191 protein-coding genes, 4 tRNA genes, 3 rRNA genes, 1 other RNA gene and 2 other annotated features (2 of these 201 cut by a window edge) are annotated in these 230686 nt (G+C 45.4%); of the genes, 131 read left to right on the forward strand and 68 right to left on the reverse strand.

Features of this window, described 5'->3' with window-relative positions; genetic code table 11:
- The 6 genes from lpxC to carB all read left to right on the forward strand — a co-directional run.
- Positions 1-596, forward strand: the 3' portion of a protein-coding gene (gene lpxC, locus J4N44_RS02170; RefSeq protein WP_005447804.1) for a UDP-3-O-acyl-N-acetylglucosamine deacetylase. Its footprint begins 322 nt before the window's first position; only the last 596 of its 918 coding nucleotides appear in the window; its start codon lies off the left edge, out of view; it ends in the stop codon at positions 594-596.
- 782 nt (positions 597-1378) lie between these two features.
- Entirely contained in the window at positions 1379-4108 is a 2730-nt protein-coding gene (secA, locus tag J4N44_RS02175) for a preprotein translocase subunit SecA (protein WP_009697611.1), read from the forward strand.
- A 338-nt stretch (positions 4109-4446) separates the two neighbouring features.
- The gene (gene mutT, locus J4N44_RS02180; RefSeq protein ID WP_009697612.1) at positions 4447-4845 is read left to right on the forward strand and encodes an 8-oxo-dGTP diphosphatase MutT; all 399 of its coding nucleotides are present in this window, start codon (positions 4447-4449) and stop codon (positions 4843-4845) included.
- 113 nt (positions 4846-4958) lie between these two features.
- Positions 4959-5768, forward strand: coding sequence for a 4-hydroxy-tetrahydrodipicolinate reductase (dapB, locus tag J4N44_RS02185; protein WP_252044809.1), 810 nt, complete (start codon positions 4959-4961; stop codon positions 5766-5768).
- A 481-nt stretch (positions 5769-6249) separates the two neighbouring features.
- The gene (gene carA / locus J4N44_RS02190; protein ID WP_005447811.1) at positions 6250-7404 is read left to right on the forward strand and encodes a glutamine-hydrolyzing carbamoyl-phosphate synthase small subunit; all 1155 of its coding nucleotides are present in this window, start codon (positions 6250-6252) and stop codon (positions 7402-7404) included.
- A 16-nt stretch (positions 7405-7420) separates the two neighbouring features.
- The gene (gene carB, locus J4N44_RS02195; protein WP_005447814.1) at positions 7421-10654 is read left to right on the forward strand and encodes a carbamoyl-phosphate synthase large subunit; all 3234 of its coding nucleotides are present in this window, start codon (positions 7421-7423) and stop codon (positions 10652-10654) included.
- Positions 10655-10735: 81 nt separating this feature from the next.
- On the opposite strand, the gene J4N44_RS02200 is transcribed toward carB, so the two are convergent.
- Positions 10736-11128: a hypothetical protein gene (locus J4N44_RS02200; protein ID WP_171904759.1), complete on the reverse strand. Its 393-nt coding sequence runs from the start codon at positions 11126-11128 to the stop codon at positions 10736-10738.
- A gap of 622 nt (positions 11129-11750) precedes the next feature.
- The gene (locus J4N44_RS02205; RefSeq protein WP_145994114.1) at positions 11751-12179 is read right to left on the reverse strand and encodes a DUF1240 domain-containing protein; all 429 of its coding nucleotides are present in this window, start codon (positions 12177-12179) and stop codon (positions 11751-11753) included.
- A 424-nt stretch (positions 12180-12603) separates the two neighbouring features.
- Between J4N44_RS02205 and J4N44_RS02210 the strand changes: the two genes are divergently transcribed.
- Positions 12604-13383 (forward strand): TSUP family transporter, encoded by a 780-nt coding sequence (locus tag J4N44_RS02210; protein ID WP_009697613.1) that lies wholly within the window; start codon positions 12604-12606, stop codon positions 13381-13383.
- Here the strand turns inward: J4N44_RS02210 and J4N44_RS02215 are convergent.
- From J4N44_RS02215 to gltB (J4N44_RS02260), 10 genes are all read right to left on the reverse strand, one after another.
- Positions 13319-14179, reverse strand: coding sequence for a LysR family transcriptional regulator (locus J4N44_RS02215; protein ID WP_017190088.1), 861 nt, complete (start codon positions 14177-14179; stop codon positions 13319-13321). The genes J4N44_RS02210 and J4N44_RS02215 overlap by 65 nt on opposite strands.
- A 122-nt stretch (positions 14180-14301) precedes the next feature.
- On the reverse strand, positions 14302-14922 hold the full coding sequence (locus J4N44_RS02220) for a TRIC cation channel family protein (protein WP_017190089.1): 621 nt from the start codon (positions 14920-14922) through the stop codon (positions 14302-14304).
- Between the two features lie 77 nt (positions 14923-14999).
- The gene (gene btuF, locus J4N44_RS02225) at positions 15000-15824 is read right to left on the reverse strand and encodes a vitamin B12 ABC transporter substrate-binding protein BtuF (protein ID WP_252045076.1); all 825 of its coding nucleotides are present in this window, start codon (positions 15822-15824) and stop codon (positions 15000-15002) included.
- Positions 15824-16777: a cobalamin biosynthesis family protein gene (locus J4N44_RS02230; RefSeq protein WP_239923998.1), complete on the reverse strand. Its 954-nt coding sequence runs from the start codon at positions 16775-16777 to the stop codon at positions 15824-15826. The genes btuF and J4N44_RS02230 overlap by 1 nt, the downstream gene beginning before the upstream one ends.
- 14 nt (positions 16778-16791) lie before the next feature.
- Complete coding sequence (gene mtnN, locus J4N44_RS02235; RefSeq protein ID WP_005447825.1) at positions 16792-17487, reverse strand: 5'-methylthioadenosine/S-adenosylhomocysteine nucleosidase; 696 nt, start codon at positions 17485-17487, stop codon at positions 16792-16794.
- 65 nt (positions 17488-17552) lie between these two features.
- Positions 17553-17981 carry a DUF1499 domain-containing protein gene (locus J4N44_RS02240; protein WP_005447833.1) on the reverse strand — a complete coding sequence of 143 codons (429 nt, stop codon included), beginning with the start codon at positions 17979-17981 and terminating at the stop codon, positions 17553-17555.
- A 91-nt stretch (positions 17982-18072) separates the two neighbouring features.
- Complete coding sequence (locus tag J4N44_RS02245) at positions 18073-19485, reverse strand: glutamate synthase small subunit GltD family protein (RefSeq protein ID WP_009697616.1); 1413 nt, start codon at positions 19483-19485, stop codon at positions 18073-18075.
- A 20-nt stretch (positions 19486-19505) separates the two neighbouring features.
- On the reverse strand, positions 19506-23969 hold the full coding sequence (gene gltB, locus J4N44_RS02250) for a glutamate synthase large subunit (RefSeq protein ID WP_252044810.1): 4464 nt from the start codon (positions 23967-23969) through the stop codon (positions 19506-19508).
- Between the two features lie 452 nt (positions 23970-24421).
- Entirely contained in the window at positions 24422-25891 is a 1470-nt protein-coding gene (locus J4N44_RS02255; RefSeq protein ID WP_005447836.1) for a glutamate synthase subunit beta, read from the reverse strand.
- The gene (gltB, locus tag J4N44_RS02260) at positions 25891-30441 is read right to left on the reverse strand and encodes a glutamate synthase large subunit (protein ID WP_252044811.1); all 4551 of its coding nucleotides are present in this window, start codon (positions 30439-30441) and stop codon (positions 25891-25893) included. Before gltB (J4N44_RS02260) ends, J4N44_RS02255 begins: the two co-directional genes overlap by 1 nt.
- A 554-nt stretch (positions 30442-30995) precedes the next feature.
- Here gltB (J4N44_RS02260) and mnmL point away from each other — a divergent pair.
- Both mnmL and J4N44_RS02270 read left to right on the forward strand, forming a co-directional pair.
- The gene (gene mnmL, locus J4N44_RS02265; RefSeq protein ID WP_009702700.1) at positions 30996-31940 is read left to right on the forward strand and encodes a tRNA modification radical SAM protein MnmL/YtqA; all 945 of its coding nucleotides are present in this window, start codon (positions 30996-30998) and stop codon (positions 31938-31940) included.
- Between the two features lie 50 nt (positions 31941-31990).
- A complete protein-coding gene (locus J4N44_RS02270) occupies positions 31991-33736 on the forward strand; it encodes a sensor domain-containing diguanylate cyclase (RefSeq protein ID WP_252044812.1) in 1746 nt (581 codons plus the stop codon).
- Positions 33737-33775: 39 nt separating this feature from the next.
- Here the strand turns inward: J4N44_RS02270 and J4N44_RS02275 are convergent, their stop codons facing one another.
- Positions 33776-33970 carry a hypothetical protein gene (locus J4N44_RS02275; protein WP_005447847.1) on the reverse strand — a complete coding sequence of 65 codons (195 nt, stop codon included), beginning with the start codon at positions 33968-33970 and terminating at the stop codon, positions 33776-33778.
- Between J4N44_RS02275 and arcB the strand changes: the two genes are divergently transcribed.
- Together arcB and J4N44_RS02285 are read left to right on the forward strand one after the other, a co-directional pair.
- Positions 33960-36329, forward strand: a complete 2370-nt coding sequence (gene arcB / locus J4N44_RS02280; RefSeq protein WP_038899012.1) for an aerobic respiration two-component sensor histidine kinase ArcB — start codon at positions 33960-33962, stop codon at positions 36327-36329. The genes J4N44_RS02275 and arcB overlap by 11 nt on opposite strands.
- Position 36330: 1 nt before the next feature.
- Positions 36331-36780: a hypothetical protein gene (locus tag J4N44_RS02285; protein ID WP_005447850.1), complete on the forward strand. Its 450-nt coding sequence runs from the start codon at positions 36331-36333 to the stop codon at positions 36778-36780.
- A gap of 104 nt (positions 36781-36884) precedes the next feature.
- Here J4N44_RS02285 and arcA read toward each other — a convergent pair whose 3' ends face one another.
- Positions 36885-37601, reverse strand: a complete 717-nt coding sequence (gene arcA, locus J4N44_RS02290) for a two-component system response regulator ArcA (protein WP_005447851.1) — start codon at positions 37599-37601, stop codon at positions 36885-36887.
- Between the two features lie 361 nt (positions 37602-37962).
- On the opposite strand from arcA, the gene J4N44_RS02295 reads away from it, so the two are divergent.
- Both J4N44_RS02295 and J4N44_RS02300 read left to right on the forward strand, forming a co-directional pair.
- Positions 37963-38370, forward strand: a complete 408-nt coding sequence (locus J4N44_RS02295; protein ID WP_005447853.1) for a DUF3293 domain-containing protein — start codon at positions 37963-37965, stop codon at positions 38368-38370.
- Between the two features lie 54 nt (positions 38371-38424).
- Positions 38425-38907, forward strand: coding sequence for a putative 4-hydroxy-4-methyl-2-oxoglutarate aldolase (locus J4N44_RS02300; RefSeq protein ID WP_005447855.1), 483 nt, complete (start codon positions 38425-38427; stop codon positions 38905-38907).
- On the opposite strand, the gene J4N44_RS02305 is transcribed toward J4N44_RS02300, so the two are convergent.
- Positions 38904-39374 carry a ribonuclease regulator gene (locus tag J4N44_RS02305; protein WP_252044813.1) on the reverse strand — a complete coding sequence of 157 codons (471 nt, stop codon included), beginning with the start codon at positions 39372-39374 and terminating at the stop codon, positions 38904-38906. The genes J4N44_RS02300 and J4N44_RS02305 overlap by 4 nt on opposite strands.
- Positions 39375-39815: 441 nt before the next feature.
- Positions 39816-39932, forward strand: a sequence feature (Thr leader region).
- Between the two features lie 53 nt (positions 39933-39985).
- Here J4N44_RS02305 and thrA point away from each other — a divergent pair.
- From thrA to J4N44_RS02325, 4 genes are all read left to right on the forward strand, one after another.
- The gene (gene thrA / locus J4N44_RS02310) at positions 39986-42445 is read left to right on the forward strand and encodes a bifunctional aspartate kinase/homoserine dehydrogenase I (RefSeq protein WP_252044814.1); all 2460 of its coding nucleotides are present in this window, start codon (positions 39986-39988) and stop codon (positions 42443-42445) included.
- A 20-nt stretch (positions 42446-42465) separates the two neighbouring features.
- Entirely contained in the window at positions 42466-43422 is a 957-nt protein-coding gene (gene thrB, locus J4N44_RS02315; protein WP_005447861.1) for a homoserine kinase, read from the forward strand.
- The gene (gene thrC, locus J4N44_RS02320; RefSeq protein WP_009702444.1) at positions 43419-44699 is read left to right on the forward strand and encodes a threonine synthase; all 1281 of its coding nucleotides are present in this window, start codon (positions 43419-43421) and stop codon (positions 44697-44699) included. The genes thrB and thrC overlap by 4 nt, the downstream gene beginning before the upstream one ends.
- Before the next feature lie 139 nt (positions 44700-44838).
- Positions 44839-45498 carry an NADPH-dependent FMN reductase gene (locus tag J4N44_RS02325; RefSeq protein WP_005447863.1) on the forward strand — a complete coding sequence of 220 codons (660 nt, stop codon included), beginning with the start codon at positions 44839-44841 and terminating at the stop codon, positions 45496-45498.
- A gap of 111 nt (positions 45499-45609) precedes the next feature.
- Here the strand turns inward: J4N44_RS02325 and grcA are convergent, their stop codons facing one another.
- Positions 45610-45987 (reverse strand): autonomous glycyl radical cofactor GrcA, encoded by a 378-nt coding sequence (gene grcA, locus J4N44_RS02330; RefSeq protein ID WP_005434930.1) that lies wholly within the window; start codon positions 45985-45987, stop codon positions 45610-45612.
- Positions 45988-46313: 326 nt separating this feature from the next.
- Between grcA and nfo the strand changes: the two genes are divergently transcribed.
- The 3 genes from nfo to J4N44_RS02345 all read left to right on the forward strand — a co-directional run bounded on the left by nfo (position 46314) and on the right by J4N44_RS02345 (position 48975).
- On the forward strand, positions 46314-47201 hold the full coding sequence (gene nfo / locus J4N44_RS02335; protein ID WP_005447864.1) for a deoxyribonuclease IV: 888 nt from the start codon (positions 46314-46316) through the stop codon (positions 47199-47201).
- Between the two features lie 399 nt (positions 47202-47600).
- Positions 47601-48281 carry a uracil-DNA glycosylase gene (gene ung / locus J4N44_RS02340; protein WP_009697626.1) on the forward strand — a complete coding sequence of 227 codons (681 nt, stop codon included), beginning with the start codon at positions 47601-47603 and terminating at the stop codon, positions 48279-48281.
- A gap of 142 nt (positions 48282-48423) precedes the next feature.
- On the forward strand, positions 48424-48975 hold the full coding sequence (locus J4N44_RS02345) for a hemerythrin domain-containing protein (protein WP_005434924.1): 552 nt from the start codon (positions 48424-48426) through the stop codon (positions 48973-48975).
- Between the two features lie 229 nt (positions 48976-49204).
- On the opposite strand, the gene J4N44_RS02350 is transcribed toward J4N44_RS02345, so the two are convergent.
- Positions 49205-49390: a DUF3545 family protein gene (locus tag J4N44_RS02350; protein ID WP_005447876.1), complete on the reverse strand. Its 186-nt coding sequence runs from the start codon at positions 49388-49390 to the stop codon at positions 49205-49207.
- Positions 49391-50112: 722 nt separating this feature from the next.
- Between J4N44_RS02350 and J4N44_RS02355 the strand changes: the two genes are divergently transcribed.
- The 3 genes from J4N44_RS02355 to J4N44_RS02365 all read left to right on the forward strand — a co-directional run bounded on the left by J4N44_RS02355 (position 50113) and on the right by J4N44_RS02365 (position 53281).
- Positions 50113-51549, forward strand: a complete 1437-nt coding sequence (locus J4N44_RS02355) for an alanine/glycine:cation symporter family protein (protein WP_005447878.1) — start codon at positions 50113-50115, stop codon at positions 51547-51549.
- Positions 51550-51665: 116 nt separating this feature from the next.
- The gene (gene yaaA / locus J4N44_RS02360) at positions 51666-52442 is read left to right on the forward strand and encodes a peroxide stress protein YaaA (RefSeq protein WP_005447880.1); all 777 of its coding nucleotides are present in this window, start codon (positions 51666-51668) and stop codon (positions 52440-52442) included.
- Between the two features lie 203 nt (positions 52443-52645).
- Positions 52646-53281, forward strand: a complete 636-nt coding sequence (locus J4N44_RS02365; RefSeq protein WP_005447882.1) for an alternative oxidase — start codon at positions 52646-52648, stop codon at positions 53279-53281.
- Positions 53282-53341: 60 nt separating this feature from the next.
- Here the strand turns inward: J4N44_RS02365 and srmB are convergent, their stop codons facing one another.
- A complete protein-coding gene (gene srmB / locus J4N44_RS02370) occupies positions 53342-54565 on the reverse strand; it encodes an ATP-dependent RNA helicase SrmB (protein WP_005447883.1) in 1224 nt (407 codons plus the stop codon).
- Between the two features lie 107 nt (positions 54566-54672).
- Positions 54673-55392: a tRNA1(Val) (adenine(37)-N6)-methyltransferase gene (locus J4N44_RS02375; protein ID WP_005447885.1), complete on the reverse strand. Its 720-nt coding sequence runs from the start codon at positions 55390-55392 to the stop codon at positions 54673-54675.
- Positions 55393-55722: 330 nt separating this feature from the next.
- On the opposite strand from J4N44_RS02375, the gene brnQ reads away from it, so the two are divergent.
- Positions 55723-57036 carry a branched-chain amino acid transport system II carrier protein gene (brnQ, locus tag J4N44_RS02380; RefSeq protein WP_009697628.1) on the forward strand — a complete coding sequence of 438 codons (1314 nt, stop codon included), beginning with the start codon at positions 55723-55725 and terminating at the stop codon, positions 57034-57036.
- A 91-nt stretch (positions 57037-57127) separates the two neighbouring features.
- Here brnQ and fldB read toward each other — a convergent pair whose 3' ends face one another.
- Positions 57128-57646 (reverse strand): flavodoxin FldB, encoded by a 519-nt coding sequence (gene fldB, locus J4N44_RS02385; RefSeq protein WP_005447890.1) that lies wholly within the window; start codon positions 57644-57646, stop codon positions 57128-57130.
- A gap of 158 nt (positions 57647-57804) precedes the next feature.
- On the opposite strand from fldB, the gene xerD reads away from it, so the two are divergent.
- The 7 genes from xerD to J4N44_RS02420 all read left to right on the forward strand — a co-directional run bounded on the left by xerD (position 57805) and on the right by J4N44_RS02420 (position 66542).
- On the forward strand, positions 57805-58722 hold the full coding sequence (gene xerD / locus J4N44_RS02390; RefSeq protein ID WP_005447892.1) for a site-specific tyrosine recombinase XerD: 918 nt from the start codon (positions 57805-57807) through the stop codon (positions 58720-58722).
- A gap of 61 nt (positions 58723-58783) precedes the next feature.
- The gene (dsbC, locus tag J4N44_RS02395; RefSeq protein WP_026000319.1) at positions 58784-59572 is read left to right on the forward strand and encodes a bifunctional protein-disulfide isomerase/oxidoreductase DsbC; all 789 of its coding nucleotides are present in this window, start codon (positions 58784-58786) and stop codon (positions 59570-59572) included.
- Positions 59573-59618: 46 nt separating this feature from the next.
- Positions 59619-61358, forward strand: coding sequence for a single-stranded-DNA-specific exonuclease RecJ (gene recJ / locus J4N44_RS02400; protein ID WP_005447894.1), 1740 nt, complete (start codon positions 59619-59621; stop codon positions 61356-61358).
- Between the two features lie 173 nt (positions 61359-61531).
- Positions 61532-62630 (forward strand): peptide chain release factor 2 gene (gene prfB / locus J4N44_RS02405; protein ID WP_100208484.1). Its coding sequence is split into 2 segments (ribosomal slippage): positions 61532-61606 and positions 61608-62630, totalling 1098 coding nucleotides; the frame shifts between segments, so codons are not numbered across the junction.
- Between the two features lie 34 nt (positions 62631-62664).
- Positions 62665-64182 carry a lysine--tRNA ligase gene (gene lysS / locus J4N44_RS02410; RefSeq protein WP_005447896.1) on the forward strand — a complete coding sequence of 506 codons (1518 nt, stop codon included), beginning with the start codon at positions 62665-62667 and terminating at the stop codon, positions 64180-64182.
- Between the two features lie 246 nt (positions 64183-64428).
- Positions 64429-65763, forward strand: a complete 1335-nt coding sequence (vpsR, locus tag J4N44_RS02415) for a cyclic-di-GMP-binding transcriptional regulator VpsR (RefSeq protein ID WP_009699342.1) — start codon at positions 64429-64431, stop codon at positions 65761-65763.
- Between the two features lie 527 nt (positions 65764-66290).
- Positions 66291-66542, forward strand: a complete 252-nt coding sequence (locus J4N44_RS02420) for a hypothetical protein (protein WP_005447902.1) — start codon at positions 66291-66293, stop codon at positions 66540-66542.
- A gap of 142 nt (positions 66543-66684) precedes the next feature.
- Here the strand turns inward: J4N44_RS02420 and J4N44_RS02425 are convergent, their stop codons facing one another.
- The gene (locus J4N44_RS02425; RefSeq protein WP_005447904.1) at positions 66685-67719 is read right to left on the reverse strand and encodes an NADP(H)-dependent aldo-keto reductase; all 1035 of its coding nucleotides are present in this window, start codon (positions 67717-67719) and stop codon (positions 66685-66687) included.
- 154 nt (positions 67720-67873) lie between these two features.
- On the opposite strand from J4N44_RS02425, the gene J4N44_RS02430 reads away from it, so the two are divergent.
- On the forward strand, positions 67874-68185 hold the full coding sequence (locus tag J4N44_RS02430) for a DUF6482 family protein (protein WP_005447906.1): 312 nt from the start codon (positions 67874-67876) through the stop codon (positions 68183-68185).
- A 139-nt stretch (positions 68186-68324) separates the two neighbouring features.
- Here J4N44_RS02430 and mutH read toward each other — a convergent pair whose 3' ends face one another.
- Entirely contained in the window at positions 68325-69005 is a 681-nt protein-coding gene (gene mutH, locus J4N44_RS02435) for a DNA mismatch repair endonuclease MutH (RefSeq protein ID WP_252044815.1), read from the reverse strand.
- A gap of 618 nt (positions 69006-69623) precedes the next feature.
- On the opposite strand from mutH, the gene rppH reads away from it, so the two are divergent.
- Genes rppH through J4N44_RS02460 form a run of 5 tightly spaced genes read left to right on the forward strand, consistent with a single transcriptional unit; the run spans position 69624 to position 74919 of the window.
- Positions 69624-70142, forward strand: a complete 519-nt coding sequence (gene rppH, locus J4N44_RS02440) for an RNA pyrophosphohydrolase (RefSeq protein WP_005434895.1) — start codon at positions 69624-69626, stop codon at positions 70140-70142.
- Positions 70143-70151: 9 nt separating this feature from the next.
- Positions 70152-72398, forward strand: coding sequence for a phosphoenolpyruvate--protein phosphotransferase (ptsP, locus tag J4N44_RS02445; RefSeq protein WP_005447910.1), 2247 nt, complete (start codon positions 70152-70154; stop codon positions 72396-72398).
- Between the two features lie 7 nt (positions 72399-72405).
- A complete protein-coding gene (locus tag J4N44_RS02450) occupies positions 72406-73197 on the forward strand; it encodes a sulfite exporter TauE/SafE family protein (RefSeq protein WP_005447912.1) in 792 nt (263 codons plus the stop codon).
- A 39-nt stretch (positions 73198-73236) separates the two neighbouring features.
- Complete coding sequence (gene lgt / locus J4N44_RS02455; protein ID WP_005447915.1) at positions 73237-74058, forward strand: prolipoprotein diacylglyceryl transferase; 822 nt, start codon at positions 73237-73239, stop codon at positions 74056-74058.
- A gap of 9 nt (positions 74059-74067) precedes the next feature.
- Positions 74068-74919 carry a thymidylate synthase gene (locus J4N44_RS02460; RefSeq protein ID WP_005434888.1) on the forward strand — a complete coding sequence of 284 codons (852 nt, stop codon included), beginning with the start codon at positions 74068-74070 and terminating at the stop codon, positions 74917-74919.
- Between the two features lie 373 nt (positions 74920-75292).
- Here J4N44_RS02460 and J4N44_RS02465 read toward each other — a convergent pair whose 3' ends face one another.
- Positions 75293-76438 carry a Na/Pi symporter gene (locus J4N44_RS02465; RefSeq protein WP_026000321.1) on the reverse strand — a complete coding sequence of 382 codons (1146 nt, stop codon included), beginning with the start codon at positions 76436-76438 and terminating at the stop codon, positions 75293-75295.
- 386 nt (positions 76439-76824) lie between these two features.
- Here J4N44_RS02465 and nhaR point away from each other — a divergent pair, with 386 nt between their 5' ends.
- Both nhaR and J4N44_RS02475 read left to right on the forward strand, forming a co-directional pair.
- The gene (nhaR, locus tag J4N44_RS02470; protein ID WP_005447920.1) at positions 76825-77715 is read left to right on the forward strand and encodes a transcriptional activator NhaR; all 891 of its coding nucleotides are present in this window, start codon (positions 76825-76827) and stop codon (positions 77713-77715) included.
- 127 nt (positions 77716-77842) lie between these two features.
- Complete coding sequence (locus tag J4N44_RS02475) at positions 77843-78148, forward strand: ArsR/SmtB family transcription factor (RefSeq protein WP_005447923.1); 306 nt, start codon at positions 77843-77845, stop codon at positions 78146-78148.
- 131 nt (positions 78149-78279) lie between these two features.
- On the opposite strand, the gene rpsT is transcribed toward J4N44_RS02475, so the two are convergent.
- A complete protein-coding gene (gene rpsT, locus J4N44_RS02480) occupies positions 78280-78540 on the reverse strand; it encodes a 30S ribosomal protein S20 (RefSeq protein WP_005447926.1) in 261 nt (86 codons plus the stop codon).
- 294 nt (positions 78541-78834) lie between these two features.
- Between rpsT and murJ the strand changes: the two genes are divergently transcribed.
- From murJ to ispH, 6 genes are all read left to right on the forward strand, one after another.
- Positions 78835-80397 (forward strand): murein biosynthesis integral membrane protein MurJ, encoded by a 1563-nt coding sequence (gene murJ / locus J4N44_RS02485; RefSeq protein WP_252044816.1) that lies wholly within the window; start codon positions 78835-78837, stop codon positions 80395-80397.
- 70 nt (positions 80398-80467) lie between these two features.
- Positions 80468-81403 (forward strand): bifunctional riboflavin kinase/FAD synthetase, encoded by a 936-nt coding sequence (ribF, locus tag J4N44_RS02490; RefSeq protein ID WP_252044817.1) that lies wholly within the window; start codon positions 80468-80470, stop codon positions 81401-81403.
- 64 nt (positions 81404-81467) lie between these two features.
- The gene (gene ileS, locus J4N44_RS02495) at positions 81468-84296 is read left to right on the forward strand and encodes an isoleucine--tRNA ligase (RefSeq protein WP_252044818.1); all 2829 of its coding nucleotides are present in this window, start codon (positions 81468-81470) and stop codon (positions 84294-84296) included.
- 73 nt (positions 84297-84369) lie between these two features.
- Entirely contained in the window at positions 84370-84876 is a 507-nt protein-coding gene (gene lspA, locus J4N44_RS02500; protein ID WP_005440576.1) for a signal peptidase II, read from the forward strand.
- Between the two features lie 160 nt (positions 84877-85036).
- Positions 85037-85468, forward strand: coding sequence for an FKBP-type peptidyl-prolyl cis-trans isomerase (fkpB, locus tag J4N44_RS02505; protein ID WP_005447933.1), 432 nt, complete (start codon positions 85037-85039; stop codon positions 85466-85468).
- Positions 85469-85492: 24 nt separating this feature from the next.
- A complete protein-coding gene (gene ispH / locus J4N44_RS02510) occupies positions 85493-86458 on the forward strand; it encodes a 4-hydroxy-3-methylbut-2-enyl diphosphate reductase (protein WP_017190109.1) in 966 nt (321 codons plus the stop codon).
- A 162-nt stretch (positions 86459-86620) separates the two neighbouring features.
- On the opposite strand, the gene btsR is transcribed toward ispH, so the two are convergent.
- From btsR to J4N44_RS02525, 3 genes are all read right to left on the reverse strand, one after another.
- Positions 86621-87349: a two-component system response regulator BtsR gene (gene btsR / locus J4N44_RS02515; RefSeq protein WP_005447935.1), complete on the reverse strand. Its 729-nt coding sequence runs from the start codon at positions 87347-87349 to the stop codon at positions 86621-86623.
- A 32-nt stretch (positions 87350-87381) separates the two neighbouring features.
- The gene (locus J4N44_RS02520; RefSeq protein ID WP_009697640.1) at positions 87382-89052 is read right to left on the reverse strand and encodes a sensor histidine kinase; all 1671 of its coding nucleotides are present in this window, start codon (positions 89050-89052) and stop codon (positions 87382-87384) included.
- Between the two features lie 128 nt (positions 89053-89180).
- Entirely contained in the window at positions 89181-90665 is a 1485-nt protein-coding gene (locus J4N44_RS02525) for a carbon starvation CstA family protein (RefSeq protein ID WP_009697641.1), read from the reverse strand.
- Between the two features lie 316 nt (positions 90666-90981).
- On the opposite strand from J4N44_RS02525, the gene J4N44_RS02530 reads away from it, so the two are divergent.
- Together J4N44_RS02530 and J4N44_RS02535 are read left to right on the forward strand one after the other, a co-directional pair.
- Positions 90982-91323, forward strand: coding sequence for a DUF2799 domain-containing protein (locus tag J4N44_RS02530; RefSeq protein ID WP_005425322.1), 342 nt, complete (start codon positions 90982-90984; stop codon positions 91321-91323).
- A 110-nt stretch (positions 91324-91433) separates the two neighbouring features.
- Positions 91434-91763 (forward strand): hypothetical protein, encoded by a 330-nt coding sequence (locus tag J4N44_RS02535; RefSeq protein ID WP_252044819.1) that lies wholly within the window; start codon positions 91434-91436, stop codon positions 91761-91763.
- Positions 91764-91849: 86 nt separating this feature from the next.
- Here J4N44_RS02535 and murQ read toward each other — a convergent pair whose 3' ends face one another.
- Complete coding sequence (gene murQ, locus J4N44_RS02540; protein ID WP_005447940.1) at positions 91850-92776, reverse strand: N-acetylmuramic acid 6-phosphate etherase; 927 nt, start codon at positions 92774-92776, stop codon at positions 91850-91852.
- 64 nt (positions 92777-92840) lie between these two features.
- Positions 92841-93953: an anhydro-N-acetylmuramic acid kinase gene (locus J4N44_RS02545; RefSeq protein ID WP_038899370.1), complete on the reverse strand. Its 1113-nt coding sequence runs from the start codon at positions 93951-93953 to the stop codon at positions 92841-92843.
- Between the two features lie 100 nt (positions 93954-94053).
- Between J4N44_RS02545 and nagZ the strand changes: the two genes are divergently transcribed.
- From nagZ to tyrA, 3 genes are all read left to right on the forward strand, one after another.
- Positions 94054-95037: a beta-N-acetylhexosaminidase gene (gene nagZ, locus J4N44_RS02550; RefSeq protein ID WP_009697644.1), complete on the forward strand. Its 984-nt coding sequence runs from the start codon at positions 94054-94056 to the stop codon at positions 95035-95037.
- 238 nt (positions 95038-95275) lie between these two features.
- Complete coding sequence (locus tag J4N44_RS02555; RefSeq protein WP_005447945.1) at positions 95276-96349, forward strand: 3-deoxy-7-phosphoheptulonate synthase; 1074 nt, start codon at positions 95276-95278, stop codon at positions 96347-96349.
- A 24-nt stretch (positions 96350-96373) separates the two neighbouring features.
- Positions 96374-97501, forward strand: coding sequence for a bifunctional chorismate mutase/prephenate dehydrogenase (tyrA, locus tag J4N44_RS02560; RefSeq protein ID WP_005447947.1), 1128 nt, complete (start codon positions 96374-96376; stop codon positions 97499-97501).
- 79 nt (positions 97502-97580) lie between these two features.
- Here the strand turns inward: tyrA and J4N44_RS02565 are convergent, their stop codons facing one another.
- The 3 genes from J4N44_RS02565 to ettA form a co-directional block, all read right to left on the reverse strand.
- Complete coding sequence (locus J4N44_RS02565; RefSeq protein WP_252044820.1) at positions 97581-98582, reverse strand: M23 family metallopeptidase; 1002 nt, start codon at positions 98580-98582, stop codon at positions 97581-97583.
- 29 nt (positions 98583-98611) lie between these two features.
- Positions 98612-98980: a PilZ domain-containing protein gene (locus J4N44_RS02570; RefSeq protein ID WP_252044821.1), complete on the reverse strand. Its 369-nt coding sequence runs from the start codon at positions 98978-98980 to the stop codon at positions 98612-98614.
- 257 nt (positions 98981-99237) lie between these two features.
- On the reverse strand, positions 99238-100905 hold the full coding sequence (gene ettA, locus J4N44_RS02575) for an energy-dependent translational throttle protein EttA (protein WP_005447952.1): 1668 nt from the start codon (positions 100903-100905) through the stop codon (positions 99238-99240).
- A 375-nt stretch (positions 100906-101280) separates the two neighbouring features.
- Between ettA and sltY the strand changes: the two genes are divergently transcribed.
- Together sltY and trpR are read left to right on the forward strand one after the other, a co-directional pair.
- Positions 101281-103227, forward strand: coding sequence for a murein transglycosylase (gene sltY / locus J4N44_RS02580; RefSeq protein ID WP_005447953.1), 1947 nt, complete (start codon positions 101281-101283; stop codon positions 103225-103227).
- 13 nt (positions 103228-103240) lie between these two features.
- Positions 103241-103543, forward strand: a complete 303-nt coding sequence (trpR, locus tag J4N44_RS02585) for a trp operon repressor (protein WP_005447954.1) — start codon at positions 103241-103243, stop codon at positions 103541-103543.
- Between the two features lie 93 nt (positions 103544-103636).
- On the opposite strand, the gene yjjX is transcribed toward trpR, so the two are convergent.
- The 5 genes from yjjX to J4N44_RS02610 form a co-directional block, all read right to left on the reverse strand.
- Entirely contained in the window at positions 103637-104170 is a 534-nt protein-coding gene (yjjX, locus tag J4N44_RS02590) for an inosine/xanthosine triphosphatase (RefSeq protein ID WP_005447955.1), read from the reverse strand.
- 24 nt (positions 104171-104194) lie between these two features.
- The gene (pheA, locus tag J4N44_RS02595; RefSeq protein WP_005447956.1) at positions 104195-105373 is read right to left on the reverse strand and encodes a prephenate dehydratase; all 1179 of its coding nucleotides are present in this window, start codon (positions 105371-105373) and stop codon (positions 104195-104197) included.
- A gap of 13 nt (positions 105374-105386) precedes the next feature.
- Positions 105387-105508 (reverse strand) — a sequence feature (Phe leader region).
- Between the two features lie 108 nt (positions 105509-105616).
- On the reverse strand, positions 105617-105943 hold the full coding sequence (gene hpf / locus J4N44_RS02600; RefSeq protein WP_005447957.1) for a ribosome hibernation-promoting factor, HPF/YfiA family: 327 nt from the start codon (positions 105941-105943) through the stop codon (positions 105617-105619).
- A 360-nt stretch (positions 105944-106303) separates the two neighbouring features.
- Positions 106304-107788, reverse strand: a complete 1485-nt coding sequence (locus J4N44_RS02605) for an MltF family protein (protein ID WP_009697650.1) — start codon at positions 107786-107788, stop codon at positions 106304-106306.
- A gap of 121 nt (positions 107789-107909) precedes the next feature.
- Positions 107910-108638, reverse strand: coding sequence for an outer membrane protein assembly factor BamD (locus J4N44_RS02610; RefSeq protein WP_005447960.1), 729 nt, complete (start codon positions 108636-108638; stop codon positions 107910-107912).
- Between the two features lie 136 nt (positions 108639-108774).
- On the opposite strand from J4N44_RS02610, the gene rluD reads away from it, so the two are divergent.
- From rluD to J4N44_RS02675, 13 genes are all read left to right on the forward strand, one after another.
- Positions 108775-109752, forward strand: a complete 978-nt coding sequence (rluD, locus tag J4N44_RS02615; protein WP_252044822.1) for a 23S rRNA pseudouridine(1911/1915/1917) synthase RluD — start codon at positions 108775-108777, stop codon at positions 109750-109752.
- A 1-nt stretch (position 109753) separates the two neighbouring features.
- Positions 109754-110482, forward strand: coding sequence for a peptidoglycan editing factor PgeF (gene pgeF, locus J4N44_RS02620; RefSeq protein ID WP_009697651.1), 729 nt, complete (start codon positions 109754-109756; stop codon positions 110480-110482).
- A 146-nt stretch (positions 110483-110628) separates the two neighbouring features.
- Positions 110629-113202, forward strand: a complete 2574-nt coding sequence (gene clpB, locus J4N44_RS02625) for an ATP-dependent chaperone ClpB (RefSeq protein ID WP_005447963.1) — start codon at positions 110629-110631, stop codon at positions 113200-113202.
- A gap of 506 nt (positions 113203-113708) precedes the next feature.
- Positions 113709-115260 (forward strand): 16S ribosomal RNA (locus J4N44_RS02630).
- 134 nt (positions 115261-115394) lie between these two features.
- Positions 115395-115470, forward strand: a tRNA-Ala gene (locus J4N44_RS02635).
- Positions 115471-115510: 40 nt separating this feature from the next.
- Positions 115511-115586 (forward strand) — tRNA-Glu (locus J4N44_RS02640).
- A 265-nt stretch (positions 115587-115851) separates the two neighbouring features.
- Positions 115852-118741: ribosomal RNA gene (locus J4N44_RS02645) — 23S ribosomal RNA — on the forward strand.
- 92 nt (positions 118742-118833) lie between these two features.
- Positions 118834-118950 (forward strand): 5S ribosomal RNA (gene rrf / locus J4N44_RS02650).
- Together the 16S, 23S and 5S rRNA genes with 4 tRNA genes alongside form the textbook arrangement of a ribosomal RNA operon.
- Positions 118951-119018: 68 nt before the next feature.
- Positions 119019-119095 (forward strand) — tRNA-Asp (locus J4N44_RS02655).
- A gap of 35 nt (positions 119096-119130) precedes the next feature.
- Positions 119131-119207 (forward strand) — tRNA-Trp (locus J4N44_RS02660).
- A 446-nt stretch (positions 119208-119653) separates the two neighbouring features.
- Positions 119654-119986 carry a DUF1904 domain-containing protein gene (locus tag J4N44_RS02665; protein ID WP_005445267.1) on the forward strand — a complete coding sequence of 111 codons (333 nt, stop codon included), beginning with the start codon at positions 119654-119656 and terminating at the stop codon, positions 119984-119986.
- Between the two features lie 12 nt (positions 119987-119998).
- A complete protein-coding gene (gene mepA / locus J4N44_RS02670) occupies positions 119999-120838 on the forward strand; it encodes a penicillin-insensitive murein endopeptidase (protein ID WP_009697656.1) in 840 nt (279 codons plus the stop codon).
- 337 nt (positions 120839-121175) lie between these two features.
- Positions 121176-121484 (forward strand): hypothetical protein, encoded by a 309-nt coding sequence (locus J4N44_RS02675; protein WP_005445270.1) that lies wholly within the window; start codon positions 121176-121178, stop codon positions 121482-121484.
- A gap of 41 nt (positions 121485-121525) precedes the next feature.
- On the opposite strand, the gene J4N44_RS02680 is transcribed toward J4N44_RS02675, so the two are convergent.
- From J4N44_RS02680 to rdgC, 3 genes are all read right to left on the reverse strand, one after another.
- Positions 121526-121780, reverse strand: a complete 255-nt coding sequence (locus J4N44_RS02680) for a YfhL family 4Fe-4S dicluster ferredoxin (RefSeq protein ID WP_005445273.1) — start codon at positions 121778-121780, stop codon at positions 121526-121528.
- A 2-nt stretch (positions 121781-121782) separates the two neighbouring features.
- Positions 121783-123183 carry a prephenate-dependent tRNA uridine(34) hydroxylase TrhP gene (gene trhP, locus J4N44_RS02685; RefSeq protein WP_005440369.1) on the reverse strand — a complete coding sequence of 467 codons (1401 nt, stop codon included), beginning with the start codon at positions 123181-123183 and terminating at the stop codon, positions 121783-121785.
- Between the two features lie 166 nt (positions 123184-123349).
- Positions 123350-124264, reverse strand: a complete 915-nt coding sequence (gene rdgC, locus J4N44_RS02690; protein ID WP_005445276.1) for a recombination-associated protein RdgC — start codon at positions 124262-124264, stop codon at positions 123350-123352.
- A gap of 224 nt (positions 124265-124488) precedes the next feature.
- On the opposite strand from rdgC, the gene phoB reads away from it, so the two are divergent.
- Genes phoB through J4N44_RS02705 form a run of 3 tightly spaced genes read left to right on the forward strand, consistent with a single transcriptional unit; the run spans position 124489 to position 127482 of the window.
- On the forward strand, positions 124489-125178 hold the full coding sequence (gene phoB / locus J4N44_RS02695) for a phosphate regulon transcriptional regulator PhoB (protein WP_005424836.1): 690 nt from the start codon (positions 124489-124491) through the stop codon (positions 125176-125178).
- 40 nt (positions 125179-125218) lie between these two features.
- Positions 125219-126517: a phosphate regulon sensor histidine kinase PhoR gene (gene phoR / locus J4N44_RS02700; protein ID WP_005445279.1), complete on the forward strand. Its 1299-nt coding sequence runs from the start codon at positions 125219-125221 to the stop codon at positions 126515-126517.
- The gene (locus tag J4N44_RS02705; protein ID WP_005445283.1) at positions 126517-127482 is read left to right on the forward strand and encodes a PstS family phosphate ABC transporter substrate-binding protein; all 966 of its coding nucleotides are present in this window, start codon (positions 126517-126519) and stop codon (positions 127480-127482) included. Before phoR ends, J4N44_RS02705 begins: the two co-directional genes overlap by 1 nt.
- Before the next feature lie 34 nt (positions 127483-127516).
- Here J4N44_RS02705 and ppx read toward each other — a convergent pair whose 3' ends face one another.
- Together ppx and ppk1 are read right to left on the reverse strand one after the other, a co-directional pair.
- Positions 127517-129022 (reverse strand): exopolyphosphatase, encoded by a 1506-nt coding sequence (gene ppx, locus J4N44_RS02710; RefSeq protein ID WP_154203186.1) that lies wholly within the window; start codon positions 129020-129022, stop codon positions 127517-127519.
- Positions 129006-131096, reverse strand: a complete 2091-nt coding sequence (gene ppk1, locus J4N44_RS02715; protein WP_005445285.1) for a polyphosphate kinase 1 — start codon at positions 131094-131096, stop codon at positions 129006-129008. Before ppk1 ends, ppx begins: the two co-directional genes overlap by 17 nt.
- Before the next feature lie 211 nt (positions 131097-131307).
- Here ppk1 and J4N44_RS02720 point away from each other — a divergent pair, with 211 nt between their 5' ends.
- The 4 genes from J4N44_RS02720 to phoU are packed head-to-tail and all read left to right on the forward strand — an operon-like array spanning position 131308 to position 136765.
- Positions 131308-133512: an ABC transporter permease subunit gene (locus J4N44_RS02720; RefSeq protein ID WP_252044823.1), complete on the forward strand. Its 2205-nt coding sequence runs from the start codon at positions 131308-131310 to the stop codon at positions 133510-133512.
- Between the two features lie 27 nt (positions 133513-133539).
- Entirely contained in the window at positions 133540-135213 is a 1674-nt protein-coding gene (pstA, locus tag J4N44_RS02725) for a phosphate ABC transporter permease PstA (protein WP_252044824.1), read from the forward strand.
- Positions 135214-135215: 2 nt separating this feature from the next.
- Positions 135216-136034, forward strand: coding sequence for a phosphate ABC transporter ATP-binding protein PstB (gene pstB / locus J4N44_RS02730; RefSeq protein ID WP_005424834.1), 819 nt, complete (start codon positions 135216-135218; stop codon positions 136032-136034).
- Positions 136035-136066: 32 nt separating this feature from the next.
- Positions 136067-136765: a phosphate signaling complex protein PhoU gene (gene phoU / locus J4N44_RS02735; protein ID WP_005440349.1), complete on the forward strand. Its 699-nt coding sequence runs from the start codon at positions 136067-136069 to the stop codon at positions 136763-136765.
- A 3-nt stretch (positions 136766-136768) separates the two neighbouring features.
- Here phoU and J4N44_RS02740 read toward each other — a convergent pair whose 3' ends face one another.
- The 6 genes from J4N44_RS02740 to J4N44_RS02765 all read right to left on the reverse strand — a co-directional run bounded on the left by J4N44_RS02740 (position 136769) and on the right by J4N44_RS02765 (position 141491).
- Positions 136769-137248 carry a hypothetical protein gene (locus J4N44_RS02740; protein ID WP_009697662.1) on the reverse strand — a complete coding sequence of 160 codons (480 nt, stop codon included), beginning with the start codon at positions 137246-137248 and terminating at the stop codon, positions 136769-136771.
- A 53-nt stretch (positions 137249-137301) separates the two neighbouring features.
- Positions 137302-137940, reverse strand: coding sequence for a YadA C-terminal domain-containing protein (locus tag J4N44_RS02745; protein WP_005445292.1), 639 nt, complete (start codon positions 137938-137940; stop codon positions 137302-137304).
- Between the two features lie 138 nt (positions 137941-138078).
- Complete coding sequence (locus J4N44_RS02750) at positions 138079-139011, reverse strand: LysR family transcriptional regulator (protein WP_050934805.1); 933 nt, start codon at positions 139009-139011, stop codon at positions 138079-138081.
- Positions 139012-139020: 9 nt separating this feature from the next.
- Positions 139021-139797, reverse strand: coding sequence for a polyphosphate kinase 2 (ppk2, locus tag J4N44_RS02755; RefSeq protein WP_005445296.1), 777 nt, complete (start codon positions 139795-139797; stop codon positions 139021-139023).
- 66 nt (positions 139798-139863) lie between these two features.
- On the reverse strand, positions 139864-140607 hold the full coding sequence (locus J4N44_RS02760; RefSeq protein ID WP_047514992.1) for a copper homeostasis protein CutC: 744 nt from the start codon (positions 140605-140607) through the stop codon (positions 139864-139866).
- 275 nt (positions 140608-140882) lie between these two features.
- Positions 140883-141491 (reverse strand): peroxiredoxin C, encoded by a 609-nt coding sequence (locus J4N44_RS02765; RefSeq protein ID WP_005445301.1) that lies wholly within the window; start codon positions 141489-141491, stop codon positions 140883-140885.
- 200 nt (positions 141492-141691) lie between these two features.
- On the opposite strand from J4N44_RS02765, the gene J4N44_RS02770 reads away from it, so the two are divergent.
- From J4N44_RS02770 to aceA, 3 genes are all read left to right on the forward strand, one after another.
- The gene (locus J4N44_RS02770) at positions 141692-142597 is read left to right on the forward strand and encodes a hydrogen peroxide-inducible genes activator (protein WP_005440336.1); all 906 of its coding nucleotides are present in this window, start codon (positions 141692-141694) and stop codon (positions 142595-142597) included.
- A gap of 606 nt (positions 142598-143203) precedes the next feature.
- Positions 143204-144832: a malate synthase A gene (aceB, locus tag J4N44_RS02775; RefSeq protein ID WP_252044825.1), complete on the forward strand. Its 1629-nt coding sequence runs from the start codon at positions 143204-143206 to the stop codon at positions 144830-144832.
- Positions 144833-144980: 148 nt separating this feature from the next.
- Complete coding sequence (gene aceA, locus J4N44_RS02780; protein ID WP_005440333.1) at positions 144981-146294, forward strand: isocitrate lyase; 1314 nt, start codon at positions 144981-144983, stop codon at positions 146292-146294.
- A 101-nt stretch (positions 146295-146395) separates the two neighbouring features.
- Here the strand turns inward: aceA and J4N44_RS02785 are convergent, their stop codons facing one another.
- Positions 146396-146842 carry a CBS domain-containing protein gene (locus tag J4N44_RS02785; protein ID WP_009697664.1) on the reverse strand — a complete coding sequence of 149 codons (447 nt, stop codon included), beginning with the start codon at positions 146840-146842 and terminating at the stop codon, positions 146396-146398.
- Between the two features lie 234 nt (positions 146843-147076).
- A complete protein-coding gene (locus tag J4N44_RS02790; protein ID WP_038898474.1) occupies positions 147077-147298 on the reverse strand; it encodes a hypothetical protein in 222 nt (73 codons plus the stop codon).
- 260 nt (positions 147299-147558) lie between these two features.
- Here J4N44_RS02790 and J4N44_RS02795 point away from each other — a divergent pair, with 260 nt between their 5' ends.
- From J4N44_RS02795 to J4N44_RS02825, 7 genes are all read left to right on the forward strand, one after another.
- Positions 147559-148728 carry a trypsin-like serine protease gene (locus tag J4N44_RS02795; protein ID WP_252044826.1) on the forward strand — a complete coding sequence of 390 codons (1170 nt, stop codon included), beginning with the start codon at positions 147559-147561 and terminating at the stop codon, positions 148726-148728.
- A 235-nt stretch (positions 148729-148963) separates the two neighbouring features.
- Positions 148964-150016 carry a tRNA preQ1(34) S-adenosylmethionine ribosyltransferase-isomerase QueA gene (queA, locus tag J4N44_RS02800; protein ID WP_038898477.1) on the forward strand — a complete coding sequence of 351 codons (1053 nt, stop codon included), beginning with the start codon at positions 148964-148966 and terminating at the stop codon, positions 150014-150016.
- Positions 150017-150223: 207 nt separating this feature from the next.
- Positions 150224-151360 carry a tRNA guanosine(34) transglycosylase Tgt gene (gene tgt, locus J4N44_RS02805; RefSeq protein WP_009697666.1) on the forward strand — a complete coding sequence of 379 codons (1137 nt, stop codon included), beginning with the start codon at positions 150224-150226 and terminating at the stop codon, positions 151358-151360.
- Between the two features lie 177 nt (positions 151361-151537).
- Complete coding sequence (yajC, locus tag J4N44_RS02810; RefSeq protein ID WP_005424903.1) at positions 151538-151867, forward strand: preprotein translocase subunit YajC; 330 nt, start codon at positions 151538-151540, stop codon at positions 151865-151867.
- Between the two features lie 21 nt (positions 151868-151888).
- Entirely contained in the window at positions 151889-153745 is a 1857-nt protein-coding gene (gene secD / locus J4N44_RS02815; protein WP_005447728.1) for a protein translocase subunit SecD, read from the forward strand.
- A 14-nt stretch (positions 153746-153759) separates the two neighbouring features.
- Positions 153760-154707 carry a protein translocase subunit SecF gene (secF, locus tag J4N44_RS02820; RefSeq protein WP_005447727.1) on the forward strand — a complete coding sequence of 316 codons (948 nt, stop codon included), beginning with the start codon at positions 153760-153762 and terminating at the stop codon, positions 154705-154707.
- 479 nt (positions 154708-155186) lie between these two features.
- Positions 155187-155525, forward strand: a complete 339-nt coding sequence (locus J4N44_RS02825; protein ID WP_033002896.1) for a hypothetical protein — start codon at positions 155187-155189, stop codon at positions 155523-155525.
- Between the two features lie 71 nt (positions 155526-155596).
- Here J4N44_RS02825 and suhB read toward each other — a convergent pair whose 3' ends face one another.
- Positions 155597-156400 (reverse strand): inositol-1-monophosphatase, encoded by an 804-nt coding sequence (gene suhB, locus J4N44_RS02830; protein ID WP_252044827.1) that lies wholly within the window; start codon positions 156398-156400, stop codon positions 155597-155599.
- 231 nt (positions 156401-156631) lie between these two features.
- On the opposite strand from suhB, the gene trmJ reads away from it, so the two are divergent.
- The 21 genes from trmJ (at position 156632) to J4N44_RS02935 (ending at position 176400) form a co-directional block, all read left to right on the forward strand.
- Positions 156632-157351, forward strand: coding sequence for a tRNA (cytosine(32)/uridine(32)-2'-O)-methyltransferase TrmJ (gene trmJ, locus J4N44_RS02835; RefSeq protein WP_009697671.1), 720 nt, complete (start codon positions 156632-156634; stop codon positions 157349-157351).
- A 125-nt stretch (positions 157352-157476) separates the two neighbouring features.
- Positions 157477-157983, forward strand: coding sequence for a Fe-S cluster assembly transcriptional regulator IscR (gene iscR, locus J4N44_RS02840; RefSeq protein ID WP_005381720.1), 507 nt, complete (start codon positions 157477-157479; stop codon positions 157981-157983).
- Between the two features lie 28 nt (positions 157984-158011).
- Positions 158012-159226 (forward strand): IscS subfamily cysteine desulfurase, encoded by a 1215-nt coding sequence (locus tag J4N44_RS02845; RefSeq protein WP_050904176.1) that lies wholly within the window; start codon positions 158012-158014, stop codon positions 159224-159226.
- Positions 159227-159263: 37 nt separating this feature from the next.
- On the forward strand, positions 159264-159647 hold the full coding sequence (iscU, locus tag J4N44_RS02850; RefSeq protein WP_005424883.1) for a Fe-S cluster assembly scaffold IscU: 384 nt from the start codon (positions 159264-159266) through the stop codon (positions 159645-159647).
- A gap of 73 nt (positions 159648-159720) precedes the next feature.
- Positions 159721-160044: an iron-sulfur cluster assembly protein IscA gene (gene iscA / locus J4N44_RS02855; RefSeq protein WP_005424893.1), complete on the forward strand. Its 324-nt coding sequence runs from the start codon at positions 159721-159723 to the stop codon at positions 160042-160044.
- Positions 160045-160099: 55 nt separating this feature from the next.
- Positions 160100-160615, forward strand: coding sequence for a co-chaperone HscB (gene hscB, locus J4N44_RS02860; protein ID WP_005447715.1), 516 nt, complete (start codon positions 160100-160102; stop codon positions 160613-160615).
- Positions 160616-160636: 21 nt separating this feature from the next.
- On the forward strand, positions 160637-162490 hold the full coding sequence (gene hscA, locus J4N44_RS02865; protein WP_005447712.1) for a Fe-S protein assembly chaperone HscA: 1854 nt from the start codon (positions 160637-160639) through the stop codon (positions 162488-162490).
- Positions 162491-162503: 13 nt separating this feature from the next.
- Entirely contained in the window at positions 162504-162842 is a 339-nt protein-coding gene (fdx, locus tag J4N44_RS02870; RefSeq protein WP_005424889.1) for an ISC system 2Fe-2S type ferredoxin, read from the forward strand.
- A gap of 44 nt (positions 162843-162886) precedes the next feature.
- Positions 162887-163081, forward strand: coding sequence for a Fe-S cluster assembly protein IscX (gene iscX / locus J4N44_RS02875; RefSeq protein ID WP_005424887.1), 195 nt, complete (start codon positions 162887-162889; stop codon positions 163079-163081).
- A 172-nt stretch (positions 163082-163253) separates the two neighbouring features.
- On the forward strand, positions 163254-164552 hold the full coding sequence (pepB, locus tag J4N44_RS02880; RefSeq protein ID WP_050940961.1) for an aminopeptidase PepB: 1299 nt from the start codon (positions 163254-163256) through the stop codon (positions 164550-164552).
- Positions 164553-164652: 100 nt separating this feature from the next.
- Positions 164653-165078, forward strand: coding sequence for a nucleoside-diphosphate kinase (gene ndk / locus J4N44_RS02885; RefSeq protein ID WP_005440311.1), 426 nt, complete (start codon positions 164653-164655; stop codon positions 165076-165078).
- 210 nt (positions 165079-165288) lie between these two features.
- Complete coding sequence (gene rlmN, locus J4N44_RS02890) at positions 165289-166416, forward strand: dual-specificity RNA methyltransferase RlmN (RefSeq protein ID WP_005447708.1); 1128 nt, start codon at positions 165289-165291, stop codon at positions 166414-166416.
- A 419-nt stretch (positions 166417-166835) separates the two neighbouring features.
- Positions 166836-167801, forward strand: a complete 966-nt coding sequence (gene rodZ, locus J4N44_RS02895) for a cytoskeleton protein RodZ (protein WP_009697673.1) — start codon at positions 166836-166838, stop codon at positions 167799-167801.
- A 5-nt stretch (positions 167802-167806) separates the two neighbouring features.
- Positions 167807-168925, forward strand: coding sequence for a flavodoxin-dependent (E)-4-hydroxy-3-methylbut-2-enyl-diphosphate synthase (gene ispG / locus J4N44_RS02900; RefSeq protein WP_053050092.1), 1119 nt, complete (start codon positions 167807-167809; stop codon positions 168923-168925).
- Between the two features lie 55 nt (positions 168926-168980).
- The gene (gene hisS, locus J4N44_RS02905; RefSeq protein WP_005447704.1) at positions 168981-170249 is read left to right on the forward strand and encodes a histidine--tRNA ligase; all 1269 of its coding nucleotides are present in this window, start codon (positions 168981-168983) and stop codon (positions 170247-170249) included.
- A 126-nt stretch (positions 170250-170375) separates the two neighbouring features.
- Complete coding sequence (locus J4N44_RS02910) at positions 170376-170990, forward strand: YfgM family protein (RefSeq protein ID WP_252044828.1); 615 nt, start codon at positions 170376-170378, stop codon at positions 170988-170990.
- A 12-nt stretch (positions 170991-171002) separates the two neighbouring features.
- Complete coding sequence (gene bamB / locus J4N44_RS02915; protein ID WP_005447701.1) at positions 171003-172163, forward strand: outer membrane protein assembly factor BamB; 1161 nt, start codon at positions 171003-171005, stop codon at positions 172161-172163.
- Positions 172164-172344: 181 nt separating this feature from the next.
- Positions 172345-173841, forward strand: coding sequence for a ribosome biogenesis GTPase Der (gene der / locus J4N44_RS02920; RefSeq protein ID WP_009697676.1), 1497 nt, complete (start codon positions 172345-172347; stop codon positions 173839-173841).
- 93 nt (positions 173842-173934) lie between these two features.
- The gene (locus tag J4N44_RS02925; RefSeq protein ID WP_252044829.1) at positions 173935-174804 is read left to right on the forward strand and encodes an alanyl-tRNA editing protein; all 870 of its coding nucleotides are present in this window, start codon (positions 173935-173937) and stop codon (positions 174802-174804) included.
- A 294-nt stretch (positions 174805-175098) separates the two neighbouring features.
- On the forward strand, positions 175099-176103 hold the full coding sequence (locus J4N44_RS02930) for a GGDEF domain-containing protein (RefSeq protein WP_005447698.1): 1005 nt from the start codon (positions 175099-175101) through the stop codon (positions 176101-176103).
- Between the two features lie 72 nt (positions 176104-176175).
- Positions 176176-176400, forward strand: coding sequence for a zinc ribbon domain-containing protein (locus tag J4N44_RS02935; RefSeq protein ID WP_252044830.1), 225 nt, complete (start codon positions 176176-176178; stop codon positions 176398-176400).
- Here J4N44_RS02935 and xseA read toward each other — a convergent pair.
- A complete protein-coding gene (xseA, locus tag J4N44_RS02940) occupies positions 176397-177728 on the reverse strand; it encodes an exodeoxyribonuclease VII large subunit (protein WP_252044831.1) in 1332 nt (443 codons plus the stop codon). The two genes, J4N44_RS02935 and xseA, sit on opposite strands and share 4 nt — an antisense overlap.
- A gap of 231 nt (positions 177729-177959) precedes the next feature.
- Here xseA and guaB point away from each other — a divergent pair, with 231 nt between their 5' ends.
- From guaB to J4N44_RS02965, 5 genes are all read left to right on the forward strand, one after another.
- On the forward strand, positions 177960-179423 hold the full coding sequence (guaB, locus tag J4N44_RS02945; RefSeq protein WP_005447694.1) for an IMP dehydrogenase: 1464 nt from the start codon (positions 177960-177962) through the stop codon (positions 179421-179423).
- Positions 179424-179549: 126 nt separating this feature from the next.
- On the forward strand, positions 179550-181103 hold the full coding sequence (gene guaA / locus J4N44_RS02950; protein WP_005447693.1) for a glutamine-hydrolyzing GMP synthase: 1554 nt from the start codon (positions 179550-179552) through the stop codon (positions 181101-181103).
- A 164-nt stretch (positions 181104-181267) separates the two neighbouring features.
- A complete protein-coding gene (locus J4N44_RS02955) occupies positions 181268-182791 on the forward strand; it encodes a Na+/H+ antiporter NhaC family protein (protein WP_114321969.1) in 1524 nt (507 codons plus the stop codon).
- A gap of 201 nt (positions 182792-182992) precedes the next feature.
- The gene (locus tag J4N44_RS02960; protein ID WP_252044832.1) at positions 182993-184687 is read left to right on the forward strand and encodes a chitinase; all 1695 of its coding nucleotides are present in this window, start codon (positions 182993-182995) and stop codon (positions 184685-184687) included.
- Between the two features lie 182 nt (positions 184688-184869).
- The gene (locus J4N44_RS02965; RefSeq protein WP_005447690.1) at positions 184870-185463 is read left to right on the forward strand and encodes an acetate uptake transporter; all 594 of its coding nucleotides are present in this window, start codon (positions 184870-184872) and stop codon (positions 185461-185463) included.
- A gap of 124 nt (positions 185464-185587) precedes the next feature.
- On the opposite strand, the gene J4N44_RS02970 is transcribed toward J4N44_RS02965, so the two are convergent.
- Positions 185588-187135, reverse strand: a complete 1548-nt coding sequence (locus tag J4N44_RS02970; protein ID WP_005447683.1) for an alanine/glycine:cation symporter family protein — start codon at positions 187133-187135, stop codon at positions 185588-185590.
- Between the two features lie 307 nt (positions 187136-187442).
- Positions 187443-188699 carry a D-amino acid dehydrogenase gene (locus tag J4N44_RS02975; protein ID WP_029789206.1) on the reverse strand — a complete coding sequence of 419 codons (1257 nt, stop codon included), beginning with the start codon at positions 188697-188699 and terminating at the stop codon, positions 187443-187445.
- Positions 188700-188803: 104 nt separating this feature from the next.
- Here J4N44_RS02975 and J4N44_RS02980 point away from each other — a divergent pair, with 104 nt between their 5' ends.
- Positions 188804-189700, forward strand: a complete 897-nt coding sequence (locus J4N44_RS02980; protein WP_252044833.1) for a LysR substrate-binding domain-containing protein — start codon at positions 188804-188806, stop codon at positions 189698-189700.
- A 129-nt stretch (positions 189701-189829) separates the two neighbouring features.
- Here J4N44_RS02980 and J4N44_RS02985 read toward each other — a convergent pair whose 3' ends face one another.
- Complete coding sequence (locus tag J4N44_RS02985) at positions 189830-191479, reverse strand: mechanosensitive ion channel family protein (protein ID WP_252044834.1); 1650 nt, start codon at positions 191477-191479, stop codon at positions 189830-189832.
- Between the two features lie 201 nt (positions 191480-191680).
- Between J4N44_RS02985 and J4N44_RS02990 the strand changes: the two genes are divergently transcribed.
- From J4N44_RS02990 to sufE, 7 genes are all read left to right on the forward strand, one after another.
- Complete coding sequence (locus tag J4N44_RS02990; RefSeq protein WP_009700544.1) at positions 191681-192949, forward strand: O-acetylhomoserine aminocarboxypropyltransferase/cysteine synthase family protein; 1269 nt, start codon at positions 191681-191683, stop codon at positions 192947-192949.
- 228 nt (positions 192950-193177) lie between these two features.
- A complete protein-coding gene (gene sufA / locus J4N44_RS02995) occupies positions 193178-193549 on the forward strand; it encodes a Fe-S cluster assembly scaffold SufA (RefSeq protein WP_005447677.1) in 372 nt (123 codons plus the stop codon).
- A 48-nt stretch (positions 193550-193597) separates the two neighbouring features.
- Positions 193598-195073 carry a Fe-S cluster assembly protein SufB gene (sufB, locus tag J4N44_RS03000; protein WP_252044835.1) on the forward strand — a complete coding sequence of 492 codons (1476 nt, stop codon included), beginning with the start codon at positions 193598-193600 and terminating at the stop codon, positions 195071-195073.
- A 6-nt stretch (positions 195074-195079) separates the two neighbouring features.
- A complete protein-coding gene (gene sufC / locus J4N44_RS03005) occupies positions 195080-195826 on the forward strand; it encodes a Fe-S cluster assembly ATPase SufC (RefSeq protein WP_005447675.1) in 747 nt (248 codons plus the stop codon).
- Positions 195801-197081, forward strand: a complete 1281-nt coding sequence (gene sufD / locus J4N44_RS03010; protein WP_050934601.1) for a Fe-S cluster assembly protein SufD — start codon at positions 195801-195803, stop codon at positions 197079-197081. Before sufC ends, sufD begins: the two co-directional genes overlap by 26 nt.
- Positions 197078-198301 (forward strand): cysteine desulfurase SufS, encoded by a 1224-nt coding sequence (sufS, locus tag J4N44_RS03015; RefSeq protein WP_252044836.1) that lies wholly within the window; start codon positions 197078-197080, stop codon positions 198299-198301. Before sufD ends, sufS begins: the two co-directional genes overlap by 4 nt.
- Before the next feature lie 13 nt (positions 198302-198314).
- Positions 198315-198722, forward strand: a complete 408-nt coding sequence (gene sufE / locus J4N44_RS03020; RefSeq protein ID WP_005447670.1) for a cysteine desulfuration protein SufE — start codon at positions 198315-198317, stop codon at positions 198720-198722.
- 19 nt (positions 198723-198741) lie between these two features.
- Here sufE and J4N44_RS03025 read toward each other — a convergent pair whose 3' ends face one another.
- Complete coding sequence (locus J4N44_RS03025; protein ID WP_049535705.1) at positions 198742-199140, reverse strand: hypothetical protein; 399 nt, start codon at positions 199138-199140, stop codon at positions 198742-198744.
- Between the two features lie 190 nt (positions 199141-199330).
- On the opposite strand from J4N44_RS03025, the gene J4N44_RS03030 reads away from it, so the two are divergent.
- Positions 199331-200659, forward strand: coding sequence for an aspartate aminotransferase family protein (locus J4N44_RS03030; RefSeq protein ID WP_061065608.1), 1329 nt, complete (start codon positions 199331-199333; stop codon positions 200657-200659).
- Entirely contained in the window at positions 200653-201498 is an 846-nt protein-coding gene (locus tag J4N44_RS03035; protein ID WP_252044837.1) for a beta-keto acid cleavage family enzyme, read from the forward strand. The genes J4N44_RS03030 and J4N44_RS03035 overlap by 7 nt, the downstream gene beginning before the upstream one ends.
- 177 nt (positions 201499-201675) lie before the next feature.
- Here J4N44_RS03035 and J4N44_RS03040 read toward each other — a convergent pair whose 3' ends face one another.
- The 6 genes from J4N44_RS03040 to smpB all read right to left on the reverse strand — a co-directional run bounded on the left by J4N44_RS03040 (position 201676) and on the right by smpB (position 208038).
- Positions 201676-203043, reverse strand: a complete 1368-nt coding sequence (locus J4N44_RS03040) for a Na+/H+ antiporter NhaC family protein (protein ID WP_005447666.1) — start codon at positions 203041-203043, stop codon at positions 201676-201678.
- 179 nt (positions 203044-203222) lie between these two features.
- On the reverse strand, positions 203223-203798 hold the full coding sequence (locus tag J4N44_RS03045) for a DedA family protein (protein WP_026000144.1): 576 nt from the start codon (positions 203796-203798) through the stop codon (positions 203223-203225).
- A gap of 145 nt (positions 203799-203943) precedes the next feature.
- Positions 203944-205986 (reverse strand): FUSC family protein, encoded by a 2043-nt coding sequence (locus J4N44_RS03050; protein WP_252044838.1) that lies wholly within the window; start codon positions 205984-205986, stop codon positions 203944-203946.
- A gap of 99 nt (positions 205987-206085) precedes the next feature.
- Positions 206086-206979 (reverse strand): LysR family transcriptional regulator, encoded by an 894-nt coding sequence (locus tag J4N44_RS03055; protein WP_252044839.1) that lies wholly within the window; start codon positions 206977-206979, stop codon positions 206086-206088.
- A 137-nt stretch (positions 206980-207116) separates the two neighbouring features.
- Positions 207117-207484: a transfer-messenger RNA gene (gene ssrA / locus J4N44_RS03060) on the reverse strand.
- 68 nt (positions 207485-207552) lie between these two features.
- Entirely contained in the window at positions 207553-208038 is a 486-nt protein-coding gene (gene smpB / locus J4N44_RS03065) for an SsrA-binding protein SmpB (RefSeq protein WP_005440253.1), read from the reverse strand.
- Positions 208039-208156: 118 nt separating this feature from the next.
- Between smpB and J4N44_RS03070 the strand changes: the two genes are divergently transcribed.
- Positions 208157-208600 (forward strand): SRPBCC family protein, encoded by a 444-nt coding sequence (locus J4N44_RS03070; RefSeq protein WP_005447659.1) that lies wholly within the window; start codon positions 208157-208159, stop codon positions 208598-208600.
- Complete coding sequence (locus J4N44_RS03075; RefSeq protein ID WP_005447657.1) at positions 208590-208946, forward strand: RnfH family protein; 357 nt, start codon at positions 208590-208592, stop codon at positions 208944-208946. The genes J4N44_RS03070 and J4N44_RS03075 overlap by 11 nt, the downstream gene beginning before the upstream one ends.
- A 136-nt stretch (positions 208947-209082) precedes the next feature.
- On the opposite strand, the gene bamE is transcribed toward J4N44_RS03075, so the two are convergent.
- The 4 genes from bamE to nadK all read right to left on the reverse strand — a co-directional run bounded on the left by bamE (position 209083) and on the right by nadK (position 213839).
- Positions 209083-209442 (reverse strand): outer membrane protein assembly factor BamE, encoded by a 360-nt coding sequence (gene bamE / locus J4N44_RS03080; protein WP_005447656.1) that lies wholly within the window; start codon positions 209440-209442, stop codon positions 209083-209085.
- A 249-nt stretch (positions 209443-209691) separates the two neighbouring features.
- Positions 209692-211356 carry a DNA repair protein RecN gene (gene recN, locus J4N44_RS03085; protein WP_005447655.1) on the reverse strand — a complete coding sequence of 555 codons (1665 nt, stop codon included), beginning with the start codon at positions 211354-211356 and terminating at the stop codon, positions 209692-209694.
- A 168-nt stretch (positions 211357-211524) separates the two neighbouring features.
- Positions 211525-212712 (reverse strand): DUF3103 domain-containing protein, encoded by a 1188-nt coding sequence (locus J4N44_RS03090; protein WP_252044840.1) that lies wholly within the window; start codon positions 212710-212712, stop codon positions 211525-211527.
- Between the two features lie 242 nt (positions 212713-212954).
- A complete protein-coding gene (gene nadK, locus J4N44_RS03095) occupies positions 212955-213839 on the reverse strand; it encodes an NAD(+) kinase (RefSeq protein WP_171357915.1) in 885 nt (294 codons plus the stop codon).
- Positions 213840-213984: 145 nt separating this feature from the next.
- On the opposite strand from nadK, the gene grpE reads away from it, so the two are divergent.
- The 4 genes from grpE (at position 213985) to dnaJ (ending at position 219845) form a co-directional block, all read left to right on the forward strand.
- The gene (grpE, locus tag J4N44_RS03100; RefSeq protein ID WP_005447652.1) at positions 213985-214581 is read left to right on the forward strand and encodes a nucleotide exchange factor GrpE; all 597 of its coding nucleotides are present in this window, start codon (positions 213985-213987) and stop codon (positions 214579-214581) included.
- Positions 214582-215001: 420 nt separating this feature from the next.
- Positions 215002-216276: a dicarboxylate/amino acid:cation symporter gene (locus J4N44_RS03105; RefSeq protein WP_005447650.1), complete on the forward strand. Its 1275-nt coding sequence runs from the start codon at positions 215002-215004 to the stop codon at positions 216274-216276.
- Positions 216277-216577: 301 nt separating this feature from the next.
- The gene (dnaK, locus tag J4N44_RS03110) at positions 216578-218494 is read left to right on the forward strand and encodes a molecular chaperone DnaK (RefSeq protein WP_005447648.1); all 1917 of its coding nucleotides are present in this window, start codon (positions 216578-216580) and stop codon (positions 218492-218494) included.
- A 202-nt stretch (positions 218495-218696) separates the two neighbouring features.
- A complete protein-coding gene (gene dnaJ / locus J4N44_RS03115) occupies positions 218697-219845 on the forward strand; it encodes a molecular chaperone DnaJ (protein ID WP_005447647.1) in 1149 nt (382 codons plus the stop codon).
- A 132-nt stretch (positions 219846-219977) separates the two neighbouring features.
- On the opposite strand, the gene J4N44_RS03120 is transcribed toward dnaJ, so the two are convergent.
- The gene (locus J4N44_RS03120; RefSeq protein WP_252045077.1) at positions 219978-220412 is read right to left on the reverse strand and encodes a type IV pilin protein; all 435 of its coding nucleotides are present in this window, start codon (positions 220410-220412) and stop codon (positions 219978-219980) included.
- A 103-nt stretch (positions 220413-220515) separates the two neighbouring features.
- Between J4N44_RS03120 and J4N44_RS03125 the strand changes: the two genes are divergently transcribed.
- From J4N44_RS03125 to tadA, 6 genes are all read left to right on the forward strand, one after another.
- Positions 220516-221031: a GspH/FimT family pseudopilin gene (locus J4N44_RS03125; RefSeq protein ID WP_026138335.1), complete on the forward strand. Its 516-nt coding sequence runs from the start codon at positions 220516-220518 to the stop codon at positions 221029-221031.
- Positions 221032-221040: 9 nt separating this feature from the next.
- Positions 221041-221667, forward strand: a complete 627-nt coding sequence (locus tag J4N44_RS03130; RefSeq protein WP_005447638.1) for a PilW family protein — start codon at positions 221041-221043, stop codon at positions 221665-221667.
- Positions 221667-222974, forward strand: a complete 1308-nt coding sequence (locus tag J4N44_RS03135; protein ID WP_005447637.1) for a hypothetical protein — start codon at positions 221667-221669, stop codon at positions 222972-222974. The genes J4N44_RS03130 and J4N44_RS03135 overlap by 1 nt, the downstream gene beginning before the upstream one ends.
- Entirely contained in the window at positions 222964-223374 is a 411-nt protein-coding gene (locus J4N44_RS03140; RefSeq protein ID WP_005447635.1) for a type IV pilus modification PilV family protein, read from the forward strand. Before J4N44_RS03135 ends, J4N44_RS03140 begins: the two co-directional genes overlap by 11 nt.
- A gap of 289 nt (positions 223375-223663) precedes the next feature.
- Positions 223664-225223 (forward strand): AbgT family transporter, encoded by a 1560-nt coding sequence (locus tag J4N44_RS03145; protein ID WP_005447634.1) that lies wholly within the window; start codon positions 223664-223666, stop codon positions 225221-225223.
- A 273-nt stretch (positions 225224-225496) separates the two neighbouring features.
- Positions 225497-226030 carry a tRNA adenosine(34) deaminase TadA gene (gene tadA, locus J4N44_RS03150; RefSeq protein ID WP_005447631.1) on the forward strand — a complete coding sequence of 178 codons (534 nt, stop codon included), beginning with the start codon at positions 225497-225499 and terminating at the stop codon, positions 226028-226030.
- Positions 226031-226534: 504 nt separating this feature from the next.
- Here the strand turns inward: tadA and mltF are convergent.
- Positions 226535-228139 carry a membrane-bound lytic murein transglycosylase MltF gene (gene mltF, locus J4N44_RS03155; RefSeq protein WP_252044841.1) on the reverse strand — a complete coding sequence of 535 codons (1605 nt, stop codon included), beginning with the start codon at positions 228137-228139 and terminating at the stop codon, positions 226535-226537.
- Between the two features lie 323 nt (positions 228140-228462).
- Here mltF and purL point away from each other — a divergent pair, with 323 nt between their 5' ends.
- Positions 228463-230686 carry the 5' portion of a phosphoribosylformylglycinamidine synthase gene (purL, locus tag J4N44_RS03160; protein ID WP_005447626.1) on the forward strand. 1688 nt of this gene lie beyond the right edge of the window, so only the first 2224 of its 3912 coding nucleotides appear in the window; its start codon is at positions 228463-228465; the stop codon falls past the right edge of the window.

Below are 230686 nucleotides of genomic sequence, written 5' to 3' on the forward strand. Positions count from 1 at the left end.
CAAGCCCGTTTGTATACCTGCTACAGCAAGCTGGTGTTGAAACGCAAAATGCACCGAAGCGTTTTATTCGTATTAAGAAACCAGTTCGTTTTGAAGATGGCGATAAGTGGGCAGAGTTTGTTCCATTTAATGGCTTCCGTATGGACTTCGAAATCGACTTTAACCACCCTGCGATTGAGTCAGATGAGCAACGTCTTCTATTTGATTTCTCATCTCAAGGTTTCGTTCGTGAAATTTCTCGCGCACGTACGTTTGGTTTTATGCGTGATATTGAATACTTACAATCTCAGAACTTAGTTCTTGGTGGTAGTTTCGATAATGCAATTGTACTGGATGATTACCGTATTCTTAACGAAGAAGGTCTACGCTTTGATAATGAGTTTGTTACTCACAAAGTACTAGATGCTATTGGTGACCTTTACATGTGTGGTCATGCCATTATCGGTGAGTTCCGTGCTTTCAAATCAGGTCACGGTCTAAACAACCAACTTCTACGTGCAGTTCTTGCGGATCAAGAAGCATGGGAATGGACAACATTCGAAGAAGAAGTGGGTTCACCAGTTGCTTTTGCAGAACCAAACATGGTTTTAGCGTAATAAACAGCGCAAACAGATTAAAAAAGCCAGGCAATGCCTGGCTTTTTAGTATCTGAATGTTGAGTCTATATTTTCTGACGTACGCTTTGTTTGACATAGGCTTTTGGCAGCATGTGAAGCGTTCTGCAAATGATCGTTCAACGATCTTCTGTGAAGATATTACTTTCAATGAATACAGATGTCCTGTAAATGCCTATTAGAAATGGCAATGGCGAATAGTGAAACATTGCCACTTTTTACTGCTTGGCAAGGCGTTGCCGATCCTTTTCTTACCATTATGATCTTTTAACGTTGAACACCAAACTTAGGATCCTTTTTAAGTGAAGTCGATAAAATTATGATCTTACATAGGTAAAATCTAATTTTGTTGAGATATGGGTATTCAAAAGCAGCTTTCTACTGGGCGATGGTTTACATTATTGCCTTTATCTTCAGCTCATAGCGACGATTTGAACTTAGCCACTAGAGGCTGATTCTTCTAAAGAATGGCTTATAAAATACCGACTTTGCGCTTTGATGAGGGGGTAATAGTGGCTAATACATCATCAGTTTGTCTAAAAACTTACGAGTGCTTCAAACAAATACGTCTATTTATGGTTGTATCGACGAAAAATCCTTACACTAAGCCACATTGATTCAAAATTTAGCCTTGAAATATGGATGTTTGAACTCAATATCTTTGATAAATGATTTATCTCAGTATTCTTAGTTCCAAACTGGCAGAGACTGAAGGCATTACGAGTAGATCGGGAACGGTCTGATTAAAGAGAGATTCACGAAAAATGATAACTAAGCTACTGACAAAAGTAATTGGCAGTCGCAACGACCGAACACTGCGCCGCCTTAGAAAAATTGTAAAAGAGATTAATAACTACGAACCAACGTTCGAAGCACTTTCTGATGAAGAGCTAAAAGCGAAAACTGTTGAGTTCCGTGAGCGCCTAGAGCAAGGTGAGACTCTTGATAAGCTACTTCCAGAAGCTTTTGCTACGGTTCGTGAAGCATCTAAGCGTGTTTACGGTATGCGTCACTTCGACGTTCAGCTTATCGGTGGTATGGTACTGAACGGCGGTCAAATTGCGGAAATGCGCACTGGTGAAGGTAAAACTTTAACTGCAACTCTTCCTGCTTACCTAAACGCACTTCCAGGTAAAGGTGTACACGTAGTCACAGTGAACGACTACCTAGCAACACGTGATGCTGAGACTAACCGTCCACTATTTGAATTCTTAGGTATGACAGTTGGCGTGAACGTGCCAAACATGCCTCCTCAAGCGAAAAAAGAAGCTTACCAAGCTGATATCCTTTACGGTACAAACAACGAGTTTGGCTTTGACTACCTACGTGACAACATGGCTTTCCGCAATGAAGACCGTGTTCAACGTGAACGCTTTTTCGCAGTTGTCGATGAAGTGGACTCAATCCTTATCGATGAAGCTCGTACTCCTCTGATCATCTCTGGTCCAGCAGAAGATAGCTCGGATCTATACACTCGTATTAACCTGCTTATTCCAAATCTTCAAAAGCAAGATAAAGAAGACTCTGAAGAATACCGCGGCGACGGTCACTACACGGTTGATGAGAAATCTAAACAAGTTCACTTAACGGAAACGGGTCAAGAATTCGTTGAAGAACTAATGGTGAAAAATGGTCTGATGGAAGAGGGCGATACACTTTACTCTCCAACTAACATCAGCCTACTACACCACGTTAATGCAGCGCTTCGTGCACACGTATTGTTTGAACGCAATGTAGATTACATCGTCAATGATGACGGCGAAGTTGTGATCGTCGATGAACATACCGGTCGTACAATGCCGGGTCGTCGTTGGTCTGAAGGTCTTCATCAAGCGGTTGAAGCGAAAGAAGGCGTTAAGATTCAAAACGAAAACCAAACGCTGGCATCGATCACCTTCCAGAACTACTTCCGCCTATACGAAAAACTATCAGGTATGACAGGCACAGCGGATACAGAAGCATTCGAATTCCAATCGATTTACGGTCTAGAGACAGTGGTTATCCCAACCAACAAACCTATGATCCGTAACGATATGCCAGACGTAGTTTACCGTACTGAAGCTGAGAAATTCGCTGCAATTATCGAAGACATCAAAGAGCGCGTAGAGAAAGGTCAACCATCTCTAGTAGGTACGGTTTCTATCGAGAAATCAGAGCTACTCTCTAACGCACTTAAGAAAGCTAAGATTAAACACAATGTACTGAACGCTAAGTTCCACGAACGCGAAGCAGAGATCGTTGCAGAAGCGGGTACACCTGGTGCGGTAACGATCGCGACTAACATGGCTGGTCGTGGTACGGATATCGTGTTGGGTGGTAGCTGGCAAGCGAAAGTCGAAGCGCTTCAAGATCCAACCAAAGAACAGATCGATGCTATCAAAGCTGAGTGGAAACAAGTTCACGATCAAGTACTAGAATCAGGTGGTCTGCACATCATTGGTACTGAGCGTCACGAATCTCGTCGTATCGATAACCAGTTACGTGGTCGTTCAGGTCGCCAAGGTGACGCAGGTTCATCTCGTTTCTACCTATCGATGGAAGATTCACTACTACGTATCTTCACTTCAGATCGTATGGCTAGCCTTATCCAAAGCGGTATGGAAGAAGGTGAGGCGATTGAATCTAAGATGTTGTCTCGTTCAATCGAAAAAGCACAACGTAAAGTGGAAGGTCGTAACTTCGACATCCGTAAACAGCTTCTTGAATACGATGATGTAGCAAATGATCAGCGTAAAGTAGTTTACGAATTACGTGATGAGCTAATGAGCGTTGACGACATTAGCGATATGATCGAACAAAACCGTGAAGATGTTGTTACTGCGATCATCGATGAATACATTCCACCACAATCTCTAGAAGATATGTGGGATGTGGAAGGTCTTCAAGAGCGCTTGAAAGCGGACTTCGATCTAGATGCGCCTATTAAGCAATGGCTTGAAGAAGACGACAAGCTATACGAAGAAGCGTTGCGTGAGAAGATCATCAACCTAGCAGTTGAAGTCTACAAAGCGAAAGAAGAAGTAGTCGGTGCGCAAGTACTTCGCAACTTCGAGAAGTCAGTTATGCTTCAAACGCTAGACACGCTTTGGAAAGAGCATCTAGCGGCAATGGATCACCTACGTCAAGGTATTCACCTACGTGGTTATGCGCAGAAGAACCCGAAACAAGAGTACAAGCGTGAGTCGTTTGAACTGTTTGAAGGTCTACTAGAAGCGCTTAAGACGGATGTGATTACCGTGCTATCTCGCGTACGTGTTCAACAACAAGAAGAAGTTGAGCGTATGGAAGAGCAACGTCGCGCGCAAGCTGAAGAAGCAGCTCGTCGTGCCCAAGCTCAACACGCAGCAGCACAAAACCCACTAACTGAAGGCGAAGAGTCTGAAGAAACGTCTAACCAACCAATGGTTCGTGAAGAGCGTAAAGTGGGTCGTAATGAGCCTTGTCCATGTGGCAGTGGTAAAAAGTACAAACAGTGCCACGGGAAAATTGACTAATACAGTCCGAAAATATTGATAAAGAGTCGCTTAGGCGGCTCTTTTTGTATTGATATACCCAAGTAACCTCGAGATGCTTGGTTCAGCGAGAATGACTTGGTTTGAAGGCGAGGCAACAATTTGAAGATCTAGTGGTTCTAAATCGAAAATTGTTAACGAAGCATGCGAACCAAGGCAACTCGCCCTTCGGGAGCGTGTCACTGAAGCAACTTCATCGTCAAACAACTTGGAAATAGCGTGCTATTCCGCTTCGTTGTTTTCCTTGAACTTGAATCAGTGACGACGCTCTGAATCTAGCATCTTGAAGTCACTTGGGTATAGATCTAGGAACGAATCTAATGAAAAGAATTCATATTGTTGCGGCAATCATCTTTAACCAAGATAAATCGCAAATCTTCATCACTAAACGTCCAGATGACAAACACAAAGGAGGATTCTGGGAGTTCCCTGGTGGCAAAGTAGAGCAAGGTGAAAGTGTTGAGCAAGCGATGATTCGTGAGCTGGAAGAAGAGATTGGTATCACAGTGACAGAGCAATCCCTATTTGAACACTTGGAATATGACTATCCAGAAAAGTCTTTGAAGTTTGATTTCATGACAGTATCTCAGTTCGATAACCAACCTTATGGTCGCGAAGGTCAAGAAGGACGTTGGGTTGATGTTGCTGCATTACTTGATTACACCTTCCCAGAGGCAAACGTACCGATTCTAGAGCGAGTGATTAAAGAGTTTTCTTAACTCGCTGCGAACTATCTTGTGGTTAACACGGGATATTGTTAGTTTAAAAAGATTCGGCGAAACGAAAGAGGACGAGGCAAGCCTCGTTTATCCAGAGAAGGAGAGAAAGCGCAATGGTTCGTATTGCAATTGCAGGAGCTGCTGGCCGCATGGGTCGCAACCTAGTTAAAGCATCGCATTTAAACTCAGAGGCATCCGTGACTGCGGGATCTGAACGTCCAGAGTCTTCGCTAGTTGGCGTAGATGTTGGTGAGTTGTGCGGTGAAGGTAAGTTTGATGTCTTTCTGACGGATGATTTAGCAAAAGAGGTCGACAACTTCGATGTTGTTATCGACTTTACGGCTCCAGTGAGCACGCTAGCGAATCTAGAGCTTTGCAAACAACATGGCAAGAGTATCGTCATTGGCACGACTGGCTTTAGCGAAGAAGAGCGTGAATTGATCGATGCTGCTGCGAAGCAAGTGCCAGTTGTGATGGCTCCTAACTATTCAGTCGGTGTGAACCTTGTCTTTAAGCTTCTCGAGAAAGCGGCCAAAGTGATGGGGGATTACTGTGATATTGAGATTGTTGAAGCGCATCACCGCCACAAAGTTGATGCTCCGTCTGGTACCGCGATTGGTATGGGGGAAGCGATCGCAGGAGCGATGGGCAATAAGCTAAGCGATGTTGCCGTTTACGCTCGTGAAGGTATTACGGGTGAGCGAACAAAAGATGAAATTGGTTTTGCTACGATCCGTGCTGGGGATATTGTAGGTGAACATACGGCTATGTTTGCTGACATTGGTGAACGCGTTGAGATTATTCATAAAGCGACCGACCGAATGACCTTTGCTAATGGGGCGGTAAAAGCCGCAGTTTGGTTGCATGCTAAGCCAGCAGGTTTTTATACCATGACTGATGTTCTCGGGCTTAATGAACTGTAAATACATAATTATTCGCCGGCGTAAGCCGGCTTTTTTGTTTTTGGAGAAAATTATGTAAACAAAATGGTTCCATAAGGTCGCAAGATTTCTCATAGTTTTATTATTATTTTGTGTGTTTGACTTGTAAAAATGGCTGTAAGACCTAAAAGTTGTAGTTGAAGTTGCGGGATGAACGTTTGCGCAAAAATCTCACAAAATTTTGTGATCTTCAATAAGTTCAAATTTGTAAAATTCACAAAAAAGTCATGGTAAGTGATCTGTAGATAGCTAAAACTTACTTTTTTAGGGCTTTTTCTGTTGAAACGTCATTACTCGCTAGAAAGTACCAATTTATTTTTCAATGTGTGTTGACAGTTTCAAAGTCCGTCTTTAGAATACCGCCAATTTGTCAAAAATACCTGTTTATGTAAATTATCAAGGTAAAGGAAGGCAAATTTGCAGCTTAATTTATTTTTTATGCATTTTTATTCTGGAGGTTGTCTTGGGTAAATTAGCACTGTTAGTCCTAGAAGATGGGACAGTGTTCCGCGGTGTTTCCATTGGAGCAGATGGTATTTCCGTTGGTGAAGTTGTTTTTAATACCTCGATGACGGGGTACCAAGAAATTCTCACTGATCCTTCCTATTCTCAACAAATCGTTACTCTTACTTATCCTCACATTGGCAATACCGGAACCAATTCCGAAGACGAAGAATCTTCTTCAATCCACGCACAAGGCCTTGTGATTCGCGATCTCCCTCTTATCGCTTCTAACTTCCGTAATGAACAATCCCTTTCTGATTACCTCAAGTCGCAAAACATCGTCGGCATTGCAGACATCGACACGCGTAAGCTAACTCGTATCCTGCGTGAAAAAGGTGCTCAAAACGGTTGTATCGTAGCTGGCTCTTCTATAAACGGAGAGAATCTAGACGAAGCTTTGGCACTAGCGAAAGCAAAAGAATTCCCTGGTTTGAAAGGAATGGATCTTGCGAAAGAGGTTACAACAAAAGAAGCGTATCAATGGAAACAAGGTTCGTGGACGCTTGAGGGTGGACTTCCAGAAGCGAAAGACGACAGCGAATTGCCATATCACGTTGTTGCCTACGATTTCGGCGCAAAACGTAACATCCTGCGCATGTTGGTTGACCGAGGCTGCCGCCTAACGGTTGTTCCTGCTGAAACTTCAGCAGAAGAAGTTCTGGCTCTAAACCCAGATGGCGTTTTCCTATCAAACGGTCCTGGTGACCCAGAACCATGTACTTACGCAATTGAAGCGACAAAAGTATTCCTAGAAAAAGGCCTGCCAATCTTTGGTATCTGTCTAGGCCACCAAATCCTTGCGCTAGCATCGGGTGCACAAACAGTGAAAATGAAGTTTGGTCACCACGGCGCAAACCACCCAGTAAAAGATTTGGAGCGTAATGTTGTAATGATTACGTCGCAGAACCACGGTTTTGCAGCAGACGAAGCAACACTACCTGAAAATCTACGTGCTACTCACGTATCGCTATTTGATGGCTCTCTACAAGGTATTCACCGTACAGACAAGCCAGCATTTAGCTTCCAAGGTCACCCTGAAGCGAGCCCAGGTCCACACGACGCGGCACCGCTATTTGACCACTTTATCGAACTAATCAAAAAACACAGCGCTTAATTCGGAGTAGTAGATAATGCCAAAACGTACTGACATTCAAAGTATTCTTATTCTTGGTGCTGGTCCGATTGTTATCGGTCAGGCATGTGAGTTTGACTACTCTGGCGCACAAGCGTGTAAAGCACTGCGTGAAGAGGGTTACCGAGTTATCCTAGTGAACTCTAACCCTGCAACCATCATGACTGACCCAGACATGGCGGATGCAACTTACATCGAGCCAATCCAATGGGAAGTGGTTCGTAACATCATCGCGAAAGAAAAACCGGATGCAGTACTACCTACAATGGGTGGTCAAACTGCATTGAACTGTGCTCTAGACCTAGAGAAATACGGCGTTCTAGAAGAGTTCGGCGTTGAGATGATTGGCGCAACGGCTGATGCAATCGACAAAGCGGAAGACCGCTCTCGTTTCGATAAAGCGATGAAGTCTATCGGCCTTGAGTGTCCACGTGCGGATACTGCAAAAACGATGGAAGAAGCTTACGCTGTACTCGATATGGTTGGCTTCCCTTGTATCATCCGTCCATCATTTACTATGGGTGGTACTGGTGGCGGTATTGCATACAACAAAGAAGAGTTCGAAGAAATCTGTCGTCGCGGTCTAGACCTGTCGCCAACTAACGAACTTCTAATCGATGAGTCTCTTATTGGTTGGAAAGAGTACGAGATGGAAGTGGTTCGCGACAAAGCGGACAACTGTATCATCGTATGTGCGATTGAAAACTTCGATCCAATGGGCATCCACACGGGTGACTCAATCACGGTTGCACCAGCGCAAACACTAACAGACAAAGAATACCAGCTAATGCGTAACGCATCTCTAGCAGTACTGCGTGAGATTGGCGTTGAAACTGGTGGTTCTAACGTACAGTTTGGTATCAACCCGAAAGATGGCCGCATGGTTATCATCGAGATGAACCCGCGTGTATCTCGCTCTTCTGCTCTAGCTTCAAAAGCAACAGGTTTCCCAATCGCTAAGATTGCAGCGAAACTGGCTGTTGGCTTTACACTAGACGAGCTAATGAACGACATTACTGGTGGCGCTACACCAGCATCATTCGAACCAACCATCGACTACGTAGTAACTAAGATTCCTCGCTTTAACTTCGAGAAATTTGCAGGTGCTAATGACCGTCTAACGACGCAAATGAAGTCAGTTGGTGAGGTAATGGCAATTGGTCGTAACCAACAAGAGTCACTACAAAAAGCACTTCGCGGTTTAGAAGTTGGCGCTACTGGTTTTGACGAGATGGTTGACCTAGATGCACCAGACGCTCTGACGAAAATTCGTCATGAGCTGAAAGAAGCAGGCGCAGAGCGTATTTGGTACATCGCGGATGCATTCCGTGCGGGTATGTCAGTCGATGGCGTATTCAACCTAACGCAAATCGACCGCTGGTTCCTAGTTCAAATCGAAGACATCGTGAAGCTTGAGCAAGAGCTCAAAGCAAAAGGTTTCGCTGGTCTAAACAAAGAAGAACTTAACAAGCTGAAGCGTAAAGGTTTTGCTGATGCGCGCCTATCTAAGATTCTAGGTGTTGCGGAAAGCGAAATCCGTCGTCTACGTGACCAGTACGATATTCACCCAGTGTACAAGCGTGTTGATACGTGTGCGGCAGAGTTCTCATCTGATACAGCTTACATGTACTCATCTTACGATGACGAGTGTGAAGCTAACCCAACAGACAAAGACAAGATCATGATTCTAGGCGGTGGTCCAAACCGTATCGGTCAAGGTATTGAATTTGACTACTGTTGTGTACACGCATCGCTAGCACTACGTGAAGATGGCTACGAAACTATCATGGTTAACTGTAACCCTGAGACTGTTTCAACAGACTACGATACATCTGACCGTTTGTACTTCGAACCAGTAACACTGGAAGACGTATTAGCAATCGCACGTGTTGAGAAGCCAAAAGGCGTTATCGTTCAGTACGGTGGTCAAACACCACTTAAACTGGCTCGTGCACTTGAAGCAGCTGGCGTGCCAATCATCGGTACTAGCCCTGATGCAATCGACCGTGCAGAAGACCGTGAGCGTTTCCAAGTTGCTGTCGACCGTCTAGGTCTTCTACAGCCAGAGAACGCGACAGTAACGACGATGGAGCAAGCAGTAGAGAAATCTCGTGAAATCGGTTACCCACTGGTTGTACGTCCTTCTTACGTACTTGGTGGTCGTGCGATGGAAATCGTATACGACGAGCAAGACTTACGTCGCTACTTCAACGAAGCAGTAAGCGTATCAAACGAATCTCCAGTACTACTAGATAGCTTCCTAGACGACGCAGTTGAAGTCGATATCGATGCTATCTGTGACGGTGAGCGTGTGGTTATCGGCGGTATCATGGAGCACATCGAGCAAGCGGGTGTTCACTCAGGTGACTCAGCATGTTCTCTTCCTGCATACACGCTAAGCCAAGAAATCCAAGACGTAATGCGTGAGCAAGTTGAAAAGCTAGCGTTTGAATTGGGTGTTCGTGGTCTGATGAACACGCAGTTCGCGGTTAAGAACAACCAAGTATACCTAATCGAGGTTAACCCTCGTGCAGCGCGTACGGTACCGTTCGTATCTAAAGCAACTGGTGCGCCAATCGCTAAGATTGCTGCGCGTGTAATGGCGGGTCAATCGCTAGAGTCTCAAGGCTTTACGAAAGAAATCATCCCACCGTACTACTCTGTAAAAGAAGTTGTACTGCCATTCAATAAGTTCCCAGGTGTTGACCCGCTGTTGGGTCCTGAAATGCGCTCTACTGGTGAAGTTATGGGTGTTGGTGCGACGTTTGCAGAAGCTTACGCGAAAGCAGAATTGGGTTGTGGTAACATTTACCCAGAAGGTGGTCGTGCACTTCTTTCTGTTCGTGCAGGGGACAAAGAGCGCGTTGTGGACCTAGCGTCTAAGTTGACAAAACTTGGTTACCAGTTGGATGCAACACACGGTACAGCTGTCATTCTTGGTGAAGCGGGCATTAACCCACGTCTAGTAAACAAAGTACACGAAGGTCGCCCTCACATTCTTGACCGTATTAAGAACAACGAGTACACCTACATCGTAAACACGGCTGCTGGTCGTCAAGCGATTGAAGACTCTAAAGTTCTGCGTCGCGGTGCACTAGCTGAGAAAGTGAACTACACGACAACGCTAAACGCTGCATTCGCGACTTGTATGGCACACACGGCAGATGCGAAGAGCACAGTAACTTCGGTTCAAGAGCTACACGCAAAAGTGAAAGCTAGCCTAGAAGCGTAATAGATAAAAATCAGTAAGCCCGAAAAATAGGGCTTATATGACAACCTCATTGCCCGCTCATTTGAGCGGGCTTTTTTGTCTTTAAGGTTGCTTAAAATGGAGAGAATTGAAGTGCGCTAAGAAAGCCTGATAGAGCGGACTTTTGTACAGCATCAAACTAATGGCTGAAAGTAACGTCCCTAAAGATGAAGAAATAGCACTGCCATTTGCAATAACAAAATTAGAGCTACAAGTAACCAGAATAAATGCAATAGTGATCAAATTTACCTTAGCTGCAATACTCAAGCCTTTGCTAATCGTTAGAATGTTTGGAACACATATTACTATTGCAGTTATTGTGCCGAAGAGAATTAAGTAAATATCAACCCCAATTCTTCGCTTGATAGAAAACCATTCATTCCAGATGTTTAGGCTTATTGCTAGACCTACAGTCAAGCATAGATATAAAGCAATAGGGAGAAACCATTTAGTCATGCGACCCTCTTTAATTCTTAAGTTGAAACTTGATATGTATCCGATTTCGAGAGTAATTTATAAGGAGTCGCGCTCCATACATTAAACTCTATTTTTTATTTTGTATGATCTTTTCTCCAATAAAAAATTGTAAGTTGATTCGTCTTTGCTAAATATATAGTTATTAGACTTAGCAAATACATCAGCTAAGATAATTGCAGGGTATAATGATAAAAAAGTAGTTATGGAGAGTGCTAAAAAAATCTCACTTGATTTTTTGAATTGGCCCTTAGTCAAAAAGTTGTTTGATATAATTGAGATAACTAGTATTCTCAAGCATTCAAAAAGAATGAAACTCGCTCCAAACATATATACATATACTTGATCAAAGGTTGCTATTTCACTTTTGGTGACTATATTGTCATAGAAGTCGACGATACCTTTAAATGAGTATATAAATAGAGAGATTGATGATGTGAGTAAGAGTATCAAGTAGAATAATGCTTGCGTTCTATCGTAGTTACCATGCTTCATCATAATACCCATTTACTCATGTGTTAATATTCCATTTCTAGTATCACAACCTATTCTTATCGAATGTAGAGGATGATTACTCCAAATAATATTGGTTTTCTAATTCTTATCACTTTATATAAACGTAGTTCTTATCATACAGCCAGGATTGACTTAATTTTTCTGAGTATTTATATCCATTTTCTAGTGCTACTTTTTCTAAATAGTAGCTAACAGGGTATGGTGATATTATAGATGTGAAGAATATTATAAAAAATATTTTTAATGTCACTTCATTTGTTTCTTTGGAGAATTTTTTATCTCTAATTAATGCAACTAAAGAGTAGCAGGAGAAAAGTATAAATAATATTGACCCAGAAGTTAAGGCTATGGATGAACGTGAAAAATTCACACTTCTCTCTTCAATCTCTATGTTTCTGATGAAATTAAATATTTCATTAAATGACATGTGTATCATTGAAACTCCTAACGTGGAGAAAATTATAGCGGATAGAAATATATATGTTTTGTTTTCTAACCTTTTTTTGTTGTTATTCATTTTAAAGACATCTCCTCATCCAGTTTTGATTTTTATAAATTATTTAATTTAAATTTCCAATGTCCTCATTAAGGTTTGAGCTTTATCATATTTTGAATAGTTTCTTAACTTAGAGATTAAAATTCATATAAGAATATATTTTTCTAGATAATTTGTCTTGAGAAGTTACTATGATACATAGCGTTTTATTTTTATGGATTAATAATTATTTTGCATCAATTAATTGATGGGGATAAGGCATATTTTTTATTTAATGGGCGGAGTTAAAAGTCTTTGTGTAATAATCTATTTTGTTATTTATTGTTTTTTAAGTTAAATGATGAAAATCTGGAATAGGTTGGTGTCTTGAGTTTCCTTTTGTTCGTCTGTCAGACAGTGCTATCGTTGCTCCATCTTGGTTACAAATATTTACAAGGACGCACAAGTGGAAGTTACGTTCGAAATCTTAATTGCATTGTTTTTTGTCGCATCTGCTGCGGGATTTATTGATGCGATGGCTGGTGGCGGTGGTCTCTTGACGCTCCCTGCTTTGTTGGCCGCAGGGTTAAGTCCTACTCAGGCATTGGCGACCAACAAACTCCAAAGCTCGTTTGGAAGCTTTTCTGCCAGTTGGTACTTTGTGCGTAATGGTATTGTTAGCCTGAAAGAGATGCGCTTAGCGATTCTATGTACCTTTATTGGTTCTGCCATTGGTGCAGAGGCTGTGCAGTTTATCGATGCCGGTGTGCTCACTAGTCTTATCCCAGTCTTGCTGATCGCGATTTCTCTCTACTTTTTGCTTTCTTCAACCTCGAAAGCGGCTGAAGGTGAACCCAAGCTTTCTGAAGCGATGTTTGCTTTGTGTGTTGGTGGGGGCGTAGGCTTCTACGATGGTTTCTTTGGACCAGGCACTGGCTCTATCTTTGCGCTTTGTTTTGTCGCACTAGGTCACTTTTCACTGGTTGATGCGACTGCCCGCACTAAGATTCTTAACTTCACCTCAAACATTGCGGCGCTACTGTTCTTTATTCTTGCTGGTTTACCTGTGTGGGAAATCGGCCTTACCATGGCCGTAGGTGGCTTTATTGGTGCTCAGCTTGGTGCCAAAGTTGTCGTCACCAAAGGTCAAAAATGGATTCGACCTTTAGTCATTACCATGTCTATGTTGATGGCGACAAAACTTCTTTGGCAACAACATCACCAATGGTTTCTATCACTGTTTTAACTCTTGGCGACTGGTACACGTTCTGCCTAACGCAGATATGAATTGGTCGAATCAAAGAGGTCAGTGGCTCAAACATAAAGCAGTTATCGCCAGGAATCTTCAACGCTCTGACGATTGATAGCGGGATTAATGCAGGAGCTGCTCCTCCCAGTGCGAGTTGGGCTGCCGCTGTGTAGGCATCCATTTCCATCAATGGCTTAATACCGATTTTCTCTAATGCTGGCAGTTGGTAGCTATTGGATGGATTGGTTAAATCATTTGTGATTACTTTTTTCGGGAGCGTATACAGTGGTTGATCACTAACGAGGAAAAAAGGCTCATCACATAAGTGGAAAGCCATCAAACCATGATGCGGTGGCAATAGCCCTGCACAAAGCCCAACGGTCGCTTTACCGGATTGAACTCGCTCAACGATTCTAGGGCTGTGGTTAGTGGTTATGGTTAAGTACTGGTCTTGTTTGAGGTAATCACCAATCGTTTTCCCGAGATAACCTGCAATGAGAGACTTTGAGCTATCGAGGGTGATTAAAGACGTATCTTCTAGTTCTTGCTGTTCATAGATAAGGCCACGTAACTCATTAAAAGAGGGACCAATATTTTCGATCAAAGCCATGCCATCTGGTGTGAGTTTTATGGTTCTACCCGATGGTTCGACAAGTTTCTTTCCCAGTTTTTTCTCTAGATTCGCGATGCGTTTACTTACCGCAGATTGGCTGATATACAGCAAACTCCCTGTGCGGCTCATGGTTTTCGCTTTGCTTAAAACTAATAGTGTTTCGATGCCTTCCAGTAACATGTCTATCCATGAATGTTGGGAATAATAGCCTTAATATAACTAAGCTCAGAATCAGAAGCGACTGACGTTTACCAAAAAAAAGCCGTCGGTTATGACGGCTCTTTTCAATCAATAGGTGAACATTATCGATTTATGGCGAAGGTTGGCAGTGATAAGTGCCAGCGAATCGCCCCAAGGCGAATAATCAATGTTGAAACGACGCCTGCAAGTAGGGCGAAAGAGTGGTCATGACCCATGCTCAATGCAGTCGTGTGAAAAATACCACCGATGATACATGCTGTCGCATAGACTTCGCTTCTCAAAACCATCGGCACTTCACGTGCTAGCACATCGCGAATGATGCCGCCGCCACAGCCAGTAATGACGCCCATGATAACTGCCACCATGCCGGATGCATTGTAAGCTAGGGCTTTTTCAACACCGATACCAACAAATACTGCCAAACCAATTGCGTCACATACAGGAAGGACCCACCAAGGTAGACGTTTAGGGCGACGAACTAAAATCATGGTTAATAAACAGGTAATGAAAATTACCCATAGATAGGTCGTGTCAGTAATCCAGAATACAGGGGTAGCGCCAAGCGCCATATCACGAATAGTGCCACCGCCAATAGCAGTCACACTACCGAGCACGATCACACCGAAAGGATCCATCTTTAATCGGCCTGCGAGCAAAACTCCAGAAACCGCAAAGACAGCAGTACCGAATAAATCGATCATATAAAGCAGCATGGAGTCCATGTTACTTGGTACCTTATAAACAAATTGTGGGGGAACAGAAATGGGACGGAAATTGTACGGGATTTCCAACGAAAACGTTAGCGTTTTTGCCGAACGCTTTCAAAGTGTTCACACACCTCTGTGATCGCGTTTAAGGTTCTTGGGGTCGGGCGGTTGATCCAATCGGAATTAAGTGACCAAACATGACCATTTTTTAATGCAGGGATGTCGCTCTTCCATTCTGCCCACATTCCATCATTACCCATGGCATGGCGAGAGGTAAACAGTACTTCAGGCTGGCGAGTAATCACTTGCTCGATGCTGACTTGTGGGTAAGGGGCACTGCCTTTGGCAAAGATATTTTCACCACCACAGAAGGTGAAGACTTCACTTGGCCAGTTCTTGCCCGCAACGGTGATGATCGGTTTTTCACTCAACTGATAGAAGTAGCTAACTTTATCTTCGGTATTGTACTTTTCTTTTAACGCTTCTAACTGTGCACGAAAATCTTCAGCGGCTTTTCGTCCTACTTCCGGCTTCTCACTGTATCGGCTGAGTTGTTCAATATTCTTGGCAATATCCTCTAACGTTCCTGTTGTTGAGTAGTAAATCGGAATGCCAAACTGCTTGAGTTTATCAAGTTCTTTGGCTGGATTACCTGCAGGCCAAGCGATAACTAAATCGGGTTGAAGGGCGATGATGCGTTCGAGTTTAATGCCTTGATAGTTTGATACTTTTTCTAGGTCTTTGGCTTGCTCGGGGGAGTCACTCATCTCACTGACCGCAATCAGCTTGTCTCCAAGACCAGCTGCATAGGCGATTTCTGTTGCATGTGGCGCTAAGCTGATGACTCGTTGAACAGGTTCATTGGCAAAAGAAACAGCAGAGAAGATAAGAGGAAGGGCAAAGCAAAGTTTTTTCATCATAGTCCTTGATAAATGAATCCGAGAATTAGGCTTTGGATAACTATCCAAGCAAAGATACGCCAAACTATCAGTGTTTGGATTTGCGCTAGATGAATGGCTGATGGTGCAATACGCCCCCCAAGTTTTGCACGTTCGGCTCGCAGTCCTTGATACAAAGCTGGACCACCAAGTGACAATTGAAGCTTGTTACCAATCGAGCACAACAACCATGCCGGTCCAGGAAGCGGCCAAGATTTCGCTTGTTGAAGCATAGCAGTTGAAACGCTTGATACGTTTTTACCCGCACCAATAAACATCGCGAATAAGCGTAATGGAGTGATTTCTAGGACCGCTGTTAATTGAATAACTGGTTTGCCAAATGGTGAATATTGACGTCGACTAGGAGACCATGCTCGAGCTAACTCAGCAGTAAGACGATACATCAACGCGCCAATTCCACCAGTTACTCCATACCAAAACAGCACACACACTACGTTACGTCCGTAACCCATGATGATGGTTTCTGCTCCAGCTTTACCAATGCCTAGTAGCGATAAGCTCTCTGTATCGCGGTTCAGGTAAGGCTTGAGTAGTGCTCGGCATTGTACTTTATTCTCATTCGACATTGCGGTGACGAGTTGTTTAGCAAGTGATTCATTGTTTCGCCAGTCAAGAGCAATCAGCAGTAATGCCAGCTCAAATAGCGGTGCTTGCCAAACTAAAGGCTTCATCGCGAGCAGTAATATCAAGCAAGGCACAAGCATAAGAAGAAGAGCGAGTCCGCCAGAGATGATACTTTGCGAGTAGTTGTGGTTGTTATTGACCTTGTTAGCCAGTTGCTCGGCGAATTTATGCCAAAGCGTCACTGGATGCGCAGCGTGCGGTATGGGGAGCAGGAGATGGAATAATAATGCGCCCCACATGACGAGGAGCGCACCATTGGCATAAAACTGCTGAAAGGTTTCTTCCATGAAATTCGACAGACTTACTTAGTCAGTTCCAACATTTTGAATACCATTTCTGAAGAGCTTTTCGCCGCTAGCGGTAAGAACTCTTCGAAGCTCATTGGTGATTCTTTGTCTGCTACGTCAGAGATAGCGCGCACAACAACAAACGGCGTGTTGAATTGGTGACAAGTTTGAGCGATAGCAGATGCTTCCATTTCTACAGCGATAACTGAAGGGAAGTGTTTACGGATAAACTCTTGGCGTTCTGCCGTGCAAACAAACGCATCACCAGTACAGATCAGGCCGCGAACTGCGTGAGTGTTTTCCATTTGAGCCAGTGCTTTTTCAGCAAGGTCCATTAGCTTCTCATCTGCTTTGAATGCCGCTGGTTGACCTGCCATTTGACCCATTTCGTAGCCAAACGCGGTTACGTCTGCATCGTGGTGACGAACTTCTGTTGAGATAACAACGTCGCCTAGGTTTAGGCTTGAGTCGAAACCGCCCGCAGAGCCAGTGTTGATAACCACATCTGGTTGGTATTCGTCTAGCAGAATGGTTGTACCAACTGCTGCTGCTACTTTACCGATGCCAGATTGAAGCAGTACCACATCAACGTCGTTAATCTGACCAGAGAAAAACGTGCAACCTGCTTTGTTCACTGTTTGGCAGTTTGTCATTGCTTCTTTCAGGATGGTGACTTCTTGTTCCATCGCACCGATGATACCAACTTTCATAACACTCTCTTTCGATAAAAATTTAAGTTGGCGAGAGTATACCACTCTGCACCAATATGTGGTCGTTATTTGATTAACTCAGCATTCATCAGTAGTGAACGTAATTGTTCAGCACGCTTACGGTTCACGCCAAAGTCTGAATAGCCAACACGAGATTCTGAGCGAACAATCAGCTGATCGCCTTCTACCTTAAGTTCTAAATCGTCCACAAAGCGCATGATTTTAGATGTGCACTCTACGCGTATGTAGTTGCCTTCTTTCACCGCTGTTTTCGCACCTGGCAGTTCAAGTGCAATTTGCTCAATAGCATCGATGTTCGCTGAATCAGTCAGGGTGAATGGCGTTAGGTTGTATTCTGCACGCGTATCTTGAGTGGAGACGCAGTTTGGTTTGTCACCACAAGGTGATTGAGAACGATCCGTCATGGTTGTGACTCCTTGGCTACAAGCGGTTAAGCCGAGCAAAGTGATGGAAAGGAGAGCGGCTTTTTTCATTGTATTTACTCTTATAATTTTGCTTCTAATTATATGGATACAAAAGAAAAAGGATCCAATAATAGGATCCTTTTTGTGATGTTAGCTGTGATTAAACTTCGAGGTAATCGAGAATGCCTTCTGCTGCTTTTCGTCCTTCATCAATTGCAGTGACGACTAGATCAGAGCCTCGCACCGCATCGCCACCCGCGAAGATCTTTTCATTGCTGGTCTGGAATTGGAACTCTTGTTTCGCAGGGGCTTTGATACGACCCCATTGATCTAAATCGACATCAAACGGAGCTAACCAGTCCATTTTGTGTGGCTGGAAACCAAACGCCATGATCACGACGTCTGCCGGTAGAACGTGTTCGCTGCCTTCGACGGGCTCTGGACGGCGACGACCCGCTTCATCAGGCTCACCAAGAGCGGTTTTCACCACTTTGACCCCCGAGACCTTACCTGACGCATCGACTTCAATTCCTAAAGGCTGAAGGTTGAACATAAACTTCACGCCTTCTTCTTTGGCGTTTTTCACCTCGCGGCGAGAGCCGGGCATATTAGCTTCATCACGACGGTAAGCACATACCACGTTTGACGCGCCTTGGCGAATAGAGGTACGAACACAGTCCATCGCGGTATCACCACCGCCGAGTACAACTACGCGCTGCTTTGCCATGTCGATAAAAGGTTGGTCGTGCTCCAAGCCCATGACCTTGTAAGTATTTGAAATCAAGAATGGCAGAGCGTCGTAAACACCCGGCGCACCTTCATTTTCTAGTCCCGCACGCATGTACTTGTAAGTACCAACCCCCAAAAAGACGGCATCGTACTCATCAAGCAGCTCTTGCATCTGCACATCTTTACCTACTTCGACATTCATCTGGAACTCTACGCCCATTTCGGTGAAGACGCGGCGGCGATTTTCCATCACGCCTTTTTCAAGCTTGAACGAAGGGATACCGAAGGTCAGTAGACCGCCAATTTCAGGGTAGCGGTCAAACACCACAGGTTTCACGCCATTGCGCACTAGGATATCGGCAGCAGCCAAGCCTGCTGGACCTGCACCAATGATGGCAACCTTTTTATCGGTCCACTCCACCTTAGACATGTCAGGCTTCCAGCCCATTTCGAAGGCTTTGTCGGTAATGTATTTTTCAACGTTACCTATAGTGACGGCGCCAAAGTCTTCATTGAGAGTACAAGAGCCCTCACATAGACGATCTTGCGGACACACTCGACCACAAACTTCAGGCAAGCTGTTAGTTTGGTGCGATAGCTCTACGGCTTCGAGGATACGACCTTCATTGGCAAGCTTTAGCCATTGTGGGATGTAGTTGTGTACTGGGCATTTCCATTCACAATATGGGTTACCACAATCCAAGCAGCGATCCGCCTGCGCAGTCGCTTGTTGCTTGGTAAATGGTTCATAGATTTCAACGAATTCGATCTTACGAACTTTGATAGGCTTCTTCGCAGGATCTACGCGTTGAACATCGATAAATTGATAAACGTTCTGACTCATGATTCAAACATCCTCCATGATTACTGGGCTTGAACGCGCAGTTCTGCGGCACTGCGACTCTGGTGACCAAGTAGCGTGCGCAAGTCCGCCGCTTGTGGTTTCACCAAGTAGAACTTTGGAATCCATTCATCAAAGTTCGCCAAGATATCTTCTGCGTGGCTAGAGCCGGTTTCTTCGAGATGTTCGGCAATCAGACCACGCAAGTGCTCTTGGTGGATGTAGAGATCTGACAGAGATATCGCTTCAACCGATTCGTTGTTCACGCGACCTTGGAAGTCTTGGTTCTCATCCAATACGTATGCAAACCCGCCGGTCATGCCTGCGCCGAAGTTCACGCCAGTCGCGCCTAGAATGGCAACAATACCACCGGTCATGTACTCACAAGCGTTATCACCAGCGCCTTCAATGACGGCAATCGTACCTGAGTTACGTACGCCGAAACGCTCACCTGCTTTACCTGCCGCAAACAGTTTACCGCCGGTCGCGCCGTACAAACAGGTGTTACCAATGATGGTCGCTTCATTACACTTAAATGCAGTGCCAAGGTGAGGTTTGATAACCACCTTACCGCCAGCCATGCCTTTACCTACGTAGTCGTTTGCATCACCAGTGAGGTAAAGCTCTACGCCACCTGCGTTCCAAACGCCAAATGACTGACCAGCTGTGCCGTCCAAATGCAGCTTGATTGGCGTTGCCGCCATGCCTTGGTTGCCGTAACGCTGAGCGATTTCACCTGATAGGCGAGCACCCACAGAACGGTCGGTGTTGATCACGTTGTAGAAGAAGCTAGCAGATTGACGTTTCTCAATCGCTTGCAGCGCGTCTTCAATGATCTTGTTGTTTAGCTCTGCTTTATCAAATGGTGTATTTGGCTGTGTCCAATAAAGAGGGTGCCCTTCTGGAGAGACTGGTGCCTCAAGGATATTCGACAAATCCAGCTTGGTTTGTTTTGCTGTCAGACCTTCAATGGTTTCCAATAAATCCGTACGACCGATCAAGTCAGTCAGTTTTTCAACACCAAGTTCAGAGAGTAATCCGCGAACTTCGTCCGCCAGACCAATGAAGTAGTTCATCACCATTTCCGGAAGACCTTTGAAGTACTCTTTACGCAGCGTCTCGTCTTGAGTTGCAACGCCAGTAGCACAGTTGTTGAGGTGACAAATACGTAGGAACTTACAACCCATTGCCACCATTGGAGCAGTACCAAAACCGAAGCTTTCTGCACCGAGAATTGCCGCTTTCACCACGTCCAGACCGGTTTTTAGACCACCATCTACCTGTAGACGAATCTTATGACGTAGACCATTAGCAACCAGTGCTTGTTGTGTCTCTGCCAGTCCCAATTCCCAAGGGCTACCTGCGTATTTCACTGAGGTTAGTGGGCTTGCTGCAGTACCACCGTCGTAGCCCGAGATGGTAATGAGATCAGCGTAAGCTTTCGCGACACCTGTTGCGATGGTGCCGACACCTGGCTCAGAAACTAACTTCACCGAAACCAATGCGTTTGGATTGACTTGTTTTAGGTCGAAGATCAGCTGGGCTAAGTCTTCAATCGAATAAATATCGTGGTGTGGAGGAGGGGAGATCAGAGTCACCCCCTGTACTGAATAACGCAGTTTTGCGATTTCTGCGGTGACTTTGTGTCCCGGTAACTGACCACCTTCACCCGGCTTCGCACCCTGTGCGACCTTGATCTGCAGTACGTCTGCATTGGTTAGGTAGTGAGGCGTAACACCAAATCGACCTGAAGCAATCTGCTTGATGCGCGAGTTACGCTCTGTACCGAAGCGACGTGGATCTTCACCTCCTTCACCTGAGTTAGAATAGCCACCAAGGCGGTTCATCGCTGTTGCAAGTGCTTCGTGTGCTTCTGGGCTAAGTGCACCAATGGACATTGCCGCCGAGTCAAAACGTTTGAAGAGTTCTGTGCTTGGCTCGATTTGCTCAAGTGGTAATGGGGAATCTGATTTTTTCAGCGCCATTAAGTCACGCAACATGGCAACAGGACGTTGGTTCACCTGTTTAGCAAAGCTCTGATAATCGTTGCTTTCGCCTGATTTCACCGCAGTTTGCAGTGTGCCAACCACGTCTGGATTGTAGGCGTGATATTCACCACCGTGGACATATTTCAATAAACCACCATGCTCGATGGCTTTACGTTTCGCCCAAGCTTTGCGAGAAAGGTTGTACAAGTCTTGTTGGAAGTCGTCGAAATTTGCGCCTTCAATACGAGTTGTTACACCTTTAAAGCACAAATCGACCACTTCTTGGCTCAAGCCAACTGCTTCAAACAGTTGTGAGCAACGGTAAGAGGCGATGGTAGAAATCCCCATTTTCGACATGATCTTGTACAGGCCTTTGTTGATGCCGTATTGGTAGTTTTGCATCACATCGCGATAGTCTTTTTCTAGCGCTTTATCATCAATGAGTTTACCTAGCGCTTCATAAGCTAGGTATGGGTAAACCGCAGTGGCGCCAAAGCCAAGCAAGACAGCAAATTGGTGTGGGTCACGTGCCGTGGCTGTTTCAACAACAATGTTGGCATCACAACGTAAGTTCGCATCGATCAGGCGAGTTTGAACGGCACCGACCGCCATTGCTGCAGGAATTGGCAGTTTGCCTTTGACTAAAGCACGATCCGAAAGCACCACTAGCACAGTGCCTTCACGCACCACGTGTTCTGCTTGCTCACACAGATCATCAATGGCTTGTTTAAGATCTTTCTGTTGTGGATCGTAGTTGATATCGAGAATGGTATTACGATAGTAATTGTCTCCAAGCTCGAGTAATTGCTGCATGTCTGAGTAAAGTAACACTGGTGAATCGAAGGTTACTCGGTGCGCGTGTCCATCAGTTTCACAGAAGACATTCATCTCTTGACCGATGCTGGTTGCTAGTGACATCACGTGTTTTTCACGCAGTGGATCGATCGGCGGGTTGGTTACCTGCGCGAACTTCTGACGGAAATAGTCAGTCACCAAGCGCTCTTTAGAGGATAAGACGGCCATCGGGGTGTCATCACCCATAGAGCCGACCGCTTCTTGTCCCATATCACCGAGAACGCGCAACACCTGATCGACTTCTTCGTTGCTCATGGCGAATTGCTTTTGGTAAGTCTTAAGCAAGTCTTCATCAAAGCTGCGCTCGCCAACTTGCTCTTCTGGTAATTGAGCAAAAGGCGTGAGTTTGCGAACGTTGTTTTCCATCCATTCGCGATAAGGGTGGCGAGATTTCAGATCGTTATCGATCTCACTTGATTGCCATAGTTTGCCTTTGCGAGTATCGACAACCAGCAGTTCGCCAGGACCAACACGCCCTTTTTCGGCAACCTCATCCGGAGCGTAATCCCAAATACCGATCTCTGATGCTAGAGTGATCAGCCTGTCTTTAGTTATCACATAACGTGCAGGACGCAGACCATTACGATCTAAGTTACATGCGGCGTATCGACCATCGGACAGAACAATACCTGCCGGGCCATCCCATGGTTCCATGTGTTTGGAGTTGAAGTCGTAAAATGCTCGCAGATCTGGGTCCATATCTGGGTGGTTTTGCCATGCTGGTGGCACAAGCATCCGCATGGCACGGAAGATATCCATACCGCCTGCTAAAAAGAGATCCAACATATTATCCAAGCTGGAAGAGTCTGAGCCAGTCTCGTTCACAAATGGTGCCGCAGTTTGTAGGTCGGGCAGCAGTGGTGATGAGAACTTGTAAGCACGAGCGCGAGCCCATTGGCGGTTACCTTCAATGGTATTGATCTCACCATTATGAGCGAGGTAACGGAACGGTTGAGCCAGAGGCCAACGAGGTTGAGTATTGGTTGAAAAACGCTGGTGGAACAGGCAGATAGCAGACTCCATGCGTAGATCAGCAAGATCAAGATAGAAGCGCGGTAAGTCCGCAGGCATGCACAAGCCTTTGTACACCAGAACTTGTGTCGACAAGCTACAGATGTAGAAGTCAGGATCTTCTGTAATTTGTTTCTCGATGCGACGGCGTGCGATATAGAGGCGACGTTCAATGTCACGCTCGCGCCAACCTGCTGGTGCAGAGATAAAGACTTGTTGAATGTCTGGAAGTGAATCAGCAGCGATCGGACCGAGTACTTCTGAATTAGTTGGAACTTCACGCCAGCCCGCTACGGTTAAGGTCTCTTGAGCCAGTTCTTTGTTTACGATGTCTTTGGTGAGTTGAGCTTTCACCGGATCTTGGTTAAAGAAAATCATCCCCACGGCGTATTGCTTGCCAAGGTTGAAGCCATTTTCTTCGGCGATAAGGCGTAAATAGGAATCGGGCTTTTGTAGAAGAAGACCACAACCATCACCGGTTTTTCCATCGGCGGCGATGCCACCACGGTGGGTCATGCGATCAAGTGCAGAAATTGCTGTACGTACCAGCTTGTGACTTTGCTCGCCTTCCATGTGCGCGATTAAGCCAAATCCACAGTTGTCTTTCTCAAGACTTGGATCATAAAGAGCCATTGCAATTCTCCCTTTGCTTATCTGTCATCCCGACAGATATATCAACACTGCTCAAGTTGATAATGATGACTAACTATGCGTCACTTTCTAAGTTTTATGTATATCTATTCAATAAAATTCGTCAAATATCTTAACAAAAATTGTGCGTTTTATTTTCACCAACTTCACAAGCTATAGCTTATTGTAAAAAAGGTCAAGTTATTAGTGAATAATCACGTGAATATGCGATTTACCATTTAATTGGCTGAAATAATCTAATAAATTCAGTTAGATAGAAAAACGATTGTTACAAAAAAGTAACATTTGATTCTGGCAGGAATAAAAAAGACCAGCACAAAATGCTGGTCAAAATAAAAAGGTTGGAAGGAACTGTTTTCTTTCTTTGCTACCAGCCATCGATACTACTGATGGCTGGGTTTAATGCTCAGAAAGAGGAAGTGAGAACACTCCCTTTACGCAGAAAGCATCAGTGAATCTGCTTTTGCTTCTAGGTTTGTGCCACCCATTAAATAGTCATCGATAGCACGGGCACATTCACGACCTTCGTTGATACAACGAACAACCAGAGATTGTCCTGTTCGCATATCACCAGCTGCAAATACGCCTTCTTGGTTTGTAGCAAAACCTTGGGTTGCTACATTACCGCGATCATCGAGTGCAATATCCAATTGAGCAAGTACACCTGTTGGTTCTGGGTGCAGGAAGCCCATCGCTAGGAATGCCATATCACATGGGATCACTCGCTCACTGCCTTCTACTTCTTTGAAGCTCGGACGTTCGCCTGGTTTCGCATCTTGCCAAACGATGTCAGCTAAACGAAGACCTGTAACTTCACCCTTGTCATTGCCAATGAACTCTTTGGTCAGGATGTTCCAGTGACGATCAACACCTTCTTCATGAGAGGTCGAAGTGCGTAGAATCATTGGGTACTGTGGCCATGGCATGTTAGCAGGGCGCTTCTCTGGTGGAATCGGCATGATTTCAACCTGAGTGATGCTTGCTGCGCCATGACGGTTAGATGTACCCACACAGTCAGAGCCGGTATCACCACCACCGATCACCACAACATGCTTACCCGCAGCGTGAAGTTCTTCACCCTTAAGATCCATATCATTGGCACGACGGTTGTTTTGACCTAGGAACTCCATTGCAAAATGGACGCCTTTTAGTTCACGACCCGGAACGGGCAAATCACGTGGAACAGTTGAGCCACCAGTCAGCAGAACCACATCGAATTCTTGACGTAGTTGCTGAGCATTCACATTGACACCAACGTGTTGATTTACTTTGAATTCGATACCCGCTTCTGCCATCAAGTTGATTTTGCGGTCAATCACATCCATACCCAGTTTGAAGTCTGGGATACCAAAACGCAGTAGACCACCCACTTTCTCGTCTCGCTCGAATACAGTCACAGTATGACCAGCGCTATTTAGCTGCTCGGCAGCCGCAAGACCTGCAGGACCTGAACCGATGATCGCAACAGTTTTACCAGTGCGAGAGCGTGGTGTTTTTGGTTTGGCGTACCCTTCTCGATACGCCGTTTCTACGATGGTTTTCTCGATATTACAGATAGTGATCGGGTCTTGGTTGATGCCAAGTACACAAGCACTTTCACATGGTGCTGGGCAAACACGACCAGTAAACTCAGGGAAGTTATTAGTCGAGCTTAGAATGTTCCATGCTTCTTCCCAGCTATCACGATAAACTGCGTCATTAAACTCTGGGATGATGTTACCGATAGGGCAGCCGTTATGACAAAACGGCACACCACAATCCATACAACGAGAAGCCTGAGTATTGATCTTGTCACCAAACTCCTCGTTCAGAACAAACTCTTTGTTGTTCTTGATGCGTTCAGCTGGGTCGATCTTCTGTGGTAGTTCACGACCATGCTCTAAAAATCCAGTAGGCTTACCCATTATACGGCCTCCGCTTGAGTTTCGTTTCCTTGAGACTGTGCTTCAGCTTTACGCTTTTGAAGAACCGCTTTGTAGTCACGCGGCATTACCTTAACCATAGAGGCTAGGCTTGCTTCAAAGTTGTCTAGGAAAGACTGAGCGACTTCACTTCCTGTGAATTGAACATGCTTAGTTAGCATGTCGAGTAATAGATCTCTGTCTTCTTGCTCGATTGGATCTAGGTCTACTAGCTCTGGGTTCAGTTTTGACTCAAAGTCACCTGATTTATCCCATACGTAAGCCACACCGCCGCTCATACCTGCAGCAAAGTTACGACCTGTTGAGCCAAGGATAATTGCAGCACCACCAGTCATGTATTCACAACCGTGATCACCGACGCCTTCTACTACTACTTTCGCGCCTGAGTTACGAACACAGAAACGTTCGCCAGCCATACCGCGAATGAAAGACTCACCCGAAGTTGCACCGTAGAAACACACGTTACCAACCACGATGTTGTCTTCCGCGACAATGCTTGATTTTGCGTCTGGGTAAAGTACCAACGTACCGCCAGATAAGCCTTTACCCCAGTAGTCGTTCGCATCGCCTTCTACTTCGAACTTCACGCCCTTAGCTAGGAATGCACCGAATGATTGACCCGCGGAACCTTTGAACTTCACGTTCATTGGCTGAGGTAGACCGGCATCTTTATACACTTTCGAGATTTCGTTCGACAACATGGTACCTGCAGAGCGGTCCGTGTTGACGATAGGGAACTCGGCATTTACCGCTTCGCCTTTCTCGAGTGCAGGAATCGCTGCTTGAATCAGCTTACGGTCTAGCACTTCTTCTAGGTTGTGGTTCTGCTGAGCTTGGTTGAATACGCCATCGGCTTCGCGTGGCTGTTCAACGTGGAGAACAGGAGACAGATCTAGGTTCTTGTATTTCCAGTGAGAAACGTCTTGGCGAATCTTCAGCTTCTGACCTTGACCGACCATCTCATCGATAGTGCGGAAGCCAAGTTCAGCCATGATTTCACGCAGACCTTGTGCCATGTACTGGAAGAAGGTTACGACGTCTTCTACGCGACCATCAAAGCGCTCACGAAGCGTCTTGTTTTGAGTCGCGATACCAACAGGACAGGTGTTCTTATGACACTTACGCATCATGATACAACCTTCAACCACCAATGCTGCGGTTGCCACGCCCCATTCTTCTGCACCAAGTAGTGTTGCGACTGCAAGGTCACGAGGTGTCTTCATCTGACCATCCGCTTGAACCACGATACGGTTACGTAGACCGTTCTTCAGTAGCGTTTGGTGCGTTTCTGCCAAGCCAAGTTCCCAAGGAAGACCTGTATGACGGATTGAAGACATTGGGGATGCACCTGTACCGCCGTCGAAACCTGCGATAAGTACAACGTCCGCTTTCGCTTTCGCTACACCAGAAGCGATCGTACCTACGCCAGCCTCTGATACCAGCTTCACGTTCACACGACCCGCGCGGTTCGCGTTCTTCAAGTCGTAGATAAGCTGAGCCAAATCCTCGATGGAATAGATATCGTGGTGTGGCGGTGGCGAGATAAGACCGACGCCCGGAGTTGAGTGACGTGTTGCACCGATCCAGTCATCTACTTTATCACCTGGTAGCTGACCACCTTCACCTGGTTTCGCACCTTGAGCCATTTTGATTTGCAGCTCATCAGCGTTGGTTAGGTAGTAAGAGGTAACGCCGAAACGACCTGAAGCCACCTGCTTGATCGCAGAGCGTTCCCAATCGCCGTTGTCTTTGCGCTCGAAACGCATTGGGTCTTCACCACCTTCACCAGAGTTCGATTTCGCGCCAAGGCGGTTCATAGCAACAGCCAGTGTGGAGTGTGCTTCGTAAGAAATAGAACCGAATGACATAGCACCGGTCGCGAAGCGTTTCACGATGCTTTCAATTGGCTCGACGTCGTCGATAGAGATAGAACCTGCTGGGTTCTTAATGAACTCAAGTTGGCTGCGCAGGGTTACCGCGTTGTCGCCTTGCTTATCTACGGCTGTCGCGTATTGCTTGAACTGATCGTAGTTCTTGTTGCGCGTAGACTCTTGCAGTAGAGAAATGGTTTCTGGGTTGAAGAGGTGCTTCTCGCCACGCTGTTTCCATTGGTAAACACCGCCTACATCCAGCATTTGAATTGGGATTTCGCGTTGTGGGTAACCGATGCGGTGACGGATAAGTACTTCTTTGGCGATATCATCAAGGGTTAGACCTTGGATACGAGAAACCGTACCTGTGAAGTACTTGTCGACCACTGATTTGTGGATACCCAAGGCTTCGAAGATTTGCGCACCGTGGTATGACTGTAGCGTAGAGATACCCATCTTCGAGAAGATCTTCAGAAGACCGCCATTGATCGCTTTACGGTAGTTGTTGAACAGATCGCGAGGGTTCGCTTCTGGATCCAACTTCTTTGTACGTTGAAGTTCAATGATGGTTTCAATCACTAGGTAAGGGTTAACCGCATTCGCACCGTAACCAAGTAGCGTTGCAAAGTGGTGCGTTTCACGCGCATCACCGGTTTCAACCACGATGCCACACTTCGCACGTAGACCTTTGCGGATCAAGTGGTGGTGCACTGCGCCCACTGCCAGCATTGCTGGGATCGCCGCGTGGTTTGAATTTACTGCACGGTCAGTTAATAGGATGATTGAGTAACCATCGATAACCGCGTCTTCTGCGTATTGGCAGATACGTTTTAGTGCGCGCTCAAGCTTGCCTTGATCTTCATTAGCTTGGAACACGATATCCAGTGTCTTCGCTTGTAAGTGCTCGTTATCGATCGCACGCAATTTCTCAAGCTCAGAGTTCGCCAGAACAGGCGATTCCAATTCTACTTTCTGACAGTGAAGTGGTGTTTCAGTCAGAAGGTTTTGGTCTTTACCCAAGTAAGTGTTCAGTGACATAACCATACGCTCACGGATCGGGTCGATCGGTGGGTTGGTTACCTGTGCGAACAGTTGCTTGAAGTAGTTTGAAAGATGTTGAGACTGATGAGATAGAACCGCAAGAGGCCAGTCTGCACCCATGGCTGATAATGGCTCTTTCGCATCATTCGCCATTGGAACGATGATTTCGTTCACTTCTTCAGTGCTCACACCGAAAGCTTGTTGACGGTGCAACAAACGCTCAGGAGAAGGTTGGCTGAACTGGTTGCTTGCATCTGGCAGCTTCTTCAAGCTCAGTAGGTTTTCTTCTACCCACTTCTCGTAAGGCTGCGCCGTTGCAATGGTGTCTTTCACTTCTTCATCAGAGATGATGCGACCTTGCTCTAGGTCTGCAACGAAGATACGACCTGGTTGTAGACGACCGCGGAACTCTACGTTCTCTGGTTCAATATCCACCACACCAGATTCTGATGCCATCACTAGGAAGTTGTCTTTGGTCACTGTGTAGCGAGAAGGGCGTAGACCGTTACGGTCGAGTGTCGCACCAACTTGAACTCCATCAGTAAAACATACTGAAGCAGGACCATCCCATGGTTCCATGATGTTCGCGTGGTACTGATAGAACGCGCGACGTTTAGGATCCATGTTTTTGTTTTCTTGCCATGCCTCCGGGATCATCATCATCAATGCGTGTGGCAGGCTACGACCAGAAAGAACTAGGAGCTCAAGTGCCATATCGAAGTTAGATGAATCCGAGCTACCTTCCTGACAGATTGGAAGAAGCATGTCGATTTCAGCCTGAGTAAATAGGTCTGATTCTAAGATTGCTTCACGGGCTTTCATCCAGTTCAAGTTACCGCGAACTGTATTAATTTCACCGTTGTGGGCAATGTAACGGAAAGGCTGTGCAAGACGCCATTTCGGGAAGGTATTGGTAGAGAAACGAGAGTGTACCAGTGCCAGTGCAGTCACCATGGTTGGGTTTTGCAGATCAAGGAAATACTGAGGTACTTGCTCGGTTGTTAACTGACCTTTGTACACCAATGTCTTGTAAGACATTGAGTTAATGTAGAAGTCGTCACCAATGTTCGAAACGCTTTCTAGGCAAACTCGCACTGTGTAGTTACGAAGTACGTACAGTTTGCGTTCTAGCTCTTCAGGTGTGATGCCTGGACCACCAGAGATAAACACATGCTCAAACTGAGGCTCAGTGCTTAGCGGGTCGGCACCGATCATTGAGTTGTCGGTTGGCAAAACGCGGTAGCCGATAACTTCGAGGTCTAGACGCTGTGCGTTGCGTTCTAGAATATCTCTGCATTGTTCGCGTTTGTATTCGTCTTTCGGGAAAAGAACGACACCAACACCATACTTTTCGAACGAAGGCAGTTTAATGCCTAGCTTAACGGCTTCTTCTAATAGGAATTCATGAGGTTTTTGTAGCAAGATACCCGCACCATCACCGCTGCATGGGTCACAACCTTGACCACCACGGTGTTCCATGCGAGCCAGCATATCCAATGCTTGAGTCACTACTTCATGAGATTTACGGTTTTTAAGGTGAGCAACAAAACCGATACCACAAGCGTCATGCTCCAGTTCCGGAGTGTACAGACCCTGTGAATTTTGCTCTCTATCTACCATAGATACATCCTTCCAGTTCAATGTCGACGCAAGAACCCCGGACAGATCTCGACTGTCTTAGGTACGCTCTGTACGTCTTGTCCTTTATATTTATGATTCGCCACTGATCGAGGTTGACCAGTCTTGATTCCTTTCCGTATCTCGCAGGAAAAATTTTGCGAGAAAAACAATCCTTGGTGATATCCCTTTATTTATTGCCACAATTTAGTGACTTATATAGGTGGGAGCGGGATAACGCCGACAATTCCCGCAGTTGATGTTGTAATAAAAGTCACAAAAACAACGGGGTTGTGTAAGTATCCTACAATTTTGTGACTTCGAAATGCAACGAAAAGTCGTCTTTGTGACCCAATTTTTTCGTTTAAATATTCACTTTTTGTTTAACATTTACGCAACATTGCAGGTTTTAAGTTGGTTTTATGCAGTTTTATTGATTTCGCACCGCCACCTGTTTGTTTGAATTGACTAGAATTATTTGTTTTTTCTTGCAGGGATGTAATTTAGTTACATAAATCGTAGTGAGATTTATTACGGTTTACTATTGGTGAGAATCTATGCAGTTACATGAGTTGGTCAACACATTAGGCCAAGACCTTCAGCGCCGTTATGGCGAAAAAGTCCATAAACTGACTTTGCACGGTGGTTTCAGTTGTCCAAACCGCGATGGCACTATTGGTCGAGGTGGATGCACATTTTGTAATGTGGCTTCATTTGCGGATGAAGAAGTACAGATCAAAAGTATCCACGATCAATTGAAAGATCGTGCTGGAGAGATCCACAGGGCGAAGAAGTATCTGGCATATTTTCAGGCGTACACCAGTACCTATGCAGAAGTACAAGTCCTCAAAAACATGTACGAAGAAGCCCTCAAGGCTGCTGATATCGTCGGCCTTTGTGTGGGCACTCGTCCAGATTGCGTTCCTGATGCAGTACTGGATCTATTGTCGGACTACGTGAATCAAGGTTATGAGATTTGGTTAGAACTGGGTCTTCAAACTGCCAACAATGACACCCTCAAGCGTATCAACCGTGGTCATGATTTTGAGTGTTATGCAGAAATCACCAAGCGCGCTCGGGCACTAGGTATTAGAGTTTGTACTCATCTGATCGTCGGTTTGCCTAGAGAAACACGCGATGACAACATCGACACATTGCGTAAAGTTTTGGACGTCGGCACAGATGGTATCAAACTGCATGGTTTACATATCGTAGAAGGCAGTACAATGGCGAAAGCGTGGCGTGCCGGAAAGCTAGAAGCCCCAGAATTGGAGGATTACGTTGCTATCGCCAGTGAAATGATCCGCATGACTCCTAAAGAAGTGATCTTCCATCGCGTTTCCTCAGCTGCTCGCCGTCCTACTCTTTTGTCGCCGTTGTGGTGTGAAAACCGCTGGTTAGCGATGACTGAAATTGGTCGTGCATTGGATCGAGAAGGCCCACAAGGCAGCTTAACTGGTGATGCCTTCATCTATATCAAACCAGAATTAAAGGCAGAATGATCGATTAATAACTGTTATATTTCCTCCGATTTGCTTGAAAGGTCGGAAAAATGGATCAGTTACTCAATTGGCTCTGGGATGGGCAGGGCGACTACGGATTTGTGGTCCTGCTCTCTGTTGTATGTGTAATCACAGTTACGCTGATCTATATACGATTTCAATCTGCTTTAAAACTTATCGTTACTGACTCTCCTTACCCTGTTCTCGTGTTAGATGCGGGCAGTGGTCAATTGTTGCTCTCCAATGATTCTGCCATGCAATTGCTTGGTATCCGCCGTTTAGGTTCTGGGTTTCTCTATCCTGCTTCTTTTAATACTGACGAGATAATTGCATTACTTGATAGCTTTTCCAGCCGACATTTTGGGCAGCAGCTGTTTGATTGGCGGTTGTCTGAAACAGAGAATATTAAGATTGAGTTATCTGGTCGAAAGAGCTTACTTCGTGGGCATCGCGTATGGATTATTTACGCTCAGCCTTACCAGTTTACTCGCCAAGAGCAGCAACAAGAATTAGAGCAGTTAGGTATTGCTCGTTCCGCTCTCGACTCGTTATCTGAATTGATATGTCTGCAAGATAAGCAAGGTAAAGTACTGACAACCAACCGTGCGTTTGACCTGTTTTGGGAAGGGCGCAGAGAAGAAGCTTGCTCCTCCAAGATGAACCCAATAGCTACACGTAAAACTGAGAGGCGTTGGACAACCGATCAGCAAGGTCGAAGTTGTTTGTTGGAAGTAAACCAAAGTTCTTTGGTTTCTCAGTCTGGAGAGATGATTGGTACTTTGTCTATCAGTCATGATGTTACTGAATGGCACAAGATGCAGCAGAATTTGCGCGATGAAATGGAACGTCGTAAAGATACCGAAGTCGCCTTGGCACAGCGCGATACCATCTTACAAACCATTTTGGATGCCAGCCCAGACTCTATCGGTATCTTCAATGAAAACATGGTTTACCAGGCTTGTAATAAACCATTTGTGAATGCGTTAGGCATTTCTGATGTAGGGGATTTGATTGGTAAGCGACTACAAGACGTAGTGCCTGATGATATTTACCTTCGTTTGGAAGCTAGTGACATGCAAGCATTGCAGCAAACACAACCTGTACGCTACATCGATAAAGTGAGCAGCACTGATGGGTATCATACTTGGTTTGATGTGGTGAAATCGCCGTTTAAAGACCGATCGTCGGGTACTAACGGTGTATTGATTATGGCACGTGATATCTCTGAGCGTTATCTTGCAGAGCAAAAGCTTGAGGAAGCGAATTTGGAGTTAGAAAAATTAAGCTTCTCTGACAGCCTGACAAAAGTCGCTAACCGTCGCCGCTTCGATGAACAACTTCATACTCTTTGGTATCACCATATTCGTGAGAAATTGCCGCTGACGATCATGTTGTGTGATATTGATTTCTTTAAAGACTATAACGACTGCTATGGTCACCAAAAAGGTGATGATGCTTTAGTCCAAGTCGCTGCGGCGTTTCAACAGGTGGTGAGTCGGTCATCGGACTGCGTAGCACGATATGGTGGGGAAGAGTTTGGCTTTATCTTGCCAAACACCACAACGGAAGGTGCACACAAAGTTGCCAAACGCATCCATGAACAAATCCACGAACTTGCTGTGGAACATAGTAACTCAACGACTTCGGATCGGTTGACGGTGAGTATCGGCTTTGTTTCTTACATCCCGCATCATGGTGACGAACCAGAAATGGGCGTTGCAATGGCAGACAGCGCACTCTATCAAGCTAAGGCTGATGGGCGTGACTGCACTCGAGTTCATCCTGGTTCTTATTAACGCTTTGTGACCGCTTGCTCTAAGTTGAGAGCAGGCGGTTTAAATCACCGTATCAAACACGTTAAACTGCGAATACACAGCATGAGGCGTTGATGAGCCCTGAAGCGTCGCCATTTCAGTTGTGTGTCTTTCAAACATTGATGCTGTTGAGTAACTGCGCTTAACGGTTTTGCTTTTCAAACTGATCAGGGTTCGATGTCTAGCTTGTTCCATGGAGTAGTGAATGAAGCCCATGAAAAATCTCGCCCAGTACTATGTTGACCTATTGGTTAAGCTGGGGATTGTCCGTTTCTCGATACTACTGGCGTTGGCGCTGGTTGCACTGGCTGTTGTTGTGCAAGTTGGTATCACGTTGGCGCTTAAGGGTAACGTTGACGATATAGATATCGTTCGTTCGGTATTCTTTGGTCTACTTATTACCCCTTGGGCGGTGTATTTCCTATCTGTCGTGGTGGATCAGCTTGAAGAGTCTCGTCAAAGACTGACCAAGTTAGTATCTAAGCTTAAGGACATGCGTTCGCGTGACCAAGAGCTGAACTTTCAACTGCAGCAGAACATTGAAAAGCTCAACCAAGAAATTGAAGAGCGTATTAAAGCAGAAGAAGCACGTGAAGAAGCGATGCAAGACTTGGAGAATGAGGTGTTCCAACGTGAGCGTACTCAGCTTGAGCTTGCCGAGCGTACGGCGCTGTTACGTTCTTTTATCGATGCATCTCCAGATTTGATTTACTACCGCAACGCTGATGGCGTTTTTTCTGGCTGTAACCGCGCGATGGAAGAGTTAACTGGTAAGAAAGAACACCAATTAGTGGGCTTGAGCCCTTGGGATGTCTACAGCAAAGAAGTGGCTGAGCATATCGTCGATACCGACCAAAAAGTCTTTGCTGATAACCAAGCAATTACCTACGAGCAATGGCTAGAATACCCTGATGGTCGCAAACATTACTTTGAATTGCGCAAAGTACCGTTCTACAGCAAAGATGGTCGCCACCTTGGTCTGGTTGGTTTCGGTCGCGATATCACCGAGCGTAAGCGTCATGAAGAATCATTAGAAAAAGCCAGCCGTGATAAAACCACCTTTATCTCCACTATCAGTCATGAGCTGCGCACACCGTTAAACGGCATTGTAGGCTTGAGTCGTATGTTGCTTGATAGTCAGTTGACTGAAGAGCAACGTAAGCACATGCAAACCATCAATGTTAGTGCCATTACTTTGGGCAACATCTTTAACGACATTATCGACATGGACAAATTTGACCGTCGTAAGTTGGAGTTGTTACCTGCACCATTGAACTTTGAAGACTTCGTCGCTGAAATTGAAAGTATCTCGGCTCTGATGGCTGAACAGAAAGGGCTACGCTTCGATCTAGAGCGTTTGAGCTCGCTACCAAAAGCGATAGAAGTGGATGCGACACGTCTACGCCAGGTTATCTGGAACTTGGTTAGCAACGCCATGAAGTTCACCAAAGAAGGTGGCGTCGTAATGACGGTGAGCGCCGATGTTGAAGAAGATTACGCAACCATCATTATGGAAGTGGAAGACACCGGCATTGGTATTCCTGATGAGGAGTTAGATAAGATCTTTGCGATGTATTACCAAGTGAAATCTGGCAAAGATAACCTGCATGCGGTGGGTACTGGTATCGGTTTGGCGGTTTCTAAGCAGCTGATCAACATGATGGACGGTGACATTACCGTAGCAAGTGAGGAAGGATTCGGTAGTACCTTTACCGTATCGATTCACGTGCCAGTGGTTGAGTTAGAAGCACCTGTTATCGATGCAAAACGCGACAATGTACATCTTAATATCTTTATGGTCGAAGACATCGAACTTAATGTCACTGTTGCGAAATCTCTGCTCGAAAGCTTGGGGCACTCTGTTACTGTCGCAATGACGGGTGAGGAAGCGCTGGTGAACTTCGTACCGGATGAATACGACTTAGCTCTGCTTGATATTCAGCTTCCGGACATGACTGGGTTTGACGTGGCTAAGTACTACCGTGAACACTACGATAATCTACCGCCGCTGGTGGCATTGACTGCGAATGTCATGAAAGATCGTCGTGAATATCTCGATAACGGTATGGATGATGCCATAAGCAAACCACTTGCAGTTCAAGCGTTACAAGCGGTGATCGATAAGTTCTTCGTTGAGCGCGTTGAGAACAATGAGAGTGTGATGGAAGAGATCGCAGAAGCTGAAGTCATCGAAGAGGCGACACCGATGCCATCTCCAGTCATCAATACCCACTTGCTGGATCTTGATATGCTAGAGTCTTACGTGGATATCGTTGGCGTAAAGCCTGTGTATGACAGTATTAAGATGTTCGAAGACATGATGCCTGATTATATCGAGGTGTTGGACTCAAACATGACGGCAAAAGACCAAGACGGTATTGTTTCTGAAGCACATAAAATTAAAGGTGCAGCAGGCTCGATTGGTTTAAAACACATCCAAAGCGTCGCACAGAAAGCACAATCTCCTGATATGCCTGCTTGGTGGGAAAACATATCGGATTGGGTCGAAGAAATTAAAAACGAATATCAAAATGATATTCAAGTATTGAAGAGTTGGTTGGAACAGAGGAAATAAAATGAAGAAATTTGCATCGGCAGCACTGGCAATTGCGCTACTGGCGGGTTGTAGTTCTGCTCCTCAAGTTGGATGGCAACAAGGCAGCCAAGTCACTATGAATACAGTGAACGTTGAGCTAAAGAGCAACCTATGGGTAAACCTGATGCCAACCATTGGTGAAGTTCAAGAGCAGAACGTTCATGGCGCATTGTACCTAAAAGCAGATAATGAGCTGCCTGCAAACTTAACGGTTGATGCTCTGATTATTAAGCAAGGTGATTCAGAGTGGGAAATTGATGGTGACTTATTAGAGTTACGTACCCACAGTGAAAATCAGTGGGAAGTGGCGTTTGTATGGCAAATCGAAGCGGATATGGAGAAGTCGGTCGATTTGGCGTTATTGTTAGATGACGCAGGCAAGAAAGAGTGGTTAGTCGAGAAAGGCATCAAGATCGACAAAGTGTATTAGCCACTAAGCTTGTATTAACCATTAAGTTTGCATTCATTGCTAAGTGACAGATAGCAAAAGGGCTTGCTCATTGAGCAAGCCCTTATTGTTTATGCTGGGGCAGATTAGTCTTCTAGATCGCCACAGAAGCGGTAGCCTTCACCGTGAATAGTCGCGATGATTTCAGGTGTACCTGATACTGATTCGAAGTGCTTACGAATGCGACGGATAGTTACGTCTACAGTACGGTCATGTGGCTTAAGCTCACGACCTGTCATCTTCTTAAGAAGGTCAGCACGAGTTTGAATCTTACCTGGGTTCTCACAGAAGTGCAGTAGAGCACGGAACTCAGAGCGTGGCAGTTTGTAGCTGTCACCAGATGGGCTCACTAGAGAGCGGCTGTTGATGTCTAACACCCAACCGTTGAACTCGTATTTTTCTACCGAGCGTTTCTCTTCCTGTACAGCGTTAGTGCTCATTGAGCGGCTTAGCAGGTTGCGAGCACGGATAGTTAGTTCACGCGGGTTGAATGGTTTAGTGATGTAGTCATCAGCACCGATTTCAAGACCTAGGATCTTGTCTACTTCATTGTCACGACCAGTCAGGAACATCAGTGCGATGTTCGCTTGCTCGCGAAGTTCACGTGCTAGAAGGAGACCATTCTTGCCTGGAAGATTAATGTCCATAATAACCAAGTTGATTGAATTTTCAGACAACACTTGGTGCATTTCTTCACCGTCACTGGCTTCAAAAACAGCGTATCCCTCTGCTTCAAAAATACTCTTAAGAGTGTTACGAGTTACTTGCTCATCTTCTACGATAAGAATCTGCGGGGTTTGCATTGGCGGTACCTAAATTTGTGACAAAATTGTGCTAATAGAATAAATTCTAGGCAAAAATATAACATACAGGTAATGTGATTTTGATAATAAATCAAGTTGATCAAAAAAACACTTCTTTCAGTTATCCGCCTTCCTTGGAATTTTGCCAACTCACCAGTATCCGATGGCGACGTTTATTCTATAGGGCTTGTTTACCTTTCAATTCCCTGTAATTACGGAGCCTGAAACGTAAACACCCTAAGATATGGAGCGGATTTTATATTGTTAACAGCATGCTAACAATGCTCAAATGTTAATTCCATTCAGTTTGTTGATTTACATCAATTGATGAAATGTAACTGTTATTAATCGTTTAAGAGTTATGATAGAAAAAAGTAATACGAACATAGACGCATCGTTATGGAATGCTTATTCAGAGTCTTTCTTCCGTTTTCACGCTGAATGGGAGGTAACCAACTACGCGGTGATAACTGCTTGGAACCCTTACAGTAATCTGCGGTCAAAAGAAGAGAACTGCATAAGTAATCATAAACTCGAACAACAATTAAACCACGTTAAATACGTGCCTGTCACGGTTGGCGATCAGACATTTGAATGGTTTGAAGAGAGCTATGCTGCTGAGTTAACACCGCAAGCCGCAATAGACCTGGCGAATCAATTTCAACAAAACGCGATTTATTACGTCATTGATGACGAGCTTTACTTGATTGCTTGTTCAGAACCTGAAGTTTTGCACAAGCTAGGAACAATACAGCCGCGACTCGTCTAGAAGGATACTACTTATCTGAGCTTCAGCTTAGGTGAGACAATTCACGGAGGAAATATGAGAGACATAACACCAGACATTTGTGACCAGTTTGAGGACCAAGTCATCCTGCTTAGCTTACCATTGCAGAACTTTGGTCAACGCACGGCCTTTCATGGCGAGATTGTCACTGTACGTTGTTACCACGATAACTCCAAAGTACGCGAAGTACTGAACGAAGATGGCACTGGAAAAGTGCTGATTGTTGATGGACACGGCTCATGTCAAAAAGCGTTGCTAGGTGATCAGCTCGCGATTCTCGGTATCGAAAATGGTTGGGAAGGCATTATTGTTTACGGTGCGATTCGCGATGTGGCACAAATGTCACAAATGGATATTGGTGTTCAAGCTTTGGGTACATGCCCGTTTAAAACAGAGAAGCGTGGCGTGGGAGAAGTCAACGTGACATTGACGATGCAAAACCAAATCGTGCAGCCAAAACACTATGTTTACGCAGACTGGAATGGGGTTTTGATTTCGAAAGAAGCGCTGGACTTCTAGAAGCGGAAACCTAATCCTACTTCGAAGCCTTGTTGCCAATCTTGGTAATCTAGAGTGGCGTGAAGATCCAAATTCTCGGTGATTTTCACGCGACTTGAGACTTCAGCAGCAAGGCTACTGTCTTCTTCTCGGATACCTTCCGCCGTTTCAGCTTTATAAGATCTAACAGTACTTTTCACTGTTACTCGATCATTAAAGTGATAACTGATCCCACTAAGAAAACCGCTTTGGTTTTTTGTTGGCGAGTTGTTGACTCGCGCACCAACGTAAAGATCAACAGAATCAAACAGCTCGTATGAGTAACCACCATCTATGTTCCATACATCGAAGCTATCTGTTTGATAGTTTTCACTAGAGATGAAAAGCTTGTGTGGAGACGAAGAAGTTTTGCCTGGAAGAGGCGGAAGATCGTTAGCAAGACAAACGCTAGACACGGCGAATAGCAACAGAAAAATCCATTTTTTCATGTGACCACTCCTTGTGTCTAACTTTGTTATTAGTATGTGCTAAAAGCTTCTCACTATTAAAGCATAGAATATGAAAGCCAGCTCATTTATTTTCCACTTAATTCGATCCTAGGAACCTTGATCACAGTTAAGTTGTTGTTAAATAGAACCTGCAAAGATCAGTTTTCGATTGTGCATATTTGCATCAAGATCTTACATAGGATCTTCATCCTAATAGATCTGTAAGAACCATGAGCGAATGACTGAAAAAAAAGAATAAAATCGTAAGCAGACTAACTCATTGTAATTACACTTAAATATCAACGACATTGCGCAGCAGAAATCTCTACAAGGCCGGAAAATACACAATTTTTTGTTGACTCTGTTTCGGAAACTCGGTAAACGTAGAGTTAAGAAAACACACAACTATCGTTGAATATTTATTTATGACATCTCACAGCCAAGTAGTAATGACCACAACCATTATTATTACCGACACGACCAATGTTGGGGCAGGCTGCTGAGCGAAAGAAATTCACAAGAAAGGCCTGTATCCAACAAGATACAGGCCTTTTTTTATGCTTTTTTATAAAGAATTTAGACAGATCTAAGAAGATACATCGGAGGAAGGGATGCGAGTATTAAAGTTTGGCGGCTCATCATTAGCGGATGCAGATCGCTTTCTAAGAGCGGCGGATATCATCGCCAACAATGCGCAGCAAGAAGAAGTCGCAGTGGTACTTTCAGCACCAGGCAAAACGACCAATAAACTGGTCGCGGTGATTGAAGGTGCACTTCGCAATGGTGAAGCTGAGTTGCAAATCAATGAACTTGAAGCTTCGTTCAAAGCATTATTTTCAGATATCCAAAATGTATTGCCAAACATCGATGGTGCTGCATTTGATAACCAAGTAAAAACTTCACTTTCTCAGCTTCGCCAATTCGTTCATGGCATCAATCTTCTTGGTATGTGCCCAAACAACGTCAACGCACGCATCATTAGTAAAGGTGAGCGCGTCTCGATTCAGTTGATGAAAGCGGTATTAGAAGCGAAAGGGCAACCTGCGCATCTTATCGACCCAGTCGAGTATCTATACGCAAAAGGCGATCACCTAGAAGCGATGGTCGATGTTGAAGTCTCTACTCAGAACTTCCGCCAAAATCCTCTTCCTCAAGGTCACGTAAATATCATGCCTGGTTTTACCGCAGGTAATGAGAAAGGTGAGTTAGTAACACTTGGTCGTAATGGCTCTGACTACTCTGCTGCGGTTCTTGCAGCGTGTTTGCGCGCAGATTGCTGTGAAATTTGGACTGACGTTGATGGTGTTTACAACTGTGACCCTCGTTTGGTGGAAGATGCTCGTCTTCTTAAATCACTGAGCTACCAAGAAGCGATGGAGCTTTCGTATTTTGGTGCATCCGTTCTGCATCCGAAAACCATCGCACCTATCGCACAATTCCATATTCCTTGTCTGATCAAAAACAGCTTTAACCCACAAGGGGCTGGTACGCTGATTGGTCAAGACACTGGCGAAGATAACCTCGCAATCAAAGGCATCACGACGCTGAACGACCTAACGATGGTTAACGTGTCTGGTCCTGGTATGAAGGGTATGGTTGGCATGGCAAGCCGAGTATTTGGTGCAATGTCATCAGCTGGAGTGTCTATCGTTCTGATCACTCAATCTTCTTCTGAGTACAGCATCAGCTTCTGTATCGAAGCGCAAGACAAAGCAAAAGCACAACAAGTATTGGCGGATGCGTTTGAACTTGAACTAAAAGACGGTCTACTTGAACCAGTCGAGTTCATTGATGATGTTTCTATTGTGACACTTGTGGGTGACGGTATGCGTACATCACGCGGTGTTGCATCTCGTTTCTTCTCATCTCTTGCTGAAGTGAACGTAAACATTGTCGCCATTGCACAGGGCTCATCTGAGCGTGCAATCTCAGCCGTGATTCCTGAAGATAAAATCTCTGAAGCGATCAAAGCCTGTCACGAGAACCTATTCAACTCTAAGCACTTCTTAGATGTATTCGTGGTTGGTATTGGCGGCGTTGGTGGTGAACTGGTGGATCAGATCGAGCGTCAACAAGCGAAGCTTGCGGAAAAAGGCATTGTGATTCGCGTATGCGGCTTAGCAAACAGTAAAGGTCTTCTACTTGATAGTGAAGGGCTGCCACTGGAGCATTGGCGTGACCGTATGTCGGCAGCGACAGAAGAATTCAGCCTAGCGCGTCTGATTTCTTTAGTACAACGCAACCACATCATCAACCCAGTATTGGTTGACTGTACTTCAAGTGAAGATATCGCGAATCAATACGCAGACTTCCTAGCTGCAGGTTTCCACGTCGTAACACCAAACAAGAAAGCAAACACAGCAAGCATGGCCTACTACCATCAACTTCGCGATGTTGCGCGCAGCTCTCGTCGTAAGCTGATGTATGAAACAACCGTAGGTGCAGGTCTACCGGTAATCGAAAACCTACAAAACTTAATCTCAGCAGGTGATGAACTAGAGCGCTTCAGCGGCATCCTTTCTGGCTCTCTTTCTTACATCTTCGGCAAGTTAGACGAAGGCATGAGCCTAAGTGAAGCAACCAACATCGCGAAACAAAACGGCTTTACCGAACCTGACCCTCGTGATGATCTATCGGGTATGGACGTTGCGCGTAAGCTACTTATCCTTGCTCGTGAAGCTGGTATGTCCCTAGAACTAGAAGACGTTGTGGTTGATCAAGCTCTGCCACCAGGTTTTGACGACTCAGGCTGCGTTGAAGAGTTCATGGAACGTTTACCAGAGGCGGACGCGTACTTTAAAGAGCTGTCAGCTAAAGCGGCGGAAGAGGGCAAAGTGCTGCGTTATGTGGGTGAAATTGTTGATGGTAAATGCACGGTAAGCATTGCTGCCGTAGATGAAAATGATCCGATGTTTAAGATCAAAGATGGTGAAAACGCACTGGCATTCTACAGCCGCTACTACCAACCAATTCCACTGGTATTGCGTGGTTACGGTGCGGGTACTGAGGTTACGGCAGCGGGCGTATTCTCGGATGTGATGCGTACTTTAGGTTGGAAGCTAGGGGTATAACGACAATGAGTTCAAGTGATATGGATGTAGTGGTCTACGCCCCAGCATCAATTGGTAATGTAAGCGTTGGTTTTGATGTTCTGGGGGCGGCGGTGTCCCCAGTTGATGGCACACTATTGGGTGACCGTGTATTGGTTAAGTCTGGGGCTGAGCCGTTCAGCCTAAAGACGGCTGGTGATTTTGTTGAGAAGCTACCAACTGAGCCAAAAGAGAACATCGTTTACGATTGTTGGGTAGTGTTTGCTCGCGAGCTAGACAAGAAAGGCGTCGAGCTAAAGCCACTTGAAATGACACTAGAAAAGAACATGCCAATCGGCTCTGGATTAGGCTCAAGTGCATGTTCTATCGTTGCTGCATTAGATGCATTGAACCGATTCCATGGTCAGCCGCTTAACGAGACAGAGTTACTGGCGCTGATGGGAGAAATGGAAGGTAAGATCTCTGGTGGTATTCACTACGATAACGTCGCACCGTGTTACCTTGGCGGTGTACAATTGATGCTTGAAGAGTTGGGTATCATCAGCCAAGAAGTGCCTTGCTTTGATGATTGGTTCTGGGTGATGGCATATCCGGGTATCAAAGTATCAACAGCAGAAGCGCGTGAGATCCTACCATCTCAATATCGCCGACAAGATATCATTGCTCATGGTCGCCATCTTGCGGGCTTTATTCATGCGTGTCATTCTGGTCAGCCAGAACTTGCTGCAAAAATGATCAAAGACGTGATCGCAGAACCGTATCGTGAGAAACTGCTCCCGGGTTTTGCAAATGCACGTCAATACGCAGCGTCTGCGGGTGCATTGGCAACCGGTATTTCTGGCAGTGGTCCGACACTGTTCAGTATTTGCAAAGAGAAAGATGTCGCTGAGCGAGTTGCTCGCTGGTTAGAACAGAACTACGTACAAAACGAAGAAGGATTCGTCCACGTTTGTCGTCTAGATAAGCAGGGTTCGAAAGTAACAGGAAGTGAGCTATGAAGCTTTACAATATAAAAGAAAATGATGAACAAGTTTCCTTTGGTCAAGCCGTTCGCCAAGGGTTAGGTCGTAACCAAGGTCTATTTTTCCCATCGGAACTACCAAAATTTGAAGACGTTGATGCGCTACTGGCAGAAGACTTTGTCTCTCGTAGCACGAAAATCCTATCTGCACTGATTGGTGATGAGCTGGCGGAAGAGCAAGTTAACGCATTGGTTGACGCTGCATTCCAATTCCCTGCGCCAATTAATCAAGTGAAAGACGGTGTTTACGCTCTGGAACTGTTCCATGGTCCAACGCTTGCATTTAAAGACTTTGGTGGTCGCTTTATGGCGCAATCTCTTGCAGCCGTTTCGGACGGCGGCAAGATCACCATTCTGACTGCAACTTCTGGCGATACTGGCGCAGCCGTTGCGCATGCTTTCTACGGTATGGAAGACATCAACGTTGTGATTCTTTACCCGAAAGGCAAGATCAGCCCACTGCAAGAAAAGCTATTCTGTACGCTTGGTAAAAACATTCACACTGTCGCGATCGATGGTGACTTCGACGCGTGTCAGGCTCTGGTTAAGCAAGCTTTTGATGATTCGGCATTGCGTGAAGAGATCGGTCTGAACTCTGCAAACTCAATCAACATCAGCCGCTTGATGGCACAAATCTGTTACTACTTTGAAGCTGCCGCGCAAATGAGTAAGCAAGAGCGTGAAAACCTAGTCGTGTCTGTACCAAGTGGTAACTTTGGTAACCTAACTGCTGGTCTACTGGCAAAAGCACTGGGTCTGCCTATCAAACGTTTTATCGCTGCAACTAATGCTAATGACACGGTACCGCGTTACCTACAAACGGGTAAGTGGGAGCCAAAACCAACGGTTGCAACGACATCGAACGCGATGGACGTGAGTCAACCAAACAACTGGCCTCGTATCGAAGAGTTGTGTCGCGTGAAAGAGTGGGGCTTGGAGACGCTAGGAAAAGGTGCTGTATCTGATGAGCAAAGCGCTCAGTCAGTGAAAGACTTACATGCTTTAGGTTACCTGTGTGAACCGCACGGTGCGATTGCTTACCGTGTTCTTGAAGAGCAACTGCAAGATGGTGAGACCGGTCTGTTCCTATGTACTGCACACCCTGCGAAGTTCAAAGAAGTGGTGGATGACATTCTGCAATCTGACATTGACCTTCCTGCACCGCTAGCGAAGCACGCTGCGATGGAACTGTTATCAGAAGATCTCGACGCAGACTTTGACGCATTGAAACAAGTACTGCGCCGCGTGCAGTAAGCTTCAAAAGCACAGCAAGCACCAAAACAGAAATAGCGAGAGGTGGATGAGTAATCATTCACCTTTTTTATTGCCGATAAGTTTTAACTCTCTTTATGCTTGAGAAACGAACTTAACTAAATGAGATGGAAAGAGAAGCATGCATTTTTTGATTTTTCTTGGCTCAGTGAGAGACAGCACGCCACCACGACCAGCCCGTTTAGGAATGCGAGTCAGTAGAGCGTGTGAAAAACTTATCGCGAGTCAGCATTCGCAACATACTGTCGAAATCATTGACCCATTGAACTATGACTTTGGCGATGTGTTTAAGCCCGAGTTTGCTTATCACCGCTCTAAAGTGCCGCAGCACCTAAGTGAGTTGGCAGACAAAATCAAACAGGCCGATGGGTATGTGATGGTTAGCCCGGAATACAACCATTCGATGAGCCCAGCTTTGGCAAACATGCTTAATCACTTTGGCAGTTCGCTGTTTTCCTATAAGCCAAGTGCTATCGTGACCTACTCTGCCGGGCAATGGGGTGGTGCTCGTGCTGCAGTGTCGATGCGTACTTTCTTATCCGAGTTGGGGTGCTTGCCTGTGTCGGCAATGATCCACATTCCGAAAGCACAAGAGGTATTTGATGAGCACGGTGTGGCTGCGAATGAGTCGGAGCAGGCGCAGTGGGACAGTTATATGAATCGCACCCTGCATCAACTGATTTGGTGGGCAGAAGGGGCGTCACTGCAAAGAGATAGGCTTGATCCAACCTCGTTGGCACAAGCGTTTCAGAAAGATCCTTCGCAAAGAAATGCACCTTGAAGGCGAGTTGCTTTTTACTATCGGAAGGGTTTCGAAGGATCCAGAAACAAAAAAAGCTTGGTCATTGCTGACCAAGCTTTTTAAATTCTAGCAAACTAGTTTACTGAGAGATTATAGAGACTCAGTAAAAGTACGAGCGATTACGTCACGTTGCTGTTCTGGAGTTAGCGAGTTGAAACGTACTGCGTAACCAGAAACACGGATAGTTAGCTGTGGGTAGTTCTCTGGGTGTGCAACTGCATCTTCTAGAGTTTCACGTTTAAGAACGTTCACGTTTAGGTGTTGACCACCTTCGATGCGAGGAGCAGTTTCGATTGCTACTTCACGGCTTTCGTATTCACCTAGGTCGCTGATTGCGATAACTTGGTCTGCTTCGTAAGTTGATGCTGCAGCAACACAACGCGCTTCGTTTTTCTCGCTATCTAGTAGCCAGATTGAGTTTAGTAGTTCGTCGTTAGCTGCTTTAGTAATTTGGATACCTTGGATCATCACTATCTCCTAGACCACTTACGTGGTGATTATTGGTGTTAATTTTCGAATTTTTGTCGAGCTAAGTATTATATAGCCAATATCCATTATTTTAATATTGATTTAAGTCAAAAAACAACCAAAAACCTTAATTTTTTGAAGGTGATTTTCTTGAGTTAAATCAATAAAACGTTTGAAAACATACTATTTACAATTTATTTGATAATATAAAAAATATTTAAAAGTTAATTTTGTTGTAAATTTACTACAAAATGAGCTCAAAAATTAACCTTGGTAACGCAACTGCCTGTATTTAGGTAGTCATACTGAAAGTCTAAAGTGATTAAATGACAAACATGAAAAACAAGTTTGGAAACAAATTTATTGGTGCTCACGTATCTGCGGCTGGAGGGGTTGACCAAGCGCCTCTTCGTGCTCGTGAGATTGGTGCGAATGCGTTTGCTCTGTTTACTAAGAACCAGCGTCAATGGGTTGCTAAACCACTCGAAGAAAAAACCATTAGTGCATTCAAGGCGAACTGCAAAATGCTTGGTTTTGGCGCCGAGCACATTCTGCCCCATGACTCTTATCTGATTAACTTGGGGGCGCCGGAAGAAGAAAAGCTGAATAAATCCCGCGCGGCATTTATTGATGAGATGGAGCGTTGTAACCAGTTAGGTTTAACCTTGCTCAACTTCCACCCCGGTAGCCACTTAAAGAAAGTGTCAGAACAGGCGTGTTTGTCGACGATCGCTGAGTCGATCAACCTGGCGCACAAAGCAGTGCCGAATGTGATCGCAGTGATTGAGAACACTGCAGGTCAGGGCACTAACTTGGGTTGGAAGTTTGAGCATCTTGCTGAAATCATCGATCAAGTAGAAGACAAAGAACGCGTTGGCGTGTGTCTTGATACTTGCCACACGTTTACTGCCGGTTACGATCTGCGTACCAAAGAGGATTGTGAGCATACCTTTGCCGAGTTCGATCGTATCGTAGGCATGCACTATTTGAGAGCAATGCATCTAAATGATTCAAAAGTCGAATTCGCTAGCAAGGTTGACCGTCACCACTCATTAGGCAAAGGTGAGATCGGTTGGAGCTGTTTTGAGTACATCGCTAAAGATCCACGTTTTGATGGTATCCCTTTGATTTTAGAAACAATTGACCCAGATATTTGGCAGCAAGAAATCAACACCTTACGCCAATTCCACATTGAAGAAATGGTTAATTCCTAACGGGATGGCAAAGTTGGCATCCTTCTTTCTTAGCTAAAACCATTGAGCAGTTATGCGCTTGTTTTAAACGCCTGAACTCAACGTTGTAGTTAGGCGAAGCTAGTTAGGAGGATGACAATATGTCTCGACCAGTTTCTTTTATCCCAGCGACACACTCTCGACGAGTATTACGTTTACCAGCCCCAAACCGCCATATCTCAGGGCAAGGGCACTTTCGAACGCCGCAGCGCAATTAGCATTATCATTGTGCGTTATTCTGGTTTTAGCCAAACCAGCATGGATTAACACCAGCTGTCTGCGCGTCAGTTTTTGAAAAGCCGTCTCAAGCTGGTGGTAAGTTTTTGTTTGTTTGAGTTTCGCTCGTTAGAATAGAGGGAAACATTAGGACAGGAACTTTCCATGAATCAGTTACCCACTTGGCACGATGTGATCGGCGAAGAGAAAGAGCAGAGCTACTTTGTCGATACTTTGAATTTTGTTGAAGCAGAACGAGCGGCAGGCAAAGCCATTTATCCGCCAGCGAAAGACGTATTTAATGCGTTTCGTTTTACCGAGTTCAAAGACGTTAAAGTAGTGATTCTGGGGCAAGACCCTTACCACGGTCCTAATCAAGCGCATGGTTTGTGTTTCTCTGTGCTGCCTGGTATTAAAACGCCACCATCTTTGGTGAATATGTACAAAGAACTGGCGCAAGATATTGAGGGTTTCCAAATTCCTCAACATGGCTTTCTACAAAGCTGGGCAGAGCAAGGTGTGTTGCTACTAAATACCGTATTGACGGTAGAGCAGGGCAAAGCACACTCGCACTCAAAAACGGGCTGGGAAACCTTTACTGACCGCGTAATTGAAGCGATTAACCAGCATCAACAAGGAGTGGTGTTTCTGCTGTGGGGCTCACACGCGCAGAAGAAAGGTCGCTTTATCGATCGTAACAAACACTATGTGTTAACGGCACCGCATCCATCACCGTTGTCTGCTCACCGAGGTTTCTTTGGTAGCAAACCATTTTCACAAGCGAACCAGATCCTCTCTCAGCAAGGCAAAGAGGTCATCAATTGGCACCTACCAATGGCGGTGTAAAGTGCACTTTCCTCTTATATAAGGAGAGAGCAATCAGTACAGCGATCGTGACATCACGATCGCTGTTTTTTTGAACACCGTCGAGTCAGGTTTTCGCTTTCTCATATACACTTATTAAAAGTAGGTGTTAAGGAGAGACGCTATGATGATCGAAAGAATTCGACGCGAACACGGCTATATGGTCCGTCTGCTGGCAATACTGCGCCACAAATTGAATGAGATTAAACAAGAACGCGCCATCAACTATGCGTTGGTGAGTGAGATCGTGGATTATCTTTCTAACCATTCAGAAAAAATTCACCATCCTAAAGAAGATATTCTCTATCGCTACTTCCTAGAGCATTATGGTCAGCAAAAGACCATGGAAAACTTGGAACAGGAACATCAAGAGCTGGCGGACAAAACCAAAGCGTTTTCAATGTTGATTGAGATGATTTTGCAGGATGCTGTTGTCCCTCAAGATATGTTCGTTGCTCAGCTTGAAGACTTCATCGTGACGCAAAAGCGCCATCTGGAGCTAGAAGAGCGCCAAATCTTACCTCTAATTGAAGAGTTGTTCACTTCGCAAGACTGGCAATATGTTGAAAGCCTATGGCATGAGAACGAAGACGATCCTGTGTTTGGTAATACTATTGCAGATCGCTACAAGCAACTTGCAGATCGAGTGCGTCAGAACGACGCTGAGTTTGTCTAAAACATAAAAATGACGAAGTAATCGATTGCGTGTGCGTAGTTTGTTTCGTCATTTTCTTGTCTGATGGGAATTGTTTAGAAATTGTCTCGTTTAAAATATGAGTGAAAACTGAGGGAAATTCTCAATAGATAAGAATGGGCGTCATGCCAATAAAATCAGCATGAAGATCACCCACTTTTGTCCTCTCTACAAATGACAAAAGGCACCATTGAGGTGCCTTTTGTGCGAATTATAGTTTGATGTCATCCAGAGTGATGTCGTTGCAGACATCAAGTTCGCGCAGCTCTTTGAGCAAATTGCGTCTATCGTTCATTTCTTCGATTTCTCGCCACTTACGCTTCACTGGTTTTGAGCGAGACTTGGTTGTTGAGGTAGTATCCAGACCAAATAGGTCATCGAGTTGAAAGCCTTCCATAAGCCACCTTTACCTTTTTCTATCTAAACTGTTATATCCAGTCCTTGTGGAGCTTTTTAAGTACCACAATAGGCGTGAGAATAACCATGATATATTTCGCATTTGTGTCGGTAACATGACATTTTCGCGTAAAAATACTCACAGAATCACATTTTGCACATATCTAAAGTGGACAAAAAATAAGCGAACGAACTCACGAAAACGATTAAATGAAGAGATTTGGTATGTTAATTCGAAGGGCTCATTTTACTCAATTTTTGAATACTAAGGTTGCATAGCATCGCTTTGATTAAAATGTATCCAATCGTAACAAAGCGGAGTAAGAAATTTTTCTCAGATACCTTGTGATAACTAGCCTCATCAAAAATAAATGGTATTGCGTTTTGTTAATGATGGAAGGGCTATTTATGTTGAGATTTGATAAACAAGATGTTGCTGTTTGTGAGCGTTAAGTTTTCCTTTTATGTTAACTTTTGGTGACTTTCTAGTGAAAAATAACAAGGTTATTTTACTTGTTGCATATTGATTTTTGCTTTTCGAGGCTGCATTATCCGCCCGTCAAAAAATACGCTGGTACGTAAAATGGATGCATGAAGCGACGTTTACGATTCTAGATTGCGCAATAAACATTACTCAAAAAGCTAAGCACACTTTGACACTTAGCAGGCAATCTGGTGGATGGCTTGGAAGCAAAGACCGGCGCAACTCACTTTGAGGTACACATGACAGACTTAATCAATTTGATGAACGATCTCCTTTGGGGTTCGATTCTGGTTTATCTTCTTGTTGGTGTAGGAATCTACTTCACCGTTCGATTGGGATTCATTCAATTCCGTCATTTCGGCCACATGTTCTCTGTTCTGAAGAACAGCCGTAAAGCAGACAAAGCTGGTATTTCTTCTTTCCAAGCGCTTTGTACTAGTCTTGCTGCACGTGTAGGTACAGGTAACATGGCGGGTGTTGCTGTTGCTTTGACAGCAGGTGGTCCTGGTGCAATCTTCTGGATGTGGTTGATTGCAATGCTTGGTATGGCGACGTCGTTTGCGGAAAGTACGCTAGCGCAGCTATACAAAACCAAAGATGATGATGGCAACTACCGCGGTGGTCCTGCTTACTACATGGAAAAAGGTTTGGGCATGCGCTGGATGGGCGTGCTGTTCTCGATTTTCCTAATCATCGCTTTTGGTTTGGTATTCAATGCCGTTCAAGCAAACTCAATTGCAAACGCAATGAGCACTGCATTTGGTTGGAATGACCTTTATGTTGGTATTGCTGTTGTAGCACTGTCAGCCGTCGTTATCTTTGGTGGTATTAAGCGTATTGCGAAAGTAGCTGAACTGATTGTTCCAGTGATGGCACTAGCATACTTACTACTGGCGTTGTTTGTGATGTTCTCTAACCTAGACAAACTACCAGATGTGCTAATGCTTATCTTCAAGAGCGCATTTGGTCTGCAAGAAGCAGCTGCGGGTGGTCTTGGTTACGCAATCGCACAAGCGATGATCAACGGTATCAAACGCGGTCTGTTCTCGAACGAAGCTGGTATGGGTTCTGCACCAAATGCAGCAGCATCTGCAACCCCTTATCCACCGCACCCTGCATCTCAAGGTTACGTTCAGATGCTAGGCGTATTCATGGATACGATTGTTATCTGTTCTGCGACAGTGGCTATCATCCTTATGTCAGGTGAGTACGTTGGTCAAGCAACGGAAGTGACCGGTATTGAGCTAACTCAGCGTGCATTGAGCTCACAAGTTGGTGATTGGGGCAGCATCTTTGTTGCTGTTGCGATCTTCTTCTTCGCATTTACTTCGATTATTGCGAACTACTCATACGCTGAAACGAACCTAATCTTCCTAGAGCACAACCACAAAGCAGGTCTAGGCATCTTCCGTATCATTGTATTGGGTATGGTTATGTTCGGTGCGCTAGCATCACTACCTGTGGTTTGGTCACTGGCTGACGTATCAATGGGTTTGATGGCGATAGTGAACTTGGTGGCGATTCTATTGCTATCTGGTATCGTGATTAAACTGGCGAAAGACTACAACCGCCAGCTAAGCGAAGGTAAAGTGCCGACGTTTGATGCAAATGACTTCCCTGAGCTGAAGTCTCAGCTAGAAGATGGCATTTGGGACAACACGAAAAAAGAAGACTAAGTGATGTTCACTGCCAATCATTGTTGAAAGCTATCAACACGATTCAAAAAGCCATGCAGACAATGCATGGCTTTTTTTGTACTCTAATGGAAAATAAAATTAGGGAAGTTAAAGTCATGCTCATCGTAGTTTCTCCAGCTAAAACGCTCGATTACGAATCACCACTCGCGACCGAGAAGTTTACTCAACCTGACTTGGTTAGCTATTCAAAAGCGCTGATCGAGGTATGCCGTAAATTAACACCTGCCGATGTTGCATCACTGATGAAAGTGAGCGACAAAATCGCTGATTTGAACGTTGGTCGTTTCCAAGAGTGGAGTGAAACTTTCACCACAGATAATGCACGCCAAGCCATTTTGGCATTTAAAGGCGATGTGTACACAGGTCTTGAAGCGGAAACCCTTTCTGACGCTGATTTTGACTACGCTCAAGATCACCTAAGAATGCTATCTGGTCTATACGGTCTGCTTAAGCCACTCGATTTAATGCAGCCATACCGTCTTGAGATGGGCACTAAGCTGGCGAACGACAAGGGATCTAACCTTTACCAGTTCTGGGGTAATGTCATTACCGATAAGCTGAATGAAGCGATTGCTGCGCAAGGCGACAACGTATTGATTAACCTTGCATCAAATGAATATTTCAAAGCGGTGAAGCCAAAGAACTTGGATGCACAAGTGATCACGCCTATCTTCAAAGACTGTAAGAATGGTCAATATAAGGTGATCAGCTTTTACGCGAAGAAAGCGCGCGGCATGATGGCTCGCTACATCATCGAAAACCGTATCGAAAGTGTTGCTGACCTCACTAAGTTTGATGTTGCGGGTTACTACTTCGTTGAAGAAGAGTCGACACCAACAGACTTAGTTTTCAAACGAGAAGAGCAAAACTGATTGAAGTCAGTCAATCGCGAGTTGATGATTCAGCGAAATAAAGTACGCCAAAAAGCCGGATAGTTATCCGGCTTTTTTTATGCCTATTCGATCTGATCTTAATCGAATTTTTTACATAAAAAGTTTATATCTTAAAAAATAGTTGAGTAATAAAGTTTAAAGTTGTATTTTAAATGCAACTTTAAAAAATAAGGAGTTCTCCTATGTCAGACTTCAAGCTCACACACAAAAAAGCCTCTAAGTTATCGGAGTACGTTGCACTGCGTATTACCAAATTGCTGAAATTCACTCTGAACATCTTTTATGGCAAGAAATACGCGAAACGAGCGGTAATTCTCGAAACCATCGCAGCCGTGCCGGGCATGGTAGCTGGGATGTTCAATCACTTGAAAGCGCTACGCCGAATGAAAGATGATGAAGGCTGGATCCGAGAACTTCTCGATGAGGCTGAGAACGAGCGCATGCACCTGATGATTTTCCTCGATATTGCCAAGCCAAGTTTGGTTGAGCGTTTGTTGGTGTTGCTGGGACAAGGTGTTTTCATTGTTGTGTACAGCTTCATCTATCTGCTGTCTTCTAAAATCGCTCACCGTGTTGTTGGTTACTTCGAAGAAGAAGCGTGTAACAGCTACACTGAGTACCTAGAGAAAATTGATAGCGGGGAAGTGGAGAACGTACCAGCCCCGACTCTGGCGATTGATTACTACAAGCTGCCAACTGATGCGATGCTAAGAGATGTGATTTTGCGTATTCGAGAGGATGAAGCGGGGCACCGTGACCGTAACCATGGCTTCGCTGATGCCTATGAAGACAAAACCTTGCCTGCTCATCAACTATAGATGAAAAACAAAAAGAGCCGCGATTGCGGCTCTTTTAGATTTGAAATCAATCAGACGTGATTACTTCTTCTTAGCGGTTTTCTTTTTCGCTACTTTCTTCTTATCGTCTTTTTTCTTTTTCTTCTTAAACACAGGCTTTTTGTGTTTAGGGCGCATCTCTTTCACGAAGCGTTCTTTGATGTCTTCTTTCACGTAACGAGCAACGCGATCCATCATTGGTTGGTCGTGCGCTTCTACGATTGAGATAGCATTACCTTTTTTACCTGCACGAGCCGTACGACCAATGCGGTGAAGGTATACGTCTGCCGTACGTGGCATATCGTAGTTGATTACGTGTGATACGTCAGGAAGGTCGATACCGCGTGCCGCTACGTCTGTCGCTAATAGCACGTTTACAGTGCCTTCACGGAAGCGAGAAATCGCGTTGTTACGACGATCTTGAGGCATTTCGCCTTGAATCCAAGAACATGGAATCTGTGCGCTCTCTAACTGGGCACGAAGCTCTGCTAAACGCTCGCGAGTCTTCAAGAATACGATAGTGCGTTCTGCTTGCTCTGTGATGATGTGTTTTAGTAGGGCAAGTTTATGCTCTGCGTCATCAGCACGGTGGTACCACTGTGCGATCTTCTTACGCTCACGTAGTGGTGATTTTGCGTCGATCTCTGCTGGTTCGTTCAGTAGGTCTGCTGTGAAACCCTCTACGCCTTTGCCTTCTAGTGTTGCTGAGAACAGAAGGGTTTGTTTGCGCCAGCGACATTCGTTAGACAGACGGTCAACAGTTGGAGCAAAGCCCATGTCTAGCATGCGGTCTGCTTCATCAAGGATTAGCCATTCAATCGCACGACAGTCAAAACGTTCTGCGTCAATGTATTCACGTAGACGACCTGGTGTTGCTACTACGATATCTTGCGTCGTTGCTAGGATATCTGCGTGCTCTTGGTATTGAACACCACCAGTGATGGTGAAGATGTTTAGCTTGGTGTTTTTCGCTAAAGCACGAGCTTGATCCGCTACCTGCATCGCAAGTTCACGAGTTGGGGTTAGGATCAGAATACGTGCAGGTCCCGGTTTACGACGTGGGAAATCTTGCAGGTATTGCAGTGCTGGCAGGACGAATGCTGCCGTTTTACCAGTACCAGTTGGTGCTGACGCTAGAATGTCACGACCATCTAACGCTTGTGGAATCGCTTCTGCCTGAATTTTAGTTGGGCGTTCGTAGCCCATCTCGTCAATGGCTTCAAGTAGGTTTTGGTCTAGATCAAGTTCAGCAAAGGTTCTGATCACAATGAGTTCTCCACAAGCAAAGCTTGGTTAATGGTTCGCCACAGCAGCATAGAATATAAAAAGGTCGCACATTATAAAGTGATTGGTGACAAGGATCACATGTTATTTCACATCTTAAGATAAAACTCGCGAGTTAGCTGAGTAAAGTCGTCGCTATAACCCTCGTTTGAGTGAATGATCAAGTGCGTTTCTTGAGTATCACAAGCTTGTTTGGCTAATTCAAACAGTAAACGGTGGACTGGCTTTTTCTGTGATGGTTGCACGCGACAGATGCGCGATAAGAACCATCCTTGCTGTTTAGCCATGGCAATAAACAGTTCGCCTTCTGTAATCGGCAGAACAAAACTGGCAGTACCGTCTTCTTCGAGTAGTTCATTACAGCGTTTAAGTAATGAAGCGTGTTGCAAAGTATCCGTGTGTCGAGCAGTTGCACGTTGGCTTTGCTTCGATTGCTCACCACTGTTGAAGTAGGGCGGATTACAGATGATGTGCTCGAAGCGATGTGTTAGTTCAAACTGCAATACATCAGCGTGGTGGATGTGAAGCCTGTCGGACCAAGAGGATAGGGTGAAGTTTTGCTGCGCTGCTTCTACCGCTGATGTTTCAATATCAAGAGCGGTGATCTGTGCGGCAGGAAATCGCTGTGCACACATTAGTGCTAGCAAGCCCGTGCCTGTACCAATGTCCAAAATTTTACTCTGTGGTGAGCAATTTGCCCAAGCGCCAAGCATCACACCATCAGTGCTGACGGGCATGCCACTTTCACCGCCGTGAATCGAAAACTGCTTGAACTTGAAGTCCTTAGTCTGAAATTTTTCGCTCTTCATGATTGTTTTATTTTTACTCAATAATAGAGTTAATTCCTCTATTGTTTCTTAATTGTATAGATTGTTATCTTGTTGGTTATTAAATTGTATTTCAATTTGATCGAGATAATGAACTGGTCTCAAATCTATAGGTAGTGATATTCACTGCTTTTAAGTTGACTAAATAAATTAATATGGTGTTTTTTTCTTAAAGGTTGCCAAATGATGGGTACTTCGTCATTATGCGGCGGAAATTTATAGATTGAACCACAGGTACTCATTAACTTTGGGTATACAAAAAAGTGGTCGATGCATACACAACATTCATCAATTAGAGAAAAAGGGTTATCTGTGAAGCAGACGTTAAAACTAACAGATATTATCGCAGTAGGCTTTATGCTATTTGCGTTCTTTTTGGGTGCTGGCAACATCATTTTCCCACCACTAGCGGGTCAGCTAGCCGGTGATCACCTGATGCCAGCAATGTTCGGTTTCTTGCTAACAGCGGTAGGTCTACCTCTTATTACTATCGTTGCTATTGCTGTGGCAGGCGGCTCTTGGGATCACTTGACTCAAGATCTTCCTAAGAAAGCAGCAGTGCTGATGGCGGCGTTGATCTTCATCATCATTGGTCCTGCATTTGCTGCACCTCGTACAGGTCTTGTAGCATACGAAATGGCAGTGAAACCATTCTTCCTAGATGCCTCTCAAGCGCATCTAACATCATTCTCAATCTTGTTCTTTGCGGTGGCTATGATCTTCGCTTGGTTCCAAGGTCGTTTGATTGATTTGATTGGTAAAGTGCTAACGCCAGTTCTGTTCCTTGGTCTTATCGTTCTTGCTATTGCGGTATTCATTGACCCACAAGGCGAAATGATGGGCGCGCACGGCGAGTACCTAACTCAACCATTGACTAAGGGCTTCCTTGAAGGCTACAACACCATGGATACGTTCGCATCGTTGATGTTCGGTATGCTAATGGTGGACGCACTTCGCAGTAAAGGCATCACTGAGCGTGCAGCAACGACAAAATACCTAATCTGTGCTGGCTGTATTGCCGCTGCAGGTCTTGCGTTCGTATACATCTCATTGTTCTACCTAGGTGCGACGAGTTCAACTATTGCAGCAGGCGCAGACAACGGTGGTGCTGTGCTGAGCCAATACGTTCAGGCGCTATTTGGTCCTTACGGTCAGATTGTACTTTCAATCATCGTATTGCTTGCATGTTTGACGACGGCTATCGGTCTTATCTCTGCATGTTCAGATTTCTTCAGCTCTAAAACGAAACTGACTTACAAGCAGTGGGTTATTATCAACGGCGCGGCTTGTGCACTGATTGCAAACGTTGGTCTGTCTCAGCTAATTTCTCTATCAGTTCCGGTTCTGTTCGCGCTATACCCAGTAGCAGTAGCATTGGTTGCGCTAACGTTTGTACGTAGCAAGCTTCCAAACCCACGAGTGGCTTACCGCTCTGTACTGCTAGTATCACTGTTATTTGCATTGATTGATGCTGCGAAAGTTGCGGGTCTAGACGTGTCTGCATTCAACATGCTGCCGCTATTTGAAGTGGGCATGGGTTGGGTTCTACCAACATTTGCAGCGATTGTTTGCATGTTCTTTATTGCTAAGTCTTCACAACCAGAGTTGACTGAAGAAACTGCATAATTGCTGACTAGCAAAACAAAAAAGCCCGGTGAAGTGATTCGCCGGGCTTTTTGTTTATCTGTTGTCTAGCAAGTGCTGGATGCCGTATGACTTAAAGTGTGTCGTGGAACTCTACTAAGACTTGCTCACACCATTTCTCGATGCGCTCATCACTGAGTTCGTACTGGGAATCTTCATCCAACGCTAAGCCGACAAATTGACTGCCATCTTCTGTCAGTGCTTTTGATGCTTCGAACTCATAGCCTTCGTTTGGCCAGTAACCAATAAACTGCGCGCCCGTTGCTTTTAGCTCGTCATGCAGTAGACCCATCGCATCAAGGTACCACTCGCCGTAGCCTTCTTGGTCTCCCAAGCCGAATAAAGCTACGACTTTGCCTTTTAGCGGTGTGGTTGCAATATCTTCCCAGATAGCGCTCCAGTCTTCTTGGATTTCACCGAAGTCCCAAGTAGAGATACCAATTAGCAGTAAATCGTAATCTGCCATCAGCGACAGCGGTGTCTCTTTCACGTTGTGAATGTCGACAAGGTCTTCACCAATGATATTGCGAATTTTCTCTGCTGCCATTTCTGTGTAGCAGGTTGTTGAGCCGTAAAAGAGTCCGATTTTCATTATATTCGTCGTTTTTTATGTTGCTGTTGTGGCAGATTCTAACCATAAATCGGGGAAGATTGCAGCGAATATCCCGCGGGAGATGATTTTTTTATGGTATTGGTTGAGCAGTTGCCTTACTCTCAATACTGTAAATATAAACAGATAAGGAAGCGTTCATGACGGCACAACAGCCTGTCAATCAACAAGATTTTGGTCTGGTTGAACAATTCTTAGATGCAATGTGGATGGAGCGTGGTCTATCGGAGAACACGTTGGCTTCCTACCGAAATGATTTAATGAAATTGCTCGCGTGGATGGAGCAACATAGCTACCGTCTAGATTTCATCAGTTTGTCTGGTCTGCAAGAGTATCAAAGTTACCTCGTTGATTTAGATTACAAGCAGACATCCCGCGCGCGTATGTTGTCAGCGATTCGTCGCTTGTTCCAATACATTCACCGTGAAAAAGTACGCGGCGATGATCCGAGTGCGCTGTTGGTCAGCCCAAAGTTGCCTCAGCGTCTGCCTAAAGACATCAGTGAAGAGCAAGTGGACGCACTGCTTGATGCGCCAGATCCTAATGATCCCGTTGAGCTGCGAGACAAAGCCATGCTTGAGCTACTCTACGCGACTGGGTTGCGTGTGACAGAGTTGGTCAGTCTGACAATGGAAAACGTCAGTTTGCGTCAAGGGGTAGTGCGCGTGACCGGTAAAGGTGGTAAAGAACGCCTCGTTCCTATGGGAGAAAACGCGGTCGATTGGATTGAAACTTTTATCCAGCAAGGTCGGTCTGCTCTATTGGGAGAGACTACGTCGGATGTGGTATTCCCAAGTAAACGTGCGAGACAAATGACCCGTCAGACCTTTTGGCACCGTATCAAGTACTACGCTGTGATAGCGGGTATTGATACCGACCAACTGTCTCCACACGTATTGCGCCATGCTTTTGCGACACACTTATTGAACTATGGCGCAGATCTCAGGGTCGTACAGATGCTGTTGGGGCATAGTGACTTATCGACAACGCAAATTTATACTCACGTGGCGACTGAACGATTGAAACAGATCCACAGTCAACACCACCCAAGAGCATAATGATGGTTTGGTTCATCCTTTGTCTCATTGGATGAAAAGATTTTATTTTAAGGTGAATTTAATGAGCGTATTACGCCGACTAACTCTGCTGACTTTACCGTTTTTCGTAACCGCTTGTGGTGCTGAAGAAAGTCAGGCAAAAACGGAAACTCCTGCACAACAAGTCGCGCCAGCGGCAAAACAGAACTTTGATGAAGCTGCGCTAAAAGCGAAGTTCTCTAAGCTGGGTGTGTCTATTCTTGATATCCAACCATCAGACGTTGCTGGACTATTAGAAATCCAAACCAATGGTGGTGTGTTGTTCGCATCAAACGATGGTAACCACTTTATTGCCGGTACACTTTACGCCATTGATGATAACGGCGGCTACAAAGACGTGATTGCTGAGCGTCAAGCACCATTGAACGCAGAGAAAATCGCGAAGTTATCTGATAGCGTGATTGAATACAAAGCGGACAACGAGAAGTATGTGGTGACGGTATTTACCGATATCACGTGTGGTTACTGTGTACGTCTACACAGCCAGATGCAAGGTTACAACGACTTGGGTATTACTGTTCGTTACATGGCGTACCCTCGTCAAGGTGCAACAGGTCCAGTTGCTGAACAAATGGCGACAATTTGGTGTGCAGAAGATCCGAAATCAGCAATGCACAATGCAAAAGTTGAGCGCACTTTCGACAATCCAGCGAAAGATCTAAAACAGTGCAAAGAAACCATTCAAGCGCACTACAACCTAGGTCGTGAACTTGGTATTTCTGGTACGCCAGCAATCTTCCTACCAAGTGGTGAACTCGTAGGCGGTTACCTTCCACCGGCTGAACTACTAAAACGCTTAGAGCAACAATAATCCTTTAAGGAGCAGAGCCAGCGGTATTCGTTGGCTCTTTTCAAACATGATAGAAATTCAACGACGTCCTGAACCGGATCTTTCTCTTCTTCCCGATTCCATTCCACCTATTCTCAAGCGCATCTACATTAACCGTGGTATCACAGATGTAGCACAGTTAGAGACTTCTGCTCGTGGCTTACATTCTTACCAACAGTTGGGTGGCATTGACCAGGCGGTTGAGTTGTTGTTCCAAGCCATTAATGAGCAAAAGCGTATTATTGTCGTTGGTGATTTTGATGCCGATGGCGCGACTAGCTCGGCGTTGTCAGTGCTTGCCCTACGTATGCTTGGCAGTAATAACGTGGACTACTTGGTGCCGAACCGCTTTGAAGATGGCTACGGCCTCAGTCCTGAAGTCGTGGACCAGGCGTTAGAGCTGGGTGCTGAGATGATTATGACGGTAGACAACGGTGTGTCGTCGATTGAAGGGGTTCGCTACGCCAAAGAAAACGGCATTACTGTACTGGTTACTGACCATCACTTACCAGGGCAAGAGCTGCCGAATGTGGATGCCATGGTGAACCCGAACCTCGACAGCTGTGCTTTCCCATCGAAAGCATTGGCAGGGGTTGGCGTTGCTTTCTATTTGATGATGGCGCTTTGTGTGTATATGCGTAAACAAAATTGGTTCGCGCAGCAAGGCATGCAAGAGCCTAAGTTGATGGAGTTGATCGACTTGGTTGCTCTCGGCACCGTCGCCGACGTTGTGCCGCTGGATGAAAATAACCGCATTCTTGTACACCAAGGCTTACAGCGTATTCGTGCAGGCAAAGCACGCCCGGGAATTCAAGCTCTGATTGAAGTCGCGAAGCGAGATGCTCGTCGTTTGGTTGCATCTGATTTTGGCTTTGCACTTGGTCCTCGTATTAATGCCGCAGGTCGTTTGGATGACATGTCTTTCGGTGTTGAACTACTGATGTGTAACAACATCCATGCGGCGCGTCGTATGGCGAGTGAGTTGGATGGTTTGAACCAAACCCGTAAAGAGATTGAAGAAGGGATGAAGCAAGAAGCGATGGCTTTTTGTGAGCGTCTTCAATTTGGTGAAAACAGTGAATTGCCTTACGGTTTAGCACTGTTCCAACGTGATTGGCACCAAGGCGTTATCGGTATTCTTGCTTCGCGCATTAAAGAGAAGTTCCATCGTCCTGTTATCGCCTTTGCCGATGGCGGAGAGGGGACAATTAAAGGTTCTTGTCGCTCTATTCCGGGGCTACACATGCGTGACGCGCTGGATTTCATCGATACGCAAAACCCAGGCTTGATCATCAAATTTGGTGGACACGCGATGGCGGCAGGCTTGACCATCAAAGAACAAGACTTCGAGCGCTTTAGCCGTTTGTTTGATGAAGTCGTGAAGAAAGAACTGGACGAAGCGGCGCTGAAAGGTGTGGTAATGTCGGACGGCGAGCTTAAACCCGAAGAGTTCTCGATGAATGTTGCTGAACAATTGCGCTCAGGTGGTCCTTTTGGGCAAGCGTTCCCAGAACCTATCTTTGATGGTGAGTTCAAAGTATTGCACCAGAAACTGGTCGGTGAGAAGCACCTTAAGCTGATGCTAGAACCACTTTTCAAAGGTCATCCAACAAACGTCATGATCGATGGCATTGCATTTAATGTTGACTTGCGTCGTTGGCCGGATGCATCAGTGAAAACAGTACGCCTCGCGTATAAGTTGGATGTGAATGAGTTTCGCGGCAATCAATCATTACAGTTAATGATTGATCACATTGAAGCTAAGTAGGACCTAGAAAGTCACTTCTTTTAGAGTACGGTCGCCTTTTTGTGGGGCAAAAATTTTATGACCGTGCTCTCTCTAATTGCAATCTGATTTCCCAGCCGAAATTTTCCTGTATCTCGGTCACATTTTTGAGTAGAATTTCTCGGTTAAATTCTATTCTAAAATGTTGAGCCAACATGTTTGAAATCAATCCAATTAAAAACCGTCTACAGGACGTGTCTGAGCGCACGAATGTCCTGAGGGGGTATCTTTGACTATGACGCTAAGAAAGAGCGTCTAGAAGAAGTCAACGCAGAACTTGAACAACCAGATGTATGGAACGAACCAGAACGTGCACAAGCACTAGGTAAAGAGCGTGCATCTCTTGAAGCGGTTGTTGAAACTATCGATCAACTAGAGCAAGGTGTAGAGGACGTTGAAGGTCTTCTTGAGCTTGCGGTTGAAGAAGAAGATCAAGAAACGTTTGACGAGATCGAACCAGAACTTGCTGAGTTGGAAGAGAAGCTAGAACAGCTTGAATTCCGTCGTATGTTCTCTGGTGACCATGACAGCTCTGATTGCTACATTGATTTGCAAGCTGGCTCCGGTGGTACAGAGGCACAAGACTGGACCAACATGATGCTACGTATGTACCTACGTTGGGCTGAAGCAAAAGGCTTCAAGTCTGAGGTGATCGAAGTATCGGAAGGCGAAGTTGCGGGTCTTAAGGGCGCAACAGTGAAGATCTCTGGTGAGTACGCTTACGGCTGGCTACGCACAGAAACAGGCGTTCACCGCCTAGTTCGTAAATCGCCATTCGATTCAGGCGGTCGTCGTCATACTTCATTTGCTTCTGCGTTTATCTACCCAGAGATTGATGAAAACATTGATATCGACATTAACCCATCTGACCTACGTATCGACGTTTACCGTGCGTCAGGTGCTGGTGGTCAGCACGTAAACACCACCGAATCTGCGGTTCGTATTACACACGTACCAACGAACACAGTGGTTCAGTGTCAGAATGACCGTTCTCAACATAAGAACAAAGATCAGGCAATGAAACAGCTTCGAGCGAAGCTATTTGAGCTTGAATTGCAAAAGCAAAACGCGGAAAAACAAGCTAATGAAGACGCTAAGTCTGACATTGGCTGGGGTAGCCAGATCCGTTCTTACGTATTGGATGACTCACGCATTAAAGACCTCCGTACGGGCGTTGAAAACCGTAATACTCAAGCGGTTCTTGATGGCGATCTGGACAAATTTATTGAAGCTAGCCTGAAATCAGGTCTATAAAGCTTTTCACCGACAAAAACAGGATACATCGAAAATGACTGATGCTGTTCAAAACGAAACTGTACAAGAAGAAAACAAGCTAATTGCTGAACGCCGCGCTAAACTGGATGAAATCCGAAAGAGCTGCAAAGCAAATGGCCACCCAAACGACTTCCGTCGTGACGCACTAGCGGGCGACCTTCAAAAAGAGTTCGGTGAAAAGACGAAGGAAGAGCTAGAAGAGCTTAACCACGTAGTTGCAATCGCTGGTCGTATCATGGCTAAGCGTGGTCCATTCCTAGTAATCCAAGAGACTTCTGGTCGTATTCAAGCTTACGCTGACAAAGCGGTTCAAAAAGTACTAAAAGACAAATACCAAGGTCTTGATATCGGTGACATCATCGGTGTTAAAGGTGCGCTGCACAAATCAGGTAAAGGCGACCTATACGTGAATATGGAAGAGTACGAGTTGCTAACTAAAGCACTTCGTCCACTACCAGAGAAGTTCCACGGTCTAACTGACCAAGAGATGCGTTACCGTCAACGTTACGTTGACCTAATCGTTAACGAAGATTCTCGTCAAGCGTTCGTAGTACGTTCTAAAGTAATGTCTGCAATCCGTAACTTCATGATCTCTAAACAGTTCATGGAAGTTGAAACGCCAATGATGCACGTTATCCCTGGCGGTGCGAGTGCGCGTCCATTTATCACGCACCACAACGCACTAGACATGCCAATGTACCTACGTATCGCGCCTGAGCTATACCTGAAACGTCTAGTTGTTGGTGGTTTTGATCGCGTATTCGAAATCAACCGTAACTTCCGTAACGAAGGTCTTTCTCCACGTCACAACCCAGAATTCACAATGATGGAATTCTACATGGCGTACGCGGATTACAAAGATCTTATGGACCTAACTGAAGAACTACTAAGCTCAGTCGCTCTAGAAGTTCTAGGTTCAACGTCAATGCCTTACGGTGATGACACGGTTGAGTTTGGTGGCACTTACACTCGTATGAGCATGTTTGAAGCAATCAAGCACTACAACCCAGACCACGCACAAATCCAAGCGCTAACAGAAGAAGACATTCAAAACCGTGACCTAATGGTTTCTATCGCAAAATCAGTGCACGTTGAAGTCGAACCTTTCTGGACATGTGGTCAGCTTCTTGAAGAAATCTTCGGTGAAACTGCAGAACCTAAGCTAATGCAGCCAACGTTCATCACTGGCTACCCAGCGGACATCTCTCCTCTGGCTCGTCGTAGCGATGACAACCCATTCTTCACAGACCGCTTTGAGTTCTTCATCGGTGGTCGTGAAGTAGCAAACGGCTTCTCTGAGCTTAACGATGCAGAAGACCAAGACGCGCGTTTCAAAGCACAGGTGGAAGCGAAAGAGTCTGGTGATGACGAAGCAATGTTCTACGATGCAGACTACATCACTGCACTAGAGCACGGTCTACCACCAACAGCAGGTCAAGGTATCGGTATCGACCGCCTAGTTATGCTGCTGACTAACACGCACACTATCCGTGACGTGATCCTATTCCCAGCGATGCGCCCACAAGCGTAATCTCCTCGCTGAGTAATGAAAAAACCACCTTCGGGTGGTTTTTTTGTATCTTTAATTTGAATAAATTCAACTGTTTGCATTTGATTGTATATAAGAGGTCTAAATAAGCATTCGCCAAATCTCAATCTGTTGCATAGTCTTAATATTGAGACAGACTTCAGCGCGCGTAGTCTCGATAATGTTACCCGTTCGCAAAGATGGGTTTGTGGCGCGAAATTTCTATGAACAATCAATAAGGGTTAGAGAATGGCTGGGCAGTTTAAGATGGATTCCATTCCGGGATCGCTTGTAGTAGTTGGCGGTACTTATGAACCTTGGCTTTCGGTGCTAGAGCAAGTGGGATGGAAATGTCACCAAGTGGGTGATTTACGTAAAGCCAACACATTGTTAGAAGATATTGGTCCATGTATTGGTATAGTTGACCTTAGCCATGACGAGTTCAGTCTTAATGGTTTGGCGAACTTAGTGAGTTCTCACAAGCACGTTCGTTGGTTAGCATTCATCCGTGAATCTCAACTCGGAACTGATACCATCTGTCAGTTCATTGTGAACTTCTGTATCGACTTTTTCACGGCACCAATCCCTGATGCACAGCTATTGAGTACCATTGGTCACCAACTTGGTATGTTGAAGCTAGAGAAAAAAGTATGGCCAAGCTTTGGTAGCAGCTTAGACATGGGGCTGATCGGCGAATCTATCCCAATGAAACGTCTACGTGACCAAGTGAAACGTATCGGTCCAACCGATGTAAGTATTCTAATCTATGGTGAAAGCGGTACAGGTAAAGAAGCTGTTGCACGTGCGATTCATAAAGTATCCTCACGTTCTCACAAGCCATTCCTATCAATTAACTGTCGCGCGCTTAACGAGCAACGCTTCCAAGCCGAAGTCTTTGGCATTGATGCTGATGACGATATGGAAGCAAGTCTGCTTGAGCAGGCTGATGGTGGTACCGTGCTTTTCAACGATATCTTGACCATCTCTAAAGAACAGCAGATGAACCTTCTGCGTTTCTTGCAAGAAGGCACGATTGAAACTCGTGATGGTGCGAAAAATGTTAACGTTCGTGTTCTTGCTGCTAACTCTTCTGATGTTGAAAAAGCACTGATTGATGGTGACTTCAATGAAGAGCTTTACCATTACATCAATGTGCTTCGCATTAATGTGCCAAGCTTGAAAGAACGCGCAAGTGATATTGCACTATTGGCGCGCTTCTACCTACAAGAGTTCTCAAAAGAATATAACTCGCAGGCGAAAAGCTTTTCTGAAGATGCGCTGAAAGCACTGACACGTTACTTCTGGCCAGGTAACGTGCGTGAGTTGATGAACCAAGTCAAACGTGCTGTACTGATGTCGGATAGCGTAATGATTGAAGAACATCATCTTGATCTTCCGCAACGCAATGATTCTAAACGTAGCTTGAAGTCAATTCGTGAAAAGAGCGAGCGTGATGCACTGCTTGTTGTGTTGGAATCACATTCCGGTCAGGTATCGAACGCAGCGAAAGAGCTTGGCGTATCGCGCGCAACCATGTATAGACTATTGAACAAGCATAATTTGATTTCAGAGCAGACGGTTTAATCTAATTTGAATCAGTAAGTGCTGACGAAACAACTTATCCCAAAAAGGAGTGCATATGCGCTCCTTTTTTGTGAATAGAATTCGGTTATTTATAAAACTCGATGTTTTATATATTCCTTAGTTGAATATGTTATTCAAAAAACCATATGAAACCTAATTTTAGGTCATTGGTTTGTTTTTAATCGAAAGGATAAAAATTGTTTGATAAATATCCTCCGTTGCTTACAATTTAGCCGTAACTCAAAGAGTTATACCACATCAATCACGGATTAATTTTTAGCTAGGAGGCGCAAGATGAAACATTACGTTGTTAACACCACTGCTTGCGCTGATCGTATGCCTGCTGTTCGCTCAACCTTTGATGCGACTAAACAGGATGCCACTGGCTCATTAGATTAAATTAATCCGTAACCTATCTCTTTTACTAGGCTGCGGAAAAGTAGCGGCTTAGTCTCAACAGAATTTTTCTGTCCAATTACGCACTATTTTTCCCAGTCGATCCTTTATCGCAATTTGGAGAATAAGTTATGCGTCACTCTATCTATCTGAAACTAGCAACTGTGCTATTGAAAGCAGATCTAAAACGTGAAGAAAAACAATGGCAACGTATGGTTCGTCGTAGCTCACATGATATTCCATGGACTAACGAACACTTGCTAAAAGATATTGGCTTAGATAAAGACGGCCGCTCAACTCGAACTAGCGTCCCAGACGCCGTAAAAGTTGATCGTCGAGTTCGCCATCTTCGCCGAGTTTTAACTTCGCGAATACTGACGTAATCAAAAGCCCAAATTGAACTTTCCTTAATGCACTTGGTTCAATTTGGGCTTGATAGAAACAAATTAGGCTGACCACTATGGTCAGCCTGTTTTGTTTTTAGTGTCCGTTACTTTAGTGTGTTGGTCACGTCAACATGAAGTCTTACGGACAAGGGTTTGAGTAAGTGGTGCCAATCGCTTGGATGTCATTGAGTAACGCTTCACTGAGGTGAACATCGATACTGTCGATATTGGATTTAAGTTGTTCTAGGTTAGTAGCGCCAATGATATTAGAACCCACAAATGGTCGCTGATTGACGAAGGCAAGTGCCATTTGCGAAGGATCCAAACCATGGTCACGAGCTAGATTGACGTATGCTTCTGTTGCTTTCACGCCTTGTGGAGTGAAGTAACGAGCAAAGCGTTCCCAAATAGTGCATCGGGCACCTTCTGGCTTCGCATCGTTGAGGTATTTACCGCTTAAACAACCAAAGGCTAGAGGTGAGTAAGCAAGTAGCTGAACGCCTTCATAATGGCTGATTTCAGACAAACCAACTTCAAAGCTGCGGTTCAACAAGTTATATGGGTTTTGGATTGAAACTATTCTAGGCAGATCGTGTTTTTCTGCTAAACGCAGCAGTGACATCACACCCCATGGGGTTTCGTTCGATACACCTATGTAACGTACCTTGCCTGCTTTAACTAGTTCGGTCAGTGCTTCAAGTGTTTCAATCAGTGTGACTTCTTCTTGCTTATCTGGGTAAGGGTAGTTGAGTTGACCAAAGCAGTTGGTTTGGCGTTGTGGCCAGTGCAATTGGTATAGATCGACATAATCGGTTTGTAGACGCTTGAGACTGTCATCGATAGCGGTATGAATATGGCGACGATTCAGACTCATGTTCTCTCGAATATAAGGCACGTTGCGTGGACCAGCGACTTTCGTTGCCAATACCACTTTTTCGCGCTTGCCACTTTTCGCTAACCAATTTCCAATATATTGCTCAGTGAGTCCTTGTGTTTCTGCTTTTGGTGGAACGGGATACATCTCTGCAGTATCAATAAAGTTCACGCCACGGTCGAGGGCGAAGTCGAGTTGTTGAAACGCTTCTTGTTCGGTGTTTTGCTCACCAAACGTCATAGTGCCAAGGCAGATCTTACTGATCTCGAGTGATGAGTGCGGTAGTTTTGTATATTGCATTTCACGTCCTTGAAGAATTACCGACTGAATAAGTCATTCCAATATAGGGGATTTTTAGTCGCTGTCGCAAATGATTTAACTTTCGCTTTGTAATTAACTCGAAAGTTATCAATACGGTAACTAGACTTAAAAGATCTTGTGAAGGAGGTGCATTATGCAGAAGCATCAACTCGACATGTGGTTGCATGGTCACCACAAAGACTCCTACAAAACACCGAAGGTCTTTGTGATAGGTTGTTCTGATGTCTCTGACTATCTATTAGCAGTGGAGTACAAACACCAACTTGAGCCGATCAAAGATGGCGAAGATCCGATTCACTTTGGATCGTTAGACTTGGTGAAAGAAGAACTGCTTAGGTTGGGGATTGATAAAGCTTATTTAAGACTGCACAACGCGTACGATGAATTTGGTAGCGATGGCGCAGCCTCATATTGTGATATTGAATTGTCACTGGTAACGCATTAAGGGCTGTTGATCTTTTGAGCTGATTTTTGCCGCACTTTGTGGGAAATTTCTACAAGACAAAGGCTTTGAAGCGTAGCTAGCCTACATGAGAAGCCGATAACGCTGTAGAAATGAACCGCAAAAGACCAACAGAACCTAGTTACTCGGATTGAGCGTTGATATAGTGCTTCAGTAGGATCTGCTCAGTAAACTGTGTTCTGAGGTAGAATCCGCGAGGCAGGGTTTTGATCGGTTTACCATTTGAACTGTATGCTTCTGTTAAAGCTTTTGCGTTTGCAGCTTTCGGTCGTAAGTGCAGTGCCTCTCCATGTCTGGCGGAAATTTGATCAAACTTACCTAACACGATCATTTCCATCAGCTCTTCCCAATCGTTTTTTAGGACTAGCTCCTCTTCCTGGTCTGGTGACCAAATCAATGGACTGCCAACTCGTCGCTCTGCTAAAGGAATTTCGCGCTCGCCTTCCACGGGAACCCAAAGTACGCGGGAAAGTTTGTTGCGTACGTGACTGGTTTCCCATGTTAAGCCTTGTACACCAGTCAATGGTGCTACAGAGACAAAAGTGGTTTCTAATGGCTTACCAGAATAACTGATCGGAATGCTTTTTAGTTCGATCCCAAGTTTAGCGAAATCTTGTTGCGGCTTACTACCCGAAGGCGCACCCAAATGCCATTCAAGCAATTGACCAACCCAACCTTTGTCGCGTTTCAAGTTTCCTGGAACGGTCATGCCAGCCTCTTCGGCAAGCTCAGCAAAGCTTAAGCCAGCAATGTCGTGCGCGCGTTCCATCAGTTCAGCTTCGGATTGTGGTTCTGGTTTCATAATGACAAGGTGGTATTGGAAAACATCTAGTCTAACAAATTTGAATAAAATCCTCTGTCTAAGATTTCATCGAGCTGGATTAAGAATGATCAATTCATAACTTATCCACAGATTAGGAAGTGACCAATAGGATCTCTAGCTGAGCTGGATGAATAAACAGGGGTTTAGGTAGCGATTGAGACTTGCTTTTATTGAGATGCCATGAAGTCCTACCTGTCGAATGTGGATAAATAACCGATTGTGCGATCTTTGACCGATCTGTATTTGATGAAAAGATCATCAAGGCAAATAAGATCAATAAATCATCAATATTGCTTTTTATTCCTTTCTAATCATTTAGTTATCTATTTTTGGTTGAGCCTTTATAAATGTCGACAATAATGGTTTTGAACAAAATTCTTTGTTGATAGCGTTTTCTTCACAAAGTTATTCACAGAAAAGGTGAATAAATGTGGGCTATGTCTCAAACTTGTGTTGATAAAATAATGTCTGTTCAAAAGATATCCAAAACGGGGCGAAAGGTAATAAATCTTGCTCATATCACATCAGTAAGTTTGCTAGTAATGGGGATATGTGGAAAAATCACGGTAATAAAAAATTATTCATAGAGGTTAGCCAGTGATAGATGGCGATGGTTACCGACTCAATGTTGGTATTGTGATATGTAATAACCATGGTCAGGTCTTCTGGGCTAAACGATACGGGCAACACTCATGGCAATTTCCACAAGGTGGGATTGACGAAGGTGAAACACCTGAACAAGCCATGTTCAGGGAGTTATATGAAGAAGTCGGTCTGACGAAAAAAGACGTTAAGATCATCGCTACAAGTCGTCATTGGTTAAGATATAAGCTACCAAAGCGATTGGTGCGTTGGGACTCCAAGCCTGTTTGTATCGGCCAAAAACAGAAATGGTTTCTGCTGCGATTAGAGTGCGATGAGTCTCGCATCAATATGCAGCGCGGGAAATCCCCTGAATTTGATGGTTGGCGCTGGGTAAGCTACTGGTATCCAGTTAGGCAAGTTGTTTCTTTCAAGCGTGACGTATACCGTCGAGCAATGAAAGAGTTTGCATCTTTAGCCATGCCTTTTCGAGAGCGTAAGACGAAAGGGAAAAGAAAAAAGCAACGTAGATAGAGGGTTAACATGCTCAGTCAGCTAAGGGAAATAGTTGAGAAAGTCTCCAGAGTCGATGATGTGCATCTGGCACTCGATATATTGGTAAAAGAGACTTGTGCCGCCCTATGCACTGAATGTTGTACTATCTATCTTGCTAACGAAGAAATGCAGCGCCTTGAGTTAATGGCAACTCAAGGCCTTATTTTTGAAGGCGATAGCATCCATATCAACTTCAATGAAGGCTTGGTTGGTTTGGTGAAGCGCAGTGCAGAGCCACTTAACTTAGCAGAAGCTTCCACTCACCCTGATTTCAAATTCTTCCCCCAATTAGGCGAGCAGGTTTACCACTCCTTCCTTGGTACGCCAATCATTCATCGCAAACAAGTACTTGGCGTGTTAGTTATCCAGCAGAAAACACCGCGTTTGTTCAGTGAGATGGAAGAGTCTTTCCTTGTTACCCTATCGGCACAGCTTGCGGTGCTCATTGCCCATGCGCAAAACCTCGGTCATTGGCAACTTGCTTCCAAACCTACGGTGATCAAAGGCCTACCGGCTTCAACTGGGGTAGCGATTGGTGAGTTCTGGTTTGATAATACACAACCAAACTTAAATGATGTGTTTCCTGCGTCTGCGTTAGATAAAGAGCGTGAGCATGAACTTTTAGCGGTTGCAGTAGAAAGGGCATTGAGTGATTTTCGCCGTATGCGGAAAAAGTTCGACAGCGAAATCAATAAAGATGCCTTGGCGATCTTCGACCTTTTTACCCACTTACTTAACGATCCAATGTTGCGTGGTGATCTGAAGAAGCAGATCGAGAAAGGCGACCGAGCAGATTGGGCGTTGCGACAAGTTGTTGAGACCTATTCGAACCGCTTTGCACGTATGTCGGATGTGTATCTGCGTGAACGTGCGCAAGATATTCGTGAACTAGGACAACGCCTGCTCTATTTCTTGCACAATAGCGAGCAAGAACATGCCTCGATCGATCGTCCGGTGATCTTGGTTGCCAATGAACTGACGGCCACGTTATTAGCGTCGATTCCAAAACAACACCTTTTAGCGGTCGTGTCATTGGAAGGTGCAGCGAACTCTCACGCGGCGATTCTTTCAAGGGCATTGGGTGTACCTGCCATCATGGGCGCGAACATTAACACCAGTGTCGTGAATGGCAAGAAGGGGATTGTGGATGGTTACACTGGTGAGATCTATTTAGAACCTAACAGGCAGCTTCTACGCGAGTATCGTAGCCTTGTGAGTGAAGAGTCTGAACTGTTCGCCATGGTGAACAAAGACTTGGCACTGCCAGCCATTACAAAAGACGATTGCCACATTGAAGTGATGCTTAACGCGGGGTTGAGTGCTGATAGCAATATCGCGATCAACTCAGGTGTCGATGGCGTTGGTCTGTATCGAACAGAAATCGCTTTTTTACTTCAGCATCACTTTCCCTCTGAAGATGAGCAGTATCATCAGTACCAAGCAATTCTTAATAGTTATCCGAATCAGCGCGTTGTGATGCGTACCTTGGACATTGGTGGTGATAAGCCATTGCCGTATCTGCCGATTGATGAAGATAATCCGTTCTTGGGCTGGCGCGGTATTCGTTTTACTTTGGATCATCCGGATATCTTTTTGATCCAACTGAGAGCGATGCTAAGGGCGAGTGCTGAAAGCGGCAACTTAAGTATTTTGCTTCCTATGGTTTCGGGAATAAAAGAGCTCGATGACGCGATTACGCTTATCAATCAAGCGTACAGTGAAGTCGTGTTGCTGGATGAGCGAATTCAAGCACCAAAGGTTGGGGTGATGATAGAAGTCCCATCAATGGTGTACTTGTTACCGGCCATTGCTCATCGTGTTGACTTTGTTTCGGTGGGTACTAACGACTTAACGCAATATTTGTTGGCAGTTGATCGGAACAATTCCCGTGTTGCGGATGTCTATGAATCCATGCATCCGGCGGTGTTGTTAGCGTTAAAACAAATTCACGATGTTTGCCTCCAGTATCAAGTACCTGTGTGTATTTGTGGTGAGCTAGCAGGTGATCCATTTGGTGCGCTGCTCCTGTTGGGCTTAGGCTACAACAGTTTGAGCATGAACACCTCGAACGTGGCTAAGGTGAAGTATTTGATTCGTCATAGCCAACAAAAAGAACTAGAAAAACTCGTCGAGAAAGCCATGTCATGCTCTTACGGGCAAGAAATCCATCAAATGATGCATGATTTCTTTATCCAGCAAGGCTTTGCCGGCTTTATTCGTGCAGGTAAGAAGTAGGGGAACAGTGACCATCTCTTTATTTATATTATTGCTCGCGCTAGGCGCTTTTGTAGGCGTGATGGCGGGGCTTCTTGGTATCGGAGGCGGGCTGATTGTCGTACCTGCGTTACTATACCTTCTTCCTCTTGCTGGTATCTCTCCTGAAATGAGCATGCATATGGCATTAGCAACGTCATTGGCGAGTATCATTGTCACGTCAGGTTCTTCTGCACTGAACCACCTGAAGCTTGGGAATGTCGATATGTTTGTCGTCAAATGGTTGATGCCTGGCGTGGTTATCGGTGGTTTTGTTGGGGCTAATATCGCGGAATGGATCCCGACTCATTACCTACCGAAAGTCTTCGGTGTGATTGTGCTGTGCTTAGCAATACAAATGTTTCGCTCCATCAAGACGAAAAGTGAGAAGCCAATGCCGAGTAGTCCGGTCACTATGATGTACGGAACGGGAATTGGTGTAGTCTCTAGTCTTGCTGGTATTGGCGGTGGTTCTCTGTCGGTGCCTTTCTTAAACAAGCATGGCATTGAAATGCGCAAAGCGGTTGGCTCCTCATCGGTATGCGGTTGTGTCATTGCGATTTCAGGCATGATTGGATTTATCTTGCATGGCTACAAAGTTGAGGGGTTACCTGACTACAGTATTGGCTATGTTTACCTACCAGCTTTAGCGGCGATTGCGATGACGTCGATGCTCACGACGAAAGTCGGCGCTAAAATGGCAACCAACCTTCCTACGGCAGTCTTAAAAAAGATCTTTGCTGTGTTCTTGATGTTTGTTGCAGCGACCATGCTGCTGTAAAGTCCACCTGTTTTATTAGTAATAAGAAGAGAATGAGTTATGTCTCAGGGATACTTAGAATTTCCCAATATTGATCCGGTTTTAGTCTCTATTGGTCCTGTTTCTGTTCGTTGGTACGGTTTGATGTACCTAGTCGGCTTTATGTTCGCACTATGGTTGGCAAATCGTCGCGCAGATAAACCGGGTAGTGGTTGGACGCGTGAACAAGTTTCAGACTTGTTGTTCGCTGGTTTCCTTGGGGTAGTGATTGGTGGTCGAGTTGGCTACGTTATCTTCTACAACTTTGATTTGTTCTTAGCAGACCCCCTATACCTATTTAAAGTTTGGACTGGCGGCATGTCATTCCACGGCGGTTTGTTAGGTGTTATCACGGCAATGTTCTGGTACGCACATAAGAATGGTCGAACTTTCTTCGGTGTGGCTGACTTTGTGGCTCCGCTCGTGCCGTTTGGTCTTGGCATGGGGCGTATGGGTAACTTCATGAACAGTGAACTTTGGGGACGCGTAACAGATGTGCCATGGGCGATCATCTTCCCGAATGGTGGCCCACTGCCTCGTCACCCATCTCAGCTTTATGAGATGTTCCTAGAGGGCATTGTGCTGTTCTTCATTCTGAACTGGTTCATCAAAAAGCCTCGTCCTTTAGGTGCGGTATCAGGGCTATTTTTAGCTGGATATGGTACATTCCGTTTCCTAGTTGAGTTTGTTCGCGAACCGGATGCACAGCTTGGTCTATTTGGTGGTTACATTTCGATGGGACAAATCCTATCGTCACCGATGATCATTCTGGGTGTTCTTATGATGGTTTGGGCGTACAAACGTGGTCTTTACCAAGACAAAGTCCAAGCAGAAACGAAGTAAGGAATTGGTGTGAAACAGTATTTAGATTTGTGTCAGCGTATCGTTGACCAAGGCACTTGGGTTGAAAACGAGCGCACAGGCAAACGCTGCCTAACGGTGATCAACGCAGACTTGACCTACGATGTTGCCAACAACCAATTCCCATTAGTTACGACACGTAAGAGCTTTTGGAAAGCGGCAGTTGCTGAGCTGCTTGGCTACATTCGTGGCTACGACAACGCAGAAGATTTCCGTAAGCTAGGTACGAAAACGTGGGATGCGAACGCAAACCTAAATGAAGCATGGCTAAACAACCCGTTCCGCAAAGGTGAAGATGACATGGGACGTGTATATGGCGTTCAAGGTCGTTCATGGGCGAAGCCAGATGGCGGTCATATCGACCAACTGCGTAAGATTGTGGATGATTTAACGCGTGGTGTTGATGACCGTGGTGAAATCCTAAACTTCTACAACCCGGGTGAATTCCACATGGGTTGTTTGCGTCCATGTATGTACAGCCACCACTTCTCACTGTTAGGTGACACGCTCTACTTAAACAGCACGCAACGCTCTTGTGATGTCCCGCTAGGTCTGAATTTCAATATGGTTCAAGTGTATGTGTTCTTGGCCATCATGGCGCAAATCACGGGCAAGAAACCTGGTCAGGCATACCACAAGATTGTTAACGCACACATCTACGAAGATCAGCTTGCACCAATGCGTGACATTCAGTTGAAACGTGAGCCACTAAAAGCCGCAACTTTCCACATCAACCCAGAAATTAAATCGCTAGAAGATTTAGAAACATGGGTAACCCTAGATGACTTCTGGGTAGAAGGTTACGAGCATCACGATCCAATTCAGTACCCGTTCTCAGTTTAACGAGTATGTTGAGTTTTCTAAGCCGCCTGCATGGCGGCTTTTTTACGCCTGAAGGGTAGGGAAAGAAGGAGACGGGCTTCACCCTATAGAACGCTGCGCTTCGAGAGCGGACTTTGCCCTGAGGAACGCTTCGCTTCGAGACGTGAGAGGGAATAAAAGATCCCCAACTCGCTCGTGCCTCGCTCTTGAGGATGACGTTCAATCACTCTGAAATCAAACGGTGTCATTCCCGAAAGAGACGAAGGTACGTCGTCGGGAATCTCTTTTACCACAGTTTACTGCGTGATTAAGAAATGAGAGCGCTTCTTGCTTCCCCAAAACGAAAAAAGGCTCCACCGAAGTGGAGCCTAAATAAGCGATGGTAATCTTATTATTATGCTGTCAGAGCAAGGATAGAACCTGGTAACACGATGAATACTGCTAGTAGGTAACCTGCTACAACTGCTTTGTTCTTAATCGCCATTTCTGAAATCACTTCTGCACATTTCACTGGAATCTCACGTAGGAACGGGATACCGAAGATGAACAGTGTCGCCAGAATGTTGAACGTTAGGTGTACTAGTGCAATTTGTAGTGCGAATACTGCGAACTCGCCAGATACCGCTGTTGCTGCTAGTAGAGCCGTGATACATGTACCAATGTTTGCACCAAGAGTGAACGGGTAGATGTCACGTACTTTTAGAACACCTGAGCCTACAAGTGGAACCATTAGACTTGTTGTCGTAGAAGAAGACTGAACAAGAACAGTTACTACCGAGCCAGATACGATACCGTGGATAGGACCACGACCGATTGCGTTCTTAAGGATGTCACGTGCACGACCAACCATTAGGCTCTTCATTAGCTTACCCATAACAGTGATAGCTACGAAGATAGTACCGATACCTAGAGCGATTAGCGCTACGCCACCCATAGTGTCGCCAAATGTTGCTAGTGGCTCTTTGATTGCACTTACTACTGGTTTCGTGATTGGCTTGATGAAATCAAAGCCTTTCATACTCATATCACCTGTGTTTAGTAATGGTGACACCAACCAGTGAGAGATTTTCTCTAGGATGCCGAACATCATTTCCAGTGGTAGGAAGATCAGTACTGCAAGTAAGTTGAAGAAATCGTGGATTGTTGCGCTTGCGAATGCACGTTTGAATTCGTCTTTACAACGAACGTGACCAAGCGAAACCAGTGTATTTGTTACGGTTGTACCGATGTTCGCACCCATTACCATAGGGATAGCGGTTTCTACAGGTAGACCACCTGCAACCAAACCTACAATAATAGAAGTTACGGTACTGGAAGATTGGATCAGTGCCGTAGCCACCAAACCGATCATTAGACCTGCGACTGGGTGAGACGCAAATTCAAAGAGTACTTTAGCTTGATCGCCAGTCGCCCATTTGAAGCCGCTACCAACCATAGATACTGCTAGAAGAAGCAGATACAACATGAATGCCAAGTTAGCCCAGCGTAACCAGCGAGTCGTGCTCGAGATTGGTGCTGCTGTAGAAGTAGCTTGGTTCATCATAATTTTCTCCGTGGACCTTTCAGTTCGTTTATTTGGTCTGTTGTTGAAACTGAGGGCGATGTTAGAGATGAAATATTTCAGTAATATTACAGTTGGGTTTCTATAGAGGATTTTTATTATTCTTTTTGATAGTTATCCGTGAAGAAAATTTCACATCAAATTAAGGTGTTGATTGTTAAGGGTATTTATTGCTTATAGATCGGCGGGTTTATTTCTGGGTAAGATCAAAAAAGTGCGTTTGGCTTCAAGTTTTATGACAGTGTGAATCTTATATTTTCGGTAAAACCATTTGTTTTGTAGCTTTATGTAGGTTTTGTCGAACTTATTGTTTGTCGGTGTCACATTTGATATAAAAAGTGTCATCTTCTTTATAGGGATTGGCTATGTCACATTTAAACTACAACCACCTTTATTACTTCTGGATGGTGTGTAAACAAGGCTCGGTAACAAAAGCAGCAGATGCGTTATTCCTGACGCCTCAAACGGTTACCGGACAAATTAAAGCACTTGAAGATCGTATGAAGGGGAAGTTGACCAAACGGAATGGACGTACAGTTGAACCAACAGAACTTGGGCAGTTAGTTTTTAAGTATGCCGACCGTATGTTTGGTTTGAGCTACGAAATGCTCGATATTGTTAACTATAGCCAACACTCTAATATCCTTTTCGAAGTCGGCGTCGCCGATGCGCTTTCTAAACGTCTTGTCAGCAAAGTCTTGATGACGACAGTTCCTGAAGACAACAGCATTCATTTGCGTTGTTATGAATCAACACACGAGTTGCTGTTGGAGCGCTTGTCACAACATAAACTCGATATGATCCTTTCCGATTGCCCGGTAGATTCGACACAAAGCCCGGGTCTGTACAGTAAGAAGTTGGGTGAAAGTAGTATGAGCTTTTTTGCTTCGTCTGAAATCGCAGGAGTGAGCTTTCCTGAAGTCTTAGAGAAGAAAAAGTTGTTGATCCCGGCAAGCCGAACGGCAATGGGTCGTAAAGTATTGCAGTGGTTTGATCGCCAAGGCTTACAACCGGATGTATTGGGTGAGTTTGATGATGTGGCACTCATGAAAGCTTTTGCACGCTACCGCGATGATGTGATCTTTTTGGCTCCAACAGTTTATATGTCGGAGATTGAAGATGACCGAAACTTACAACTGATTGGTCACGTTGAAGACTTAAAAGAAGAGTACTACGTCATTTTTGCGGAACGAATGATACAACATCCAGCGGTTAAGAACGTATGTGATGCAGATTTTAGCCAAATGTTTGAATGAACACGTTCCGTTGCTCAATTAAATAGATTACTATCGATAAAATTATAACTCGAAATTATAAAATTCTGTAACACACAACAAACTGGCCAGGGTTGGGAAAAGTAAGTTGTAGCTAGAGGTCCAACGCATGAATCTACAAGAAATGGAGAAAAACTCCGCCAAGGCTGTCGTGCTGCTCAAGGCGATGGCAAACGAGAGACGCCTACAAATCCTTTGCATGCTGCATAATCAAGAGCTTTCGGTCGGGGAACTTTGCGCAAAACTAGAGTTGAGCCAGTCGGCATTGTCTCAACACTTAGCGTGGCTTCGTCGTGATGAGTTAGTTGCGACAAGAAAAGAAGCACAAACGGTCTACTACACATTGAAGAGCGATGAAGTGAAAGCGCTAATTCAAACACTTCATGGTCTTTATTGTGCAGAAGCAACCGCGTGATGACAGGTCACAAATTAGAAAAGCTGGCAGTGCCAGCTTTTTTATTATCTTGAATTCGAGCTTTGCTGAATTTTAGGTATAAAAAAACCGGCGTTAGCCGGTTTTTTCTTCACTGTAGAATCAATTCTCTATTATAGAGCTTTGATTTGTGCAGTGAAACGAGACTTATGACGAGCTGCTTTATTCTTGTGAATAAGGCCTTTAGTCGCCATACGGTCTAGGATAGGTGTAACTGCAGCGAATGCAGCAGTTGCAGCTTCTTTGTCGCCTGCTTCGATAGCAGCAACAGTTTTCTTCATGTAAGTACGCATCATTGAGCGACGGCTAGCATTGTGCTGACGACGTTTCTCAGCTTGGATAGCGCGCTTCTTAGCAGATTTACTATTTGCCAAGGGTCTAACTCCCAAAAACTTAGTTCTGTGACAATTTAAGGGCGAGGACTATCCCTCATTTGCGCCTAAATGTCAAATGATTTGTGCAAAAACCCATCGAAGCCAAAACAAGTTTTGGTAAGAAAGGTTATCGCGGTTAAGATGGCGGGGATTCTAACAGCATTTTTAGACCATTGCTAATAATTATCCGCTTAGATCTAACAATAACCGGATATATTTTTAACGCCCATTTGTAGCTTTCAAAGGCTTAGAGGAATAGGGTTGGCTATCTTTTGGTGATATTCCGAGGTTACAGTGAGTAAACGACTGCTCAAGTCTGGCATGATCGTCAGTGCCATGACATTAATTTCGCGCGTCCTAGGTTTAGTTCGTGATGTAGTAGTAGCAAACTTGATGGGGGCAGGCGCGAGTGCCGACGTCTTCTTCTTTGCCAATAAAATTCCTAATTTCTTACGCCGTTTGTTTGCTGAAGGCGCATTTTCTCAAGCTTTCGTTCCTGTATTAACTGAAAGTCACGCACAAGGGGACATGGACAAAACTCGTGAGTTGATTGCTCGTGCTGCTGGTACATTGGGTGTGATTGTCTCTATTGTTACCATCCTTGGTGTTCTTGGCTCTGGCGTCGTGACTGCTTTATTTGGTTTTGGTTGGTTTTTAGACTGGATGCATGGTGGTCCCGCGGCTGAGAAGTTTGAACTTGCCAGCGTAATGCTCAAGATTACCTTTCCTTATTTATGGTTCATCACTTTTGTTGCCTTATCGGGAGCCATTCTCAATACACTAGGTAAGTTTGCGGTTTCTTCTTTTACTCCCGTCTTCCTCAATGTGATGATCATTTTGGCGGCGTGGTTTATCTCTCCGCAGATGTCACAACCAGAGATTGGTCTTGCCATTGGTGTTTTTCTTGGTGGGTTGGTTCAGTTCTTATTTCAAATCCCTTTCCTTATTAAAGCGGGAGTTATGATCAAGCCAAAATGGGGTTGGCACGATCCGGGGGTGGTGAAGATCCGTACCTTGATGATTCCTGCTTTATTTGGTGTGTCTGTAAGCCAAATCAATCTACTGTTTGACACTTTTATTGCCAGTTTTCTACAAACCGGTTCAATCAGTTGGTTGTACTATTCCGATCGATTGTTGGAATTCCCGTTAGGCCTGTTTGGTATTGCGATAGCGACGGTGATTCTCCCAGCGTTATCACGTAAGCACGTAGATGCTCACAGTGAAGGCTTTGCACACACCATGGATTGGGGCATTCGTATGGTGACCTTACTGGGAATCCCAGCAATGCTTGGCTTAATGGTACTGGCGAAGCCGATGTTAATGGTGCTGTTCATGCGTGGTGAGTTTTCTCCGCAGGATGTGCATCAAGCTTCTCTCTCTTTATTAGCGTATGCTTCTGGCTTGCTTAATTTTATGCTGATCAAAGTTCTTGCTCCGGGTTACTACTCTCGTCAAGACACGAAAACGCCAGTGAAATACGGCATCATTGCGATGCTAACTAACATGGTATTCAATGCGATCTTTGCTTATTTCTATGGCTATGTTGGTCTGGCTATCGCGACTGCGCTCTCTGCTTTTGTAAATATGGCATTACTCTACCGTGGTCTCCATATCGCAGGTGTGTACCAAGTGACCAAACGTACAGTCTTCTTTATTATGCGTTTGATGATCGCGGGAGCTGCGATGGTTGCGGCTATTTTGTGGCAGCTAGAAGACATGTCGGTATGGTTAGATTGGAGCTTTGCTCATCGCAGTGGCGTATTAGGAATGCTGATTGCGCTTGGTGCAGGTGTTTACCTAGCCGTCGTGTTTTTACTCGGTGTACGTTTAAAAGACCTAAAAGCTGGGACAGAATAAGGTTGATTGGTATATAATCCGTCAGTTTCACACAGTGCAAAGTAAAAACAGAGGCATAAAGCAGTATCCAATGGAACTGATTAGAGGCATTCACAATATCAAGTCGCACCATCATGGGTGCGTGCTGACTATTGGCAATTTCGATGGCGTGCATAGAGGTCATCAACAAGTATTGCAGCAAGTGTCTGAACAAGCGGAGAAACTTTCGTTACCTTCGGTTGTGATGACCTTTGAACCTCAGCCGATGGAGCTGTTTGCTCGAGATAAGGCACCTGCGAGGTTAACGCGACTGCGTGATAAGTTTGTTCAGCTGAGTAAGCTCGACATCGATCGTCTGCTGTGTGTTAACTTCAATCGTCATTTTGCTGACCTAACGGCGGAAGAGTTTATCCGTGACTTGTTGGTTGGTCGATTGGGTGTTAAGTTTCTTGTCATTGGTGATGATTTCTGTTTCGGCAAAGGTCGAACAGGAAACTTTGCAATGTTACAAGAAGCGGGGAAAAAGTATGGCTTTGAAGTCGTGAGTACCCAAAGCTTTTGTTTACAGCAATTACGAGTGAGTAGCACGGCTATTCGTAAAGCGCTGGCTCGTGATGATTTGCATTCCGCGCAAAAGATGCTGGGAAGAGATTACAGCATCAGCGGTCGTGTTTCTCATGGAAGAAAGCTAGGTCGAACCATTGGGTTCCCTACTGCAAATATTCCTTTGAAACGCTGTGTTTCTCCGGTTTCCGGAGTTTATGTTGTTCAAGCGCTTGGCTTAGGAGATAAGCCAGTTGGCGGTGTCGCTAATATTGGTCAACGACCAACAGTAAATGGTGTTCGCCAGCAGTTAGAAGTACACTTATTCGACTTTCACGCTAATTTATATGGCAAGCAGCTAGAAGTGGAACTTTTGCACAAACTTCGAGATGAGCAAAAGTTTGAGTCGTTTGAAGCACTTAAACAACAAATCGAATTGGATGCTGAAGCAGCAAGGGTGTGGCTGCGTCAGCTTAAGCGTTGAGCGGTTTATTCCACCGTGCAACATAATGTCTAATTTTCGCCCAATATAACGGAATTAAGAATCGATGAGTGAGTATAAAGATACCCTGAACTTACCTGAAACAGGGTTTCCAATGCGCGGCAACCTGGCCAATCGTGAGCCAGAAATGCTTAAGCGTTGGTACAAAGAAGATCTTTACGGTGAAATCCGTAAAGCTAAGAAAGGCAAAAAGTCATTCGTACTGCACGATGGCCCTCCTTACGCGAACGGTGACATTCACATTGGTCACGCACTAAACAAGATTCTTAAAGACATTATTATTAAATCCAAAACACTTTCAGGTTTTGACGCACCTTACATCCCAGGCTGGGACTGTCACGGTCTACCAATCGAATTGATGGTAGAGAAGAAAGTTGGCAAACCAGGACAAAAAGTGACAGCTGCTGAGTTCCGCGAGAAATGTCGTGAGTACGCGGCCGGTCAGGTTGAAGGTCAGAAAGATAGCTTCAAGCGTCTTGGTATCATGGGTGAGTGGGACAAGCCATACCGCACTATGGATTTCGCAACTGAAGCGAACATCATTCGTGCTCTTGGTAAGATCGCAAGCAAAGGTCACCTACTGAAAGGTTTTAAACCAGTTCACTGGTGTACAGACTGTGGTTCAGCTCTTGCTGAAGCAGAAGTTGAGTACAAAGATAAAGTATCGCCATCTATCGACGTTCGTTTTAAAGCGGCTGACGAAGCGGCACTGCTATCTAAGTTTGAACTGACAGAAGGTCATGAAGGTCAAGGTGACGTGTCTATCGTTATCTGGACAACAACGCCTTGGACGCTGCCTGCAAACCGCGCAGTATGTCTACGTGATGATCTAGAATACGTACTTATCCAAACAGAAGGCGACAACGCTGAGCGTATTATCGTTGCTGCTGAGCTAGCGAAAGACGTAATGGATCGTGCTGGTATCGAGCACTTCCACAACCTAGGCTTTGCAAAAGGTGCGGATCTAGAGCTTTCTCAGTTCCAACACCCATTCTACGATTTCACAGTACCGGCGATCCTGGGTGATCACGTTACAACTGATTCAGGTACTGGTGTTGTTCACACTGCACCTGGTCACGGTCAAGAAGACTTCGCGGTTGGTAACAAGTACAACCTAGAAGTAGCAAACCCAGTTGGTTCAAACGGCGTTTACCTACCGGACACTGAGCTATTTGCTGGTCAGCACGTATTTAAAGCGAACGATGCAGTAGTAGAAGTACTGAAAGAAAAAGGTGCACTACTACACCACCACGCTTACGAGCACAGCTACCCACACTGTTGGCGTCATAAGACTCCAATCATCTTCCGTGCTACGCCTCAATGGTTCGTTTCTATGGACCAAGCTGGTCTACGTGCTAAAGCACTAGAGTCAATCAAGAACGTTGAGTGGATGCCTGAGTGGGGTCAAAGCCGTATCGAAGGTATGATCGAAGGTCGTCCAGAGTGGTGTATCTCTCGTCAACGTACTTGGGGTGTGCCAATTGCTCTGTTTGTTCACAAAGAAACAGCAGAACTTCATCCAAATACACTAGAGCTTATCGAGAAGGTTGCTCTGTTGGTTGAAGAGAAAGGCATTCAAGCGTGGTGGGATGTTGATTCAGCAGAACTACTAGGTGCTGACGCTGACCAGTACGAAAAAGTACTAGATACGCTAGACGTATGGTTCGATTCTGGTGTAACACACTTCTCTGTTGTTGATGCTCGTGAAGAGTACAACGGCAACAGTGCAGACCTATACCTAGAAGGTTCTGACCAACACCGCGGTTGGTTCCAGTCTTCTCTAATTTCATCTATCGCGATGAAAGATGAAGCGCCTTACAAACAAGTACTGACACACGGTTTCGTGGTTGATGGTCACGGTCGTAAGATGTCGAAATCTATCGGTAACGTGGTTGCGCCAAAAGACGTAACGAACAAGCTAGGTGCTGACATTCTTCGTCTATGGGTTGCTTCAACAGACTACACTGGTGAAGTTGCGGTTTCTGATGAAATCCTAAAACGCAGCGCAGATGCGTACCGTCGTATCCGTAACACAGCGCGTTTCTTCCTAGCTAACCTGAGCGGCTTCAACCCAGAAACAGACATCGTTCCTGTTGAGGAGATGGTTGCGCTAGATCGCTGGGCTGTTGGTCGTGCGCTAGCAGCACAAGAAGAGATTGTTAAAGCGTACGAAGAGTACAACACACACGGTGTAACTCAGCGTCTAATGCAATTCTGTTCAATCGAAATGGGCTCTTTCTACCTAGACGTAATTAAAGACCGTCAGTACACAGCAAAACGTGGCGGTAACGCTCAACGTAGCTGTCAGACAGCACTTTACTACATCGTAGAAGCGCTAGTTCGTTGGATGGCGCCAATCATGTCGTTCACTGCAGATGAAATCTGGAACGAAATGCCAGGCGAGCGCGACAAGTTCGTATTCACTGGTGAGTGGTTCGATGGCCTATTCGGTCTTGCTGAAGGTGAAGAGCTGAACAACGAATTTTGGACTGAGATCCAAGCGGTTCGTGGTGCGGTAAACAAACTTCTAGAAGATGCGCGTAAAGAGAAAACCATCGGTGGTGCACTACAAGCTGAAGTGACGCTATTTGCTGATGACGCTCTAGCGGCGAAAATCAACAAACTAGAAGATGAACTGCGCTTTGTTCTACTAACTTCTGCTGCGAAAGTTAAGTCTCTAAGTGAGAAGACTGATGCAGCACAAGCGACAGATATCGAAGGCTTGTTTGTTGAAGTGGCAGCCGCTGAAGGCGAGAAGTGTGACCGTTGTTGGCACCACACGCCAGACGTAGGCACAATCGAAGGTCACGAGAAGATCTGTGGTCGTTGTGTGTCTAACGTTGACGGCGAAGGTGAAGTACGTAAATTCGCGTAATTACCCAGTACAACTGAACTTTTTTTAAAATTAACAGCCCCAGTATTTACTGGGGCTGTTTGTAGGTAAAGTAATGAGTGAAAAAGCACTGACGTTAAAGCAATCTGGAGTTCGCTGGCTGTGGTTAGCAATTCTGGTATTTATTGCAGATATTGGCATTAAATTGGTGGTGATGGACAACATGGGCTACGGATGGGCAAACCGAATTGAGGTGCTGCCATTCTTCAACCTACTTTATGTTCATAACTACGGTGCAGCATTCAGCTTCTTGAGCGATCAAGCGGGCTGGCAGCGCTGGTTGTTCACAGGTATCGCGTTTGTTGTTACAGGTCTTTTGACCTACTGGATGAGCAAGCTTCCAGCGAAAGAAAAATGGAACAACATCGCTTACGCACTGATTATTGGTGGTGCAGTGGGCAACGTGTTTGACCGTGTTGTTCATGGCTTTGTTGTTGATTACCTAGACTTCTTCTGGGGGAACTACCATTGGCCTGCATTCAACCTTGCAGATACAACTATCTGTATTGGTGCGGCAATGATCATTCTTGATGGCTTCCGCAAAAAGGATGCTGACAAGTAATCTTTTGCGATATATCGAATAACCCTAAGCGTCGTCCGTTGATTCGGAAGACGCTTTTTATTATGTTGGAGCGCAATCCGCGTATCTTCGTACAATAAAAGTAATCACGGTGAGTGATCATATAGAGCGCTGGAAAACCCAAGAACAAGGAAGCAGTAACGTGACAACAATAAATCAAGATTCAGCAGTAACACTGCATTTCACCATCAAAATGCAAGATGGCTCTGTAGCGGACAGCACACATAACATGGGCAAGCCTGCTAAGTTCGTGATGGGTGACGGCAGCTTAAGTGAGAACTTTGAGCAGTGCCTATTAGGCTTGCAAGTAGGTGAACAAAAGGCAATTGAACTAAAAGCGGCTGACGCTTTTGGCATGCCGAATCCAGACCATATCCACCATATGGATCGCACTAAATTTGTGGGCGAAGCGGAAGTTGAAGTCGGCACTATTATGGCGTTCAGTGGTCCCGATGGTATGGAAATCCCGGGCATCATTACTGAGATTGCTGGCGACTCAGTAACAGTGGACTTCAACCATCCACTCGCGGGACAAGACGTGACTTTCGAAGTCGAAATTTTGTCAGTAGAATAGCGAACCAAATAAAAGATAACTTCCATGAGCAATGAAATGAAAATCCTGTTAGCTAACCCACGTGGTTTCTGTGCTGGTGTTGACCGCGCGATTAGCATCGTAGAACGTGCGCTAGAGATGTATCAGCCACCTATCTATGTTCGACATGAAGTAGTGCACAACCGCTTTGTGGTTGAAGGTTTAAAACAGCGTGGTGCTATCTTCGTTGAAGAACTGCACGAAGTGCCAGACAACAACATTGTGATTTTCTCCGCTCATGGTGTATCTCAAGCGGTTCGCCAAGAAGCGAAGTCTCGTGATTTAACTGTGTTTGATGCGACCTGTCCGCTGGTAACCAAAGTACATATGGAAGTAGCACGTGCAAGCCGTCGCAATATGGAAGTGGTATTGATCGGTCACGCTGGTCATCCTGAGGTGGAAGGCACAATGGGTCAGTATTCAAGTGATACAGGCGGTATGTACCTTGTGGAAACACCTGCGGATGTTGAGAAGCTAAAAGCGATCGTAAAGGATCCATCTGATCTACACTACGTGAGCCAAACGACACTGTCTGTTGATGAAACCGCTGACGTAATTGAAGAGCTACGCCGCGTATTCCCAGACATTCAAGGTCCTCGTAAAGATGACATCTGTTACGCGACGCAAAACCGTCAAGATGCTGTGCGTGAGCTTTCTGCTGACGTAGATGTGATGGTCGTGGTAGGTTCCAAGAATTCATCAAACTCAACGCGTTTAAAAGAGCTAGCTGAAAAGCTAGGTACGCCAGGATACCTAACGGATTGTCCTGAAGACATTAAGCCTGAATGGTTTGAAGGTAAAGGCAAGGTTGGTGTGACTGCTGGTGCATCTGCGCCTGAAGAGCTGGTTAATCAAATCCTAGATCGCATCAAAGAGTTGGTTGGGGCGCAAGCCGTAGATGAAGTGCTTGGTCGCGAAGAAAACATGTTCTTCGAAGTACCAAAAGAGCTACAAATCAAGCAAGTTGATTAAGGCGATGAAAATATGCAAAGGGCGACCAGAAGGTCGCCTTTTTTGATTGTGTGGTTTCTATCTACTCGTGATGGTTTATACCCAGCCATTTCGGGGTTATTTTGGTATATACCCTAATGACTAATGACTAATGACTAATGACTAATGACTAATGACTAATGACTAATGACTAATGCCGAGTAGCTCTTTGAGTACTTTTAAATAGCGGCGGCTCACGGGGATCTCAAAGCCTGTTTTGGTAATGATTTCTGCCAGTCCGTTTTCTAATAACTTAATCTCGCTGATGGCTTTAATACTTACGAGATACTGTCGATGACAACGTACCAGTGGCGTTTTCTCTTCCAAGGTTTTCAGGGTTAATTGAGTACTTGCGGTTTGGCTGGTGGAGCGCACATGTACACCGCTAATATCACTGTAAGCACACTCAACTGTCTCCGTCGCCATGATCACTATGCGGTTGTGCCCAATACATGGAATTTGGTCGAGGTTTTCTGGTGCGATGGCTGACAGTTGCTGAGTGAGCGCAGATTGACTCATCACCTTGCTAAGGCGTTTGACGGTTTTGGTCAAACGACATGGATCAACGGGCTTGAGTAAGTAATCGAAGGCATTGTCTTCAAAGGCTTGAATAGCGTATTGATCATAAGCTGTCACAAACACCACATAAGGCATAGTTTCTGGGTCTAACATTCCCAGCAGCTCAATGCCCGTCACCTGAGGCATTTGGATGTCGAGAAACACCACATCTGGTTTCAGCTCATTGATTTTCTTCAGTCCCATGATGGCGTTTGACGCGTCGCCAATCACCTCAATTTGACCCGTTTCATCCAATAGCTCTGCCAACTCTTCACGAGCAAACTGTTCATCATCAATGACGAGGGCGGTTAACATCCAAGATTACCTTTTGTGCGTTTTCATTGCGCTTATCGCGAGTGGGGAATGATAAAACTCATTTTAGTAAATTGATGCTGCTGAGAGGTAATTTTTAGCGCTGAATCACGCCCAAATTGATTCGACAAGCGCTTATCGACGATTTCCATACCCAAACCAGAATGATTCTCTTTTGGCGGCTTATAACTACCTGCGTTGTCCTCAACCGTTATCAGCGCACCTTGAGGGTGTGCTTGGCTATAAATCTTCACTTTTCCTCCCTCTAACATATTAGAAACACCATGCTTGATGGCATTTTCGACCAGAGGTTGAAGAGTAAAACTCGGCAGCTTGATATCCAGTAATTCTGGTTCAATATCAATCTCAACTTCTAGGCGATCGGTAAAACGTGCTTTTTCGATCGATAAGTAGGAATTCACGTGCGCCAATTCTTCTTTTAGCGTTACTGTATTGATGTTCTGCTTTAAGTTACTGCGGAAGAAATGAGACAGATTTTGGATCAGTTCTCGTGCTTTGTCAGGATCACGACGAGTGATGGCACTAATGGTATTTAACGCGTTAAACAAGAAATGTGGATTCACCTGAGCATGCAGCAGTTTGATTTCTGCCTGAGCCAGTAGAGTTTGTTGCTGCTGATAATCACCATACAAGATTTGGCTTGAAAGAAGCTGAGCAATCCCTTCTGCCATTGACATATTCGCAGTAGAGAACAGTTTGCGTTTTGGTTCATAAAGCTTAATGGTTCCCACCACCTCTTTGCCTGCACGCAGAGGAATGATCAATGCAGAGCCCAACTTACAGTCTTGTGCTAATGAGCATTGATACGGTCGTTCGCTACCATCAAGGTAGATGATGTCGTTCTTTTCCATCGAATCTAGCGTGCTTTGCGATGAAATAGGAGTATTTGGCTTATGGTGATCATCGCCGATACCAACGAAAGCTAGGATCTTTTCTTGGTCGGTGATCGCGACGGCACCTACTTTGGTTTCGTCGTAGATGATGCGGGCGATTTTGTCTGCATTCTCACTGTTAAAGCCGGTACTTAGAATACCAACTGAGCGATCGGCGATGCTTAATGCTCGGCGGGAGAAGGTGGCTGAGTATTTTTCGAAAATGGTTTTACGGTCTTGCAGGATACTCATAAACAGTGCCGCACCAACCGAGTTAGCAATGATCATTGGAGCGGCAATCGCTGAGACAAGCGCATAGGCTTGGTCGAAAGGTTTGGCTACAGCGAGTAACAGAATCATCTGCACAATTTCTGCTACGAAAGTGACACTGAATACCACGCTTGGATTGAACAGCATGGCTCCCTTGTTACGCTTGATAAGGTAGACATGCAGCAAGCCGCCAATCAAGCCTTCAGCCGTGGTAGAAATTGCGCAGGCTAAATCGGTAAAACCGCCAAGTGTGTAGCGGTGAATACCACCGGTTAACCCCACAGCAAAACCGACCACAGGACCACCAAACAACCCACCCATCACAGCACCAATGGCACGCGTATTGGCGATAGCATCGTTAATATGCAAGCCGAAGTAGGTGCCGAGAATACAAAAGCCAGAGAAGAGTACATAACAAATGAGCCGATGACTGAGGCGAGAGGAGATACTCAGCAGGGGCAAAATGATCGGCGTTTTACTCAGCATGTAAGCCAGCACCAAGTAAACACACATTTGTTGTAAAAGGGAGATGACCAGTTCCATAGCGAACCTAACCTAAAAATGATGTTGTTATTGTAACGTAGAAGAGAAACAAAAAGAGCCTGCGGTGGGCAGGCTCTTGGTTTTATCCAGTCATTGATAATGAATCGGTTAGCAAGCGAAGGTATTCATTATGCAGTTTCTGAAGCAGCTTGTGGTTTCTCTTCGTCAGCAAGCTCAGTCTCACCTTTACCTTTAGAGATTTTAATTACGTAGCCAGCAGCGGCTAGTGAGAACAGAATACCTGCGATGGTCGAGATTTGCATTGGCAGGCCAAAGCCTAATGTACTGTTGTTTAGAATGAACGTAACACACACGGTTGTCATGAAGACCGCTGGGACAGTCGTGATCCAGTGGAACTTGTTATGGCGCAGTAGGTAAGCCGATGCAGTCCAAAGCATCATTACTGCTGTTGTTTGGTTTGCGAAGCCGAAGTAGCGCCAAATGATACCGAAATCTACTTGAGTCAAAACGCCACCGATAACGAATAGTGGTACAGCCATTAGAAGGCGGTTACGTAGTGTTTTTTGTTCCATACCGAAGTATTCAGCAAGAATCAGACGGCTAGAGCGGAATGCTGTGTCACCTGATGTGATTGGAAGAATTACAACACCTAGGAAGGCAATCACACCACCGAATACACCTAGTAGACCAAATGAAGCACTGTATACCACGTTACCAGGACCGCCGTTTTTCACTGCTTCTGCAAGACCGTCAAGCGTACCGAAGAAAGACAGAGCGATAGCACACCAGATTAACGCGATAACACCTTCACCAATCATCGCACCGTAGAATACGAAGCGACCGTTTTTCTCGTTTTCCATACAACGAGCCATCAGTGGTGACTGAGTTGCGTGGAAGCCAGAGATAGCGCCACATGCGATAGTGATAAACAGCGCTGGCCATAGAGGCATGTCGTTAGGGTTCAAGTTAGTGAACATATCGCTTACTTGGAAATCACCCATCACAGTGTGTTCGCTAGAAAACGCGACAGCTGTCATCAGACCAACAGACATGAAGATCAGTAGTGCGCCGAACAGTGGGTAGAAGCGACCAATGATTTTATCAACTGGAACAATTGTAGCGATGATGTAGTAAGCGAAAATCAATACAACCATCGTTGTCATGCTGACGTTTAGGCTAGTTTGGTCGTTAATTAGGTTCGTGATCATGCCAGCAGGCGCAGATACGAATACCACACCAACAAGAAGCAGCAGGACAATGGCAAAGATGTTCATAAAGTGTTTTGCGCCATTACCTAGGTAGCGACCTGTAATCGTTGGTACTGATGCACCACCATTACGAACAGAAAGCATGCCTGAGAAGTAATCGTGTACTGCACCTGCAAAGATACAACCTACAACAATCCACAACATAGCGGCAGGACCGTATAGGGCACCCATGATTGGACCGAAAATAGGACCAACACCAGCAATGTTGAGTAGTTGAACAAGGTAAACGCGTTTGGTTGACATTGGAACGTAGTCAACACCGTCGGTTTTTGTATGGGCAGGAGTTTGGCGATTCTCATTGATACCGAAAACTTTCTCAACGAAAGCACCGTAGATGAAGTATCCGCCGATAAGGGCTGCGACACAGGTTAGAAACCACATCATAGCAATTGTCCTTGGTTTATTAGGTAGGGTAATTTTTTAAGCTCAGGATGTATGGTATTCGCCTCTTTTGTTAAGTGCATTCGCTCAGTGGATGAGTGGTCGAATAGAGAAGCGAGTGGTCGATATAAAGATTAAGTGGTTTTATCGTTTGCTTAGTGGTAGCACGATGGGCTAAGTGGTTCTATTCACCATTGAGTGGCTGTGATTAAGGGTAAGTGGTTACCTCAAGAGTTAAGTGGCGAAATCGACAGATAAGCGGCACATTACGGGCTTTAGTGGTAAGCTTGTTTGGAAAACAACTAGTTAAGGAAGAATCATGAAAAAGGCAACGTTAGGTTTGGCGCTGGCTTTATTGGCAGGCTGTGCGGCGACCACGGAAGAATTAGCGCAATCTGGTGATTGGTATCAGATCGGTTATCAAGATGGCATTGCAGGGCATACTTCTCGTACGGTGAAAGAACTCAATCAACTCGGTAATGCTAAGCAAGGTGACTACGACCAAGGTTATCTCGAAGGGGTGACGGAATACTGTAATCCTGATTTCGCTTACCAGATGGGATTGTCTGGTCAGTACTATGAAGGTGTATGCGAAGGCACACCACAAGCGCAGAAGTTTCGAATGGAATGGCAACGCGGTTGGAACGAATACAGTAACTAGTTCTGTTTCATAATCAAGACAGCAATTTGCCTTGTTAATCTTCTGACATTTGAATTTTATCGCTTTGATGTACTGATATGATTAGATTCAATCAGAAGTGAAATAGAAGCATGAAAAAAGTCTTTTTGGTCGTATTAGCACTGTTCCCTTTGACCGTTGGCGCAACCAATGTATTGAAAGAGTCGATCAAGGTGAAGCGAAAGTATGACCATGACAAGCATCATATAACCAACACCATAAATCACACTAAGCGTAATATCAAAGAGATCACCGATGGCACTTATGTGGAGAACCAGGTTAAGCGCAAGGTAAACAATACCACTAGCAAGTACAGCAATAAGGTCGACCGTGTGAAAAACATGACGAATCCTGATCAAATCAAGCGCAAAGCGAATGACAAGCTTAACCAAGAGTTTGATGAGTGGCTATATGAAGACTGATTCTTGATATCAGAATAAGAAAGGAGACCTTGAGGTCTCCTTTTTGTTTTTCTTGTGTTGGTCAATCTGGTTAACCATCTCACCCGTCATTTTGGCTGGTGACTTTCAACGGCTTTACGTAAGAAGCCATCTTGATGATGCAGATGCGCACGAGCTGAATCGATATCAAGATCGGTCAGGATCATCAAGATCGCCAGTTTTACTTCATAGTCTGTTTGCTTAAGTACTTCGGTTGCTTGTTCTTTGCTGCAATCGGTCGCTTGCATAACGATGCGTGCGGCGCGCGCTACCAGTTTGTTGTTGGTCGCTTTCACGTCGACCATCAGGTTTTGATAACTCTTACCTAAACGGATCATGCTCGCTGTGGTCAGCATATTCAGAACCAGCTTCTGCGCGGTTCCTGATTTTAAACGTGTTGAACCGGTTAAAGCTTCAGGACCTACGACAGGACAAATGGCGATGCTAGCGATCTCTGCAATTGGTGAGTCTGGGTTACAAGACAGTGCCACTGTCGTCGCACCTATCTCGTTGGCGTACTCCAAACCACCAATCACGTAAGGTGTGCGTCCACTAGCGGCGATGCCGACCACGACATCATGATGAGTGAACTCGATGTCTTTCAAATCTTGTTCACCTAAAATTGGAGAGTCTTCTGCGCCTTCTTTCGCTTTGAGGATGGCTTCTGGACCACCTGCAATCAAGCCAACCACCATCTTGTCAGACACACCAAATGTTGGTGGGCATTCTGATGCATCAAGCACCCCTAAACGACCACTGGTGCCTGCGCCCATGTAAACCAAACGACCGCCTACCTTAAATGCGTCGGTGATTTTATCTACCGCGAGGGCGATCTCCGGCAACGCTTTCTCAACGGCAAGTGGAACGAGTTTGTCTTGTTGATTAAGACGCTGAACAATATCCAGAGATGGTAATAAGTCGATGTCCATCGTATCTGGGTTGCGACCTTCTGAAACAAGGTGAGCGAGAGCGGCAATAAGCGCGTCATTTGTCATAGTGATTTAAGCCTTTTGAATACTGAATTCGTTTCATCTTTAAGCTGTATTTAGAACAACTCATTTAGTTTTTAGGATAGAGCACACCGAGTGAAGCAAGACGACTTGCCCCTGTCACTTCTGGCAAGTTGCTTGGCAATCCATGAACGTGGCGCTGTGCAAGCCAAGCAAAAGCCATGGCTTCCATATAGTCTCCGTCGACACCCTTGTCGTTGGTTGTTGCGACTTGCCACTGAGGGAGAAGGGCTGCCAAACGTTGCATCAATAGTGGGTTTCTTGCTCCACCACCACACACTAAAAGCTGAGGCTTTTGACCATGAGTGAACTTTTCCACTTCGGCAGCAATGGTCATTGCCGAGTATTCGCAAAGTGTGCGTTGCACATCTTGTACAGAGACACGGTGATCCGTTAGCTGTTGATGTAACCAATCGATATTGAACAGTTCTCGCCCTGTGCTTTTAGGCGGTGGCATCGCAAGATAAGGAGCCTCCAACAGTTGAGCCAGTAAAGCTGCATTGATCTTACCTTGCAGAGCAAATTGGGCGTCTTTGTCAAAGCCTTGTCCAGTATTCTGCTCACACCATGCGTCCATCAACATATTACCTGGACCGGTGTCATAACCAATCACCGGCTGTTCGGGATGTAATACAGAGATATTGGCAATACCACCGATGTTAAGCACTACCGTTGTGGAGTCTTGCATCGCAAAGATACTTTTGTGAAACGCAGGAACAAGTGGTGCACCTTGTCCACCTAGCGCCATGTCTTTGCGTCGAAAATCTGCCACGGTATCAATACCGGTTTTGACCGCAATGATGTTGGCATCACCCAGTTGAGTGGTGAAGGGCAGATCGCCAGTTGGCTGGTGGAAAACGGTTTGACCATGATTGCCAATGGCTCGGACTTGCTCAGCGGAATAGCCAGATTTATTCAGTAGTTGTAATACGGCATCGGCAAACAAATGCCCGAGTTGGTGGTCCAGTTCGCCAAGTGCTTTCAGGTTAGTGTCTTGTCCTGTGCAAATCGACAGAAGCATTTGTTTAATGTGAGGCGGCATTGGGTAATCATCGTGCGCAATTAGGCAAACATGGTCATTTTCAATTTCTACCAGTGCCGTATCCACACCGTCCATGCTGGTTCCAGACATTACGCCAATGTACAGATTGTTAAGATTCACAGCCGATTCCGTCAATTCTTCGATTCACTTATTGTAAAGCAATTCTGAAGCGAATAACCTCATCGAATACGAGATATTCAGCCGATTTTGAGGAGAAACAATGGGACCGTTATGGGTTGATGTTGCAGGCTACGAACTGACTGCAGAAGACAGAGAAATTTTGGAACATCCAACGGTTGGTGGTTTGATTTTATTTACACGTAACTACCACGACAGCAAGCAGCTTCAAGCTCTTACCCAGTCTATCCGTAAAGCGGCGAAACGTCCGATTTTGATTGGTGTTGACCAAGAGGGCGGGCGCGTTCAGCGTTTCCGTGAAGGTTTCTCTCTCATTCCAGCGGCTGACGAATATGCCAAGCACCAAAATAGTGAGGAACTGGCACGCATGGGTGGTTGGTTGATGGCTGCAGAGCTGATAGCTCATGACATTGACCTAAGTTTCGCGCCTGTGCTGGATAAAGGTCATCAGTGTAAAGCGATCGGCAGTCGAGCTTTTGGTGAGGATATGGACACAATTTTGCGTCACAGTTCTGCTTACATGCATGGCATGAAGAGTGTCGGTATGGCAACAACAGGTAAGCACTTTCCTGGTCATGGCGGTGTGATTGCTGATTCACATCTAGAGACTCCGTACGATGAGCGCAGTGATATCTTTGAGCAAGATATGGCTATTTTCAAAGCGCAAATCGATTCCGGCATCTTAGATGCGATGATGCCTGCTCATGTCATTTTCCCCAATTATGATGATCAACCTGCAAGTGGTTCAGAGTACTGGTTAAAACAAATCTTGCGCCAACAACTTGGTTTTAAGGGTTTGATCTTCTCTGATGATTTGACCATGGAAGGTGCCGCAATTATGGGTGGTCCTGCCCAGCGAGGCATACAGGCATTAAAAGCAGGTTGTGACATGCTATTAGTTTGTAACAAGCGCGATGCACAAGTGGAAGTACTCGATAACCTGCCAATTACTTCCGTTCCTCTTGCTGATGCCTTGCTGAAAAAACAAAACTTTACACTAAGCGAGTTAAAATTGTCTCAAGAGTGGAAAGACGCTACTGAAGCCATGAAGCGATTGATTGGTTAGCCATGTAAACCTTGAGTATTGGTTTACTTGGGGGATACGTAAACTGTCGAAAACACCTATTTTAAGCCGAAGTGCCCTGCATTTCGGCTTTTTCTTTGTGTGTAAATTTAAATTTACACTAAATGTTTTTTATTATGTACGCTTGTATTTCTTTTTTAGCCTGTTATCTTGTCGATAAAGCTTAGTTGGCTCACCAAGGAATTGGTTGGGTGTAAACAAAAATATACAGGTCGAAGTTATGCAAAGAAGTGAATTGAGCAACATCAACATCAGCGAAGAACAAGTACTGATCACGCCTGAGGAGCTAAAAGTTAAGCTTCCTTTGAGTGAAAAGGCACGTCGTTTCATTCAAGAGTCTCGTCAAACCATCGCTGACATCATTCACAAGAAAGATCATCGTCTGCTTGTTGTATGTGGACCATGTTCTATTCATGACGTAGAGGCAGCGAAGGACTACGCTAAGCGCCTAAAAGCCCTTTCAGAACAACTAAGCGATCAACTGTATATTGTAATGCGTGTTTACTTTGAAAAACCTCGAACCACGGTTGGTTGGAAAGGTTTGATCAATGACCCACACCTAGATGGTAGCTTCGACATTGAACATGGTTTGCATGTTGGTCGTGAACTGCTGGTTGAATTGGCAGAGATGGAAATCCCGCTAGCAACAGAAGCTCTTGACCCAATCAGCCCACAATACCTTGCGGATACTTTTAGCTGGGCGGCGATCGGTGCTCGCACAACGGAGTCACAAACTCACCGCGAGATGGCAAGTGGTCTTTCTATGCCTATTGGTTTTAAGAATGGTACGGATGGTAGCTTGGCAACTGCTGTTAACGCGATGCAAGCGGCTTCTTCTAGTCATCGTTTCATGGGCATCAACCGTGAAGGTCAAGTGGCACTGCTAACGACACAAGGCAACCCAAATGGTCATGTCATTTTACGTGGAGGTAAGCAAACCAACTACGATTCAGTATCAGTGACTGAATGTGAGCAAGAAATGGCGAAGTCTGGTCTCGATGCTTCGCTGATGGTGGACTGTAGCCATGCGAATTCGCGTAAAGATTACCGTCGTCAACCATTGGTCGCAGAAGATGTGATTCATCAAATCCGTGAAGGAAACAAGTCAATCATTGGCTTGATGATTGAGAGCCATATCAATGAAGGTAATCAATCTTCTGACCTGCCACTCGAAGAGATGAAATACGGCGTATCGATCACCGACGCATGTATCAATTGGGATTCAACTGAGGCACTATTACGTCATGCACACGAAGAGCTGGTGCCTTTCTTAGAGAATCGTCTAAAAGGCTAACAACACGGGATTTAAGGAACATCAATGGCAGTTGAACTTAACGCATTACGCGATCAGATTGATGCAGTCGACAAGCAAATGTTGGAGCTATTAGCTCAGCGTTTGGCTCTAGTAGAGAAAGTAGGGGAAGTAAAAAGCGAACACGGTTTGCCAATTTATGCCCCAGATCGTGAGGCGGCAATGCTGGCATCACGACGAGCTGAAGCTGAAAAAATGGGGATCCCTCCACAACTGATTGAAGACATTCTTCGTCGAACAATGCGTGAGTCTTATGCCAGCGAGAAAGATTCCGGTTTTAAGTGTTTGAACCCAGAATTGCGCTCAGTGGTTATTATTGGTGGTAATGGTCAGTTAGGTGGTCTGTTTGGTCGAATGTTTAAGCTGTCTGGTTACCAAGTTAAAGTGCTGGGCAGTAAAGACTGGGATCATGCAGACGACATCTTGGAAGATGCTGGGCTGGTGGTGGTTACTGTTCCTATTCACCTGACAGAAGGTGTGATTGAAAAGCTAGGCAACCTACCAAAAGACTGCATTCTTTGTGACCTGACTTCCATCAAGTCTAAGCCATTGCAAGCAATGTTGAATGTGCACCAAGGTCCGGTTGTTGGTTTACACCCTATGTTTGGTCCAGATGTGCCAAGCTTAGCGAAACAGGTAATTGTGTACTGTGATGGTCGTGGTAACGAACAATACCAATGGCTATTGCAACAATTTGGGATTTGGGGCGCAAGCCTGTGCCAAATTGATGCGCAAGAGCACGATCATGGCATGACATTGATTCAGGCGCTGCGCCACTTCACTTCGTTTGCTTACGGTATGCACCTAAGTAAAGAGAATCCAAACATTGAACAGTTGTTAAAGTTGAGCTCGCCAATTTACCGCTTGGAGTTAGCGATGGTAGGGCGTTTGTTTGGTCAAGATCCAAACCTCTACGGTGACATTATTCTTTCGTCGCAAGAGAACATCGATATGATTAAGCGATTCCACCAACGTTTTGGTGAGGCGCTGAGCATTTTGGATAGCAAAGACAAAGCAGAATTTGTTGAAAGCTTTGAACAAGTCAGTGATTGGTTTGGTGAGTACTCTCAACAATTTATGAACGAGAGTCAGAATCTGCTAAAACAAGCGAATGACAATATCCATCGTGGATAAACACCGACTTGATAGATAAAATGAGCAGCCCTGAGGCTGCTCATTTTATATGTGAAGTGAAGAAAAGGAGCGCAAAACCTTAGTTGGTTGCGGTTCCTGTCTTATCTTCGCTTGATACGGTGCTGATGCTAGTATCACGGTAAGGTGAGTTAGTCAGATTGATTTGCAGACGAACGACATTATCAATCAATTGAACCAATTGTCCCCATTTCACCTTTTTCTCTTTCTCGAATGCGTAGTTGAAGTTTTCTGGTGTCCAATCCATCAGATATTGAGGGTTCAACGCACGACCTAAGAAGCGCACCTCATAATGTAAGTGTGGTCCAGTTGAGTTACCTGAATTACCACATTGTGCAATCACATCACCTTTACTTACGAACTGACCACTTTTCACTTTAAAACGGTTTAAGTGGGCAAAAGAGCTCGAGAAACCAAAAGAGTGACGCAGAGTTAGGTAGTTGCCGTAACCTCTGTTACTTGGTCGTACTGTCTCCACAACCCCATCGGCTGGAGCCAGGATCTCTTCACCGCGTTTGCAGGTGAGATCGATACCGGTGTGAACATGGCGTTTACCAGAAATAGGGTTAATACGACTGCCATATGAAGATGAAATACGTTGGTAGGTCATCGGGCTGTCGTTAGGTATCAAGCGAAACATGGTGGCTCTGACCGCTGAGTCTATCGCAGCTGCATCGATCCGCTCTTCTAACGCGAGATTGCTTTCTTCACCTATTAACTCTTCATCTGCCAAGCCGAGTACGGATTCAACATCAAATACGCGCTTCCCGAGAAGTTGTATTTGGTTATTTTTGTCCGTCAGAGACTGAGATAATGAATGGTTGGTGTCCAACTGCTCTTCGTACAATGCAGTGATTTGTGCTTTCTCGCTCTCAAGCTTTGCGATGGTCTGGTTTAATGTTTGTGCGTCATGAACCTGTTTTTGGTTCATATACCAAGCACCACCAATGACAGCCGGTAGCGCAATGACCGATGCGCAAATGGTTAGGATCGAAAGGCGACCCAAATGAAATTGCTGATTCCCATCTTTGGTTGGGATCTGCATGATGATTTTTCTAGACATGATTATTGTTACTAAAGCAGGCGTTCAGTTTATTCTTCCCCTAAATCCGAAAGGTGTTCTAACTCTCGATTTAGGAGCTCGTTATTGCCTGCATTCAATTCTATGAATCGTTTTAATTGGCTAATACTGTCGATGTCTATGTTGCTGATCTTTAGCCGAACTTCATTGTCTGCAATTGAAATGACGTCAGCATTTAATCGCATGGTTTGCTCTGATTGAATAAACGAAAAACCGACTTCTACGGGCTGTAATAAATTCAGTTTTGTTGCATCTTCAGCTTTTAATAACAAGCCATGTAAAGAAAGGTCTTGAATGGTAGCTGGTATTACCAAATCTCTCTGTTCAATTAAGGCTGGTACTTGGTAGATGATGCGTGAAAAGCGTCGTCTTTCCGTCATAGAGCTTTCTCGTAAAGTGTCAAATAATGGCAAGACTATACCAAATAGAACAAAAAATGTTCGATTTTTGTGTTTGAAATGTCGAAAATGCTACAGAGTTATGCTGGCTAAAGGTTAGGCTCTTTACATGCTACAAGGGCATTTGAGCTATTTATGCAACACATACAACAAAGGTCGCTATGATAGCGACCTTTGTACGAATTACAAGCAAAGGTGAGATGTAAGGTGAAATACCGCACATCAACCTGCGGTCGAAATTACTTCGATACGCGCTTGTATTTGATACGGTGTGGCTCAGCCGCTTCAGGACCAAGCGTCTTCTTCAGCCATTCCATGTACTCGTTATAGTTACCTTCGTAGAAGTTAACTTGACCTTCATCGCGGTAGTCGATGATGTGTGTCGCGATACGGTCTAGGAACCAGCGGTCGTGCGAGATAACCATTGCACAGCCAGGGAACTCTAGTAGAGCTTCTTCTAGCGCACGTAGTGTTTCAACGTCAAGGTCGTTGGTTGGCTCATCGAGTAATAGTACGTTACCGCCAGCTTTAAGAAGCTTAGCAAGGTGTACACGGTTACGCTCACCACCAGACAGTTCGCCGATAATCTTCTGTTGATCTGAACCTTTGAAGTTGAAGCGAGAACAGTAAGCACGTGCAGGAATTTCGAAGTTGTTGATCTTGATGATATCAGCGCCTTCAGAAATTTCTTGGAATACGGTGTTCTTGTCGTTCATTGAGTCGCGGAACTGCTCAACGGACGCTAGCTTCACGGTTTCACCTAGCTCAATCGTACCTGAATCAGGCTGTTCTGTGCCGCTTAGCATCTTGAATAGGGTCGATTTACCAGCACCGTTGGCACCGATAATACCTACGATTGCACCCTTAGGCATGCTGAATGATAGGTCATCAATAAGAACGCGACCGTCGAATGATTTCGTCAGGTTGTTCACTTCGATAACTTTATCACCTAGACGCTCACCCGGTGGGATGAACAGCTCGTTGGTTTCGTTACGTTTTTGGTGGTCAGTGTTTTGCAGCTCTTCAAAGCGCGCCATACGTGCTTTAGACTTCGCTTGACGACCTTTAGGGTTTTGACGAACCCATTCAAGTTCTTTCTCAATGGTCTTTTGACGAGCTTTTTCTTGAGATGCTTCTTGTTGTAGACGTGCATCTTTTTGCTCTAGCCAAGACGTGTAGTTACCTTCCCATGGAATACCTTCACCACGGTCAAGTTCTAGGATCCAACCCGCAGCGTTATCTAGGAAGTAACGGTCGTGGGTAATCGCAACTACAGTGCCTGTGTAATCAACTAGGAAGCGCTCTAGCCATGCAACAGACTCAGCATCCAAGTGGTTGGTTGGTTCGTCTAGTAGTAGCATGTCTGGCTTCTCTAGAAGAAGACGACAGATAGCAACACGGCGACGTTCACCACCAGATAGGTTTGCAATCTTTTGATCCCACTCAGGTAGACGAAGTGCATCAGCCGCACGCTCTAGCGCGTTGTCTAGGTTATGACCGTCTTTCGCTTGAATTAGCGCTTCTAGTTCGCCTTGCTCTTTTGCAAGTGCATCGAAGTCTGCGTCTGGTTCTGCATACGCAGCATATACCGCATCCAAACGCTTCAGCGCGTCTGCAACATCAGATACCGCTTCTTCAACCACTTCACGAACGGTTTTTGATTCGTCTAGTACTGGCTCCTGAGGTAGGTAACCTACGTTTAGACCAGGTTGTGGACGTGCTTCACCATCGATATCAGTATCGATGCCCGCCATGATACGTAGCAGAGTTGATTTACCCGCACCGTTCAGACCTAGAACACCGATTTTTGCACCTGGGAAGAAGCTTAGAGAGATGTCTTTAAGAATTTGACGCTTAGGTGGCACGATTTTGCTCACCCGCGACATGGTATATACGTATTCAGCCATTGCCGATCGTTCCTAAATTAACTGTCATTCAAAGCGTCTATTTTATACCAACTCCTTGAGTTTTGTTACCGCATTGCAAGAAATTCGCCGCTCATGTGATTTCTTCTTCATTGCTGACCGGAAACTCACAACTTTAGGGTATACACTTTTCTTGTTCACCCTTAATTCAATGTGCTGCGATTCATCAGGAAGAATGGATTGTTGGGAATCTATTTGTCTTTAAGGGTTCTAAAGTTTCACGAGTACAACATTTATTACATCAAGTCGCTTTACAATGAGAACTTAATACGGTGTAAATAGATGCATATGCTTTATGACTTACTACGCTTTGCATTCTTCATTAGTAAGGCATGGAGTGATAAACGTCTGAGGAAAATGACGCACATGAGATTCAACGTATCTGAATTGGCTAAAAGAGTATGTTATGCAGCCGCTTTATGTGCGGTTAGCGTATCAGCAAACGCTGCGCTGAGTTTAGAAAAGCAGCGCCAGGTCTATGAACAAGCTCAAGACCTATTAGATAAGAATGACATTGATGGTTACTTATCTATCCGTTCAAAAATCGCCAACTATCCACTGACTCCTTATGTGGATTATCGGGTGTTTCTGAGGCAATTATCGAGTAAGTCTCCACAACAGGTAGACGAATTTATTAAAGACCATGAGGCTTTTCCATTCTCACGTCGAATTCGTGCCCCTTACTTAGATAACCTTTATCGTCAGAAAGATTGGAAAACCATTACTGAGTTTCAGAGAGTGGAACCAAGTGGTGAGCGCTATCAATGTATTTTTTACGTCGCCCAATTAAATCAAGGCAAACAAGTGGCTGCGTTCAAAGGTGCAGAACACATGTGGTTGCGTGGCAGCAGCATTGCAGATGAGTGTGACCCATTATTCTCTGCGTGGGATAAAGCGGGTGAGCGCTCTGATGAACTTATCTTACAACGCATGTTGCTGGCGTTTGATGCGCGTAACGGTGGTTTATTGAGTTACCTACAAAAACTGCCTAAATCAAGCAAGGCGCAGCAGCAAGCCAAAGCGATGAAGGCACTGTTTGATAAACCAGAAACGGTCGCTGCATTTGCTAAGAAACAACCTGCTAATGATTTCAACCGTGCTCAAAGTGAATTCGCGTTAGAAAAACTAGCGCGTAAGGATACAAAAAAGGCGCAAGACGCTTACGCAATCGTTGTGAAAGGACAGAAGTTTTCACCAGAAAAAGCACAAGCATTAGCTGACTATATTGCGATTCGTTTGATTCGTACCGAGTCAGATTCGTTGGCTCAATGGCGTGATGATAAGACGAGATCGAGTAAGAATTTACCCTTGATTGAAAGCCGCATTCGTTTATCGATTCAAAATGGTGATTGGAAAGGGGTACAGAAGTGGATTGCAGTTTTAAATGAAAAAGAACAAGCGACGCTTCGGTGGCAATACTGGTTAGGACGCAGTGAGATGGCGTTGGGTGATAAAGTCGCGGGCAAACAGCGCTTGGCTAAATTGGCGGGTCAACGGAATTTTTATAGTGTTGCTGCAGCGAATGCGATTGGTCAGTCGATTAAGTATCCATCGAGTACCGTGAAGCTCGATAAAAAGGTGGTTCAACCTTACCAAAAATCGTTAGTGCGAATTGAAGAGTTGATTGAAACCGACAAAATTGCTGCTGCCAAAAGTGAATGGGCACATTTGCTGCGTCGTGTTGGTAAAGAAGAGAAAAAGATGTTGGCGGCTTATGCTGCTTCTAAACGTTGGCATAATTTAACGGTAACAGCGAGTATTCAAGCTAAAATGTGGGACAACATACCTCTGCGTTTTCCTGTCGCTCACCGCTGGTGGTTTAATTTCTATGCCGAGAAACATAACATCGATCCTATTACTATGATGTCTTTGGCTCGACAAGAAAGTGCACTGGACTCTGAGGCTCGCTCACCCGTTGGCGCTCGTGGCTTGATGCAAATTATGCCTGCAACCGCGAAGTACACTGCTCGTAAATATAAGCTTAAATACCAAGGCACGGAAGACTTGTACAATGTAGGTAAGAATATTGAAATCGGTAGTCATTACTTACAAGGGTTAATGGAGGATTACGATAATAATCGTATTTTTGCGCTCGCCGCTTATAATGCAGGACCTAACCGAGTAAAAACGTGGCGAGAGCGAACCCAAGGAAAAGTGGACGCTTATTCCTTTATTGAAGCGATTCCGTTTAAAGAGACTCGCGGTTATGTGCAGAACATTTTGATGTTTGAAACGTATTACCGTGACCTTTTAGGTGTCGATGGTGCGTTCTTGACCCCAAATGAGATCAATACCAAGTATTGAGTGAGGTAACTTGATGTCACACGAACCTGAGTACAAAGACTGGCAGCAGATTGTTGAATTGATCCGCTCAAGTGTGGATAACCAGCAACATGAGATGTTGTTGACCATGCTAATGACACCGGATGAGAGAGAATCACTCACCGCACGTGTGAACATTCTGAATGAATTGCTGAAAGGTGAGCTTTCTCAACGTCAAATCAGTCAAATGCTGGGGGTTGGCATAGCAACGATCACTCGCGGCTCAAATGAGTTGAAGTCAAAGTCGGAAGTCGATAAGGACAAACTCAAGACGTTGCTCGAGCAAGGTGCTCAGTAAGGTCGTTTGAGTTTCTATATCATAGACAGTAAAAAGGGCGGAAAAACCGCCCTTTTTAATTCGTGTATTATTTAGCCATGAGTCTAAAAGCAGTTATAAATTCGCAGGGAAGTGCTCGGGATTCGTAAATGGAATCAACGCCAGAATCAAAGCTTGATGATACACCGAGCTACGAGTCAGTTGGTTTTGAGTTAGCAACCCAATTGCACCGCCTTTCTGTTTGATGTTGTCGGTACCAAAAACTTCATCCATCACATCACCAAGTTCATTGGCATGTTTAAGCTTCTGTAGTACTTCTGGTGGCAACATCAAGCTTGCAGAGCGAGATTCCCCGCGATGCGTATCAGATTCAATCACCATCCAAGCAAATGTGACTTTCCCTTCAATACCTGCTTCTAAACCGACATAAAAATCGGCATTCGTTATTTCGGCTTTAGCGTTACGAACGCGATTCAGAGCTCCGAGATGTGTTTCATCATTTGTCATTGGCTGATCTGCGACTTCACTTGGAACGCTGACCCCAATGAATTCAAACTTCTGCTCAGGGAAAGCGCTGTGAAAAGCACTCTCTACTGCTTTGATTTTCGCTGGGTTAAGTGATGCGATAACGACTTTTTGGCCTGCCATGATCTTTTTACCTACGGATGTCTTTTAGCTCAGTTTAACTTGAGTCGGTTTCACGTTCTCACTTGGATAACAACCTAGTACTTTCAAGTGCTTAGTGATTTTAGTTAGCTCATCAATTGCCTGTTGCATTTCGTTCGAACCAAGATGAGATTCAAGGTCAACGTAGAACATTTCTTCCCATGGGTTACCCATGATTGGACGTGATTCTAGTTTGGTCATATTGATGCCGTAACGTTGAAGTACCAATAGCGTTTGAACCAGTGAGCCTGCTTCTTGAGAAGTCGACATGATCAGTGTGGTTTTTGCAGGGATCTGTGTCGATACTTCTACTGGTTTACGCGCAACTACGATAAAGCGTGTGTGGTTTTCGGTTTGGTTTGCGATATTGCCCTGAATCGCTTGTAGACCATAAAGCTTACCGCTTGAAGCATTACCGATTGCCGCTACATCATCACGATTGAGCTCTTGCACTTTTTGCATCGCATCTGCAGTACTTGCACAAGATTCTAGTTTCACGCCTTTCATGCGACTCAGGAACTCGCTGCATTGTTGGTGTGGTTGTGGATGAGAGTAAAGCGTTTTGATGTTCTCAAGACGAATGTCTTTGGTTGCCACCAAGCAATGTTCAATTGGTTGAGTCAGTTCACCAACGATGTACAGCGTTGTGTGTTGCAGTAGGTCGTAGACTTCATTGATCGAGCCTGAACTGGTGTTTTCAATTGGCAGCACACCATAATCAGCATGACCTGATTCGACCGTTTGAGTCACTTCTTTGAAGTGTTCACAGTTGAGTTCAATTAACTCTGTGTTCTTGCGGCTGAAGTATTCGCGACTTGCAAGGTGTGAGTAAGAGCCTTTCGCACCAAGAAACGCAACACGAGCAAGTGGCTTACGGCTTTGCTGTGGGTTAACAAGGTTTTGTAGGTAGCTTTGTTGAAGAAGGACCGAGTCTTCAATGATGGTATGGAAAAGTTTGGTGATGTACTGAGCGTCGAGTTCGTATTTATCACGACCATTGGTGATCAGTTTTACTAGAAGCTGTTGTTCACGGACGGCATCACGAACAGGTTTCGAAGTTTGAACTTTGCTTTTAGCGACTTCAATGCTGAGCTTACGGCGTTCGGACAGTAGGCTTAATAACTCGTCATCGAGTTCATTCAAACGTAAACGAATTTCTTCCAGGGAAATAGGTTGGTCAGTCATCAATTCTTTCCTTATAAAAAAAGCCCCCCGATTTGGGAGGCTTTCTGTTTGTTTTTGACTTTTCTTTCACAAACGAGTTAGCCCCTCCAACTATGGAAGGAAAAAGAAGTCAAAAAGAAACAGGTTAGTTGAGTGCATAAATAGTGCTTAATTTGTGAGTGTTTAAACACAATAAGCAAGCAGGCGGGGAGCGTCAAGCAAAAAAATAGCGCCTTTCGGCGCTACTTCCTCAATCTGGACGTTTTACTCTTCTTCTTCCACTAGCTCAGGCTTATTCGCACGTCGAGCTTCAGGTTTGTGGGTCAGCTTATTCAGTTGTCGTTCTAGTTTTTGCTCCACTTCATTAATAGCTGCGTAAAGATCTTCGTGAGTTGCTGAGGCGATTAGCTGGCCTTTAGGAACTTTAATAACGGCTTCGAATTTCTTCTGTTTGTTTGGTTCCTCGCTGAATGTTGCTTGGCACCCAATGATGTCTACTTGCCATTTCTCCAGCTTTTTAAATTTGCTCTCAATATGAGCGCGGATTGCAGAGGTGATTTCGATGTTTTTACCAGTAATGTTCATTGTCATAAATGTTTTTCCTCTGTTTCATCCCTCATGGGTTGAGTTCAGATTACCGCTTTGAGGAGAAAAGAATGTGATCTAGATCGCTTTTTGGGATGGGTTTTTCGAGATGAAAAATGAATGTGATCTCACTCAAGAACTGCTGAGATTTATGTGAAAATTGCTTGTTATCGGATTCGAAATCATTAGATTGGATAGAGTACTGAGCTGAAAACTAACCCGTTTTTAGGGGAGTTATACGGCCTGTAATTCTAGTTAGTTAAAAATTAACCAGATCAAAGATGTGAATCAGATCACTCTTAAAGTGCACAATAAGTTAGATTCAAAAACGCCGCTCAACAAATGAGCGGCGTTTTTGGTTTCTAGCTAGTGTGTTTTCAATTGAGGCGTTTGGCTGACGCTGCGCAATGGCGTCATAAAGACAGGGTCATCAGGCACAAGCAGAACATTATCGAGAGTTTTTGCTAGGTCGAGACTTTCTAACTGTTTGTAGATCACGTAGTAGCGGTTCACATTCGTTACGTACCTGATGGTTTCCCCTAAGCTTCTACGTGTTACGACCTCCACATTATTGAACCATACATTCGGATCGTAACCTTGCTGAGCGGCACGTTTACGCATTCTCTCAATGTTTCCAGGTCCAGCATTGTATGCAGCTAACGTTAAGTAGAGCTTGTTCTCTTTAGTTATGTTGCTATCACTGAAGTAATACCGGCGAAGAAACGCTAAGTATTTCACCCCTGCATGAACGTTGTTCTCTAGATTACGGACATTCTTAATGTTCACATTAGGGTCACTCGCCGTACTCGGTAAGATTTGCATAATACCAACGGCACCACGGCTTGATACTAGACTGTTATCGAACCCTGATTCCTGATAGGCCACCGCTGCGATGAGGAGGTAGTCAAAGTCGTACTTCTCCCCATACTTAGCAAACAGTGATGAGAGCTTTTCAAGCTGAGCAATCTTTTTGGGGTTCAGTGCTTTGTTGAGCCAATTGGTGTTATCGATGTATTTTCCATAAATGACGTTGCCCAGTAGTGTTCCTGACTTGGAAGTTTGGATGAACTTGTTGACCGCTTTTCTTAGCTCCGGGCTGTTATGGCGCATGGCCCAACCAATTTCACCCCCTTCTCTAATCGGAATCTTGGTGTGTGCTCGGATGTCATCCATAAAGTTCATCCACAGCTTGGCTTTGTGGCTATCAAGTACGATAGCTTTGATATAGCCATTGTTTAGCATTCCTACCAGTTCATAGTCTTGCAGCGTCTCTTCAATAAAGTGCACCACCACTGGTGGTAAGCCTTTTTTATTAAGCTGTTTGTTTAATACCTGAATGCTCTCGAAATAACTTGAACTGGCACGAACCCAAATTTCTTTGCCACTCAGTTGTTCAATCTTCGTCATTGCTGGTGTTTTTTTGTTAGTGATGACCCATTCTTCAATCCCTGTAATAGCAGGATCGCTAAAATCGACCAGCTTCTTGCGTGCATCGGTAATGGTGAGATTGGCAACCACTAAATCCCCTAAACCTTGCTCAAGAGAAGGTAGCAACTCATCGCGTGAAACTGGGATAATTTGAATGTTGAGTTTTGGTTTGAGCTTACGGAGCTCTTTTTCGAAATGAGCCAATAGTTCTGCACCAATGCCTTTTGGTTCTCCACCTTCTATGTAATAGAAACCAAGGTCGGCAGACACTAATACGCGTAAAACATTTTTCTCTTTAATGACATCCAGATCCCCCGTGTAAGGTGGTTGTCTAAGAGGGGAGAGCTCAAGAGAAAAGCTCGATGCTGAGAGTAGAAGCAGCAATCCTATCCATAACTTTGATAATGTCACGTTCACATCCATGTTGATGGTGAAGGAGAACTTTAAGCATAAGTAGCGCTCAAAAAATCATCAAGTTAGCGGGTGGAGCAAAAATAAGAAGGGAAAACAAAACCGCCACAGTTTGAGCTGTGGCGGTTGAGGATTAGTTTGCTGGGTTTAGCTTGATAAGCTCTTCCGTTCTGGCAACGGCGTCATCCAGTTTCAACTGTTTGTAAGCTTCTAGTTGAATCTCAAGCGACTTGCGAGCTGCTTCTGTATCAGGGAAAGTCTTTTGAAGCTCTTGAGAACGGTTAATCGCCGCAATCCAAGCTTCACGACGCAAGTAGAAATCTGCTGTCGCAAGATCGTAGTTTGCAAGACGGTTCTTCAGCGCCACCATGCGTTTCTGTGAATCTTCCGCGTATGGGCTGTTCGGGTAACGCTCTAGCAGTTTTTTGAAATCATCAAATGCTTTCTTAACGGGCTCTGGGTCACGGTCACTGCGATCAACGTTAAATAGGTCATGCATGAAGTTACGATCTTGTGCCATGTGGCTCAAACCACGCATGTACAATACCCAGTCCATTTTTTCATGAGTCGGGTTCAAACGCATAAAGCGAGAAATAGTTGCTAGACCGAGTGCTAGGTCGTCGTTTTTGTAGTACGCGTAGATAAGGTCAAGTTGTACCTGCTCAGAGTAGGCACCAAACGGGTAACGCGAATCCAAAGCTTCTAATTTCTCGATGGCAGAAAGCCAGTTACCGCTTTGCAGAGAAGTTTGCGCGTCTGCATACAGTTCAGAAGGTGGCACATCAGGAACGATTTCTTCTTTGCTTGCACAGCCAAACAGAAGGGATACCGCTAAAAGGCCTGTTAAAGTCTGATGTTTCATATCAGGAGTCTGTTCCTTGAATCTAAATATTTCTTAAGCTGCCGTTACTTTCTTTCCAGTAACAGATACAATGACGTAATAGTCTATTTTTCCACAGTCGTGAGCATTAGTCTCACAGTTTTTAAAAAAGTTCGATATGGCTCAGCAGATTGTTTTAACCAACACCGTAAAAGATAGCCAGTTAGGTCAACGTTTAGACCAAGCTATCGCCGAATTGTTCGCGGACTTCTCTCGTTCTCGCTTGAAAGAGTGGTTGCTTGACGGGAAGGTACAAGTGAATGGTGAAGTTGTCACTAAACCTCGCACCAAAGTAATGGGTGGTGAGGAAATTACCTTGCAAGCCGAGCTGGAAGATGAAGAACGCTGGGAAGCACAAGATATCCCGCTAGATATCGTCTACGAAGATGAAGATATCATCGTAATCAACAAGCCTCGTGATTTTGTTGTACACCCAGGAGCGGGTACACCAGACGGCACAGTACTAAACGCATTGCTGCATCACTACCCAGACATCGCCGAAGTACCTCGTGCAGGTATCGTACACCGTCTAGATAAAGACACCACTGGTCTGATGGTGGTTGCGAAAACTGTTCCGACACAAACTCGTCTGGTTCGCGCTTTGCAAAAACGTAACATCACCCGTGAGTACGAAGCGATTGCAATCGGTCGTATGACGGCGGGTGGTAAAGTGGATCAGCCAATTGGTCGTCACTCGACTAAGCGTACGCTAATGGCAGTTGCGCCTCTGGGTAAACCGGCGGTAACGCATTACCGTGTTGCAGAGCATTTCCGTGAACACACACGTATCCGTCTTCGTCTAGAAACCGGTCGCACGCACCAAATCCGTGTTCATATGTCTTACCTACAGCATCCGCTACTCGGTGATACTGCTTATGGCGGTCGTGCTCGTATCCCAACAGGTGCATCGGAAGAGCTAACAGCCATGATTCGTGGTTTTGATCGTCAAGCATTGCACGCGGTAATGCTACGTTTCGAACATCCTATCACTGGTGAAGAGCTAGAGTTCCACGCTCCAGTTCCTGATGACATGGTAGAGATGACAGAAGCGCTGCGTAAAGATACAGAAGAGTTCGGTCTACCTGACGAGTTCTAATATGAAGACGATTGTTCCCAATTGGTCCGCGCCGAAAAATGTTAAAGCTTTCGCCTCTACAAGAGTCGGAGGCTTTTCGACTTCGCCATATCAAGGGTTGAACCTTGGTGCGCATGTTGGGGATGATGCGTCTATAGTAGAGAAGAACCGTAATTGGTTGGCGCAACAAGCGAATATGCCAAATGCGCCAATTTGGTTGAATCAAACTCACTCTACTGTGGTAGCTCAAGTAAGCACACCAACAACACAAGTACTTGACGCTGATGGTGTGTTTACTTCTTCAAATAATATTGTCTGTTCTGCGATGACTGCAGATTGTTTACCTGTTCTATTAACCAATACACAGGGCAGCCAAGTGGCAGCCGTGCATGCTGGTTGGCGCGGTTTAGCAAATGGTATTGTTGAAAATGCACTAGCGCTATTTTCTGGTGAAGTAATAGCGTGGCTTGGTCCTGCAATTGGACCTCAAGCATTTGAAGTGGGTGAGGATGTCTTACAATCCTTTTTAGATTTTGACTCTCAAGCGCATCAAGCATTTACACCTCGTAATGTTGAAGGTAAGTGGCTGGCTGATATGTCCAAGCTTGCAACTCAACGTCTTAACAAAGCTGGGGTCACTCAAGTATTTGATTCCGGATTGTGCACTTTCCAAAATAGAGAAGATTTTTACTCATATCGTCGTGATGGTGTGACGGGTAGACAAGCGACTTTTATTTGGATCGAGGACTAACCACTACAACCCAAAAGTACAAAGATGCATAGCTTCATTTTTGCAAAGCTATCTTTATTAATTCTCTCCCTTGAAATTCCCTCTCTGCGTATCCATCTTTCTAACTGTCAAAAGAATTTTCTTCAGTTGAGGTTAGGAAGGAAGATATGCGTCTTGATAGATTCACAAGCAAGTTTCAAATCGCTATCTCTGATGCTCAGTCACTAGCGTTAGGGCGCGATCATCAATATATCGAACCAGTGCACCTAATGGTGGCATTGCTTGATCAGAACGGTAGCCCAATTCGTCCACTGCTAACAATGTTAGATGTCGACGTGACTCATCTACGCTCTAAATTGAGCGAAATGTTAGATCGACTGCCTAAAGTCAGTGGCATCGGTGGTGATGTTCAGCTGTCTAGCTCTATGGGTACGCTTTTCAATTTGTGTGACAAAGTGGCTCAAAAGCGTCAGGACTCCTACATTTCCTCCGAAGTCTTCTTGCTTGCAGCATTAGAAGACCGTGGTCCACTTGGTCAGTTATTGAAAGAGATGGGCTTGACCGAGCAAAAAGTGAGTCAAGCGATCGAAAAGATCAGAGGTGGCCAAAAGGTTAATGACCCGAATGCGGAAGAACTTCGACAAGCGTTGGAAAAGTTCACCATAGACCTTACTGAACGTGCAGAGCAGGGTAAGTTGGATCCGGTTATTGGTCGTGATGACGAAATTCGTCGTACCATCCAAGTATTGCAACGCCGTACTAAAAACAACCCTGTAATCATTGGTGAACCAGGTGTTGGTAAAACAGCAATCGTAGAAGGTTTGGCTCAGCGCATCATTAATAATGAAGTTCCAGAGGGGCTACGTGGTCGCCGAGTGCTTTCATTAGATATGGGCGCACTTGTTGCGGGTGCGAAGTACCGTGGTGAATTTGAAGAGCGCTTGAAGTCGGTATTGAATGAACTAGCCAAAGAAGAAGGCAACGTCATTCTGTTTATTGATGAGCTTCATACTATGGTTGGCGCAGGTAAAGGTGAAGGCTCTATGGATGCCGGTAACATGCTAAAACCAGCGCTGGCTCGTGGTGAACTTCATTGTGTGGGCGCTACAACACTAGATGAATACCGTCAGTATATAGAGAAAGATGCTGCACTTGAGCGTCGTTTCCAAAAAGTGCTGGTGGATGAGCCAAGTGTTGAGGATACCATTGCAATTCTGCGTGGTTTAAAAGAACGCTATGAGCTTCACCATCACGTAGAAATTACAGATCCGGCGATTGTTGCGGCGGCTAGCTTGTCGCATCGTTATGTTTCTGATCGTCAACTACCCGACAAAGCGATCGATTTAATTGATGAAGCCGCTTCTAGTATTCGTCTACAAATTGACTCTAAACCAGAGTCGCTAGACAAACTTGAGCGCAAAATCATTCAACTGAAAATCGAACAGCAAGCGCTGAGCAACGAGCATGATGAAGCGAGTGAAAAACGTTTGGATGTGCTTAACGATGAGTTGAACGAGAAAGAGCGTGAGTATGCAGAGCTTGAAGAAGTGTGGAATGCTGAAAAAGCAGCGCTATCAGGTACGCAACATATTAAAGGTGAGTTAGAACAAGCTCGTATGGATATGGACTTTGCTCGTCGTGCTGGTGACTTAAACCGTATGTCTGAGCTGCAGTATGGACGTATTCCTGAATTAGAAAAGCAATTAGACCTAGCAACTCAAGCAGAAATGCAAGAGATGACGCTACTGCGTAATAAGGTTACTGACAATGAAATTGCAGAAGTGCTTTCTAAGCAGACGGGTATTCCTGTTTCAAAAATGCTTGAAGCAGAAAAAGAGAAATTACTCCGTATGGAAGATGTTCTGCATAAACGTGTCATTGGCCAGGCTGAAGCGGTTGAGGTGGTATCGAATGCTATCCGTCGTAGCCGAGCTGGTTTATCCGATCCAAATAAACCAATTGGTTCCTTCTTATTCTTAGGTCCAACAGGCGTAGGTAAAACAGAGCTGTGTAAGACACTCGCTAGCTTCATGTTTGATAGTGAAGATGCCATGGTACGTATCGATATGTCAGAGTTCATGGAGAAACACTCTGTGGCAAGGCTGGTTGGTGCGCCTCCGGGTTATGTCGGCTATGAAGAGGGGGGCTACTTAACTGAAGCGGTTCGTCGTAAACCTTATTCCGTCATCTTATTAGATGAAGTAGAAAAGGCTCACCCTGATGTGTTCAATATTCTACTGCAAGTATTAGATGACGGACGCTTAACTGACGGACAAGGTCGTACGGTGGATTTCCGTAACACGGTCGTCATTATGACATCGAACCTAGGTTCGGCTCGTATTCAAGAGAACTTTGCTACTCTGGATTACCAAGGAATCAAGAATGAGGTGATGGATGTTGTAAGCAAACACTTCCGTCCGGAGTTCTTAAACCGTGTTGATGAAAGTGTCGTCTTCCACCCACTAGGTCAAGAACACATTAAATCTATTGCGTCTATTCAACTAGAACGTTTGGCTAAACGTTTAGAAGAAAAAGGCTACCAATTTGAGGTATCTGATAAAGCCCTCGATTTGATCGCCCAAGTTGGCTTCGACCCAGTATATGGTGCACGACCTTTAAAACGTGCAATTCAACAGAATGTAGAAAACCCATTAGCGAAGTCGATTTTGGCTGGAGAGATATTACCAGACAAGAAAGTACAGCTGATTGTTAGCAATGACCAAATCATTGCTCATCAATAATTGCATTGATGCACTGAAAAGTGGGATAAAGTTCAAACTTTAGGGGGCAATAGCCCCCTTTTTAATACACTTTTATTGAGTTTTGTTTGTTTTCTATACGAACGAACTAAAAAGCCAAGTTTTTTTGAAAAATAGGCTTGTGTTCCTTAAGGAACTCCCTATAATGCGCCTCCGTTGTCACGGGAAAGCAAGCTAAGCGAAACCGAGATGACAAGGTCAGTGAGTTAGAAGTTAACTCACAGAGAAATAACTTAAAAAAGTGTTTGACACGGCAAGTTATCTCGCTAAAATGACCGTCCACTTTGAAGAGAACTTCAAAGTTTGCTCTTTAAAAATAAGAACCTATCAATCTGTGTGGGCACTCGTTGATGATAATCCAATTAGATACTTCGGTATCAAATTAGGTATCAATGAAACGAAGTGACCATTGAATCGAAAGATTCAGCACAGTCAATTCAAACATTACTTATGTAATGTTCAGTATTCATTGAGCCGAACAAAATCTTAAATTGAAGAGTTTGATCATGGCTCAGATTGAACGCTGGCGGCAGGCCTAACACATGCAAGTCGAGCGGAAACGAGTTATCTGAACCTTCGGGGAACGATAACGGCGTCGAGCGGCGGACGGGTGAGTAATGCCTAGGAAATTGCCCTGATGTGGGGGATAACCATTGGAAACGATGGCTAATACCGCATAATACCTTCGGGTCAAAGAGGGGGACCTTCGGGCCTCTCGCGTCAGGATATGCCTAGGTGGGATTAGCTAGTTGGTGAGGTAATGGCTCACCAAGGCGACGATCCCTAGCTGGTCTGAGAGGATGATCAGCCACACTGGAACTGAGACACGGTCCAGACTCCTACGGGAGGCAGCAGTGGGGAATATTGCACAATGGGCGCAAGCCTGATGCAGCCATGCCGCGTGTGTGAAGAAGGCCTTCGGGTTGTAAAGCACTTTCAGTCGTGAGGAAGGTGGTAGTGTTAATAGCACTATCATTTGACGTTAGCGACAGAAGAAGCACCGGCTAACTCCGTGCCAGCAGCCGCGGTAATACGGAGGGTGCGAGCGTTAATCGGAATTACTGGGCGTAAAGCGCATGCAGGTGGTTTGTTAAGTCAGATGTGAAAGCCCGGGGCTCAACCTCGGAATAGCATTTGAAACTGGCAGACTAGAGTACTGTAGAGGGGGGTAGAATTTCAGGTGTAGCGGTGAAATGCGTAGAGATCTGAAGGAATACCGGTGGCGAAGGCGGCCCCCTGGACAGATACTGACACTCAGATGCGAAAGCGTGGGGAGCAAACAGGATTAGATACCCTGGTAGTCCACGCCGTAAACGATGTCTACTTGGAGGTTGTGGCCTTGAGCCGTGGCTTTCGGAGCTAACGCGTTAAGTAGACCGCCTGGGGAGTACGGTCGCAAGATTAAAACTCAAATGAATTGACGGGGGCCCGCACAAGCGGTGGAGCATGTGGTTTAATTCGATGCAACGCGAAGAACCTTACCTACTCTTGACATCCAGAGAACATTCCAGAGATGGATTGGTGCCTTCGGGAACTCTGAGACAGGTGCTGCATGGCTGTCGTCAGCTCGTGTTGTGAAATGTTGGGTTAAGTCCCGCAACGAGCGCAACCCTTATCCTTGTTTGCCAGCACTTCGGGTGGGAACTCCAGGGAGACTGCCGGTGATAAACCGGAGGAAGGTGGGGACGACGTCAAGTCATCATGGCCCTTACGAGTAGGGCTACACACGTGCTACAATGGCGCATACAGAGGGCGGCCAACTTGCGAGAGTGAGCGAATCCCAAAAAGTGCGTCGTAGTCCGGATCGGAGTCTGCAACTCGACTCCGTGAAGTCGGAATCGCTAGTAATCGTGGATCAGAATGCCACGGTGAATACGTTCCCGGGCCTTGTACACACCGCCCGTCACACCATGGGAGTGGGCTGCAAAAGAAGTAGGTAGTTTAACCTTCGGGAGGACGCTTACCACTTTGTGGTTCATGACTGGGGTGAAGTCGTAACAAGGTAGCGCTAGGGGAACCTGGCGCTGGATCACCTCCTTATACGATACGGATAGTTTGCTTTCACTTTTAAAAAGTGAAGACAAATGAGTCACGATGAGTGTCCACACAGATTGATATGGTTTAGATTTCAGAGCAAAGATTGGTTCTGCATAAAATGCTGAAGCGATTTATGTGGGGCTATAGCTCAGCTGGGAGAGCGCTTCGCTGGCAGCGAAGAGGTCATCGGTTCGATCCCGATTAGCTCCACCACTAGCTACATTGTTTTGTGTTTTGCAAAGCATTCTACAGTGTCCCGTTCGTCTAGAGGCCTAGGACACCGCCCTTTCACGGCGGTAACAGGGGTTCGACTCCCCTACGGGATACCATCTTTAAACATTCTCTCTTGAGAGTTTTTAAAAATGGTTACTTCATTAGAAGTGATTAGCTCTTTAACAATTTGGAAAGCTGACAAAACAAACTTTTAAGTTTGTTTGTAAAGTTCTCAATGTTTGTCTTTATGACAAACACCAATACAACACATTCAAGTGTTCTTGGAATTTGAGTCCGGCAAAATCGAGTCTGCATCATGTATAAAAATTGCAGACAACTTTGGTGACTTGTTCATCAACTCGAAACTCCTTCGGGTTGTATGGTTAAGTGACTAAGCGTACACGGTGGATGCCTTGGCAGTCAGAGGCGATGAAGGACGTATTAACTTGCGATAAGCCCAGATTAGGTAGTAAAAACCATTTGAGTCTGGGATTTCCGAATGGGGAAACCCACTAGCATAAGCTAGTATCGCTGCGTGAATACATAGCGCAGCGAGGCGAACCGGGGGAACTGAAACATCTAAGTACCCCGAGGAAAAGAAATCAACCGAGATTCCGAAAGTAGCGGCGAGCGAAATTGGACTAGCCCTTAAGCTTTTTATGCGTCAGGTGAAACTTCTGGAAAGTTGTGCGATACAGGGTGATAGCCCCGTAACCGGCAACGCATTTAAAGTGAAATCGAGTAGGGCGGGACACGTGATATCCTGTCTGAATATGGGGGGACCATCCTCCAAGGCTAAATACTACTGACTGACCGATAGTGAACCAGTACCGTGAGGGAAAGGCGAAAAGAACCCCTGTGAGGGGAGTGAAATAGAACCTGAAACCGTGTACGTACAAGCAGTAGGAGCACCTTCGTGGTGTGACTGCGTACCTTTTGTATAATGGGTCAGCGACTTATATTCAGTGGCAAGGTTAACCATCTAGGGGAGCCGTAGGGAAACCGAGTCTTAACTGGGCGTTCAGTCTCTGGATATAGACCCGAAACCAGGTGATCTAGCCATGGGCAGGTTGAAGGTTGAGTAACATCAACTGGAGGACCGAACCGACTAATGTTGAAAAATTAGCGGATGACTTGTGGCTAGGGGTGAAAGGCCAATCAAACCTGGAGATAGCTGGTTCTCCCCGAAAGCTATTTAGGTAGCGCCTCGGACGAATACTACTGGGGGTAGAGCACTGTTAAGGCTAGGGGGTCATCCCGACTTACCAACCCTTTGCAAACTCCGAATACCAGTAAGTACTATCCGGGAGACACACGGCGGGTGCTAACGTCCGTCGTGGAGAGGGAAACAACCCAGACCGCCAGCTAAGGTCCCAAATTACTACTAAGTGGGAAACGATGTGGGAAGGCTCAGACAGCCAGGATGTTGGCTTAGAAGCAGCCATCATTTAAAGAAAGCGTAATAGCTCACTGGTCGAGTCGGCCTGCGCGGAAGATGTAACGGGGCTAAGTAGTAAACCGAAGCTGCGGCAATGCACTTTAGTGCATTGGGTAGGGGAGCGTTCTGTAAGCGGTTGAAGGTGTGTGGTAACGCATGCTGGACGTATCAGAAGTGCGAATGCTGACATGAGTAACGATAAAGGGGGTGAAAAACCTCCTCGCCGGAAGACCAAGGGTTCCTGTCCAACGTTAATCGGGGCAGGGTAAGTCGACCCCTAAGGCGAGGCCGAAAGGCGTAGTCGATGGGAAACGGGTTAATATTCCCGTACTTCTTACAATTGCGATGGGGGGACGGAGAAGGCTAGGTGGGCCTGGCGACGGTTGTCCAGGTTCAAGTGCGTAGGCTTAAGAGTTAGGTAAATCCGGCTCTTTTTAAGGCTGAGACACGACGTCGAGCTACTACGGTAGTGAAGTCATTGATGCCATGCTTCCAGGAAAAGCCTCTAAGCTTCAGATTGTAAGGAATCGTACCCCAAACCGACACAGGTGGTCGGGTAGAGAATACCAAGGCGCTTGAGAGAACTCGGGTGAAGGAACTAGGCAAAATGGTACCGTAACTTCGGGAGAAGGTACGCTCTCGACGGTGAAGTCCCTCGCGGATGGAGCTATTGAGAGTCGCAGATACCAGGTGGCTGCAACTGTTTATTAAAAACACAGCACTGTGCAAAATCGTAAGATGACGTATACGGTGTGACGCCTGCCCGGTGCCGGAAGGTTAATTGATGGGGTTAGACTTCGGTCGAAGCTCTTGATCGAAGCCCCGGTAAACGGCGGCCGTAACTATAACGGTCCTAAGGTAGCGAAATTCCTTGTCGGGTAAGTTCCGACCTGCACGAATGGCGTAATGATGGCCACGCTGTCTCCACCCGAGACTCAGTGAAATTGAAATCGCTGTGAAGATGCAGTGTACCCGCGGCTAGACGGAAAGACCCCGTGAACCTTTACTACAGCTTGGCACTGAACATTGACCCTACATGTGTAGGATAGGTGGGAGGCTTTGAAGCACGGTCGCTAGATTGTGTGGAGCCGTCCTTGAAATACCACCCTTGTAGTGTTGATGTTCTAACGTCGACCCCTAATCGGGGTTGCGGACAGTGCCTGGTGGGTAGTTTGACTGGGGCGGTCTCCTCCCAAAGCGTAACGGAGGAGCACGAAGGTGGGCTAATCACGGTTGGACATCGTGAGGTTAGTGCAATGGCATAAGCCCGCTTGACTGCGAGAATGACGGTTCGAGCAGGTGCGAAAGCAGGTCATAGTGATCCGGTGGTTCTGAATGGAAGGGCCATCGCTCAACGGATAAAAGGTACTCCGGGGATAACAGGCTGATACCGCCCAAGAGTTCATATCGACGGCGGTGTTTGGCACCTCGATGTCGGCTCATCACATCCTGGGGCTGAAGTCGGTCCCAAGGGTATGGCTGTTCGCCATTTAAAGTGGTACGCGAGCTGGGTTTAGAACGTCGTGAGACAGTTCGGTCCCTATCTGCCGTGGGCGTTGGAAGATTGAAGGGGGCTGCTCCTAGTACGAGAGGACCGGAGTGGACGAACCTCTGGTGTTCGGGTTGTGTCGCCAGACGCATTGCCCGGTAGCTAAGTTCGGAATCGATAACCGCTGAAAGCATCTAAGCGGGAAGCGAGCCCTGAGATGAGTCTTCCCTGATACTTTAAGTATCCTAAAGGGTTGTTCGAGACTAGAACGTTGATAGGCAGGGTGTGTAAGCGTTGTGAGGCGTTGAGCTAACCTGTACTAATTGCCCGTGAGGCTTAACCATACAACACCCAAGGGGTTTTGATGGACTCGATGTAAGAACATTGAATGTGTGTAAGTAGAACTTAAAATCAGTTTTCCGAATTAAAGAATTTGCTTGGCGACCATAGCGATTTGGACCCACCTGACTTCCATTCCGAACTCAGAAGTGAAACGAATTAGCGCCGATGGTAGTGTGGGGCTTCCCCATGTGAGAGTAGGACATCGCCAGGCTTGTATTTTATTTTCACTTTTTATGAAAAAGTGAAGACAAAAACTTAGACTTTAGGTCTAACCAGTGCGGAGCGGTAGTTCAGTTGGTTAGAATACCGGCCTGTCACGCCGGGGGTCGCGGGTTCGAGTCCCGTCCGCTCCGCCACTTATTCGAGAGTCGTCTCATTAAACACGAATTACAGGGGTGTAGCTCCAATTGGCAGAGCAGCGGATTCCAAATCCGCGTGTTGGGAGTTCGAATCTCTCCACCCCTGCCATATTTAAGGCTCTAGCAGAAATGCTAGAGCCTTTTTCGTATATGAAGGAAAGAGTACCAGTCTAGCTGGAAGAGTAGCAGATTCCCCTAATGCCTAAATAGTGCGTGTTGGGAGCTGAGCCGCCAGCCCGCTTGGTAGCAAGTCATATCGAATTTCCGGAGTGCCGGTCCAATCTACCCCTGCCACCTTGTAAAGCCTCAGCAGAAATGCTGGGGCTTTTTGCGTTTTTGTCTTTTCAGACTAACTCTGAGTGCTTGCTCGATAATTTACTCGAATCTGTTAGTTACCGACCTAGTTCTTCTGGGATCTTCTAAGTCTTCAACAGAAGTCCTGAAGCTTCTCCGCATCTTCGTTATTTAAAGTGAGTGTTGCCAGAAGCTAACGTGATAAGAGGTCGACTTCCTGTTATTATCGGCGCTGAATTCTAATAATTAGGAAGCAAGTCTATGCCACATCTTCGATTTAGAGCGGTCGAGCCACAAGCGGTTCAAGCGCTATCAAAACCACTTACTGACGAACTACAGCCTCTTATGGACTGCCCTCGCGAAGATTTTACGTTCGAATATATCTACAGTACATTTTTCAGCGAAGGTGAAGTAAGTGCTGCTTATCCTTTTGTTGAGGTTTTATGGTTCGATCGCGGTCAAGAAACGCAGAACAAGGTTGCAAAAGCAATAACTCAACAAGTACGTGGTATTGTGGGTGAAGATATCGATGTTGCGGTAATTTTCTCTGCACTCTCTCCTAAAGGCTACTATGATAATGGTGACCACTATTAAGGAATGAGCGTGATGAAGCTGAGTCTTTCTTTTTGTTTAAGTTTTCTATTCTCAGCTTCTCTTTATGCAACTCCGTGGGAGCAGGTCTCTGGTCCCACAAATAACACTTCTTCCTCTATCGGCAGTTATGCCAATGGCTGTCTAGACGGCGCATCTCCACTTCCTTTGGATGGTATTGGTTACCAAGTGCTACGTAGCAAAACGAAGCGTTACTATGGGCACCCACATACGATCAGTTTCATTCAAGAACTAGCAAAAAAAATGAATCAAGATTTAAGCACAACGTTGTTGGTTGGTGACTTGTCATTGGCTCGTGGCGGGCGTTTCTCTTCTGGACATTCTAGTCATCAAACAGGTTTAGATATCGATATCTGGTTGCGTCTAGCCGATGAACCTTTGTCGTACAATGAGCTCCAGCTGCCTAAACCAATGAGCGTAGTTGATCTTAAAAAATATAAGATTTTGGAAAACCGTTGGGAAACTCGACACTTTGAACTGATTCGTAGCGCAGCGCAAAGTGAGGATGTAGCTCGTATTTTTGTTCACCCGGTGATAAAAGAACAACTTTGTAAGCAGGAAGGGGAAAAAGACAGAGGGTGGTTACGCAAAGTTCGCCCTTGGTGGGGGCATCATTATCACTTCCACGTTAGATTAAACTGTCCGGAGTCGAGTGCTAATTGCATCAACCAGGCTCCTCCTCCAGTGGGTGATGGTTGTGGAGCTGAACTTGCGAGTTGGAAACCTAAAGCTACGCCACCTCCCGTGGCTAAAAAGACAGTCAAAACTACGCCCAAGCCTAAGAAGAAAAAGATAATGCCGGCACAATGTCTGCCATTGATTACTAAGAAGTAAAGGGTAATTCCTTCCTATCAAGCTGCGATTAAACCTACTAGGTATCTCCATTATGAAACTGGAGAAAGATCATTCTTTTGTCTACAGTGAATAATACCAGTATAAAAACCAACCTAATTAGTTTTGGTGGCATATTACAGAAATCTAAATTAAACAAAGGGTTATGTGGTTTTTCTTGTAGTTATAACTCTGGTTTTACAAAGATCTTTTCGTCGCGATTCTCTGGTTTCTTAGCAATATGTCTGTTGGTTGGTGAAAGACAAATGGCAACGCAGACAAGTGTATTGAGGTGGGTATGGAGACTTTCCCCATCTAAGAGTTAATCAAGGACAAAACCATGACTATGATTTGTGCAAAAGAATTTGCAGAGTGGTTAAGACACAGATTTAGCAGTGAGAATAAGGGAGTCTATCTGACTCGAGAGGATGTTAATCACCTGACAGGACGTCAGCGTCTTGACCCGGGATTTGTTAATGATGTGCATTACGAACTAATGCAATATGGGATGGCTTTCGTTACGGATACGAGTCGAGAGAATTTCTATTTGATACCTGTCTCACAAGCTGAAAATTGGCGTGAAAGGCTAGAGTATCATTTCGAGAAAGAGCTCTTCTGCAACATTATTCCTATCGAGAAATCAGGTTAAAAAAAGGTTCAACTTTGAGCGCAAAGTTGAACCTCTTTCAATTACGCTAGCCCTTGAATAATCACGAACTTCTCTAGCAATTGCTCTTCAGTCTCGACATGATTTGGGTCGGTAATAATGCACTTCGTAATTGGACACACCGACTGACATGTTGGTTTTTCGTAGTGACCTTTACACTCTGTACATAGAGCAGGGTCAATTTCGAAAATGCTGTCACCCATAGTAATTGCACCATTAGGGCACTCAGGGTCACACATGTCGCAGTTGATGCACTTATCGGTAATAAGTAGTGCCATGATTACTTACCAGTTGGGTTACGGGTATCCTGACCTGCATTTAAGTTACGCATCAACAGACCGTATTCCAGATCCATGTCTTCTGGAACCGGGATAAATACAAAGTGACCGTTACCTTTTGCGTCTTCAATTGATTCTGACTTACGGTTTTCCATCGCTTCTAGCGTGAAGATTACGTTGCCTTTTGGCGTCATTAGCTCAAGGCTGTCACCAACGATGAACTTGTTCTTCACTTCAACTTCTGCCATGTCACCGCGACGTTTGCCAGTGAATTCACCAACAAATTGTTGTGCGTCAGATACAGAGTAACCGTAATCGTAGTTCTGGTAGCTGTCGTGAGTGTGACGACGTAGGAAACCTTCTGTGTAGCCACGGTGAGCTAGGCTTTCTAGCGTACCCATTAGGCTCTCATCGAATGGACGACCAGCAACTGCGTCATCAATCGCTTTGCGGTAAACCTGAGCAGTACGTGCACAGTAGTAGAATGACTTGGTACGGCCCTCGATCTTCAATGAGTGAACACCCATCTTAGTTAGACGTTCTACGTGTTGGATTGCACGCAGGTCTTTCGAGTTCATGATGTAAGTACCGTGCTCGTCTTCGAACGCCGCCATTTTTTCTTCTGGACGGTGACTTTCAGAAAGCAATACCACTTCGTCAGTTGGTTTGCCGCGACCGATAGTGGTTTCTGGGCGTTCGTCTGCGACTTCGATTGCTTGAGCTTCGTTTGGATCGAACGCTTCAACAATTTGACCGGCGTCGTTTTCTTTACCTTCTTCGACTTTATATTCCCAACGGCATGCGTTAGTGCAAGTACCTTGGTTAGGGTCACGCTTGTTGATGTAACCGGACAGTAGGCAGCGACCAGAGTAAGCCATGCATAGAGCACCGTGAACGAAAACTTCTAATTCAGTTTCAGGACAATGCTCGCGAATTTCTTCGATTTCTTCTAGAGAAAGCTCACGAGAAACGATCACGCGCTCAACACCGTTAGCAGCCCAGAATTTAACAGTTGCCCAGTTTACTGCGTTCGCCTGCACAGACAGGTGAATTGGCATTTCTGGGAACGCTTCGCGAACCATCATGATGAGACCTGGATCAGACATGATAAGTGCGTCTGGACCCATTTCTACCACTGGTTTAAGGTCACGGATGAAAGTTTTAAGCTTAGAGTTGTGCGGTTGGATGTTGCATACCACGTAAAGCTTTTTGCCTAGGGCATGCGCTTCGTTGATACCGATTTGTAGGTTTTCGTGGTTGAACTCGTTGTTACGTACGCGAAGGCTGTAGCGAGGTTGACCAGCGTATACTGCATCTGCGCCGTAGGCGAATGCGTAACGCATGTTTTTAAGGCTACCTGCTGGAGATAGTAGCTCTGGTACGAATGCTTTCTCTGTTGTCATTGCTCAATTCTCTTAATATCTGATCACAAGTCAGGCCAATTCCACCTCATGGAAATGGGGCGCAAATTTTACGTCAAAATGTGACCTGTGACTAGGAGAATTATGGTTTGGATAAACAAACGCCCTCAAAAAAAGTGAGGGCGTTATGGTTAATCTTTGTACGAAATTAAGCGTTAGGGTTTGGCAGACCGCCCAATGCTTCGTATAGATTTGGTAGGAAAGCGCTGAACTCGCCACACATTAGAGAGAAGTCTGCGTCGAAGCGAGCAGCCTGATCTTCGCGTGGGATATCATCGTTTTGGTCTTTTAGTTCATCAGAGAACTTCAGACGTTTGATGCCAGAATCTTCTGCCATGATGAATTCGATACGATCTTGCCAGTTCAGTGCTAGCTTAGTCACAACTTTGTCTGCAGCGATGTGGTTGCGGATTTCATCGGTTGTAAGCTCTTGCTTCTTACAACGAATCACGCCGCCTTCTTCTAGCACAGACTTAAGCTCTGCTTCGTCCATCATTGTGATGCCTTGTGGTGTATCACCAGTTTTTACCCATTCAGTTAGAGTTGTTTCGATCGCAACTTCTGGGATTGCTGGTACAACAGGCAGGCTACCCATTGTCTTACGTAGTAGTGCCAATACGTCTTCTGCTTTTTTGTAGCTGCTTGCATCAACAAGGATGAAGCCTTCTTTTGGCATAATCAGCACGTAAGTGTGGCTGCTACGGCTGAACGCACGTGGCAGGAGGTCCATTACGATGTCATCTTTCAGGTTGTCTTTCTCTTTCTTTTTAAGAGGACGACCTTCCTGTGCTTCCATTGCTTCTACTTTTGCATTTAGTGAGTCTTTGATCACTGAAGCAGGCAGCATTTTTTCTTCTTTCTTAGCGCAAATCAGAATGCGGTTTTCAGAAACGTGCGTCATCATGTCGCCATTTCTACCCATCGCGCTAACCCAGCCAAACTTTTGCTTATCTTGGCTTCCACAAGGGGTGAATCGGAACTCGGCTAGTTGAGTTTCCAGTTGATCGGCGTTGAAGTTAACCTCGCGGTTAACGCGGTATACCAGACAGTTTTTAAACCACATAAATCTTCTCTAGGCTTGATGACAAGGGACTAATCATAGGGAATTTTCCCGGCGTTGTCCTAATTGAATTGAAAAAGATCATGATGAATCTCAAAAGAAAGTTATATGAAAATTTGTTTTCAAAGGTCACAAAAGTGTCATAATTGGTAGTAATAATGCTTATGCATAGAGGGGCGCTTTGTCCTTTAAATTCATTAGCTCAACTAACATAAGGTTATTCAATTATGTCTAGAAGGATTCTGGTTGTTGAAGACGAAGCTCCGATTCGTGAAATGCTATGCTTCGTGCTTGAACAGAAAGGTTATCAAGCAGTAGAAGCAGAAGATTACGACTCTGCGGTAACCAAACTGGCTGAACCCTTCCCGGATTTAGTGCTACTAGACTGGATGCTACCAGGTGGCAGTGGTATTAACTTCATCAAACACATGAAGCGCGAAGAGTTAACTCGAAACATTCCCGTTGTGATGCTGACAGCTCGTGGTGAAGAAGAAGACAAAGTGCGCGGCTTAGAAGTTGGCGCGGATGACTACATCACCAAACCTTTCTCACCAAAAGAGTTGGTTGCTCGCCTTAAAGCCGTTATTCGCCGCGTAACACCGACTGCGCTCGAAGATGTGATTGATGTACAAGGTCTGAAGTTGGATCCTGTTTCTCACCGTGTGACCGCAAATGATGAAGCGGTTGATATGGGACCAACAGAGTTCAAAATGTTGCACTTCTTCATGACGCACCAAGAGCGTGTTTACAGTCGTGAACAACTACTAAACAATGTTTGGGGCACCAACGTGTATGTAGAAGACCGTACCGTTGATGTACATATTCGTCGTCTGCGTAAAGCGCTTGAGGCGGCAGGTCACGACAAACTCATCCAAACTGTTCGTGGCGCAGGATACCGTTTCTCGACGAAGGCATAACATCGCTCGCAGCTTATCAATACCATTTCTGGAGTAATGAGTGGTTGAAAGATTGACTTGGAAAAAGCTGGCCTGGGAGCTGGCTTTTTTTTACACCCCTTGGGTGATAATAGGTTGGATATTCGGTTATATGCCGTGGTTGCTTTTGGCGGCCACGGCTTTGCAGCTTGTATGGCATTTGCATAATCAGGTGCGCTTGTCGGCTTGGCTGTGGGATGAAAAGCGTCTTACGCCACCGTCAGGTAGTGGCAACTGGGAATCGTTATTCAACGGTTTATACCGATTGCAACAACGTCAGCGTCGTAAGCGTAAAGAGCTTACCAATTTGATTCGCCGTTTCCGTAATGGTGCTGAATCGCTGCCGGATGCGGTGGTGGTGTTTCGTGCTGAAGGTAACATCGTATGGTGTAACAAGCTCGCGCAACACCTTTTGGGTTTCCACTGGCCGGAAGATTCTGGGCAACCTATTTCTAACCTCATCCGTACTCCAGACTTTATTAAGTACATCAATAAACAAGACTTCTCAGAGCCGCTAGAAATGCGCTCACCATTGAATGTCGAGCGAATGTTGGAACTGCGTATCGTACCTTACACCGAAGGGGAACACCTGATGGTGGTGCGTGATGTGAGCCAACTTAAACAGCTTGAAGGTATGCGTCGTAACTTCTTCGCTAACGTATCTCATGAGCTTCGTACACCGATGACGGTACTGCAAGGCTACCTTGAGATGACGGAAGATCCAGACATGATTGTTGGTCCAATGTGGACGAAAGCGCATGGGGTGATGACAGAGCAGCTCAACCGCATGAACAGCTTGGTTAATCAGCTTCTGACGCTGTCTAAGATTGAAGCGGCACCAATGCATGAGTTGGAAGATGTGGTCAATGTCCCTAGCATGTTAGAAGTGCTAGAAAAGGAAGCGGTAAGCCTAAGTGGTGATGATCAACATCAGTTGAAGTTCGACGTGGATTCTAGTCTGCGCGTGCTCGGCGATGATGACCAACTGCGTAGTGCAATCTCTAACTTGGTGTACAACGCGGTGAAATACACCCCACCTGGTGCACACATCAACGTTCGTTGGTATCAAACCGCACAAGGCGCTTGTCTAGAGGTTGAAGACAGCGGTGATGGTATTGAACCACAACACTTACACCGATTGACCGAGCGTTTCTATCGCGTCGATAAAGCCCGCTCACGAGATACCGGCGGCAGTGGTCTTGGCTTAGCCATCGTGAAGCACGCGTTGAGCCACCATGACTCTCATCTCGAAATTTACAGTGAAGTTGGTGTCGGCAGTAAGTTCTCCTTCATCCTACCAAGTCGTTTAGTGGTGAAGTAATGAGTGTTGTATCCAAAGCTATTAAGAAGATCACTCTAGCCACGTTGATGCTTTCTAGCGTGGCTGTTGCACAAGATAAACCGCTGCCGAATTATCAAAAGACAACGGGTATTGCGGGCAACTTATTGTCAGTCGGTTCGGATACGCTAGCGGGCATGACCACGCTTTGGGTGGAAGAGTTTAAATCTATCTACCCGAATATTAATGCTCAGGTTCAGGCGTCTGGTTCATCGACTGCGCCACCGGCGTTAACGGAACAAACTGCACAATTCGGCCCAATGAGTCGCTCAATGCGTATGCGTGAGATCGAAGCATTTGAGCGGGTGCATGGTTACAAACCAACGGCGCTTCGTGTTGCGATTGATGCGATTGGTATTTTTGTGCACCAAGATAATCCAATCAAAGGGCTTAATTTCCATCAGTTGGATGCGATGTTTTCCGCGACTTTACGCTGTGGCGAAAGTGAGTTCATCACCAACTGGCGTGAGTTAGGCATCAAAGCTGAGTGGGCGAAACGTAATTTGCAGCTGTTTGGTCGTAACTCGGTATCGGGTACGTACGGTTATTTTAAAAGTAATGCCTTGTGTGGCGGTGATTTTAAAACTCGTGTGAACGAGCAACCGGGATCGGCGTCAGTGGTGCAGTCTGTGGCATCAACGATCAGTGGTGTAGGTTATTCAGGCGTAGGCTATCGCGTGGCGGGTGTTCGTTTAGTCCCAATTGCGAAAACAGGCACAGATTACGTTAGCCCTGTGCGTGAAAATATCATTTCAGGTAAGTACCCACTATCGCGCTACCTCTATGTATACGTGAATAAACATCCGGACTATCCGTTAAGCCCAATTGAAGCTGAGTTCATTCGCTTTATGTTCTCAGCTCAAGGGCAAGCGCTGGTCGCGAAAGACGGTTATGTTCCGATTACTGCTGATTTCGCTGCCGAGGAATTAAAAAAGGTCGGTTTATAAGCCGACCTTTTTCTTTATCTCATTGAGTTCGTAGTTAGAAGTTCAATGTCCATCCTGCGCTTTCCCAGCGTTGCTGTTCTTCCTGTAAATCGGCATCGAGCAGTTTGTTATTCTCCAACCAATCTTCCTCTACGCAGGTAAGTACCCACTTATCTTCTTCTATCGATAATGTCAGCTCTGGTAGCGGGTCATCATTGCGTTGACCGTTGACCACAATCGCTAGACGCAGAATCTTAATTAAGTTGATGATGTCACTCTCTCTGTAGAGGTTAAACTCTGGGAACTCATTCAACTTGAGGGATTTACGTTGGAAGCGAGCTAAAGTCGCCAATACCAATTGCTGCTCGCGGTTAAAGCCGGGCAAGTTTGAGTGCAGCAGAATGTAGAATGAGTGACGATGGAAACCGCGCAGACTGATGCTCAAGCCGACTTCATGTAGCAAAGCCGCCCATTCCAATAAATCAAACAACTCACTTTTCTTCTTGATACCTAGTTCAGAACGAACATTGCACAGCATCTCTCTTGCATGACCTTTTACGCGTGCAGCGTGTTCGATATCAACGCGATGCTGTTTTGCTAGGTTTTCTGTGGTGCGCATACGAATATCAGAACGAGCGAAGCGTTCTTCCATCTCGTAGAGCAGACCTTCACGTAATGCACCATCCGAGAAGAACATCTGGTTGATTTTTAGTGATTGGAAGATGGCAGATAAAATGGCTACACCAGCGGCAAAGACTGGCTTACGTTCGTCGGTCAGACCAACTAGTTCAATATCATCAATGGACTCAAATCCGCACAATGTGTCGATGAGCTTACCCAAACGCTTATTGGTGATCAGCCCATCTTCATGACCCAATCCAATCAAGACTTCGCGAATCGCTTTAATAGTACCTGAAGACCCGAGGGCAATATCCCAGCCTTTCTTGCGGTATTTTGCAGCAATGGACTCCACGCGTTGCTCTGCGGCGAGAATCGCTTTGCTGAAGTTCTTGTGCGACAGTTTGCCATTATTGAAGAACTGCTCGGTAAAACTCACACAGCCCATTTGCTTACTGTTGAGAAGCTCTGGCTCAAACTCTTGACCAATGATCATCTCGGTACTGCCGCCACCGATATCGACGACCAGTTTGGAGTTAGACTCCGCTTGAGTGTGCGCTACGCCGAGGTAGATGAGGCGAGCTTCCTCTTCGCCCGGAATGATTTCAATTGGAAAAGGCAGCACCTCTTTGGCTCGTTTTATAAAGAGGTGGGCATTGTTAGCGCGCCTTAAGGTGTGAGTGGCTGCAATTCTAACGTTTGAAGCTTCAAAGCCTTGCAAGCGTTCGGCGAACATCGCGAGGCACTCAAGACCTCGCTCCATTGCAGCATGGCTAAGATTGAGCTCTGAATCGAGTCCGGCAGCTAAGCGCACTCGCTGTTTATGGCGGCTGACTAATTGCAGGTCACTTCCAACAACTTTCGCCACCACCATATGGAAGCTGTTCGACCCAAGGTCAATGGCTGCAATATGGCGTACATCTTGTTCAAGTATTTGAGGCATCTGCTTTTTGTTTTCTTGTTTGCTTCTCTATATTTTTAAGATAGTCGTAGATGGCAACTTGTGAGCGAACTTTTTTACGATTACCTCGCGGTACGTAGCTGTTGCTCATCTCTTTATCTATCAAACGAGCCTTTACTGTATCGGTAAAGTGAATGTTAGTTATATCAATAATTCGCTGTTTCAAACGTGGATCACGAACCGGAGCGGCAACTTCAATACGGTGATCGATATTTCGCGTCATCCAGTCCGCTGATGAGATATAAACCTGCGGGTCGCCATCATTGTGGGTTATTACGACACGAGGGTGCTCAAGGAAGCGGTCAACAATACTGATGATGCGAATGTTCTCGCTCACGCCTTCAATACCCGGAACGAGTGAACACATACCGCGGATGATCATATTAATTTTCACCCCAGCATTGCTTGCCCCATAAAGTTTGTTGACGATGCCTTTGTCGACTAAGTTATTCACTTTTATCGTCAGTGCTGCTTTCTTGCCAGCTTTTGCGTTGGCAATCTCCCCATCAATCAAGCGGTAGAGTTGTTTACGCGAATTGCGTGGCGAAACAATGAGGTGATTAAACCTTACCGGGCGATATGGGTTCTCGATATAACCAAAGACGTTACGAACTTCATTGGTAATTTCTTGATCTGCAGTTAGCAGAGCAAAGTCGGTGTAGATGCGAGCGGTTTTCTCGTGGAAGTTACCTGTACCGATATGCGCGTAACGCACGATTTCGCCTTCTTCGCGGCGGCTAATCAGGAGTAATTTTGAGTGAATTTTCAAACCCGGCGCACCAAAGATAACGTGCACGCCTGCATCGGTGAGAACCTTTGACCACTCGATATTGGCTTCTTCATCGAATCGGGCTTGCAGCTCCACCACCACGGTTACGCTTTTGCCATTGTGTACCGCATCGATCAATGAGTTCATCAAGCGCGAATCTTTGGCAACGCGGTAAATGTTAATCTTGATCGCCAACACTTTAGGATCGAAGGAAGCTTGGCGAACCAGTTCAGAGATGTGATCAAAGGTGTGATAAGGGTAGTAAAGCAAAATGTCTTTGGCTTTGATCGCATCGAAACTGTTGGCGTAGCCTTCGAAGTCGGCACACTTCATCGGTGGCATGGGTTTGTTTTCTAGGTACTCACGACCAACATTTGGGAAGCCAATGAAGTCTTTAAAGTTGTGGTAACGACCACCGGGAATCAAACTGTCGTAGTTAGATATTTGCAGTTTGCTGCACAAGAAATCGAGCATCTCTTGCGGCATTTCACGCTCATAAACAAAGCGCACTGGCATAGCGGTTAAGCGTTGGTTCACTCCTTCAGACATTTGTTCGAGCAAGCTGTATTCGATCTCTAGGCGTAAATCGTATTCGGCATCGCGGGTCATCTTCATCGCGTAGCCATTTAGTTCGTCATAATCGAAGAAGCCTTTAAACAGCTCATCCAGACAGTAGCGGATGATGTTGTCGAGCAGAATGATGGTCTTGCGACGTTTGCCTTTTTGCTCCGGAACCATAACGAAGCGGGGTAGGTGGTCAGTTGGGATTTCGAGTAAAGCGTATTGGGAATGATCGTCTTTGCGCAGATCGACGGTAATGTAGGCGTATTCGTCTTTAAGAAACTGCAACACATCGATGTCATCTTTAATCAATAGCGGAGTGATGTGTGGCATGACTTCTTTGCGAAAGTATTTGGTGATCCAGCGCTTTTGGGTGTCATCTAACTGGTTTTCATTAACCAAGAAAATGCGGCGTCGCGCCATTTCTCGAATCAAATCACCGTACAGTTCATCAAATTGTTCGTTCAGCCTCAATGCTTTGGTTTGCATCTTAGTTAACAAGTGCTTAGAGTTATCGCTTCCACCTCGTTCTTGGCTGATCAAGATCCGACGTTTTACGTCTGCAAAGCGAACCTTGTAGAACTCATCTAAGTTATTGGAAAAGATCCCCAGAAAGCGAATACGTTCGATTAGGGGGACGGTTTTATCAGCGGCTTCTTGTAATACTCTCTCGTTAAAAGACAACCAACTAAGTTCTTTTTCTATATAGAGTTTTTCTGCGCTCATAACCTTACCTAGCCTAAAATGAAGTAAATCCGCACTCATCTGTGGGATAAAAAAGATGAGCCTGAACATTATGAGGTTTACGTTACAGATTTATTTCATAACACGGTCTGCATAAGAGTTGTATTCTTTTCAGTTGTTTAATGTGATCTGTAATATAATTGTCATCTTAACGACATATTCTAGTACTAAGTCAAAAAGGGTAGAGAGATCAATGGCACAAGCCGAGTTTTCATTGCAGGAAAAAGATAAAAAACGATTGATCAAAGATCGTTTGGTTCGATTTGCAGTGACATCCGGTGGTGTAGGCGTTCTTGCTGCTCTTGTGTTGATCTTCGTTTACCTTGCGATGGTGATCATTCCTCTGTTTTCTGATGCAGAGATCGAAACCAATTATGCCGCTCGTGCTACCCAAAGCGGGAAGCCACTCGCAATTTCCGTTGATGATTACTCTCAAATCGGTCTGGTGTTAACCCAATCCGGTGAAGTGCGTTTTCTTCCTCTCGATGATTCCAGCAAGCCTGCGCTGTACACTCAGCTGATAGCCAACAACCCAGTGGCATTTTCTCAGTCTGCGCCAGGGTTAGGGTGGTATGGTTTGGTTGATGACCAAGGCAAAGCGCACATCTTCAAGCCAGAATTTAACGCAACGCTGCGCGAAAACACTCGCCCACCAGAAGTCGTGCCGTTTCGAACTTCAATGGACATGCAACTGACAGATGCATCCGATCCAGTTAAGAAGTTTGTTTTTAGTACTTCCACGCAAGCTCCAACCCTTGTTTGGCAAACACAAAGCGGCGTAATAAAAGCGCGTTGGCAGGTTCCTCAACTGTTAGATGCATCACCTGTTACCCATGATTACACCTTCTCTTCAGGTTTTGATGCGCCAGACCAAATGTTGCTGACGCCAGATGGCAATAACCTTTACTTGAGAAATGGATCAGAGCTGATTGTCTTGGTGAAAGGTGACAACAAGTTTTCAGTGCGTGAAGTGATCGATTTGACTCAGGGTGATAAAAAGCACTCAGTGAGAACGATGGATTTGTTGGCTGGGGCGTATTCCCTGCTTGTTACGCATAACGATGGGCGTGTATCGCAATGGTTTGATACGTTGCAGGGCGACCAGCGAACTTTGACTCACATTCGTGACTTTAAGTTGGCGTCTGAGCTGAAGTATTTACTTCCCGATTCACACCGTAAAGGTTTCTATAGTTTTTACACCAACGGTACGTTGCAAAGCCACTACACCACCAGTGAGAAATTGGTACTGTTTAAGCGTGCCTACAAACAAGCGCCAGTGATGGCAGGGATGTCGAATAACGAGCGCTACCTGATCACATGGCAAAACGACGAATTGAATGTCGCGTTCGTTGATAACCCGTATCCAGAAGTGTCTCTGTCCTCCTTATGGCAAAAGGTTTGGTATGAAGGTTATCCAGAGCCAGAATTTGTTTGGCAATCCACCTCAGCCAGTGATGACTTCGAGGCGAAATTCAGCTTAGTGCCAATTGCGTTTGGCACCATCAAGGCGGCGATGTTCGCGATGTTGTTCTCGGTACCATTGGCTGTACTGGGCGCAATTTATACCGCTTACTTTATGTCGCCACGTATGCGCCGTGTGGTGAAGCCATCAATCGAGTTAATGGAAGCTTTGCCTACCGTTATCATCGGTTTCCTTGCCGGACTTTGGTTCGCCCCGATTGTGGAAGACCATTTGATTACCGTTGTGGTGATGTTGTTCGTTCTGCCTCTGAGCACCATGGTGATGGGCGGTCTATGGGCGCTGATTCCACAACCGATACGTAATCGCCTTCCAAACGGATGGCATGCTTTGGTCTTAATGCCTTTGCTTTTGCTGTTGATCGGTTTGGGTGTGTGGGTATCACCAATGCTTGAACAAGCCTTCTTTGGCGGGGACATGCGTTTGTTCCTGACTGACCATGGCATTGGCTTTGACCAACGCAACGCGCTGGTGGTTGGCTTGGCGATGGGCTTTGCGGTTATTCCAACGATTTTCACCATTGCCGAAGATGCGATTTTCTCTGTGCCGAAACACTTATCGGATGGTTCATTAGCACTTGGTGCGACGCCATGGCAAACCCTGATTTATGTGGTTCTGTTAACAGCCAGTCCGGGGATCTTCTCGGCAATCATGATGGGACTTGGTCGCGCTGTGGGCGAAACCATGATTGTATTAATGGCGACGGGTAATACGCCATTAATGGATTGGAACGTACTAGAGGGCTTGCGTAGCTTGTCGGCGACCATTGCGGTTGAATTGCCAGAGTCGGAAGTAGGCAGTTCGCACTACCGATTGTTGTTCCTATCGGCATTAATTTTGTTTGTCTTCACCTTTGCGGTGAACGCCTTGGCGGAATGGGTTCGTCAAAGACTAAGAGATAAATATCGTGCGTTGTAATCAGTTAACGAAAGAGCGAGTAATAGCGTGTTAAATTGGATTCGTTCTGGCGCACCTTGGATTTGGTTAACTGGGGGAGCGGTAAGCATCAGTCTGCTTTCTGTCCTCGGGTTATTGCTATTGATTGGCTGGAAGGGATTAACTTACTTCTGGCCGGCGCCACTTTATCAATGGAATGTTGCTGCGCTGACGCCAGTGCAGGGCGAAGTGTTGCATGAAAACTCGATTCTGGTTGGTCAGGTATACGAGCGCAGCTTTGTGCCAAGAAGTTACCTGCCAAAAGAAGCGGCAGATAAACTCGCAGAAGACGAAGAGTTTGCGACGCGCCTAAACATCAAAATTGCCAACCGTGAATTGTACCCAGCGGACTTTATTTCTGTGTTGAGAATGCAGTTGGATGATCCAACGACGCCGGGCGAATGGGCAGTGATTGAACGCAGTAGCGGTGGCTACTTCTTCGGTAAGTTTGTTGCCTTCCAAGATGGTAACACGCGCTACGAAAACAACATTCAAAAGCTTTTGGATCAAAAGCTCGATGATGCCGAAACCTTGCATCATGAAATCGATATGCTGGTGGATGACCAAGTAAAAGACTTGGGATGGCAGTTAGAGCAGCTTCGCTTAGATAAACGTAAGCACGAGCTTAACGACACCATCACTGAAGAGTTTTTAGCAAACAACAGTCAGCGTAAAGCAGAAATTGAAGCAGAGTTAGCCAAGCTAGACATGCAACTTGACGGGCTGCGCTTGGGCTTCTCTGATTATGCGCTGATTGTCGAAGACATGACCGGGACTCAAGTTTCGATTCCATTAGAAGACATTTTGGACTACTGGTATCCAAACCAAATGTCACTGCCTGAAAAGGTTGCCCATTGGGGAAAACAGGTTTGGAAGTTCTTATCCGAAGACCCTCGTGAATCGAACTCAGAGGGTGGTGTCTTCCCCGCGATTTTCGGTACAGTTTTCTTGGTTATCATCATGTCGATCATCGTGATGCCATTGGGTGTGGTTGCGGCGATTTATTTGCATGAATACGCTAAGAACAATGCCCTAACTCGGGTGATCCGTATTGCGGTGATTAACCTTGCAGGTGTTCCTTCTATTGTTTACGGCGTATTTGGTTTGGGCTTTTTTGTCTACACCATTGGTGCCTCAATCGATAACCTGTTTTATGCCGAGCGATTACCCGCTCCAACCTTTGGTACGCCGGGCTTGTTGTGGTCTGCATTGACGCTAGCGGTCTTGACTCTACCAGTGGTGATTGTTACCACGGAAGAAGGTTTAACCCGTATTCCGAGTTCAGTTCGTCATGGTTCGTTAGCCTTGGGTGCAACGCAGTTCGAAACGCTTTGGCGTGTGGTTTTGCCTATGGCAACCCCTGCGATAATCACTGGTTTGATTCTTGCGATTGCTCGCGCTGCGGGTGAGGTAGCACCATTGATGCTGGTGGGGGTCGTGAAGTTAGCTTCTAGCTTACCGGTAGATGGGCAATTCCCTTACGTGCATTTGGATAGAAAGTTTATGCACCTAGGCTTCCACATTTACGATGTTGGATTCCAGACCTCGAATATCGAAGCTGCGCGTCCGTTGGTTTACGCGACTTCCTTCTTACTCGTGACGGTTATTGTCGGACTAAACTTAACAGCAATCAGTATTCGTAATAATCTGCGAGAGAAATACCGAACTTTAGGACAAGATTAAGCATGTTTAACTTTGATAATACATTAGGTTATGAGCCGCCATTGGATGTGCACAACCTGACGGATGAACAAACGGCTATCTCGATCGAGAACCTTAATCTTTTCTATGGTCAGGCTCAGGCGTTGCATGATATCTCCATGCGCATCCCAAAAGGACGCGTAACCGCATTCATCGGACCGTCCGGTTGTGGTAAATCTACATTGCTGCGCTGTATCAACCGCATGAACGATTTAGTCGAAGGTTGTAAGGTGACGGGGAAAGTACGCTTGCACGGTAAGAATGTGTACAACCCAAGTGTGGATGTTGCCACGCTGCGCCGCCGAGTAGGCATGGTATTCCAGCGCCCAAACCCATTCCCTAAGTCAATTTACGAAAACGTGGTTTACGGTCTTCGTCTACAAGGGGTGAAGAACAGTCGCATGCTAGACGATGCGGTCGAGCGTTCACTACGTTCTGCGGCATTGTGGGATGAAGTAAAAGATCGTCTACATGAAAATGCATTTGGACTTTCTGGCGGTCAGCAACAACGTTTAGTGATTGCTCGCGCCGTCGCGATTGAGCCAGAAGTACTATTATTGGATGAACCAACATCGGCTTTGGATCCAATCTCAACTTTAACTATTGAAGAGCTTATCAACGAGCTCAAGACTCAATATACTGTGGTTATCGTTACCCATAACATGCAACAAGCAGCGCGCGTCAGTGACCACACTGCATTCATTCATATGGGTAAGCTGATTGAATACTCGGATGCGGATTCGATCTTCACTTCTCCAATGAAGAAACAAACCGAAGATTATATCACCGGTCGTTACGGTTAAGCCGCGACCTTTCAAGGATTAAAAGGAAAGCCATGCACTTTGGACGTCACATCTCAGGACAATTTAACGTAGAGCTAGAATCGATTCGTACCCATGTACTTACCATGGGTGGCTTGGTAGAACAGCAGTTGTCGTATGCTATTCAAGCCTTGCACAAGGAAGACATCGAACTGGCGCGTAAAGTTGTGCGTGATGATCACAAAGTTAATGCGATGGAAGTGTCGATTGATGACGCTTGTACTCGCATCATTGCTAAGCGTCAGCCTACAGCAAAAGACTTACGCTTGATCATGGCTATCATTAAGACCATCACAGATCTTGAGCGCATTGGTGATGTTGCAACACGTATTGCCTATGTGGCGATTGAAAGCCCATCATCGAAAGAGCGCCAATTCCAAGTCTCGTTAGAGCCTTTATGTCGTCAAGCAATCCAAATGTTACACCAAGTGCTCGATGCGTTTGCTCGTATGGATGTCGAAGCCGCAGCAGAAGTACACAAGCTTGATGATAAGTTGGATGCGGAATACGAAGCGGTGATTCGTCAGTTGATGACTTACATGATGGAAGACCCGAAAAACATTCCACATATTCTGCAAGTGATGTGGTCGGCGCGAGCCATTGAACGCGTGGGTGACCGTTGCCAAAATATCTGTGAATACATTATCTACTTCGTGAAAGGAAAAGATGTACGCCATCTAGGTGATCAAAGCATCGATGACGTACTGAAGTAAGTCTTAGAGGCGCAAACCAAAGCCTAGAGAAAAGTTAATGGCAGTGTCTGTGTAGGTGTGTGTTTTATCGTTCATGAAAACGTCTAAATCCGCACCTGCTCGAACTGATAATATTGGGTTAACTTGATATACGTAAGCGCCACCAATACTCAATCCGTTCGCATCTCTTCGTTCATTGCGATATGTTCCATCGTACTGCGCTAATCCTAAGCTCGCTTGAAATCCCATCTGTGGTTGATGACCAAATAAGTGTTGAAAGCCAATACGGTAGGCGTCAATGGTTTCATCATAATTACCGCTCTTATAAGTAATCTGAGAGTAATCAAAATACAGCGCATCAAAGCCCGCAATATCGGTCGCCCCCAATTGGATACCTGCCCCTCGAAATGAGCCAATCTTAACTTCTGGAGAGACATAAATACCTGAAGCTTGGACACTAATAGGAGCGAGAATAAGGGCAGCGAGAAAGAATTTGCGTTTCATAGAGTTACCTAAATAAAAGCCTTCCTTGGCTATGAACTTATTGAGTGCAGTTTTTACTTAAAGCTAATTTGAACACCAACGCCGCCAGCAACGTCAGATGAAGAATATTTGCCTGATGATTCATAGTGGAATGTGCCCGACAGGCTTACTTGATCACTTAGACCGTACGCACCACCAATCGCTACTGCTTCTTTACTACCAGAAAAACCCACACCGGCACCGATTGCCAGTTCACCATTGGTTGCATAAGGGCGAGCGTTGGTGACTGCGTGTAGACTTGCGCGAATACCGTCCATTTGTTCTGCTTGTTGGTTTAAGCGGTAGTCGTATTCTGCGGCTAAGCCTTCTAAGTGGTTCAGACGGTCATCCGTCGGGTTATTTTCAATAGGGTTTGATGGCAGTTGCGGTGTTGGACGCTCAGGGACTTCAGGAATACCGTTGTCTGGTTCAGGAAGCGTTGGGTGCTCTGGTGCTGCTTCGATTGGTGGTGTTGGTGATTGATCTGGATGTGGACGATCTGGCACTCCAGGAACACCGTTATCAACTTCTGGTAGAACAGGTTGCTCTGGCACACCTTGAATTGGGTTGGTTGGAATGCCTGGGTGTGGACGATCCGGGATAACAGCTGCAATTGAGCTGAAAGAAGCAAGAAGGGTGCAAGCAGCGGTAAGCTTTACAATTTTTTTAGTCATGTCTGAACTCTCAATAAGTAAACGAGGGACAGCATCCTTACTGTAAGCAATCGCTTTTTGTCATTTCCCTTAAAAGCAGGGCTATCTTATTGAGAAGTATGATTTATGACTAAATGGCTATCGTTATCTCAGTGATAATCAAATCTTATCACCCTGTAATTTTAGACCTTGTTGAATAAGCTCTGTTAACCATTTTACTAGTGGGTTATTCCGGTTTCTCACATGCATATGAGCGTGAATAGACTTCATTTGTGGTTGACCATCAATCGTGACATCAACGGCTCTTAATCCCGGAAATTGCTCTACCGGAAGTAAATTGGAGTGAGGTAAATACATGTCGGTGTGTTTGACGACATCAAGTATTGCAGAGACCATTTCTGAGCGAAAGCCAATGCTGTGTTCAATGCCCATTTCGGTAAGAAGCTCAGATGCGTAACTGAACTTGTCGTTCCAACCTGGGGAAATCAAAGAAGCAATTGGGTATCCGCCAAGATCATGTGGCTCAACATGAGTCTTGGTGATTGGGTGATCTTCACGGACAAAAATACGCCCTTTCAAATCCAGTAGCTTCGGTGTGTAGATCTCTTTATTGGTCAGAAGTAACTCGTAATTTACTCCCATCAGTGTTTCACCTTTCAAGATCTCATCAACCGTGCTGTTCGACCAACCAACTAATTCAAGTTGAGCATTAGGTGCTAACGCTCTCATTTGTTCGAAGAGGAAACCGGGCAAGCAAGTCATTGTGATTGGTGCCAGTGCAATTCGAATTTTGTTGTCCACTTCGGCAGGATCAAACTGATGAGAGCGATTAACTGCGGCAGCTAAACCATCGAGATGGGGGGTAATATCATTGGCAAGAGATTCGGCGAACGGTGTCGGTTCAAGACCAGTTTTGACCTTCACAAACAGCTCATCATCGAAGTGATTACGTAGCTTTTGTAATGCCTGACTGATCGCTGGCTGAGAGACAAACAAGCGCTGTGATGCTTTACGCATGTTTCGCTCTTGCATCAAAACCATAAAGGTCTTGAGCAGATTCAGGTCAAGGGTGTGAAACAGGTCTTTCGCCATGATACATCTCTAATATTTATCAGGAACGAAGGTTTGATCGTCGATAGGCGCACGGACATAACCTTCTTTATTCAACTCTGGCAATTCGATAACTGGATGCTCAAGTTCTTCGTATTCGACTTGACTAAGCAGATGGCTGATACAGTTCAATCGAGCTTTCTTTTTATCATCAGAAGGGACTACCCACCAAGGACAGTTTTTCGTATCTGTGTAGGCAAACATCTTATCTTTTGCCTCTGAATATTCTGCCCAGCGATTGCGTGATTCCAAATCCATTGGGCTGAACTTCCAGCGTTTAATTGGGGTGTTGATGCGTTCTAGAAAGCGCTTTTCTTGCTCTTCATCGGAGACCGAAAACCAGTACTTAATTAAGATGATGCCAGAGCGCTGAAGCATGCGTTCAAACTCCGGGCAAGAACGGAGAAACTCTTCATATTGATCTGGGGTACAAAAGCCCATGACTTTCTCTACGCCGGCACGGTTGTACCAACTGCGGTCAAACAGTACGATTTCTCCAGCAGCAGGCAGGTGTGCCACATAACGCTGGAAGTACCATTGTGTTTTTTCTTTCTCTGTTGGGGCGGGAAGGGCTGCGATACGGCAGACACGAGGGTTGAGTTTTTCAGTGATACGTTTGATGGTGCCACCTTTGCCAGCGGCGTCACGTCCTTCAAAAAGTACCACGACTTTAAGCCCTTTGTGTTTGACCCACTCTTGGAGCTTAACCAACTCAATTTGCAGTTGTTCTAGTGCTTCTTCGTATTCCTTTTTCTTCAGTTTCGCCATGTTTCCTCCCGTCCTTAGTTATCAATATGTTAGCACTCAATAACTAAAGACGGGATTTGAAAGCTCTTAATTGAGAGCTGTTACCATGTTCGCGATAGCATCGGTGTTGGTGACTGGAATCGAAAAATCATCTATATCGGCAGCGCCCATTTTGCTTTGCTCGGCAATAAAGGTCATGTGACTTGGGCGAGTTGTCTTGCCAGATAAATGCACTTCAGTGACTTTGGCTTGTTCAACGATCTGACCAACATTGTCCGCATTCACACCGGCGCCCGCCATGATCGCAATGCGTCCTTGTGCTTGTTCAACTAAGGTTTTAAGCACATCGATACCTTGCGGTGCCGAAGGCGCAAGACCGGAGGTTAAAATACGTTCACAACCTAAGCTGATCACTTCTTCTAACGCTTTTTCAGCGTCGCGACACTGGTCAAAGGCACGATGGAAGGTCACGCCTAAGCCAAGCGCTTGAGCAAATTCACACAGCGCAGTTGCGTACGGCATATGAATGTTGCCGTCTTGAGTGAGCACGCCGAGTACGACACCATTCAAGCCTGCTTGTTTAGCGGCTTCAATATCCCAACGCATCATTTCGATTTCTTCCTCACTGTAGAAGAAGTCGCCTTGGCGAGGGCGAATCATCGCGTAAACCGGAATAGTAGAGCGTTTAGCGGCTTGCTGCATAAAGCCATAGCTTGGGGTTAAGCCACCCAAAGCAAGTGAAGAGCAGAGTTCGATGCGGGTTGCACCACCGGCAATCGCGTTGTGGAGAGATTCAATGTTATCAATACAGACTTCAAGTTGAGTGTTCACTAGGTTGTCCTGAATTATTGTAATTACAGCAAATACTAGCAGGACGAAAGGGGAGAATCTGTACTGAGACGGAGGGAAATAGAGGTAAACTTTTTGCGTGATGCTTGCCTCTTTTGCTTTTCAAAAATGCTGATAAAAAGAAAGCCCAGAGTGAACTCTGGGCTTTTTTATGACTTTACTTAGACTGATTGGCGTTTGCGGTTTTTCCGCTATAGCTTTTTGCTTTATATATACATCCAACCAACACGCCCGTTGAGCTTGGGCTATGTAGTCTATTACTTGCTTAGGTCGTCTGCGTGCTCAGATAGGAACGCTGCAACACCTTTTGGAGATGCGTCCATACCTGCTTTACCTTCTTCCCATTGTGCAGGACATACTTCGCCGTGCTTCTGGTGGAAGTTTAGTGCATCAACCATGCGTAGCATTTCGTCGATGTTACGACCTAGTGGTAGATCGTTAACTACTTGGTGACGTACAAGACCTTCTTCGTCGATTAGGAAAGAACCACGGAAAGCAACGCCTGCTTCTGGGTGCTCTACATCGTACGCTTTACAGATTTCGTGTTTAACGTCAGCAACTAGAGGGTATTTAACTTGACCGATACCGCCATCTTCGATAGCAGTGTTACGCCATGCGTTGTGAGAGAACTGAGAATCGATAGAAACACCGATTACTTCAACACCTTTAGCTTGGAAATCAGCTAGACGGTTGTCGAATGCGATTAGCTCAGATGGGCAAACGAAAGTGAAATCTAGTGGGTAGAAGAATACTACTGCTTTCTTACCTTTAGTGAATTCTGCAAAGTTGAAGTTTTCAACGATTTCGCCGTTACCTAGAACAGCTGCTGCAGTAAAGTCAGGGGCTTGACGACCTACTAGTACCATTTTTTTGCTCCTAAAAAATTTGGTTTGATCCAAACCTACATTCAGTTATTTAGGTTTGGTCCTTGTTTGTGCGAGACAAACTATAGTACAGATTGTAGTATTGAAAAAAGCGAAATAAATAGATTGAGTTCATCGAAAAAAGCGATAATAACGAAACTATTATCTCGATCACTGGAACAGCAATAGATACAAATAGAATTATGAATAAATGGCCTAGCTTGAAGCAGTTACACTATTTGGTCACTCTGCATGAAACTCGACATTTTAGTGATGCTGCTGAACGTTGTTTTGTCAGTCAATCTACCTTAAGTAAAGGCATCCAAAACCTTGAAGAGTTGATTGGTTGCCCGCTTTATGAAAAGAAAGATAAAAAAAGCCCATTAGTTTTCACCCAAGCTGGTGAGATGGTGGTGCAACATGGTCGAGAACTGCTCGCTAAAGGGCAAGATCTTGTTGAACTGGGGCGTCTATGCCAAGGCGATGATATGGAAGGGCAGCTTAAAGTAGGCTGTATTCCGACCATTGCTCCGTTCTTATTGTGCGACCTTGTTCAGGAGGTGAACTACCGCTTCCCTCAATTAAACCTTCTATTAAGAGAAGACACGACGACTAACTTGCTGCAAGCACTTCGCCACGGTGAGTTGGACGTGTTGATTCTGGCTCTGCCTGTAGAGATAGAAGGAATGGAAAGCCGAGTAGTGGGACAAGACCCGTTCCGCATGGTGATCAGTGCCAATCAAGCGGATTCCGTTCCTGTGCCGATCCGTTATGCAGACTTGCCAGATGAATCCGTCTTCTTATTAGAGAAAGAGCACTGCCTTACTGAGCACGCGGTTTCAGCATGTAAGTTGACGGACAAAGAGAAGATCAACCCATTCACCGCGACCAGTCTTCATACATTGGTGCAAATGGTGGCGAATGGTCTGGGCACCACGTTTATCCCGCAAATGGCGATTGATCATGGTTTGCTACACAACCAGAACTTAGTGGTGATCGACCCTCCTGGTCAGCAAGCGTATCGCGATATTGGTTTGGTTTGGCGTCCGAGTTCGTCACGATCAAACACTTTCAATCAATTGGCAGAAGTCGTCTCTGAACTGCTTTAGCTATTAGTATTAGCCTGCTACTCCCGATCTAATATCAAAAAGCGCACTAAAAATAGTGCGCTTTTTAGCATTTTATTCTGTACGTGAACTTTGACTTGTAAAATTTTACAGATGAACTTTCATGAAGCTTTCATAAAATAGTGAAATTTCACAATGTTAATTTTACACAACTGCCTGTGTAACGCGTTTAAGTCGCGTTTAATTTCCTCTTCCTAGCCCTTGTGAATACAAGGATTTTTCTCCTGCCTCACTATTTATACGCTTGTTTGAATTCAAAAATAACCTGTAAATTTGATGTAATTTAATTACGTAATAACTTACAAATTAAGCTCAAAAATCAAACACTTGTTTGATACCGAATAAAACTTTGAATTTAACGTTTTGTTTACTTGAGGGGTTTCGCTTAAATCTTTGTTGGGTTAGCTTAATTAAAGGCTTGTAAGACTTATGTCTAGATTGAAAAAGCAATTCAGGTTGCGCAATGTATAGACACAACGAAGCGAAGTGAACACCAAATCGAAGGATGTAATTTGTTGTTTATAACTTACAAATGTAGCTTTAGGCTGACTGCCCAAGATGGATAAAGCACGTTAAGGATGAATGATTATGCTTGCTCAGACAGAACAAAAAACACAACAACTAAAGCAAACCCAAGGCATGCTTGAGGTGAATGGAGTCGTTGCTCCTGAACGTCAAGCAATTTTCCCTGTTGAAGCCCAAACCTTTTTATCTCTACTGTGTGAAAAATTTGCCGGACGTGTTGAACAGTTGCTGGAAGCACGAGAAGAGAAGCAAGCACGCATCGACGCTGGTGAACTGCCAGACTTTCTACCAGAGACACAAGACATTCGTGAAGGAAGTTGGAAGATCCTTGGAATCCCGCAAGATCTGCAAGATCGCCGAGTGGAGATTACAGGACCGACTGATCGCAAGATGGTGATTAACGCACTGAATGCGAATGTAAAAGTGTTCATGGCAGACTTCGAAGATTCGATGTCCCCTGCGTGGAGTAAAGTTCTGGATGGTCAAATCAACCTGCGCGACGCTGTTAATGGCACTATCAGCTACACCAACCCTGGTAATGGCAAACACTATCAGCTGGCAGAAGACCCAGCGGTGTTGATCTGCCGTGTTCGCGGACTGCATTTAAAAGAAAAACACGTAACGTGGCACGGTCAGATCATTCCAGGTGCGCTATTCGATTTCGCTCTGTACTTCTACAACAACTATAAAGTGCTACTGAAAAAGGGAAGCGGTCCTTACTTCTACATCCCGAAACTGCAATCGCATCATGAAGCGAAGTGGTGGAGCGAAGTGTTCCATTTCACCGAAGAGTATTTCGGTTTGGATACAGGTACCATCAAAGCAACAGTGCTGATTGAAACCTTACCAGCCGTATTCGAAATGGATGAGATTCTGTTCTCTCTGAAAGAGCACATCGTTGGGTTGAACTGCGGTCGCTGGGATTACATCTTTAGCTACATCAAAACACTGAAAAACCACCCAGATCGCGTACTTCCGGATCGCCAAGTAGTGACGATGGACAAGCCATTCCTCAACGCTTACTCAAGATTGTTGGTGCGTACCTGTCATAAACGTGGCGCATTTGCGATGGGCGGCATGGCAGCCTTTATTCCAGCTAAAGACCCACAAGAAAACCAAAAAGTGCTGGATAAGATCCACAACGATAAATCGCTAGAAGCTAACAACGGTCATGACGGCACTTGGGTTGCACACCCAGGTTTGGCAGACACCGCAATGGAAGTGTTCAGTGCCACACTGGGGCAGCGCACCAACCAATTGGATGTGAGCCGTTCAGAAGACGCACCAATAACCGCCGCAGAGCTGCTTGAACCGTGCGAAGGTGAACGCTCAGAAGAGGGCATGCGCCATAACATCCGCGTTGCGCTGCAATACATCGAAGCTTGGATCTCTGGCAATGGTTGTGTGCCGATTTACGGGCTGATGGAAGACGCTGCAACGGCAGAAATCTCCCGTGCTTCTATTTGGCAATGGATTCAACACGGTAAGTCGCTCGACAACGGATTGAAGGTCACTAAAGAGCTGTTCGAACTCTATCTGAAAGAAGAGATTGAAGTCGTGAAGCAAGAAATTGGCGAGCAGCGCTACCAAGCAGGTCGATTTGAAGAAGCGGCAGATTTGATGGCTAGGCTCACCACAAGCGATGAACTGACCAACTTTTTAACCATTCCAGGTTATGACTACTTGGATTAACCCAAAGATTTGGAACACTAATTTTATTTAACTAATACATTTTTACTTAACCAATACGTGAAGGATTCGAGGCAGATAAGGATGTACTGCCTGAGAACGGAAAACTCAACGCACATGCACAAGTGCACATTATAAGAGGGATAGACCAATGACTAACTTAACTCGCCGCCAACAAATTGAAGCTCTGGAAAAAGATTGGGCAACCAACCCACGCTGGAAGAACGTAAAGCGTACTTACACAGCAGAAGAAGTGGTAGAACTGCGTGGCTCTATGGTGCCTGCGAACACAATCGCACAACGTGGTGCTGACAAACTTTGGTCACTGGTCAACGGTAGTTCAAAGAAAGGTTACGTAAACTGTCTTGGTGCACTGACGGGTGGTCAAGCTGTACAGCAAGCAAAAGCGGGTATTGAAGCGATTTACCTGTCGGGTTGGCAGGTAGCGGCGGACAACAACACCGCTTCGACGATGTACCCAGACCAATCTCTGTACCCAGTAGACTCTGTGCCGTCGGTAGTAAAACGCATCAATAACTCATTCCGTCGCGCAGACCAAATTCAGTGGTCAGCAGGTAAGTCACCAGAAGACGAAGGCGGTATTGATTACTTCCTACCAATCGTAGCGGATGCAGAAGCAGGCTTTGGTGGTGTATTGAACGCTTACGAGTTAATGAAATCGATGATCGACGCTGGTGCGGCAGGTGTTCACTTTGAAGACCAACTAGCATCCGTGAAGAAGTGCGGCCATATGGGCGGTAAAGTACTGGTTCCAACTCAAGAAGCAGTGCAAAAACTGGTCGCAGCTCGCCTAGCAGCGGACGTTGCTGGCACGACAACGCTGGTAATTGCGCGTACCGATGCAAACGCAGCAGATCTACTAACGTCTGATTGTGACCCATACGATAAAGACTTCATCGAAGGCGAGCGTACTCAAGAAGGTTTCTACCGTGTGCGTGCAGGTATCGACCAAGCTATCTCGCGTGGTCTGGCTTATGCGCCATATGCGGATCTTATTTGGTGTGAGACAGCAACGCCATGTCTAGAAGAAGCACGCAAGTTTGCAGAAGCGATTCATGCAGAGTACCCAGACCAACTGTTGGCATACAACTGTTCGCCTTCATTCAACTGGGAGAAGAACCTAGACGCAGAAACCATTGCTAAGTTCCAACAAGAGCTGGCTAACATGGGCTACAAGTACCAGTTCATTACGCTAGCAGGTATCCACAACATGTGGTTCAACATGTTCGAATTGGCACACGCTTACGCTCAAGGCGAAGGTATGCGTCATTATGTTGAGAAGGTTCAACGTCCTGAGTTTGAAGCGGCAGAAAAAGGTTACACGTTCGTAGCGCACCAACAAGAAGTTGGTACGGGCTACTTCGATAGAATGACCAATACAATCCAAGGTGGTAACTCATCAGTGACAGCATTGACAGGTTCTACTGAAGAAGACCAATTTTAATCATCATAGAGTCGACTATTACTACGTTAGTAATGACATCTTTGAGCGGCGATTGAGCCGCTCTTTTTTTGTCTACGATTCGAGAAAAACGTAGTGGCGTATTAATCCGCTTCGATTTCTTCCGGCTCGGTTTCTTCTTGCAGCTCTAACAAGTTAATTGCAATAGTCACAAAGTCTGTATCAGTGATGATGCCGACCAAGTGACCTTTATTGACCACTGGCAAACAGCCGACTTTATGCTTTTGCATATAGATTGCGCTTTCTTTTAAACCTGCCCTTGGTTCGGCAGTCATGATGTTGGTGTGCATCATTTGGTAAAGCGGAGTATCGAGGGTAAAAGATTGTTCTGCCTCATCTGGGTGCAAGCAGGATTCTTGTGCGGCAAGAATATCGCGTTGAGTCACCAAGCCTTTTAAGTGTTTATTGGCATCAACAACCGGAATATGTCGAATATCAAGCGCGTCCATCATACTTTTTGCGTCACGTAATGTGTGCTCACGCAGCAAGGTATGAGGGTTGCGAGTCATCATGTCTTCAACCTTGATCATAGAGACCTCCAGCGGCATTGTCCTTCTCTTAAATATAGAGAATATTTTGCTGTATATCTGGGAGCTAACTCGTTTTTCACTAATAAAATAATACGATTAGATGGAGATCAATCAGAGGTGAAAATGGACTGGTGTTTTCCATAAATCCAGCTACTCATTTAGGGCGATGTTAGGATGTAAGCGCTATCATAAATAACCAAAGCTAAGGCGTTGAAACCTTAGCTTTGGTTACTCTTAACGTTGCTTGAAATGCACACAGATAAGACCATACGCTTTCGCATCGACACAGCGACCAATGTAGTGTTTACCAGGTACGTTCACAGCGCAGTGGCGAGGGACTTGTTTTAAGGCACAAGCTTGTTGCTGAGCTCGAAACAAATCTGTTCTCTCATCGCCAAAACTGCTGGCAGAAAACAACAATATTGAAGCACTTAAAGTGGCTAGAAAGATCTTCATACTTACCTCAATTTATCATCAAAGAGCGTATCGCTCACTTTCAATATAGTCGCCCTTATCTCTATTGATAAGTTTGTTTTTAATTGGTAGTTGCAGGGTGGAAACTCAATGCGAGTCAGTTTGCACTTTTGACTGATAAGGTGTGTAGACCGCAGTTAATCCAATGAATTGAATCGCACATTTTTACTTGCTTGATTTTCCAAGATAAGCCTGTGGAAGAAGATACGCTCAGGCTTACCAGATTGAAGATAACAACCTAAATGAAACGAACAACGTGTAACAAATTCATTGCGCTGACAGTAGCGGCATTCAGCATGCAATCTGCTCAGGCAATTGTGCTAGGAGATGAGCAAACCGACCCGGTAGATCGCGTGACTTTACGAGCAAGTAACATGGCAGAGTTCCCGTTGTGTGGCGGCACTATGCTGACTAAACGATGGGTGTTGACTGCGGCACACTGTGTGGTGATGGGGCAGGGAACCAACGAAGCGAGCTACTATGTAACTCCGCCGGGGGAACTGTCGGTGAATGCCAACGTTTATGAACTTAACTCTGCAGGGCTGGATAACTTCTATCCTGCGTCTCACGTTGTGGTTCACCCCGATTACACGCGGATTTCAAAGGCTGAGATTGACAGCAATGGCAATGTGAAACCTATCCAAACGGGTTTAGATTCAGACATCGCGTTATTGTATCTCACACGCCCAGTAGCAAATGCACGCTTTGCTGACTTAGCGAATAAAACTGATATGGAGAATATCGAAGCGCGTCTGGCAGCGGATTGGAACGATAACGACCTGACCAATCAACGTGTCGAAAACGTGCAAGTATTTGGGTGGGGAACCACTCAGCCGGATGCATCTGAACCTTCCAATACGCTCAAAACTACCATCAGTACATTTTTACCTATCGATAAATGTTATGAGCGTTTAGAAATTGGCAGCAGTTTTCCGGGGATCATTGATTCCAGAGAGAACCAAACCAAAATCTGTACACTACCAACGAAAAACCGAGTGTTAGAACCGGATAGCCACACTCAGTATGGCAACTCCGCGTGTAAAGGTGATAGTGGTGGTCCGCTGGTGGATGTGGCGACGGGCAAACAGATTGGAATTGTTAGTGGTGCGCCTCTTATTCTGCCTACGTGTGGCTCTTTGACGATCCCAAGCTTCTACACCAAAGTGAGCCAATATTACGATTGGGTGCAGTCTTACATCACCGCCGGTGGCCCACCGAGCAGTTACATCATTGAGCCGAATTTCATCAAAGAAGCGAATAGTGGAAGTGGTGGTGGGGAAGAGGAGTGCCACGATGGCATTGCGACCAACAATTGTGATTTCAGAGGTTCTGAGGACGACGGTGGTAGCCTAGGCGCTTGGCTATTCGGCTTATTGGTTCCACTGGTGTGGGCGCGCCGACGCAAAAGTTAAACGATCAACGACTGATAAACATTTTAAAAAGCAGCGAACTTCGCTGCTTTTTTTATGCGCGTCTGTTTTGCGTCTTTCACGTTTTATTACACTCTTGGTGAAAGCTTTTACAGTCAATCTAGGGGGATTTGCTTGCTATTGCAGCATGTAAACATATACTAGTCTGCTGCGAAAAACTCGTCGCAATTTTATCGTCGTCTTTGACGTGATTTGACCAATAGATAAGACAAGTAACATGCAAGTATCAGATTTCCATTTCGACCTTCCAGATGAACTCATCGCTCGCTACCCTCAACCAGAGCGTACCGCTAGCCGACTGCTGCAAATGGACGGCAATACTGGTGAACTTATTGATGGCACGTTTACCGATGTGCTGGAGCAGGTTCAAGCCGGTGACCTAGTGGTTTTCAACAATACTCGCGTTATTCCTGCGCGTTTGTTTGGTCGTAAAGAATCAGGCGGTAAGCTAGAAGTGTTAGTGGAGCGCATGCTCGACGAGAAAAGCATTCTGGCACACGTTCGTTGTTCGAAATCGCCAAAACCAGGTACAACGATCTTTGTTGGTGAAAACGATGAATACTCAGCACAAATGGTCGCTCGTCATGATGCACTGTTTGAACTGAAATTTAATTCTGATAACACGGTACTAGAGATTCTGGAAGAAATTGGTCACATGCCACTTCCTCCATACATCGACCGTCCAGATGAAGACGCGGATAAAGAGCGTTACCAAACGGTTTATAACCAAAAGCCTGGTGCGGTTGCTGCGCCAACGGCGGGTCTTCACTTTGATGATGTTCTGCTTGAAAAAATTAAAGCGAAAGGCGCTGAGCTAGCATACGTTACTTTGCATGTGGGAGCGGGTACGTTCCAGCCAGTTAAAGTGGATGACATTAATGATCACCACATGCACGCAGAATACGTTGAAGTACCACAAGACGTAGTGGATGCGATTAACGCAACTAAGGCGCGCGGTGGTCGCATCATCGCTGTAGGTACAACGTCTGTTCGCTCACTAGAAAGTGCAGCGCAAGACGCGCTTAAGAAAGGCACAGAACTGGTTCCATTCTTTGGCGATACTGAAATCTTTATCTACCCTGGTTACGAGTACCAACTGGTGGATTGCTTGATCACCAACTTCCACTTACCTGAATCAACCCTGATCATGTTGGTAAGTGCGTTTGCAGGTTACGAGAACACCATGAATGCTTACAAGCACGCGGTGGAAAACAAATACCGTTTCTTCTCGTACGGTGATTCAATGTTTATTAAAAAGAAGACCGCATAATGTTTTGACCCCTCTCTAGCCCTCCTTTCAAAAAAGGGTGAGGCTAGGAGGGGGAGAAAGTTAACGATTTACGAGTGCTAGCAGTAAGCTAGGAAATAAAGTGGAATCTCTGCTTTGTCTCTCGCACGGAAAAGCGACCGCTCCTTAAAATAGGGTTTACCACCCTGGATAAATAGTCAGACTGTTTCTCTGACACACGGAGGCATCGTGAAATTAAAATTCGATCTTAAGAAGAAAAACGGCAATGCACGTCGTGGTCAATTGACCTTCGAACGTGGCACTGTTCAAACTCCTGCGTTCATGCCAGTAGGTACTTACGGTACCGTTAAAGGCATGACACCAGAAGAAGTGAAAGGTACTGGTGCAGAAATCCTGCTAGGTAACACTTTCCACCTATGGCTACGTCCTGGTCAAGAAGTGATGAAAATGCACGGTGACCTGCACGATTTCATGAACTGGCACGGTCCTATTCTTACCGATTCAGGCGGTTTCCAAGTATTCAGTCTAGGCAAAATGCGTAAGATCACTGAGAAAGGTGTTCACTTCCGTAGCCCTGTAAACGGTGACAAGATTTTCATGGACGCGGAAAAGTCGATGGAAATCCAAAAAGACCTAGGTTCTGACATCGTAATGATCTTCGACGAGTGTACGCCATACCCGGCGACACACAACGAAGCGAAAAAATCGATGGAAATGTCACTACGCTGGGCACAACGCTCACGTGATCACTTCAACAAACTAGAAAACCCGAACAACCTATTTGGTATCGTTCAAGGTGGTGTTTACGAAGATCTACGTGATGTGTCTATCAAAGGTCTGACAGAAATCGGCTTTGATGGTTACGCAGTTGGTGGTCTTGCAGTAGGCGAACCGAAAGAAGACATGCACCGTATTCTTGAGCACACATGTCCACAACTTCCAGAAGATAAGCCTCGTTACCTAATGGGTGTAGGTAAACCGGAAGATTTGGTTGAAGGTGTTCGTCGTGGTATCGACATGTTTGACTGTGTAATGCCAACGCGTAACGCGCGTAATGGTCACCTATTTGTGACTGGTGGTGTGATCAAGATCCGTAATGCGAAACATAAAACGGATACAACTCCGCTAGATCCGCATTGCGACTGTTACACTTGTCAGCACTACAGCAAATCGTACCTTCACCACCTAGAGCGTTGTAACGAAATCCTAGGTGCTCGTCTGAACACTATCCACAACCTACGCTACTACCAGCGTCTGATGGAAAGCATTCGTAAGGCGATTGATGAAGATCGTTTCGATGAGTTTGTTACTGAATTCTATGAGCGTCGTGGTCGTGAAGTGCCACCGCTTGCAAAAGAGCAGTAATTGACAGATTAAAAGAATTAAAGCCTTTGGCATGTTGCCAGAGGCTTTTGCTAATAAAGTAGGCTAACGTACGTTATTTTTGAGAAGGTGATCTCTATTACTTAATCTCAAACTTGAATCTAAATTACGAAAGCCCAACTTGTTGGATTATCAATAAAATATAATGAGGATGTTTTAATGTTTATTTCTCAAGCTCACGCAGCAGCAGAAGGCGCACCAGCAGGCGGCGGTTTTGAAATGCTAATCATGCTAGGCATGTTCGCGGTGATCTTCTACTTCATGATCTACCGTCCGCAATCTAAGCGTGTTAAAGAACACAAGAACCTAATGTCTTCTATGGGCAAAGGTGATGAAGTTCTAACAAGCGGCGGTCTAGTGGGTAAAATCACTAAGATTGCTGAAGACAACGATTTCATTTCAATTGAGCTAAATGCAAACAATGAAGTTGTAATCAAGAAAGACTTCGTAACTGCAGTGCTACCAAAAGGTACGCTGAAGTCTCTATAAAACAGCTAAAGGATCCTCGCTGTGCTAAACCGTTATCCATTATGGAAGTACTTGATGGTATTTTTTGCCATCATCACCGCTGCGTTGTACGCACTTCCAAATATCTACGGTGAAGATCCGGCTATTCAAGTTACAGGGGCGCGTGGCGCCTCTGTAGATATGTCAACGCTGGATGCTGTCACCAAAGCTCTTGATAAAGAGCATCTCTCTCATAAATCCATTGCTCTCGAGAATGGATCAATCCTTGTTCGTTTCAATGACACTGACACTCAAATCAGTGCCCGCGATATCATCAGCGAAGCGCTTGGCAAAGATAAAATTGTTGCACTAAACCTTGCTCCATCTACGCCAGATTGGCTAGAAGCAATCGGTGCGTCGCCACTTAAGCTAGGTCTTGACCTGCGCGGTGGTGTTCACTTCCTAATGGAAGTTGACATGGACGCGGCGATGGAGAAGTTGGTTGGTCAACAAGAAGAAGCTTTCCGTAGCGAACTTCGTGAAGCTAAGATCCGTTACCGTGCAATCCGTCCTTCTGGTACAGAAGGTGTGGAAGTACTGCTACGTAATGAGGAGCAGCTAGCGGAAGCGAAAGCAACGCTAGAAAAGAATCACCCAGACATGAACTTTGTCGACTCTGATTCTAATGGTCGTTACGCGTTGATTGCCACCTTTACCGAGCAACGTTTACAAGAGATACGTAACTACGCAGTTGAACAAAACATCACGATTCTTCGTAACCGTGTTAACGAACTGGGTGTTGCTGAACCATTGGTTCAACGTCAAGGTGCTAGCCGCATCGTAGTTGAGCTACCAGGTGTTCAAGACACAGCTCGTGCGAAGGAAATTCTAGGTGCTACTGCAACACTAGAGTTCCGCGAAGTTGACGATAAAGCTGACCTATCAGCGGCGGCAAATGGTCGCGCGCCAGCAGGTAGCGAAATCAAGATGGACCGTGATGGTCGCCCAGTTGTGCTTAAGAAGCGCGTTATTCTTGGTGGTCAAAGCATCACGGATGCAAGTTCAAGTGTTGATGAATACGGTCGCCCACAAGTTAACATCTCGCTAGACAGCGAAGGTGGCAACAAAATGTCCGCGTTCTCTAAGAAGAACATCGGTAAGCTAATGGCTACCGTGTTTGCAGAATACAAAGACAGTGGTCGTCGTACGCCTGAAGGCAAAGTTATCCTTGATAAGCATGAAGAAGTTATCAACCAAGCAACGATTCAATCGGCTCTTGGTCGTAACTTCCGTATCACGGGTATCGACTCTGCAGCAGAAGCGCACAACCTAGCACTTCTACTTCGTGCTGGTGCACTAATCGCACCGATCTCTATCGTTGAAGAACGTACCATTGGTCCATCAATGGGTCAGCAAAACATCGATATGGGTATCCAAGCATGTATCTGGGGTATGGTTGCGGTAATGCTGTTTACGCTGCTTTACTACCGTGGTTTTGGTCTGATTGCTAACATTGCATTGATGGCAAACTTGGTTCTTATCATTGGTGTAATGTCGATGATTCCAGGCGCTACCATGACGTTGCCAGGTATTGCCGGTATCGTCTTAACCGTCGGTATGGCGGTCGATGCGAACGTGCTGATATTCGAGCGTATCCGTGAAGAGCTTCGAGATGGACGCAGTCCTCAGCAAGCGATCCACCAAGGTTACGCAAACGCATTCAGTACCATTGCCGATGCGAACATCACAACGCTTATCACTGCAATCATTCTATTTGCAGTGGGTACAGGCGCAGTGAAGGGCTTCGCGGTAACACTATCTATCGGTATCTTAACTTCAATGTTCACCGCTATTGTGGGTACACGTTGTATCGTGAACCTGATTTACGGTGGCAAACGCGTTGATAAATTGTCGATCTAAGGCTGGGAATTAATATGTTTCAAATTCTAAAAGCAGAAAACACGATCGGCTTTATGCGTTGGTCGAAAGTCGCGTTCGTATTCTCCATCTTTATGATCGCTGCTTCTATCTTCACGCTATCAACCAAATGGTTGAACTGGGGTCTAGACTTTACTGGTGGTACGCTAATCGAGGTAGGTTTTGAACAACCTGCAAACCTTGAAGAAATTCGTGCAGCACTAGATTCAAAAGGCTTCGGCGATGCGACAGTTCAAAACTTCGGTAGTGCTCGTGAAGTGATGGTTCGTCTTCGTCCACGTGACGACGTTTCAGGTGAAACGCTAGGCAACCAAATCATTGGTGCGATCAAAGAAGGTACTGGCGAAAGCGTAGAAATGCGTCGTATTGAATTCGTAGGTCCAAACGTTGGTGATGAGCTAACAGAAGCGGGCGGTCTGGCGATCCTTGTATCGCTAATCTGTATCCTGATCTACGTATCGATGCGATTTGAATGGCGTCTAGCGGCTGGTGCGGTAATGGCACTGGCACACGATATCATCATCACGCTGGGTGTATTCTCATTCCTACAAATCGAAGTTGACCTTACCATCGTAGCGGCGCTACTAACGGTAGTCGGTTACTCGCTCAATGATACCATTGTTGTATTCGACCGGATTCGTGAAAACTTCCGTAAGATGCGTAAGGGTGAACCTTCGGACATCATGGACGCTTCAATTACTCAAACATTGAGCCGTACTTTGATTACGTCTGGTACGACGTTGTTCGTGGTAATTGCACTGTTTATGCAAGGTGGTGCGATGATTCACGGCTTTGCAACAGCGCTATTACTAGGTATCACTGTTGGTACTTACTCTTCTATCTACGTAGCATCAGCGCTAGCGCTAAAACTGGGCATTCAGAAAGAGCACTTGATGCCACCTCAAGTAGAAAAAGAAGGTGCAGAGTTCGACGAGATGCCATAAGGCAGATTGAGAACCGAAAACAAAAACCGCTGAGCAGTCAGCGGTTTTTTTATGCTTGATAGATTTGATTGTTTCACTTTTCTTTGAAGTATTTCCAGCTTGAATTGTAGTTTTTTGATTGAGTTGAATATCGGAAGTATGTTCAACAATTTCGGGGGGAAATAATGTCAAGGCAAGCTGAAATAAAAGTACAGTTACTGAAGTTTGTAGAGATTTCTTACAAACACTATAAAGGCGTTACCACCAAGCTAGTTACTGGGCAGGTAAATGTCCGAGAGCTTTTAGAGCAGTGCGAGTGGAGGCTTTGTAAGTACAGATTTAAGCCGAGTAAAATTGATCAAGCGCTCCGTGAAGCTTGGGTTTAGTTGATTATGCTAAATAGAATTCTACCTATTCCGGTTTTACTCAGTGTTTCAGGGCCCTGCATAGCAAGCCCACTCCACGATACTTACCTTGATATACGCAATAATTTATACAAGATGCAGTATATCGAGGTGGTAGAAGCTATGGCAGGACCAAACCTATCGATTGAAGAGCTAAATAGTATTAAATCTCACCCAATAAAATTTGGTCATCAATTTCCATTTTTATCATCCATCCCATCAAGTTTGGTTACGGAGCTGTCTTACTTTGAAGCATACAGTGAGGATGGAGGCGTTGGGTGTCTTTCCGTTAACGGATTTGGAGATGTATACCAGCCAGTCACGGTTTCGTTGCAGTTTCTAATGAAGGAACAAGTATGGAAGGTTAAGCACGTAAAAATAGACCATTTACCTGACTACGACCGTTTCTATAAACAGGCAGATTGTTCGATATAAAAAAGCCCCGCTCAATGAGCGGGGCTATTCAAAAGTCATCAGCGTGACGGGCTTAGTATGACTTCAGAATCTTACTTAAGGATCGCGCTGTTGCCGTTTTCGCGAACGTGCTTAAGGATAGATTTCACGCCACGAGCACTAGAAGCAACAATGTTACCAGACTTCATGTAGTCAGTACCGCCAGCGAAGTCAGTTAGGATTGCGCCAGCTTCACGAGCGATAAGCTCACCTGCAGCCATCTGCCAAGGTTTTAGACCTAGCTCAAAGTAACCATCTACACGACCAGTTGCCACATAACATAGGTCAAGAGCAGAACAACCGCTACGACGGAAGTCAGCACACTCAGTGAATAGAGAACCTACGATCTTGATGTAAGACTCAGAGTGTTGCTTCTGTTTGAATGGGAAACCAGTCGCAAGAACAGTACCGTGTAGGTCTTTAAGTTGAGTAACACGGATACGAGCGTTGTTTAGCTGAGCGCCAGCACCGCGTTGTGCAGTGAATAGCTCGTTTTGCATTGGATCGTATACACAAGCCACTTCAGTTTTACCTTTGAAGCGAACCGCGATAGATACTGCGAAAGTTGGGTAACCTTTTACAAAGTTATTAGTGCCATCCATTGGGTCGATGATCCATTGTACGTCTTTATCTTTACCTTCGATAAGACCAGCTTCTTCAGCAACGATGCAGTGCTCTGGGTAAGAGTGCTTGATAGTATCGATGATGATAGCTTCTGCTTCTTTGTCTACATTAGTAACAAAGTCATTAGTGCCTTTTAGCGTAGATTCAATTTTATCTGTGTTTTCTAATGATTTAGCAATGTGATTGCCTGCCTTTCGCGCAGCGCGAATAGCAATGTTTAGCATTGGATGCATACGAATTTCCCAACGGATGTTAAAGAACAATTTAAAGCGGCGGCGAGTATACCAGAGTCAAACGAAAAGGGAAGTGGTTATTTTTTGTGCGCAAGCAAAACGAGTTGTGATAGCTATGTCGATAGAGAAGAAAACAATTGATGAGAATGCGAATAGAAGCCCGCTTCACTCTAGGGTGTATTAGAAAATTATGATAATATCCCTCGGTTTTAATTCAGGTAGCAAACACAGATGTTGGATCAAGTAAAAATCGTACTCGTCGGAACTTCTCATTCAGGCAACATTGGCTCGGCAGCTCGAGCAATGAAAGTCATGGGTTTAAGCCAACTAGTATTGGTTGATCCGCAATGTGAAGTCGATGATCAAACCCTTGCGCTTGCTGCTGGTGCTGGTGATATTGCTCAAAATGCCACTGTAGTAAGTACGCTTGAAGAAGCCATTGAAGATTGTGGTCTTGTTGTGGGTTCAAGTGCTCGCTCACGTACACTTGAATGGCCAATGCTTGAGCCACGTGAGTGTGGAGAAAAGTTTGCAGTTGAAGGGCAAAAGCACCCAGTCGCATTGGTCTTTGGTCGAGAAAGAACCGGTCTAACGAATGATGAACTGCAAAAGTGTCACTATCATGTTTGCATTCCTGCTAACCCTGAATACAGTTCGCTTAACTTAGCGATGGCCGTCCAAACATTGAGCTATGAAGTTCGCGTTGCACACCTCAACCTAGAGCAAAGCCAATACGCCCCAAGTGAACCTGAAGAGTATCCACGTCATAAAGAGCTAGAAATGTTCTTTGAGCACCTTGAAAAGGTGATGGTTGATACCCAATTTATCAACAAAGAACAGCCGGGTCAGGTGATGAACAAGCTGCGTCGTTTGTACTCACGTGCACGACCAGAGGCGCAAGAGTTGAATATTCTGCGCGGTGTTTTGACGGCGATCGAAAAGAAACTCTGAACAAATAATAACCACTTTAGGTGTAGGGATGAATACCTGACTAAAATAGTCAAATAAATACTTGACCGTTTTGGTCGGGTATGGAAAAATCCTAATCATTACAAACCATGTGGATACGGTGTGGTATGAAACTTACATCTAAAGGAAGATATGCGGTGACAGCCATGCTGGATGTGGCACTGCATTCGCAACAAAACCCAGTACCTCTTGCAGATATCTCAGAGCGTCAAGGGATCTCGCTCTCATACTTAGAGCAGCTTTTTTCAAAATTGCGTAAAGCAGGTCTTGTAGCCAGCGTTCGTGGTCCTGGTGGTGGTTACCGACTTGGAGCAGACGCGCACAGCATTGCCATTGGCACTGTGATTGCCGCGGTTGATGAGTCAGTAGACGCAACCAAATGCCAAGGCAAAGGCGATTGCCAGGGTGGCACTCGTTGCTTAACTCACACCCTATGGCGTGACCTGAGCTCTCGTATTAGTGACTTCTTGAATAACATTACGCTCGGTGAGCTAATGACAGACAATGAAGTTTTAGAAATTTCTGATCGTCAGGACATTGATCTGGCGGTAACTCATGGGCTTTCAAACAAAAATACAACCGCCGCGCCCATCGGTGTAAACGTCCGCTCTTAGCGGTCAGCATTTTACATTGGAGTAGAGAATGAAACTGCCGATTTATCTTGATTATTCCGCTACATGTCCAGTAGATCCTCGTGTTGCTGAAAAAATGATTCAGTACATGACAATGGATGGCACATTTGGCAACCCAGCTTCGCGTTCGCACCGTTACGGCTGGCAGGCAGAAGAAGCTGTAGATACTGCTCGTGAGCAAATTGCTGACCTTCTAAATGCAGATCCTCGCGAAATCGTATTCACATCTGGTGCGACAGAGTCTGACAACCTTGCTATCAAAGGTGCAGCACATTTTTACTCTAAGAAGGGTAAACACGTAATCACTTGTAAAACAGAGCATAAAGCGGTTCTTGACCCATGTCGTCAACTAGAACGCGAAGGCTTTGAAGTGACTTACCTAGAGCCAGAATCAAACGGTCTGATCGATCTAAACAAACTTCAAGCAGCGATGCGAGAAGACACTGTTTTGGTATCAATCATGCATGTTAACAACGAGATTGGTGTAATCCAAGACATCGCTGCAATCGGCGAACTATGTCGTGAACGTAAGATTGTGTTCCACGTGGATGCGGCACAGTCTGCGGGCAAACTGCCAATCGATGTTCAAGAATTGAAAGTTGACCTAATTTCACTGTCTGCGCACAAAGTATACGGTCCTAAAGGCATTGGCGCACTTTACGTACGTCGTAAGCCTCGTATCCGTCTGGAAGCGCAAATGCACGGTGGTGGTCATGAGCGTGGTTTCCGTTCGGGTACACTTCCAACTCACCAAATCGTGGGTATGGGTGAAGCGTTCCGTGTAGCGAAGGAAGACATGCAAAAAGATTACGATCACGCGCTAGCACTTCGTAACCGTCTTCTAGATGGCGTTAAAGATCTAGAAGCAGTAACGGTGAACGGTGATCTTGAACAGCGTGTTCCACACAACCTAAACGTGAGCTTTGCATTCGTAGAAGGTGAATCTCTACTGATGTCACTGAAAGACCTAGCAGTATCTTCTGGTAGTGCTTGTACATCAGCGAGCCTAGAGCCATCTTACGTTCTTCGTGCACTTGGTCTAGACGACGAATTGGCGCACAGCTCAGTACGTTTCTCATTTGGTCGTTTCACGACTGAAGCAGAAATTGATTACGCAATTGAACAAATCCGCGTTGCAGTGACTAAGCTACGCGACATGTCTCCTCTATGGGATATGTACAAGGAAGGGGTTGATCTGAGCACTGTTGAATGGGCTCACCATTAATCTCACGGACTGAATAGAGGATTCGAGGTAATTTATCATGGCATACAGCGAAAAAGTAATTGATCACTACGAGAACCCACGTAACGTTGGTTCGTTCGATAAAGAAGACCCATCAGTAGGCAGCGGCATGGTTGGCGCACCAGCTTGTGGTGACGTAATGAAGCTTCAAATCAAAGTGACGCCAGAAGGCATCATTGAAGACGCGAAATTCAAAACATACGGTTGTGGTAGTGCAATCGCTTCAAGCTCACTAGTAACTGAGTGGGTAAAAGGCAAGTCTATCGACGAAGCGGCATCTATCAAAAACTCTGAGATTGCAGAAGAGCTAGAGCTTCCACCAGTGAAAGTTCACTGCTCAATCCTTGCGGAAGACGCAATCAAAGCAGCGGTTGCTGACTACAAGAAAAAACACCAGGAATAATTATTCCGTATATAATGGGAGCCCTTGAAATGCTCCCATTCCAAAACGTAATTTAGACAGACTAAGGTGCAGTATGGCCATCACAATGACAGAATCAGCGGCAAGTCGCGTAAAAGCATTCCTAGATAACCGAGGTAAAGGTATCGGTTTGCGTCTTGGAGTGAAGACGACAGGCTGTTCCGGCATGGCTTACGTTCTTGAGTTTGTTGATGATCTAAACGAAGAAGATGAAGTTTTTGAACTGTCGGATGTAAAGATCATCATTGATAAGAAAAGCCTAGTATACCTAGACGGTACTGAGCTGGATTACGTTAAGGAAGGGTTGAATGAAGGTTTTGAATTCAACAACCCTAACGCGAAAAGTGAATGTGGTTGTGGTGAAAGCTTCAACGTCTAATTGACTGTCCTTCTGGGCAAGCGAGTCCAGAAGGCTTTACTAGGACCCGATCTTAATGAATCACTTTGAATTATTTGGGCTACCAAGTCAGTTTCAGCTGGATGGTAGCCTTCTTTCTTCTCAGTTCCGAGAACTACAAAAACGCTTCCACCCAGACAACTTTGCGACTGCCTCAGAGCGTGATCGCTTGATGGCTGTTCAAAAAGCAGCGCAAATCAACGATGCGTATCAAATACTTAAGCATCCAATCTCTCGCGCTGAATACATATTGGCAGAAAACGGCACAGAAATTCGTGGTGAGCAACAAACCATGCAAGACCCGATGTTCCTAATGGAACAAATGGAACTGCGTGAAGAACTGGAAGACATTGCTGACAGCTCTGATCCTGAATCAGCGCTTTTTGACTTCGACTCTAAGGTCAGCAAAATGTACAAACAGCATTTGGCGAGTGTAGAACAAGAACTTGACCAAGGTCTTTGGGCGGAAGCTGCAGACCGAGTTCGTAAACTCAAATTCATTGCCAAGCTAAAGAACGAAATTGAACTGGTTGAAGACAAGCTCCTCGGCTAGTTAGCGCGACAAGGACCCATCATGGCATTACTTCAAATCGCAGAACCGGGCCAAAGCTCGGCACCTCATGAGCACAAGTTAGCAGCGGGTATCGACTTAGGTACTACCAACTCTTTGGTTGCGTCTGTTCGCAGCGGTGACGCAAACACACTGACAGACGATCAAGGTCGTAGCATTTTGCCTTCTGTGGTGAACTACGCACAGGACTCGGCTTTAGTTGGTTACGAGGCAAAAGCAAAAGCAGAGCAAGAACCAGAAAACACCATTATTTCGGTAAAACGTCTGATTGGTCGTTCACTAAAAGACATTCAAGCTCGCTACCCATCTTTGCCTTACCAATTTAAAGAAAGCGACAACGGTCTGCCTATTTTGCAAACTGCACAAGGTGACAAGAACCCGATTGAAGTGTCTGCCGATATTCTTAAAGCACTAGGAAAACGTGCAGAAGAGACACTCGGCGGCGAGTTAGCTGGCGTGGTTATTACTGTTCCTGCTTACTTTGATGATGCTCAACGTGCTGGTACAAAAGATGCGGCGAAATTGGCGGGGCTTCATGTGCTACGTCTGCTTAACGAGCCGACAGCTGCAGCGATCGCTTACGGCCTAGACTCTGGTCAAGAGGGCGTGATTGCGGTTTACGATCTAGGTGGCGGTACGTTCGATATCTCCATCCTACGTTTGTCAAAAGGCGTATTTGAAGTATTAGCAACAGGTGGTGATTCTGCGCTAGGTGGTGATGATTTTGACCACCTATTAGCGGATTACCTAATGGAGCAAGCTGGTCTAGAAGCGCCGCTTTCTGCTGAGAAAAACCGTGCACTACTGAACATTGCAACAGCAACTAAGATTGCTTTCTCTGAGCAAGACAGTGTTGATGTTGATGTATTTGGTTGGAAAGGTTCTGTGACTCGCGAGCAGTTCGAAGATCTGATTCGTCCGCTAGTGAAGAAAACCCTGATGTCTTGCCGTCGTGCATTGAAAGATGCGGATGTGGATGCGGAAGACGTACTTGAAGCGGTTATGGTTGGCGGTTCAACTCGCACATTGCTTGTTCGTGAAATGGTAGGCGAATTCTTCGGTCGTACACCACTGACAAGCATTAACCCAGATGAAGTTGTTGCAATCGGCGCGGGTATTCAAGCAGATATCCTAGCGGGTAACAAACCTGACTCTGAGATGCTGCTTCTGGACGTTATTCCTTTATCTCTTGGTATTGAAACCATGGGCGGCTTGGTTGAGAAAATCATTCCACGTAACACCACTATTCCTGTGGCTCGTGCGCAAGAGTTTACGACGTTCAAAGATGGTCAAACGGCAATGAGCGTGCACACCGTACAAGGTGAACGAGAAATGGTGGATGACTGTCGTTCACTGGCTCGTTTCTCATTAAAAGGCATTCCACCGATGGCGGCTGGGGCTGCACACATTCGCGTGACGTACCAAGTGGACGCTGATGGTCTGTTGTCTGTTACTGCGATGGAAAAGAGCACGGGTGTTCAGGCTGAAATCCAAGTGAAACCTTCTTACGGTTTAAGCGATGACGAAGTCGCAAACATGCTGCGTGACTCGATGACTTACGCGAAAGAAGACATGCAAGCTCGTGCACTGGCTGAGCAGCGCGTAGAAGCGGATCGTGTGATTGAAGGTTTGATTGCTGCGATGCAAGCTGATGGTGATGAACTACTATCAGACCAAGAGAAACAAGACCTATTAAAAGTGATTGAAGCGCTGATTGAACTGCGCAACGGCGAAGATGCGGACGCTATCGAGCAAGGCATCAAAGACACCGACAAAGCAAGCCAAGATTTTGCGTCGCGCCGTATGGATAAATCGATTCGAGCTGCACTGTCAGGTCAGTCAGTTAATGATATATAAGAGATAAGTAGTTATGCCTAAGATTATTGTATTACCGCACGAAGATTTGTGCCCAGAAGGTGCAGTGTTGGAAGCAAACACTGGTGACACTGTTCTAGATGTTGCACTAAAAAACGGTATCGGTATTGAACATGCATGTGAAAAATCATGTGCATGTACAACTTGCCACGTGATCATTCGTGAAGGTTTTGACTCGTTAGAAGAGAGTGAAGAGCTAGAAGATGACATGCTAGATAAAGCATGGGGTCTTGAGCCTGAATCTCGCCTTGGTTGCCAAGCAAAAGTAGCGGATGAAGATTTGGTTGTTGAAATTCCAAAATACACGCTAAACCACGCGTCGGAAGATCACTAATACTATCTCCCCAACATAGGGGCGAAGCAAAAGGAAGATGAGCAATGAAATGGACAGATTCTCGCGATATCGCGATTGAGCTTTGTGACAAGTTTCCCGACTTAGATCCTAAAACCGTACGTTTTACCGATCTTCACCAATGGATCATGGAGTTGGATGAGTTTGACGATGAGCCAAACCATTGTAATGAAAAGATTCTAGAAGCGGTTATCTTGTGCTGGATGGACGAAGCAGACTAATGCTCAATTCGGCGGTAAAACGCAGCAGAGTTAACAATTCTCACTAAAAAAAGCGGACCTTTAGGTCCGTTTTTTTATCAAGTTGACATTTTTACCCTACATAATGCTAACATCCGTTAGTTATTAAAAAAGAAGAGGCGTAGGCAACGCCGTTATAAGACAAGGAGAAACCATGTCTACACAGATGTCTGTATTTCTTAGCCAAGAACCAGCGGCACCACATTGGGGCGACAAAGCACTGCTTTCTTTCGCTGAGAATGGCGCAACCATTCACCTAGGTGAAGGTCACGATCTTGGTGCGATTCAACGTGCAGCGCGTCAACTCGATGGCCAAGGAATTCGTTCAGTTTTACTTGCTGGTGATAACTGGGATTTGGAGAGCGTTTGGGCATTCCACCAAGGTTACCGCAACCCGAAAAAACACGGCACACTAGAATGGGGTGAGCTTTCTGAGCAAGATCAAGCAGAGCTTCACGCTCGCATCACTTCTACGGACTTTACTCGCGATATCATCAACAAAACTGCAGAAGAAGTGGCGCCACGTCAATTGGCAACCATGGCAGCTGAATTCATCAAATCTATCGCGCCACAAGGTACAGTAACGGCTCGTATCGTTAAAGATAAAGATCTGCTTTCTGAAGGTTGGGAAGGTATTTATGCCGTAGGTCGTGGCTCTGAGCGCACATCGGCAATGCTGCAACTTGATTACAACCCAACAGGCGATGAAAACGCACCAGTCTTTGCATGTCTAGTAGGTAAAGGCATCACCTTTGATTCAGGTGGTTACAGCTTGAAGCCATCAAACTTCATGACAGCAATGAAAGCGGATATGGGCGGTTCAGGTACGATTACTGGCGGTCTTGGTCTTGCTATTCTTCGTGGTCTTAATAAGCGTGTAAAGCTTATCCTTTGTTGTGCGGAGAACATGGTCTCTGGTCGCGCACTTAAACTGGGCGACATCATCACTTACAAAAATGGTAAGACCGTTGAGATCATGAATACCGACGCAGAAGGTCGTTTGGTTCTTGCTGATGGTCTTATTTACGCAAGTGAGCAAAACCCTGAACTGATCATTGACTGTGCGACCCTAACGGGCGCAGCGAAGAATGCACTAGGGAACGATTACCATGCATTAATGAGCTTTGATGATGAGCTTTCTCATCAAGCGCTAACGGCGGCAAACCAAGAGAAAGAAGGTCTGTGGCCACTGCCTCTTGCTGATTTTCACCGTGGCATGCTGCCGTCAAACTTTGCTGACCTATCTAACATCAGTTCTGGCGATTACTCACCTGGCGCAAGTACAGCGGCAGCATTCTTGTCTTACTTCGTTGAGGATTACAAGAAAGGTTGGTTGCACTTTGACTGTGCAGGCACGTACCGTAAGTCAGCGTCTGATAAGTGGGCTGCAGGCGCAACAGGCATGGGTGTTCGCACACTTGCTCGTTTCTTGAACGAACAAGCGGCAAAATAAGACTTTTACCAGTGCAGACACCCCGTCTGTACTGGTATAACTAAGAGAGACGCAAGTCACTCATATAAAACTATTATTACAAGTACAAAAAGGAAACTTTATGGCTCTAGAAAGAACGTTTTCAATTGTTAAGCCCGACGCTGTAGAACGCAACCTGATTGGTGAAATCTACCACCGTATCGAAAAGGCGGGTCTACGTATCGTTGCTGCAAAAATGGTTCATCTGACAGAAGAACAGGCGAGCGGTTTTTACGCAGAACATGAAGGCAAACCTTTTTTCCCTGCACTGAAAGAGTTCATGACATCTGGTCCTATCATGGTTCAGGTTCTTGAAGGTGAAGATGCAATCGCACGCTACCGTGAGCTAATGGGCAAAACAAACCCAGAAGAAGCAGCATGTGGCACTATCCGTGCCGATTACGCACTAAGCATGCGCCATAACTCTGTTCATGGTTCGGATAGCCCTGAGTCAGCAGCTCGTGAAATCGAGTACTTCTTCCCAGAGTCAGAGATTTGCCCTCGCTAATCTTGTACTAATTTGCTTCCTAAGCCTCGGATCTTTCCGGGGCTTTTTCTTATCTGTTACTTAGAAAGAATGAATGATAATAATTGGCTAAAATTTAATCATTAATATTTTAATGCCTTAGCGAAGTCGGGGTCTTACAGCCCTTGTTGTAGCTGCATAAAGGCTGTACAATTCGCGCCCTTATTCTTGTTTCAGTCATTGAGAGGCAACATGACCACTGAAAAAATCAATCTACTCGACTTTGATCGCAAGGGCATGCGTCAATTTTTCGCGGAAGAGCTAGGCGAAAAAGCGTTCCGTGCTGATCAGGTTATGAAGTGGATCTACCATTTCGGTGTTGATGACTTCGATAACATGACGAACATCAACAAGAAACTACGTGAAAAACTGCAGTACAAGTGTGAAATCAAAGCACCAACGGTAGCAGAGGCTCAACATTCTTCAGACGGCACAATTAAGTGGGCGATGAAGGTGGGTGACCAAGACGTAGAAACGGTCTACATCCCAGAAGATGACCGCGCAACATTATGTGTGTCTTCTCAGGTTGGTTGTGCGCTGGAGTGTAAGTTCTGTTCAACCGCTCAACAAGGTTTCAACCGTAACCTAAAAGTATCTGAAATCATTGGTCAGGTATGGCGTGCTGCACGTGAAATCGGCTTACAGAAAGAAACGGGTCGCCGTCCAATCACTAACGTAGTGATGATGGGGATGGGTGAGCCACTTCTTAACATGAAGAACCTTATCCCTGCGCTTGAAATCATGCTTGATGATCTTGGTTTCGGTCTTTCTAAGCGTCGAGTTACCGTATCAACGTCAGGTGTTGTTTCTGGTCTTGATCAGATGACCGGTAAAATTGATGTAGCATTGGCGATTTCTCTTCATGCACCAAACGACAAGCTACGTAGTGAAATCATGCCGATCAACGACCGTTGGGATATCCAAGATTTTCTCGCGTCTGTTCGCCGTTACATCGCGTCTTCAAATGCTAACCGCGGTAAAGTTACGGTAGAGTACGTGTTGCTTGATCATGTGAACGATGACATGGACCACGCACGTGAGTTGGCAGAGCTGATGAAAGATACGCCATGCAAGATCAACCTGATTCCATTTAACCCGTACCCAGGTTCACCTTACAAGAAACCAAGTAACTCACGTATTGACCGTTTCCAAAAAACATTGATGCAATATGACCACACCGTAACGGTTCGTAAAACACGTGGTGATGATATTGATGCTGCGTGTGGTCAGTTAGTCGGTGATGTTATTGACCGTACGAAACGTACCGCAGCTTTAAAAGCAGCACGTGGTGCTGAAACTATCGATGTAAAAGCGGTTTAAGACGCCAAGAATAAAGAAATAGCCAGAGCCTTATGCTCTGGCTATTTTGTTTATTACAAGTGGATTGTCATTTGATGCTGACAGACTGAACGGTGCTAATTTTACTTTGCTGTGTCAATTTTTGGACAAAAGCTTGAGCTATCTGTTAATTTGAGAGCAAAGAGTTTTTGTCTTCGTTAAACATTCGCTTATCATGGTGAGTGAAATATAACTACGACATTGACTATTCTCAGTATTTTTTCCAATACGCTTTGCTGAACCATTGCAAGACGAGCATTCTTACTCTGACTACTGAGAATTTCTAAAAGATTATTTTTGGTTAACGCGTTTAGGCTAGCTATCTTTAAGTGAGGCTTAATTAGAACAAAAACGAAAATAAATAACTGCGTTAGCCACCAAACAGATTAAATACCGCCATTATGACAGAACACGAAAAGACTAATGAAGTGCCGCTTTCTATGGAAGCAGGCACAATACTAAAAAACAAACGCGAATCTCTAGGCATGACTCAGAAGCACGTTGCTGATCGCCTTAGACTTCGCGTTTCTGTTATTGAAGACATTGAAAACAATCGATTTGAAGAACAACAGGTCACGACATTCACGCGTGGCTATTTGCGTTCGTATGCAAAGCTTGTTGGTCTTGATGAAAAGATTGTTTTGGCAGCTTTAGAGCAAACATCTGAAGTTCATGTGAAGCCGCAAGAAACAGAGATGCAAAGCTTCTCTCGTAAAACCAAGCACGAGAAACACAACAGCCGAATTATGTTGCTGACTTGGGCCATCGCGATCGTGATTACCGGTATCTCCGCGGCATGGTGGTGGCAAAACCAACAAGAGAATAGCCTTACACAGTTGAGTTCTGAAACGGCAGAAACAGAACATGTTGCCAATGATGCTGATATCGATCAGATGAGCGCAGATGAGCTAATCGCAAGCACTCCAGCTGAAATTGCTCCTGTATCTGCTGCGCCAGCGGTTGTTTCTGAAGCTGATACGACAATGAGTGCGACTGATGAGGGGATGGCTGAGTCAACAGTAACTCCGACAGCTGAAGCTGTTGAGGAAACCGCTCAAGAGCCTGTTGCGGTTATCGAAGATGCTCAAGCGGCAGAAGAGCCAGTAACTCCAGTTATTCCAGAAGGCATGACGTTACTGACTATGAAATTTAAAGCTGATTGCTGGATTCAAGTTAAAGACGCAAACGGCAAAACACTGGTAAGTGGTACTCGCAAACCGGGTCAAGATGTAGAACTTGCCGGAAAAGCACCGTTTAAAGTGATATTAGGCGCACCTGAAGGCGTAACAATGACATTTGCAAGTGAACCTGTCGACCTTTCTGGGTATACTTCAGGCAAAGTAGCTAGATTCACTTTACCGTTATAAATATTATGCAACACGAATCTCCAATTATTCGTCGTAAATCGACGCGTATTTATGTGGGTGATGTGCCAATTGGTGATGGTGCACCAATTGCTGTACAGTCAATGACAAACACTCGCACGACTGATGTGGAAGCCACAGTCGCACAAATCCGAGCATTAGAAAAAGTGGGTGCAGACATTGTACGTGTTTCTGTTCCTACCATGGATGCGGCGGAAGCCTTTAAGCTTATCAAACAGCAAGTGTCAGTGCCGCTCGTTGCGGACATCCACTTCGACTACCGTATTGCACTGAAAGTGGCAGAGTACGGTGTTGACTGTTTGCGCATTAACCCAGGTAACATTGGCAACGAAGAGCGTATTCGTTCGGTTGTTGATTGTGCCCGTGACAAAAACATCCCAATCCGTATTGGCGTTAACGGTGGCTCTTTAGAAAAAGATCTGCAGATGAAATACGGTGAGCCAACGCCAGAAGCATTGGTGGAATCGGCGATGCGTCATGTGGAGCATCTAGACCGCCTTAACTTTGACCAGTTCAAAGTTAGTGTGAAAGCGTCGGATGTATTCCTAGCGGTGGATTCATACCGCCTATTGGCAAAGCAGATTGACCAGCCACTACACCTCGGTATCACCGAAGCTGGTGGTGCAAGAGCTGGTGCTGTGAAGTCATCGGTTGGTCTTGGTATGCTTTTAGCTGAAGGCATCGGTGATACGCTACGTATCTCGTTGGCGGCAGATCCGGTAGAAGAGATCAAAGTTGGCTTTGATATTCTTAAGTCTCTGCGTATTCGCTCACGTGGTATCAACTTTATTGCCTGCCCAAGCTGCTCACGTCAGGAATTCGACGTGATTAACACAGTAAACGCATTGGAAGAGCGCCTAGAAGACATCATCACACCTATGGATGTGTCTATCATCGGCTGTGTCGTAAACGGCCCAGGTGAAGCTGAGGTTTCACACCTAGGTCTGGCAGGCAGCAACAAGAAGAGCGCATTCTACGAAGACGGCAAACGTCAGAAAGAGCGTTTTGACAACGATGATCTAGTGAATCAGCTAGAAGCGAAAATCCGTGCGAAAGCATCTGTATTAGATCAAGCTAACCGCATCGATATCAAACAAGAAGATTAATCTCATAGCTTGAGCACACTAAGTGTGCTCGGGTTACTAAGCGACGGTAATAATTGTGGCAAAGAAAATCCAAGCAATCCGAGGCATGAACGATTGCCTTCCAACTCAGTCTCCGCTGTGGCAAAAACTTGAAAACGCAGTAAAAAGTACTGTGAGCGCATACGGCTATAACGAAGTGCGCATGCCAATCGTTGAAGAAACAAACCTATTCAGCCGTGCGGTTGGTGAAGAGACTGATGTCGTTTCAAAAGAAATGTACACTTTTGATGATCGTAACGGAGACAGCCTAACACTTCGCCCTGAAGGTACGGCGGGTTGTGTGCGTGCATGTATTCAAAACAGTCTGATCAACCGTGACGAACAGCGTCTGTGGTACATGGGACCTATGTTCCGCCATGAGCGTCCGCAGAAAGGTCGTTACCGTCAATTCCACCAGTGTGGTGTTGAGGTGTTCGGTCTAAATGGTCCAGACGTTGATGCTGAGCTTATCATGATGACTGCACGTCTATGGCGTGAGCTGGGTATCAATGAGCATGTTCGTCTTGAGCTTAACTCTATCGGTTCTCAAGAAGATCGCGCAGACTACCGCACGGCACTGGTTGCATTCCTTGAGCAACATATCGATGTGCTAGACGAAGATTGTAAGCGTCGCATGCACACGAACCCACTGCGAGTTCTGGATACGAAGAACCCTGATGTTCAGGCTATTTTAGGTGATGCACCTCGCCTTTCTGAGTACTTAGGTGAAGAATCTAAAGCACACTTCGCAGGTCTATGTGAACTTTTAGACGCTGCAGGTATCGAATACACAGTTAACGAGCGTCTAGTTCGTGGTCTGGATTACTACAACCGCACGGTATTTGAATGGATCACTGAGAGCCTAGGTGCTCAAGGTACAGTATGTGGCGGTGGTCGTTACGATGGTCTTGTAGAACAATTGGGTGGCAGTGCAACACCAGCCGTCGGCTTTGCTATGGGTCTAGAGCGCCTTGTACTGATGCTAGAAACGCTAGAGCTAACAGACGTTCGTCGCAGTGTAGATGTTTACGTTGTGACAGCAGGCGAAGGCACAATGATGGTTGGTATGAAGCTAGCAGAACAGCTTCGTGAAGCTATTCCAGGCGTTCGTGTGATGAGTCACTTCGGTGGTGGTAACTTCAAGAAACAGTTTAAGCGCGCAGATAAAGTCGGTGCTGTAGTAGCATTGGTTCTGGGCGAAAACGAAGTTGCAGAAAACACCGTAGTACTAAAAGACTTGGTGGGTGGTGAGCAAGAGACTTACAACCAAACAGAAGTTGCTGAGAAGATCGCAGCACTGATTTAAGTCTTTTAATAAGCTAAAGATTAAAATCCTAATTCGTAATAGTAAGGCTCCCAAGATAGGAGCCTTTCGACGAAATAGGAACAATGGCAGCCTCGCTGTCATTTACATGTTTTAAGAGGACAGGAAGTGGAACTTTACGATACTGAAGAACAACAAGTTGAAGCCATTAAAGACTGGTGGAAGGAAAACGGCAAAGCCGTCATCATCGGTGCGGTTGTTGGTTTAGGTGGTCTATTTGGCTGGCGTTACTACCAGGATTCTGTGATTCAGGCGAGTGAAGCAGCTTCTCAAAGCTACACAACAGTAATGAACGCCCTGCAAACCAAAGGTGCAGACGCACAAGCAGATATTCAAGCGTTCATCGACTCAAACAAAGTTAAAGAATACTCAGTACTTGCTGCGCTTCAGCTAGCAAAAGTACAAGTAGATGCCAAAGATCTTTCAGCTGCACTTGAGCAACTTAAATGGGCTAAAAGCAACACTAAAGATGCCGCGCTAACTCCACTTATCAGCTACCGTATTGCGCGTATTGAAGCAGAAATGGGCAACTTTGACGCTGCAAATGCAGAACTAGGCAAAGTAACTGACGCTGCATGGACGGGTCGTATTGCAGAACTTCGTGGTGATATCGCTCTTCGTCAAGGTGACAAAGAGGCAGCATACACGGCATACACTGAAGCTCAACAAGCTGCAGATGCTAGCCCTGCACTACAAATGAAATTGGACGACCTGGCGAAATAAGGACCGCATTGGATGAAAAGAGTCTTTAAGAAAGCCTTGTTAGGGGCATTAACAGTGGGAATTCTGGCTGGTTGTGCTGGCGAGGAAGATACCATTGTCATGGCTCCATTACCTCAGGTAGACAGTCAGTTTACGCCAAGTGCGGAATGGTCAACGTCGATTGGTGATGGCGTAGGTCATTATTTCTCGAAGCTGTCTCCTGTTGTTGCTAACGACACATTGTTTGTTGCAAGTCGTGATGGTCTAGTCAAAGCATTAGATCCAGAAAACGGTAAGCTCAAATGGCAAACTGATCTAGAAGAAGATGTGATTGCACGCCTTTCTGGTGGTATCACAGCTGCGTATGAACACCTTTACATTGGTTCTGAAAATGGTGAAGTGATTGCACTTGACCAAGAAACCGGTGACATCATCTGGCGTATCGAAGTAGGTGGTGAGGTGTTAGCGAAACCCGTCGCTGACTCTGGTTTGATCATTGTAAATACTAGCCGAGGCACTTTGATTGCTTTGGATGAAAGTACTGGTGAGCAACGCTGGGCGCTGAGCACAGAAGTTCCAAACCTAACGCTGCGTGGCGATAGCACGCCAACGGCTATTGGTGGTGGTGTATTCTGGGGGACAGCAAACGGTCGACTAGCTGCGGCAATTGTTGAACGTGGTCAATTGATCTGGCAACAACCAGTAGGTACTCCAAAAGGTGCTACGGAAATCGATCGTCTTGTAGACGTTGATTCTTCACCGATTGTACTGGGCGGCACTCTTTTCACTGTTGGTTACAACGGTCAACTTATTGCAATCGACTTACGTTCTGCAAATCCAATTTGGAAGCGTAACTACTCGTCAGCAACTGATATTGCTACAGACGGTAGCCGTATCTTCGTGATCACAGAAAAAGATCACGTAGTTGCAGTAGATGCACGCAGCGGTACAGAGCTTTGGGAAAACAGCAAGTTGGAATACCGCCAGCTTACTGCTCCAGTGATTGTTGATAACTATCTAGTGGTAGGCGACACATTAGGTTACCTACACTGGATGGATCGTTCGACTGGCGAATTCGTTGCACAACAATATGTCGATGACAGTGGTTTTGCTGTTGGTCCGACACTATTGTCTGATGGTTACGTGATTACAACTCGCAATGGCGATGTAAAGAAACTAACCATCAACGAATAATATCGTGATATAATTCACATTCGGCTCCTGGCTGGTAACAGTTAGGAGCCGTTTTGTTGTTTGAAATTTTTATTTATTAACCGTTATTCCTGACGTGGTTATAGGTAAAAAGCTGGTTTGATTTGGCATCAAGCAAGTCGTTACCTATAACTACAGAAGAAAGATTATTGTAGAGGTTGTTATGGTACCTGTTGTTGCTCTTGTGGGGCGTCCGAACGTAGGTAAATCTACACTATTTAACCGATTGACACGTACGCGTGATGCGTTGGTTGCGGACTTCCCTGGCCTAACGCGAGACCGTAAATATGGCCAAGCTCGCCTTGGCGAAGAACATGAATTCATCGTTATTGATACCGGCGGTATTGATGGCACGGAAGAAGGTGTAGAAACAAAGATGGCGGAACAATCGTTAGCAGCGATTGATGAAGCTGACGTAGTGCTATTCCTTGTTGACGGTCGTGCTGGATTAACACCATCTGATGAAGCGATTGCCGCGCATCTGCGTAAAATCGAAAAACCAGCAATGCTGGTAGTAAACAAGATCGATGGTATTGATGCTGATGCTGCTTGTGCCGATTTCTGGCAACTTGGTGTTGATGACATGTACCAAATCGCTGCGGCACACGGTCGTGGTGTGACAGCATTGTTGGAACGAGCGTTAGCGCCATTTTTCGATGATCTTCTAGCAAGCGAATCTGAAGAAGGTGAGATTGAAGATCTGACTGAATTCGAAGATGAAGAGCTAGCGATTGAAGATTACACCGAAGAAGATGCTGAAGCAGAGTTCAAACGTTTGCAAGACCAGCCAATCAAATTGGCAATCATTGGTCGTCCTAATGTTGGTAAATCAACACTAACAAACCGTATTCTTGGTGAAGAGCGCGTAGTGGTATACGACATGCCAGGCACCACTCGTGACTCTATCTATATCCCAATGGAACGTGATGGTCGTGAATACGTGTTGATCGATACTGCAGGCGTACGTCGTCGTGGTCGTATCAACGAAACAGTAGAGAAGTTCTCTGTTGTTAAAACACTGAAAGCCGTAGAAGACGCAAACGTGGTTCTATTGGTTATCGACGCGCGCGAAAACATTTCTGATCAAGACTTGAGTCTACTTGGCTTTGCATTGAACGCAGGTCGTTCAATCGTACTAGCCGTGAACAAGTGGGATGGTCTAGATAACGAAGTGAAAGAGAACGTGAAGAAAGAACTCGACCGCCGTTTAGGTTTCGTTGATTTTGCACGTATTCACTTTATCTCTGCGCTTCACGGTACAGGCGTTGGTCACTTGTTCGAATCGATTCAAGAAGCGTACAAGTCAGCAACGACACGTGTCGGTACTTCTGTTCTAACTCGTATCATGAAGATGGCAACAGACGATCACCAACCGCCAATGGTTCGTGGTCGCCGTATCAAACTGAAATATGCGCACGCGGGTGGTTACAACCCACCAATCGTAGTTATTCACGGTAATATGGTTCGCGATCTACCAGATTCGTACAAGCGTTACTTGATGAACTACTTCCGCAAGTCTCTGGAAATCATGGGTACACCAATCCGTATTAACTTCCAGAACAGCGATAACCCGTACGAGAACCGTACAAACAAGCTAACGCTGTCTCAAGAACGTAAGCGCAAGCGTATGATGTCTGCGGTGAAAAACCGCAACAAGTAATCGCTAAGATTTTCTGAATACCCAAGTTTCGACTTGGGTATTTTTTTATAAGCAGATTTTTGCTCGAACCAATGCATTAGAAGTATGACTAACATGACGATCACAGCTACCAAAACTCGCTTCTGTCATCAAACTTGGCAACTGGAAGCACCAGTACAACTTTCTCACTCAACTGAAGAAGTCACTTACGTTGTTACTGAGGAGACCCCTTTTCATCCTGTCAGCCACATTTGGCCAGATCATCCCGCTGACAAAGGCACACTAACTATTAAGGGCATGAGCTTTGAAGTGGTCGATTGCCAAGTTGGTGCGGTAGAACTTGCGAGTGGAAAGTTGTTCGTCGGTACTGAAATTCCGGTAAAACGTGATACGGAAGGGTGGGTGTTTGTTGTGGTACATGTGTTGCCACGTACAGAAGCTATTGCCGTTGGTGATGCTGCATTACTAGAAGTAGATAAGGAATACCAACTGTCACTGAGTCGTGGTCATAGTGCTGGGCACATCGCATACCTTGCACTCAACAAGGTACTTGCACAAAACTATTGGCGTAAAGATGCAGATCGTAAAGACCCACATGGTAATTATGACTTCAACAGCTATGCCCAAGAGACTAGCTTTGTTACCCCAGATAAATGTCTGGATACCTATCGTTTAGGTAAAACACTCCGTAAAAGGGGGTTAAACAGTGCAGATATGCTGTCTGACCTAAAAAGCATCGAACAACAGGTGAATGTTCTGTTGAGAGATTGGCTAAAAAGGTACGTTGCGATCACCATCGATTGCCATGGTGAACACCTTACCGATTCACGTTACTGGCAGTGTGATTTAGGCGAAGGTGAAATCGCTGTCATCCCTTGTGGGGGAACGCATGCGAGCCATTTGAATGACTTTGGTTCCATCCAAGTAACACTGGTGGAGATAGACTCACAAACCATCGAAATGCACACCGATGTAATTCGCTAATTTAGCTTTTTGATCTTTTTATTATATTCTGTTTGTGTGTTTATTTGTTCGGAAGTGTAGTTTTAAATTCTGTTTTAAATTGAGATGCAGAATATGTAACTTATGCTTTCGGTATGTGGTTATATAAATATTCTTTTAAGGGGTGATCGCTGATCAAAAGGGTAATATCCGATGATCAGCATGCGATCTTTTATAGTGCCGCGTTCGCATAATGTGAGTTAGTTACCTGTGTCATATTAATAGATTTATTATATTTCAGGTTAATAAACATAATAACGATATGATTACGCCATCATGGATAAAGATAGACTGTTAGATGCTCACCGAGCAGTCAATCGTCTTTTAGGTAAGCTTGCTCTGGGAATGGAACGCGATAGCCTCAACAATGAGGTTATTAAGTTAAGTGAACACCTATTCGGTAAGAGGCAAGCTTCCATACTTCGATTGCACCCCGATACCAATACATTGCACTTGGAATTTGCTCCGCATTTACCTGATTTCTACAACCAAGCTATTGAAGGAGTCCCCATTGGACCAAAGGTCGGGTCTTGTGGTGCTGCTGCATTCTTAAAACAAACTGTGGTTGTTAGCGATATCGATCATCATGTTAACTGGGCACCTTTTCTTAAACTCACTCAACAAGCCCAACTTCATGCGTGCTGGTCAGTGCCGATTATTGCATCGGATGGTCATGTTCTGGGTACATTTGCTATTTACAGTAACGTCCCTTCCAAACCTCACCCTTATGAACTTGAAGTGCTCGAAATGCTAGCTGCCTTGTATGCCGTTGCGCTAGAGAAATACCGTTTAGAAGAACAGCTTCATTTTCATGCCAGTCGAGATCCTCTCACGCACTGCTTTAACCGTCGTGCTTTGTTGTCAGAAGTTGACCGGAAAATAAACGGTAAATGTGGTCGTAATGCCTTAGTCGCCTGTTTCTTCGTTGATATTGATGAGTTTAAGTATATTAATGACCGATTTGGTCATGAGACTGGTGATCAAGTTTTAGTACTAGTAGCTGAACATTTAAAACAAGCTTTTCGCTCTTGCTCGGTGATCGGACGTTACGGTGGTGATGAATTTGTCGGTTTTTGTTGTTTCCCAGATGAGCAGACCTACTTTCACTTTGTTTCTCGTTTAGCGGATGAGCTTAATCAGATTTACCAATTAGAAGAATATCAAGTCAAAGCCAGCATTGGCGCTTCTTGTAGTACAGCTAGTGAGCGTGCAGTGTTGCAGCAGCTTATTCAACAAGCTGATGTTGCTATGTATCAGAACAAGCGTGCTAAGCGAGCGTGATAAAGATCAAGGCGTTAAGCTGGCTTATGATTAGACTGTAAGTCAGTGAATTGAAGTTATTTAGAGGAAGTTATGCAACCAAATATTTGCCCAACTTGCAACGTAGAACTGGAATGGACTGGGCAATATCACTGTAATCAGTGCGACTCATATTATAAGAAGGTAGGGTTTTGCCCAGATTGCGATGCGGAGTTAGAAAAACTACAGGCTTGTGGTGCGGCAAACTATTTCTGCAATAGTTGTAATGAACTCAAATCGAAATCACGTGTTCGATTTGAGTTTCAAAAAGTCAGTTAATTAACCGTTGAGCGAAGCTCACCATCAGATAAGCGGGTGACTAAAACGTCGCCCGTTTTTACATCCTTTGCTTGGGTAACAACCTGACCTTGCTCAGTCTGAGTAATTGAGTAGCCACGTTTTAGTGTTGCCAGTGGGCTTACCGTATCTAGCTTCTCTGCCGCGATTGCCAGTTGGTGACGCATAGTCAGTAACTTGCGATCCATTGCATCCATTAGCTTTTGCTCAACGCGGTCAAGCTTCGACTTCTGCTCAGCCAAATGTTTTACTGGTGAGTTCAGTTGTAGGCGATGATGTTTGCGTTCTACCGCTTGTTGGCGTGTCGTGATGAATCGTTGCATCGCGCGTTGTAGGCGCATGTCCAACTCATCAAGTTGTTGTGTCTGGCGCTGCAATTGATAGCTTGGGTGCTGGCGCTCTAAACGATGCATTAATCGAGCGGATTGCTGTTTCTGTTGTGCCAGGTAGTAACGCATTGCACTGGCTAGCTTATGTTGGCGAGTCACCAAAGCTTGATCTTTGTAGCTGTTATCGCGGCTTACCAATTCAGCCGCCGCTGATGGGGTCGGTGCCCGCATGTCAGCGACAAAGTCAGCAATCGTCACGTCAACCTCATGACCAACTGCACTGATGATAGGAATTTGGCTTGCAGCAATAGTGCGAGCAAGGATTTCGTTGTTAAAGCACCAAAGGTCTTCTAACGAACCGCCACCACGACCAACAATCAATACATCACATTCGTCACGACTGTTTGCACGGCCGATTGCCTGCGCAATTTGAATCGCGGCTTCTTCACCTTGCACCATGGTTGGGTAAACCACCACGGGTAGGGAAGGATCACGACGTTTCAATACGTCTAAGATGTCGTACAGTGCTGCACCGGTTTTTGAGGTGATCACACCAACGCGTTTTGGGTGCTCAGGTAAAGGCTGCTTATTGGTTTGAGCAAACAAACCTTCTGCTGCCAATTTCATCTTAAGTGCTTCGAACTCTTGTTGCAGACGACCATCACCTTCAGGCTGCATGCTCTCAATGATCAATTGATAGTCACCACGAGGCTCGTACAGAGACAGACGTGCTTTAACTAATACTTGATTGCCGTTAGCAGGTTTGAAAGTGACGCGACGATTGTTACCACGGAACATGGCACATTTAACTTGAGCGCGAGAATCTTTAAGAGTGAGGTACCAGTGACCAGAGACGGGAGCTGAAAAGTTGGATATCTCTCCGACAAGCCAGACGATCCCCATTTCGTTTTCGAGCAGCAGACGCACTTCGGCATTGAGACGAGAAACAGTGAAGATGTTTTGATTGGTCTGGGAGAGCACAGCTAATTCCGTAGACGTGAGTATGGAAATTAGCGGCAATATAATACATATCAAGGGGGTAATTGCAAGAAAAAAATTAAAAAATTTGTGGTCAAGCGATTGCGTTAACCGTATAATCCCTCCGCAATATCTAATCCAAATGTAGCCAACAACCTAAAACTGGTTACCCTCATTATGCGAAACGATGAGATTGGATTGTCTTTTTACTCCTCTAATTGTGAGATATTGCAAATGCTAAGAATTGCCAAAGAAGCGCTGACATTCGATGACGTACTACTCGTGCCAGCTCACTCCACCGTTCTCCCAAACACAGCTGATCTTCGCACTCAGTTGACTAAGAACATCACCCTAAACATCCCAATGATTTCAGCGTCTATGGACACTGTTACAGAAGCTCGTCTAGCTATCGCGCTAGCGCAAGAGGGTGGCATTGGCTTTATCCACAAAAACATGTCTATTGAGCAGCAAGCTGCTGAAGTTCGTAAAGTTAAGAAGTTTGAAGCTGGTGTCGTTTCTGATCCAGTAACTGTTAGCCCTGAAGCGACTATCGCTGACGTGGTTGCACTGACTGAAAAACACGGCTTCGCTGGTTTCCCTGTAATCACAGAGAACAACGAGCTTGTAGGCATTATCACTGGTCGTGATGTGCGCTTTGTTACTGACCTTTCTAAGAAAGTGTCTTCAGTAATGACAGCAAAAGAAAACCTTGCAGCAGTAAAAGAAGGTGCAACACGTGAAGAAGTGCAAGAGAAGATGCACGAAGCACGCGTTGAGAAAGTATTGGTTGTGAACGATGAGTTCCAACTAACCGGTATGATCACTGCGAAAGACTTCCACAAAGCAGAACGTAAACCAAACGCATGTAAAGATGAGCGCGGTCGTCTACGTGTTGGCGCAGCCGTTGGTGCTGGCGCTGGTAACGAAGAGCGTGTTGCTGCTCTAGTTGAAGCGGGCGTTGACGTTCTACTTATCGACTCTTCACACGGTCACTCTGAAGGTGTACTAAACCGTATCCGCGAAACTCGCGCAGCTTACCCAGATCTAGACATCATCGGCGGTAACGTTGCGACAGGTGCTGGTGCTAAAGCACTTATCGAAGCGGGCGTTAGCGCTGTGAAAGTGGGTATCGGTCCTGGTTCAATCTGTACTACTCGTATCGTAACGGGCGTTGGTGTTCCTCAAGTAACAGCAATCGCAGACGCAGCAGAAGTGGCTAACTCATTCGGTATCCCAGTTATCGCTGACGGCGGTATCCGTTTCTCTGGTGACATCTGTAAAGCAATCGTAGCTGGCGCATCATGTGTGATGGTTGGTTCAATGTTCGCAGGTACAGAAGAAGCACCGGGTGAAGTGATTCTTTACAACGGTCGTTCTTACAAGTCTTACCGTGGTATGGGCTCTCTTGGTGCGATGTCTCAAGGTTCATCTGACCGTTACTTCCAGTCTGACAATGCAGCAGACAAGCTAGTACCAGAAGGTATCGAAGGTCGTATCGCATACAAAGGTCGTCTAAAAGAAATCGTACACCAACAAATGGGCGGTCTACGTTCAAGCATGGGTCTTACTGGCTCTGCAACGATTGAAGATATGCGTACTAAAGCTGAATTTGTTCGTATCTCAGGTGCGGGCATGGCTGAATCACACGTACACGACGTTCAAATCACTAAGGAAGCTCCAAACTACCGTCGCGGTTAATTTTTACTGTTGTAAAAATAAAACCTATACACTCGACGTAAACGTTTGCTTTTTTCCTTGAAGCATTAATAAGAGGCGAGTACACTCGCCTCCGTTTTAATAACCTAGCTTATAAGACTGCTCAAAATGACTAAAAATATTCATGACCAACGTATTCTGATCTTGGACTTCGGTTCTCAGTACACTCAGCTAGTAGCGCGCCGTGTACGTGAAATCGGTGTTTACTGTGAACTGTGGAGCTGGGACGTTGAAGAAGCGGATATTCGTGAATTCAATCCAGACGGTATTATCCTCTCTGGTGGTCCAGAAAGCGTAACGGAAGATAACTCTCCACGCGCTCCTCAATATGTATTTGACTCTGGTGTGCCAGTATTAGGTGTATGTTACGGCATGCAAACTATGGCTGAGCAGCTAGGTGGTAAAGTAGCGGGTTCTACAGAACGTGAATTTGGCTACGCACAAGTTAAAGTTTCTGGTGAATCTGCACTATTTAAAGATCTTGAGCTAACTCAAGACGTGTGGATGAGCCACGGTGACAAAGTAGTAGAAATTCCTGCTGACTTCGTGAAAGTTGGTGAGACAGACACATGTCCGTACGCTGCGATGGCGAACGAAGAGAAGAAGTACTACGGCGTTCAGTTCCACCCAGAAGTAACGCACACGAAAGGCGGTCTACAAATGCTAGAGAACTTTGTTCTTGGCGTATGTGGCTGTGAGCGTCTATGGACTTCTGAATCTATCATCGAAGACGCGGTTGCTCGTATTAAAGAGCAAGTGGGTGACGACGAAGTTATCCTAGGTCTATCTGGTGGTGTTGATTCATCGGTAGTAGCGATGCTAGTTCACCGTGCAATCGGCGACAAGCTAACGTGTGTATTCGTTGATAACGGTCTTCTTCGTCTAAACGAAGGTCAACAAGTAATGGATATGTTCGGCGACCAATTTGGTTTGAACATCATCAAAGTTGACGCTGAAGAACGTTTCCTAAAAGCACTTGAAGGCAAATCGGATCCAGAAGAGAAGCGTAAGACAATCGGTCACGTATTCGTAGACGTATTTGATGAAGAGTCTAAGAAGCTGAAAAACGCGAAATGGCTAGCTCAAGGTACGATTTACCCAGACGTTATCGAATCTGCTGCATCTAAGACTGGTAAAGCGCACGTGATCAAATCACATCACAACGTGGGCGGTCTTCCAGATGACATGGAAATGGGTCTTGTTGAACCACTACGTGAGCTGTTTAAAGATGAAGTTCGTAAGATCGGTCTAGAGCTTGGTCTTCCGTACAACATGCTTTACCGCCACCCATTCCCGGGTCCTGGTCTAGGTGTTCGTGTTCTTGGTGAAATCAAGAAAGAGTACTGTGACTTGCTACGTCGTGCAGACGCTATCTTCATTGAAGAGCTACACGCTGCAGACCTATACAACAAAGTATCTCAAGCGTTCACGGTATTCTTACCAGTTCGCTCTGTAGGTGTAATGGGCGATGGTCGTAAGTACGATTGGGTTGTATCTCTACGTGCGGTAGAAACTATCGACTTTATGACTGCACATTGGGCACACCTACCATACGACTTCCTAGGTAAGGTTTCTAACCGTATCATCAACGAAGTTGACGGTATTTCTCGCGTGGTTTACGACATTTCTGGTAAGCCACCAGCGACAATCGAATGGGAATAATTTCCTGTTAGATATACCAAATTAAAAACCAGCCTTCGGGCTGGTTTTTTTATGCCTGAAAAGTGTGAACGCAGGTCTCAACTTTTTTATTAGAAAATATATACATGCGATATTGTTGAATGTATATTCATTTTTGGTGTTTAGATATTAAAGTTGGTATTGCTATGGAACAGGCAGATGTTACCTCCCTCATCCCCATCATTATTACGTTAGTCCTTGCGCTAACTACAAGAAACGTTGTTGTAGGTCTTTTTGCCGGTGTTGTTAGCGGTGTGGCTATGTTAGAAGGCACATTCGTTGACAAAGGTCCGCTCGATTCGTTTAGCGCACTGATGAAAAGTTACCTGTTGCCGCAACTGACTGACAGTTACAATGCGGGCGTCATCCTTCTTTTGGTTTTCATTGGTGGTTTTGTTGCCTTGATGGAGAAATCTGGCGGTGGCGTGGCGTTCGCTAAAAAGGTCACTCAGTGGGTTGCAAGCAAATGCCAAGCACAGCTTTCTGCTTGGTTTGGCGGCGTTGTTATTTTCTTTTCAGACCTTGGTACACCGTTAATTGTTGGTCCTGTCTTTCGTCCTCTTTTTGATAAACTGAAAGTCTCTCGCCAGAAGCTAGCCTTTATCATCGATTCAACTTCATCCCCAGTGGCGATCCTCATCCCTTTCATCGGTTGGGGCGTTTATATCATGAGCCTGATTCAAAAAGAGTTTGCTGCACTGGATGTAGGTATCAGTGATTGGGATGCTTTTATTGGCGCGATCCCTTACCAGTTTTATGCCTTTTTAGCGATCGCGATTGTTCCGATTGTCTCTTTCTTCAAGCTGGATTTTGGACCAATGGCGAAAGCCGAACAGCTTGCAGAGCAGGGTTCTGATTTTGGAAAAGTGCAAGATTCATTAAATGTGTTTGAGCATAAAAATGCAAAAACAAGTTTTGTTTGGGCACCGCTGCTCGTCATGCTAGTTGTGCTTTGCTCGATTCTAGTGCCTCACGGTTTTCCATTTCAGAAAGTCGCAGGCTCGACCTTCCGTGCTGCATTGTCGTCGGCTTATTTCTTTGCTGCAATTACCCTAATTAGTTTGATGGCGTTTTATGGAGTGAGAAAGCTCTCTGATGGCATTCAGGTTTACCTAAAAGGGATGTCGAACATGATGTCCGTTGCGGTGATTTTGGTTCTTGCTTGGTCATTGAGTTCGGTTGGCAAGGAGCTTGGCGCAGCGGCGTACATTGCAGAACAAGCGCAGGCTGGTTTCCCTTATTGGTTATTGCCAGCGGTGGCATTTTTGTTAGCTGGTATTATTTCGTTCGCAACAGGATCGTCGTGGGGGACATTCGCTATTATGATGCCGTTGGTTATCCCAACTGCAGTTGCGATTGATGCACCATTGTTGGTGTGTATTGGTGCGGTTCTGTCTGGCGGTCTATTTGGTGATCACTGTTCGCCAATTTCTGAAACCACCATCTTGTCTTCGACTGGTGCTGGTTGCGAGCAGTACGAACACTTTAGAACTCAATTACCTTATGCGGTGCTTAATGGTGCCATTGCCCTAGCAAGTTTTCTTGTCGCTGGGGTAATGGCTTCGCCTGTGATTGTACTGGTGGCGGTTGTGGTTCAGTTTGCTGTCTATTTATTGCTTTCTAAACAGAAATCTTCGCAGGCTTTAGAGTCGATAACAGCCAACCAATAACCAAGAATAAAAACGGGGGAAGGTTCTCCCGTTTTGTTTTGAGTCAAGGTAACAGTTTTTGTGATACCCGCTGTGTAACAGTATTTATTTATAAACTTTGCGTCGCAGAATGAATGGGCTTTACTCGGCGTTTTTTCTACATGATCCACTATGTGTCTAGTTATTCCTTGTATATTGTATTGATAAATACGGAGATTAGACATGTTTGCACTCAAACATCTGCCTCTTGCATTAAGCTGTGTGCTCGCGGCACAAGCTCATGCCAGTATGAATATCCAACCTGATCCTCAAAACCCGAATGGCTACGTGATCGCTCGTGGTGACATTCAAGCGGTTGAGCAAAGCAAAACATCTGACCCAATGTATGCCATCTGGGCACAGGCGTTAGAGACTCGTCCGAACAACGTTGTAGAAGCTATCGTACCGGGCGCAGCAGGTAACCCAGAAAACGTTAAACGTGTTGAACGTGTATTCCCCGAAAGTGAGTGGGACTTCCTAACGCAAATGGCTGCGCCTGAATACACTTATACTCGTTTCTTACGTGCGATAGGTAAGTTCCCTGCATTCTGTGGTGAGTACACCGATGGTCGAGACTCTGACGCAATCTGTAAGAAATCCATCGTGACAGCATTTGCGCATTTTGCTCAAGAAACTGGTGGTCACATTGCGGTTGATAACGTATCAGACAACCCACTTGCATTAGAAGAGTGGCAGCAGGCACTCGTGCATGTACGTGAAATGGGATGGTCTGAAGGTCAAGAGGGTTACACCACAGGCTGTGGTCAGAACGATTGGCAAAATAAGCGCTGGCCATGCGAACCTGGTCAAGGGTATTTTGGGCGTGGTGCCAAACAGCTTTCTTACCACTTTAACTATGGCGCATTCTCTGAAGTAATGTTTGATGGCGATGCATCGGTGCTGCTGAAGAATCCGGGTTTAGTCGCTGACTCTTGGTTGAACTTGGCTTCTGCAATTTGGTTCTTCTTAACCCCTCAAGCGCCAAAACCAGCGATGTTACACGTAATTGATCGTACATGGGTGCCATCGCAACGTGAGATCGATGCGGGCATTGGTTACGGTTTTGGTACCACTATCAACGTCATCAATGGCGGTATTGAATGTGGCGAGCAAAACAAAGACAAAGGTCAGCCTGTTAACCGTATTCGTTACTGGGAAGGTTTAGCAGCGCATTATCAAATTCCTATCGAAGCTGATGAAACCAATACTTGTTGGCAACAAATGCCGTACGGTAGCTTAAACCTTAACGGTGCGACTGATGTGCTTTACACCAACTGGGATGGTAACTGGAAGTACTACTCAGATCGCCCTGGGGGTCATTCATTTGAGTGTGAATTGGTTGGCTTCCAAACCGCATATTCGGCTCTGGTAGCAGGAGATTACGAGAAATGTGTTACCAACTTCTACCAATCTCACGCGGGTTGGCCTGAAGTACGCATTGTCGACAAACTAGACCCAGTCGATCCGGTTGACCCACCTGTAGGTGGTGTTGCTGCATGGGATGCTGGCAAGGTTTATAACACAGGCGACCAAGTCTCTTACAAGGGGGCGGTATATGAAGCTAAGTGGTGGTCACAAGGCAATGAGCCGACCAAAGGTGACCCTTGGAAGCTCGTTTCGGGCACGCCAACCGAGCCACCAACGACTGAACCTCCTGTGACAGAGCCACCAGTAACTGAGCCTCCAGTAACCGAACCACCGGTGACGGAGCCTCCTGTTTCAGGGGACTTTATCGCATGGGAACCAGGTGTCACTCAAGTAGCCAATGGTGACAAAGTGACTTATCAAGGTAAGTGTTTTATTGCGAAAAACGGTCCGGGTGTATGGGAAACGCCAACCCAGAGTAACTGGTTCTGGGATGAGATCTCTTGCCAGTGATTGAACAATAAATAGTCTAAGTATCTATAAAGACTCTGCTTTTTAGTAGGGTCTTTTTTTATTCATTTGATTGCCTATTTGTGCAATCTAAGTTTCCAATAACGTCTTTTCTCTTTTGTTTTTTAGTCCATTAAAATTCGCGCGCAATTTTTATCAACATTTTTGAAAACAGGTACGCTTACATGTCTACTAAACTGGCTAACCCAGCGCCGCTAGGCCTAATGGGTTTCGGTATGACCACGATTCTGCTTAATATCCACAACGCAGGATTCTTCCCAATTGACTCAATGATCCTAGCAATGGGTATCTTCTACGGTGGTCTTAGCCAAGTTCTTGTTGGCATGATGTGCTTCAAACGTGGTGATACTTTCGGTACGACTGCATTTACGTCTTACGGTCTGTTCTGGCTAACACTGGTTGGTCTAATCGTAATGCCTTACATGGGTCTTCCTGCAAGCCCAGCACACTTTATGGGTTGGTACCTACTACTATGGGGCATCTTCACTGGCTTCATGTTTATTGGTTCTCTATGCTACCCAGTAGCGAAGCAAGTCGTATTTGGTTCTCTTACTATCCTGTTCTTCCTACTAGCTGCACGTGACTTTACTGGTAGTGAGCTGATCGGCACTATCGCAGGCTTTGAAGGTATCTTCTGTGGTGCAAGCGCAATCTACTTCGCAATGGCTCAAGTACTAAACAACGAGTACGGTCGCACGGTTCTTCCAATCGGCGAAAAGCAAAAGCCTCAAGTTGCAACGCAAGAAATCGCAGCATAATCGCTTCGAATTGAATGCAAAAGAAAAGGGTTAGCCACGGCTAACCCTTTTTTAATGTCCTTTTCGGACCACTGCTTTTTCTTATATACCCGCCAACCTGTTGGGGGAGGAGGTTAATGAGGCATTAGGTAGATGGTTGTTCTACGGTTTCTGCCGTGTCACTATCCGCTGTAGGCGCCTTGCCTGTTTTACGTTTGTACTTTTCTTCCCAGTAGTCAGCACCTTTGATACCAAGCGCAACAGGGTTGAATGTGTACTCTGTAACCCCACGTTTTTGCTGCTCTTCATAATCAGCTAGAGCTTTTAGTGCTGGCTTAGACATGAAGAAGATGATCAGAATGCCGACAATATTTAGCCATGCCATTAGACCTACGCCTACATCACCCATTGCCCACGCAAGGTTAGCTGTTTTAACCGTACCGTAGAATACCGCTGAGATCAGAATGACCTTCAAGATAAACATCAGACCGTTTACTTTTACTGTGCGACGGATGTAAGCGATGTTGGTTTCTGCGATGTAGTAGTACGCCAAAATCGTTGTAAAGGCGAAGAAAAACAGAGCAATCGCGATGAATGGTTTACCCACACCCGGAAGGGCACTTTCAATCGCCATTTGCGTAAATACAGGACCATTTGCACCGATATCTGCTGGAAGGTTCTGTACTAAGAACGCACCTTCGACTGCACCGTGTACGTTGTACGCACCCGTGATAAGAATCATAAATGCGGTTGCTGAACACACTAGCAGTGTATCGATGTAGATAGAGAACGATTGAACCAGACCTTGCTGTGCTGGGTGATCAACACTTGCTGCTGCTGCAGCGTGAGGACCAGTACCTTGACCTGCTTCGTTAGAGTAAACACCACGTTTTACACCCCAACCAATCGCAGCACCAATACCCGCCATCGGTGTGAATGCATCACCAATGATCATGCCAACAATACGTGGAATTTCACCGATGTTAAGTAGGATGATAACGAATGCTGTGATGATGTACGCCAGAGCCATGAACGGAACTACGATTTGAGTGAAGTTCGCGATTCGTTTCACACCACCAAAGATAATGAAAGCAAGAATGACACAGACAACCGTACCAGTGAAAATTTTAGCGAAACTGAAGGTACCAATAGCGGTTTCAATCATGTCACCTGAGCCAAATGCTGCTTCTACTGCGTTACCAATACTGTTCGATTGAACGCCAGGAAGTAGAACACCACATGCAAAGATGGTTGCGATAGCGAAGATCCAAGCGTACCACTTTTGACCCATTGCTTTTTCGATGTAATAAGCTGGACCACCGCGGAATTCGCCTTCGTCTTCTTCTTTATAAATCTGTGCGAGTGTTGATTCTGCGTATGCGGTTGCTGCGCCAAAGAAGGCGACAACCCACATCCAGAAAACAGCACCTGGACCACCGAAACCGATAGCGGCTGCAACACCTGCAATGTTACCTGTACCTACACGGCCAGATAGTGAAACGGCCAAAGCCTGAAATGATGAAATCCCCTTGGTTGAACTCTTACCAGAAAGTAGCAAGCGCCACATTTCAAAGAAGTGACGAATCTGCACAAAGCGCGTCATGATCGAGTAGAACAAACCAGCGCCAAGGCACAAATAAATCAGTACCGGACTCCAGATAATTCCATTCAGAAAATCAACTAATGACTGCATGAGTATTTTCCCTGTTTGTTATGGTTGTGGTTGTTTTTCGTACAACACATTACCCTTTTTTGTAATGTAATTGTTAACCTTTTTGACTAAAAATCCTTTGTAGCGTGATGATGAACACAGAATGGTTAAATATTGTTAAAAATTGGTTCTTGTTATGTTTGTGTGTGGTTTTTATTGGAAATGACAATGAATTGATTGAATATGCAGCACATTGTCATGAAAATGTGCTGCGAGATATGGAAGTCATATCTTCTGAATGCTATTCAACATGTGGAGTAATGTTCTATTTGAAATGGTTTGCAGGTGTTTAGGCGTAACGGCTTAGGCTCAATTCTGAGTGATTTGTTACTTTGCTTTCTGCACCGATCATAATGTCGGCAAGGAGTTGTCCTGACCCACAAGCCATGGTCCAACCTAGCGTTCCATGTCCGGTATTCGTGAATAAATTGTCGTAAGGGGTCGCACCAATGATGGGTGTACCATCGGGCGTCATGGGGCGAAAGCCTGTCCAAAATTCGGCTTGAGTGAAATCGGCACTTTGCGGAAATAAATCTCGAATCACCATTTCAATCGTATTCTTGCGCTTTTGCGGTAATGAAGGATCAAAGCCCGCAAGTTCAGCGGTCCCTGCGACCCGGATGCGATCGTCAAAGCGTGTCATTGCCACTTTATAGGTCTCATCCATGACGGTAGATCGCGGTGCAAATTGTTCACATTCAATCGGAACCGTCAGTGAATACCCTTTGACGGGATAGATCGGAATATCGATCTCAAGCTGCTTGAGTAACGCCGTTGAGTAACTGCCCGAAGCAAGTACAAACTGGTCTGCTTTAAATAAACCACGATCCGTTTGGACACCCATGACCTTTTTGCCTACGGTAACCCAATTGCTTACCTCTGTATTGAATTCAAACCTGACACCATAAGCTTTCGCCAGCTTAGTTAACTGCTGACAAAACTGGAAACAATCTCCGGTTTCATCATCGGGTAGGTACAACCCACCGACCAGTTTTTCTTTTACTAACGCTAACCCTGGTTCTTGTTTGATGCAGTGCTCGACGTTCATTAGCTGAAAACGTGTACCGCTTTGTTCTAACAACTTAAGGTCTTTTTCTATGGCGTCTAACTGCTGTTGAGATCGAAATACTTGTAACGTTCCGAGTTGGCGACCTTGGTATTCAATCGCATGATCACGTCTTAGCTGCTCTAAACAAGTGCGGCTGTGATTGGCGATGGATAGCATTCGTGCTTTGTTGATCTGATAGCGAGATAAGGTGCAATTAGACACCATTTTCGTAGCCCAGCGGATAAGCTCTGGGCTGAGAGACGGTTTTATTTTGAGTGGGGCATGCTCTTCGGTTAGCCATCTCACGGCTTTGAGTGGAATGCCTGGGGCTGCCCATGGTGAGGAGTAGCCGTAAGAGATTTGTCCTGCATTGGCGAAGCTGGTTTCCATCGCACTGCTTGGTTGGCGATCGATCACGGTGACCTGATAACCTGCTTGAGCTAGATACCAAGCTGAGGTCAAACCGATAACACCACTACCTAATACGATGACTTCCATTGATGTGCTCCACACATTTTCGATGTGCGCAGTTTGTCTTCTTTACCTTTTGTTAACAATCGATATAAATTACATCCAGCGTTTAGAAAAACTATAGGCTCAGGATGAAAAGTAGTGTCGTAAGTGGATTGTGGTTATTTAGCCAAGTAGCGGAACACAACAGTTTTACTAGTGCAGCAAAGGTATTGCACTTGACGACAGGCGCAATTAGCCAGCAAATTATCCAATTGGAAGAGCAACTAGGCTTTACTTTGTTTGAACGCCATTCGCGAGGAATTAGGCTGACACCTAAAGGTTTGCAGTTATCTCAGACTTCGCAATTTCACTTCTCTGAACTTAGGAAAGCACTTGAAGAGCTACAGATTGAAAAGCCCCACAATGAAATTCGCCTCAAACTGACACCTTCTTTTGCATTTAAATGGCTGGTTCCTAAGCTTGAAAGCTTCCACCTAAATAACCCCGACCTGCAAGTACAGATTTTTGCAGAGGGAGCGCTTGTGAATAGTGAGCTCAAGGATTACGACGTTGCAATTGACTATGGTCCGCACCCGTATCGAGACAAAAACGCGAAGCGGATTCTTGATGAGCAACTTCTTCCAGTGATGAGTGTCAAATACCTTGAGGATCATGGGTGGCTAAAAACACCTAAAACGACACCAGAGCAATGGCGAGATGCGACGTTATTGCACGATGCTATGCCATGGGATAAAGCGCCGCGTGACTATGAGTGGCTCTATTGGGCATCAAGTATGGGACTGGATTTTAAAACGGATTCTGGGCATTTCTTTAATCGAACGGATATGGCGATGTCCGCAGCTGAAGCCGGCGTTGGTATTGCGATGGCACGTATGGCACTGGTGGAGGATGAACTTAAAAATGGTCGTTTGGTTTCACCATTTGAACCCGTTGATGCCAACGCAGGGTACTACTTGATCATTAACACGAAAAGCGAACCAACCGAACGATTTAAAAAGTGGCTTTTACAACAAGTCCGGTTGTAACTACCGAGAGTTATGTTTGGTTCATGTGTTTAAGAAGCCACAATGAGTGAACACAGAAGATTAACAATGCGGAGTTATAACCTCAGATAAACCGCCTCTTACGAGGCGGTTTTTTTATGCATTTAAGCTTTATGCGTTTTGAGGTACGGCTTGAACCGGCGTGGGTGCCGTGGTCAGTTGTACAGAATCTGCTGTGAGATACGTGGTAGTGGAAGGGAAAGCAAATTGAGCTCCTTCTGCCGTAATGATCTTATCAATCAGCATCAGAAGTTCTTGTTGCAGCTTAAGGAAGGTTTCCCTATTTGTGGTGTTTAAATGAGCGAGAACCTCAATATCCAGACTGTACGCATTGAAGGCACTAAAGTGAACTCGAAGGGGAGAATCTAAAACATCTGGATGTTCTTGGAGTAATGCCGTGATTTTCTCTGTAATGAGCTGTAATTGCGCCATGCTCGTCTCATAGCGCAACCCGATAGTCGCTTTGAAAGGATAACGGTCACGGCGGCTATAGTTGATGATCTCTCGCTTGATAAGGTCACCATTAGCAATCGTGATTTGCGTTCTGTCTTTTGCTCTGATGCGTGTTGAGCGCACTCCTATTTGTTCTATGACTCCTGACTGGCTGCCAATTTGGCAGTAATCTCCAACTGACAAGGATTTATCTAAGAACAAGATAACCCCACCGATTAAGTTCTCCATAGTTGGACGGATAGCGAGCGCGATTGCCATCCCCCCTAAACTCAACCCCGTCACGATGCCGTAAACGGGAACGCCCAAGCGATTCAAACCATAACCAAGGCAAGCAATAGCGGCCATCGAACCCAGCAAAGTACCGATAATTTGTGTCAGGCTTTGGCGCAGTGTGGTGTTAGTGCGTTGTTTACTCATTAGTAGGCGACACGTTTTGTAAATCAACAGATAAGCGACTTGGCTGAGCAATAGCCAACAAATGAGCTCTATGACGATATTGAGTGTCGACATTAGTACGCCAGTTAAATTGAGTTGGTAGTCTGCGAGATAAAGAAAACCGCTTAGTGTGAGTACGGCAAGTATCGCTTTTGAAATTGGCGACTGGATATGGTTGTAGAGTAAAGCAAGCACAGAGATGGTCGCAGAAAGAGACAACGCCAGCCCTAACCATTGCCAGATTGCTTGGTCGCCATATTCCAGCATAAATACGCTAGGTAATGCTTCTACGAGGTGAAACCATGTTGGCGGAATAAGTCTTCCCGCGCTTAGCGAATAATATTGATAGTAATCTAAGCTAGCTCCGGAATGAGAGGGTAAGTGTTTAACCAGCAAATAATCACTGTACAAGCCGTGCACGGTTTGCTCGGAAAAACGATACTGACCATCAGGTTGCTTGATCAACTCTAACCCCGTATCTGGAATTTGCCAGCGGGTTAGGGTGTTGCTATCGGGAATGAGAGATAAGTCTGTAGGTGGAGCTCGGTCGAGTATTTCCTTCATCAACATGACAGATTCAATAGCGACTCGAGTTTGGCTAGATTCTGGGACTTTAGACAGATCGAAGGCTTGCGTTGCTTTATCGAACAACGCGTAAATACGTTGTCGGTTTTGCTCTGTATTTTGAGCTGGATCTTCAATGATTTCGGTTAGTTGCTGATTGGCTTGTGACACCAAAGTATCAAAGCTTGTGAGTGCTTTTCGAGGGCTAGAGAGATCGGGAGGTGCGAGGGGGAAAGTCTCATTTGCCTGAGTGAAGAAAGCGAAAAGCACTAAACACCCAACGATCATCCATGATGTGATTGTTTTCATAACATTATCCTAGCCTTATGATTATTGGATAAGTTTAGTCAATGATTTTCATATGCGGAAAAAGCTAACGTTGTTATTCCTCTCTTTTGGACCATCTGAACAGAAATAATCCACTCCCCTGTGACTTGAGCTGCTTTTCTTTGTTGAAAAAATCGGCAATATAAAAGAATAACCATTCACTCAATAGTTCAGGGAAGATGCATGAAAGACGAAACACTCTCGATCCATTTTGGCTACGAAACCGACCCAACAACCAAATCAGTAGCGACACCGATTTACCAGACGGTAGCGTATGAGTTTGATAATGCGCAACATGGTGCGGATTTATTCAATCTTGAAGTTCCGGGCAATATTTACACTCGTATTATGAACCCAACCAATGACGTGTTGGAAAAACGCATGGCAGCGTTGGAAGGGGGGATTGCTGGTTTGGTTGTGAGTGCAGGTAGTGCGGCAATTAACTACGCTATTCTCACGCTCGCGCAAGCTGGCGATAACATCGTTTCTACTCCTCAATTATATGGTGGTACTTACACCTTGTTTGCGCATATGTTGCCAAGCCAAGGTATTGAAGTGCGTTTTGCCAAGGACGATAAGCCTGAAAGTCTTGCTGAGCTTATCGATGAGAATACCAAAGCGGTTTACTGTGAAAGCATCGGTAATCCGGCAGGGAACATCATAGACCTAGAACGTGTTGCCGAACTGGCTCATGCGCAGGGCGTGCCTGTGATTGTAGACAATACGGTCGCAACTCCTGTGCTATGCAAGCCAATCGAATTTGGTGCCGATATCGTGGTTCATTCGCTCACTAAGTATGTTGGTGGGCATGGTACGACGCTGGGTGGCATCATCATTGATTCTGGGAAGTTCCCGTGGGCACAGCATAAAGATCGCTTCCCAGTATTTAATCAGCCTGAGCCTTCTTACCACGGCGTGGTTTACACCGAAGCATTTGGTGAGGCGGCTTTTATTGGTCGTGCTCGCACCGTTCCTTTGCGTAATACTGGTTCTGCTTTGTCACCAATGAATGCCTTTATGTTGATGCAGGGGCTGGAAACGCTGTCGCTGCGTATGGAGCGTCATACCGAAAATGCGCTGAAAGTCGCGGAATACTTAAGCCAGCACGAGAAAGTGAGTTGGGTAAGCTACGCGGGTTTACCTACTTCGGAATTCTATCCATTGGCAGAAAAATACATGCAAGGTAAACCATCAGCTATATTGTCGTTTGGCTTGAAAGATGGTTATGAAGCTGGTGTGCGCTTTTACGATGCATTGAAGATCTTTAAGCGTTTAGTGAACATTGGTGACGCAAAATCGCTTGCATGCCATCCGGCGTCGACTACGCACCGTCAATTGAGTGAAGCGGAGCAAAAGCAAGCGGGTGTATCCCCAGAGATGATTCGCTTGTCCGTTGGTATTGAACACATTGATGACATCTTGGTAGACCTTGAACAAGCCCTTAATGCTTAATTATTGAATTAAAAGTGAAAAGCAGCTCTTTGATAGGGCTGCTTTTTGAAGACACCGTCGATATTCAACTTTCATTTCAGACCCTATTTCTTTTTCAAATCCCATTTCGTTTTCTATTCCAAATTGTGACCGAGCAGCATGCCTTAATCCCATAAATTCATTATGGTTGAATGGATAAATGATAATAACTATCATTCTCAGTGTTTGTTTTTAAATAGGTGAATAGTCATGTCGGGACTCAACTCAGTAGACAGCTTCGATCCAAGCAGCAGTTGGCAAGGGCTAACTCTGACCGATAAAGCTGCCAATCAAATTAACAAGCTGCTCGAAAAAGACGAATCTCTATGTGGCTTGCGACTCACAATTAAGCCTTCAGGTTGTGCGGGCTACGCGTATGTACTGTCCACCGTGGATGAAGTTATCGCTGACGATCTTGTATATGAGCATCTAGGCGCCAAGTTATTTGTGCCTCTTGATGCCATGCCTTATCTCGATGGAACAGAAGTGGACTTCATTTCACAAGGGTTGAACCAGATGTTCCAGTACAACAATCCTAAAGTACAAAGTGCTTGTGGTTGTGGTGAAAGTTTTAATGTGTAAAAGCGAGCACTGCTCTAGGGCAGTGGCTGGTTTTAAATGGTACCGACAATGACACAAAGTGGTATTGAGATCCAAGAAGATGTTCAAGCTTGGGTTGATGATGATAGTTACAAACAAGGGTTCTACAGCAATATTGCGACAGACCAGTTAGCAAAAGGCATCAATGAAGATGTTGTACGTGCGATTTCTGCCAAAAGAAACGAACCTGAATGGATGCTGGAGTTCCGACTTCGGGCGTTTCGAATTTGGCAAACCATGGAGGAACCGCATTGGTTAAAAGCGCACTACGACCCGCTTAACTATCAAGATTATAGCTATTATTCCGCGCCATCTTGTGGTCAGTGCGATGATACTTGTGCTGGCGATGAAGCATCACTAGACCCGGAGTTTTTGACTAAAGAAGTCGAACAAGCTTTTGACCTGCTGGGTGTGCCAGTTCGTGAGGGAAGCGAAGTCGCTGTTGATGCAATCTTTGACTCCGTATCGGTCAAAACCACGTACAGTGAAAAATTGGCAGAGAAAGGCATCATTTTTTGCTCATTCAGCGAAGCGATTCACAAGTACCCTGAGCTAGTACAAGAGTACCTAGGGACAGTCGTCCCGCCAGAAGATAACTTCTTTGCTGCGCTAAATGCTGCCGTTGCGTCGGATGGCACCTTCGTTTACATCCCCAAAGGTGTTGAGTGTCCTATGGAGCTCTCGACCTATTTCCGGATCAATGCTGCAAAAACAGGTCAATTTGAACGTACGATTTTGATTGCTGATGAGGGCAGCTATGTCAGCTATATCGAAGGATGTTCGGCACCATCGCATGATAATTACCAGCTGCATGCTGCGGTGGTAGAAGTGATCGTCCTCAAAGATGCTTACGTGAAGTATTCGACCGTACAAAACTGGTTCTCAGGCAAAGATACCAACGGCGGTATCCTCAACTTTGTGACCAAGCGAGCGCTGTGTAAAGGCAGTGGTTCAAAGATGTCTTGGACTCAATCCGAAACGGGATCTGCCATTACATGGAAGTACCCAAGCATCATTCTCCAAGGGGATAACTCGATCGGTGAGTTTTATTCCATCGCGTTAACGTCGGGTAAGCAGTTGGCTGACACTGGCACTAAGATGATCCATATCGGTAAAAATACCAAGTCCACCATCATCTCAAAAGGCGTCTCCGCTGGGTACAGTGAAAACAGCTACCGCGGATTAGTGAAGATCTTACCGAGCGCTGAAAATGCGCGAAATTTCACTCAATGTGACTCGATGCTCATCGGTCCGGATTGTGGGGCGCATACCTTCCCTTACGTTGAAGTAAAAAACAACTCCGCTCAGGTCGAGCATGAAGCAACCACAACCAAAATTGGTGAAGACCAACTGTTTTACTGTTCACAACGAGGCATCGCTGAAGAGGATGCGATCTCAATGATTGTGAACGGTTTTTGTAAGGATGTGTTTTCCGAATTACCGCTGGAGTTTGCCGTAGAAGCACAAAAATTATTGGCAATCAGCTTAGAACACAGCGTTGGATAATGAAAAATGTTAACAATTAACAACTTAAAAGCCCAAATTGAAGAACAAGAAATTCTAAAAGGAGTCAATCTTCAGATTAACCCTGGAGAAATTCACGCCATCATGGGACCAAACGGTTCCGGTAAAAGCACGCTGGCAAGCACGCTCGCGGGACGTGAAGACTACGAAATTACCGATGGATCTGTCGATTTCAACGGCAAGGATTTATTGGAATTAGATCCTGATGAACGTGCAGGCGAAGGCGTGTTCTTGGCATTCCAATACCCTGTCGAAATTCCGGGAGTGAGTAACCATCTCTTCTTACAAGCATCAGTGAATGCGGTGCGAAAATACCGTGAACTTCCGGAATTGGAACGCTTTGAACTTGCGGATTTAATTGAGGAGAAAATTGAGCTTCTCAATATGCCGAAAGACTTACTTTCTCGCTCGGTAAACGTCGGCTTTTCTGGCGGAGAAAAGAAGCGTAATGACATCTTGCAAATGGCGGTACTTGACCCACAACTTTGCATTTTGGACGAGACCGATTCTGGATTAGATATTGATGCACTTAAAGAAGTTGCTAATGGCGTAAATAGCCTAAAAGACGGCAAGCGTTCTTTCATCATTGTGACCCATTACCAACGCATTCTTGATTACATCAAACCTGACTTTGTGCACGTGCTGTATCAAGGAAAAATCATCAAATCGGGTGATTTCTCTATGGTGGCTGAGTTAGAGGAGAAGGGCTATGGTTGGCTCACCGGAGAGGAGTAATTGTCTATTGCCATTCAGTGACTATTTAAAGCCTCGTCTGACTGCGTTAGATGAGGTTGCCAAATACCATTGGCAAGCCGCATTAGCACAAGGATTACCGACTCGTCAGCATGAAGATTGGAAATACACCTCGCTTGAAGGCTTCGATGCCATTGATTTTTCCAGCCAGCGTGAGACTGATGTATCGATGGCTTTCGTTCAGGCTCACAAGCTTGATATGGATGCAGAAAGGTTAGTATTTGTGAACGGTCAGTTCCAACCTAATTTGAGTGATATTGATGGCGAGGCATTTCGACTTTCTTTACTTAATGGTGATGCAAAACAAGCGTTGCCTGCCGCGATTGCACCAGAAATCTTTTTGCATCTCACGGAAGCATTTTCCGATACGACTTTGTTGATTGAGGTCGATGCCAAACATACCGTAGCCAAGCCTATTTACTTGATGCAAATTGAGTCTCGACCTCAAGGTGGTATGGCACATCATCGCGTACACCTAAAAGTCGGACAAAGTAGCGAAGTTAAAATTGTTGAGCACCTTCTTTCTGCTTGTCATGGCAATCGTGTGGCAGCAAGTTATTCCGGTTCGCGGCTTACGATGGAGGTTTCGGACAACGCTGAACTTACCCATTACAAGCTCTGCTTGGGTTCTGCGGAACATTACCATTTTGCTCACAATGATCTTTTCGTTGGACGAGATGCAAATGTATCAAGCCAGACTTTTTTGCTCTCTGGTCAATTGACGCGCCACCACACCAGCTGCCAGTTAAATGGCGAAAATACAGAGATTGAAATCAACAGCCTAGCACTACCTAGCCATCAGCAAACGTACGACACGCGTACTTACCTTGAACACAACAAAGGGCATTGCACGAGTCAGCAACTGCACAAAATTATTGCCAGTCAGCAAGGCAAAGCAGTATTTAACGGCATGATCAAAGTCGCCCCAAACGCGCTCAAAACTGACGGACAAATGGACAATCACAACTTGTTGCTAAGTAAAGCGTGTGAGGTCAACAGTAAGCCTCAACTGGAGATCTATGCGGACGACGTGAAGTGCAGTCACGGTACTACCACAGGAGCATTGAGCAAAGAGCAGGTGTTTTATTTGCAGGCTCGCGGATTACCAAAGCACCAAGCTGAACAATTGATCACCCTTGCCTTTGCCGCGGAAGTCGCAGAGGCGATTGATATTGACGTTATTCGTACGCTGGTTTTACAGCATATAGAGTCCAAGCTAGCAGAGGTAAATGCATGAGCTCTTTCATAACAGCGCAACGAGCACACTTTCCAACCTTACATCAGGAAGTAAACAACAAGTCTTTGGTTTACTTAGACAGCGCAGCAAGTGCACATAAACCATCGGTCGTGATTGAACGAGTCGACACCTTTTATCGACATGAAAACGCAGCGGTTCATCGTGGAATCCATCATTTGAGTGCTCATGCGACAGATTTGATGGAACAAGCGCGTGATAAGGTTCAGCAATTCCTTAATGCCAAGCAGCGTGAAGAGGTGGTTTTTGTTCATGGAACCACGCACGGAATTAACCTTGTTGCGAATGCTTATGCGAAAGCGCAGTTGACGGAAGGTGATGAGATCATCGTGTCTGAAATGGAGCATCACGCCAATATTGTGCCTTGGCAAATGCTAGAACAAGGCATCGGGATCAAAGTGGTGGTGTGGCCGCTAGAGCTTGATGGAAGCTTGAGTTTGGATACGCTGAAAACGCTGATGACTAGGCGTACTCGCTTATTAGCGGTCACCCACGTCTCTAATGTGCTTGGTACCATTAATCCGGTCAAAAATATCATCGAGTTGGCTCATCAGAATGGCACCCGAGTGCTGGTAGATGGGGCACAAGCAGTGATGCACCAAGCGGTCGATGTACAAGAAATTGACTGCGACTTCTATGTCTTTTCAGGGCATAAGCTCTATGGTCCGACAGGGCTTGGAGTGTTATACGCGAAGAAAGAGCTGCTTGATATTATGCCTCCGTGGGAAGGTGGTGGTGCGATGATAAAAGAGGTCGATCTGTACCAAGGGACCACTTATAACGAAGCGCCATGGCGTTTTGAAGCTGGCACTCCTAATGTTGCTGGCATTATCGGTTTAGGGTGTGCGATTGATTATGTGCTCGATCTTGGGTTTGAAGCGATTGGTCGCTATGAACAAACATTGGTTGACTACCTCTACGATCAACTAAAGACGGTACCAGACATTGTCATTTATGGTCCTCAAGAGCGCTGCGGCGTAGTGTCATTCAACCTTGCACAAGTGCATGCCTTTGATGTGGGTAGCTTTTTAGATAAGTACGGTGTTGCGATTCGAACGGGACATCATTGCGCTCAACCTCTGATGAAATACTACCAAGTACCTGCGATGTGTCGTGCATCGGTTGCTTTATATAATAATCAACAAGATATTGATGTTTTGGTTTCTAGTCTAAAACGTATCCATACCTTGTTAGTCGGATAGGAAAGAGAAAGCAGTGGACCAAAAACAATTAATTAAAAACTTCAATCGATGTATTGATTGGGAAGATAAGTACTTATACATCATTTCGCTTGGCGAGAAGTTTGCTCGTTTACCAGAAGCGTTACAGACTGAACAGACGGCCATTTACGGCTGTCAAAGCCAAGTATGGATTCAGGTACAAGTAGAACAAGGAAAAGTGCAATTGTTGGGTAGCAGCGACGCGGCTTTAGTGAAAGGGCTTGTCGCTGTGGTGTGCTTGTTATTGCAAGATAAAACACCGAAGCAGTTGTTGGAGACTAACATTAAAAGCATTTTTGCTGAGTTAGGTTTACAGCAACAATTAACTCCGGCCAGAAACCAAGGCATTGAAGCTATGGTTAAGAGTATTTTTAAGCAAGTTCAAGCACTAGAGATGGCGTGATTTCCGCAGAGCTTCTGTGTTAGGTAATGGACGAGCGTTTGGCAAAGTCAGAGCGAAGGATCTTGGCTTTGTCCATCACGTCATAGCCTTTGTAGAGTTGACAAGTGAGATTGAGTGAATCAAGCGCGTAGGCTTTGCATTGGGAGCGGCAGCAAAGCTCGTTATTGGTGTCATTCAATTCAGCCATCATTCTGGTGTAGAGCTTTTTTAGGCAAAGTAGATAACTCATATCATCACCGCTATCACGAGCAGTCAGGGCGACGTCGAGACTCGCATGATAATACTCTGATAACCGTTTTTCAGACGGACCATGACGATTAAGATTCATCTCTGCAAGAAAGAACTCTGAAGTGGCTGTTTGTAATCTATCCTTATAGTCGTCAATCTCTGCAGTTAGCCATGTCATCACGCAATCCATAAAACACCTTCCATCTGTTACTTGATCTTAATGATAATTATTATCATTTACAAATCAAGGCTTCTTATACGTTTTTATCGTTACTCTTGCGTCTATTCCAAATGCTCATCGCGGTTAACTTTTCTTACCTTGCGTATAAATCGTATCTTCCTGACTATGCTTAGCAAATAGTCACTAGGAAGGGACGCTCATGTCTTATGTGTTTCACCGCCATTGTCACGCCAAGTTGCCTACTATCGCCAGAGGGGAAGGGGTTTATCTGTTCGATAGCCAAGGTAATCAATATCTCGATGCTTGCGGTGGCGCTGCCGTATCAAACCTTGGGCACAGCCACCAAGCTGTTAAACAAGCCATGCTCGACCAAATCGAAAAAGTACCTTTTGCTCATACTGGCTTTTTTACTAGTGAAGTAAGTGAGCAGTTGGCTGAGTTGATTTGCCAGCAAATGCCATCGCAATTCAATCACGTCTACTTAGTCTGTGGGGGCTCTGAAGCGGTTGAATCTGCACTAAAGATGGCAAGACAATACTTTGTGGAATGTGGTAAGCCAGAGAAAAAGCAGTTTATTGCTCGCCAGCAAAGTTATCACGGTAATACGCTTGGTGCGTTGGCTGTTGGTGGTAACGAATGGCGGCGTGAGCCTTTTAAACCCATTTTGCACCCAAGCCATCACATTGCGCCGTGCTATGCCTATCGTCATCAAAGAGAAGGTGAATCAGAGCTCGATTACTCACTGAGAGCTGCCAATGAACTTGAAGCTAAAATTTTAGAACTGGGCTCGGATAACGTCATGGCGTTTGTTGCAGAGCCGATTGTTGGCGCAACAGCTGGCGCAGTACCTGCCACTCTAGGTTACTTCAAACGAATACGAGAGATTTGCGATCGCTATGATGTGTTGCTGATCATGGATGAGGTGATGTGTGGCGTTGGACGTAGCGGTAGCTTTTTTGCTTTTGAACAAGAGCAAGCCGTCCCAGATTTAGTTTGCATGGCGAAAGGATTAGGTGCGGGTTATCAACCTATCGGAGCCGTTGTTGCCAATGACAGAGTCTATCAAGCAATCGCGTCTGGTAGTGGCTTCTTTCAACATGGGCATACTTTTATGGCGCATCCCGTCGCATGCGCAGCTGCCGTTGCAACCATTCAGACCATCGGTGACCAAAAGCTCCTGCAAGCCGTCAACCAACAAGGAGCAATGTTAAAAAGAGAACTCGAGTCAGCACTTTCAGACTTCCCGTATATTGGGGATATTCGTGGTAAAGGGCTGTTTCTTGGCATTGAACTTGTGGCAGACAAAGTAAGTAAAATCCCTCTTCCTAATTCAATTTTGGCAGACAAAAAGATCAAACATCAAGCGATGAAAAATGGACTGATGTGCTATCCAATGGGGGGCACGATTGATGGTGTCAATGGGCATCATATCCTGCTTGCACCGCCTTTTATCATCGAACGAAGCCACATCGACGAGCTGGTGGAAAAGCTCACTCGTACACTCAGAGAGGTGTCGAAAACATGGTAATAAATTCCCCAATAGAAAGAGCTCGAATCGCGATTATTGTTGCGCCTAATGGAGCGAAAAAAACCAAGCAAGACCATGCTCAATTGCCGATGAATACTGAAGAAATGGTTGCCGAGGCGAAAGCATGTCAAACGGCAGGGTCTACCATGATCCATTTGCACGCGAGAGATGTGCAAGGCAGGCATTCTCTAGAGGTTGATGACAACTTAGAAATCTACCACGCGGTGAAAGCTGCGGTTGGGAATTCGATGATAGTTCAGCTCACAACTGAGGCTGTTGGTATGTATTCACCACAACAGCAAATGGCGCTGATCAAAGCGGTAAAACCAGAAGCCGCCTCTTTTGCTTTGCGTGAACTGATTCCTGATGAGCAGAGTGAGGAGCTAGGTCTTATCTTTTTTGATTGGGTCGCTGATCAGGGCATTCTCAGCCAAATCATTTTGTATGATCAGGCAGACATCGAGCGCTATTTTTCCCTAAGAGAGCGAGGTGTTTTACCAAAGCAAAACCAACACGCGTTAGTGGTACTTGGTCGATATCATGAGGCTCAACAATCTTCACCATGGAATTTACGGGCACTGCATTTGGAGCGATTTATCGAAGAGAATGTTAGGTGTGCCGTGTGCGCGTTTGGCGTGAGAGAGCAAGACAGTTTAACCCATGCAATGTTACTGGGATTGGATGTTCGGGTAGGCTTTGAGAACAACCATTTGAGTTCGGATGGTCAGCTCGCGAAAAGCAATGCAGAGCAAGTTCGGCGATTGAAAGAGATTTGTGAATTGCTCGATGTGCCCCTGCATGATGCGGAGAGTTTTCGCCTTAGCCTGAGTGGTAGTTGATTTGAGAGATTCCCGACTCAGTCGTTCCTCCTTCTCGAGAGTGACGGAGTTAGCCTTGGTTGATGCTTGGTTTTACATAGCGTCATTATCTAGAGCGGCGAAGGTGCGAGTAGGGAATCGCTTCTTTTCTTAAGACACAAAAAAGGCTCCAATCGGAGCCCTTCTTCAAAGTTAATTTTAGCTTTCAGTCTGAGGGACAGGCTGACGTGCCGGATGCTTGATAAACACCGCCACGATAGCTGCAATTGCAAGCGCGAAACAGTAATAAGAGTTCGCGACAACTTCTAGTGGAGAAAGGTTAAATACCGAGCCCAATAGCAGAACTTGCGCACCGTATGGCAATACACCTTGGATAACACACGAGAAAATGTCCAACAAACTTGCAGAGCGACGCGGTGAAACGTTGTTCTCTTCTGCCAGCTGACGAGCCACGCTACCTGATACGATGATGGCAACGGTGTTGTTGGCGGTACAGGTATTCACCATCGAAACCAGACCAGCAATACCGAGCTCACTTGCACGACCATTTGCTTCTTTCGAGTGGCTAGAGCCAAACGTACGGATGATGCCGCTCACTAGGTTAGTTAGAAACGCGAGACCGCCTTGGCGACGCATAAGCTCACTCAGACCACCAATCAGCATGGATAGCAGGAAGATCTCTTGCATGTTGCCAAAGCCAGAGTAGATGTCTTGCGCGAAGTTGGTTAGACCGTAATCATCGATAGAAGACAAGCTCACGCCGCCTGCCAAAACGATACCAATAGTAAGCACGACAAACACATTCATGCCTGATACAGCAAGGATAAGAATCGTCACATATGGCAGCACTTTCAACCATTCAATAGGACCGGTTTCTGGTACTTGAGTCGCTGTGCTGTTGAAGGCGAAGATCACAAGCGCAACCAGTGCTGCTGGTAGTGCGATACGGATGTTCTCTTTGAATTTGTCCTTCATCTCACAGCCTTGAGAACGGGTTGCCGCAATGGTGGTGTCTGAGATGATAGAAAGGTTATCACCAAACATTGCGCCGCTAAGCACTACACCAGCAGTCAATGGAAGACTCATACCTGCTGATTGAGCAATGCCCAGAGCAACAGGCGCAACTGCTGCGATGGTACCCATTGAGGTGCCCATCGCTGTCGCAATAAATGCAGAAATCAGGAAGATACCCGGCAAGATCATGCTAGTTGGAATCGCAGAAAGACCAAGGTTAACTGTCGCATCTACGCCGCCAGACGCTTTTGCAACTGCAGCAAAGGCACCGGCAAGCAGGTAGATCATACACATCGCGATGATGTCTTGATGACCAACGCCACGCATAAAGTGTTCGATAGAGCGATTGAGTTTGTCTTTGCTTAGGATGAGCGCAAGGATCACAGCAGGCAATACCGCGATAGGCGCTGGCAGTTGGTAGAAGGCGAAATCAACGCCTTGCAAGGATAAGTAAGTGCCCACGCCAATAAACAGCGCAAGGAATAGCACTAAAGGTAAAAGTGCGACCGCTGATGGTGCGATTGCTTTATTAGAATTTTTAGAACCAGACATGTGAACGACAACATAATCAACAAATAAGGCGAGCAGACTAATCTGACACCAAAGACTTGTCAACGTCTAGACGTCTAAATGGCTGGTTATTTTTAATCGAAAAGACCAAGAAAAAAGGCTCACATAACATATCTTATTGATACTGTGAGCCTTTGTAGAATTTTACTTGTGTAGAGTATTTATGCTTTTTTTCGTTTGAGGAGCGCGAAGATCATCAGTGAGAACAACAACGCTGCGCTCGACCAAACCACGTAGCGATGCTCGGTATAGAACTGGCTGAGAACGCTTAGATGCTCAAACGCAAAGTTAGTGAGCAAACTGAACACGGCAACCCAAATGGTGGTTGCAAGGGCGTTGCCCAATAAGAACTCTTTACGCGACATCTTAGCAATGCCACAAGCAAGCGGCATAAACTGTTTCATTCCTTCAATAAAGCGGCTGACAACCAAGCAAGCAGGACCATACTTCTGAATTGTATTTTGTAGCTTCTGCATTTTAGGGCCAGAAATATAGCCTTTCTTGTCTAACCAACCTTCAAAGTGATAGCCAATCAGGTAGCCGCACGTGTTGCCAAAAAAGCAACTCAACCAAGAGACTATCATCACTAGGCTAAGGTTCATGACATGCTCAGATGAGATGATAGACGCCGCAATCATCAGCGATTGCCCCGGCATCGGAATGCCAATACCTTCAAGAAAGATGCTGACGATAAGGGCGAGATAGCCATATTGCTCAAGCAGCGGCTTCATCGCCATCAGTAAATCATTAATGTGTTCCAAATGCTTTCCTCTAACCAAAGTGGAACGAAGCTGGAGTGATACTCCTGTTAGTTAGCTTGGTCAATCGACGTTGTTCTCAAATAGTCAAATCTGACATTCCGTTGATAATAGTGGTGCGTATTTAGTCTTTTAGGTTACGCCTTACTAAGTCGTGCATTTGCTTAATCGTCATCAATGCTAACCAGATGATCTCTTCGACAGAGCGCTGTCCTGCGGTCGAGGAGGGATGATTGGCATCGGTTTTATTGCTCAGTGCTGGCAGCTCATGCACGCGATTGTCACGAATCGTACTGATCAACGCATCCATCGCATCATGAATCAGGCGTTCTACTTGCAATGAACCTTGGTAATGGGTGCCCGCTCTCACTAGAGGGATCAGCAAGCAGAGGTAGTGACTCAACAAGCGATAATGGCTCAACATATCTTCATAATAATGCGGATCGGCGCGAGTGTGCCTTGGCTCTTGCTGCATCTCGTTGTAAATCAGTTCAAGATCGCTTTCTGCAGTGAGCATGGCGGCACGTTGCTTAGTGAGCGCCATGTGATCACGTTGCTCTGTGTCGACTTGTAACTGCTCATAGCAATACACAAATAAGCTTTTTGAACTATCGAGCGCTTTTAATGCTTGGGTATGAATCTCCTTACCTCGCCACTGCGGCCACAATAAGCCATAACCGAGTAGGACAATTGCGCCACCGACGACATTGTCGATCAAGCGCGGAGCGGCAAAGTCGAGCCCCTGGTGTGCCATGGTTTGATAAACCAAAATCAACAGCGCGGTAATACAGCCAATCGCCAGCGAGTAATGGCGCATAATATTGAGCATTGCGATGGGTAATAGGACCGCGATTAATACCAACAGGATGGTCGTTGGTACGCCAAGATGAATCAAGGAGGTGGCGAAGAGTACCCCAAGTGCCGTACCCAAACAGCGTTGCCAAGTTTTACTTCGGGTTGCCAAGAAACTCGGTTGAATGACCATCAACATGGAAATCAACACCCAATCCGGGCGAATCAATTCAAAGTATTCAGCAATCCCAGCTCCAAGAGCGAACATCAAACCAACGCGAGTCACATGGCGCCAAATTGGGTTGCCTCGACTTGGCAAACGAAAAGACAGCTCGAATGGTTGCACCTCAAAGGAGCGTTCATAAGCGGGCTCATTGAGCTCAATACGACGAGAAATATGCTTTACCGCGTATGCCCAGTAGCGAAAGCGAGGTTGGTCTTCTAGCTTCACCGCCTCAATCAAATCATGGGCTTCCTGCTCTAGTGAGCTCAAGTGTTCCATCTCTTCATGCGTGTTATGCAAAAGCTGTTTGGCTTTGTGTCTTAATCTTTGCTGGCAGTGTTGGCTCCAAACCAAGAGCAGATCTCGTTTCGGTTTACTGGATTGAAATTGCTTCAGCAGATCAGGGTTGCTGGTATGGCTGCTCAAGACGACTTCAAATGTATCGAGCGCCAAAAACAAAGCCTGACGTAGAGAGTTGGCGTCTTCATGTTTCGAGCGAAAAGATTCTGATTGCAGCGCTTGTTGGAACAGTTCAATCAACTGATATTTGATGCGTCGTTTCGGAGCATCGTTTTCGCTTCCAAGTAAGAAAGCTTGGCGATATTGAATGTAGTCCGCTAGCGTCTCGTAAATCGCAGAAAGACAAACACGCAGCGCGTAATGTTTCCATAAGGCAAACCAAAGCCAACTGAACAGCGCAAAAGTGAGTGGTCCCAACACCAACATAGGATAGAGACCAAGTACCGCGCTGGAATTATGTAGTGACAAGCTCACGACCGCGATCAGTAAGCTCGACATGCCAAGACGTCCCCAAAACGGACCATTCACTGCTGTACTCGCCAATATTGCTCCCATAACGCCGTAAGTCAGCCACAGCGGTAAGCCCATATTCAGCAGAGCATAACTGATGACGAGCGTAATGCTCCATGTAAAAGCGGTAATCGCAAAGCGTGTCCAGCGTCTAGGACCGGCAGTGTCTAAACCGCTGATCAATGCTGCAGGCATGGTCATTAAAGCTGTCATGGCGAGATTGATTTGGCTGAATAGCACACCCAATCCCATGAATAGGACAATCGCGCTGGTGGCACGCAAACCAAGGTTGACAGAAGGGGAGTACCAGATTTTACGCAGAAAGGCAGGAGATAACGTCATAAACCCTCATTACAGTTGGCAACCCCTTCAGTGTAACGCGAATATCTTTACATGTGCTGGCTTCAACCACAGTTTGAAAAATTGAAGCGGAGTCGTTATCTAACCAACGCCTTCTCCAAGTTGACTAAATAGCCAATCATTGAACAGTGAGACTTTTCGCGCCGCTAGACGGTAGTTCGGCACAAATACGTAATAGCCATAATGGCTATGCATACGCAATTGTTGGATGTGGTAGACCTCATCTCTCGACATCGCCTGCTGCACCATAAAATCAGGCAGGAGGGCAAGACCTTTACCAAGCTTTACCGCTTCATAAGAGAGATAGAAATGCTCATGACCGACAGGGTGATAATGAATCGCGCTTTGCAGAGATTGCTCTAGTTTGAACTGCTCCCACAACTGCGGGCGCGTTGTTTGAGGAATAAAAGCGAAATCCGTAATGGATTGTTTGTCATTACACGTTGAAGAACTTGATGAGCCCGTTAGCAGCAGCGTTTCTTGACGCAGCAATCGACCATGTTCGTAGTGACTAGAGAGAGGAAGGCAACGGATGGTGATGTCGCTGTCTACATCTAACTGATTTATTGGACCATCACTGGTGCGAACTTTAACGCGGATATCAGGATGGATTTGATGGAATGCATCAATGTTTGGCACCAACCACAAACTGGCGAAAGAAGGCGTAACATCAACCACCAATAACTCTTGCTCTGTGTTGGTTTGAATCAAGCTTGCCGTCGCATGTTGGATTATCTCCAGCGCTTCGGTCACCTTGGGTAAGTAACGTTTTCCTTCTTCGCTGAGCTCAATACCATTGATACCACGCTGAATCAAAGGTAACTCAACCAGTTGCTCTAACGTCGCAATTTGTTTGCTCACGGCACCTTGAGTTACGCACAAACTCTCTGCCGCTTTAGAAAAACTCAGATGGTTAGCAACTGCAACAAAGGTTCGCAGCGCACGAATAGAAGGGTACTCACTACCTTTTAGCATAAACTCATGTCCATTGATGAATGCTTAACCACAGACTAAGAGATTTTGGCTAGGAATCAAAGCGATGAGTTGAGGGGAAATACGAATCGCAGATACAAAAAGGGCCAACCCTTTCGAGTTGGCCCTTTCCAAACATTTGGTGGAGCTGGCGGGAGTTGAACCCGCGTCCGAAAACCTTTCATCATTGGTACTACATGCTTAGTCGATCTTTAAATTCACCACCCACCTGCGAACCGACACGCTAATGAATGACTATCCTGAATTAAAATTCGCCGTTCATCTCTCAGGCGGGAGAATCCGGGCTAGCGCGTTTGGGTTTGATCCCTCGTTGGTCCCCGTCTTACGTGCGGAAGCTAGGGCGAGAGAGCTCTGAGCAGGTTATTAAGCTGCTAGTGCGTAGTTTTCGTCGTTTGCGACTATTTTTTTGCGGTTTGTTAACGAGGCCTACCGCACCTCGGCATGCACCTCAGACTTCTGAATTCCCGTCGAATCCTAAATCAGCCCCAGAGGTAATATCGGCATAGTAACAGAAAAGCCTAAGCTGTCCAGTACTATGCGTCTAAGTGGTCAAGTTTAACGCAGTGAACTCTTCATCACGCGTGCTTTTTCACGAGCCCAGTCTTTTTCTTTCAGATCGGTACGTTTGTCGTGAAGTTTTTTACCTTTCGCAACACCGATTTTGATCTTCACCCAAGAGCGAGACCAGTACAGTGACAATGCGGCTAGCGTCATACCTTCACGGTTGATGCGACCAAGAAGGTTGTCGAGTTCACGACGACTCATCAATAGTTTGCGCACACGTGTAGGGTTTGCGACAACGTGAGTAGAAGCTTGGTTAAGAGGCGTGATGGTCATTCCGCTGACAAAAGCTTCTCCGTCACGCATGAAAACGTAGCTTTCAGCGATATTGGCTTTACCTTGGCGAAGTGCTTTCACTTCCCAGCCTTGTAGCTCCAAGCCTGCTTCAATTTCATCGTCAATGAAGTATTCGTGGCGAGCTTTTTTATTCAGCGCGATAGTGTTGCTACCCGCTTTTTGCTTTGATTTTTTCTTTACCATAATGGACTCATTATACGGGTTGGATATGGGTTAGGAAATCCTTTTATTTGCGCTATCGTGGAATAAAAGTAGAATTGGCACAAGCCTTAAACATGTACGCGTATCGATAGGAGTGTGTATGAAGCAAATCAGCCGTTCTGCCTTGGTGTCTTTTAGTGCAGAGCAGATGTTCGATCTGGTCAATGATGTTTCTAAGTATCCTGAGTTTCTACCTGGTTGTTCAGGTTCACGAATCATTGAGTCTTCGGACGATGGTATGGTGGCTTCTGTCGATGTAGCAAAAGCAGGTATCAGTAAGACATTTACAACCTCTAACGAGATTATTCCGGGTCAAGCGATCATGATGAATTTGGTCGATGGTCCATTTAAGACACTGCGTGGTGGTTGGATCTTCACTGCTTTGGATGAGCAGGCGTGTAAAGTGGAACTGAAGCTTGAGTTTGAATTCTCAAGCAAGATGATCGAAATGGCTTTCGGCAAGATTTTTAATGAGCTAACCAATAACATGGTGAATGCTTTTACCAAACGCGCGAAACAGGTGTACGAGTGCTATGAGTATTGAGTCGGACATGATTCACGTGGAAGTGGTTTATGCGCTTCCTCAAGAGCAGCGTGTATTCAATTTGGTGGTAAACAATCAAGCAACGGTTGAAGATATTATCCGCCAGTCGGGTGTGCTTGAGCTATACCCGGAGATTGATTTGAAGAAGAATAAAGTCGGTGTTTACAGCCGTAACGTGCGATTAGATGCAACGGTACGCGACAAAGACCGTATCGAAATTTACCGCCCACTATTGGCAGATCCAAAAGAGATTCGTCGTAAACGAGCGGAGCAAGCAAAGGCCGCTGGTAGTGCAGACCCTGTGACAGGCGGTAAGCCCAATGCTTTGAGAAAAGCTGAGGAATAATGCTTTTGATTACGAACAACGCCTCCCAATTGGGAGGTGTTGTTTTTTTGTGGGGCGAACTTTCCTTGCTCTGTTGAGCAGAAATAAAAAAGCCTCCGTCAGGAGGCTTTAAGAATACAGTGAAAATAAAGGTTGCTTACTGAATCTTCTCGTAAAATGCATCGCTTTTCGGGTAGTCACCAGTGATGTCTGCCAGCGTGCCTTGGTCGTTAAACTGAACGATAAGATCTTTTTGCACTGAGTCACCGTGACCAGGAGTGTGGTGGTAAATGTAGTACCACGTATTCGGGTAGCCATTTTCAACCAACATAGGTGAACCAAGAACGTAGCGAACCTGTGCTTTAGTCATCCCAAACTTTAATTTATCAACCGCACTTTGTTCTACGTAGTTGCCTTGGTTGATATCAATGCGATAAACCAGTTTTTCCAATACCGAACATCCTGTCAGCAATGTCATTGCTAATGGTACGGCAACTAACCACTTCTTTAATTGCATAATAATTTCTTAGTAACCTTTAAAATACTGCGCTGATAATAAACAAGCTCGACGCAGATGTAAAAAGCTATGCGTCGTATGGTAGGGAATCTGACAACGAATTTTGAGTTGAGTTGCATTTATTCGCTGAGATTGAACAATAATTGGCGGAACATTGCGCATTCGTTTAGCGAAAAGCAAAAGTACTGGGGCAGTTGAAATGGGAGAGAGCCACTGAACTGATTGATATGCGGTGGCTCCGTAATAATCTTAAGCGGCGATAAGCAGTTCTTTAGCATTTGCCAATGTGGAATCTGTAATTTGACTACCACCAAGTAGACGAGCTAATTCTGCCACACGTTGCTCTTTATCTAGTGAGCGCATTTGTGTTTCAGTTTGACCACCTTTGGTGTGTTTTGCGACAAACATTTGCTGATGACCACAACCTGCGACTTGAGGTAAGTGGGTGACACACATTACTTGGGTCGACTCTCCTAGTTTGCGCAGCATCTTACCGACAACAGCAGCGGTTGGACCACTGATACCTACGTCTACTTCATCGAAGATCAAGCTTGGAGTATCTACTTTCTGCGCGGTGATCACTTGGATGGCTAATGAGATACGTGATAGCTCACCACCCGATGCCACTTTAGCGATGGGTTGCAATGGCTGACCTGGGTTGGTTGAAACCAAGAAGCAGACGCTGTCCATTCCCAGCGGTGATGGGTGGGTATTTTCGTTGTTCACTTCAATGCTGAATACCGCTTTCTCCATGCTCAATTCGTGCATGCTTTGTGTGATCAGTTTGTTCAACTCTTTTGCGTAGCGACTGCGTGATTTGTGCAGTTTTTCCGCTTGGGTCAAGAAGCTTTGATATTTTTGTTCAACTTCTTGAGCGAGTTCATCCAAACGTTCATCAGAGCAATCGAGCGCTTCGATTTGAGCCAACAGATCTTGATGGTGTTGATATAGCTCATCAGGCATAACGTGGTGTTTACGAGCCATTGACATCACTTTAGAAAAGCGTTCTTCGACATAAGCCATGCGACCCGGATCGACATCAATGCCATCAAGGTAGCTGCGAAGTTCGTTTTTAGTTTCTTCTAGCTGGATCATTGCTTCTGCCAGCATATTTGGTAGCTCTGCTAATTTCTCATCCAATTCAGCTAATTGAATTAGGGAGTGATTGGCCGATTGCAAAATACCAAGCGCATTGACTTCTTCACCTTCGTAAATAAGTTCGATGGCTTGCTGACAGGTAGCGGCAAGTTCACCGCTATTGGACAGTCGTTTGTGCTCTTGTTCGAGCTCTGCGAATTCTTCTTCACCTAGCGATAACTCATTCAGTTCTTTGATTTGGTATTCGAGCAACTGCTTTTGTGCCTGATTTTGCTGGCTGTTCTCTTTTAGTTGCTTGAGGTTATTGTCTGCCTGACGCCAATGCTGGTAAGCACTGCGTGTGCCTTTTAATAGGTTTAAATGTCCTGCATATTGGTCAAGCATTGCCATTTGGTGCTCGCTCTTCATCAATTGATGATGTGCGTGCTGTCCATGGATGTTGATCAACAACTGCCCAAGAGATTTGAGTTGTGAAAGTGGGACTGGGCTGCCGTTGATGAAGGCTCTAGAGCGACCTTCTTTGGTGATGATGCGACGCAAGATACACTCGCTGCCATCAAGCAGGTCGTTATCTTCTAGCCAACGCGTTGCGTGTAGATTGTTATCCAGTAAAAAGGCAGCGCTGACTTCTGTTTTCTCTTCGCCTTGGCGCACCATACCTGCATCGGCACGTCCGCCTAAACAAAGACCTAATGCATCAATTGCAATAGACTTACCTGCACCTGTTTCACCAGTAATGGTGGTCATGCCCTTTGAAAGCTCGAGCTGTAAAGACTTAACAATCGCAAAATTATTAACACTTAGATGAGCCAGCATTTTTATTTACCTGTATAACTGAACAACACTGTATAAGAAAACAGTATATACTGTTTCTTTATACAGTAAAGTCAGGTGCGGTATTTTTTCTTAAAGAAGCGGCTTTTTGTGATGAAGAGAAGAAAAATAGGTCGTGCAAAATGCAACGACCTATTTAAATTGAACAAGTTACGGACGAGTTGGGTTAATGGTGAGCGGTTCTAATGTGACGACTGCATTGACTCCCGCGCCAGGATGGTCGACGTAAGATGTGTCTTGCATCAGGGTGTAGTAAACATCAACGAAATCGTCATCATTGGTCAGAACCCCATCAGGAATTGCATCAATGATCTTGTTGGTGATCTGAGGAATAATGGCATACGCCTGCACCTCTGGATCTGGAATCGCCTTTAATACTTCTTCAGCAACTTGAACGAGCAGTTTTGCCAACTGTTTGTAATCCGTACCGTCATCTTGTTCCATCAATACAATGTCAGCCGCGCCCCAACGGTAACGAGACCAATGAATGATGATTTGATTCGGGTAATAGTCTTTGTTGTCATAATCCAAATATGGAAGCTCGACTAAATCTAACGTCGGCTCGTCGCGACTTGGGTTCACCCCAGTGACGATGGCGTAGATTTCTGCTTTACCCGAGATCCATGGTTCTTGGTCATCAGAAAGACGGATCTTCTTCAGTTGCGTAGTCTGAATCGGTTGAACCGAACTTTCAGCGCTAGCGAGAAGTGGGGAATTAACTTGCTGTTTGTTCGCTAGGTATGGCTGAACCATCGTGGCTTGACCTAAGCTCTTCATCTCAGCTTGCATCGCTTGCAGACCTGCTTTTAGTTCTGCTGAGCTGTTATTGTCGACAACCAATACTGGTACGTCAGGAAGCTGATAGACATCGAGCTGGTGGATTTGACCATATACATCGTACGCTTCGATATACTGCCATTGCGAGTCATCACCGCTTGGCTCGAAAGCGAATAGGGGATCGACTTTCCCTTCTTGCCATACATTTAGCATCTCTTCATTCGCTAGACGGACTTCTAGCAACTGATCTGAGTATTGTTCGATGCCTTTCCATGTGCGGATCTGGTTATCGGCTTGTACAAGCTGTTTACTGAAAGCAGCTTGGGGCGTTTGTTCAACAAAGGAAGATACTGGGACGCTAGTGTGCTCCGCGGTAATGTCCCTACGTAGCATTGGCTCCATGCTGGTATAGCTCTCACTAAGTTGCTGAGCGAGTGCGCGTTTCGTGTTGGTTATATCCTCGGCTTTTGCGTTTGATATATTGTTAACCTTTGCCTCCTCAGACTGGCAGCCCATAAGCGCTAAAGTACTGAGAGCGGACAATATAATTGTTTTTTTCATAGCGTGTCCTTTGAGATAGTTTGTATGAAATAGAGTTAATATTCTATTCATGGCAAGAATATCACCAGACACCTATCATTCAATTTGCTCTCCAAGATTTGTATAAAATCTGCCCACAAGATCAAATTTTATAAATCTAGATTTAGTAGGTTTTTATTTTGTGTCGCCTTAATCGGGATAGAGTAGAAAGCTGAAATATGAGCAAAGAAAAAAGGTTGATGCTTTCACACCAACCTTTATTGCTAAAACAGTTTGCTCGACCATCCAAGCTTATTTCTTAGTACGTGATAGTAGCTATAGTCTTTCGGGTGGATAAGTTTGAGAACGTTCGGGCTCTGGTAGATGTGTATTTCATCACCTGGAGAGACGGGGAGCGAAACTTGTCCGTCACAACTTACTTCCTGAGTACCGCGGTTTTCTGGTGACACGACCAGTTTGATACGACGTTTGCCATCGACAACTAATGGGCGGCTAGACAATGTGTGCGGGAACATTGGCACTAAAGAAATCGCGTTTAAGCTTGGTGACAAAATAGGTCCACCACCTGACAGGGAGTAAGCCGTAGAGCCTGTTGGAGTAGAGACAATCAAACCATCGGCACGCAGCGAAAACGCAAAGCTGTCATCAATATAAACTTCAAACTCAATCATGTGCGCCACTTGTCCTGGGTGGAGCACGGCTTCGTTTAATGCCGCGTTATGGCTCTTGATTTGACCGTGACGATGGATCTCTGCTTCCAATAAGAAACGCTCTTCTTCTATATATTCGCCTTTTAATACGGCTTTTAATGCTTCTTTGAAATCGTCGGGGTTTAGATCCGTCAGGAACCCCAAGTTACCTCGGTTGACACCAATCACAGCAACATCGAAACGAGATAGAATACGAGCAGCACCCAGCATGTTGCCATCACCGCCAACTACGATAGCGAGATCGGCGTTTTTACCTAGCTCTACGAGGCTAGCAAACTGGCTTTGCGGGATTTCGTCTAAAATTGCAGCAAGGCGATCATCGATAAATACTTGGTAACCTTCGGATGTCAGCCATTCGTATAACTCTCTATGAGTTTGAATTGCCTGCTGATCTCGTGGTTTTCCGATAATCGCGATCACGTTACATGGTTTTTTCATAGCATTTCCGCATTAAAGAGGCTTGAATCAGGAATCTTCATCCCCATAATAATGGCAAGTTACCTAAATATGCGAATTTTTATGTGGTTAAAGCCCACAAAACGTGAGTGGCTTTAAGGACATTAAGTTGAATTCTGGAGATATCATGAGCAACGAAGAAAACAAAGTTACAGAAGAAGAGCTTGATCAAATCATCGAAGAAGCTGAGAAAGTAGAAGCCGCAGCGCAAGAAGCTGAAGCAGAACTTGAAGAAATTGGTGATGAGAAAGACGCTAAGATTGCTCAACTAGAAGCAGCACTACTGTCTAGCGAAACAAAAGTGAAAGACCAGCAAGATGCGGTTCTTCGCTCTAAAGCTGAAGTAGAAAACATGCGTCGTCGTACTGAGCAAGAAATCGATAAAGCTCGTAAGTACGCTCTGAACAAATTCGCTGAAGAACTACTTCCAGTTATCGATAACCTTGAGCGTGCAATCCAAGCTGCAGATGCAGAGCACGAAGTGGTTAAGCCAATTCTTGAAGGTGTTGAGCTAACACACAAGACGTTTGTAGATGCAGTATCGAAATTTGGTTTGAAAGAGATCAACCCAGAAGGTGAAGCATTCAACCCTGAATTCCACCAAGCTATGTCTATTCAAGAAAGCCCAGATCACGAATCAAACACAGTTATGTTTGTGATGCAAAAAGGCTATGAGCTAAACGGTCGAGTTGTTCGTCCTGCAATGGTTATGGTTGCTAAGTAATTAAATAACTCATTGATATAAATATATTAAAACGCCTGCTATTCAATAGCGGGCGTTTTTGTTTCAAACATCTCTATAACATATTCATCTCTCTGAATATGTGCGCAAAATGAAATTTGATCCCCTTCAAATTTTTTCTTATTGGTAAAAAATTTTCCAATAAGGGATATCCTTTCTTTATCTTGCTTACTTATGGAATGGGCGTGTCTATAAGTACCTGTTATCACTCGCAATCAAAATTTAATTCTGAATATGAATGTAGATCTAGTGGTTTACTTTTAATGTTATTTATTAACAATCCTGTAAAGAAAGTCTTTATTTTGTAACTGTGGTGTGTATTATTCGCGAGGTCTGCCGTAAAAACCAGCAGATGTAACTATAAAAGCATAAATAGCAAACACAACATTTTGGAGATTTATGATGGATAAATCGCTTTCTAGCAAGATTTTTATCGGCTTGTTTGCGGGTCTTCTGATCGGTACTGCAATTCAGTATCTTTTTAGTGGCGTTGCTCTCTTTGATACATATTTACTTGGCGCAGCGGAAGGCGCTGGTGGTATGTTCGTATCATTGATTAAGCTGTTAGTAGTACCTCTTGTTTACGTATCTATCGTATGCGGTATCGTGGACCTAAAAGACATCACGGCTTTTGGTCGTCTTGGTGGTAAAACCTTTGCTCTATACATTATCAACACCATCATCGCGATTACTGCGGCACTGACTGTTGGTCTTATTTTCCAACCGGGTGCTGATGCAAATCTGGCAGGCACGATTTCAGAAACTGTTAACTTAACAACAACTGAAACACCTGACATTTTCTCGTTGGTTGTAAACATCGTTCCAAGCAACCCTGTACAAGCGTTTGCAAATGGCGACATGTTACAAATCATCTTTATGGCAATTTTGACAGGTCTTGCTATTCAAGCTTTGGATTCTCGAGGCGGCCCGGCAATTCGTACGTTTAAAATGGCGAACGAAATCATGATGAAGCTGGTTGGTCTAGTAATGAGCCTTGCACCTTACGGTGTATTTGCTCTGATGATTCAACTAGGTGCAACACTGGATGCAAACACGCTGATGTCTGTTGCTGGCTACGTAGCACTTGTTGTTGCAATGCTAGTGTTCTGGATTTTCTTCTTCTACCCAATGGCGGTAGGTATTGCGACGGGCACTTCACCAAAAGCGTTCCTACGTGCAACTCGAGAGCAGATCCTATTCTCACTATCAACTGCAAGTTCAAACGCAACTATCCCGGTAACAATGCGCACGCTAACTGAGAAGCTTAAGGTTTCTAAGTCGGTTGCTGGTTTCGGTGTACCACTGGGCGCAACAATGAACATGTCTGGTGTTTCTATCTACATCGCACTAGCAACTATGTTTGTCGCAAACGCGTTTGGTCAGCCAATCAATACTGCTGATATCTTTACTCTTGGTCTAACTATCTTGCTACTTTCTATCGGTGCTGGTGGTGTTCCGGGCGGCGGCGTAGTGATGGTAGGTGTTCTATTACACCAACTAGGTCTTCCACCAGAAGGTTTAGCAATCATTGCAGCTGTAGACCGTATCAATGATATGTTCTGTACTTCATCTAACGTAGTTGGTGATACAGCAGTAAACACTATTGTTGCGAAGTCTGAAGGCGAGATTGGTAAAGAAGAAGTCGTAGACGCAGAGCCTGCACAAGCAAGCGCATAATTTGCAATACACTCTTAGTTGAAAAGCGAGGCTATATGCCTCGCTTTTTCTTTTATAGAAACGAGAATCGAGATTGAAGAGTCGAAGGGGGCTGAGTTGTGCTCGGTTCTCGCCTTTTGCGCAACTTTTTTTTGTTTTTTTTCACTCTCTCCCTTGAAAAGCCATTTGCAGCCCTTATCTATTGGGCATAAGAGAAGCAAACAACATTACTTTAGTTTGTGAGCAAGGGTTGAAACCCGATTCTAAGTCCCCACATAGGGGATATAGCAAAACAAAATAGAATTTATTCGGAGATAGCCTGATGGGTAAAATCATTGGTATTGACTTAGGTACTACTAACTCATGTGTTGCTGTACTAGACGGCGACAAACCTCGTGTAATTGAAAACGCAGAGGGTGAACGTACTACTGCATCGGTTATTGCTTACACTGACGGTGAGACGCTAGTAGGTCAACCAGCGAAACGTCAAGCAGTAACTAACCCAACTAACACGCTATTTGCAATCAAGCGTCTAATTGGTCGTCGTTTTGAAGACGAAGAAGTTCAGCGTGACATCGAAATCATGCCTTACAAAATCGTTAAGGCTGACAACGGTGATGCATGGGTAGAAGCAAAAGGCCAGAAAATGGCGGCTCCTCAAGTATCTGCTGAAGTACTTAAGAAAATGAAGAAAACTGCTGAAGACTTCCTAGGTGAGGAAGTAACTGGCGCAGTTATCACAGTTCCTGCTTACTTTAACGATGCTCAACGTCAAGCTACTAAAGACGCTGGTCGTATTGCAGGTCTAGAAGTTAAACGTATCATCAACGAACCAACAGCGGCTGCTCTAGCATACGGTCTAGACAAGTCAGGTGGCGACCGCACTATCGCGGTATACGACCTTGGTGGTGGTACATTCGATATCTCTATCATCGAAATCGATGAAGTTGAAGGCGAGAAAACATTCGAAGTTCTAGCAACTAACGGTGACACTCACCTTGGTGGTGAAGACTTTGATAACCGTCTAATCAACTACCTAGTAGACGAGTTCAACAAAGAGCAAGGCATCAACCTTAAGAACGATCCACTAGCAATGCAGCGTGTTAAAGAAGCAGCAGAAAAAGCGAAAATCGAGCTTTCTTCTACTTCTCAAACTGACGTAAACCTACCTTACGTTACTGCTGATGCAACTGGTCCTAAGCACATGAACATCAAAGTGACTCGTGCGAAACTAGAATCTCTAGTTGAAGACCTAGTACAACGTTCTCTTGAGCCACTAAAAGTTGCTCTAGCTGATGCTGACCTATCAGTAAACGACATCACTGACGTAATCCTAGTTGGTGGTCAGACTCGTATGCCTATGGTTCAAGCGAAGGTTGCTGAGTTCTTCGGTAAAGAAGCTCGCCGCGATGTAAACCCTGATGAAGCAGTAGCAATGGGTGCTGCAGTTCAAGGTGGTGTACTTGCGGGTGAAGTTAAAGACGTACTTCTACTAGACGTTACTCCACTGTCTCTAGGTATCGAGACAATGGGCGGCGTAATGACTAAGCTAGTTGAGAAAAACACGACTATCCCAACTAAAGCGAACCAAGTTTTCTCTACAGCAGAAGACAACCAGAGCGCGGTAACTATCCACGTTCTTCAAGGTGAGCGTAAGCAAGCGTCTTTCAACAAATCTCTAGGTCAATTCAACCTAGAAGGTATCCAAGCTGCACCACGTGGTATGCCACAAATCGAAGTTACTTTCGACCTAGATGCGGATGGTATCCTACACGTTTCAGCGAAAGACAAGCAAACTGGTAAAGAGCAGAAGATCACTATCCAAGCTTCTGGTGGTCTAAGCGATGACGACATCGAGAAAATGGTTCAAGAAGCAGAAGCTAACAAAGAAGCGGACAAAAAGTTCGAAGAGCTAGCAACTGCACGTAACCAAGCTGACCAAATGATTCACGGTACTCGTAAGCAAGTAGAAGAAGCTGGTGAAGCTCTACCTGCAGAAGAGAAAGAGAAGATTGAAGCAGCTATCTCTGAGCTAGAAACTGCACGTAAAGGTGATGACAAAGAAGCGATCGACGCTAAAGTTCAAGCGCTAATGACTGCAGCTCAAAAGCTAATGGAAATCGCTCAACAACAAGCTCAAGCGCAACAAGCACAAGGTGCTGACGCTGGTGCACAACAGTCTCAAGAAGACGATGTTGTTGATGCTGAGTTCGAAGAAGTTAAAGACGACAAGAAATAATATTTCTTAACTAGGCGGCTTATGGTCGCCTAGAGTCGATAAGACTTTTGTGTGCGGGCGTTTGGGGTAACTCTTACGCCCGTCTGTTTGTCCAAGCTGTCTTTCTAGTTAAGTATTTTGCAATAAGTGCACTTACCTAGAACGATACAAACACCAAGCGGTAAATCATGCCGTTTGCAGTAATTAATTGGTGACGAAGAACATGTCAAAACGTGATTTTTACGAAGTATTAGGCGTAAGCCGTGATGCCTCTGAGCGCGATATCAAAAAGGCGTACAAGCGTCTAGCAATGAAATACCACCCAGACCGTAACCAGGGTGATGAATCTGCTGCGGATAAGTTTAAAGAAGTAAAAGAAGCGTACGAAATTCTCACTGACCCTCAAAAGAAAGCGGCGTACGATCAGTATGGTCATGCTGCTTTTGAACAAGGTGGTGGCGGCTTCGGCGGCGGCGGTTTTGGTGGCGGTGGTGCTGATTTCGGCGACATCTTTGGTGACGTTTTTGGCGATATCTTTGGCGGTGGTCGTCGTGGCGGTGGTCAGCAACGTGCACAACGTGGCGCAGACCTACGTTACAACATGGAACTGTCGCTAGAAGAAGCTGTTCGTGGCGTATCGAAAGAAATCGAAGTACCAACGCTTGTTCATTGTGATACCTGTGACGGTAGCGGTGCGAAGAAAGGTTCTTCAGCTGAGACTTGTGGAACCTGTCATGGTCACGGTCAAGTTCAAATGCGCCAAGGTTTCTTTGCTGTGCAGCAAACCTGTCCTACCTGTCATGGTAAAGGTAAGATCATCAAAGACCCATGTAACGAATGTCATGGTCAAGGTCGCAAACAGAAAACTAAGACACTTAACGTTAAGATCCCAGCAGGTGTTGATACTGGCGACCGCATTCGTCTATCTGGCGAAGGCGAAGCTGGAGAAATGGGTGCACCAGCAGGTGACCTATACGTACAAGTTCACGTGAAAGAGCACCATATCTTCGAACGTGAAGGCAACAACTTGTATTGTGAAGTGCCAGTTAGCTTTGCTATGGCTGCTCTAGGTGGTGAAGTTGAAGTTCCGACACTAGATGGTCGTGTGAACCTTAAAGTACCAACAGAAACGCAAACAGGACGTATGTTCCGTATGCGCGGTAAAGGGGTGAAAGGCGTTCGTGGTGGCGGTGTTGGTGACCTAATCGTTAAGCTTGTAGTAGAGACTCCAGTTAACTTGAGCGCTCGTCAGAAAGAATTGCTTAAAGAGTTTGATGAATCTTGTGGTGGTGATGCCGCAACTAAGCACAAACCAAAATCTGAAGGCTTCTTCAACGGCGTGAAGAAGTTCTTTGATGACCTAACAAGCTAACTGCTGGTTAGTTGAATCCAATAAAAAGCCTGCTGTGATGCAGGCTTTTTTGTATCTGCTTTCTTTTTATTTAAAGTGACTTTATGGCATCGAACTTGTCGTCTAAGTTGTCTTTATCTATTCTCGAAAGGGCTAATCCCAACATGCACTCGGTGACTCTATGTTGGTGGACGTTAGGGTTATTTTATTTACCCCACTAGGGAAACAGTTATCACTGTTTTGCCCTAAATCGGCTTTTGCCGTTGCTTCGATAACATAAGCTGCGCTGGATGTGCTTGCGATACTAAATGAAAAGCGATTTGAATCGGAGTCGCAGATCGTACAAGTCCCGCCAGAGATGATACTACTCCAATCGTACCCACCGTTGTAAGAGGTTTCTAGCTCCAGTTGTATGCGACTGATATCGCTTAGAGCAACGGTGCGATGTGCCGTAATGGTGTGGTTGGTATATGACGGATAAGCGATAGCCGCGATGATTCCAATAATCACAACTGCTATCAGTATTTCGATCAATGTCATCCCTCTAAATCGTTTGTTGTATCCGTTACAACCAGAAATTCGAATCATGACGAGTAGTTTCCTTTTCACTTTTCCGCCTATTTTTCTCAGGTGATAGCATCTGCGCAAGATGAATTACGGTCCTCTTGCCGTTTGCATAGGAATTTGGGAAATGCCTCGCGGGTTTACATTATTGGAGCTTCTGATCACTATCGCCGTGCTGAGTGTTTTGCTCACGGCTGCTGCTCCTTCTTTCCAAAATGTTTTTGAAACCAACAAAATGCAGCGCTTAGCGAATGAACTGCATGGTTTTGTTATTCAAGGTAAGTCAGAAGCGGTATTGCGCCGAGAGAGGCTTTGGGCACACCTGATCATGTCTGGAGGTTCATCCAGTGATGGTAATTGGCGCATTGAGCTCACAGATAATAGCTCCGAGGGAGTCGGTACGGTTTTATTCTCGTTTTCAGGCGCGCCTTACAAGGGCATTGTGGTTACTCCGAGCTACGCTTCAGACCAAATCAGTTTTGATGACGTCCATGGTCGCCCTTCTTCAGGCAACATTCGCTTTTACCCGGTCGGAGAGTCTTCTAAAGCCTTAAAACTTATCTCTCACACTTTGTCTGCGCGTGTCCGGGTATGCAGCGATAACAACAATACCGAGTTCTTCGGCTATTCAACCTGTTCTTGAGGAGTGAATATGTATAAGCAGAAAGGCGCGAGCCTCGTCGAGTTTATGATTGCATCCTCTTTAGGGCTGATTGCTCTAGCTATTGTTGGATCGCTTTACATCAGTGGGCAAAAAGTGGCGATGGAGCGTTCCAAAGAGCTGATGTTACTGCAAAACACGGGCAGCGTATTAGCGATGTTAAGAAACGATATCCAACGAGCTGGCTTTAATGAAAGTGGCAGTGATTCAGTCAAAATTTCAGGAGCGACCGATACGATTTACACTCTTGATACTCCGGGGATGGGGTTGATTGCATATGCCTATCAAGTTGGGACTTCAGGTGCAGCACCACTTTATAAAAATGTTGTATATGAGCAGCGGATTAATACGCCCGAGTCTTTGTTTGTCTGTGAGAAAAAACAAACGACGATTTGGAACGTCAGTCAAGTTATTGCGCTTTCTGGTACCGGTACATGCAATACGCTTTTTGATAAGAGAGCGATTCATATTAACCGCTTTGATCTTGCCGCTCGCACGCTGAAAAACACAGATGCTGAAAGCGCGGTAGTCACCATTACCTTAGGAACGGAATTAGTTGGCGCAACAAGTGTTCAAACAGAGCAGTCGTTTACCGTGAAGCAGAGGAACTGGCAGTAATGAGAAATCAACAGGGAGCCGCAGCATTATTAGTTGTGAGCGTGTTGCTGGTTGCGGCATTAATGATGTCACTGGGAAGCTACAAGTCCCTTTTCTATCAAATCAAACGTGCCAACAATCAAATTGAATCCAGACAAGAGCATTGGCGTGCAGAAGGCGGGTTAGAGTGTGTTTACAGCAAAACCAAACTAAATAAAGAATTGCCAACTAACGTCAATGACTGCATCACAGCGATGGGACTTGATGCACTTACATTTTCCTCTGGTCCTTCAAGCCTCGTGACTTCAACGATTGGTCATCGGGAAACGAAAAAGACCATCAAGTTGCCTTCAAGTAGCGGGGCGGGGGCGATCAAATCTAAATCTGATCTGGTTATTAATGGTTCCTATACGAGCTCTCCAGATCCGAGTAAAAGTCTCGGTAGTAATTTGTGGGAGTGCACCTCTGTTCTTTATTACAACTTTTTCTACGCTACCAGTGTAAGTACTTTTCACCCTTATCAGCTATCCGACAAACCTTATTCAAGTTTCCCTGATAGTCCTGCTGGACAGGAACAAAAATGTGCATCTACACACTACAGTTGGGGCACAAGTGTTGCGGCATCTAAGAGCGATTATCGCCAGTCTTCGGACATGGACCCATTTAAAGATGTCTTTGATGTCCCGCGTAGTGAATGGTTCGATGTAATGTCTGATAGCTCTTTGTTTGGATATGTACCTTTGTCGTTGAATGGTATGACATTGGACTCTGAAGCGGATCTTCCTTCTCCGGTATTCAATGATACTTGCGCGGAGGGGATAGTTAGCAATATCGAAAATGGAAAAGATCTCATTTGGGTTTACGGTGGTTGTGAAATAAACACGGCAGATTTCACGAGTATAAAGAACGCAATAGATAACAGCCTAGGGGGCAACGGAATAATCCTAGTTGTTCAAGACGGTATTTTTTCTACGATAGGGACACAGAATTTTAAAGGTATGCTTTACCATTTTATTTCTCCACTGTATGTCGACCCGACAACCGGGGCTACATTAGATTTTACCGACTGGGCAGCTTCCGCGAATGACCCAGCATTGGATGGCGTTATCGCGGCTTTAGATGCAACAGTGCCTATGGAAAAGACAAAGATTGGCTATTTTCAGCACGGAGCGTTTAACCCATTAGGAGGTTTTGTCATGGACGCGCCTGGAACATTTGCACTCTTCAATGCGGCTTTATCCTTCCAATACAATCGTGATGTGATTGACGAACCTTGGAAGAAGCTAAAGAAAGTATATTGGCAAAAGGGGTCTTGGAATGATCTCTAGACAACAAGGCTTTAGTTTAATTGAGGTGCTGATTTCTTTTCTTTTATTGGGCATTGGGGCGCTCGGACTCACTAAACTACAAATTTACATGGAACGTGAATCGGATTATGCGATTCATAGTATCGAGGCGTTGAGACTGGCTGAAAATCAACTTGAGTGGTTCCGCTCTCGTGGTGCTTCTGAGGCGATGTCTACCATTACGCCTGCCAATTTTGCTTCGATTGCAACCGGATCTTCTGCTAGTGGATCTTATGTTGTTGAGTGGGAAGTTCCAGCAGCTACGGTTTCAGGATCGCTTAAGACCATTACTATCAAATCGAGTTGGGTTGACCGAATGGGGGAAACGCAATCAGTTGAATTGAAAACTATGATTTCGCGTCATAGTGAATTCGAAAAGTGATGGATTAGGTATTCCTCTTATAATTACTTTTATCGTTAATATTGACGCTTTTTATTGCTAAATTGCGTGGTTAATGGGTGGTTTTACAACTGTTAATGCGAATGGTGTGCTACTGTTTTTTTTATGTTTAATTGATATGGCGTTTTTGCAAAATATGTCTCCAAATATGGAAAAAAACATAGAACCTTGTGCTTTCTGAGGCGCTATTTACTAGAATGCTCTGTTGAAAATAGGCCGTTATAATTATTCAAATAGGCCATGGCACCAACATCATTCATATGGAGTTACGATGAGTAACCAAGCAGTAAATAAGGCACCGTCACCGAAGCCGAGCGGGATGGATCGCTTCCTGAACTTTATCGAACGAGCAGGTAACAAAATTCCTGATCCAGCGATTCTGTTCTTCTGGGCACTAATCATTACTTGGGCTGCGTCTGCACTTTTGTCGAATGTTTCTTTCGACCTTCTAAATCCTCGAACTGGCGAAGCTCTCACAATCACTAACCTTCTAACAGGCGAAGCACTAGCAAGTTTCCTTGCTAACATGGTGACAACGTTCACTGGCTTTGCACCACTTGGTATCGTTCTTGTAGCGATGTTGGGTGTAGGTGTTGCCGATTCTTCAGGCTTCATCACCACTGGTCTTAAGAAGATGCTGAACTTCACGCCAGCTAAACTTCTTACTCCAATGCTCATTCTTGTAGCAATCGTGTCGCACACTGCGGCGGATGCGGGCTACGTTCTAGTTATTCCTCTTGGTGGTATCATCTTCCACGCGGCAGGTCGTCACCCTCTTGCGGGTATCGCGGCAGCGTTTGCAGGTGTATCGGGTGGTTTCTCTGCAAACTTCATCCCTTCAGGTATCGATCCTCTATTGGCTGGTTTCACGCAAACAGCTGCACAGGTTCTAGATCCTGAGTACGTGGTTAACCCTCTAGCGAACATCTTCTTTACTGGTCTATCTTCAGTAATTATTGTGGCTATCGGTTGGTACGTAACTGAGAAAATCATCGAACCACGCCTAAAGAACACACCAATCGACGAAGACGCAGAGAAAGCACCAGATCTAGGTTCTTTCACTGAGCTTGAGTCTAAAGCGTTCCGTTACGCTGGTTGGGCAATGATGGCGGGTATCGCTCTTCTTGTTGTGGCGCTTATTCCAGAAAACTCTGCACTGCGTTCACCTGAGGGTGAGATCACTGCGTTCTCTGCGCCAATCATGAAGTCTATCGTTCCGTTGATCTTCATCCTGTTTATCATTCCGGGTTACGTTTACGGTCGCGTTTCAGGCACGTTCAAGACAAGTAACGACATCATCAAAGCGATGGCGGATACTATGTCTACTATGGGCGCATACATCGTAATGTCGTTCTTCTGTGCACAGTTCCTATCAGCATTCGCGCAATCAAACATCGGTACGATGCTAGCGCTTTACGGTGCAGAAGGTCTGAAAGCAATGAACCTACCGGGTGAAGCTACTATCATCGGTATGATTCTTCTAACAGCTTCTGTAAACCTTCTAATCGGTTCTGCATCGGCGAAATGGGCTCTTATCGGTCCAATCCTAGTGCCTATGCTAATGGCTGTGGGTATCTCTCCTGAGCTATCTCAGGCGGCTTACCGCGTAGGTGACTCTGTATCGAACATCATTTCACCTCTGATGGTATTCTTCCCTCTAGTCGTGGTTTACTGTCAACGTTACGTGAAGTCGACAGGTATCGGTACGCTAGCATCGCTAATGATGCCATTCTCGATTGCAATGCTAATCGGCTGGTCAGTATTCCTAGTGGTTTACTGGATGCTAGGCATTCCTCTAGGTATCCAAGCGCCATACACTTACACAATGTAAGAGCGCTGAAGCTATTTAGTAAATTTAGAAAGCGCTGGTCGAGAGACTGGCGCTTTTTTTGTTTTGGGAGTCGGGAACGGACTTTGCCCTTCGGGATACAAAATAAAGAGAGCCCCAACTCGCTCGTACCTCGCTCTTGAGGATGACGATCAAACTGCTTTGAATCACGGTATTTGTGCCCTAACAGGCAAAATCATCCCGCTTCCACTTCCCCTCTTTGAAGGTTAAAATCCACTTTCAATCACGATCTATCCCAAATTCCGGAGCTCCCTTTTGTCAGATTCTCAGTTTTCTCCTCAAGACGAACTATTTATGCGCCGTGCGATGGAGCTTGCCGAGCAAGCCGAAGCTGAAGGGGAGGTACCAGTTGGCGCTGTGTTGGTAAAAGATGGAGAGGTTATTGCGGAAGGTTGGAACCGTTCTATTTGTGCTCACGATGCAACCGCACACGCCGAGATCCAGACATTACGAAAAGCAGGAGAGGCACTAGGTAACTATCGACTGCTTGATACGACTTTGTATGTCACGTTAGAGCCTTGTCCTATGTGTGCTGGTGCGTTGCTACATAGCCGAGTAAAGCGAGTGGTTTACGGTGCGCCTGATTTAAAAGCAGGGGCAGCAGGGACGGTATTGAATTTGTTCGAAAGCCAAGCGGCATACCATTACGCAACAGTAGAAAATGGATTGCTAGAAGAGGAGTGCCGCGCTCAGTTGCAAGCGTTCTTTAAGCGTCGTCGTAAAGAAATTAAAGCCAAAAAACAAGCGCAGAAAGCGTTAGATAATGAGCAGGATACAAAGGGCGAATAAATTCAGGCGAGTAAATTAAGGTTCGCAGCAATAATTCATCTCTTTAGCAAACACCTACTCGGAAGTAGATGTTTGCTTCAAGTTCTCAGTGATTCACTAGGTGAACGAAAACACGGTTACGTGCACTGACTTTCTTTTTCATACACGTAAGCTTGCGCTTACGGCGGTTAGCAGCCACTGTCTTATTCAAACGTTTTGACTGCACTCTGCGTTTTCTCATAATCAGAACCTCTTGCAGACAACGAACACACTCTCCGACACTCGCATAGCAAAGCGTCCGATTCATTATCAATTGATGACATTCTGGTGATGCACACTTCCGATGAAGGTGACATCGAGTGAGGAGAGGTGACCAAAAGAACTTACTTTTCTGCGCGCTTCGTATTGGTATGGCACCAAATAGCAACGCAAACTAGATAAGCTCGAAAGACCGGATTCTAGATAACTTTTTTTGTTGACTCAACAAAAAAATAGCGAGCTGTGAGCTCGCTATTTTCGAAAGGTTTATTCCGCCCCTGAAACAGGAATAGGTTCGACTTTCGTCTCTGGTTTTTGCATTTCATTTGGTGTTGTGCTTTCAGCCCCTGAAACTTGTTCAGCCAAGGTTTCAACCGCCCCAGAAACCAATAGGTTTGGATCGAGTGGCGGAATGACCTGAAGATCTTCCGTATCTTCGTCAATGGCTGGTTTCTGACTGACATGACCAATGATCGATTGATAGTAACGGCGGATGTTTTCTACGTAGTTACGTGCTTCATCACCACGGGCATAACCGTAACGAGTCTGGCTGTAATAACGTTTCTGACGCAACAATGGTAGACGCTCTTTTACATCTGCCCATGCGTTTGGATCGCCGCCTTGCGCTTTAGTCAGGCGTCGTGCGTCCATCATATGACCATAGCCAACGTTGTAAGATGCCAACGCAAACCAAATCTTTTCGTGTTCATTAATGGAATCTGGTACACGAGCGACAATACGACGCAGGTATTCCACACCACCTCGAACAGACTGTTCTGGGTCAAGTCGGTCCGTTACTCCAACGCTCTTCGCAGTAGGCAATGTAAGCATCATCATTCCACGTACACCCGTCGGTGATTTTGCTTTTGGTTTCCAGTGGGACTCTTGGTAAGCCAATGCGGCGATCAAGCGCCAATCAAACTCTTCGCTGTATTTTTGGAATAGTGGTGCCCACTTAGGCAGGCTGTTGTCTAGCGCTCGGATAAAGGCGCGAGTATCGACATAATCAAATGCTTCAATATGACCGATGTACTTTTCTTCTAGTGTCGCCAACTCGCCTGACTGCTGGATATTGCCAAAGAATTCAATCAGCATCGCGTATAAGCTTTCATCTTCAGAGCGGCGAGTAAACCAAGAGACGGGTTGGTCTTCTGTTAGCTCAAAAGCAAGTGCAAGATCTGGGTATAAACGTTGAGCTAAAGACAATTCGACCGAGTCAGTTACAGTAAAACGCAGTTCACCCGTCGATACGTGTTTTAGCAAATCGCGAGTGTCTGCATCGCCAACAATCTCGAATTGAAGCTCTGGATATTCTTTTTGTAGTGACGTTAGTGTCGGAACAAACTGTGATTGTTCAACGATCTGTAGCGTTTCTGCACCTGCATTGGCATTTTCATCGACAGCCTTTTCATCTTTTGATTCTTGATACTTGATGAGCTGATCAATGTCGCGAGGACGAAGTTGTCCTTTCTTATATACCACCTGTTGGCTTACGTAGTAGTAGGCAGGTCCCGGACGGAAACGTTGCACCGCTTGCGAAGTTTGATTCAAACCTGTCGCAATGATGTCGATATCGCCTTTTTTGAGGGCAGGGAATAACTCGGCTTGACGGAAAGCAGGTTTGATTTCCAACTTCACGCCTAGTTGTTCTGCAAATTTACGTGCCAGTTCGTAATCCAAGCCAGCAGGACCGTCTGGACCAATGTAGTAGGAGAGTTGGTTATTTAGCGTGCCAACACGTAGGACACCACGCTCTTGGATTTGCTCGAATTCACTTTTAGGTTCCGACTCAATCTGACAGGCAGAAAGTAAAAGCACAGAAGCGAAAAGTAGGGCGCTGCGCTTGAGTCGGTTGAACTGACTTATTTGCATTAATTCGGTACGTCTCGATAAATTTCTAGTTGCCTTTATATCAAAGCGCGCTGGTGGGGCAAAGTGAATCAGACAGATAGAGTGCGACATTGTGTGATTTATCGACATTTTAGTCGTAATTCAAATTTGGCAAAAAAAATGACGCAAACGGTTGCTTTTGGTGTTACATCACAAAAACAATTGCTATATAATGCGCTCGCAACGAAGAGGTGGCATCGGCATAGGTTTGAAAAACCTTCGGGAATAGCTTCGAAGAAAACAGTATAACCCACTGAATTTATTCCAATATCACCTTAATCACTTGCAATAAGAGACCTAAGCACATGAGAATTTTGCGTGGCTCCCCAGCTCTTTCTGAGTTTCGTGTTAATAAACTACTGGAACTATGTCGTGAACAAGATCTGCCTGTCACTGGCATTTACGCAGAGTTTATGCACTTTGCGGATCTAAAGTCTGACCTTGATGACCAAGAGTTGGAAAAACTGGAAAAATTGCTGACTTACGGTCCAACGATCGAAGAGCATGAGCCAGAAGGTCTTTTACTTCTTGTGACTCCTCGCCCGGGCACTATTTCGCCTTGGTCTTCTAAATCTACAGACATCGCCATCAACTGTGGTCTAGACAAAGTAAAACGTCTTGAGCGCGGCACAGCATACTACGTAGAAACAGCGACGCCTCTTAACGATGCTCAAATTGCAGATGTAAAAGCGCTCATCCATGATCGCATGATGGAAGTTACTTTTACTGACTTCGACGACGCAAGCGCATTATTCCAAGCTGCAGAACCTGCACCAGTGGCAGACGTTGACCTATTAAACGGCGGTCGTGCTGCGCTTGAAAACGCAAACGTTACCCTAGGTCTTGCACTTGCAGATGATGAAATAGAATACCTTTACGATGCGTTCGTAAATAAGCTTGAACGTAACCCGACTGATATTGAGCTAATGATGTTTGCACAAGCGAACTCAGAGCACTGTCGTCACAAGATCTTCAATGCAGATTGGACTATCGACGGTGTTAAGCAAGAGAAGTCTCTGTTCAAGATGATCAAAAACACGTTTGAAACCACACCAGAAAACGTACTGTCTGCGTACAAAGATAACGCAGCAGTTATGGTGGGTTCAGATGTAGGTCGTTTCTTCCCGAACCCAGAAACTCGCCAGTACGGTTACAGCCAAGAGAAAGCGCACATCCTAATGAAGGTGGAAACGCACAACCACCCAACTGCTATCTCTCCATGGCCGGGCGCTTCTACTGGTTCAGGCGGTGAGATCCGTGATGAAGGCGCGACTGGTATCGGTGGTAAGCCAAAAGCAGGTCTTGTTGGCTTCACTACTTCTAACCTACGTATTCCTGGTTTTGAGCAGCCTTGGGAAACAGATTTCGGTAAGCCGGGTCGTATCGTTAACGCTTTAGATATCATGCTAGAAGGTCCACTTGGTGGCGCGGCGTTCAACAACGAATTTGGTCGTCCAAACCTACTTGGCTACTTCCGTACTTACGAAGAGAAAGTTAACTCTCACGCAGGTGAAGAGGTTCGTGGTTACCACAAGCCAATCATGATTGCTGGTGGTATGGGTAACATCCGTGACGAGCACGTTCAGAAGAAAGAGATCCCCGTAGGTGCAAGCCTAATCGTACTTGGTGGTCCTGCAATGAACATCGGTCTTGGCGGTGGTGCTGCTTCTTCAATGGCATCTGGTCAATCAGCAGAAGACTTAGATTTCGCTTCAGTACAGCGTGAAAACCCAGAGATGGAGCGTCGCTGTCAGGAAGTGATCGACCGTTGTTGGCAACTTGGTGATGCTAACCCAATCGCATTCATCCACGATGTGGGTGCGGGCGGTATCTCTAACGCACTTCCAGAGCTTGTCGACGATGGCGAACGTGGTGGTATTTTCCAACTGCGTGACGTACCAAATGACGAACCAGGCATGAGCCCACTTGAGATCTGGTGTAACGAATCTCAAGAGCGTTACGTAATGGCGGTTGCGCCAGAGAACATGGAAGTATTCGATGCAATCTGTAAGCGTGAGCGCGCACCATACGCAGTAGTAGGCATCGCAACTGAAGAGCGTGAGCTTAAACTTGAAGATTCACACTTCGAGAACACGCCAATTGACATGCCAATGGATGTGCTTCTTGGTAAGACGCCTAAGATGCACCGTGATGCGAAAACGCTAAAAGCAAACAACCCGGCGGTTAACCGTGACGGCATCGAGCTGAACGAAGCCGTGGATCGCGTTCTACGCCTTCCAACGGTTGCAGAAAAAACATTCCTAATCACTATCGGTGACCGCACGGTAACAGGTCTTGTCGCGCGTGACCAAATGGTTGGTCCGTGGCAGGTTCCAGTAGCAAACTGCGCGGTAACTGCAGCAAGTTACGACACTTACCACGGTGAAGCAATGTCGATGGGTGAGCGTACACCAGTTGCTCTATTAGACTTTGGTGCATCGGCTCGTCTAGCGGTTGGTGAAGCAATCACAAACATTGCAGCGACGAACATCGGTGATATCAAACATATTAAACTGTCTGCAAACTGGA

It is taken from the genome of Vibrio sp. SCSIO 43155 (assembly GCF_023716605.1).
GTDB lineage: Bacteria > Pseudomonadota > Gammaproteobacteria > Enterobacterales > Vibrionaceae > Vibrio > Vibrio harveyi.

What these genes read in the sequence shown, in the direction of transcription:
- secA (WP_009697611.1), top strand. Translation starts at nt 1,379, where the DNA reads ATGATAACTAAGCTACTGACAAAAGTAATTGGCAGTCGCAACGACCGA.
- mutT (WP_009697612.1), top strand. Translation starts at nt 4,447, where the DNA reads ATGAAAAGAATTCATATTGTTGCGGCAATCATCTTTAACCAAGATAAA.
- dapB (WP_252044809.1), top strand. Translation starts at nt 4,959, where the DNA reads ATGGTTCGTATTGCAATTGCAGGAGCTGCTGGCCGCATGGGTCGCAAC.
- carB (WP_005447814.1), top strand. Translation starts at nt 7,421, where the DNA reads ATGCCAAAACGTACTGACATTCAAAGTATTCTTATTCTTGGTGCTGGT.
- J4N44_RS02200 (WP_171904759.1), bottom strand. Translation starts at nt 11,128, where the DNA reads ATGACTAAATGGTTTCTCCCTATTGCTTTATATCTATGCTTGACTGTA.
- J4N44_RS02205 (WP_145994114.1), bottom strand. Translation starts at nt 12,179, where the DNA reads ATGAATAACAACAAAAAAAGGTTAGAAAACAAAACATATATATTTCTA.
- J4N44_RS02215 (WP_017190088.1), bottom strand. Translation starts at nt 14,179, where the DNA reads ATGTTACTGGAAGGCATCGAAACACTATTAGTTTTAAGCAAAGCGAAA.
- J4N44_RS02220 (WP_017190089.1), bottom strand. Translation starts at nt 14,922, where the DNA reads ATGGACTCCATGCTGCTTTATATGATCGATTTATTCGGTACTGCTGTC.
- btuF (WP_252045076.1), bottom strand. Translation starts at nt 15,824, where the DNA reads ATGAAAAAACTTTGCTTTGCCCTTCCTCTTATCTTCTCTGCTGTTTCT.
- J4N44_RS02230 (WP_239923998.1), bottom strand. Translation starts at nt 16,777, where the DNA reads ATGGAAGAAACCTTTCAGCAGTTTTATGCCAATGGTGCGCTCCTCGTC.
- mtnN (WP_005447825.1), bottom strand. Translation starts at nt 17,487, where the DNA reads ATGAAAGTTGGTATCATCGGTGCGATGGAACAAGAAGTCACCATCCTG.
- J4N44_RS02240 (WP_005447833.1), bottom strand. Translation starts at nt 17,981, where the DNA reads ATGAAAAAAGCCGCTCTCCTTTCCATCACTTTGCTCGGCTTAACCGCT.
- J4N44_RS02245 (WP_009697616.1), bottom strand. Translation starts at nt 19,485, where the DNA reads ATGAGTCAGAACGTTTATCAATTTATCGATGTTCAACGCGTAGATCCT.
- gltB (WP_252044810.1), bottom strand. Translation starts at nt 23,969, where the DNA reads ATGGCTCTTTATGATCCAAGTCTTGAGAAAGACAACTGTGGATTTGGC.
- J4N44_RS02255 (WP_005447836.1), bottom strand. Translation starts at nt 25,891, where the DNA reads ATGGGTAAGCCTACTGGATTTTTAGAGCATGGTCGTGAACTACCACAG.
- gltB (WP_252044811.1), bottom strand. Translation starts at nt 30,441, where the DNA reads ATGGTAGATAGAGAGCAAAATTCACAGGGTCTGTACACTCCGGAACTG.
- mnmL (WP_009702700.1), top strand. Translation starts at nt 30,996, where the DNA reads ATGCAGTTACATGAGTTGGTCAACACATTAGGCCAAGACCTTCAGCGC.
- J4N44_RS02270 (WP_252044812.1), top strand. Translation starts at nt 31,991, where the DNA reads ATGGATCAGTTACTCAATTGGCTCTGGGATGGGCAGGGCGACTACGGA.
- arcB (WP_038899012.1), top strand. Translation starts at nt 33,960, where the DNA reads ATGAAGCCCATGAAAAATCTCGCCCAGTACTATGTTGACCTATTGGTT.
- J4N44_RS02275 (WP_005447847.1), bottom strand. Translation starts at nt 33,970, where the DNA reads ATGGGCTTCATTCACTACTCCATGGAACAAGCTAGACATCGAACCCTG.
- J4N44_RS02285 (WP_005447850.1), top strand. Translation starts at nt 36,331, where the DNA reads ATGAAGAAATTTGCATCGGCAGCACTGGCAATTGCGCTACTGGCGGGT.
- arcA (WP_005447851.1), bottom strand. Translation starts at nt 37,601, where the DNA reads ATGCAAACCCCGCAGATTCTTATCGTAGAAGATGAGCAAGTAACTCGT.
- J4N44_RS02295 (WP_005447853.1), top strand. Translation starts at nt 37,963, where the DNA reads ATGATAGAAAAAAGTAATACGAACATAGACGCATCGTTATGGAATGCT.
- J4N44_RS02300 (WP_005447855.1), top strand. Translation starts at nt 38,425, where the DNA reads ATGAGAGACATAACACCAGACATTTGTGACCAGTTTGAGGACCAAGTC.
- J4N44_RS02305 (WP_252044813.1), bottom strand. Translation starts at nt 39,374, where the DNA reads ATGAAAAAATGGATTTTTCTGTTGCTATTCGCCGTGTCTAGCGTTTGT.
- thrA (WP_252044814.1), top strand. Translation starts at nt 39,986, where the DNA reads ATGCGAGTATTAAAGTTTGGCGGCTCATCATTAGCGGATGCAGATCGC.
- thrB (WP_005447861.1), top strand. Translation starts at nt 42,466, where the DNA reads ATGGATGTAGTGGTCTACGCCCCAGCATCAATTGGTAATGTAAGCGTT.
- thrC (WP_009702444.1), top strand. Translation starts at nt 43,419, where the DNA reads ATGAAGCTTTACAATATAAAAGAAAATGATGAACAAGTTTCCTTTGGT.
- J4N44_RS02325 (WP_005447863.1), top strand. Translation starts at nt 44,839, where the DNA reads ATGCATTTTTTGATTTTTCTTGGCTCAGTGAGAGACAGCACGCCACCA.
- grcA (WP_005434930.1), bottom strand. Translation starts at nt 45,987, where the DNA reads ATGATCCAAGGTATCCAAATTACTAAAGCAGCTAACGACGAACTACTA.
- nfo (WP_005447864.1), top strand. Translation starts at nt 46,314, where the DNA reads ATGACAAACATGAAAAACAAGTTTGGAAACAAATTTATTGGTGCTCAC.
- ung (WP_009697626.1), top strand. Translation starts at nt 47,601, where the DNA reads ATGAATCAGTTACCCACTTGGCACGATGTGATCGGCGAAGAGAAAGAG.
- J4N44_RS02345 (WP_005434924.1), top strand. Translation starts at nt 48,424, where the DNA reads ATGATGATCGAAAGAATTCGACGCGAACACGGCTATATGGTCCGTCTG.
- J4N44_RS02350 (WP_005447876.1), bottom strand. Translation starts at nt 49,390, where the DNA reads ATGGAAGGCTTTCAACTCGATGACCTATTTGGTCTGGATACTACCTCA.
- J4N44_RS02355 (WP_005447878.1), top strand. Translation starts at nt 50,113, where the DNA reads ATGACAGACTTAATCAATTTGATGAACGATCTCCTTTGGGGTTCGATT.
- yaaA (WP_005447880.1), top strand. Translation starts at nt 51,666, where the DNA reads ATGCTCATCGTAGTTTCTCCAGCTAAAACGCTCGATTACGAATCACCA.
- J4N44_RS02365 (WP_005447882.1), top strand. Translation starts at nt 52,646, where the DNA reads ATGTCAGACTTCAAGCTCACACACAAAAAAGCCTCTAAGTTATCGGAG.
- J4N44_RS02375 (WP_005447885.1), bottom strand. Translation starts at nt 55,392, where the DNA reads ATGAAGAGCGAAAAATTTCAGACTAAGGACTTCAAGTTCAAGCAGTTT.
- fldB (WP_005447890.1), bottom strand. Translation starts at nt 57,646, where the DNA reads ATGAAAATCGGACTCTTTTACGGCTCAACAACCTGCTACACAGAAATG.
- xerD (WP_005447892.1), top strand. Translation starts at nt 57,805, where the DNA reads ATGACGGCACAACAGCCTGTCAATCAACAAGATTTTGGTCTGGTTGAA.
- dsbC (WP_026000319.1), top strand. Translation starts at nt 58,784, where the DNA reads ATGAGCGTATTACGCCGACTAACTCTGCTGACTTTACCGTTTTTCGTA.
- recJ (WP_005447894.1), top strand. Translation starts at nt 59,619, where the DNA reads ATGATAGAAATTCAACGACGTCCTGAACCGGATCTTTCTCTTCTTCCC.
- lysS (WP_005447896.1), top strand. Translation starts at nt 62,665, where the DNA reads ATGACTGATGCTGTTCAAAACGAAACTGTACAAGAAGAAAACAAGCTA.
- vpsR (WP_009699342.1), top strand. Translation starts at nt 64,429, where the DNA reads ATGGCTGGGCAGTTTAAGATGGATTCCATTCCGGGATCGCTTGTAGTA.
- J4N44_RS02420 (WP_005447902.1), top strand. Translation starts at nt 66,291, where the DNA reads ATGCGTCACTCTATCTATCTGAAACTAGCAACTGTGCTATTGAAAGCA.
- J4N44_RS02425 (WP_005447904.1), bottom strand. Translation starts at nt 67,719, where the DNA reads ATGCAATATACAAAACTACCGCACTCATCACTCGAGATCAGTAAGATC.
- J4N44_RS02430 (WP_005447906.1), top strand. Translation starts at nt 67,874, where the DNA reads ATGCAGAAGCATCAACTCGACATGTGGTTGCATGGTCACCACAAAGAC.
- mutH (WP_252044815.1), bottom strand. Translation starts at nt 69,005, where the DNA reads ATGAAACCAGAACCACAATCCGAAGCTGAACTGATGGAACGCGCGCAC.
- ptsP (WP_005447910.1), top strand. Translation starts at nt 70,152, where the DNA reads ATGCTCAGTCAGCTAAGGGAAATAGTTGAGAAAGTCTCCAGAGTCGAT.
- lgt (WP_005447915.1), top strand. Translation starts at nt 73,237, where the DNA reads ATGTCTCAGGGATACTTAGAATTTCCCAATATTGATCCGGTTTTAGTC.
- J4N44_RS02465 (WP_026000321.1), bottom strand. Translation starts at nt 76,438, where the DNA reads ATGAACCAAGCTACTTCTACAGCAGCACCAATCTCGAGCACGACTCGC.
- nhaR (WP_005447920.1), top strand. Translation starts at nt 76,825, where the DNA reads ATGTCACATTTAAACTACAACCACCTTTATTACTTCTGGATGGTGTGT.
- J4N44_RS02475 (WP_005447923.1), top strand. Translation starts at nt 77,843, where the DNA reads ATGAATCTACAAGAAATGGAGAAAAACTCCGCCAAGGCTGTCGTGCTG.
- ribF (WP_252044817.1), top strand. Translation starts at nt 80,468, where the DNA reads ATGGAACTGATTAGAGGCATTCACAATATCAAGTCGCACCATCATGGG.
- ileS (WP_252044818.1), top strand. Translation starts at nt 81,468, where the DNA reads ATGAGTGAGTATAAAGATACCCTGAACTTACCTGAAACAGGGTTTCCA.
- lspA (WP_005440576.1), top strand. Translation starts at nt 84,370, where the DNA reads ATGAGTGAAAAAGCACTGACGTTAAAGCAATCTGGAGTTCGCTGGCTG.
- ispH (WP_017190109.1), top strand. Translation starts at nt 85,493, where the DNA reads ATGAGCAATGAAATGAAAATCCTGTTAGCTAACCCACGTGGTTTCTGT.
- btsR (WP_005447935.1), bottom strand. Translation starts at nt 87,349, where the DNA reads ATGTTAACCGCCCTCGTCATTGATGATGAACAGTTTGCTCGTGAAGAG.
- J4N44_RS02520 (WP_009697640.1), bottom strand. Translation starts at nt 89,052, where the DNA reads ATGGAACTGGTCATCTCCCTTTTACAACAAATGTGTGTTTACTTGGTG.
- J4N44_RS02525 (WP_009697641.1), bottom strand. Translation starts at nt 90,665, where the DNA reads ATGATGTGGTTTCTAACCTGTGTCGCAGCCCTTATCGGCGGATACTTC.
- J4N44_RS02530 (WP_005425322.1), top strand. Translation starts at nt 90,982, where the DNA reads ATGAAAAAGGCAACGTTAGGTTTGGCGCTGGCTTTATTGGCAGGCTGT.
- J4N44_RS02535 (WP_252044819.1), top strand. Translation starts at nt 91,434, where the DNA reads ATGAAAAAAGTCTTTTTGGTCGTATTAGCACTGTTCCCTTTGACCGTT.
- murQ (WP_005447940.1), bottom strand. Translation starts at nt 92,776, where the DNA reads ATGACAAATGACGCGCTTATTGCCGCTCTCGCTCACCTTGTTTCAGAA.
- nagZ (WP_009697644.1), top strand. Translation starts at nt 94,054, where the DNA reads ATGGGACCGTTATGGGTTGATGTTGCAGGCTACGAACTGACTGCAGAA.
- J4N44_RS02555 (WP_005447945.1), top strand. Translation starts at nt 95,276, where the DNA reads ATGCAAAGAAGTGAATTGAGCAACATCAACATCAGCGAAGAACAAGTA.
- tyrA (WP_005447947.1), top strand. Translation starts at nt 96,374, where the DNA reads ATGGCAGTTGAACTTAACGCATTACGCGATCAGATTGATGCAGTCGAC.
- J4N44_RS02565 (WP_252044820.1), bottom strand. Translation starts at nt 98,582, where the DNA reads ATGTCTAGAAAAATCATCATGCAGATCCCAACCAAAGATGGGAATCAG.
- J4N44_RS02570 (WP_252044821.1), bottom strand. Translation starts at nt 98,980, where the DNA reads ATGACGGAAAGACGACGCTTTTCACGCATCATCTACCAAGTACCAGCC.
- ettA (WP_005447952.1), bottom strand. Translation starts at nt 100,905, where the DNA reads ATGGCTGAATACGTATATACCATGTCGCGGGTGAGCAAAATCGTGCCA.
- sltY (WP_005447953.1), top strand. Translation starts at nt 101,281, where the DNA reads ATGACGCACATGAGATTCAACGTATCTGAATTGGCTAAAAGAGTATGT.
- trpR (WP_005447954.1), top strand. Translation starts at nt 103,241, where the DNA reads ATGTCACACGAACCTGAGTACAAAGACTGGCAGCAGATTGTTGAATTG.
- yjjX (WP_005447955.1), bottom strand. Translation starts at nt 104,170, where the DNA reads ATGGCAGGCCAAAAAGTCGTTATCGCATCACTTAACCCAGCGAAAATC.
- pheA (WP_005447956.1), bottom strand. Translation starts at nt 105,373, where the DNA reads ATGACTGACCAACCTATTTCCCTGGAAGAAATTCGTTTACGTTTGAAT.
- hpf (WP_005447957.1), bottom strand. Translation starts at nt 105,943, where the DNA reads ATGACAATGAACATTACTGGTAAAAACATCGAAATCACCTCTGCAATC.
- J4N44_RS02605 (WP_009697650.1), bottom strand. Translation starts at nt 107,788, where the DNA reads ATGGATGTGAACGTGACATTATCAAAGTTATGGATAGGATTGCTGCTT.
- J4N44_RS02610 (WP_005447960.1), bottom strand. Translation starts at nt 108,638, where the DNA reads ATGAAACATCAGACTTTAACAGGCCTTTTAGCGGTATCCCTTCTGTTT.
- rluD (WP_252044822.1), top strand. Translation starts at nt 108,775, where the DNA reads ATGGCTCAGCAGATTGTTTTAACCAACACCGTAAAAGATAGCCAGTTA.
- pgeF (WP_009697651.1), top strand. Translation starts at nt 109,754, where the DNA reads ATGAAGACGATTGTTCCCAATTGGTCCGCGCCGAAAAATGTTAAAGCT.
- clpB (WP_005447963.1), top strand. Translation starts at nt 110,629, where the DNA reads ATGCGTCTTGATAGATTCACAAGCAAGTTTCAAATCGCTATCTCTGAT.
- J4N44_RS02665 (WP_005445267.1), top strand. Translation starts at nt 119,654, where the DNA reads ATGCCACATCTTCGATTTAGAGCGGTCGAGCCACAAGCGGTTCAAGCG.
- mepA (WP_009697656.1), top strand. Translation starts at nt 119,999, where the DNA reads ATGAAGCTGAGTCTTTCTTTTTGTTTAAGTTTTCTATTCTCAGCTTCT.
- J4N44_RS02675 (WP_005445270.1), top strand. Translation starts at nt 121,176, where the DNA reads ATGACTATGATTTGTGCAAAAGAATTTGCAGAGTGGTTAAGACACAGA.
- J4N44_RS02680 (WP_005445273.1), bottom strand. Translation starts at nt 121,780, where the DNA reads ATGGCACTACTTATTACCGATAAGTGCATCAACTGCGACATGTGTGAC.
- trhP (WP_005440369.1), bottom strand. Translation starts at nt 123,183, where the DNA reads ATGACAACAGAGAAAGCATTCGTACCAGAGCTACTATCTCCAGCAGGT.
- rdgC (WP_005445276.1), bottom strand. Translation starts at nt 124,264, where the DNA reads ATGTGGTTTAAAAACTGTCTGGTATACCGCGTTAACCGCGAGGTTAAC.
- phoB (WP_005424836.1), top strand. Translation starts at nt 124,489, where the DNA reads ATGTCTAGAAGGATTCTGGTTGTTGAAGACGAAGCTCCGATTCGTGAA.
- J4N44_RS02705 (WP_005445283.1), top strand. Translation starts at nt 126,517, where the DNA reads ATGAGTGTTGTATCCAAAGCTATTAAGAAGATCACTCTAGCCACGTTG.
- ppx (WP_154203186.1), bottom strand. Translation starts at nt 129,022, where the DNA reads ATGCCTCAAATACTTGAACAAGATGTACGCCATATTGCAGCCATTGAC.
- ppk1 (WP_005445285.1), bottom strand. Translation starts at nt 131,096, where the DNA reads ATGAGCGCAGAAAAACTCTATATAGAAAAAGAACTTAGTTGGTTGTCT.
- J4N44_RS02720 (WP_252044823.1), top strand. Translation starts at nt 131,308, where the DNA reads ATGGCACAAGCCGAGTTTTCATTGCAGGAAAAAGATAAAAAACGATTG.
- pstB (WP_005424834.1), top strand. Translation starts at nt 135,216, where the DNA reads ATGTTTAACTTTGATAATACATTAGGTTATGAGCCGCCATTGGATGTG.
- phoU (WP_005440349.1), top strand. Translation starts at nt 136,067, where the DNA reads ATGCACTTTGGACGTCACATCTCAGGACAATTTAACGTAGAGCTAGAA.
- J4N44_RS02740 (WP_009697662.1), bottom strand. Translation starts at nt 137,248, where the DNA reads ATGAAACGCAAATTCTTTCTCGCTGCCCTTATTCTCGCTCCTATTAGT.
- J4N44_RS02745 (WP_005445292.1), bottom strand. Translation starts at nt 137,940, where the DNA reads ATGACTAAAAAAATTGTAAAGCTTACCGCTGCTTGCACCCTTCTTGCT.
- J4N44_RS02750 (WP_050934805.1), bottom strand. Translation starts at nt 139,011, where the DNA reads ATGGCGAAAGACCTGTTTCACACCCTTGACCTGAATCTGCTCAAGACC.
- ppk2 (WP_005445296.1), bottom strand. Translation starts at nt 139,797, where the DNA reads ATGGCGAAACTGAAGAAAAAGGAATACGAAGAAGCACTAGAACAACTG.
- J4N44_RS02765 (WP_005445301.1), bottom strand. Translation starts at nt 141,491, where the DNA reads ATGGTACTAGTAGGTCGTCAAGCCCCTGACTTTACTGCAGCAGCTGTT.
- J4N44_RS02770 (WP_005440336.1), top strand. Translation starts at nt 141,692, where the DNA reads ATGAATAAATGGCCTAGCTTGAAGCAGTTACACTATTTGGTCACTCTG.
- aceB (WP_252044825.1), top strand. Translation starts at nt 143,204, where the DNA reads ATGCTTGCTCAGACAGAACAAAAAACACAACAACTAAAGCAAACCCAA.
- aceA (WP_005440333.1), top strand. Translation starts at nt 144,981, where the DNA reads ATGACTAACTTAACTCGCCGCCAACAAATTGAAGCTCTGGAAAAAGAT.
- J4N44_RS02785 (WP_009697664.1), bottom strand. Translation starts at nt 146,842, where the DNA reads ATGATCAAGGTTGAAGACATGATGACTCGCAACCCTCATACCTTGCTG.
- J4N44_RS02790 (WP_038898474.1), bottom strand. Translation starts at nt 147,298, where the DNA reads ATGAAGATCTTTCTAGCCACTTTAAGTGCTTCAATATTGTTGTTTTCT.
- J4N44_RS02795 (WP_252044826.1), top strand. Translation starts at nt 147,559, where the DNA reads ATGAAACGAACAACGTGTAACAAATTCATTGCGCTGACAGTAGCGGCA.
- queA (WP_038898477.1), top strand. Translation starts at nt 148,964, where the DNA reads ATGCAAGTATCAGATTTCCATTTCGACCTTCCAGATGAACTCATCGCT.
- yajC (WP_005424903.1), top strand. Translation starts at nt 151,538, where the DNA reads ATGTTTATTTCTCAAGCTCACGCAGCAGCAGAAGGCGCACCAGCAGGC.
- secF (WP_005447727.1), top strand. Translation starts at nt 153,760, where the DNA reads ATGTTTCAAATTCTAAAAGCAGAAAACACGATCGGCTTTATGCGTTGG.
- J4N44_RS02825 (WP_033002896.1), top strand. Translation starts at nt 155,187, where the DNA reads ATGCAGTATATCGAGGTGGTAGAAGCTATGGCAGGACCAAACCTATCG.
- suhB (WP_252044827.1), bottom strand. Translation starts at nt 156,400, where the DNA reads ATGCATCCAATGCTAAACATTGCTATTCGCGCTGCGCGAAAGGCAGGC.
- trmJ (WP_009697671.1), top strand. Translation starts at nt 156,632, where the DNA reads ATGTTGGATCAAGTAAAAATCGTACTCGTCGGAACTTCTCATTCAGGC.
- iscR (WP_005381720.1), top strand. Translation starts at nt 157,477, where the DNA reads ATGAAACTTACATCTAAAGGAAGATATGCGGTGACAGCCATGCTGGAT.
- J4N44_RS02845 (WP_050904176.1), top strand. Translation starts at nt 158,012, where the DNA reads ATGAAACTGCCGATTTATCTTGATTATTCCGCTACATGTCCAGTAGAT.
- iscU (WP_005424883.1), top strand. Translation starts at nt 159,264, where the DNA reads ATGGCATACAGCGAAAAAGTAATTGATCACTACGAGAACCCACGTAAC.
- iscA (WP_005424893.1), top strand. Translation starts at nt 159,721, where the DNA reads ATGGCCATCACAATGACAGAATCAGCGGCAAGTCGCGTAAAAGCATTC.
- hscB (WP_005447715.1), top strand. Translation starts at nt 160,100, where the DNA reads ATGAATCACTTTGAATTATTTGGGCTACCAAGTCAGTTTCAGCTGGAT.
- hscA (WP_005447712.1), top strand. Translation starts at nt 160,637, where the DNA reads ATGGCATTACTTCAAATCGCAGAACCGGGCCAAAGCTCGGCACCTCAT.
- fdx (WP_005424889.1), top strand. Translation starts at nt 162,504, where the DNA reads ATGCCTAAGATTATTGTATTACCGCACGAAGATTTGTGCCCAGAAGGT.
- iscX (WP_005424887.1), top strand. Translation starts at nt 162,887, where the DNA reads ATGAAATGGACAGATTCTCGCGATATCGCGATTGAGCTTTGTGACAAG.
- pepB (WP_050940961.1), top strand. Translation starts at nt 163,254, where the DNA reads ATGTCTACACAGATGTCTGTATTTCTTAGCCAAGAACCAGCGGCACCA.
- ndk (WP_005440311.1), top strand. Translation starts at nt 164,653, where the DNA reads ATGGCTCTAGAAAGAACGTTTTCAATTGTTAAGCCCGACGCTGTAGAA.
- rlmN (WP_005447708.1), top strand. Translation starts at nt 165,289, where the DNA reads ATGACCACTGAAAAAATCAATCTACTCGACTTTGATCGCAAGGGCATG.
- rodZ (WP_009697673.1), top strand. Translation starts at nt 166,836, where the DNA reads ATGACAGAACACGAAAAGACTAATGAAGTGCCGCTTTCTATGGAAGCA.
- ispG (WP_053050092.1), top strand. Translation starts at nt 167,807, where the DNA reads ATGCAACACGAATCTCCAATTATTCGTCGTAAATCGACGCGTATTTAT.
- bamB (WP_005447701.1), top strand. Translation starts at nt 171,003, where the DNA reads ATGAAAAGAGTCTTTAAGAAAGCCTTGTTAGGGGCATTAACAGTGGGA.
- der (WP_009697676.1), top strand. Translation starts at nt 172,345, where the DNA reads ATGGTACCTGTTGTTGCTCTTGTGGGGCGTCCGAACGTAGGTAAATCT.
- J4N44_RS02925 (WP_252044829.1), top strand. Translation starts at nt 173,935, where the DNA reads ATGACGATCACAGCTACCAAAACTCGCTTCTGTCATCAAACTTGGCAA.
- J4N44_RS02930 (WP_005447698.1), top strand. Translation starts at nt 175,099, where the DNA reads ATGGATAAAGATAGACTGTTAGATGCTCACCGAGCAGTCAATCGTCTT.
- J4N44_RS02935 (WP_252044830.1), top strand. Translation starts at nt 176,176, where the DNA reads ATGCAACCAAATATTTGCCCAACTTGCAACGTAGAACTGGAATGGACT.
- guaB (WP_005447694.1), top strand. Translation starts at nt 177,960, where the DNA reads ATGCTAAGAATTGCCAAAGAAGCGCTGACATTCGATGACGTACTACTC.
- guaA (WP_005447693.1), top strand. Translation starts at nt 179,550, where the DNA reads ATGACTAAAAATATTCATGACCAACGTATTCTGATCTTGGACTTCGGT.
- J4N44_RS02955 (WP_114321969.1), top strand. Translation starts at nt 181,268, where the DNA reads ATGGAACAGGCAGATGTTACCTCCCTCATCCCCATCATTATTACGTTA.
- J4N44_RS02960 (WP_252044832.1), top strand. Translation starts at nt 182,993, where the DNA reads ATGTTTGCACTCAAACATCTGCCTCTTGCATTAAGCTGTGTGCTCGCG.
- J4N44_RS02965 (WP_005447690.1), top strand. Translation starts at nt 184,870, where the DNA reads ATGTCTACTAAACTGGCTAACCCAGCGCCGCTAGGCCTAATGGGTTTC.
- J4N44_RS02970 (WP_005447683.1), bottom strand. Translation starts at nt 187,135, where the DNA reads ATGCAGTCATTAGTTGATTTTCTGAATGGAATTATCTGGAGTCCGGTA.
- J4N44_RS02975 (WP_029789206.1), bottom strand. Translation starts at nt 188,699, where the DNA reads ATGGAAGTCATCGTATTAGGTAGTGGTGTTATCGGTTTGACCTCAGCT.
- J4N44_RS02980 (WP_252044833.1), top strand. Translation starts at nt 188,804, where the DNA reads ATGAAAAGTAGTGTCGTAAGTGGATTGTGGTTATTTAGCCAAGTAGCG.
- J4N44_RS02985 (WP_252044834.1), bottom strand. Translation starts at nt 191,479, where the DNA reads ATGAAAACAATCACATCATGGATGATCGTTGGGTGTTTAGTGCTTTTC.
- J4N44_RS02990 (WP_009700544.1), top strand. Translation starts at nt 191,681, where the DNA reads ATGAAAGACGAAACACTCTCGATCCATTTTGGCTACGAAACCGACCCA.
- sufA (WP_005447677.1), top strand. Translation starts at nt 193,178, where the DNA reads ATGTCGGGACTCAACTCAGTAGACAGCTTCGATCCAAGCAGCAGTTGG.
- sufB (WP_252044835.1), top strand. Translation starts at nt 193,598, where the DNA reads ATGACACAAAGTGGTATTGAGATCCAAGAAGATGTTCAAGCTTGGGTT.
- sufC (WP_005447675.1), top strand. Translation starts at nt 195,080, where the DNA reads ATGTTAACAATTAACAACTTAAAAGCCCAAATTGAAGAACAAGAAATT.
- sufD (WP_050934601.1), top strand. Translation starts at nt 195,801, where the DNA reads ATGGTTGGCTCACCGGAGAGGAGTAATTGTCTATTGCCATTCAGTGAC.
- sufS (WP_252044836.1), top strand. Translation starts at nt 197,078, where the DNA reads ATGAGCTCTTTCATAACAGCGCAACGAGCACACTTTCCAACCTTACAT.
- J4N44_RS03025 (WP_049535705.1), bottom strand. Translation starts at nt 199,140, where the DNA reads ATGGATTGCGTGATGACATGGCTAACTGCAGAGATTGACGACTATAAG.
- J4N44_RS03030 (WP_061065608.1), top strand. Translation starts at nt 199,331, where the DNA reads ATGTCTTATGTGTTTCACCGCCATTGTCACGCCAAGTTGCCTACTATC.
- J4N44_RS03035 (WP_252044837.1), top strand. Translation starts at nt 200,653, where the DNA reads ATGGTAATAAATTCCCCAATAGAAAGAGCTCGAATCGCGATTATTGTT.
- J4N44_RS03040 (WP_005447666.1), bottom strand. Translation starts at nt 203,043, where the DNA reads ATGTCTGGTTCTAAAAATTCTAATAAAGCAATCGCACCATCAGCGGTC.
- J4N44_RS03045 (WP_026000144.1), bottom strand. Translation starts at nt 203,798, where the DNA reads ATGGCGATGAAGCCGCTGCTTGAGCAATATGGCTATCTCGCCCTTATC.
- J4N44_RS03050 (WP_252044838.1), bottom strand. Translation starts at nt 205,986, where the DNA reads ATGACGTTATCTCCTGCCTTTCTGCGTAAAATCTGGTACTCCCCTTCT.
- J4N44_RS03055 (WP_252044839.1), bottom strand. Translation starts at nt 206,979, where the DNA reads ATGCTAAAAGGTAGTGAGTACCCTTCTATTCGTGCGCTGCGAACCTTT.
- smpB (WP_005440253.1), bottom strand. Translation starts at nt 208,038, where the DNA reads ATGGTAAAGAAAAAATCAAAGCAAAAAGCGGGTAGCAACACTATCGCG.
- J4N44_RS03070 (WP_005447659.1), top strand. Translation starts at nt 208,157, where the DNA reads ATGAAGCAAATCAGCCGTTCTGCCTTGGTGTCTTTTAGTGCAGAGCAG.
- J4N44_RS03075 (WP_005447657.1), top strand. Translation starts at nt 208,590, where the DNA reads ATGAGTATTGAGTCGGACATGATTCACGTGGAAGTGGTTTATGCGCTT.
- bamE (WP_005447656.1), bottom strand. Translation starts at nt 209,442, where the DNA reads ATGCAATTAAAGAAGTGGTTAGTTGCCGTACCATTAGCAATGACATTG.
- recN (WP_005447655.1), bottom strand. Translation starts at nt 211,356, where the DNA reads ATGCTGGCTCATCTAAGTGTTAATAATTTTGCGATTGTTAAGTCTTTA.
- J4N44_RS03090 (WP_252044840.1), bottom strand. Translation starts at nt 212,712, where the DNA reads ATGAAAAAAACAATTATATTGTCCGCTCTCAGTACTTTAGCGCTTATG.
- nadK (WP_171357915.1), bottom strand. Translation starts at nt 213,839, where the DNA reads ATGAAAAAACCATGTAACGTGATCGCGATTATCGGAAAACCACGAGAT.
- grpE (WP_005447652.1), top strand. Translation starts at nt 213,985, where the DNA reads ATGAGCAACGAAGAAAACAAAGTTACAGAAGAAGAGCTTGATCAAATC.
- J4N44_RS03105 (WP_005447650.1), top strand. Translation starts at nt 215,002, where the DNA reads ATGGATAAATCGCTTTCTAGCAAGATTTTTATCGGCTTGTTTGCGGGT.
- dnaK (WP_005447648.1), top strand. Translation starts at nt 216,578, where the DNA reads ATGGGTAAAATCATTGGTATTGACTTAGGTACTACTAACTCATGTGTT.
- dnaJ (WP_005447647.1), top strand. Translation starts at nt 218,697, where the DNA reads ATGTCAAAACGTGATTTTTACGAAGTATTAGGCGTAAGCCGTGATGCC.
- J4N44_RS03120 (WP_252045077.1), bottom strand. Translation starts at nt 220,412, where the DNA reads ATGATTCGAATTTCTGGTTGTAACGGATACAACAAACGATTTAGAGGG.
- J4N44_RS03125 (WP_026138335.1), top strand. Translation starts at nt 220,516, where the DNA reads ATGCCTCGCGGGTTTACATTATTGGAGCTTCTGATCACTATCGCCGTG.
- J4N44_RS03130 (WP_005447638.1), top strand. Translation starts at nt 221,041, where the DNA reads ATGTATAAGCAGAAAGGCGCGAGCCTCGTCGAGTTTATGATTGCATCC.
- J4N44_RS03135 (WP_005447637.1), top strand. Translation starts at nt 221,667, where the DNA reads ATGAGAAATCAACAGGGAGCCGCAGCATTATTAGTTGTGAGCGTGTTG.
- J4N44_RS03140 (WP_005447635.1), top strand. Translation starts at nt 222,964, where the DNA reads ATGATCTCTAGACAACAAGGCTTTAGTTTAATTGAGGTGCTGATTTCT.
- J4N44_RS03145 (WP_005447634.1), top strand. Translation starts at nt 223,664, where the DNA reads ATGAGTAACCAAGCAGTAAATAAGGCACCGTCACCGAAGCCGAGCGGG.
- mltF (WP_252044841.1), bottom strand. Translation starts at nt 228,139, where the DNA reads ATGCAAATAAGTCAGTTCAACCGACTCAAGCGCAGCGCCCTACTTTTC.